The sequence below is a fragment of the Aliamphritea spongicola genome, from assembly GCF_017051665.1.
GTDB classification, from domain to species: domain Bacteria; phylum Pseudomonadota; class Gammaproteobacteria; order Pseudomonadales; family Balneatricaceae; genus Amphritea; species Amphritea spongicola.
Genome location: NZ_JAFIDL010000002.1, coordinates 1 through 230,686, shown reverse-complemented (window position 1 = coordinate 230,686; position 230,686 = coordinate 1). Strand labels below are relative to the sequence as shown.

Here is a 230,686-nt window from a genome sequence, read left to right as displayed (position 1 = left end):
TCTGGTATCTGGCGGTGGTTGTCTGCATCGTCACCCTGTATGTTCTCTTCACCACCAAGGTTACTGAGTGGCGGGTCAGAATCCGCCGGGAGATGAACGACCAGGACAAGGACGCTAACCAGAAAGCTATCGATAGCCTGTTGAACTTTGAAACCGTTAAGTATTTCGGTGCAGAACAGCGCGAAGCAGACCGTTATGACCAGGCCATGGCGGGCTATGAAAATGCATCCCTGCGCACCATCAGCTCACTGGGCATGCTCAACGCCGGTCAGTCCCTGATTCTCAATACCGGCCTGATTCTGGCCCTGTTGCTGGCCGCCCGGGACGTCATGAGCGGCGAGCTGACCGTCGGGGGGTTTGTCATGGTCAATGCCTATATGATGCAGGTGATGATGCCCCTGAATTATCTGGGCTATGTCTACCGGGAAATCCGCCAGTCACTGGTGGATATGGGTGAAATGTTCGACCTGCTGGGTCAGCCGGCAGAGATCACCGATAAACCGGACGCCCCGGACCTGCAGGTGGAAGGCGGCCGGATTCAGCTGGATAATGTCCACTTCAGCTACGAACCTGACCGGCCTATTCTGCAGGGTATCAGCCTGACACTGGAAGCCGGCCAGACGCTGGCCATTGTCGGCCCCTCCGGTTCCGGTAAATCTACCATCGGCAGGCTGCTGTTCCGGTTCTATGATGTTGAGAAGGGGGCATTGCTGATTGACGGTCAGGATGTTCGCGATGTCACCCAGGACAGCCTCCACCGCAGCATCGGTGTGGTGCCGCAGGATACCGTCCTGTTTAACGACACCATCTACTACAACATTGCTTATGGCCGCCCGGACGCCAGCCAGGAAGAAATTATCGCTGCTGCCAAAGCCGCCCGTATTCACGACTTTGTCAGCGCGCTGCCCAACGGTTATGACACCACCGTCGGTGAGCGGGGCCTGAAACTGTCCGGCGGTGAAAAACAGCGGGTCGGCATTGCCCGAACCCTGCTGAAGAACCCACCGATTCTGCTGCTGGACGAAGCCACCTCGGCACTGGACAGCCAGACCGAACGGGATATTCAGGAAAGCCTCAAGGCTATGGGTCAGGGCCGCAGCGTGATGACCATTGCCCATCGTTTATCCACCGTGGTGGATGCCGACCAGATCCTGGTGCTGCAGCAGGGCAAAATCGCCGAGCGGGGCACCCACAGCGAGCTGCTGCAACAGGCAGGCCTTTATGCACAGATGTGGCAACACCAGTTAGACACACCCGGCGTATCACCGTCTTCAGACCACCTTTCAGTCAACAGGAACAGCGATAATGTCTGAGTCTTCATCACATAACCCGACAACGGAAGCGCGCTGGTCGGAGCTGCTCAGTGGTCGCAACGGCGTCCTGTCGCTGGCGCTCACTGGCGGCATGTGCCTGCATGCGGTGAATACCTATATTTCCACCACCATGCTGCCTTCGATTGTCTCTGACATCGGCGGCCAGCACCTGTACGCCTGGAACACTACGCTATTTATGCTGGCGGCCATTCTCAGTGCTGCGGTCAGTGGCAAACTGCTCAGTCAGGCCGGCCCAAAAAAAGCCTACGCAATTGGTGGCATTATCTTTCTGGCGGGCAGCCTGATTGCCGCCGCAGCACCGGATATGACGGTTATGCTTCTGGGCAGAACCGTGCAGGGGGCCGGCGGCGGTCTGTTGTTCAGTTTCTGCTACGGAATGATCATGCTGGTGTTTGAAGAACGCCTCTGGCCCCGGGCCATGGCGCTGCTGTCCGGCGTATACGGGGTGGCACTGCTGGTCGGTCCGGCCATTGGCGGTATCTTTGCGGAACTGCTCACCTGGCGGCTGGGATTCGCCATTCTGGCACCGGTCACCCTGCTGTATCTGTTACTCACCAGCCTGATGCTGCCGGCCAGACAGGCACAGGACAGCAGTACCCGGATACCGTTACGCCAGCTGTTATTGTTAGCGCTCGCCGTGCTGGTATTATCGCTGGCCGGTACCCAACCGGAACTGGTGATTAATCTGGCCGGTATAACGGTTGCGGTTATCTGTGTCCTGTTGCTGGCAAAACTGGAAGCCCGCAGCACTGCCCGGCTGTTCCCCCGGGGCACCTTTCAGCTGGGTTCTCCGTTATCACTGACGTTACTGCTGTTAGCCCTGCTGATCTTTTGCGTGGCCAGCGAAATTTACATTCCGTTCTATCTGCAGGTGCTGCACGGCCAGACACCGTTGCTGGCCGGCTATGTGGCTGCAATGATGTCCGTAGGCTGGGTAGTGTCTGAAATCCTCAGCGCGCGCTTCTCAGGGGCTGCTATGCGAAGAACCGTACGCTTTGGCCCCTATATGATCCTGTTTGGCATGCTCGGGTTGGTACTGACGGTGCCCGCGTACACCGATTCAGATACCCTGATGATCGCCCTGATCAGCCTGGCGCTGATTGCCGTGGGTGCCGGCGTGGGCATCGGCTGGCCGCACCTGTCGACCTTTGCCCTCAAGTTCAGCCCGCCGGAAGATGCCGATATCGCCGGCTCAGCGCTGTCCACCGTGCAGCAGTTCGCCATCGCCTTCGGTGCCGCCCTGGCGGGCATCGTAGTAAATCTGGCAGGCTTTAACGAACCAGGACAAACAGCGGTGGCCGACTCAGCATACTGGCTGTATCTGTGCTTTGCGGGCGTGGGGATCATTGCCATGCTGATCGCCGCCCGTTTCAGCCGTTACCTGTCCGGGAAGGACAGCGACCCTGAAACCGATTCCGGTTTACAGATCACATAAACAAACGGAGGCTCAGGCCTCCGTTTTTCATACCTTACCGGAATTATTCTCCGGCGATGGTTTTTTCCAGATTATCAATCCGCTGCGGGTTAGACGGATGACTGCTCAGGAAACCGCCGCCGCTGCCATATTTGGCCTGCAGGGTTTGGATCGAGCGGGTCATCGCTTCAGGGTCTTTATTCCGCTGGCGCAGAAACTCAACCGCATAACGGTCGGCTGCCAGCTCATCCTGCTGGGAGAACCGAGCGTTGATCGCTTTGTAGGCAAGCCCGCCCAACTGTGAAGAAGTCAGCGCACCGATATCACCACCGGCAGACGCGGCTGCCTGGAAGGCTGCATTGGTCAGCAACTGACTGCGCATCTGGTTATAGCTGTGTTTCAGCTTCACGTGGCCAATTTCATGGCCGATAACCGCCAGCACCTGATCATCCGGCATGGCATCCAGCAAGCCTGAATGCACCCGTACGGTGCCATCCGGCATGGCAAACGCATTGACGCTCTTATCCAGATACACCTTATAGTTCAGGCTCAGGCCATCGGCATTTTCCAGCCCGCGGACAATCCGCTGTAAACGGGCATCATACTTGCTGCCCGGCGGTGCCACCTTGTTCTTTTTATCCAGCTCTTTGGCGGATAAAGCCGCAGTTTTTACCACCTGCCGTTCATCCAGCGTCGCGGCCTGCAGGACACCTGCGCCCACCGCCATCGCACTGGCCATTGTCAGTTCGCTATCTTTAACACAGCCGGTCAGCGCCAGCGATAAACCGACTGCCGCAGCAGCCCGGGCTAACTTTTTCATGACTTTTTTCCATTGCACACAGACATCTGAACAAGTGTATCAGATGTCTGTTTAGCCGAAACGTTCCTCAGATAACGCCAAGCTCTTTCAGACGCTCGGTCAGGTAGCTGTCTGCGGTGTAACGCTCAGACAGTACCACTTCCGGCTTAGGGTGCAGGAACAGCGGCAGGGAAATACGTGAACGCTGCATGTTGGCGCCTTCAGGGTTCACCACCCGGTGGGTCGTGGACGGGAAGTAATGCCCGGAGGCTTCCTGCAGCATATCGCCGATATTAATGATCAGGTTACCGAACTCGCAGGGTACATCCAGCCAGCTGCCGTCTTTGGCTTTCACCTGCAGACCCGGCTCATTTGCCGCCGGCAAAATGGTAATCAGGTTAATATCTTCGTGGGCCGCAGCACGGATCGCATCCGCTTCTTCATCACCCTGCAGTGGCGGGTAATGCAGCACCCGCAACAGGGTAGACTGGCTGCCTTCGATCATAGACGTCAGCGGCTGGCTGTAACCGGCAGCCACTTCACCCGGGCTGTACTTCTCAATCCAGCTCAGCAGCTCACCGGCCAGGCCGTTGGCTTCACGGTAATACTGGCTGATCTCAGCATGCAGCTCATCCGGGCACTGACCCCAAGGGTAGTAGTGGTAGTACTCTTTGATGTCTTTAACTTTATGATCTTTAGCCACTTCGGATACGCTGGCCGGGAAGAAACCGTCCTGCGTACCTTTGTTAAACAGAAAGTCCTGCTTCGTCTCACCGTCAAAAAAGGTCTGCCAGTTCTCATAAATTGACGTTACCAGTTCCTGACGGATAGGGTGGTTTTTCAGTACGCCAAAACCGGTTTCCCGGAGGGATTCAACAAATTCCTGCTGAGCGTTTTCAGCGGTGTAATCAATTGCGGTCAGGGTGGTCATTATTTACTCCAAAAATCACTGGTCATTGCATCACGAAATAGCGCCACCAGACGCTGATCATCTACACCCATGCAGGCTTTCTGCTTAGGCCGGTCCTGCCAGAACGGCAGTGGATAAGGAATGCCGAAACGGCTCATAATCGTCTGGCCGATCGCCACACCGTCAGTTGCTACGCAAACTTCACCGCTCTCTACGGTAAAGATATCCGGATCAACCACATAGGCCACGGCAGATACATCGTGGCCATAGCAGCCGTCAATGTCCCGTACTGAACTGTAAAAGCTGATATAGAACTGCGCCGCCTGATGCATAAACGCACCGACTTTCGGGTTCTCATCACGGATCTGGTTAAACAGCGCGTTGCTCAGCACCACCTGATGGGTCACATCCAGTCCGACAATCACCACTTCCCAGCTGGCTGCCATCACTTTATCTGCCGCATGGGGATCAGACAGGATATTAGCTTCTGCCACCGGGGATACGTTGCCATCTGCAGCGATCACGCCACCCATGATCACGACCCGCTTAACCTTTTCGGCAATCTGCGGTTCCAGTTTCAGAGCCGTGGCCAGGTTACCCAGCGGGCCAACCGCCACCAGGGTCACTTCTCCGGGCTGGGACATGACCTGTTCAACAATGAACTCAGCCGCACTCTGGCTCACCGGCGCGCCTTTAGGCGCCGGCAGGTTGATGTTACCGAAGCCGTCTTTACCGTGGACAAAGTCAGGGAAATCGCTCAGAGGCTTCACCCATGGCGTCGCCACACCTTTGGCCACCGGTACATCAACACCGGCCATTTCCACCAGCTGCAGTGCATTGGTTGTCGCCTGCTCAACGGACACATTACCGAAGGTCGTCGTCAGGCCCAGCAGTTCGATTTCAGGATGCGCAAAGGCAGTAAATATCGCCATTGCATCATCAATGCCCGGATCCGTATCCAGAATTATTTTATGCGTCATTATTTTATCTCGCTCGCAGCGCAAACCGGCCTGAAAACAGGCCGGTATTTATATATTTCAATGTGTTACAGAAAAGGCCTCAAAGCTGATCAACATCCGTTCTGTCCGGAATGCTGACTGAAGCACCGACTTTCTGTACCGCCAGAGAAGAAGCCTTACAGCCCAGCTCCAGCGCAGTTTTCGGGGATGCCTGCTGACACAGTGCCGCCAGCAAATATCCCAGGAATGTATCCCCTGCAGCGGTAGTATCCACCGCTTCAACTTGCAGGGCGGACACAAATATTTCCGTATCTGCATCCACCCACAGCGCACCCTTCGCGCCAAAGGTCACCACCACCCGGGTGGTGGGTAAACGCTCGCGCAACACTGCCACCAACCGGTCCTGTTCCAGTTCGTCACAGTCTAATAGCTGTTGCACTTCAATTTCGTTGACCACCAGCAAGGACAGCTCATGTAGAGGTAATGCCCGTACAGAGTCATCCATCGGTGACGGATTAAACGCCACCTGCATGCCTTTTGCCGCCGCCGTGCTGATCATCTCTGCGGTGCAGCTGCACTCGTTTTGCAGCAACAGCCAGTCGCCGGCAACTGCGCCTTCCAGCAGGTCGCTCAGCTCTTCTGCCCGGAAGCTGTGGTTAGCACCGGCAAACAAAATAATTGAGTTTTCCGCCTGGGCATCCACCTGAATGATGGCGTGACCACTGGGAGCATCCACCGCAGCAACCCGGCTACAGTCCACCCCTGCGTCCTGCAGCTGATCCTGCACCCAGCTGTCGGCTTTTCCGTAGCGGCCGATATGCAATACCGGCACTCCGGCTTTCGCCGCAGCAATGGACTGGTTGGCCCCTTTGCCACCCAGCACCTGACGGTACTCAGTGCTGGCCAGGGTTTCCCCCGGCGCCACCAGATGCGGCATCTGGTAGATATGATCAACGTTGATTGATCCGTAACTGAAAATACGTGTACTCATCCTCAGCTCCTCAGCGTTCCTTGTTATACGGAATACCGATCGCTTTCGGCGCAATCGCTTTGCCAATAAAGCCGGCCAGCAGAATTACCGTCAGCACATAAGGCAGGGCCTGCATCAGCTGTACCGGTACTTCACCGATAACCGGCAGCTGAACGCCCTGAAGCCGTACAGACAAGGCTTCCAGAAAGCCGAACAGCAAACAGGCAAACAGTGCAGCCTTAGGATGCCACTTACCGAAAATCAGCGCTGCCAGGGCGATATAGCCCTTACCGGCAGACATGTCCTTCAGGAACGCCGCATTTTGCGCCGTCGACAGATAGGTACCGGCGATACCACACAGCAGACCTGCACAGATCACCGCCCGGTAACGTAGCCAGGCAACAGAAATACCGGCAGTATCCACCGCCTGCGGGTTTTCACCCACCGCCCGCAGACGCAGGCCAAAACGGCTGCGGAAAATCACCCACCAGGTCAGCGGCACGGCTAACAGCGCGATGTACACCAGCAGGTTATGGCCACTCAGTAATTCACTGTAAATGGCACCGATCACCGGCACGTCTGCCACGGCAGCTGCTCCCGGAAACTCCAGTGCAGCAAAACGGGCATCACCGCTCAGCTGTGGCGTCTGGCCGCCCTGGGCGAACCAGGCAATCCCAAGTGTTACCGTCAGGCCGGAAGCCAGAATGTTAATCGCCAGACCACTGACCACCTGATTACCCCGATGGGTAATACAGGCAAAGCCGTGCAGCAGGGCCATACCCACCGAGACAATGATGGCGCAGCCAAGTCCCAGCCAGGCGGAACCGGTCACTGCGGCAGTGGCTGCTGCAGCAAACGCACCGGCCAGCATCTTGCCTTCAAGGCCAATATCCACAATGCCAGAGCGTTCGGAGAAGACCCCCGCCATGGCGCAGAGAATCAGCGGCGTAGATACCCGGATGGTTGAGTCCAGAATTGACACCAGCATCAGTAATACATCATTCATGACTGAGCCTCCTCTGCCAGATTATCCTGACGGGCCGCTTTACTCAGGGTATAACGCAGGAACAGTTTTTCCAGCGTCGGCTTGAGCATGTAGGCAAGCGCACCGCAAAACAGAATCACCAGACCCTGAATCACAACGACCAGATCACGGGTAATGGTCGAGATCTCAAATGACAGTTCCGCACCGCCCTGATACAGGGCTCCGAATAAGATACTGGCGGCAATAATGCCCAGCGGATGGTTGCGCCCCATCAGCGACACGGCAATCCCGGTGAAACCGGCACCGGCCACGAATTCCAGCAACACCCGCTGCTGCGCACCCATCACCTCATTAATGCCTACCATGGCCGCCAGTGCACCGGAAATGCACATACTGATCACAATAGTACGGCGGGTATTAATCCCGCTGTAAACAGCCGCTTTTTCATTGAAGCCGATCATCCGGATGGCATAGCCCCAGCGGGTGTGCCAGATCAGCAACCACACCAGCACACAGGCCAGCAGCGCCAGAATCAGGGATACATTCAGCGGGCTCTGTTCAATCTCAATCCCGAAGGCAGCAAACACCTGATACATATAGGGCAGGGTGGCACCTTCCGCCAGGCTACGGGTTTGCGGCGACATGCTGCCCGGTTCAATCAGGACGTTTACCAGCAGATAGACCATCAGTGCGGATGCAATGAAGTTAAACATAATGGTAGTGATTACAATGTGGCTGCCCCGGTACGCCTGCAGATACGCAGGAATATACGCCCAGGCCGCGCCAAACAAAGCACCGGCAGCAATAGCAAACGGCAACAGCGCCCACCATGGAAGCCAGCTGTCGAGCATCAGGCAGATCAGCCCCACGCCCAGGCCGCCTAAATAGGCCTGACCTTCACCGCCGATATTGAACAGCCCGGCATGAAAGGCCACCGCCACGGCTAAGCCGGTAAAGATAAAGTTAGTGGCGTAATACAGGGTATAGCCAATGCCTTCGCCATAGCCGAATGCACCGAACAGCATGACCTGAACGGCTTCCAGCGGGCTTTCGCCAATCAGCATAATGACACCGGCAGACACAATAAATGCCAGGCAGATATTGATCAGTGGGATCAGGCCAATATCAATCCAGGCTGGCAGGGTACGGTTACTCATCAGGCATTTCCTCCTGCTTCGCTGGCATTACCCATCATCAGACCCAGAGTTTTGGCATCCGCATCGCTGGCGGCAATTTCGCCGACAATCCGGCCTTCAAACATCACCAGAATACGGTCACACAGAGACATAACTTCCTCAAGTTCTACCGATACAACCAGTACCGCACTGCCGGCATCCCTTAACTTCACAATTTGCTGGTGAATAAACTCGATCGCGCCGATATCCACCCCACGAGTTGGCTGGCCAACTAACAGCACTTTTGGCTGACGTTCCATTTCCCGGGCAATACACAGTTTCTGCTGGTTACCGCCGGAAAAGTTCGCCGATTTCAGATCCGGGTTACCCGGACGTACATCGAATTCATCCATCAGTTGCTGACAGTGGCGGGTAATAGCAGCGCCATCGGTCAGTAGGCCACGGTTGAACTCAGGTTCATCCTGAAAGCCCATAATGGCGGACTCACGGGCACTGAACGCGGTAACCATGCCCAGACGGTGGCGGTCTTCCGCCACATGCCCAACGCTCAGATGGCGCAGGTCTTTGGCGTCCAGCACATTGGCTGCATCAATCAGGGTGCCATTTACATTCAGCTTGCCGTCTTCAACCGGACGGATGCCGCTGAGCACTTCCAGCAGCTCGGTCTGGCCATTACCGGAGACCCCGGCAATACCGACGATTTCACCGGCCCGCAGTTGCAGGCTGACATCATCCAGACGGGCAACCGCATCGGCATCACGCACGGTCAGGTTGTCGGCCTGTAACAGCACGTCGCCCGGCTGCGCCGGTGCTTTATCCACGTGCAGCAGAACTTTACGGCCCACCATCAGTTCGGCCAGTTCTTCTTTATTTGTTTCTGCCGTTACCCGGTCTGCCACCATGGTGCCGGCACGCATCACTGATACATGATCAGTAATGGCCAGAATTTCCTGTAATTTATGGGTAATCAGCATCACGCTGACTCCACGGCTGCGCAGGGTGTCGAGGATACTGAACAGCTGATCGGCTTCCTGAGGTGTGAGTACCCCGGTTGGCTCATCAAGAATCAGAATATCCGCACCGCGGTACAGCGCTTTAAGAATTTCCACCCGTTGCTGCAAACCCACCGGCAGATCGCCGGTCATGGCATCAGGATCGACCGCCAGGCCGTATTCTTCTGACAGCCGCTGCAACTCTTTACGGGCATCAACCATACTGTGGCGCAATGAACTGCTGGCTTCCGCCCCCAGCATTACGTTTTCCAGTACAGTAAAAGTATCCACCAGCATGAAATGCTGATGCACCATGCCAATGCCAGCATTGATGGCATCTTTAGAGGCACGAATTTTCACCGCCTTACCGTTAATCAGTATCTCGCCACTGTCTGCTTCGTAGAAGCCGTAGAGAATACTCATCAGGGTGGATTTGCCGGCGCCGTTTTCACCGATAATGCCATGCACTGTACCGCGACCGACCTGCAGGTCGACGTCGCGGTTAGCATGGACCGGCCCAAAACGTTTATTGATCTTGCGCAGATCAATAGCAGGCGGCTGGTCAGCCGCCTGTTGAGGGTTACTTATGGTCATACTGCTTCAGTCGTTTAACGCTGTAATCAGTTCATTGCCGGACAGGTGTTATCCGCCATGTAGTCATGAACCACGATCTTACCGGCAATGATGTCAGCCTTCGCCTGTTCAACAGCAGCCTTCATTTCCGGTGTAATCAGATCTTTATTGTGCTCATCCAGCGCCCAGTCTACACCGCCTTCAGCCAGCCCCAGTACGTTAATACCCGGCTTCCAGGTACCGTCCTGTGCAGCTTTGAAGGAGTTGTATGCAGCAATATCAACCTGCTTGGTCATAGATGTCAGCATGGTGCCCGGGTGCAGGTGGTTCTGGTTAGAATCTACACCGATAGCGAATTTACCGGCATCTTTAGCAGCCTGGTAAACACCGGCACCGGTTGCACCGGCCGCGGCAAATACAACATCGGAACCGCGGTCAAACTGGCTCTTAGCCAGCTCGCCACCTTTACCCGGATCGTTCCAGGCAGCAGGCGTAGTACCGGTCATGTTGCTGATCACTTCAACATTGTTTACCGCGTATTTCGCGCCCTGCACGTAACCGCAGTTAAAACGGCGGATCAGCGGGATATCCATGCCGCCCACAAAGCTGACTACTTTGCTTTCAGACTTCATTGCCGCCAGCATGCCCACCAGGAAAGAACCTTCCTGCTCTTTGAACACAACGGACTGAACGTTTGGCTGATCAACAACCATATCGATGATGGTGAAGCGGGTGTCCGGGTAAGCTTTTGAGGCTTTCTCAACCGCAGATGCCTGCGCGAAACCAACACTGATTACCGGGTCAGCTTTACGCTGCGCCATTTTACGTACTGCCTGCTCACGCTGGGCAGGGTTAGTCACTTCAAATTCCTTGTACTTGATACCGGTTTCTTTCTTGAAACGCTCAACACCGTTGTATACGCCTTCGTTGAACGACTTATCAAACTTACCACCCATATCGAATACAACAGCTGGCTTCAGATCAGCCGCTGTTGCAGATGCGCTGATAGCAACCGCCGCAGATAGCGCAAGTAACTGAAATTTCATGGATTTATCCCCTGTAGTCATAGCTTTATTGTTATGTTTCGTGATACTTTGTGCGTCACTGGCAAACTGCCAGTCGCGCACAAAGCTTTTCAAAAAAAGTTCTTAAAAAAGTTCATCAAAACAGTATTACCGGCAGCACCTTCCGACGCAGTTTACGCCACCGGAACCGGTATGCAGACGCAGCCATTCAGCGGCCAGCTAAGCCCGAATTCCCTACACCACCGATACTAATTTTTCTGCCTGGTCAAAATTTGGCAAATTAGACGAAAGGATACAGCAAACTGCCTGTCAGATTAACCATTAGCGGCCAAATTATGACCGCTAACCGTCAATCGTACAGTCAATAATAGCCCTTATTCAGGGTTTGGCCTTGGCTATCTCACGTAAGCGCTTCACAACCTGCGCATTCACAGACCGCTGTGTAAAGCTGCCGTCCTCTTTCAGCAGCCCGGCCTTACGTCCCATAAGCACTTCCAGACACTGATCAACCGTCGCCACCGCGTGAATACGGAACTGCCCCTCTGCGACCGCATCTACCACCTCACGCTTAAGCATCAGGTTACGCACATTAGCCTGTGGAATGACCACGCCCTGATGGCCGGTCAGCCCCCGGGTTTTACAGACTTTAAAGAAGCCCTCAATTTTTTCATTCACACCGCCGATTGCCTGCACTTCACCGTACTGGTTAATGGAGCCTGTGAGGGCAAAATGCTGCTGAATCGGAATATGGGTCAGCGCGGAAATAAGAGTACAGATTTCCGCCAGCGAGGCACTGTCGCCGTCCACGTAACCGTAAGACTGTTCAAGCGCAATGCTGGCAGACAGCGCCAACGGGAAGTCCTGGGTATATTTATGCCCCAGATACCCGGACAGGATCAGCACCCCTTTAGAGTGAATTGGCTGTCCCAGGGTAACTTCACGCTCAATATCAATGATGCCTTTATTACCCGGGTGGACCGTGGCGGTAATCCGGGCAGGAAAACCAAACGAAACATCGCCAACACCCAACACCGTCAGGCCGTTACTGCGGCCCACCGCTTCACCAGACGTATCAATCAGTACCGTTTCATTGAGAATGCTGTCGAGAATTTTCTCTGATATACGGTTGGTGCGACGCTCTTTGGCATCCAGCGCCAGTTCAACATGGCTATCGTTGATCAGCTCGTCCTTCTGCTGCACCCGGCGGTAATCCGCCTCACACAACAGATCTACCAGCTCACCTACATGAGCGGACAGTAAGTCCTGATCTTCCACCAGCCGGGAGCTGTGTTCCACCAAACGCGCCACCCCCTGACGAGTCAGCTGTGCCAGCCCTTCTTCATCGGCCAGGGTTTTCATCAGCCGGGCATAGTTACGGATGGTTGCCGGCTCACGCTTCACATCTTCATCAAAATCCACCACCACGCGGAACATCTTTTCAAAGTCGTGATCCAGATCCTGAAGCAGGTAGTAAGTATTACGGGTGCCGATCAATACCAGTTTGACGTTCAGCGGAATCGACTCCGGCGCCAGACTGACATTCCCCATGCCGGTCATTTCCGAGATCGGGTTCTCAATACGGATTTCATGAGCCTTCAGCGCCCGCTTCAGGGCACCGTATACAAAGGGCTGCTCTATCAGCTTTTCAGCTTCCAGAATCAGATAACCGCCATTCGCCCGGTGCAGGGCGCCGGAGCGGATCAGCTGAAAGTTGGTGCTGACCGAACCCATTTCACTGGCGTACTCCACCCGGCCAAACAGGTTGTCATAGGTAGGGTGGGACTCGAACACCACCGGCGCGCCTTTGGTCTTCTGGTTATCCACCAGCAGGTTCACACCGTAGGTCTGATCCATATACAGCCGGCGGGCAGTATCGGTACGGTTTTCATTGGGTTTTTCTTCCGCAATCAGATCCGTCGCCGTTTTCACCAAATTCTTTTCCAGCTGGGTGAAATAGCTCATCAGGCTGTTATTGCTGTTGTACTTTTCCCGCAGCGGCTGCAGCAGAGGATTAATTGCTTTGCGGGCGGTTTCCCGGTCCAGCACCTTCATCCGGTCACCGGCTTCACGCTTCCACTGCGGCAGGCTGGCCAGTTGCTCGTTCAGATATTCTTCCAGCTTGGATATGTTGCTGGTGAACTGATCACGGACTTCTTCCGGTAGCTGGGAAAACGCCGCCTCATCCATCCCCTGACCGTCGGCAACCGGCGTAAAGCCAATAGAGCCGGCATCCCGGAAGAGGGCGATACTGTGTTCCCGGGCCAGATCATCCACTTCTTCAATGGCCTGATCATAGAGACGGTTGAAATCCCGCTCGACCTTACCTTTCTTACGCTGATAGGTCGGGCTTTCAAAAGCAGCGGGTAATTCGGTGAGGATACCTTCAATAAGATGTTTAATGTCCCGTTTGAGCATCCAGGCTTTACCGGCAGCCATTTCAATGGCCAGCGGGCGGCGGGAATCATCCAGATTATTCAGGTAACACCAGTCTTTAGGTTTGGCATTGGCTTTCTTGGCAATGGTCTTAAGGCTGTCCATCGCAAAAGAAAAACGTCCGGTATGGGGATTACCCATTACGAAAATATTGTACCCGGGGCGGGTCATGCCAATACCGAACTCCATGGCTTCAATGGCACGTTCCTGGCCAAAAAAACCGGCATAGGGCTCGAGGGTTTCCGTTGTTTTGAAAGGTAACAGCTCTGTACTGCACTGGCGGTACAGCTGATCCGGTGAAAGTAACGTCTCTTTTTCCATATTGAGGCCCCTGCAGAGATTCGGGATAACCTCTTTATAACCCTGCAAAAATTCTCACGCAAGTTTACAACTGCACATTATATGTACCGCTAAGCTATTGAATTCAGAAAAGAAGCAGAAGAAAGGAAACAGAAAAAAGCAATGCAGTTAAGACACCGGGTACTGTTTGCCGAAGGCAATACAGTACCCGGTATGAAAGGGCTTCAGGCGTTCAGCTGACGGCGCAGCTCCTGAATAACTTCTCCGGTGTCAGGACGTACCCCGCGCCAGATAAAAAAGGATTCCGCGGCCTGCTCAACCAACATGCCCAAACCATCAATTACCTTTGCAGCCCCATGGGCATCTGCCCAGCGGTTAAATGCGGTAGGTTCAGCACTGTACATCATGTCATAGCACCAGGCATCGGCTTTAAGCAGATCATCCGGCAGTGGCGGTACTTCCCCCTGCAAACTGGCAGCCGTGCCATTAATTACAAGATCAAACTGCTCACCTTGCAGCTGATCAAAGCTCACTGCACTGATATCACCGTAATCTGCAAACAGATCCCGTAAGGTTTCGGCCCGGGACAAAGTACGGTTGGCAATGACCACCCGTTTAGGCTTTGCTGCCAGTACCGGCTCAAGCACACCACGGACTGCACCGCCGGCACCCAGGATCAGCACGTCTGCACCTTCAATACGGCCGCCATGGTTATCGACAATATCAGTTACCAGCCCGACACCGTCAGTATTATCGCCGCACAGTTCACCGGCCTCATTACGGTACAAAGTGTTTACCGCGCCGGCCAACTCCGCTCTTGGGCTGCGCTGTTCTGCCAGCGCCCAGGCTTCTTCCTTAAACGGGATGGTAACGTTAAGGCCACGGCCCTGATCATCCAGAAACGTGTTCACACCTTCTGCAAATCCGTCTTCAGGAATCAGCATGGCATCATAGCGCAGCGCCTGATCGGTCTGACGGGCAAAAGCAGTATGAATCAGAGGCGATTTAGAGTGCTTAATCGGATTACCGAAAACAGCATAACGCACGGTCATCTCAGGCCTCCAGCCATTCGGTGGGCTTCAGGTAAACATCATACAGCTCGGCTTCTTCAGTACCCGGTTCCGGCTTCCAGTCATAACCCCAGCGAACTTCCGGCGGAAGAGACATCAGAATCGATTCCGTACGCCCGCCAGACTGCAGCCCAAACAAGGTGCCGCGGTCAAACACCAGATTAAACTCCACATAACGCCCCCGGCGGTGCAGCTGGAAGTCCCGCTGACGCTCGCCATAAGGCATGTCTTTACGCTGTTCGATAATCGGACAGTAAGCCGGCGCGTATGCATCACCAATTGAACGCATCAGCGCAAAACTCTGATCAAAGCCCAGCTCATTCAGATCATCAAAGAACAAACCGCCAATGCCCCGCGGCTCATCCCGGTGCTTAAGGTGGAAATACTCATCACACCACTTTTTATAACGGGGATACACATCTTCACCGAAGGGATCGCAGGCATCCTTGGCTGCCTGATGCCAGGCAACACAGTCATCTTTATTGCCGTAGTAGGGCGTCAGGTCAAAACCGCCACCGAACCACCACACCGGTTCTTCACCTTCTTTCTCCGCCACAAAAAAGCGAACATTGGCATGAGACGTCGGCACATACGGGTTATGCGGGTGGATCACCAGTGACACGCCCATGGCCTGAAATGTACGACCCGCCAGCTCAGGACGGTGTGCAGTCGCAGAACCTGGCAGCTTATCGCCAAACACATGGGAAAAATTCACACCGCCTTTTTCAATAACCCCGCCGGACTCCATCACCCGGGTACGACCACCGCCACCACCTTCACGGTCCCAGCTGTCTTCACGGAAACAGGCACTGCCATCGGCTGCTTCCAGCGCTGCACAGATGCGATCCTGTAAATCCATTAAGTATTCTTTAACCGCAGCGATATCAACGGCAGACATAAACTCTTCCTCTTACTATTGCTGCCATGCCCGGCAGCAGGGGGCGAAGTTGCAGATGCATTTACAACTCTGATCAGCTGCGTAATAACGCATCCGTTTCCAGGCTGCGAATCTGTGTAGGCTGTGCCATACTGCCTAACTCTCCTGGCAAAACATATGCCAAATCGCACCTGAAGTTAATATTCACTTTCAGCTTATCCCTTGCAGGCTCTTGACTTGCGTAATTTGCAGATGTTGAAACAACAAAGGAATCAAAGGCCTCACATAACGCTTTTACGCCTAAGTGAGCACTTACTCTCACAGCAACAGAACTGTGTTTTCCTTTAATCCAGGAGGGGATAATATCGTCCGGATCAGGCAATACCCAGGTAACAGGACCCGGCCAGGTAGCCAGCACTTTCTGGCGCTGTTCTTCGGTAAGGTTTGCCAGCAAAGGCGCGATTTGTTCGGTGTCAGAGGCAACGAGAATCAGCCCCTTGTGCATAGGCCTGCGTTTCATCGCAAGCAGATGCTGAACAGCAGTCAGATTATACGGATCGCAACCCAGACCCCAGACTGCTTCGGTAGGATAAGCAATCACACCGCCGTGGTGCATTGCCCGGGCTGCCTGACGCACATGCCAGTCTTGCATAGATAGAACTGCCCAAGATCAGATAAAATTACTCGCCAGACTATCCTGTGTTCATTGTAAATTTAACGCTGAACAGCTTCAGAATACTGGCCGGAAAAGGCCAGAAAATTACTCTAATTGCGGCGATTTATCAATCAAAACTGTGGCTGAAGCCCGGTGCCTGCCCACTTTTCAGATGCAATTACAGCCGCAGATATCCGTCCGGACGGTTTTCAACCAGCCCCTGTAGTTCCAGCCCAACCAGTTTAGCCATAATATCCCCTGCGGGCAGACCTGATTTTTCGACCAGATAATCCAGCGGCGTCACTTCATAGCCGATCAGTATTAACAGCGCCTGCAACTCTGCATCCAGCGCACCGACAACTTCTGTACGGCTTGTTTCCGGCTGAGCAACGCTATCTCCGTCTTCCAGGGCATAGCACCCCAGTATGCTGCTCAGAGGCTCAATAATATGCGCGGTGGTTTCAACCAGTGTGGCGCCTTCCCGAATCAGTGCATGGCAACCGTGCCCCTGTGGGTTATTCAGAGTACTCGGCAGGGCAAACACTTCCCGGCCCTGTTCCAGCGCTTGTCGGGCGGTAATCAACGAACCGCTGCGCAGAGCAGCTTCCACCACAAGAACACCGGCGGATAAGCCACTGATAATACGGTTACGCTGGGGAAAATTATAACTGAGGGGCACGGTTCCCAGCGGAAACTCTGACACCAGCGCCCCCTGATGCAGCAGAATCTGCTCGGCCAGACTGCAGTGTCTGCGCGGATAGGTCACATCCACCCCACAGCCAAGTACGGCCACTGTCGGACGCCCGTTATCCACGGCCGCCTGATGTGCCTGACCATCAATCCCCAGTGCCAGTCCGCTGGTAATCACAAAGCCCGCCTTACTCAGCGCCCCGGCAAAACGCCGGGTATTCTGCAAGCCACCGCGACTGGCATTACGACTGCCAACAATAGCCAGCTGGGGTTGATACAGACAATCCACATTGCCCCTTACATAGAGGACCAGCGGCGGATCAGGAATAGTTCGTAGCAGAGGAGGGTAGACATCATCTTCCCAGAGGATGACATGATGTTCAGGATCAAACAGCCAGTCACTCACCCGCTGCAGGTACTCAGCAGCAAACAGCCCCTGTCTGTAAGCACTGACAGCCTGGCAAACAGCATCGCTCAGACCAAGCGCAACCAGCTCTTCTGCTGATAAGTCCAGCACCCGGGACACCGAGCCAAACTGCTTCAGCAGGGCGTGGCACTTACGGCGGCCAAGCCCCGGAATCAGCGTAAAAACAATACCATCACGTTGTGAGCGGTCCATGAAGATTTCCTGTCCTTAGGAGGCATTCAGCCGGAGTTTTGTTTGCTTACTCGGGGTTACGCACCTCGTCACCAACAGCAATCACATTGGTTGCTTTGAGGATCAGTGCGTAACTGACTTTTTCGAAAGGACTGAAAATCATCATCAGCCCGGACTTTTCAGCAGGCAGGGTAACCGGCTCTTTTGTGACCGGATCAATCAACAGCTCACCGGCAGTGTAAACCGATAGTACGTGACCGGTATCCAGACCTTCCCGGGTACCTTTGTTGATCGCCACAACATCATACTGACCGGCTTGTTTAACCCCGCGAACAACCGACAGAATCCGGCCGTTGATTTCCCCTTCAGGCTCACTCGGATAATACGTCGAGGTCACCCGCTTATCTTCACTCGGGAACACCCGGTCAAGACTGGAAATTTCTTCATTCGTTTCAAGTAAGTCCAGAGAAATAATGTCTTCTTTACGGGCGAATACACTGGCTTCACCAACCTTTCTCAGTTCAAAGCCCAGCGACTCCTGGGTATCCGGATCAATGAACTCCCGGGCAGGGCGGTAAAGATTCTGGTAGTGGTAATCCTCGACCAGCTCACCACGGGCATACACCCGGTCACCGGCACCCGCCACCAAACGGTTATTGGTACTGCCCAGAACATAAGGTGCTTCCAACAACGTATCGGAACCCTTCACCACATGCTCACTGAGGAAGCTGCTGATATCTTTCAGATGAATAGCAGGAATGGCGTCATCCAGCAGACTGACTTTCGCTTTCGGACTGAGCTTACGAATGCCCTTATTCAGCTGCAGACGCGGCTTGCCGTTGACCCATACCAGTGTCAGCCGGTCGCCGGGATAGATTAAATGGGGGTTATCAATTTGCGGGTTAAAGCCCCACAATTCAGGCCACTTCCATGGGGACTGAAGAAACAGCGCAGAAATATCCCAGAGAGTATCGCCCTTAACAACGATATATTCCGATGGATAATCCTTTTTCAAAGCGAGTATATCGCCCTTATCTTTCGCTGTTGCCGAGGAGGTCATTAACCAGCCGGCTAAACATAAACAAAGCAAACCACTGATAAATCGGCGCATCCTTTGATTCCTTGTCTGACAGCAGTTGATCCTGTAATCCCTTACAAACATGTAAAAACACGTCCAATACTGCTGAATTAATAGATTTTAGTCACCCTGAGCCCAGTATCGACAATGCATTGCGTATCGATATCAGTATAATATTGATTCTTGCGATTAAGCGCGCGTATTTCAACCATTTCTTTACAGTTGCAGTTATGGCCCTATTACCTATTCTTGAGTTTCCAGATCCACGCCTTCGTACCGTTGCGGAGCCCGTTACCGAATTCAATGACGAGTTACGCCAACTGGTCAAAGACATGTTTGAAACCATGTACGATGCTCCTGGCATCGGCCTGGCGGCAACGCAGATCAATGTCCATCAGCGTATCATTACCATCGACCTGTCTGAAGAGAAAAACGAACCGATGGTGATTATTAATCCGGTCGTTGAGCCTCTGACAACAGAAACCGACAAAATGCAGGAAGGCTGCTTATCCGTCCCGGGCTTCTATGAAAACGTTGTTCGCCCAAACAAAGTACGCCTGACCGCCCATAACGAACACGGTGAAGAATACACCATGGAAGCAGATGAACTGCTGGCCGTGTGTATTCAGCACGAAATCGATCACCTGGACGGCAAACTGTTCGTTGATTACCTGTCTCCGCTGAAACGGAACCGTATTCGCAGCAAGCTCGAAAAAGCTCACCGCCAACACGTATAAGGGACGCCAATGTCTGATTCAGCCAGGGGTTTGCGGATAATCTTCGCCGGCACCCCGGACTTTGCTGCCACTAATCTGCAGGCACTGCTTGATGCCGGGCACAACGTTATCGGCGTATACACGCAGCCAGACCGTCCGGCAGGGCGGGGGCGTAAGCTCAAACCCAGTCCGGTTAAACAGGTCGCCCTCGATCACCAGCTGGATATATACCAGCCCCTGAACTTCAAAGAAGAAGGGGCGCTGGAAACACTGCAAAGCCTTGAAGCCGATCTGATGGTGGTGGTTGCTTACGGCATTCTGCTGCCCAAAGCAGTGCTTGAAGCACCCCGTCTGGGCTGTATCAACGTACATGCTTCTCTGCTGCCACGCTGGCGCGGCGCCGCCCCTATTCACAGAGCTGTTCTGGCAAGCGATGCTGAAACCGGTGTCACCATTATGCAAATGGATGAAGGCCTGGATACCGGCGGAATGTTGCTGAAAAGCAGTTGCGAAATCAGCACAACAGAATCCAGCGGCGAACTGCATGACCGGCTGGCCGTTATCGGTGCAGAAGCCCTGCTGGCCAGCCTGCCCGGACTGGCAGACGGCAGTTTGCAGGCCGAGCCTCAGGATGACAGCCTGGCAAATTACGCCCACAAGCTGGAAAAAACCGAAGGCATCATCGACTGGAACCAAAGTGCAGAAGCCGTTGCCAGACAAATTCGCGGCCTCTCACCATGGCCCGTTGCCTATACCCAGCTGAACGGTGAAACCCTGCGTATCTGGCAGGCGGATATCAGCGATAAAGACAGTACTGCCGCAGCAGGTACCGTTATCTCTACCGACAAAAAAGCCATTCATGTTGCCTGCGGTAAAGGCAGCCTGAAGTTACTGCACATTCAGCTACCGGGCAGCAAAGCCATGCCAACCGCCGCGGTTCTGAATTCTAAACGCGACCTGTTCGCGGACGGCACACAGCTGGGATAACGCACCTATATGAACAGCCGCGCCATTGCCGCCCAGACCCTGACTCCGATCCTGTTGCAAAAAGCTTCCCTGAACACTGAACTCAGCAAAGGTCTGAGCCGGGTTTCGGAACGGGACAGAGGCTTGCTGCAACAACTGTGCTACGGCACACTGCGAAACCTGCCACGCTTGCAAGCACTCACTAACTACATGCTGAAAAAGCCCTTTAAAAAGCAGGAGCAGGACCTTCAGGCCCTGCTGATGCTGGGCATGTATCAGTTACTGGAAATGCGCATTCCCGCTCACGCCAGCATTGGCGAAACGGTTGAAGCCTGCGCCCAGCTGAACAAGCCCTGGGCGAAAGGATTACTGAACGGCGTGCTGCGTCGCTTACAGCGGGAACAGGAAAGCATCTTTGCCACCCTGAATAACGAACCGGAATTCCGCTTCAATCATCCGACATGGATGATCGACAAGCTGCGCCATAACTGGCCACAGCACTGGGAATTCATCCTCGAGCAAAATAATCAGCAACCGCCAATGACCCTTCGGATCAATCAGCAACGCTGTACCCGGGATCAGTACCTTGACTGGCTGGACGAAGCAGAAATCGATGCCTTTCCCGGCGCGCATTCCGGGCAGGCAATCCAGCTTGATGAAGCCTGCGACGTGGATCTGCTACCCGGCTTCGATGAAGGTTTTGCCAGCGTTCAGGATGAAGCTGCTCAACTGAGTGCAGACCTGCTGGACCTTAAGCCCGGACAACGGGTACTGGATACATGTGCGGCACCGGGCGGAAAACTCTGCCATATCGTGGAGCAGGAGCCTGAGCTAAGCGCTGCAGTTGCCGTTGAGTTAGAAGCAAAGCGCGCCAGCCGTATTGAAGAAAACCTTCAGCGCCTGCAACTGGACGCCGAAGTAATCGTCGCCGACGCAGCCTCTCAGGAATGGTGGGACGGCCAGCTGTTTGACCGCATCCTGATTGACGCACCCTGTTCTGCCAGCGGTGTTATTCGCCGCCATCCGGACATTAAAGGGCTGCGCCGCAATGAAGATTTAAAGCCGCTGGCCGACATCCAACTGGCCATCCTTAAAAATGGCTGGCAGATGTTACAGCCCGGCGGCAAGCTTGTTTACGCAACCTGTTCAGTATTCCCGCAGGAAAACGAACGGGTTGTAGAGCGCTTCCTGAAACAGCAGGAAGACGCGGTACACCACGACATAGAAGCCAGCTGGGGTCAGGCGCGTCCGTATGGACGTCAGTTGTTTCCGCAACCGGACGGTCACGACGGTTTCTATTACGCATTACTGAGCAAAGCAGAAAGCCCCGATAACGGCGGCGAGTGATAAGTCAGCATAAAGGTAGCAGTGAGTAATGAAGATCATCATTCTCGGAGCAGGGCAGGTAGGCGGAACCTTAGCGGAAAACCTGGCCAACGAAGCCAACGACATCACCATTGTCGATACTGATATCGTCCGTTTACGTGAGTTACAGGACCGGATCGACATCCGTACCACGGAAGGTAAAGCATCCCACCCCGGCGTTCTGGAACAGGCCGGTGCTCAGGATGCCGACATGCTGATTGCGGTGACGAACAGCGATGAAGTGAATATGATCGCCTGTCAGTTTGCCCACACCCTGTTTAACACCCCCACCAAAATCGCCCGGGTCCGGGAACACGATTACCTGCGCCATAACCGCGAAGTATTCTGTAATAAATCAATTCCCATTGATGTACTGATCAGTCCAGAGCAGCTGGTGACCAAACACATCAAACGCCTCATTGAGCACCCCGGTGCCCTTCAGGTACTGGACTTTGCGGACGGTAAAGCACAGCTGGTAGCCGTAAAAGCCTATTACGGCGGCCCGCTGGTTGGTCATGAAATATCGTTTTTACGTACCCATATGCCATCCGTCGACACCCGGGTAGCCGCCATCTTCCGTCAGGGCAGCCCGATTATTCCTAAAGGGGATACGGTCATTGAAGCGGATGATGAAGTGTTCTTCATCGCCGCTACCAAAGACATCCGCTCAGTCATGAGCGAGCTGCGTCGTCTGGACCGGCCATACAAACGTATCATCATTGCCGGCGGCGGTAATATCGGCGCCCGACTGGCCAGCAGCATCGAAGACCAGTTCCAGGTCAAGATTATCGAACGGGACCTGAAACGCTGTCACGATCTGGCCAAGCGACTGGATAACACCATTGTACTGAACGGCAGCGCCTCAGACCGTGACCTGCTGCTGGAAGAAAACATTGAAGACACCGACGTTTTCTGCGCCCTGACCAACGATGACGAAGCCAACATCATGGCTTCTATGCTGGCAAAACGGTTAGGGGTCCGCACAGTTATGACCCTGATTAATAACACTGCATACGTTGACCTGGTGCAGGGCGGGGTAATCGACATTGCGATTTCACCGCAACAAACCACCATCGGCAGCCTGCTGACCCACGTCCGCCGCGGAGACGTGGCAGCCGTACACTCCCTGCGACGGGGTGCGGCCGAAGCACTGGAAGCGGTCGCCCACGGTGACAAGCGTAACTCCAAGGTAGTGGGTAAGGCCATTGAAGATATCGACCTTCCGGCCGGCACCACCATCGGCGCAATTGTCCGTAAAGATCAGGTACTGATCGCCCACGATGACGTCGTGGTTGAGAACGATGATCACGTCATTCTGTTCCTGATCGACAAACGTAAAATCCGCGAAGTCGAACGCCTCTTCCAGGTTGGCCTGGGCTTCTTCTGATAACCGGACGGCACTGACATATGCACTATAAAGTGATACTCCGCATACTTGGCATCCTGCTGATGATCTTCAGCTTCACTATGCTGCCACCGGTTTTGGTCGACATCCTTTATGAAGGGCAGTCCAGTAAAGCCTTCCTCACCGGTTTTCTGATCACACTGCTAACCGGCTTCATCATCTGGCTACCGGTATATAAAGTCAGACAGGACCTGCGCACCCGGGACGGATTCCTGATCACCGTTCTGTTCTGGTCGGTACTCGGCCTGTTCGGTTCGATCCCATTTATCCTCTCAGAAGATCTGTCACTGAGCTTTGTGGATGCGGTATTTGAATCACTTTCCGGCCTGACAACCACCGGGGCCACGGTCATTACCGGCATCGACACACTGCCAAAATCCATCCTGTTTTACCGGCAGCAACTGCAATGGTTAGGCGGCATGGGGATCATCGTACTGGCGGTGGCCATTCTGCCGATGCTGGGCATCGGGGGCATGCAGCTGTACCGGGCTGAAACACCCGGCCCGGTTAAAGACAGTAAACTGACCCCGCGGATTACCGAAACCGCCAAGGCACTCTGGTACATTTATTTATCGCTGACCATTGCCTGCGCACTGGGTTACTGGCTGGCAGGGATGACCCTGTTTGATGCGATCAGCCACAGTTTCTCTACTGTTGCGATTGGTGGATTCTCCACCCATGATGCCAGCATCGGCTACTTTGACAGCCCGCTGATCGAAGCTATCTGCATCTTCTTCATGATCATTTCTGCGGTGAACTTCGGCCTGCATTTCTTCGCCTGGCGGCAACGCTCCCTAATGCATTACTGGCAGGATCCGGAATTCAAATTCTACCTGAGCATCCTGGGTTGCATCAGCCTGCTAGCATCTCTGGTGCTGATATTCACCGGTACTTATGCACCGCTGGAATCGGTTCGCAAGGCCGTTTTTGAAGTGGTATCCATTGCCACAACCACAGGATTCGCGACAGCCGATTTTGCCCAGTGGCCTGTTATGTTGCCATTCCTGTTGTTCGTCGCGGCGTTCTCCGGCGGCTGTGCCGGCTCCACCGGTGGCGGTATGAAAGTGATCCGTATTTTGCTGATCCTCAAGCAGGGCTCCCGGGAAATCACCCGCCTGATTCACCCCAACGCGGTAATTCCGGTTAAGCTTGGCAAGACGCCTATCTCTGACCGCGTTCTGGAGGCCGTGTGGGGCTTTTTCTCTGTCTACCTTATCGTATTCGTGATTATGCTGATAATCCTCTTAGGGACCGGCCTGGACCAGATAACGGCATGGTCTGCAGTAGGGGCAACACTGAACAACCTGGGCCCGGGCTTAGGCCAGGTATCAGCACACTATGGCGACCTGAACACACCGGCCAAATGGGTACTGTGTTTTGCCATGCTGTTGGGACGACTCGAAGTATTTACCTTACTGGTACTCTTCACACCGGCATTTTGGAAACGCTGATCACACATCCCGGACACAAAAAAAGGAGCCATATGGCTCCTTTTTTATTACCCGGCAGGGCAGGTATTCATTCAGAAAGGTTGCCGCTTTATTTATAGAAAGCCGCTTCGCCTTCGGGCCGACGACTAAACCGGCGGTACTCCCACTGGTATTGTTCCGGCACCTGACGGACACAATATTCAACTTCCTGATTCATGGCCGCAGTTGCCTCATCCAGATCCTTGCTATTGATGTCTCCCTCAGCGCGGTGGAAGAACAACTCAAAACCACCCTCTACACGCTTAGCATAACCGGACACAACCACCGCACCGGTTTGTGCTGCCAGCTGAGGCAACAGCTTCATTGTAAATGCCTGAACGCCCATAAAAGGCGAAAAAATACCACCGGACTTCTCCGGCTCCTGATCCGGTAAAATGCCCAGAATCTCATTTTTCCGCAGACACTTAACCGCCATCCGGACACCCTTAACGTTAGCCGGCGCCAGCTGAGAACCGATCCGCTCACGCTTCTTGCGAATCAGATCATCCATCATCTTAATTTTTGGCGGCTTATACATAGCAGTGAGCTTATAGTATTTACTCAGCCACAGGTTCAGCACTTCCCAGTTACCAATATGCGGGGCAATCAGAATCACACCTCGATTCTCCGCCAGAGCATCATCCAGCACTTCCTTACCGTGCACTGTTTTCACTTTTCCCAGTACCCGTTCTGGCTGCCAGATCCATGACATACCCATTTCACCAATTGAGCGACCAGTCTCTTCCAGACTCTCACTGATCAGCTTTTTCTGGCCGGCTTCATCCAGTTCAGGGAAGCAGGCCGCAATATTCTTTTGGGTATTCCTGGCGGGCTTACCTGTCCCTTTATTCATACGCCGGCCAATAAAACCACCCAGGCTTCTTGCCATGGAGAGGGGCAGTAGTGACAGTAAAAAAAGCAAGCCGACAGCTAAAGGACCTTTCAATTGTTTCACGTGAAACCTTTTGTCATAGAGATGAAAATTCGCAGCCATTATAATGGTTGACGGATAGGGTGAGAAATAAGAAATCCAACATAGAACAAGACCGGAGCATAATAATGCAATACAGCGTATATCTGTCAGGTGAAATCCACACCGACTGGCGTGAAAAGATCAAAACCGCCATCAAAGAACAAAACCTGCCAGTGACAGTAATGACACCAAATACAGATCACGCATCAAGCGATGACTGCGGCGTCGAAATTCTTGGCCCGGAAGAGAGCAACTTCTGGAAAGACCATAAAGCAGCCAAGATAAACAGCATGCGTCACATCACAGCCATTCAGCGCGCTGATATCGTCATCGTTCGCTTCGGTGACAAATACCGACAGTGGAACGCAGCATTCGATGCCGGCATGGCAGCAGCACTGGGTAAGTCCCTGATCGTTGAGCACGCTGAAGAACTGACTCACCCACTGAAAGAAATCGATGCTGCAGCACATGCCACAGCAAAGAACACCGAAGAAGTAATCGAGATTCTGAAATACCTGACCCTGGATTACTGATCTTCATTCTTCCTACAGGGTGGTCGCAATGGCCATCCTGTTCACTAAGGGAAACCTCACACCGCTTATCGTAAACAGCCCCTGCAAAAATCTTAAAATTCTTATCTGCCGACGACACATTGCCCACCATCAGCCCGGCAAATTCATGTATAATCCTGCTCTATTTTTTTACTGTTAACCCACTATGGTGATCTCCGTGACAGATAAAGCGAGTTCAGATGCCAGCACTTTTCAGGGATTAATCCTGGCGCTGCAAGAATACTGGTCAGATAAAGGCTGCGTTGTGGTACAGCCGCTGGATATGGAAGTAGGGGCAGGCACATTCCACCCGGCAACATTCCTGCGCTCAATCGGCCCTGAAAACTGGAACTCTGCTTATGTACAGCCAAGCCGTCGCCCAACCGATGGCCGTTACGGTGACAACCCGAACCGTCTGCAGCACTACTACCAGTTTCAGGTAGTAATGAAACCCTCTCCGGATAACCTTCAGGAACTGTATCTGGGCTCTCTGGAACGGATTGGCATCGACACACTGGTCCACGACGTTCGCTTTGTAGAAGATAACTGGGAATCACCAACCCTGGGTGCCTGGGGTCTTGGCTGGGAAGTTTGGCTAAACGGCATGGAAGTATCTCAGTTCACTTACTTCCAGCAGGCCGGTGGTATTGAATGCTACCCAGTCACTGGTGAAATCACCTATGGTCTGGAACGTCTGGCAATGTACGTGCAGGACGTAGAAAGCGTTTATGACCTGATCTGGACATACAACCCGGACGGCACACCAGTAACCTATGGCGACGTTTTCCACCAGAACGAAGTAGAGCAGTCTACTTACAACTTTGAACACGCCGATGTACCGATGTTGTTCAAAAACTTCGACCACTACGAAAGCGAGTGCCGTAAACTGCTAGAACTTGAAAAACCGTTGCCGCTGCCAGCGTATGAACAGGTGCTGAAAGCCTCCCACACATTCAACCTGCTGGACGCCCGTCATGCAATTTCTGTGACCGAACGTCAGCGTTACATTCTGCGTGTACGTACCCTTGCCCGTGAAGTAGCACACGCTTATTACGATGCCCGTAAAGCACTGGGCTTCCCGATGGCCTCCGAAGCCATCCGTAACGAAGTACTCGCCGCCAGCGAAGAGGAGAGCAAGTAATGGCCACGCAGGATTTCTTAATTGAACTGGGTACAGAAGAATTACCACCGGCAGCCTTACTGTCACTTTCCGACGCACTGAAGCAGGAGATCTGCAACGGCATCAAAGAACAGTTTGGCAAAGAGACCGCCTTTAACGACGAAGACGTTAAAGCTTACGCAGCACCACGACGCCTGGCTGTACAGATCAGCAACCTGCAAACAGAGGTGCCTAGCAGCAGCTTCTTCATGCAGGGCCCGCCGGCGCGCATCGCTTACGATGAAGACGGCAACCCGTCAAAAGCCCTACAGGGTTTTGCCAAGAAATGCGGCGCGACCGTCGAACAGCTGGAAGAAGTTGACGGCAAGATGGGCTTCCGTCAGGAAACACCGGCCAAGCCTCTGGTCAACGAACTATCAGCCATTGTTGAAAATGCCATCCAGAAACTGCCTATCCCTAAGCGCATGCGCTGGGGTGCATCACGGACTGAGTTTGTACGTCCGACTAAGTGGCTGGTAATGCTGCTGGGTGATCAGGTTATTGAAGGTGAAGTGTTTGGCCTTCAGGCCGGCCGTTCAACTATGGGTCACCGCTTCCACCACAACGAAGCAATCGAACTAAACAGCGCGAACGAATATCTGGAAAACCTGGAAAGCGTTGGTAAAGTCATCGCTGACTTCGAAGAGCGCCGCGAAAAAATCCGCGCCCAGGTTCAGGCAGAAGGCGAGAAGATCAACGCCGTTGTACAGATCGAAGACGACCTGCTGGACGAAGTAACTGCTCTGAACGAATGGCCGGTTGCACTGACCGGACGCTTCGATGAACGCTTCCTGGAAGTGCCTTCACAGGCACTGATCAGCTCAATGAAAGAGCACCAGAAGTACTTCCACGTTACCGATACAGAAGGGCAGTTACTGCCGTACTTCGTGACCATCGCCAACATTGAATCCACTGATCCGGCAAAAGTTATCGAAGGTAACGAGAAAGTAATCCGTCCACGTCTGGCCGACGCTGCCTTCTTCTTCGAAACGGATAAAAAGCAAACGCTTGAATCCCGCATCGAAAAGCTGAACAACATCATCTTCCAGAAAGACCTGGGCACCCTGCATGACAAGGCAGTACGTGTAGCGGAATTAGCAGAGTTCATCGCCAATAAACTTGGCTTCAACCCTGAAGACGCCAAGCGCGCAGCAATGCTCGCCAAAACAGATTTGATGACTGACATGGTGTTCGAATTCCCAGACCTTCAAGGCTTAATGGGATATCACTACGCTATCCATGACGGTGAAAAACAGGACGTAGCAAAAGCTCAACTGGAACAATATCTACCAAAATTTGCTGGCGATAAAGTTCCACAAACAGAGCCTGGAATCGCTGTAGCAATTGCTGATCGCATAGACACTCTGATAGGTTTATTTGGGATCAATCAGCCACCAACTGGCTCGAAGGACCCGTTTGCACTTCGCCGTGCTGCTTTAGGTGTTCTTCGCATTATCACAGAGAACAAACTAGACCTAGACCTTCATGAGCTAGTTGCCCGAGCGCTATCAGATAAGTGCTATGGAAAAGCATTCGAATGGCAAGAGGCAGGAAATAAAGCTGTCGATTTCATGTTCGAACGCTTCCGAGCCAAATATGATGACGAAGGCATTTCTGCCGAAGTCTTCCTGTCGGTACTGGCCGTTAAGCCAACCAAGCCACTGGAGTTTGATCAGCGCGTTAAAGCGGTAAATCACTTCCAGACACTGGAAGAGGCGGCTGCACTGGCGGCTGCCAATAAGCGCGTATCAAACATTCTGAGCAAGCAGGGCGTAACGGATACCCAGCCTGTTAAACTTGAACTGCTGCAGGAAGATGCTGAGAAAGCACTGGCAACAGCCGTATCTGATAAGCAACTGGCACTGGCGCCACTGTTTGCTGAAGGCGACTTTAAAGCAGTACTGGAACAGCTGGCTGACCTGCGTGGCGCCGTTGATACCTTCTTTGACGACGTCATGGTCATGGCTGATGACGAGCAGGTACGCAACAACCGCCTTGCACTGCTGGGCCAGCTACGCAACCTGTTCCTTGGCGTGGCAGACATCTCTTTGCTAGGCTGATCAGGCCCGCTTAAAATACCAAGCCAGTTGCTCATACCAACTGGCTTTTTTATTGCTCAAATTCAGGATCCATATGAACCTAGTTATCCTCGACCGCGATGGTGTTATCAATTTCGATTCAGACAACTACATTAAAACAGTTGATGAATGGCAACCTATACCAGGCAGTATTGAAGCCATTGCAGAACTGAGTAAAGCCGGATTTGAAATCTGTGTAGCAACCAATCAGTCAGGGCTGGCCAGAGGCTACTTCACGCCTAAAACCCTGACCGCTATGCACACCAAAATGACTTCACTGGTGACTGAAGCAGGCGGAAACATCAGCCTTATTGAGCACTGCCCACACGGCCCTGACGACGGCTGTAACTGCCGAAAACCTTTACCGGGCATGATAGAAAGCATTCTTAGTAAATACCCTGAAATCAACCCTGAGAGCGTGTACGTAGTCGGAGATTCATTACGTGACTTGCAGGCAGGTATCGCAGCAGGCTGCAAAGCACTGCTGGTTAAAACCGGTAAAGGTGAACGGACACTGGAAAAGGGCGGTTTACCGGAAGGCACCGTTGTCTGTGAAGACCTTAGCGCCGCTGTAAATACAATCACCGGCTGAGCCGGTGTTTCACGTGAAACTATAGAAAGGAATAGACCATGACTGCCATAAAGTTCGGGAAAGAACAAAAAGAAGCCATTCTTAGCAAACTGAAAAACTACTGCGAAGATGAACTGGACCTGGAACTGGGGCAGTTTGAGGCTGAGTTTTTCCTGGACTTTATTTCAGACAACATTGGCAACCACTACTACAACAAAGCACTGGAAGATGCTCAACAAATCGTCACTCAGAGGACAATGGATATCACTGATGCAATCGATGAAATGAGCAGAATAACCTGACCAACAAGCCATTGTTAGTACACGCTAACAACAAAAATACACCTGCAGATTTAGCTGCAATAAAAGATTTATATACAATAACTTACGAGTTAGTGAGTACACACATCAGAATAAATTCAACTGATCAGCAATCAGTTTTGCAGACATTCCAAACGTCATAATCACAATCAAAGGCCGGATCCAGCCAGTGCCTTTATTCACCACGACACGGGCCCCCAAAAAGCCGCCAATAATCTGCCCGCAAGCCATGAGCAACCCTACCATCCAGATCACATGACCGCCCACAGCGAAGAAAATCAGTGAAGCGATGTTAGAGGTGAAATTAAGTATTTTCGTATTGGCGGTTGCCTTAGGAAGGCTGTAGCCAGCCAGGGCTACAAAAGCAATGACGAAGAAAGACCCTGTGCCCGGGCCAAAAAAACCGTCATAAAACCCCACAACGGTGGTACAGCTCAGTGCAAAAGCAAGGGGCCCCAGGCGGCGGTCAGTATCTTCATCCTGAACTTTCTTTGAAAACATGAAATACAACGCCATTAACACCAGCAAGCCCGGCATAATCAGCGCCAGTACCGATGCATCAATTTGCTGTACCAGCAGGGTACCGGCCATCGCGCCGACAAACGTCATCAGAATCATCAGCCTCATTTGCCGGAGATTCACCAGCCGCTTGCGGATAAAGTAAACCGACGCAGCAAGTGTTCCAAAACTTCCCTGAAGCTTGTTTGTGCCCAGCGCCATTAACGGCGGCATTCCAGTTGAAAGCAACACCGGAAGAGCAATCAGACCTCCGCCACCGGCAATACTGTCCACAAAGCCGGCCACCAGTCCCGTAGCAAACAGTAACAACAGCAACAGCGCATCAAATTCCATCTGATCTTCCTCAGTAACCAGCCTAAAACAGGGAAGGTTAGTCTATCTGCCTGCCTGACGAATGCACGAAAAATCTGACCTGAATCAAACAGCTGCAGACTAAGCAGGCAAAGATGACAATCGTATTAAAATCCCTCGCCGCAATCCCCCGAATTACTCATCATTAAAAATCAGACATTTAGGGTAAAAAGGCGACTTTCCGGCCTAAACACTGCCTTAATTGCATAAATTCGCCTAAAGACTCACATAAGATAATCTTCAATGAATACTTTTATTCATCTTTGGTGTGAAAAAGTGTCGTTTGTTTAAGCATCAGGAGAGGCCTATGATGCACGCAACTGAAAAGCTCAAGTGATCCGGGCAAACAGTACCTTTAACAGCCTATTTTGAGTGATACCAAGATGATTAACTTCGATAACTTCATGAAAGACAGCTTCCCACTGGTTGGCGAAACTGAAAAAGACTACTTCCTGCGCATTTCTGCTGAATACAAAGACCTGCAGAAGAAGGAAAACCGTCAACTGCGTAAGCAAAAGGTCATCAACCGTCTGAGCAGCGCTGCTAAGCTGTTTAACGTTGAGCTGAACCCGAATGTTGCGCGCCCACAGACTCAGTTCTTCAAGAACACGCACTGAGTACTGAGCAAAACAGAATTTGCAGTCCCTGATCCCCTCAGGGCTGCACCCCCTAAAAAGCCCTGCTGCCAATACCTGCTGCACCACAGGATATAAGGCAACGGGGCTTTTGTTTTTATACAAAGAGCTTCGCTGCCAACAAATGCTCAATCAGACAACGGGTGCGTAACGGCATCTGCCGCCGTGACGGATACACCAGCGAAAACTGCAAAGCCTCCCCCTGAAGATCCGGCATTAATCTCACCAGGCGCCCGGCCTGCAGCTCATCAGCAACCGTAGAAGGAAGTAAACACCCCACGCCTAATCCGGCAAGCACCATGCGTTGCGCCATCAGGGGAGAATTACACATGTGGTAATTCTCAGGGCAAAAACTGACCGGCTGATCCCCCTGATACATATTCACTTCAGCCACCGGGCTGGCCTGTTGCAACATAATCCACCGGTGCCCCGCAAGCTCGCTGAGAGAACCGGGCTCCCCCTGGAAACGCACATACTCAGGGGTCGCAAAAACCTGCATACGGTCCTCAAACAATGGCCGCATAATGAGGGAATCATCCCGGGGAACACCCACCCGAATCGCCACATCTATCTGTTCGGCAATCAGATCCAAACGGTCATCACTGAGCACAAGATCCAACTGCACCCGTGGATAACGCTGCTGAAAACTCTCCAGTGCCGGCAACAGACGGGCAATCGCGATATCATGATTAACGGTCAGGGCAACTCTGCCCCTGGCCACTTCCTGGCTGCTGGCAACCTCTACATCCGCAAGAATATCCGGCAGATCACTGGCGCGGGCAAAGACCTCACGGCCCTCCATCGTCATGCTAAGTTGCCGGGTTGTCCGGTTCAGCAGGCGCACCCCCAGACTGCTTTCCAGTTGTGCAACCTGCTCACTGACCCTGGACCGGCTGCTACGGAGCTTGCGGGCTGCAGCCGCAAAACTGCCACAGGAAACCACTTCCACAAATACCGCCAGAAGTTTAAGGCGATTGAAATCAACTGTACTCATATTCCGATCAATCTATCTACTTTTTATCATCTAATCATGACAATCATTATTTTCCATACTGGTCACCATTAGCAATAAGACACTCGAAGGAGTTACACAATGATTGTAGTTACAGGTGCAAATGGCCAGTTGGGCCGGCTGGTTATCGAGGAATTATTACAGCGAACTGCCGCTGAAAACATTGTCGCAGCGGTCCGTAATCCGGAAGCAGCAGGGGAGCTGGCAGAACTGGGCGTGCAGATCCGTCAGGCAGACTATGATCAGCCTGACACACTGACAAACGCCTTTGCGGGTGCAGAAAAGATCCTGCTGATATCCTCCAGTGCAGTTGGTCAGCGGGTTGCCCAGCATCAGGCTGTTATCAGCGCGGCAGAAGAAGCCGGTGTACAGTTACTCGCCTACACCAGTATTCTCCACTGCGACCGCTCGCCACTGCAGCTTGCCGAAGAGCATCAGCAAACCGAAGCCCTGTTAAACGCATCTTCTGTTCCCACGGTCATTCTTCGCAACGGCTGGTATACCGAAAACTACACCATGAGCATTCCGGTAATGCTGGAAATGAAGCAAATGTTTGGCTGCGCCGGTGAAGGGCGCTTTGCCACCGCCAGCCGCCGGGATTATGCGACAGCCGCCGCTGTAGCACTGACCACTGATAACCAGGCAGGCAAGGTGTATGAACTGGCAGGTGACAACAGCTTCAGCCTGGCTGAATTTGCAGCACTGCTCAGCCAGGAAAGCGGCACCCGGGTTAATTATCAAAACCTGAGCGAAGCAGACTTTACCCAGGGGCTCATTCAGGCAGGGCTGCCGGAAGGCTTCGCCGCACTGCTGGCCAATGCAGAAAGCGGGGCGGCTGAAGGCTGGCTGTTTTATGGCAGTAAACAGTTACAGGCACTGATTGGCCGGCCAACCACACCGGTGGAAGATACTGTCCAAGCTGCTCTGAGCTAAAAGCAGACACAACAGGTAACTGCTCAGGCAGTTACCTGGTTGCCACCGGCCAGACAGGCACAGATACGGTTTCGGCCGGTTCCCTTGGCCAGATATAACTGCTCATCGGCTAATTCGATAATGGCATGCTGCGTCATACTGATATCTTTCGGCACAGTCACCATACCCACAGACACCGTCAGCCGGTCACTGATATCAGAGCCGGTATGGGAGATATTCAGATTCACCATCTGCTGCATTACTTTTTCAGCGACCCTTTGTCCCCCGTTATAGCCCGTGTTTGGCATCACAATGACAAACTCCTCACCACCGAAACGGGCCACAATATCACTGTCACGCACACAGGTTTCCTGAAGCGCCAGCGCAACCTCCTGCAGACAGGCGTCACCTTCAAGATGGCCGTAAATGTCATTAAATTGCTTAAAGTAGTCGATATCTATCAGCATAAGAGACAGTTCTGCAGCATGCCGGTCACGGCGGACAACTTCCTTACCCAGCGCCTGATCCAGATAGCGCCGGTTTGCCAGCCCGGTCAGGCCATCCTCCATAGAAATCTTTTTCAGCCGCATATTCGCCTTCTGCAGCGCTTCAGTTCGCTCAGATACCCGGCTTTCAAGCTGAGAACGTTCATGGAACAGAGCTGCAATCGCCTTTTTACGGGCCCGTATATTCCGGTACAGCATCATGATGAGCACAGTTTGCAGCACAACAAATATTGCACCGGCAATCAGCCACATGCTGTATTTAACCCACAGGGTTTCCGGCATCCCCTGAATCATTGCCCCGGGCGGCAAACGTTCAGGATCAATCTGAAACCGTTTTAGCTGATCGTAGTTAAAAATATCTTTAGTCGGGCTGGTCATCATGACCGGAATATCCTCCGGAAACTCACCATCCAGTATCCGCAGGGCAATGCTGGCCATGGCCCGTCCCTGTTCTTCACCGGTAATCAGCCGGCCACCCACGGCACCCGACTTCAGATGAAACGGCCAGAATGAATACACAGGAAATGGGCTGACACTGACCACTCTCTGACCATGCTCAATTCTGGAATAGTGCCTTCCGCTGGCCTGGTCAGCAGTCAGTCCGGCCATGAACACCAGACTCTCTGGCGGCAATTCTTTTAACCGTTCGGCAATCTCAGCCTGTGTCATGTCCAGCAACTCAACCACTTCATACTGCCCGGCCAACTCCTGAAGAACCGGCTTTGCTGTCTCGTAGTTACGCCGGTTACTCACATCGTCAGTGGACAGCACAAAAGCCAAAGTCCGGATATCAGGATGCACCGACAAGGCCATCATAATGCCGTCCCTGTAATCAATCTCCTCGTTCACGCCGGTTACATTGTGCATGTCCCCCAGAACATCGGGGGAGAAGTTGTTATAACCAGAAAATACCAAAGGAATACCAGGGAAAAAGACATCCCGGTACTCCTTCATAAAATCAAAAGCATAGTTATCAGAAGTCAGAATAATATCCGGCTGATAATCGCGGTATTTAGCACTGATGAGGCGTACCTGTGCAGCCTGCAGGCGCACCTGGTCAAAACGCAACGCATCCAGATATTCAATGGTCAGATCTGTATCGTAGTCAGCAGCGGCAAAAACTTCCTGAACGCCGGACTGAATACCGTCACTCCACTCATAGCCGGGGTGATAAGAATTGATATACAGCACCCGAACCCGTTCAGCCTCAGAAGAAACAGCATCAGCGGCAAAGGCAAACGGCAGCATCTGGGCTGAAACAACCATATACAAAGCAATCAGAGAGACACGACGCCAGCACATTCTACTACCTATTTTCTGGGCTACAGAACTTTAGTATAACGGTGCAAAAAGAAGCGTCATTAAAAATTGAAGAAAAAACTGCACAAAATGTGCGCAAAGCATGCAATCCTGAACGAAGCCTTAAAATAACAGCATAATTGAAGATTTTAAGCGCAATTTATCAACATTTTCGACTCTGTTTATACATAAAAAAGGCGCATTACGCGCCTTAAAATACCTGAATAACTCACCCGGCTGTTGTAAATAATACACGTCGGCTATTTTCCGGCAGCCAGCCCCAGACCCAGTACCAGAAAACTCAGAGCGGTAAACCGTTTTTGGCGGACCTGCCATTTCGGCTGACGCAACACTGCCCGTAACTTTTGTGCCAGCAGTAAATGTAATCCGGCATTCACCAGAAAAATGCCCATGAAGGTACTGCCCAGAACCGCCAGCTGAAAGCTCAGGCTCTGCTGCTGATTAATGAAAGGTGGGAAGAATGCCCCATAAAACAGTAATGACTTAGGGTTTGTACCGTTAATAAGAAAACCTTCAGCCAGGGCTCTCAGGCGGGTCTTTTCAACAAAATTCTGAGAAAAATCCTGGGTTGTTTTCAGGCTGCGCCACTGCGCCCAGGCAAGCCAGAACAGAAACAGCACACCACACCAGCGAATCACTTCGAACAGCAGGGCAGATTCCGCAAGAATCACATGCACCCCAAGTGCCATCAGCGAAAAGAACACCAGATGCGCCAGTACCGCACCGACAATGCAAAACCCCGCCTGACGGTTGCTCTGCAGCGCACTGGTCATAATGACCAGATTGGTCGGCCCCGGCACAATCACAATCACAATGGTTGCCAGGCTGAATGCCAGCCAGATACTCAGATCCATCTTCAGAACTCCTGAACAGCGTTTAATGAAAGCGCTATTGTGACTGAATCTGCTGAATTAACCTTGCTATTCCTTATTGCTGATCGCCTTTTAATGCAATAGTCTTTCTAATATTGGCAACTTTTAGAAAGAATCAACCTTTTATGCAGCCTGATAAAACAGATATGCGCATCATGGCCATCCTTCAGGAAGAAGGGCGCCTGAGCAATGCAAAACTCGCTGAAAAGCTATCCCTGAGTGAAACCCCATGCTGGCGACGGCTGAAGCAGTTGGAACAGGAGGGATATATTGAAGGCTATCAGGCGAATATTAACCGCCGGAAGCTGGGGCTGGGCGTCCTGGCGTTCGTGCAGATCAGTTTTGCACAACAAGATGCCGTGAATGCGGAGTTCGAACAGACCATTCAGGACTGCCCCAATATTCTGACCTGTCATAACACCACCGGCGCAGCCGACTTTTTACTGCAGGTTGTCGCCAGAGACCTGGATGATTACAGCCACTTTCTGGAAGAGGTGTTACGGAAAATTCCGGGGGTCGCTAGCATTCATTCCAACCTCTCCCTGCGGGAAGTAAAATCTTCCCACCATCTGCCCGTTAGCTGAACAACAGGCAGGGGAGTTGCCGGTTTATGAGCATCGTCAATGCAATAACCGGCGATTTTCCTGACTGGTACAGACTCTTCTCAGAAACCAGACTGAGAAATAACCATCTGTAATTAAAGGAACAGAAACGAAGTGAATATTTACTTCACTTGTTTTTAACCGTTTCAAAGGGCGGCACATCAAAAAACGCCGGCACATTAAACGGCATCATTGTGGTCACCATCTTAAACGGCTCAAGCGCCTCCGGCGGATAAAACATCTGATCCAATGAAGCCTGTTGCTGGTAGCGCTGATATAACTTATCGATATCATCTTTCAACTGACGGATGCTTTGCTGGCTGAACAGCCGGCTGGTCGAATAAAACGGAAAATCACTGTCATGTTCCTGGCTGATTGCCTGTCCAATAAACGCCTGATTTACCCCCACCAGAATCTTATGTAAGGGACCGTCTAATCGCCAGCGCACCGGCATATTCAGCAACAGATGCACTGAATCATTTGCCCCGATACGGACCAGCCCCAGCTTTTCCAGCGCCCGCATATACAGATACACATCCGCAGGTGGCAGCCGGTTGTAATGCCCGATGGCCCGGGCATCAAACCCGCTGAACAACAGCACCAGGCAACTGAACAGGCCCGGCAGCTCAGCCAGCGCCTGTTCCGTTTCAAGTGGCAGCACTGTTACTTCTGCAGGCGCCTGGTCGGCCAGTTTCATCAAATCACTGAAACTGATTCCCAGTGCTCCACAGATGTCCAGCAAGCGACTCATCTTGCAATCCTGCTCCTGAAACAGCCGCTTAACCGTTACCTCCGAGGTATTCAGCATTTCAGCCAGGTCCCGGTAACGGATTCCCTGAGCTTTGAGAACTTGTTTAAGGGCACGGAATAACCCGCCTAATTCCTGTTCCGGTGACAATGTCTGATCCTCCAGACTCATAAAAGCATCATTTTTTGATACTTAATAACAAATAAATTGCCACAAAGATACAAATTAATATCCTACACACCACGGCCGTCACTCAGATAACTCAGTCAGCATCATTTAAGAGGTATGTATGAATTCCACACTTATCGCCCCGGTCATCGGTGCCGGCCTGCTCATGAACGTCAGCCTTTGCGCCTTTGCTGACAACAGTTTCAGCCAGCCACTATGGCAGCTTAATCAGTTTGATCAGCCAGAATCGGTGGTTGCGGATCCGGACAGCCAGTGGCTGTATGTATCCAATATCAACGGAGCCCCCACAGAGCTGAACGGAAAGGGCTATATCAGTCAGGTCAGTAAAACAGGCGAACAGCTAACCCGTCACTGGGTCACCGGTCTGGATGCTCCAAAAGGCCTGGCCATCAGCAAAGGCAAACTGTACGCCGCCGATATGCAGACGCTGCACGTCATCAGTTTGTCCACAGGATCACTTCTGCAAAGCTATACACTGCCAGATGCAAAAATGCTCAACGATGTCACCGCCGGGCCGGATGGCACCGTCTATGTTTCTGATATGCTGGGAGGCGGTGTTTACCGGCTCAGAGATAACCGCTTATCACTGTGGATAACACCTGAAAGCATCAGCCACCCTAACGGACTTCTGTGGGAAGACGATCATCTGTTAATTGCCGATTGGGGCACTGGCATGAAGGCCGATTTCACCACAGGCACCCCGGGGAGCCTTTATCAGGTCAGCCCGTCAGACAAGGCTCTGAAGCCCTTATCCACAGGCTATCAGTTAGGCAACCTGGACGGTGTTGTCCGGCATAAAGATACCCTCTACATCAGCGACTGGATCAGTGGCGAGCTCTATCAGCTTAGGGATAACCAGCGTCGTATAGTGCTGAGCACCAATCCGGGGCTGGCAGATATCGGCGCAGATGCCGGTACACTCTATGCCCCCATGATGATGGATAACACCCTAGTTGCCTGGCAACTGCCTTAATCACCCGCAAACATAGCCACACCGGCAGGCATGAACCCCTTCATGCCTGCCTGTTTATCCCACCAATCTGTATGCCACCAGCAACGGTTTATCGCGCTGACCGGGATATACGCCACCTCTGCCCGGTCTGATTAAGCTGCCGGTGAGGCAGGGAGCAGAGCCGGATCACACCCCACTGCCACTAGCACGTAAAATCCGTTCACAATCCCTTCAGCCAGATTATGAAACACTGATATTCCCCAAAAACGCACATTTGTAGCGCTTTAGGCGAGATTTCCATACAGAAACTATGGATACTGGTGGGCCGTGACTGTGTTGCAGTTCGTCTGAACAGACTTACATTCGCTCTGCAACTGACGGCCCGTTCGCCAGAGGAGAAAGTTATGCTGAAATGTCTGATCCGTTATGCTGTTTTACTGGTTCTGTACATACCTGCTTCTCACGCCGGTCACTCTCTGACAGTTCCCGGTACAGGTGAAGGGCAGATGCTGTTACAAGGTCTGGTAGATCTGTACACCACACAACATCCCGGGCAAGAAATACACATACCGGACAGTACCGGTTCCGGTGGAGGCATTCAGGCAGTCATCAGCAACGATGCCATTCTGGGCCGCACGGCCCGTCCCCTGAAAGCCAGTGAAACAGCAGAAGGGGTGCAGCAGGTTAAATATGCAACGGTACCGGTGGTATTTGTTGTTCATCCGTCGGTTACCGGTGTGGATAACCTGTCCGTTTCACAACTCAAAGCCATTTATGGCGGCGACATCAGCAACTGGCAGGACGTCGGCGGGCCGGATCATAAAATCTACATCGTTAACCGGGAGCAGGGAGACTCCAACCGGGATGTGCTGGAAAGCAGCTATCCGGATCTGGCTACCTTTGAGCCCGTCGGTATCTACACGTACAGCAACGGCGATACCCTGAAAACCCTGTCCGACAATGCTTACACCATTGGCTATACATCACTGGCCTCCGTGCTGGCATCATCGCTGAAATCCCTGAGTATCGACCAGGTCGCACCTACGGATCCGAACTATCCGGCGGCGATTCCCCTTTACCTGATTGCCAAAGACTTTGATTTGCCCGGTGTCAGACCCTTTACCGACTTTCTCTTCAGTGAACCCGCAAAGGACTACATGCGCAGTTATGGCGTAACACCCGCCAAATAAATCTGACAGGCGAAGACGATGAAAGCACGTTTGTACTGGATGATTTTTGCAGTCATATTTTGCCTGGCAACCGCCATGGGCCTGCAAAGCTATATCCAGCTGAAAGCCAACATCATGCAGGAAGTCCCGCAGCGGCAAAATGCTGTTGCCCATACCGTAGCCATGGTGGTGGAATCCTTTATTCTGCGGCAGGCAGCCACCATTGAAAATCTCGCAGACCGGGATGAAATACTGCTGTCTACGAAGACTTTCAACCATACCCCCGGCATTAATCTGCTAAAGAAATATAACGCTGAATTCGACAAGCTCAGTTACATTTCCCGTCAGGGAAGGCTGCTGTACAGCGTTGAAAACAGCATTGCCAGCCAGACAAGTACGGACCTCAGCAATACACCGTTCTACCGGTATATGCGTCAGTACCCCAATGAAGTTGTAATTGATGTGCTGCCTGCTGAGCAGCAAATTGCCCGCAATGTTATCCGGATGGGTATCCATAAAGTTAATTATTTCGATAAGCCTCTGCACACTATCTGCGCCGAAATAAACCCGCTGGCGCTGGACAAACTGCTCAACCTGATTGATACCGGCCCGGACACCGCGGTTCTGGTCGTCAATGAGCAGGGATTCGTGCTATCAAAGAAACTCAACAGTCTGCAGGCTGTACCGGACAAAACCGACACAGAAAAGCTGATGACAATGGTCAAAAATCCGGCAGGCGCCTTTGAAAACAGGCTGATCCGTTTACGTAACACAGAGCATCTGGTTAACGGCTATTCTCTGGAAACACTCAACTGGCGTGTCATTCTGATCACCCCAACGCAAGCCATTTACGCCCCGCTTAAACAATTACTGACGAACAGCGTTCTGACTGTCCTGCTGGTGCTGCTGATAGGCATGTTGCTGGCGCTGATCATCAGCAGAAATATCTTTAAGCCCATTGCCATGCTCACCCACCTGGCAGACAATGCCGCTGACAATCTGAATCTGGAAGAACGGTTACGCTGGCACAAACATGATGAACTGGGCTCTCTGGCCGGCACATTTAATAAAATGCTCGACCGGCTTCAACATGCGTTTGCAACGGTCAGTAATCATCAGAGTCATCTGGTTGCCGCTCAGGAGCTGGCAAAAGTAGGCTACTTCCAGAAGCTGAAACATTCCGAAAATATACAATTATCGTTTGAGCTGACCCGCATCCTGCAGACAAACCCCGAAACGCTCTGTAGCCTGCTTGAATGCATCCATCATGAAGACCGCTGCGCCCTGAAATCAGCCATACAGGAAACCATTGCCTCCAAACAGCCCCATTTCGGTAAATGCCGGGCAATTTCACCGGATAAAAAAATCATCCACATTCAGTACAACCTGAAGGCCTTTGAAGAAAATCACGAACTGTGCATGATGGGCACTTTTCACGACATTACCGAGCTGCAGGAATCCCAGCAGCAACTGAAGTTTCTCGCCTATAACGACCTGCTGACCGGGCTGCCAAACCGGACCTATTTTAATGAAAAGCTGAACCAGGCCATCAGTCTGGCCAACCGGGAAGAATATCAGGTTGCTTTGCTGTTTCTCGATCTGGATAACTTTAAAGATATCAACGACTCTTTCGGCCATATCGCCGGCGATGCGGTGCTCAAGGAAACAGCCTGCCGGATTCACACCTGCCTGCGTGCCGAAGACAGCATATCCCGGATGGGTGGTGATGAATTCATCATCATTATGGAAGCGGTTCATTCCACCGCATCCATATCCTATGTTGCCGATAAAATCCTGCAGGTCCTGAAAAAGCCTTTCTGTATTGCCGATAATCATATCTCTATCAGCGCCAGTATCGGCATTAGCATTTACCCGGATAACGGCCTGACTCAAAATGACTTGCTGACCAACGCGGATACCGCCCTCTACCGGGCAAAAAACAAAGGCAGAAACAATTACCAGTTCTATAAAGAAAGCCTGACCGAACAGCTACGTGAAGAGTTACTGCTCACCAATGAGCTGCGGGCAGCCCTGGACGCAGATCAGGGCATTTTTATCCACTTCCAGCCGCAGGTGCGCGGCACAGACGCCAGTTTGCAGGGCTTCGAAGTACTGGTGCGCTGGGAACACCCGGAAAAGGGGCTGATACCGCCGGATAAATTTATTCCCATCGCAGAGCGCAGTGACCTGATCAGCAAAATTGGCCTGAAGGTCATCGAAGAATCCTGCCGGCAGTTACAGCACTGGCAGGCAGAAGGGCTCAGCGACAACATCCGTCTGGCCATCAATGTATCCGGTATCCAGCTGCTGCAGCCGGACTTTAAGCGCCAGCTACGCAACATTCTGCAAGCGTACCGGGTCAGCCCGCGATCCATCGAACTTGAGTTAACCGAATCCTGCCTGATTGATCCTTCCAGTGGTATTCTCGAACGCCTTCAGGAGCTGAAAGCCGCCGGTTTCACCCTGGCCATTGATGATTTCGGTACCGGTTACTCATCCCTGAGTTATCTGAAACGGTTCCCAATTGATAAACTCAAAATCGACCGTTCCTTCGTGGACGGATTACCCTACGACCCTGAAGATCAGTCGATCACACAGGCCATCATCGCGCTTTCTCACAGTATGCATATGACCGTCATCGCGGAAGGAGTGGAAACCACTGAGCAGCATATCTACCTGAACAGCCTGGGCTGCGAAGAATATCAGGGATATTACTTCTCTCGGCCGGTCAGTGCAGAACAGGCCAGCCAGATCATCCGGGAACCCTACAAATTGCTGCCACCGGCTGAAAACGACATATCCCGGGACGCTATCTGACCTCCACAAACACAGCCGTATCAGCTATGGTCAGCAGATATTGTCAGCGGAGGGCCTGAAACATGCAGATCGACCTTCACAGCGACGGCCTCAGCATTCAGTTTGAAGCTGAGCAAGCCCGTCATTACCTGAACTACTACTGGCTGCGGGACAACTGTCCTGAATCTTTTGATCCGCAAACCCGGGAACGGGTATTCGACATCAGCGAACTGCCACAGGCACCGAAGGCACGGAGCGCCGTGTTCAGTACCACGGACGAACCTCAACTGGTGATTCACTGGCAGCACGAAGATCACATCAGCCACTATGATCTGGCCTGGCTGCAAGCCCGCTGCACAGCCGGCAAACGCCCGGACCCGGCGGCGATTCCGCGCAAACTCTGGTACGGCGATCACTATCAACACTTTCAACGCTTTCATTTCCATGCACTGAAGGACGCTCCGGCAGAACAGCTGCGCTGGGCAAAATCCCTGCTGGAAGAAGGCGTTGCCATCATTGATCAGATGCCCGACAGCGATGCCGGCCTGACCACACTGGCCAACCTGCTTGGCTGTATACGGCCATCCGTCGCCGGCGACTACTTTGAAGTTAAGGTACACGCCGTGCCAGTCAACCTTTCATACACCGCCGCCGCACTGGAAATGCATACCGATACCCCCGCCGAAGAAATGGCCCCCGGCATACAGTTCCTGCACTGCAGGGTAAATACGGCAACCGGCGGTGAAAGCCTGTTTCTCGACGGCGTCGCTGCAGCCACCACCTTCAGAGAACAATACCCGGAAGATTTCCGCCTGCTGAGCGAGAAGCGCATTCCTTTTTATTACGACCACGAAGATTTCGACTGGCGCGCCTATCAGCGGGTTATCGAACTGGATGACCACGGCGAAATCTCCGGCGTCACCGTCTCCCAGCATATGGCCGACGCCTTTGATCTGCCCCAGGAAGAGCTCGACGATTACTATCCAGCCTTCGTACGCTTCCTTAAACTTCTTAAAGATCCCCGTTTTCTCGCTACATTTCGCCTCAACGCAGGGGAGTGCATCGTCTTTGATAATCACCGCATCGTGCATGGCAGAGCCAGCTATGATCCGAGCAGTGGTGACCGGCACCTGCGCGGCTGCTACATCGACCGGGGCGAGTTACGCAGCCGCTACCGAACCCTGCTCAGGCAATCAGAGAGCCGTTAAACCGACCAGTTGGCAGGGTCGAACCCTTCAACTGCAAAGGTAAAATTAAGGGGGAATCACCTCTGTACGCAGGTGCTTAATGGCCTGGTACTCAGGTGAGTTCCAGCATGCCTGCAATGCTACCATAGACGGTAAGCGGAACAGGGTAAAACGGGCATCTGTTTTCCATTCACCCTCAAAGTGATCCATGAACTAATCACTGCTGCCGGCAATAAGAATTTCAACGCCATACTGCTCAAACGCCGGGTAAGCAACTTCACCAAAGGGAGTTAAATCACCATCCCCCGCATGCTTAAAAGAACTGGTAACAGGATAAGCAGGAATCCTCATTTTTATACTCGCGGTTACTAAGTGTTTGCAGTGTCTGATCTATTGCAGCCGTCCAACTGGCACGGGTAACTTCGCGGTACGCAACCTCCCCGACAAAACCACTGCTCATCACCAGATCTGGCTGCAGCTTTCTTAATTTGCTCAAGCTTTCAGCCATATCTTTTACCGAGCCGCCGGCGTTCTGCATCACAAAGGTCTGCCATTGTCCGTGGGACTGAAAGAAGGTATCGCCGGTAAACAGATAAACCTGCCCGTAGGGTGAGTGATACAGAAAAGTAATACTGCCGTCCGTATGACCCGGTGTATGGATAATCTGAATATCCTCAAACTTGCTGTCCTGAGCCCCGAAGACAAGATCCGCCGAACAGTCACGGCCTATATAAGTCGCCTCCGGTGCACTGCACCCCAGCTCAGAACCGAAGCGCTGTTTGATCCGCTGCAGGGAAGGGTCGGACTCATCCCGGTGGGTCAGCAACTGATACCGAATCCCACCCAGCGCTTCAATCTGTGCCAGATCCCCCTCACCGGCAGTGTTATAGAACAACACATTGCCGCCGGGCCTGATGAGCAAATAGGCATGGCTGTTGAGTATTCCCGAGCTGTATTTATCGGACTGCCAGAGATCTTCAGTAATTTGTTGCATGCTTGCCTCCGCGGAAAACTGCTTAAATCAGGTCGATTGCTAATCAGCGGCGGGCATTCTAAAATCTCAACATTACTTGAGGTCAATACCTGTGAAAGCAAAAACTGTCCCGAAAAAAGAGCTCTCCGTGGGAGAAGTTTCTTCCCGCAGCGGGCTGCCCGTATCCACCATCCATTTTTATGAAGCAAAAGGGCTGATCAGCTCCCAGCGCAACAACGGTAACCACCGGCGATATCTGCGGGGCGTGCTGCGTAAACTGGCGGTGATAAAAGTGGCCCAGAAGGCTGGGATTCCCCTGAGTGAAATCAAAGCGGCGATGAGCCAGCTCAGTAATGACAAAACCATCACCGCCGATGACTGGACCCGGCTGGCAGAATCCTGGCAGGCGCAGTTAGATGAACGGATTAACCAGCTGTCACGGCTGCGGGATACCCTGGGCTACTGCATCGGCTGTGGGTGTTTATCAGTGAATGACTGTGAACTGATTAACCCGGAAGACAAACTGAAAGAAAAAGGCCCGGGAGCGTACTATCTGGACCCGGACGTACCGCTGGGTGCCGACGACGCTCACTGATCAGCAAGCGTCTGAACAAGAGCCGCGACCTGAGCCAGCAACGGCATCTGCTGGCGGTCAGCCCGGTAGGCAAACAGCACCCGTACCGGCTTCTCAATTTCCGCCAGTAACGCTACTTCACCGTTTGCCGCGGCCGGTTCTGCCGTCGCAGCATGTAACAACCCCACACCCACGCCGCCAGCCACCAGCTTTCGGGTGACCTGTTCACGGTCGATGCTGATGATCCGCGCCGGACGAATACCGTGCTGTTCAAAAAGCGCTTCAGCCGCCCGGCCACAACAGGTACCGGATGCAGGGCAGACAATCCATGGAAGCTGCTCCAGTGCCGCCCAGTCGGTCTGTTCGGCTACCGGAACAAGCCCCGGCGGCGCAGCCAGATAAATACCAAAACGGGCTACTTCAATGGCAGTAAATGCGCTATCCGGTTCTGATGTTGAATTATAGAAACCTGCATCCAGCTCCCCGGCACGGATCTTTTCAACAACCTCCTCCGAATGACCGTGGGTCAGGGTTACTTCAACGTCCGGATATTGTTCCGCCAGCCGGGTCAGTAGCTGGCCCAGTAAATCACTGCAGCCGTCGCCACCCATACCCAGACGCAACCGGCCGGATACCTGCCCCCGCAGCCTGCCGGCTTCTTCCAGTACTGCCCGGTGAGCCGCCAGCGCCTGCTCAGCCTTGCGCTGTAACTGCTGGCCGTCAGAGGTCAGTTGCATACCTTTCGCTGTACGGGTAAAGAGCGTCAGCCCCAGCAGTGCTTCCATTGCTTTAATATGCGCGCTGACCGCCGGCTGGCTCAGGCATAAACACTCCGCCGCGCGGGTAATACTGCCTTCAGCAGCGACCGTTACGAAGGTTTTCAGCTGATGAATATCCACTCTCACACTCCCTGAATACTGCCGGTGACATACCACCACAGCAAGCTGAGGGGCGTTAACACCAGCAGTGTAATCACAAACAGCAACACACATAACAGACTGATTCTGCCTAAAGGTAGCTTACCCAACTGCATCGCCGCCACTAAGGGCGGTGCCTGATAGGGTAAAAACACGTTTGAAAATGCCAAGACCTGGGTCATTAACACCGCCCCCAGTGAAATACCGGTCAACCGGGCCATCTCCGCCGCCAGCGGGGTCATAACCGCAGGTACTCCCGGCAGGTTTGTCAACATGGCCACCAGGGTTGAAATACCCGTCAGCGCCATCAGATTGCCCGGTACATTATCTGGTGAAAAGGACACATAACCGCTCAGCGTTTCAACCACTGCAGCCCCCAGTCCCACGTGGGAGATTACCGCCCCGAGCCCGATCATTGCCGCAATAAATACCAGCGGAGCAATCTTTACCGCCTCATGAATACAGTCTCTGGCGGTCAGCCCGGCGTACGGCCACAGGCACACCAGCGCGGCAGCCAGCCCGATCCAGCCAGGAGATACCTGATGCAAACTGTCGGTTATCCACAGAATAAGGCACAGGCTGATCAGCAGCATCAGCCGCCGCTCAGAGCGGCTGGCAGGCCCCATCGCCTGTATTGGCACAACATCCGGGGCACGGTCTGGAAACAACCGCCGGATCAGCAACACCAATAACACCGCTTTACCGGCCCCCAGTACCGGAAAGTGCATCACTAAATACTCCCAGTACGTCAGCTGTACGCCGTACAGAGTCTCCGCCATGCCCGCCAGCATCATGTTCGGCAGGTTTGACGGCAAAATGGTAAACGCCGGCAGCCAGGTGCCAAACGCTGCAGCAGCAACCATTCCGGTTCTGCCATTACTGCCGGCGGCATAACCCATACTGTCAGCCAGTGCGACCACCAGCGGCACAAACAGGGCGATTCTCCCCATTGAAGAGGGCATGATAAACGCCAGTGCCAGCCCAAAGGCAACAATGCCTGCAAGTGTGCCTGTGTAAGAGCGGCCGGTCACACGGGACAGCAGCGCGCCAGCCCGGTTGCCCAGCCCCGTATAACGGATGGCTGCCCCCAATATCACACCGCTGAACAACAGCCAGAACCCGGACGAATAAAAACCGGAAAATGTCACCTGCGCCGGTGCCAGCTGTAAGACACTGCCCACCAGAAAAAACACCAGCGCCGGCCAGTACTCCGGCAGGGCAGCGGTAGCCCACAGGCCAATACAGAAAATACTCAGCCCGGCGACGATGGCCATGTTCACCGGCAACATGCCCGACAGGCCCCATACCACACTCAGGGCAAGTGTGACTGTCAGGGCGATTTGCCAGGGCTTTTGAAACAGCCATGCGAATGGCCGGAATAACGCAGTTTCTGGTGGAGAGACGGACTGGTTCATCGGCTGAAATTACCTGTTACGTGGACTTTTAAACACAACCAATGTGCCACTGAAACAGGTAACAAAGCTATTCGTTTATCCGAAGCGCAGCCCTCAGAAATACTGAGGGCTCAACAGAACAGCAAGAGACTTACAAGGTGAACTTCCCGATCAGCCGCTCCAGCACTTTTGCCTGGGCATGCAGCTCCAGACACAGCGCGGATGACTGCTGCATTGTTTCTTTCGTATCTTCAGCAGTATCTGAAATCACCACGACTGTTCGGTTAATTTCCTCTGTGGCCAGTGACTGCTCCTGAGTCGCCACCGCAATCTGACTGTTCATCTGCGTCAGGCTGACAATCTCTTCGCTGATATTCAGCAGGGTATGCCCGGTTTCCGATAAACGCTGTGCGGTCTGGCGGGTGCTCTCGCTGCCGGATTCAATTGCACTGACCGCCCCGGCAGCTTTCGTTTTCAGGCTAACCACCATGGTATTAATCTGTTCTGTGGATTCGGAGGTGCGCTGTGCCAGTGTACGCACTTCATCGGCCACCACCGCAAAGCCGCGTCCCTGTTCACCGGCTCTGGCCGCCTCAATCGCTGCATTCAGTGCCAGCAGGTTCGTCTGTTCAGAAATACCCTTTATCACTTCCAGCACCGCGGTAATGGATTCGATTTCCTCCGCCAGCTGGTTAACGGACATAACCGAATTATCGATGGAGTGCTCCAGCTCATTCATCTGACCAATGGTGCCATTCACATAGTCATTACCCTGCAACAGGGCAGACTGGCTGTTCTGAGCCACGTCAGATGCCTGACCGGCATTATCCGCGATCCCCTTTACCGTCTGCTCCATTTCGGTCACCGCCGCAGCAACCGTCTGGGTACTGAATGACTGCTGTTCAGACAAATCAGAAGCGCTGCCAGCCTGAGCCGTCACCTGTCCGGCAATGGTTTTCACCTGATCGGCGGTCTCCGATACCTGCACAAACATTTCATGCAACTGCTGTAAAAACAGGTTGAATTCCGCAGCCAGCTGACCAATTTCATTATGCTCTCTGATGGGAAGCCGGGCGGTTAAATCGCCGTTATTGGCGGTCAGATCCTGTACCGCCGCAGTGATCTTCTCCACAGGCTTAAATATCTGATTCACCAGCAGACGGGCACACAGCAGCCCCAGCACTGCAATCAGAGCGCCGGCGAGCACACTCTGGGAAACCGCGCCGTTAACCGCAGCGAACAACTCATCTTTCGGCGTCTCCGCCACCAGATGCCAGTCCAGTGACTGCAGAGGGGTACTGGCGGTCATGAAGGTTCTGCCAGCCCGGGTGATTTCATTCACCGCGCCATTGCGAATTGTATCCAGTGCCACCGTGGTACCGATCATGCCCGGATCCGGATGCAGCTTAATGACACCCTCAGCATCCGTCAGATACACAAATCCGGACGCGCCTACTTTATACGCTTCAATCAGCGAGACCATTGAGTCCAGCGAGCGGCCAACACCACCGATGGCGACTCGCCGACCATCCACAGTGATCGCATAATTAATAAACACCGCAGCTTTGTTAAGCGTTTTTTCTACATCCAGCGCCAGCTCAAAGGGGGCGTCAGAACGCAGAAAATTGTAAAACCACTGATCGCTGTCCGGGCTTATCTGCCGGCTTAATCCACCGTCTGAATAATAATTCCGGGTCGTATCAGACACGATAAATGCCGATAACGCCTGATTATTGTCTTTAACGTTGCGCAGATATGCGTCTATTTGCTGTCCGGTGCCGGCCTCCTCACCGTTCTGAATCCATGTTTGCACAAAGGTATTTTCAGCCAGCGCCTTTGATGCCAGCAGTGGACCGGAGAGCTCCAGTTCAATGGCATTACGCACTGCCTGGAGGGCCGTTGGCAAATCTTCTGCCACCAGCTTATCCGTCGCGTGCTGTTTGATGTTAGTGGAAAAAATGAAAGTGGAAATTGCCAGCGGGAACACAATGGCAAGGATCAAACCGAGGTATAACTTCTTTTTTAACTGCATAAATTACCCGTCTGTTTACTGCAACCAACGGGTATAAATAACAAAAACACCACAGTTAATACAAAAATACAGTTTTCTGTATACAAAAAATCAGCTGTCTGTTTGCATCCCGGTCTTAACAACCTGCTCTGATCCTCCTGGCTCTGCCAGCAGGCCAACTACTGTGTCAGACCTGTTTCCGCCACCTTTTAGCGGAATCTAACAGCCATCAGGCCGCTAAATTGTCTGTTCCGGGCTCATCTGAGAACAAAACTTTCCTGAATCCGACATTACATATTGAAGATTGTTGGACAATCTACAATCTAGTGATAATCTCCGCCACCCTACGCTGTAACCGGTCTACCGGTGACGGCAGTAGCTAAAGAAATCCCAACTGATGATAAAAACAAAGAGGAGTCCACAATGGGGATTCGCACAGACTGGCCGACGTTTACCGCCACACTGGTGGTGTTAATCGGTATCTGTACACCGTTACTGGTGATGCAGGAACAGGCCAACGATTTTATTAATGCTGCCTTCGGGGTGATGACCTCACATTTCGGCATTCTCTACCTATGGGGTGGTATCGGAGCAGTATTGCTGCTTCTGTGGCTGTCATTCAGCCGTTTCGGACAGGTGAAACTGGGCAGCCCGGACGATACACCGGAATTCACAGCATTCAGCTGGGCAGGCATGCTGTTCTGCGCCGGTATCGGCTCCGGCATTCTGTACTGGGGTGTTATTGAGTGGGCTTACTACCTGCAGTCTCCGCCAATGGGCATCGAAGCCAATTCAGACACCGCCGCTGAATGGGCCGCCACCTACGGCATGTTCCACTGGGGCATCACCGCCTGGGCATTCTATGGTGTACCGGCCATCCCACTGGCGTACCTGTACCATGTCCGCAAGCAGCCGGAACTGAAACTCAGTGCTGCCTGTGAAGGAGTACTGGGTAAACATGCTCACGGTCCGCTGGGTAAAATTATTGATATCCTGTTCATGTTTGGCTTGCTGGGTGGCGTCGGTACCAGCCTGGGGCTGGGTACTCCTATGGTTGCCGCCGGTATCAGTGAAGTATTCGGTATCGAAAACTCCTTTGGCCTGAGCATTTTCGTGATGGTTCTGTGCACCGCGATCTTCGGTATCAGTGCCTATTCTGGCCTGAAGAAAGGCATCAAGGTACTGAGTGACATCAACGTCTGGCTGGCAATTGCACTGCTGGTTTTTATCGTAGTGGCCGGTCCGACACTGTTTATTCTTAAAACCACCACTAACAGCCTGGGTCTGATGTTCCAGAACTTTATTCAGATGAATTTCTGGACCGACCCAGTCACCAATTCCGGTTTCCCGGAAGGCTGGACCATTTTCTACTGGGCCTGGTGGATTGCTTACGGGCCGTTCATGGGACTGTTTGTTGCCAAGATTTCCCGTGGACGCACAATCCGTCAGGTAATCAACGGAATGCTGATCTTTGGCAGCCTGGGCTGCTGGGCCTACTTCGGCGCACTGGGTAACTATGCCATGCACCTGGAACTGAACGATATTCTCTCGGTGACCAGCCTGCTGAATGAGCAGGATGCACCGACAGCAATCATCGCGGTCATCAATTCGCTGCCATTATCCTCCATCGTGCTGCCGCTGTTCTGTGTACTGGCGCTGATTTTTCTGGCCACCCAGTTCGACTCAGCCGCCTACACAATGGCGGCTGTTGCCACGGTTGAGCTGAAGGAAGACGAGCATCCGGCCCGCTGGCAGCGCCTGTTCTGGGCATTTGCGCTGGCAACCCTGCCGCTGAGTCTGATGTTTGTCGGCGGCCTGAAAGCCCTGCAAACAGCAGCCATTACCCTGGCACTGCCACAGCTGTTTATCACAGTCATCATGGCGGTATCCCTGTTGCGCTGGTTACACAACGACGAGCGCAACGGTGTCCATGTTTACGGCACACCTGAGAACAGCGTCACGGCGCTGCAGGATTACGAAACGGCAAACGCTGGCCGTTAATCCTCTCACCGGGCTCTCCTCACGGCAGAGCCCGTTTTCCAACCCTGTATGTTTTCTGGCTCTAGCAATGAATAACCTTGTAATTACCCACGCTGAAGCCTTCGTCACCGGTCCGGATGTACCACGCTGCCGGCTCGCGGAGGATATGGGTGAGGTCTATGAAACCCTCACGCTGCTGCGTTTAACCACCGCCTGTGGCCTGGAAGGTTTTGCCGGCATTACCACCTATTCAGAACACTGTTTCGATGAATCCCTCGGGGCGGCGCTGAAGCCTCTGTTAGCTGGACTGCCAGGCAAAAATGTCCGGGATATCAGTGCCATCTGGCAGTACATGATGAGCCGCTATAACCCGATGACACCCAAGCCCCAGTCAGCCATCGACATTGCCCTCTGGGATTTACAGGCCAAAAGCCAGAACCTGCCGTTATATCAGTTACTTGGCGGCAGCCCTGCAAATGACAGCATTCCTTCGTATGCCAGCACGCCGTTACTGGATACCCCGGCGGAGTACGTGGATTTTGTCCGGGATCTGCAGACTCAGGGCTTCGATACAGTGAAGTTTCATCTCTGGTGTGAGCCTGAAAAGGATATGCAATTGCTGAAAACCATTGAGGAAGTATTCGGCAATCAACTGGCTTTCATGATTGATCTGGAAGAGCGCTACAGCCTGGAAGATGCGCTGATCATCAGCCGGCAACTGGAAAAAATGAACTGTATCTGGCTGGAAGCCCCACTGCCGGATACCGACCTGAAAGGCTATGCAGAACTGCGCGCCCGCACCTCAGTGACAGTGATTCCCGCCGGCAACACGCTGTTAACCCCTGAAATGCTGTCACTGGCCATCGACAACCACAGCTGGGATTCGCTGCGGGCAGATGTTACCTACGCCGGAGGCTTTACCGGTACCCGCCGGCTGGCAGAGCTGGCGGCACAGCATGATATGTCCATTGAGCTACAGTCCTGGGGCTATACCGCCACTCAGGCAGCCAATCTGCACCTGATGTTAGCCATCAGCAATACCGGTTATTTTGAACAACCGGTGCCTTACAGCAGCCATGAAGCCTTTTGCAGTACCCCCATCCGCACACAAAGCGGCCGGGTTAAAGCACCGCAAGGGCCGGGGCTGGGTATAAAGATCAACTGGCAACAGGTGGCGGAACAGGCTTTCTGGCACTTTGAGACCGGGAGCCGCTGATGCATATTACCGACATCGAAGTCATTGAATTACAGGTGCCGGATAACCGGGCACTGGATCTGGACCCCACCAACAACAACTGCCTGATCCGGATTCACACCAGTGCAGGAATCTGCGGCATTGCTGAAGTGGACAGCCTGCCGTCGGTCATCCGCGCGGTAATTGATGCCCGGCCACGGATCAGTACCCTGATGGGGCTAAAGTCGATCCTGCTGGGGGAAGACCCCACCGATATCGCCGGCCTATGGGAAAAAATGTACCACCACACCAGCTATTACGGCCGGCGCGGTGTAGTCATGCACGCCATCAGCGGCATTGATATCGCCCTTTGGGATTTACTGGGCAAGCTGGAAAATAAACCGGTATCTGAGTTGCTGGGCCAGCCGGTCCACCAGCGGCTACCGGCCTATACCACGGTCTATCCGCTGGGCCGCACCCGGGACGAACTGCAACGGGCACTGGATGTTGCCCTGCGTTATCCGGTTAAAGCACTGAAACTGGCAATTGATCCGTTCTGGCGGGATGAGCCGGTCCTGGCTGAAGAACTGTTATTCACCGCGCGGGAAGCAGTCGGGCATGACATTGAGTTGATGCTGGACGCCACCGCCAGTTACAGCAATTACCAACAGATCGAATCTCTGTTGCCGGCGCTGCATGCCTGTCAGATCCGCTGGCTGGAAGCCCCGTTCCCACTGGATAATCCAAAACTGTTCCGGGAACTGCAGCAGTGTGGCATCCCCATCGGCGCCGGTGATACCGGTCTGACAGCGCCGGCAGAATGGCAGGCCTATTTCACTGAAGGGCAAATCGACATTGCTCAGCCGGATATCAGCTGGGTAGGGGGCTTTACCGCCTTACAGAAAATCGCAGATATGGCTGATCAGGCCGGTAGCCGGCTAGTGCCTCACGGCTGGAATACGGATCTGACACTGGCGGCGAACCTGCAGTTTCTGGCCACCCGCAGCGCCCCGGAATATGTTGAGTTTTCAACGTCGGCATCGCCACTGCGCTGGCATCTGGCAACCAACGGCCCACAGATCGATGAACAGGGAATGATTACAGTGCCTCAGTCAGCCGGGCTGGGAATTGAACTGGATGAAGCCACTGTCGACCGGTACCGGATCAGTTAGCCGGATCTTGCTGGAGCTGTTCAAAGCCGGTGATGTTTTTCACCGCTTCAGCTTCAGCGATTTCACCCTGTCCCAGACAGATTGCTTTCACCAGTGCCTCATGGCTGCTGCCAACAGCGGCCGGGTCAAAGCTCTGGTTGGAGGCGGATATATAACTGAGAAACTGGTTTTCAATTAGCTGGTACTGCTGTGCCAGACGCCGGTGACCGGACAGGTCGATAATGGTCTTGTGCAAATCCAGATCGGCCCGGGTAATGGCACTCAGATCCGTGCCTTCACAGCACTTCAGCAAATGGGCATAAGCAGTCTGTAAACGGTCACCGCCCTGCGGGGTGATTTTTTCAGCGGCCAGTCGTGCTGCCATACCTTCAAGAGTCGCCCTGAGGGTATACAGCTCCCAGATATCCTGATCATCCAGCTCCGATACAGACCAGCCCGCATAGGGTACCTGGGTAATCAGGCTTTCGGTGCCAAGCTGATGCAGGGCAATCCGGATGGTTCCTCTGGATAACCCGTATTCTTTAGCCAGTGTGGTCTCTACAAGACGGGTTCCCGGAGTCAGCTCACCATTAATAATATCTTCCCGGATTAACTCCGCGGCCTGTTCTTCCAGACTGCGTTTATTAATTAATGCCGACTTATTCATTTATCGTCAAACCCGTTCCTGTTACCGATTGCCAGACAATCTTACCCGAATCATGCCGCTATTCGTAGGCACCTGTTGTCATGGCACACTGCCGTTTCCCGCAGCGATTCACTTCGGCTCCTCAATCAGCAGCATACTTTCTTCGGCAAAACCAAAACCGGCTTCGGTAAAGAAATTAAACACTTTATCAATGCCTGCATCTTGCAGTTGCTGGTGTTCATCCTGATAACGGGCAATCGCAGCCACCTTGCCTTCAAAATGACAGTGCTTAAGCTGCAGCACAATGTTACGACTGTCTTCAATAGACGGCAGCGCCAGCAACACCAGCTTCACCCGGGACAGATTCAGCTGCTCCCAGAAGTCCGCATCCTCACCGTCACCGGGGCAGACGTTCATGCCTTCTTTACGCATCCGGCTTATACGGGTCCGGTCGGCATCAATCCCCCATACCCGGTCACCGGCCATACTGTGCAGTGCGTGATAGGCACCGGAACCCACCCGGCCCAGACCAATCACCAGAATCTCTGCTTCTTCCGGCTGAACCATCACATCAACTTTTAACCGCTCCGGCGTTTCATAGCGCTTGATCAGATCTTTCTTATGGCTATAAATCTCGTGGGCACGTTTATAGATGGTGCTGGTGAAGATGAAGGAAATAGACACCGCCAGGGAAATAATCACCAGCCACTGCTCTGTAATCCAGCCGGTATCCACCGCCAGCGCCGCAACAATCAGCCCGAACTCACTGACATTACTCAGGGTCAGGGCGCTCAGATACGCAGTACGCCCGCGCAACTTCAAACGGGTAAACAGTGCGAAGAACAGGAAGAACTTCAGCGGCAACAACACTGCCAGCAACAGGGCTGTAAAGAACATCGGCCAGTCAGGCAGGGCAGTGAACCCGATCGATAAAAAGAAGCCGATCAGGAACAGGTCTTTGAAGTTCAATAGGTTTTTCGAGAGTTCGGTGGCTTTTGGGCTGCCACTGAGCAGGGCACCGACAATCAGCGCCCCCAAATCACCTTTAATGCCCACCAGCTCGAACAGTTCATAGCCACCCAGCGCCATAAAGAAACCGGCCAGAGGCAGCAATTCACCGTGACCGGACTTACTGAGCACCAGATCGAACAGCGGCCGCAGAAAGACCAGTGCAATCAACCCGAACGCCCAGATGGTGGGTTCTTTGCCGGTAGCAACTGCCATAAACAGCACCGCCACCAGATCCTGCATGACCAGCACACCGATGGCCAGTTTGCCGTGCCGGGTTTTCATTTCGCCGCTTTCTTCCAGCAGCTTAACCACACACACTGTACTGCTGAAGCTCAGCAGGAAAGCCAGCAACGCGGCACTTTGCCAGGTAAGGTCTGAAAAGAACGGCAGGGCGACCGCCCCAAGGCCAAGGGCGATCCCAAAAAACAGCACCATCCAGATACCCATATGGGATAATGCACCCGCCCAGACTTCCGCTTTCAGCAGGCTGCGGATATCCAGTTTCAGGCCGATGGTAAACAGCATCAGGGTGATCCCCAGATCCGCCAGGGTATGCAAGGTGTCATCAGGGGTCACACCGGCAAAATGCAGTACGAAGCCGGCCAGCAGGTAGCCAATCAGAGGGGGCAGAGATATTAACTTCATGCCCAGGCCACAAACAAACGCGAATAAAATCCAAATAAAATCCATGCTGTCCCGCTGTTTTCTCAGTTAGTGGTGATCAATGTTACGTGCTTCAGATGACAGTTTGCCGGCTATTTCCACCCGGTCAGATAGCTTCCAGCGGCAGCTGCGTGGAATTCTTTACCTCGGTCATGGCAATGTTGCTCTGTGCTTCCTGAATATGGGGCAGCTGCAACAGCCGGCTGCGTAAAAACTGCTCGTAGGATGAAATATCCCGGGACACGACCCGCAGGGTGTAATCCATACCGCCGGATATCGTCCAACACTCCAGCACTTCCGGGAAGCTGACGATGGCTTCTTCAAACTCATTCAGCATGTTCCAGCCATGGGCAGACAGCTTAATATTGACGAATACTACCAGACTGAGCCCCAGCTTCTGCCGGTCCAGCAGCGCCACGCGGTGCTTAATATAGCCATCTTCCTGCAACCGGTTAATCCGCCGCCAGCAAGGTGACTGAGACAGATTTACCTTCTCCGCCAACTCAGATGCTGAAAGATTAGCGTCCTGCTGCAGCAATTTCAGAATCTGCCGGTCTGTACTATCCAAACTTATTGCCATTGGAATAATCTTTATCTGTTATTTAACAATATAAAGAATATTTTATGCACAGGAGGGTCATTTAGCGACAGGTATACACCATAGCAAGTCACTAAACTGAGCAATGAAGAGAAGAAAGCAGGGAAAAGCATGGAAAGGAAGAGAAAAGCAGGCAGCGGCGCTGCCTGCTGAAGGAAAGGTTTATGACTGTAGCGCGAAGAACTGATCCAGCAGCACAAAAAACGCGTCTATTTCAGACGCCGTATTGTAATGCATACAACCAACCCGGATTACACCACCATCCGTCAGGCCCAATTGCTCATACAGCCCCTGAGCATAGAAATTCCCATCCCAGATACACACATGGTTCGCACCGAAAAACTCCGATACCGCACGGGGTTCAGTATGATGAATCCGGAACGCAAAGGTCGGCGTTCTCAGATCACTGGCGGCTTCATCCCGGATGCCAAAAATCCGTACCTGCGGATACGCCGACAGCCGGCTGAGAAACTTCTCACTGAGCATCTGTTCGTGCTGCACGATCTTGCGGTAGCTTTCTACCAGCTGCTCACGGCGGCTTAAGCGCTTACTACCTGCCAGTGATGCCAGATAATCCACCGCGGCAATAAACCCCGCCAGTGCTTCATAGTTCTGGGTGCCGGTTTCCCAGCGGTTCGGATTAATGTCTTTCGCCGGCGCCACCTTATACGGCTGAAGCTGCTCCAGTACCTTTTGTTTGGCAAACAACACCCCCAGATGGGGGCCGAAATACTTATAGGCCGACGTCACCAGAAAATCACAGTCCAGCGCCTGTACATCGATCAGCTGATGGGGTGCATAGTGCACCGCATCGATATACACCAGCGCGTCACTGCCTGCTTTCACAGCACGAATCACCCGCTGCATATCGACGATGGAACCGGTGGTGTTGGACGCATAGGTGCAGGCCACCAGACGGGTTTTACTGCTGATCAGGCCCTCAAGATGCCCGTAGTCCAGCGTGCAGTCCGCCTCATTCACCTGAACCTGATGCACCACGACCCCTTTTTCTTCCGCCGCCAGTACCCAGGGCGATACGTTTGAATAGTGATCCAGCGCCGTCACAATGATCTCGTCACCCGGCTGCCAGTCCCGGGCAACAGCCCGGCTGAAGCTGAACGTCAGGGAGGTGGCATTAGCACCGAAAATAATCTCTTCGGCACTGCCGGCATTATAGAAATCAGCCCCGGCCTGACGGGCTTCCGCCATCAGTTCGGTGGTTTTATGGCTGGAAAAATAGGCACCGCCAAGGTTAGCGTTATAACGGCCCAGATAGGCGGTCATGGCATCCAGCACCTGCTGGCTGACCTGCGCACCACCGGGGCCGTCAAAGAACATCGGCGTCTGGCCGTTTACCTCCTGCAGCAAAGCAGGAAACTGTGTGCGCAGCTGTTCAACATCTAATTGCGTCATTGGCGTTTCCTCAGGCTGTCAGAACGAAAACGTCCATATAGGCGTCTTCATCACTGGTTGCTTCCAGCCCGGTAGCGCTGTGCCAGAAACGCTGGTCATTCAGCACCACAAACTCACCCTTATCGAAGGTATGGCTGATAAAGGGCGCGCTGTCTTTCGCGGTATGCACCTGAATTTCCCCGCCTTTAATGTTACTGCGCTCGATGACCACCACCGCCAGACTCTGAAATCCGTCCTGGTGCACACCTTCAGGAGCGGTTTCTGTCAGGGCATCGTTTTTAGCAATAATGCGCATCTGGTGTACTTCGACTGATTGCTCATCACTGACTCCGGCTTTCTCTTTGAAGCTGCACAACATGCTTTTAAATGCTGCGGATTCGACAACATCATCCTCGATCTCCGGATAAATACGCTCAACACTGCCCTGAAACGTATTAATATCACTGCTCTGTACGAAAGCTTTGGCCGGTAAACGGGTAAGTTCTCCCTGCTGAATACTGAAATGGGAGAAACGTCTCAGACGATAGGCACCGTCCAGATAGGTACTGGGTGGCAACGCTTTAAATGACGGTGCCAGACACTGCACGCTGTGTTCTGCCAGTTGACCAAGCTCCAGCAAAAATTCTTCTGATTGAATCATACCCTGTACCTCTGCTAATCACGGAAGTGCTGATCTGCGGACGGTCTGACAACCGCTCTGATCAGCTAACTGAACGCAACAGTTTAGCGGGGAAGGCGGGCATACATTTCGCTATATATGCAGTACATCCAGGTAAATGAAGATAAATTATTCAGCTTAAGTACTTATATCGAATAATTTATGCGCCAAGGTAGTTGAAGGGGTTTAGCACTTCAGTTAACAACGGCAAAACCGTTCGCCTACCGTTCAGTGAAGGCACACGTGTAAAGGCCCGGAACAGAGGAGAGCGAAGAGAGTAAAACGGGGAAAGAAAAGCGGGAAGAGGAGATACATACAGCCCCTCAGATTCCACACCGGCCAGACATAAAGCCAATTGCAGAGGGAAACAAACCTGTGGCTTTTCAGGCAGATTCTGTAAACACCGTCACAGGTATCCGGATCAGCCATCGGATCATTCAGGTCTGTGCGTACAGCTCGGCAATATAGGCTTCACGTATTGCCTGAATCCGTCCTTCTGTTTCCATTTCCAGCAGAACTTTCGCCAGTCGCGGCACCAGGCCGGCATTCTTTTTATGCAGGTAATGATAGAGCGGATAAACCTGCAGCACACTTTGATAAAGCGAGGTTTTATGACGCTTGGCGAAATCCAGCGTCAGAGGGATGCTTGTTAAACGGGCAATGACAATCACAGTACAGCGTTGCTTACCCAGCATACTGAACAGCTGACTGTTAGAGTTCACCACCGTCACCTGACGGTTGCCAACCCCTTTCTCAGCAAACTTTACCCCGTTGCGAATGCAGACCTCGGGGTAAGACAGATCGTCCCAGCCCTGCATGGATAAGTCGCTCTGGGTGGTTATCCCGACACCTTCCATGATTCCTACCGGCACAGGCACCATCATCAGATTAGGATACTTGAGATGCACATCTTTTATACGGTACAGCTCACCGTCCACAGCTCCGGAATTGGCATCATGAATGGCCCGCTGAGCAGGTCTGCCGCTGACCCGGATATCAATGCCTAAACGCCCGTAAGCCTCTTTCAGCACCCGCTCAGCGATCACGGCATAAGACGACTTTTCAATCGTCGTAAACTCCATCACGTTTTGAGCGAACAGGGCGCCCGGAAATAAAAAGATAAAAAAAGCCGCGTACTTTATTATTCTCATCTTATGTACAGCCTCTGACTACGATACGTCATAACTCGCTGAGTTATATCCCGACTATCCCGACAATAGTAAAACTTATCTTTTCATACACGCTGAGCCGACATTCAGCTCCGAACAGCATCTCCCTTATAGGCGGCGTCAAAGAACGCCCTCTCCAGACGCATCGCTGTTTCAAAGCATACGGTGGCCTGCTGTTGCTGATCAGCATTCAGATCCGGCCAGACCTTATCCAGCTGACCCCTTAAATATTCAACCACACCGCTGAAGCCAGGTCCTGAATGCAGATCAATCCATTCTGCAAACCAGAAGGGCAGATCCGCAGCATAACCGGTATAACGCTCCGCCCAGGTAAGATAAGTCCATTCTGCTGCCACCAGCACAGCCATCATCTGCTCGTACCGGCCGGAATGACGGGCGCTGTCCATTAACTGCAAAAAGGCGAGTGTCTCAGGTGCTGGCGGTGCAGTCTGTTCTTCAGGGGTCATGTCCAGCGCAACGAACGACCGCTGGAAATAGGTATTTTCAGGCCCGGTCACCAGCGCCAGAAACTGCGCGGCGGGTATGCTGTCTTCCAGACGGGGTGCGTGAGCAATGGCAGAAGCCAGCAAGCGCACAAAGGACTCAATAAACTGATAATCCTGTGCCAGATACCATTTCATCTTATGCACAGGTAATGTCCCCTGAGCCAGCTCCCGGCAAAAAGGGTGGTCTGTTGCGGCCTGCCAGTCATCCAGGCAACCTGCACACAGCTGTTCAGTCGGTCTCATATACAACTCCCTTAATACAGACACACCGGATTATCCGGACGGGTACTTTTCAGCAAACAACAACTGTAACAAAAAACCCAATTTGGGTGACAGCCAAAAATACCCCGGAGTAATCTTATTGTGTCGGCCGATAGCCAGAATTCTGAAAGCAGTTCTGAAAACAGTTCTGAAAATAAAAAACAACCAAACGGCTGCTTTTTTAACAACTTACGCTGAAAAACTGCCGGACGCTTATTTAGCGTGAAACGGTGAAACCAGGAAACATGGGGCATTTCATCCTAAGTAAGACTTCAGCACTAAGGAAAATCTCATACGTTAAGATGAAACGATTTTCCCCGTTTGCCGGAAGATCTCATCCGTGCTCAGTACCGGGTACATAGATAATACTGATTACTTCCCGACTTCTTTGCCTGGTACATTGCTGCATCAGCCGCTTTTAACAATTGCTCACCACTGGCTTTGTGGTTCGGATAAACACATACCCCAATGCTTGCAGATATCTCGATATCCCTGTGTCTCTGAAGCTCATAGGGTCTTTTAAGACAAATTAAAATACGGTTCACTATTTCTTCTAATTGGGAAAGATCGGTCAGGTCGGAGAGAACTAAAGCAAACTCATCACCACCTAAACGCGCAACAGTATCTCCTTCACGGAGGGCGGCCTGAATCCGTTTCGCTACTTCTATGAGCAGAAGATCACCTACTTTATGGCCGTAGGTATCATTAACTGGCTTGAATTTATCTAAGTCTAAAAAACAGACACCAACGAGTTGTTTATTTCTATCAGCCTGTCGAAGTGACTGACCCAAACGGTCATTCAGGAGTACACGATTAGGCAAGCCTGTTAACGTATCGTAATACGCCATCTTTTCCACTTCTTCAAAATGCTTCAACTGTGCTGTTATATCGGTAAAAGCACCCACGTAGTTAATTGTCTTTCCTTGTTTATCCGTCACTGCGTTTATCGAAGTTCTTGAGGCAAACAAGCCTCCATCTTTGCGCCTGTTCCAGATATTTCCTTTCCAGCATTGCTGCTGCAAAAGACTGCTCCACATATCTTTAAAAAAGACATCATCATGATGACCTGAAGTTAAGAAGGAAGGTGTCTTACCAATTACTTCATCCTCCTGATATCCGGATAGCTGACAAAAAGCTTTATTTACCTGAACAATCTTTCCTTCGGCATCAGTAATCATCAGGCCTTCATTGACGTTCTCAAAAACACTCGCTGCTATTTGCAGTTGTTTCTGAGTTTCCTGTATATGTGTGACGTCGCGACTGATACCAAAAAGGCCTGTTACGTTGTTATTGTCGTCCAGCACTGGCCATTTGTTAGTACTTACCCAGCACTTTTTGCCTGACTCATCGTAATAAGGATCAACTTTGTTAAGAAGAGCTTTTCCTTGCTCAAAAACCGGACGCTCTTCTTCGTAATAGATGGCTGCAGTATCGGCAGGGAACACTTCCAGATCATGTTTCCCTTTCATCTCTTGCCAATTCTTATGGCCGGTGATGTTAGCCAGAGTTTGACTGCAAAATCTAAACCGGCTGTCGATATCTTTGAAGTAAATAAAATCCGACGTGTTATCGAGTAGAGTTATGAAATCTCTGTTCAATTCTGACAGTTTTTCCTCGGCAGCTCTTCGATCTGTCACATCATGTATAACTGAGTACAGATATTGCTTTTCATTAGCAATCAGAGGGCCGGAGTGAACCTCCACATCACGAAGCTCCCCACTGGCCAGCTTATGAACAAAGAAGAAATGGTTACGCTTTTGTTCCGCAGCACGATTCATTTCTGCCAGAGTAGCTTCCTCTGACAACTGATTGAGATCGGTTACCCGCAGGTGCCGAATCTGATCGTATGTGTATCCGTAATAGCTGATAGCTGCTGTATTTGCATCAACAATGCTACCGTCTTCAGGGCTGATAATCAGCATTGGAATTTTGGCCGCTTCAAACAGCAAATGCGACTGGATCTCAGTTTTGCTATTTGGAAGGTCTGCAGAAGGCATTTTGCGTTTCCCAGGACTGCTATTACTGTCTAAGTTACCAGGGCTATATAAGCTCATGAAGCCGGTTCTCTGGCCTATACCTTTACAAAGTCACAACTTCATTTTAACGATAAATGAAACCTGCTGATTCTCAATAGCCAAGAGACTTATGATTGATTTATCTTCAGATTTTCTTAGCAGATATGCAAAAAACGATATCAAAATGCAGATTACAAAGTTTAAAAATCAATTCTGAGTCGTTAAACAGAAGGCTGAATCGCTTGCAACTATTCACATTTAACGTAGAACAATAAAGGTCAGGGACTCGAGGCCTTTTTATGTCTGTCTGCCGAACGATGCAACCGAAGCAAAACGGGTTTGTGAGGTTTTAAGGCAAATACCAGGCATGACTGCGAACTCATTACCCACTAAGGTCGATAAAATAACTACAGCCATTCGTAAAACCTACCCATGCTAAGCAAATGAATGTTAAATTGAAAAACGGAAAATCTACATCTGAAGAATCCAGATAGGTGAGTAGAAAAAAGAGCAGCTGTCATTTCATCCATAGCAGTCATTACTCATTAGCCATAAATGCTCTATGTTCAGTTTTCGGAGAGAGTCATGAAAAAAAGATCCAGGCCTGCAGGAAAGGAGTACATCGCTCCATGGGAACAGGCGTTCAATAAAGTTCTGAGTCCTGTAGAAGAATTTATCCACCGGCAAACAACCAGTGGCGTGTTGTTAATGTTATGCGCTGTGGTGGCATTATTTATAGCCAACGGACAATTTTCAGAGGCTTATTATCAATTTTTTAAACAGTACCTCACTGTTGGGCTGGACAACTTTAATATCTCGAAATCGCTGCACCACTGGATCAATGATGGCTTAATGGCTGTTTTCTTTCTGGTCGTTGGTCTGGAGCTAAAGCGGGAATTACTTGTTGGCGAGCTTGCTAATTTAAAACAGGCATTATTACCAATCATCGCAGCAATTGGCGGTATGGTTGTTCCTGCTTTGATCTACTATTCGATTAACCCTACTGGCCACACAGCTGGCGGCTGGGGAATACCAATGGCAACGGATATAGCCTTCGCGTTAGGCGCGCTGGCACTGCTTGGTAAACGTGTTCCGCAAACTCTCCTGATGTTTTTAATTGCTGTTGCGATTGTCGATGATCTAGGAGCAGTAATAGTCATCGCGCTCTTCTATACAGAAACAATCAACGTGTCAGCACTGGGTTTAGCAGCACTGTTTATACTATTGCTTACTGCTTTGAATCTGGGAGGCGTACGTCGCTTAAGTCCATATTTGATTGTTGGTGCTTTCCTATGGATTGCCATGCTTAAAAGTGGTGTACATGCCACGCTTGCCGGGGTTATTTTAGCGTTCACCATTCCGATGAAACCTAAGTATGATCCAAAGCGGTTTGTATCCTTAATTGGCGACAGTGTCGACAAGATAAGACAGGCTTATCGACAGGATGAGAACATCATTACCAATGATAGCTTACGCTCTAAAGTGTGTGCTTTAAGTAATGGTGCATTCCTGGTGCAGGCACCGGCACAGATTTTAGAAAGCAAACTGCATTTACCCTCTGCTTACATCATCATTCCAATTTTTGCTTTAGCAAATGCAGGGGTGGCGATTGATCTGTCAGGTCTGGGAAGTGTTGTGACACACCCCGTCACTATCGGCATCGGATTAGGGCTGGTCTTTGGTAAATTAATTGGTATTGCAGGCCTTACCTGGGTAGCAATAAAGACCGGTCTGTGTAATCTGCCGAAAGATCTGACTATGAGCCATATTATCGGCGTTGCTCTGATGGGAGGCATCGGCTTTACAATGTCGATCTTCATTGCAGAGCTGGGTTTTGCAAATCATCCGGAAGATCTCCTGATGGCGAAGAGAGGCATTCTGTTTGCCTCATTCACTGCAGGTATTTCAGGATTTATCTGGCTATATATGACGTCTAAAACGCCAAAGAACGAACCGGCAGCCTCCGACAGCACAGAAGAAAAACTTGTCTGATTGCTAATCAGGTGTAGGAGGAAAGCTTACCTACAAGCAGTATTAAGCTTTCCTCTATCCCGTTGAGATAAGCGGCACACTCTACTCAGGTAATATTGCCTGAATATTTCATTGCGACGTTTTACAGATGCTCTGTCTGCGGCTCAACCTCAGGCTGAAATACAGAAGCAGAGTCCGCTGGATAATACATGTAATGATCTGTTATTTAACGTGTCGCCAAGCAAAAAAAAAGCAGCCATAAAGGCTGCTTTTTCAATGGTTTAAATAACCTGTTCTGATCAGAAATCCAGGTTGGATACGTTGAGTGCGTTGGTCTCAATGAAATTTCTGCGCGGTTCTACTTCGTCACCCATCAGGGTGGTGAACAGCTGATCAGCACCGATAGCATCTTCAATGGTTACCTGCAGCATGCGACGTACTTCCGGATCCATAGTGGTTTCCCACAGCTGTTCCGGGTTCATCTCACCCAGACCCTTATAGCGCTGGATGCTATGGCCACGCTTGGACAGATCCATCAGCCAGTTCAGGCCCTGCGGGAAGTCGGTGGTTTCCAGGGTGCGTTCTCCACGCTTGAAGTAAGCAGTTTCTTCCAGCAGGCCGTTCAGGGTATCGCCCAGCGCAGTCAGCGCTGCATAGTCCTTAGACTCGAAGAAAGCCTGATCGAACACATACTGACTGCTTACACCGTGCTGCAGAACTTTAACTTCCGGCAGGAAGGTACCTTCATGTTCTTTATCTTCATTGGCAGCACTGGTGTACACGTCACCGCCATCCAGCGTATCACCCAGGCCGTCACAGACCTGATCAATCCACTCAGATACCTTCTGATCGTCACGCATGTCAGCCAGCTCCAGACGCGGCGTATACACCATCTGGCGCAGGATCTGCTCAGGATATACACGGGACAGGCGGGCAATCATGCGGTCGACGTTGCGGTACTGGGAAACGATTTCTTCCAGTGCGGTACCGGAAATACCCGGTGCGTCGGCGTTAACGTGCATGGAAGCACCGTCCAGCGCGCCTTGCAGCAGGTAGTTATCCAGTGCGTCGTCGTCCTTAAGGTACTGTTCCTGCTTACCTTTTTTGATCTTATACAGCGGCGGCTGAGCAATATACACATGGCCGCGCTCGATGATTTCAGGCATCTGACGGAAGAAGAAGGTCAGCAGCAGGGTACGGATGTGCGAACCATCCACGTCGGCATCGGTCATGATAATGATCTGATGATAACGCAGCTTATCGGCGCTGAATTCTTCCCGGCCAATACCGGTACCCAGCGCAGTAATCAGGGTACCCACTTCCGCGGAAGTCAGCATCTTGTCAAAGCGGGCCTTCTCCACGTTAAGGATCTTACCCTTCAGCGGCAGAATGGCCTGAGTTTTACGGTTACGACCCTGCTTGGCTGATCCGCCAGCGGAGTCACCCTCCACCAGGTAAATTTCAGACAGTGCCGGGTCTTTTTCCTGGCAGTCCGCCAGCTTACCGGGCAGGCCGGCGATATCCAGCGCACCTTTACGGCGAGTCATTTCACGGGCTTTACGCGCCGCTTCACGGGCCCGGGCCGCATCAATCATCTTGGTAACCACGGCCTTGGCGTCCTGCGGGTTTTCCTGCAGGAAGTCGTTCAGCAGTTCATACATGGCCTGCTCAACGGCGGTTTTAACCTCGGATGAAACCAGCTTGTCCTTAGTCTGAGAAGAGAACTTAGGATCAGGCACTTTAACCGAGATAATGGCCGTCAGGCCTTCCCGGCAGTCATCACCGGTGGTGCTGGTTTTGCCGGTCTTGTTCAGTTTTTCGCTTTCAATGTAGGTGTTCAGACCACGGGTCAGAGCCGTACGGAAGCCTGACAGGTGAGTACCACCATCACGCTGTGGAATGTTGTTGGTAAAGCAGTGAATGCTTTCCTGGAAACTGTCATTCCACTGCATGGCCACTTCCACGCCCACGCCGTTTTCATGGGTGGTATTGAAGTGGAACATTTTGTTGATCGGTGATTTGTTGGAGTTCAGGAACTCAACAAACGAGCTCAGACCACCTTCATAGGCAAACAGTTCTTCATCGCCGCTGCGCTCATCAATCAGACGGATAGCAACACCCGAGTTCAGGAACGACAGCTCACGCAAACGCTTGGCCAGCAGGTCAAACTTGAATTCAATATTCTTGAAAGTGTCTTCAGACGGCCAGAAACGGCACAGGGTACCGGATGTTTCAGTCTGACCAACCACTTTCAGCGGTTCTTCCGGCTCACCGTGGTGATAGGTTTGCTCATGCACGTCACCGTTACGGCGGATGGTCAGCTTCAGCTTAGAGGAGAGGGCGTTTACAACGGATACACCCACCCCGTGCAGACCACCGGATACCTTGTAGGAGTTATCATCAAACTTACCGCCGGCGTGCAGCACGGTCATGATAACTTCAGCGGCAGATACACCTTCTTCTTCGTGGATATCTGTCGGAATACCCCGGCCGTTATCCGACACACTGACACTCTCATCAGCGTGGATAATGACCTTGATCTCACTACAGTAGCCGGCCAGCGCCTCATCGATGGAGTTATCCACGATTTCAAATACCATGTGGTGCAGACCGCTACCGTCGTCGGTATCGCCGATATACATACCCGGGCGCTTGCGAACCGCATCAAGGCCTTTTAAGACCTTAATACTGGAAGAATCGTAATCCTGATTTTCGCCGCTCATAAACTCTCCTGATGCTGGGTGACTAATTCACCCTGGTGTATCTCATGGAAACTCACCTGAGTCTCCTGAGACCAAAAATCACTCAGTGACGTTTTATCCACACAGGTGATAAAACACTGATTACTGGTTTTTTCTAAATAGCTACAAAACAACCGGCTGTGCTGATCGTCCAGTTCGGACGGTAAATCATCTATCAGATAGACACAGGCACGGCTGTTGAGCTTATAAAATAATGCACCCTGTGCCAGCTTTAAGGCGCTGACAACAATCTTCTTCTGGCCCCGGGAAAGCCGTTCTGCTGCATTATGTCCGTCGGCCTTAACCCTCAGGTCAGCCCGCTGCGGTCCGGCACTGGTAAAACCCTGCTTGCGGTCCCGCTCTAAGTTATCTGCCAGCACTGCATCCAGACCGCGTTTCTGATCCCAGCCGCAGCTAAATCCCAGCTCTATTTCGAGGTTTGGCAGCAGGCCTGCAAGTACCTGATCGAACTCAGGTTTCAGCAGCGCCAGATAGTCTTCCCTCAGGCTGTTCAGCTGCTCAGAATAGGTGACTAACTCACGGTCCCAAATCTGGCGCATTGAGGGATCGATTTTACCATATTTCAGCAAAGAATTACGCTGTTTTAAGACTCTTTTAAAGCCTCTCCACAGACGAATAAACAACGGATCAGTATGAAACACACCCCAGTCGATAAATGCCCGCCGGATTGCCGGGCTGCCTTCAAGAATCTGGAAGGTTTCTGAGTTAATTACCTGAATCGGTAACAGCTCTGCCAGGGTGGTTAAATCAATGTCTGCACCGGCATAACGCATCCTGCTGACGCCTTCCAAGCTGCGTTCCACCCCTAATGGCTGAGACGTTCCGGTGGCCATCGCATCCACTTCAGCAAACACCAGGCATTGCTCAGTACCACTGCTGATCAGATGACGCAGTTTATTGGTCCGGAATGAACGGGTCAGACCCAGTATATGAATCGCTTCCAGCAAGCTGCTTTTTCCGCTGCCATTGGCACCGTGGATAATATTGATATGTGCAGAAGGGGTGAATCTGATGTCAGCGAGGTTGCGTACCTGCTGCACCCTGAGAGTGGTTAAGGGCATAGGCGCGAGGGGCAGGTGATCTCAGACATAAAAGAAAGGACTGGCGGTCGCCGGCACAAAACTGCGCCGGCGGCCGTCAGGAATTACATACGCATTGGCATAACAACGAACAGGGAACCGCCGTCGTCCAGGCCTTCAACCAGCGCACTGCTGTTAGAATCGGACAGCGTGAAACGAACCACTTCAGAGTTCACAATCGACAGAACATCCAGCAGGTAGTTAACGTTAAAGCCGATTTCCAGGCTGTCGCCATCGTAATCCACTGCAACGGTTTCTTCCGCTTCTTCCTGTTCCGGGTTGTTCGCCATAACCTGCAGGTAACCACTGGTCAGAGACAGGCGCACACCACGGTATTTTTCGTTCGACAGAATCGCGATACGGCTGAATACCTGACGCAGTTCCTGACGGGTACCCAACATGAACTTGTCGCCACCCTGAGGGATAACGCGCTGATAATCCGGGAACTTGCCGTCAACCAGTTTGGAAGTGAAGGTAAAATCACCGGCATGGGCACGGATGTGATTAGCACCCACAACCAGACGCACTTCTTCATCACCACCCTGTAACAGACGGGCCAGTTCCAGAATACCTTTACGGGGTACGATGAACTGATGCTGTGAGGTGCTGTTGGTTTCAACGTCAGTCACGCTGGTCGCCAGACGGTGACCATCGGTGGATACCGCACGCAGGGTATTGTCGTTTACTTCCAGCAACATACCGTTCAGGTAGTAACGGACATCCTGCTGCGCCATGGAGAAACCGGTCTGATCAATCAGATGGCGAACCTGGCTCTGAGATACCGTCAGTTCAAATGCTTCCGGGCTGTCTTCCACATTCGGGAACTCAGCAGCGGGCAGGGTAGACAGTGTAAAGCGGCTGCGGCCAGCCTTAATTACCATCTTCTGACCAGTCAGCGTCAGTTCGATAATGGCACTGTCCGGCAGTGACTTACAGATGTCCATCAGCTTACGGGCCGGAACGGTAATAGAACCTGCTTCAGCCGGCTCTTCCAGCTCAACCCGGCCAACCAGTTCCACTTCCAGGTCAGTACCTGTCATCGACAACTGGTTGCCTTCGGCGACCAACAGAATGTTTGAAAGCACTGGCAACGTCTGACGACGTTCAACTACACCGGCAACCAGTTGCAATGGCTTGATCAGCGCTTCTCTAGAAATAACAAACTTCATGTTTTCCTACCCTTCATTAATCAGAGACCTTGCACGTTGTAGTGAGCAAAGGTCGCAATCTGCAAACTACGCCGTTAAGTGACGTAACAGGTTCTGATAATCCTCTCTTATATCCGTATCGCTCTCGCGCAATTCTGCCACCTTGCGGCAACCATGCAAAATGGTTGTATGATCACGTCCGCCGAAGGCATCACCAATCTCAGGCAGGCTGTGATTGGTCAACTCTTTGGACAGACTCATTGCCACCTGGCGGGGTCTTGCAACTGAGCGGCTGCGACGTTTGGACAGCAGGTCAGACACCTTTATCTTATAGTACTCGGCAACCACGCGTTGGATGTTATCTATACTAACCTGTTTGTCTTGCAATGCCAGCAAGTCTTTCAGGGATTCTTTAATAAACGGCGTGGTAATGGCGTTGCCGGTGAAATGTGCGTTAGCGATGACCCGTTTCAGGGCTCCCTCAAGCTCACGCACATTGGAACGAATCTTTTGCGCCAGGAAGAATGCGGCATCGTCCGGCAGACGAACCTGCGCTTCTTCGGCTTTCTTCATCAGAATGGCCACCCGGGTTTCCAGCTCCGGCGGCTCAATCGCAACGGTTAATCCCCAGCCAAAGCGGGATTTAAGCCGTTCTTCAACACCGTTAATTTCTTTCGGATAACGGTCGCTGGTCAGAATCATCTGCTGACCACCTTCTAACAGGGCATTGAAGGTATGGAAAAACTCTTCCTGTGAACGCTCTTTGCCGGCGAAGAACTGAATATCATCGATCAGCAGGGCATCTACAGAGCGGTAATAACGCTTAAAGTCGTTAATAGCATTGAGCTGCAATGCCTTAACCATATCGGCAACAAAACGCTCAGAATGCAGATAGACAATTTTAGCATTCGGGTTACGTTGCAGCATTTCCATGCCAACGGCGTGCATCAGGTGGGTTTTACCCAGGCCCACACCACCATATATAAACAGTGGGTTATAAGAACCGCCCGGATTATCTGCCACCTGCTGGGCTGCAGCCAGTGCAAGCTGGTTTGATTTACCCTGTACAAATGAATTGAAGGTAAAGGCTTGGTTGAGGTTTGACTGATGACGTACGCCGCCTTCCACTTCAACCACCCGGTTGGCTTTTGGTGCCGGCGCGGCAGGCGCTGCAGCAACAATTTCTTCAACACTCGGGGCTTCAGTAAACGGCTTGGCTTCAACAAAAGTAGTTTGTGGCTCAACTGCACCAAAACCGTCGTTATCAACATCTATAGCTAACTGGGTCGGCGCATTTTCCGGTGGCAAGACTTCAACCGGCTGACGCGGCGGCGGAGCCGGACGGCTCGGTGCAACCGGCGCGACTGATTCGGCAAACTGTGCCATCGGTGCCGGCGTCGGGCGAACCGGGCGCTGTACCTGCGGTGCCGCCGGGCGTTGCCGGAAGCCTGCAGTACTGCGGGCTGCAATATCAATGCTGACCTTACCGCTGATATCTCCGGACACCGCATTAACAATCTCGCGGATACGGCCCAGATATTTATCATTCACCCAGTCTTTAACAAACCGGTTCGGTGCCAGCAGCACCAGCTCACCGGTAGCCTCGGGAGACGCTTTTAAAGGACGGATCCAGGTATTGTATTGTTGTGCGGGGAACTCCTGCTGAAGACTCTGTAAGCACTGTTCCCATAACTCAACGGACATATATCAACCTTGCACGGCGAAGCGGCCTTTGCGACACAGACATTTCTTAATTGTCGCGACAATAAATAATCAGCCGATAATACCTGTTCTGAACCGGCTTATCCACAGTTAGATGAGGCTGTTACTAATTCTTTTTACAGCACGGTTTTCAAGCAATTAAACTGTCTGAAACTGATTGTTTTTTAAACAACCTGCCTGTAAATCAGACTATACAGAGCTTAAGAACAGTTAATATTCAGACTTACAAACATGCCAATATTTTAAAAAATAAGCATTTTATTTAGTTATACACAGATTTATAGGTTTTGAGCTCAGCATTTATACCGACAAAAACAGGACTTATGCCCAACAGTGAATAACCTTCCAGCCTGCGCCATCCGTGGCATTAATTAAGATTTTTCTCAAAAAAGTGATTGAAAACCGTACAGCATTTCACTAGAATTCGGCGTCTATTTTTGACTCGTGGGATTCAGCAACCTTACTGATACCACCACACTGTACGTTAGTAGGATCGAAACCATGAAAAGAACTTTTCAACCTAGCAATCTTAAGCGCGCTCGTACTCACGGCTTCCGTGCACGTATGGCTACTAAAAACGGTCGTGCGGTAATCAACCGTCGTCGTGCTAAAGGCCGTAAGCGTCTGGCTGCTTAATATTTGCCTGTTAGGCTCACTGAATGAATGAATTCAGCTATCCCCGCCGCGTGAGACTCCTTACCGGCGGGGATTTTAAACAGGTATTCAACCGAGCCAGCCTCAAGATCTCAGATCAACATCTGCTGATCCTAGCCTGCCCTAACGACCTCGGCCATTCACGTGTCGGTTTCGTCTTCTCCAAAAAAAATATCCGTTTAGCTGTCAATCGTAACCGCGTTCGGCGTATCATTCGCGAGTCTTTTCGGCTTGAACAGCAGCAACTTCCCAACGTCGATATCGTCATTTTGGCGCGTAAAGGCCTGGGGGATATGGAAAATAAGCAGGTTCATAAGCTTATTAAGCGCAGCTGGTCTCGCCTGATTAAGAAAGCTAAGCCCCAATCCCAATCTAAATAACGATAATGGTCCAACAACCATGGATGTACAGCGCGTATTATTGATTGCAGCACTCGGCATTATTTCCTATATGTTGGTCTTGCAATGGAATCAGGATTACAGCCAGCCACCTGCTACGGTCGCTCAGGCTGAAACTGTATCCGCTTATGACTCAACAGCTCCTGTCAGTGAACTGCCGCAGGAAACTGCCAGCGGTTCCGATGTACCAGGTGTAACCCCGGCGACAGCCGCTGCCAAAAAGAGCCAGCTGATCTCAGTAAAAACTGATGTTCTGGAAATTCTGATCGACCCTAAGGGTGGCGACATCATTCAGGTAGCACTGCCTGAATTTAAAGCCGCACTGGGTTCTGACCAGCCATTCATTCTGCTCGAGCAAAGTGCTAACCGCACCTATGTGTCCCAGAGTGGTCTGGTTGGCCTGAACGGTCCGGATGCCAGCAGCGAAGGCCGCCCGACTTATACCAGCAGCACCAGCAGCTACACACTGGAAGGCAACGAACTGAATGTTGACCTGTCGTTCACCACTGCCAAAGGCGTTGTGATCACCAAGCGCTATGAGTTCCAGCGCGGCAGCTACGATATCGGTCTGGACATGGTCGTTGATAACAAGACTGCTGATCCGTGGCAGGCAAAGCTGTTTGGTCAGATCAAACGTGACGCCAGCCCTGACCCGACATCTACCACTGATATGGGCATGCAGTCCTTCCTGGGCGGTGTCTTCTCTACAACAGAAGATAACTACCAGACCTACTCGTTCGACGATATGCGGGACGCCAGCTTCAAGAGCTCCAGCCAGGACGGTTGGGTAGCAATGAGCCAGCACTACTTCCTGAGTGCATGGATTCCTGCACCGGGTGCTGAATACAGCTACAGTTCACGGACTGCCAATGACAAGTTCATCGTCGGCTTTATTTCTCCGGAATTCAACGTACCTGCTGGCCAGAACAAGACAGTAAGCGCCCACTTCTATGCGGGTCCGAAGATTACTGAAAAGCTGGAAGAAGCAGCTCCGGATCTGCAGCTGACTATCGACTACGGCATCCTGTACTGGATCGCCAGCCCACTTGAGTGGCTGCTGAAAGCGATTTACGGCCTGGTAGGCAACTGGGGTCTGGCGATCATCGGTGTCACCATTGTTGTGAAAGCTGCACTGTTCCAGGTGAACGCCAAAGCATTTAAGTCTATGGCGAAGATGCGTAAATTTGGCCCTGAAATGGCCCGTCTGAAAGAACTTCACGGTGATGACCGTCAGAAGATGTCTCAGGCCATGATGGAACTGTACAAGAAAGAGAAGATCAACCCGCTGGGTGGCTGTCTGCCAATTCTGGCACAGATGCCAATCTTCATCGCACTGTACTGGGTACTGCTTGAATCCGTTGAACTGCGTCAGGCGCCGTTCATGCTGTGGATTCACGACTTGTCGGTAATGGACCCGTACTTTGTACTGCCAATCCTGATGGGTGCAACCATGTTCATCCAGCAGCTGCTGAACCCAACACCTCCGGACCCAATGCAGGCCAAGATCATGAAGATGCTGCCAATTGTCTTCACTATCTTCTTCCTGTGGTTCCCGGCAGGTCTGGTACTGTACTGGCTGGTGAACAACGTACTGTCGATTGCCCAGCAGTATGTGATCAACAAGCAGATCGAAGGTGACGGCGGCAACGCCAAGAAAGCCTGATCACCCCGATCTGAATAAAAAAGGCCTCCTGTGAGGCCTTTTTTACGTTTACCCGCGGTTGACTCCGCCTGCAGCGCTGGGGAAGATAACCCGCATCAGCGCTTAACTAACACAGCATACCGGATATCAGCATGACCCTTATCGATCAAGATACTATTGCCGCACAAGCCACACCGCCGGGACGGGGCGGGGTAGGGATCGTCCGGGTATCCGGCAAACTGGCCAAACCCATTGCCAAAGCAGTATTAGGCACAGAACCGGCTCCCCGTTATGCCCACTACGGCCCGTTTTACGACGCCGATAATAATCAGATTGATCAGGGCATCGGTATCTACTTCCCGGGACCAAACTCCTTCACCGGTGAAGATGTGCTGGAACTGCAGGGCCACGGCGGACCGGTCATTATCGACTTTATCCTCCGCCGGGTACTGGAACTGGGTGCCCGGCTGGCTAACCCCGGTGAGTTCTCAGAGCGAGCATTCCTCAACGACAAGCTCGACCTGGCCCAGGCAGAAGCCATTGCGGACCTGATCGACTCCAGCTCAGAACAGGCTGCCCGCTGTGCCCTGCGCTCCCTCCAGGGAATGTTCTCGGAACGCATACACACTCTGGTTGAGAGCCTCACCCAGCTGCGTATTTACGTGGAAGCCGCCATTGATTTCCCGGAAGAAGAAATTGATTTTCTGGGAGACGGTAAGGTCGCCAGTGATCTGGAAGCCATTATTCTGCAACTCACCAACGTGATGCAGGAAGCCCAGCAGGGCAGCCTGATCCGCGAAGGTATGAACGTGGTTATTGCCGGCCGGCCAAACGCCGGTAAATCCAGCCTGCTGAACGCTCTGGCCGGTAAGGACAGCGCCATCGTTACCGACATCGCCGGCACCACCCGTGACGTCCTCCGCGAACATATCCACATCGACGGGATGCCCCTGCACATCATCGATACCGCCGGCCTGCGGGATGCACCGGACGAAGTGGAACGAATCGGCATCAGCCGCGCCTGGGAAGAAATCCATAAAGCCGACCGGATTCTGCTGATGGTAGACGGCACCACCACCGCCACGGATGATCCGGAACAGATCTGGCCTGAATTCGTTCATAACCTGGAAGATCAGAGCAAAATCACGGTTATTCGCAACAAATGCGACCTGACCTCCGAGGCAATCGGCATTGGTGAACACCACGGCCACACGCTGATTTCCCTCTCTGCCAAGGCCAATATCGGCGTCGATACCCTGCGTCAGCACCTCAAAGACTGTATGGGCTATGCCGCTACCACCGAAGGCGGCTTTCTGGCCCGGCGCCGTCATGTGGAAGCCCTCAGCAAAGCCCAGAGCCTGTTACTCACTGGCCAGGAACAATTAGTATTTGGCGGAGCAGGGGAGCTACTGGCAGAGGACCTGCGCCAGGCTCAGCAACACCTCAGCGAAATTACCGGTGCCTTCAGTTCAGATGACCTGCTGGGCCGGATCTTCAGCTCCTTCTGTATCGGTAAGTAACCATGTCCGCGCCGGACTTCAGCCCTGAACTGCTCAGCCACCTGGCCGGTGCGGCGCAGTTTGAAGCCGGTCAGGCACTGCAACACACTGTGCAGGACTGGCTGGAGCATCCGGATCTCATCACTGGGCTTGTTTCAGACCCGTACACCCATACCTGCCACAGTGTTCAGCTACGCTGGCCACGCCAGCAGCTGGAAGGCAGCTGTGACTGCCCGGTATCGGAAGGTTTCGAATTCTGCCAGCACTGCGTCGCCCTGGCCCTCAGCGTTCAGCAGAGCCGGAATACAAGCGCCGGAACAACCACAGCAGAGCAGGGGACGGTTCTCAGCTATCTGGCCGGGTTGCCGAAGCATCAGCTGATTCGCCAACTGCAACAGCTGACCGCGAACGACCCAAAGCTTGAACGCCAGCTGATCCGCCAGGCACAGATCGCGCGAGGCTCGGTGGATATTGCAGGCCTTCGTAAACAGATCACCCAGGCGCTGCCATACCGGAAACTCAGCCAGCGGCAGAAAATCCGCAGCTACTTTGAACACGCCTGCAATGAACTGACAGATCTGAACAGCTGCCTCGACGCCTTACCTGCAGAAGCGGCCTTCAAACTATGTGAATACACACTTGAACGGCTCAACCAGGTACTCATGCGCTTTGATCCTCAGGGGTATCAGCACCCCTGTGCGGAACTCAGCTGCAGGCAATACACCCGGCAACTGTTACGGCAAAACTGGCCGGCTGAACAGCTGGCCACGTTTGTACTGGAACAGCTGAATCAGCCCAGAGAAATATATCCTGACCCTCTCAGCATACTGACGCCCGACAACGGTCTTGAATCCCTGATCACTAAGGCCCGTCAGCGCTGGCAAAATCAGCCCGCCAATCGCCAGTTATCTGAACTGCTGAACAGCTACGCCACCGAATACGGCGACCATGATTTACTGGCTGAATTACTGAGCCACTCATCAGCTCCGGCGGATACCGACACCCTGCTGCAATTTATCCGCACACAACTTGAACAGCTGAAAACATCTGCCACAAACCACACAGCGGACGCGCAGGAAGCCATCTGCCAGCAGCTTCAATCAATGTTTGATAGTCTGTCCCGGCAATCTCCGGATGCCCGCCAACTCAGACAACAGCAACAGTTAGAGGCAGAGTTTGCCGCTCTTCAGGGACAAGAAAAAGAATCAGCAGAACTGTACTGGCAGATATTCACCCAGCAGAAGAACCCGGACAGCTACCTGAACTATCAGCAGGCTAACACCGCACAGGGCATCAGCCCGCAACAGTCACAGCAGACAGCCGAAAAATACCTGTTGGAATGCGCCAAACACAGCAGCCGGGCAGGGCATCAGGCGCTGGCCCGCAGCCATGAGCACCTGTTTGAGTTTTACCTCGCCAGTGACCAGCTGCACAAAGCCCGAATCATTGCTGATCAGCTAACCCTGAGCCCGGCACACCTCGAAGCATTGGCGCTGCAGTTACTCAGCACAGCGCCCCAACACAGCCAGCAATATTACCGGCGCATATTAACCACACTGCTGCAGGAAGCCTCTGAGCAGGCTTATACCTACATCGCAGAGCTATTACAGCAAATCCCGGAATACGCTGCGGAGCATCCCCAGTGTCAGGCAGCGGCCAGTCAGCTACTCCGGGAACTGCTCGGCGAATTACGCCAACAGCATCAGCACAAGCGTCAGTTCATGCGCATACTGGCAACGCATTTTCCCACCTGACTGACCGCCTGCACGCTGTCGGATCAACTGCAGACCAGCAAACTCACTCTGAGCCTGATAACCGTTTTTTCACCCTCACCATTCTCATTTCAGCAGAGCTACAGATCAAAATCCTTTTAATAAATAGATAAAATAATATCTATTTACTATAGTATTTTATCTATAATGGATAAAATCATATCCATTACTGTATTTAAAATGTTTGATCTTAACCTCCTGACAGCCAGTGATATTCAGCAACAGCTAGCCGGCTATCTGCAGCAACGACGTAAACAGTTAAAGCTGTCCCGGGCGGCACTGGCTGAGCGCAGTACCGTTCCGGCCCCGACCATCAAACATTTTGAAACCTCCGGGCAAATCTCATTACGGCAGTTCCTGTTAATCTGGCAATGCGTAGATGATTTACAGAATCTGGCAGCACTGACCGCATCCTCAGAGCCAACTTCTACGCCGGCAAACTTCGCAAGTGAGCTAAGCAAATGACGCAGCAAACCATCGAGGTATGGCGACAACTCACAGACGGCAGCCGGATCAGACTGGGAACGCTGGGGGAAAATCATCACAGCCTGCTGTTTCAGTACCACGAAGACTGCCTGAACAGCCCGCTGAATCCGTCGCCCTTTATCCTGCCATTTGATGACCGGATTCACCGCTTCAGTAAACAGGCCCCTGACGCCATGCCAGGCTTGTTTACCGACAGCCTCAGCCAGCACTGGGGGCTTCGGCCACTGATGGATTTTTTCCGCAGCGGGCAGCAAAGCACGGTCAGCCCAACCGGTTGTCATAACTTGCTGCAAACCACAGAAGCAGATCTGATTGGCTCGCTGCTCTATCAGTCAGATAACGGTGAAATCCACGCTGCATCAGCCTCAACGGATTACTACGGGCAACTTGCTGCCAGTCATCATCTGTCCGATCACGTACAGTCTCTAATCAGCAGCGACAACCACATCCACGGTATGCCCTGGCAGGCTCAGGTATACATCGACCCGTTAATACCGGACCAGCTGCACAGTGACAATGCCGCCCATCTGGAGCCCTGGGTGTTACAGTTTGGCCATCCCAAAAATCCGCTGGGTCAGGAACAGGGGCTGGCAGATGCAGCCTATCTGCAAATGGCCAGGCTTGCCGGTATTGATATCCCCGAATGGCAACTGATTACCCCTCCGGCGCAGTCAAAAGCAGCTCCCTGGCTTGCTTACCGACGGCCAGACTATGTGCAGGGGCAGGGCCGGCAACATATCCAGCGTCTCTCATCACTGCTGAACAATCCGTGGTGGCAGCCGGGTATCGGTTACGAACAGCTGATCAGGGCCAGCCAGTTGCTTTGTCAGCGTCCGGCCACCGGCCGGGATATGTTTAACCGGGCAGTATTCAATCTGCTCAGCTGTAACCGCGACGACCACAGCAAGCACTGGAGCTTTGTTCAGGATGATAGCGGACAGTGGCGGCCGGCCCCCATGTACAGTGCCGGCTTCAGACCCGCCGGTAACCGGCAGCATGAAATGCCTTTTAACGGAGCAACCTCACAACCTGACCGGCGCAGCATGCAACAACTGGCATCACTGGCCAATTTCAGCCACTGGCATCAGGCCCGTCAGGTAATCGAAGAGACACTGGATGCCCTGCAAAACTGGGAAATCTTCGCCAGTCAGCTGGATATTCACCGGGATACCCAGCGAAATGTACGGCGGGAACTGGATGAGTGTTATCAGCAAAACCGCCATCTTTTACAAAAATAGCTATATTAATCAGCCAGATAGATAACTAATAAAGAACTAACCCCAAGATTAGTTACATCTTTATAACAACTTATTCACAGCCTTTTGTGGATTATGTGAGTAAGATATAAAAACAAAAATGCTTATATCAAAAGTTATTAACAACTGCCAGTCTCTATGCCGGATGCCTGTTTTGTGTATTCAGCAGAGCGCAGACGTGCTTTGATTAAAAAATCAGCAAAAATAAGTGATTAGCGATTTAATCCAACAGGAATTCAGTGTTTAACGACACCTTTACCACATGTTATGCACAGCTATCTGTGAATTAAGTGCATAACATTAAAAATAACCGATTTAGCGAGCCAATACTTATGAACATCAGCTGCCCGCACTGTAACGTCACCAACCGTATTCCGGAGGAACGTCTGGAAGACAAACCCAATTGCGGAAAATGTAAACAGCCAATCTTCAGCGGCAAACCCGTCGACCTGACCGCTGCCAATTACAGCAAACAGGTATTGCAGAACGATTTACCGGTTCTGGTGGACTGCTGGGCAAGCTGGTGCGGCCCCTGTCAGCAATTCGCGCCGATCTTTGACCAGGCCGCCAAAACCTTTGAACCCCGGTTACGGCTGGTGAAACTGGACACCGAAGCGGAACAGAACATTGCAGCTCAGCTGCAGATCCGTTCTATTCCTACCCTGATACTGTTTAAAAACGGTAAAGAAGCCGCACGGATGAGTGGCGCGATGCCACTGGGCCAGCTGCAGCAATGGCTGCGCCAGCAGGGCATTGAGGTATAAACAGAAAGTACTGACAGGCACAGCCGTGCCTGTCGGTCAGATAATCAGAAAATGGCCACGGCAACACCACTGAACACATAACTGTGGGTACCGCCGTTCTGAGCTTCCAACTTCTTCCAGTTAGCAGTGGCCTGCCACTGAGGGTTGGATTCATTGGAATTATAAAAGAAGGTCTTACCGGCCTCGTAGGCCACTAGAATATTGTGCATACCACTGAAGTTGTCTTCACTGGGTTTGGCGCCGCTGTGCATCGTATAACTGCAATTATAAAAGACCGCTTCATCCAGAGCAATGCTCCCTTTCACCGCCTCCTGCACCAGCAGATTGAAAATATCATTCATGCCGCTACGCATCATCCCGTTGACCATCGAGATCGCTTTACTCTTCTGGCCTTCATCACACAGCAGCTTTGCTTTCACACCAGGCCAGCGTTGCTTTATCTGACTGACAATCAGCCGGGGATCACTGTTTTTATCATCTGCCAGTGGCTTGGTAACTGCGCAGGTATCACTGAACTGAATACTCGGCCAGAGATCATCCTCAGCAAAGGTGGCAGTCAGGGCAGTCTGCTTAATCTCATTGATTGCGATTGTCGTACAGTGCGCTGCACATGAATTTCCATTCTGTTCCGGTAAACGTTTGGTTGGCACGGGTTAACTCCATTCACTGATTACAGATACTAAAAAAGCTGTGAAAAAACATACATGTTTCTTCACAGCTTTTTTAACAGTAGCTAAAACTTCAGTGAAACGCACAGCCATCACTACGCATTTTGTGACACGCTTTTTACATCAGCAATTAGCCATTCACCAGGAAGTGCACTCCGATACTGGCGGCGTAACCCAGTGCAATCACCGGTGTCCAGCGCAAATGACCAAAGAAAGTGTACTGACCACGGGCCTGTCCCATCAGTGCCACACCGGCTGCAGAGCCTACCGATAACAGACTACCGCCCACACCGGCTGTAAGCGTTACCAGCAGCCACTGCATGTCGGACATTTCCGGATACATAGTCAGTACCGCAAACATCACCGGAATGTTATCCACGATGGCAGACAGAATGCCCACCAGTACGTTCGCAGTGGTTGGCCCCAAATCACCGTAGAAGAATCCGGATGCCATATTCAGGTAACCGAGGAAGCCCAGACCCCCTACCGCGAGAATGATGCCGTAGAAGAAGAACAGGGTATCCCACTCCGCCCGGGCAATACGGGAGAACACATCAAAGTTATACGGATCAACACTGGCTCCTGGAGGCGCATCAATACCGTTGCGCCAGCTGGCTGACCTGCGGCGCAGGTAGAAGCCAAAGAACTGCAGATATGCCAGGCCCATCATCATGCCGAATACCGGCGGGATATGCAGCAAGCTGTGGAAGCTGACCGCAGTCACAATGGTCAGCAAGAATAAGCCAACAATGGTCAGGCCGCCGAATTTAATTGCTGTCATTTCATCACTGTGGCTCTGTGGCCGGCCATCCGGTAAGGAGAACTGCATGATGAATGCCGGTACCACAAAGTTAACAACAGAAGGCAGGAACAGGGCAAAGAAGCCGCTGAATTCAATCACACCTTTCTGCCACACCATCAGAGTGGTGATATCACCGAACGGACTGAACGCGCCGCCGGCATTCGCTGCAACCACAATGTTCACACAGGAAAGCATGACAAACTTCGGCTGATCTTTACCCACCGCCAGTACCACGGAACACATGATCAGCGCAGTGGTAAGGTTATCGGCGATCGGAGAAATAACGAATGCCAGTACCCCGGTCATCCAGAACAACTGTCGGTAACCAAAGCCTTTTGCCACCAGCCAGTCACGCAGGGCATCAAACACACCCCGTTCCAGCATGGCGTTTATATAGGTCATGGCAACCAGCAGGAAGAAGAACAGCTCCGCGTATTCAAGGAAGTTATGCCGGATAGCGCCTTCAACCAGTTGTGGCGAGCCTTCACCCACATAGTAAATGGCAATCAGAATCCAGATCAGGCCTGCTGCCATCATCACCGGTTTGGATTTACGCAGGTGTAACTGCTCTTCAAAAATGACCAGCATATAAGCAACAAAGAAGATGCCGATGGCGGCAAAACCCACCCAGCTGGCAGTGAGATCCTGTATGGTTCCGCTGGCTTCAGCAGATGACGCCCAGCCGGAAGTTGCGGTCAATAAGCCAAGTATCAAGGCTAACCACTTCATGGAGATATCCCCTGTAAATGAGACTACTGAAAAAAACTCGTCTTGCAGAATATATGGAGGGTAGGAAGCGTCTGACTAACAGACTGCCTGAAACTGCGACACACATCTTTCCTTCAAGGCGATTTAGCCCCGGAAGTAAAGCAAAAAACAACACCGAAATGCAACTTCTCTAGCACTTAAGTCGTACTCGTCTGATCCGTGTCAATTATCCACGGCTGACAGCCCGGTAAACATGTGGATAACACCTGAGTAATATCTGCACAGACAGAGGATAAGCTGTGCAGGGTATAGCAACGATCGCCCGGGAATGCCTCAGCTCAGCCGGTATTAATACGCTGGGTAATTTCCCGCAAACGGCTCCAGCTCTGCAATGCCATGGGTAATCCCAACATCGCTTCAACAAACTCCCAGGAATAACTGACAATCGAAAAAATAGTGCCGGCAGTAACTGGCTCAATTGTCACACTGGCCATGAGGTTATGCACAATAAACAGCAGTGCCAGCAGGAAGATTCCGCCGTACAGCCAGGCTTCACTGTCTGACAGCTTTACTTCCCAGCGTCGCAGCATGTTCAGGTGACGGTGAAACTGCCAGGGCAGGGCACGCTGCAAAACATTCACTTGGCGTTCCTGTTGCGCATTCAGTGCACCGTTCAGACGGTAGAAACGCCGGTGAAAGCAGGCATAAAGTGCCAGCATTGCCAGAGTCAGTGCCACTGCAGCCCAGGCCAGCTGGCCGGCAAATCCCGCCAGAATGATCAGTGAAACCGTCAGCTGAATTACCGAGGTAAACAGCAGAGGGACCTCGTTTTCAAGGAAATCCACCAGCTCCCGGGACATATCCAGCCGGGCACTGCGTACTGATATCCCCAACCCCTGCTGACGTTCAAGTAAACGTAATCCCAGTTCCACCTTAATCGTGCCATACACCCGGGTGTCATATATGCGCCGCACCACAGATACCACCACCAGCAAGGCAAACGCCCCGGCAAGTAGCAAAAGAGGGCCGCTATCCTCCGCTAACAGGCCATCAATGGTCTGGCCCATCAGTAAAGGCAGGCAGGCCATTAATACATTTTCCAGCACCACTAACAGCCAGGTGGTAACAACTTTTCCCGGAAAGGTACGAATAATCTGCCAGATCGTCAGTTCACCGGACACAGCAAAGCCTCCATCTCTTCAGCTGTCTCCCGGTTAAGCACAGAAACAGCAAAAATTAGTTTATTGTCATATTTGACAATTTAAATCGCAGCTAGTAAATTATCAAAACTGACAATAAACTGATCAGGGTTAATAACCCGTTAAGATCCACAGATAAACACACAGGTAAGCCATGGGACGTCCAAGTAAAAAAGCAGAACGTACGGAAGAGATCTTTCAGGCGTTTCAGCGCTGCGTGATCCGCTTTGGTCTGGAAGGCAGCACACTGGAACGGATTGCTGAAGAAGCAGGCCTGCAGCGCAGCCTGGTACGTCATTACGTTGGCAACCGTTCAGAACTGGTTGAACAGCTGGCAGAACGGACCATTAAACAATCCAACCAGCAATGGACTGCACTGGAAGCCCATTTACCGGCAACCGGAATCAGCCAGCCATTACTGGATATTCTGTTCGACTATGAAAGCAGCAGTGATATCAGCCTGCTGTTTCAGGCATTACTGTTCTCTGCGGCGCAGGATGCATCCCTTAAGCAAAAGCTGAAGGACTGGACCGAACACAACATCACTGCCATCAGCCAGCTGCTGCGCAGGGATTACCCGGATGCAGATGCCGGTACCCTGAAATCCGTCGCATTCGGCCTGTTATCACTGTATTTCAACCTTGATTCCCTGAGTCCGCTGGAGCTGATGTCCGATTACCGTCTGCCGGCCCGACAGGCTGCAGAGCAATTACTCAGCGCCCTGAAAACCGCTTAATTCCGGAGAAATATTCATGCTAATTACCACCGTCATCGGCATTCTGTTACTGCTGTGGGTCATCTGGGATCTGTTCAGCGGCAATGTCTGGCTGCACCGTGAATTTCGCCGCGCAGAGGAACCCTTTGCCTATTGGACGACCTTGCTGCTCTGGCTGGCAGTCGCCATTTCCTGCTTTTTCTGGGAACTCTGAACAGGGGGATAACCGATGACAGTATTACCAAAACGTAATCCATTCCTGCTCGCCGTGTACTTTTTGGCCGTGATAATGATGTTTGTGTTTATCGCCTGGGTCATTCTGTATCCCTACGGCAGTAGCGGCTATACCGGTGCAGCGGTCAGCCAGCATATGCAGGATACCGGCCGGCAGGAAAGCACCCGACAGGAAACCACCAAAGCAGCTGTCTCTCAGACAGCTCAGCCCAGCCGAAGCGTTAATACCAACACGGTTGCCGATCAGGTACCGGAACAACGTCAGCCCCTGCGGCTGGCGGGTACCGGCATCCAGCTGAACCTGCAACGCCCGCTGCAAACCCAGATCGACCGTGCCTGGCAGCGCTTCATTGACACCGACCTGCTGAGCAAGGTGGAAATCACTAACAGCACACAGGTGTATGCGGTCTATCACGGCTATAACCAACAGGCACAGACTGTCCGGATGACCATCGGCTACGTGGTTAACGAACGGGGCTATGTGCCGACAGGTATAGACGTACTGGAAGTTGCCGGCGGCCGCTACCTGCGCCTCTCCGGCGAAAACGTGCTGGATAACTGGAGCAATTCGCAGCGCTTCGGCGACGCCCTGACATACACCGCGGATTACGAACTCTATTTGCTGAATGAAAATTACCAGGTACTGAGTCAGGTCGCATTCCTGGCCGTGAAATAAGCCACCTGACGTAAGAGGAACACCATTATGTATGATACCGATCTGCTGACCGCCAGTTGGCTGGAATACTTTGAATACATTTCCTTCAGTATTTATGACTGGGTACTGGTATTTGCACTGCTCTTTCTGCTGCTTGAATTCGGTAACGATGCCGTCACCAAACGGCTAAACGGCGAGCGTATTCTGGAAAGCCTTTCCAGCATCTTTACCCTGGTACCTTACTTTGTTGTGGAAGGCTTTATCTTTGCCGGCGCGGTTTACCTGTTCTACAGCGTCCACGAAATAATCCCCTGGAAACAGCCAGTGAATGCTTATACCGCCATGCTGGTGCTGTTACTGGCAGACTTTGCCTACTATGCGGAACACTACTTTTTCCACAAAGTACGGCTGTTCTGGTTATCCCATTCGGTGCATCACAGTTCCACCATGATGAATACGGCAACCGCTTTCCGCTTCAGCATGTTTGATCCGATTCTGCCGGTGCTATTTCATTTCCCGCTGATTCTGATGGGCTTCCACCCAATGCTGGTAATCGGTGCAGAAGTCATCGTGCTGGCGTATCAGTTCTGGCTGCATAACGAAATGATTGGCAAGCTGGGCCCGCTGGAATGGCTGTTCAATACCCCATCCCATCACCGGGTACATCACGCCTCAGATGAGAAATATCTGGATAAAAACTTCGGCGGCATACTGATCATCTGGGACCGGATCTTCGGCACCTTTAAAAAGGAAGAAGAGCTGCCCAACTACGGTCTGACCACACCGATGACCAGCAAAAACCCGATTACCGTGCAGTTCTATGAATTTCCGCGACTGTATAAAGACCTGATCAGCGCCCGTAACAGCCGGGAATTCTTCGGCTACCTATTTAACGGACCCGGCTGGCGACCGAAAGGCTACCGGGCTCGCAAAGCCGCTGAAGCTGCTGCTGAAAAGGCAACCGCTCCGGCAGACAGCTAAGAAACACCCTCACTGACCCATCTTATTTTCACGGATGTCTGTTAACCGCAGACATCCGGCGGGCACCCCTGTGCCTGCCAAACACCATTCTTACAGGGAGAGACCATGAATACCTTATCCCAAACCAGCCGGTTTCTGATGCAGAGCACTCTGGGTGCCGACCAGCAAACCGTTCAGGATGTATCCCAACAGGGGATAGATAACTGGTTGAATAATCAGCTTAATTCGACTTTATCCTCAGGTAATACCTATGCGGATACCAGCCGGGAAATATGGCAGTATTTTCGCAGTAAGCTGCTCAGCCAATACGGTGAATCCGCTATCAACGGCGAAAGCAACAACCCGGCGTTGCCGTATAAATGGTACTTCCACATGGCCTGGTGGCAGCACGCCCTGAACACACCACCGGAACACTTGCTCCGGCAGCGGATCGCGCAGGCCCTGAGTGAAATACTGGTGATCTCCGATAATTCCCAGCTGGAACTGGATGCCGTGGGGATGGGCAGTTACTACGATCTGCTCTACAAACATGCCTTCGGCAACTACAGCGACCTACTGTATGACGTCAGCATGCATCCGTGCATGGGGGTGTATCTGTCACATATGAATAACCGTAAAGCCGAACCGGCCAGGCATATTCATCCGGATGAAAACTATGCCCGTGAAATCATGCAGTTATTCACCATTGGCCTGTATGAACTGAATCCGGACGGCAGCCGCAAAACCGATGCATCCGGCCGGCCACTGGACAGCTACAACAATGACGATATCAAAGAACTGGCCCGGGTATTTACCGGCCTGAAAGCCTCCGGCTACGAGTATGAGTGGAACACCAGCTTCTGGGAAAGCAGCTATAACGGTTACCCGGTCAGCTTTGATGACGGCATTGATAAAACCTACAAAGTCCCGCCGTTCATTAACATGACCAAACCAATGGCCATCGACGAAGATCGCCACGACCGGGGTAGCAAGCAACTGCTGAAAGGCCGGGTAAAGTTACCGGCCGGGCAGGGCGCTGAACGGGAAATCCGTTCTGCCGTTAAGCAGCTGGTGGCCCATCCGAATACCGCTCCCTTCATCGCCACCCACCTGATTAACCAGTTGGTGACGTCTAATCCGTCGAAAGCCTATGTCAAAGCTGTGGCTGCAAAGTTTGGCAAAGAAGGGAATCTGAAAGCCGTTATCCGTGAGATTCTTACTTATCCACAAAAGAACGCTGTCGCGAAAAAACGTCTGCCATCCGCCCGTCAGGAAGGGAATCAGACAGTACAGTCACAGAAACTGAAATCACCGCTGCTGCGCGCCACTCAGATTCTGCGGGCATTCCGGGCCGGTAACCGGTCAGGCAAACTGTGGCTGATCGGCGATGACCTGCAAACCCTGGTGCAGCAGCATCCGCTGTCTTCACCGACAGTATTCAATTTTTATAAACCGGATTTTGCCCCCCATGGCCCGCTGGAGCTGGCCGGTTTTGTTGCGCCGGAATTCGAACTCCACACATCTGCTACCTCAATTGCCTATGTGAATATGATGTATTACTGGTTCTTTGGCGAATACTTACCCGCCGTCAGTACCCGGATAAACAGTACCCCGGGCATCCACAACGTGCCCGAGCTGGACCCGGATGTTCTCAACCGGGATACAGAGAACAAACTGCAGTTGGATTTCAGTGCTGAAATCGCCATGGCAAAAGATCCTGCCAGCCACAGTGCACTGATCGATCGAATGAGCCTGCTGCTCACCGGTACAACAGACCTGAGCATTAAACCGCAGATTCTGGAGGCCTTTAAACACTACCGGGATCAGCCTGCCTGGGTGGTGCAAACCATTGCCTTCATGCTGACCATTTCCCCTGAATTCACTGTCCTGGAGGCCTGATTATGCGTCATTCAGAATCTGCTTCATCTCTAAATAAAAGCCGCCGTCACCTGCTCAAATCAGGCCTGGGCCTGGCGGGTGCCGGGCTGCTGGGCGGAACCGCACCGGTATTTACCGCACCGGCGTTTGGCGCTACCGGCCCGGCACCGGGGGATATCCACATACAACCGGCCCGTAAGGCACTGGTATTTATTATGCTGGACGGTGGCAACGACAGCTTCAACATGCTGGTCCCGCGGGATGACCGCCATTACCGGGAATACCGCAACAGTCGCAGTAATCTGGCATTGCCACAACACAGCCTGTTACCTCTGGATAACCGCAGCGATCAGCAGAGCAGGGAGTTCGGCCTGCACCCGGCCATGCCGGAAGTACAGACGCTGTTTAACCAGCAAAAACTGGCCTTTGTCGCCAACATCGCCCCGATGACTGAGCCGACTACCAAACAGGCAATGCAGAACGGTTCGGCAAAGCTGCCACTGGGGCTGCTGTCCCACGCAGACCAATTCAGGCACTGGCAAACATCCCGCCCGGATGCCCGGATTAATCAGGGCTGGTTTGGCTATTTTGCTGACGCCCTGCAGCCACGCCGCCCGGACACTCAGATCCCGATGAATATCTCCCTGGCGGGCAGTAATATCATGCAGAACGGTGTTCTGGGCAGCCACTACAGCATTACCGATAAAGGCAGTGTGGGTCTGATCGTTAATGAAGAGAAAACCCCGCTGAATCAGGCATTACTGGAAAGTTTTGAAACCCTGCTGAATACAGATTACGGTCAGGATCCGTTTAAACAGACCTATCTGTCCCAGACCCGCCAGGCGCAGTCCCGGCATCAGACCTACCGTGAGGCAACAGACTCAGCAAAAGTAAATACTTACTTTTCTGACTCCCCCTTATCTCAGCAACTGAAAATGGTTGCCCGCAGCATCAAATCAGCAGACCGCCTGAATCTGCAGCAGCAAACCTACTTCCTGCGCTATATCGGCTGGGATCATCATGATGAGCTGCTTAATAACCACCAGCGTATGCTGCAGGTGCTGAGTAAAGCACTGGGCGAATTCCAGCAAAGTCTGGATGAACTGGGCATAGCCGATCAGGTCATTACTTTCACCGGTTCTGACTTTGGCCGGACCCTGACTTCCAACGGCAACGGTACCGACCACGGCTGGGGCGGCAACACACTGGTGATGGGCAACGCCATTCAGGGTGGTCGCATTTATGGCCAGTATCCATCCCTGGCACTGGGCAATGCTAACCCTCTGGATGCCGGTGACGGTGTGCTGATTCCCACCACCGCCACTGATCAGCTCTACGCCGAACTGGCCCGCTGGTTTGGCGTAGCAGATAAAGATATCCACACCCTGTTTCCCAACCTTAAAAAGCACAACCAAACTTCTCTCAGCCAGCTGATCTGATCAGCAAAGCCACCGGATTTCCCCGTTCAGAGGGAAGTCCGGCAAGGAGACCGTCATGAAGATTTATATCATTAAAGCCAGTGCCCAGAGCGCCTTTAAAGATTACAAACAGGCAATGGGCGCACCTCCTCAAAGCATCAATGCCCTGGCAGCCGCCGCTCCTGAATGGGCAACGGTTAAAATCCTGGATGAAACCTCTCAGGCACCGGCAAATGAACAGGAATCAGCCGACCTGGTGGTTATCTGCATGTCGACGCCGGATGCCCTGCGGGGCTATCAACTGGCTGAAGTATTCCGTCAGCGGGGCATTCCGGTTGTCCTCGGTGGCCTGCATCCCAGCTTCATGCCCGATGAAGCCCGGCAATATGCAGATGCAGTACTCTGCGGCGAAGCAGAACAACTGTTTCCCCAACTTTTAAACGACTTTTACGAGCACAGTCTTCAACCCTTATACAAAAGCGAAAACCCTTTAACCATGCAGGGTCTGCAGCCTTATCCACAGGCGCTTATCGACCTTAAAGCCTACGGCAATCTGAACTCAGTCATGGTCTCCAGAGGCTGTAAATTTAAGTGTGAATTCTGCACTGTGCATAAGTTCTTTCCACACTTTAATGTCCGCCCGGTCAGTGAAATTGTCGATGAGATCAAAGCCAGTGGCGGTCAGTATTTTGAACTGCATGCAGATAATCTGATTGCCGACCGCGAATACGCTCTGGAGCTGTTTGCCGCCCTTAAGCCACTGAACATTTACTGGCTGGCCGAAGCCACACTGAATATCGCCGAATACCCGGATATTCTTGAAGCTGCGGCAGAAAGTGGGCTGTTTTACCTGCTCGTCGGTCTGGAAACTCCTTCTCAGGCAGCGCTGGACGCCGCTGGCAAGAAATTCATCCGCATCAGCCGGGCGAAAGAAAATATTGCCCGTTTGCATGATTATAAAATCGCGGTGGATTCAGCCATGATTTTTGGCTTTGATCAGCACACCGAAGACATCTTTGAAGAAAGCCTGGATTTTGTCGCGGACATCCAGCTGGACCACTGTGATTCTGTCATTCTTACACCGTTTCCCGGCACCGACCTGTTTAACCGCTATGAACGGGAAGGTCGCTTACTGACCCGGGACTGGTCGAAATATGACTGCAGTCACGCAGTTTTTCAGCCAGCACACATGACTCCCGCACAGCTGGAACAGGGCGCTGAGCGCTTTGCACGGCAGTACCATAGCCTTGGCCGCAGCCTGAAACGTTACTGGCACCGGCAAAAAAATCTTGGCTGGCAGTGGCAGTCACTGACAAGCCAATGAAACGTCCCGTTCTGCTGCTGGCCCTGATGTGGCTGGCCACACTTAACAGTTGGTACTGGCTGTGGGGCATCATCATTCTGATACTCACAGTCACCGATCTGCAACGGGGCTACACTGAACTGATTGATAAAATAAGCCGCCAGAATAATACATTTCTATACTGGCTAACCTGTTCAAGCTGGCTGTTAATCGCCGCCATACTGATCAGCCACACCGGTTAAGGGAACATTTATGACATTGCCAAGCGCACTTTTATTGCCTAAATCCGCCTATACCTCACAAAGCTGGTTTGAACGGGAACAGGCAACCATCTTTGAGAATAACTGGCAGTTTGCCGGTTTTACGGAAGACTTACCCGCGCCCGGGGACTTCCTCACCGTGCAGGCAGGACGCACCAGTATCATGATTATTCACGGGCCGGATGGCGAACTGCGCGCCTTTCATAATATGTGCCGGCACCGGGGTACCCGTCTGTTACGTACCTGCGGCAAAGCCGGAAAGGCAATTACCTGCCCTTATCATGACTGGAGCTACGACTTTAAAGGCAACCTGATCGCCGTGCCGCAACAAAAAGAAGAATTTGCCGGGCTGGATAAAAGCAAACTGAGCCTGCATCCTGCGCAAGTGAGCTGCTGGGATAACATGATCTGGATACACCCGGATCCTGAAGCGCCTTCACTGCAAACCTGGCTGCAGGGTATTGAGGCACATCTGGGCCCGCATCGGGTCAGTGAACTGGTGGAACACGCCGATACAGCCACCAGCCACGATATACAGGCTAACTGGAAACTGGTTGTGGAAAACTATATTGACGGCTATCACCTGTCTCATCTGCACAGTACCAGCCTGAATATGTACGATCACAAACAGCAGCAAAGCGGCTTTTGTGGCCCCCATTTCCATTTCTATGAGCCCTTAGCACCGGACTATGCTGCCAACGTCGACAAACAGAGTCCGCTGCCGGTCATCGATCATTTCACCCCGGAAAAACCGCTCGGGGCTTATGTACCCATGTTATTCCCATGTTTTGGCATCGGAGCCGATGAATCTTCCTGGTCGATTTTTCAGATCATTCCCCTGGCGGTGGATAAAACCCGGGTAATTACCCGGACACGGGTCATGCCCGCTTCAGACTGGAGTTTCTGGACGCAGGAATGGAAAAGTTACAGCCATTATCAGAAGCAAACGGCAACTAAGGCGGATAAATCCAACCGGGACGGTCAGGAAGACGGGGACGACCCCTTAGCCAGTGGGGATTTTATGGCAGAAGATATCTATGTCTGCGAACAGCAGCAGAAATCGCTGGCATCTCCCTGGTATTCAGTTGGCGCCTACGCCAGTCAACAGGAAAGTGCTATCCGGGAATTCCACCGTCAGGTCTTACAGGCGATGAAAACCGCTACTGACTGAGGCTGGCTTTTGCCTTCTCACTGAGCTGAACCATAGAGTCGCCAATTTCCATATTGGCGGCAGAGCCATGAATAGCCTTTTCGGCATCCTGCAGAACCTGCTCAAACTGTTCAGAAATGCGCTCAAAGTTATTCAGTTCCCGGGTTGTACGCTCGCTGATATCTGCCATGCCGTGAAATAAACTTTCAATACGCCGGTAAGCGTCGCGGGTGGTGCTGGCCATCCCGGACTGGTTACCTTCAGATACTGATGTCATTGCCGACTCAACCGAGCTGGTCATCTGTGCAATCTTATCCCGCAGAATCACTTCATGCTTCTGCAGACCACTCAGGTCTTCATTAATATCCCGGGCATTATTCTGTGAGCTGAGCGCCAGACTTTTAACCTCATCTGCCACGACTGCAAATCCACGGCCAGCCTCACCAGCCCGGGCGGCTTCAATCGCTGCGTTTAACGCCAGCAGATTGGTCTGTTCAGAGGTGGAAGAAATCGCCGTCGCCATACGGGAAATGCCTTCAAATGAACTGAGAAACTGGTCAATTTCTTCGTGCAGTTCCAGTGAAGAAGATGAAAAGCTCCGGATTTCGTCACTGAGAGACCCTGTCTCCTGACAGACCCGGGCAAAACTGCTCTGCAATTCTTCCAGTGCCTGCTGATTATCCTGCAGGGTCGCCACAATCGCCTGTAACTCAGTAATGGAAGAGTGTACTGAACCGGTCAGATCTTCAAAAAACTGTAACCGTTCCTTGGAGGCACCGTTCACCCGGGTAGCGTTGGTCAGTACCTGCTGGGATAAACCGTGTAACTGACCCACCTCATCCATCACCGGATGTATCTCAGGAACAGCAATGACTTCTGACTGATTAACCTGACGCCCCGGGGAGGCCAGCCAGCTGGTAAACAGGGAAACACAAAAGGGCACGCAGAAAGTCAGCATGCCTGGCAGCCACTGATACTGACTGTCACCAAAGAACGCAGACCACTGATTAATCAGGTTAAGTAAACTGCCAACAACCAGGCAGATAAAGAAGGCACGTTTTAGCGCCACCGGATTGGATAAAATAGCTGCCACGGTGATTCTCCTGTCCGCATTCCCTGATAAAGACACTTATTCACAAGCTGAATCAGTATATATAGATGTGCTACAACAGTAAAAAGCCCGAAAACTTATTCACAATGCCCTGTGCGTATGCTGTATAACTGCGCAGGCATAAGCCATGGATGAAGCTGGGGACAAAACCACCGGTGGATAAGTAGCCCTGTTATACACAACTCCTGAACGGCTTATAAACGCGCTATACGGTTGAATATAACAGAGTTAATATGTCTGCAAACATATGATTTTGTTATATATTTAATACTTAAGCACAGAAGCATCGCTGCTTAATAGTAAACATAAAAATAAAAAAGATCTTTAAATACCTAATCTATATATATTAATTAAAAAGTTAATCAGAAAAGAGCTGTTCAAATTTTAATCATTTCTTAATGCTTCGCATCCGTCTATAATTGGCAGCCTTTTCGAGCGCCAATACTGAACATGATCAGCAACCGGTTTCAGAGTAACCGGATAGTCATCAGTTCTGACGGCCAGTACGATATAAGCATTCAACGTTAATGAGGTTATCGGTGGACTATCCTGACCACTTCGATGTGATTGTTATTGGTGGCGGACATGCCGGTACAGAAGCTGCTCTGGCAGCAGCCCGTACCGGGGTGAAAACCCTGCTGTTAACACACAATATTGAAACCCTGGGACAGATGTCCTGTAATCCGGCTATCGGTGGTATCGGTAAAAGCCATCTGGTGAAAGAGATAGATGCGCTGGACGGTGCAATGGCCGTTGCCACTGACCGCAGTGGCATTCAGTTCCGGGTTCTGAATTCCCGGAAAGGTCCTGCTGTACGTGCAACCCGTGCTCAGGCTGACCGTATCCTCTATAAAGCAGCTATCCGTACCATTCTGGAAAATCAGCCTAATCTTCAGATTTTCCAGCAATCAGCTGATGATCTGATTGTTGAAGGTGATCAGGTGACCGGTGTGGTTACCCAGAGCGGCCTGAAATTCTTTGCCCGTAATGTGGTACTGACAGTTGGCACCTTCCTTGGGGGTAAGATCCATATCGGCCTGGATAACTATTCCGGAGGACGGGCTGGTGATCCGCCATCCATTGCACTGGCACAACGTTTACGTGAATTGCCATTACGGGTTGACCGTCTGAAAACCGGCACACCGCCACGGATTGATGCCCGCAGTGTGGATTTCAGCCTGATGCAGGAACAGCCCGGTGATACCCCGACGCCGATCATGTCGTACCTGGGCACCAGTGCTGAACAACCCCGGCAGATCAGTTGCTACATAACCCATACCAACGAACGCACCCACGAAATATTACGTAAGGGACTGGACCGTTCACCGCTGTATACCGGTGTAATCGACGGTGCCGGCCCACGTTACTGTCCGTCCGTTGAAGATAAAATCATGCGCTTCGCGGATAAAGACAGCCATCAGGTGTTTGTTGAACCGGAAGGTCTGACCACCCATGAACTGTATCCGAACGGTATTTCAACCAGTCTGCCGTTTGATATTCAGCTGGAAGCGGTGCGTTCCATCAGGGGCTTTGAGAATGCGCATATCACCCGGCCCGGTTATGCCATTGAATATGATTTCTTCAATCCTCAGGATCTGAAGCACACGCTGGAAACCAAGGTTATTAACGGTCTGTACTTTGCCGGTCAGATCAACGGCACCACCGGTTATGAAGAAGCCGGCGCACAGGGTCTGTTAGCCGGGGTAAATGCGGCATTACGGGCGCAGGAAAAAGACCAGTGGTATCCGCGCCGTGATGAAGCCTATTTAGGCGTGCTGGTGGATGACCTGATTACCCTTGGTACATCAGAGCCGTACCGGATGTTTACCAGCCGTGCGGAATACCGTCTGATTCTGCGGGAAGACAACGCCGATATCCGTCTGACGGAAAAAGGCCGTGAGCTGGGTCTGGTGGATGATGTCCGCTGGCAGCGTTTCTGTGAAAAGAAAGAAGCCATTGAGCAGGAAAATCAGCGGCTGAAAAGCACCTGGATCCAGCCGGGCACCCCGGAGGCTGATGAACTGAACAGTAAGCTTCAGCAACCGTTGGCGCGGGAATACAACATGCATGATCTGGTCAAGCGTCCGGAGCTGAAATATGCCGACGTGGCCGGTCTGAAAGGTGAAAGCCTGGCAGATGCTCAGGCGGCAGAGCAGGTTGAAATCCAGATTAAGTATTCCGGTTATATCGATCGCCAGAAAGAAGACATTGAAAAAGTACGCCGTCAGGAAAACACCCTGTTACCGGCGGATTTTGATTACGATGCTGTCGGTGGTCTGTCGAACGAACTGAAATCAAAATTACAGGACGTACGTCCGGAAACGATCGCACAGGCCTCCCGGATTCAGGGCATGACGCCGGCGGCGATTTCATTACTACTGGTACATCTCAAGAAGCAGCAGCTGGGTCGGGGAAAAACAGCACATGGATAATCAATACCTGCCGTTACTGCAACGACAGTGTGACGCGTTAGGCCTGCAGCTTAGCGATCAGCAATATAATGCTCTGCTGCAATACCACGCGTTACTGGTTAAGTGGAATAAAACCTTTAATCTGACCGCTGTACGCTCACCGGAAGAAATGATTACCCGTCATCTGGTGGACAGTCTGAGTGTACTGCCGCATATCACCGCAGAACGTCTGATTGATGTTGGCAGCGGGCCGGGCCTGCCGGGGATTCCCCTGGCGATCTGCCGGCCGGACCTGCCGGTTACCCTGCTGGACAGCAATATCAAAAAAAGCCGTTTTCAGTTCCAGGCCAAGGCTGAGCTGAAGCTGGACAATGTTGAAGTGGTGCACGAGCGGGTCGAAAAATTCCAGCCGGAAATTCTCTTTGACGGCATCATTTCCCGGGCCTTTGCCTCCCTGCAGGATATGCTCAGCTGGACCGAACACCTGTGTGCGCCTGAAGGTGTTTTTCTTGCCATGAAAGGCATGTATCCTGTTGAAGAAATTGAGCAACTGCCGGACCATATCCGTTTACATGAAAGCCTCGAGCTTTCCGTACCGGGCACTGAAGGTGAGCGTCATCTGTTGATTTTTGGGAGAGCCTGACTGTGGCAAAAATCTTAACCATCACTAACCAGAAAGGTGGTGTGGGTAAAACCACCACCTGCGTGAATCTGGCGGCGTCACTGGCGGCGACCAAGAAACGGGTACTGATGGTAGACATGGACCCGCAGGGCAATGCCACCATGGGCAGTGGGGTGGATAAACACCACCTGAAAAGCTCCGTTTATGAACTGCTCACCGGTGAAGTTGAAATTCAGGATGCCATCATCAAACAGTCACCGGCCGGTTATGACCTGGTCGGGGCGAACGGCGATCTGACCGCCGCCGAAGTGGAACTGCTGCAGATGCCACGGCGGGAATTCCGCATGAAGATGGCGCTGGAAAAAGTCCGCGATGATTACGATTTCGTGCTGATCGACAATCCGCCCTCCCTGAACCTGTTAACCGTGAATGCCCTGGCGGCATCCAGCGGTGTGATTATCCCAATGCAGTGCGAGTATTATGCGCTGGAAGGGATCAGTGCGCTGATCGGTACGGTGAAGAAAATTAACAGCCGCCTGAATCCGGCGCTGAAAATTGAAGGCATTTTGCGTACCATGTTTGACCCGCGGATGAGCCTGACCAAAGACGTGTCGAATCATCTGGTGGAATATTTTGGCGATCAGGTTTACCGCACCGTTATTCCGCGGAACGTCCGGCTGGCAGAAGCCCCCAGCCACGGCTTACCGGCCATTTTGTACGATAAAAGCTCCCGGGGGGCGGTCGCCTATCTGGCGCTTGCCGGTGAACTGATCCGTAAAACCGCCCAGGAACAGAAATTAGCGCAGGCTGCGCAGCAGGAAGATTGATCAATGGTAACGAAAAAACGGGGTTTAGGCCGGGGTCTTGACGCATTACTGTCAACGGCAACTGAGCAGGGTCCTGCGGCTGATGAAGCCGTGACAGAAGCTGGCGGCAGCGCTGACAGCAATCAGGATGGCTATAAACTCATGGCGGTTGATCAGATCCAGCGGGGCAAGTATCAGCCACGCCGTGATCTGGAACCCCAGGCACTGGAAGAACTGGCCAACTCTATCAAGGCTCAGGGCGTGATGCAGCCGATCGTGATCCGCCCGGTATCAGAAAGCCTGTATGAAATCATTGCCGGTGAACGCCGCTGGCGTGCCAGCCAGATGGCCGGCTTAAGTGAAGTACCGGTGATTATCCGTGATGTGCCGGATGAAGCGGCCATTGCCATGGCACTGATTGAAAACATCCAGCGGGAAAACCTCAATTCCATGGAAGAGGCGATCGCACTGGACCGCCTGAAAACCGAATTTGATCTCACCCAGCAGGAAGTGGCTGATGCAGTGGGTAAATCCCGTACTGCAGTAACCAACCTGTTACGTCTGATGAACCTGTCTGAAGACGTTAAGCGGATGCTGGAGTACGGCGATCTGGAAATGGGTCATGCCCGCGCTCTGCTCGGTCTGGAAGGCGAAGAGCAGATCAGTGCTGCCAAGGATGTGGTGGGTAAAACCCTGTCTGTCCGTCAGACTGAAGATCTGGTACGCCGGCTGCAGCAGAAGAAAGATGAGCCACCAAAGCCGGTGGTTAAGCCAAACCCTCAGATTGAACAGTTTGCCAAATCCCTTACCAGTCATTTCGACACCAAAGTAGCGATTAAGCAGACTGCGGAAGGCAAGGGAAAAATCACCATCGATTTTGATTCACCGGAAATGCTTGAAGCGCTGATCGGTAAAATGCAGTAATGATTGCTGCTATAGATTATAAAAGGCCGTTTTAAATGGCCTTTTTTTATACCTGTAAATATGTATTTCTAATGCCTGTTTTTAGATTATCTTAGTTTTGGTTTTCCTGATCGCAAAATAACCAGTGGTCAGAAAAGTGTCGAAAAAATACTGGTAAATAATCTGTCCGGATAATCCATACCCTGTCTGGGGTAGACGGAAATAATTCAAATCCCTACAAACGTCGAAAAGCCCGTAACTTGTGTTGATGCGGCTGGCTTAAGTCCCTATAATGCGCAGGCTGTTCGAAGCTGTAGATTGGTGCATAGGCCTCGAAGCAGGGGAAAGAGGGTGACAAACTGACATGAAAAAGAAACCAGCAAAACTGGGCGTTCATGGCCGTGCTACCTTCGAAGAGTTCCGTAAAACCCTCCTGATTCAAGTCGTTTGCACTGTATTAATTGCTCTTATTTCATGTACTTACAGTATTGTTGCGGGGTATTCAGCACTACTGGGAGGGGCGATTTATCTGCTGCCAAATACCTGGGCTGCCTGGAAGTTACTGACGGCACCGGAGCAACAAAATGCCGGTACTGTTGTGCGCCAGGCATACGTAAGTCAAATATGGAAAATGGCGATGACAACAGTTGGGTTCGCGCTGGTGTTCGTCAAAATTCAGGAATTGAATCCATTTTCCATATTTAGCACTTACATCGGGTTGCACCTGGTTGGTCTGTACATCCGGTTGCGGCTGAATAAAAGATTTCAAAAACTTTAACAAGAGAGATAATAATGGCTAGCGGCGAACTAACTTCCACAGCCTATATTACCCACCACCTCACCAACCTGACTTTCGGTAAACACCCGGAAAACGGTTGGGGTTTTGCGCACGGTGGCCAGGAAGCAGCAGAAATGGGCTTCTGGGCTATCCACGTAGATACCATGCTGTGGTCTGTGGGTTTAGGTTTATTCTTCATCTGGTTATTCCGCAAAGTTGCTGTTGCAGCAACCTCTGGAGTACCGGGCAGTCTGCAAAACTTCATCGAAACAATCATTGAATTTGTTGATGACAATGTTAACAGCATCTTCCATCACAAAAATGCACTGATTGCGCCACTTTCTCTGACTATTTTCGTCTGGATTTTCCTGATGAACCTGATGGATCTGGTGCCGGTGGACTGGGTGCCGTATGCATTCCAGCAGATGGGCGTTGAATACATGAAAATCGTACCGACTACCGACGTGAATGCCACTCTGGGCATGGCGTTTGCGGTATTTGGTCTGATTATTTATTACAGCATTAAGGTTAAAGGTCTGGGCGGCTTCTTCGGTGAGCTGGCATTCCAGCCGCTGGGTAAGTGGATGCTGCCGTTCAACCTGTTCCTGGAGATTGTTGGTCTGCTGGCTAAGCCAATCTCTCTGGCACTGCGACTGTTCGGTAACATGTACGCCGGTGAAATGATCTTTATCCTGATCGCGCTGATGCCGTTCTGGGCACAATGGCTTCTGTCCGTGCCATGGGCGATCTTCCACATTCTGGTTATTACGCTGCAGGCGTTCATCTTCATGGTTCTGACAATTGTCTACCTTGCCATGTCGCATGATCATCACTAATGCGTAGCTACTGAATAAATTATTTTCATTAACTTTAAAACTTAAAACTTAATATTGGAGAAATCTGATGGAACAATCTTTGGTGTATCTGGCTGCTGCTCTGATGATGGGTCTGTCTGCTATCGGTGCTGCTGTTGGTATCGGTCTGCTGGGCGGTAAATTCTTGGAAGGTGCTGCACGTCAGCCTGAACTGGTTCCTCTGCTGCGTTCTCAGTTCTTCATCGTAATGGGTCTGGTTGACGCTGTACCTATGATCGGTGTTGGTCTGGGCATGTACCTGCTGTTCGCTGTATAAAACTAGTATAAGTAGTTTTTGAACGTCCTTAGGGACATCTACTTTTAATTAGTTAGAAACTGCGAGGAGTAATGGCGTGAATATCAATCTAACCATCATTGGTCAGATCATTGCATTTGCCTTCTTCGTTGTATTTTGTATGAAATACGTCTGGCCGCCGATTACCGGCGCGCTGGCTGAACGTAAGAAGAAAATTGCGGAAGGTCTGGACGCTGCTGACCGTGCTCAGCGCGATCTGGAACTGGCTCAGGAAAAAGCCATTTCCGATATGCGTAAGAGCAAAGAAGAAGCAGCCGCCATCATTGAACAGGCTAATAAGCGGGCTGGCCAGATTGTTGATGAAGCTAAAGATAAGGCACGTGACGAGGCGGACCGCCTGATCACTGCTGCTCAGGCTGAAATCGAACAGGAAGCTAACCGTGCTAAAGAAGCTCTGCGTGCTCAGGTAGCAGCTCTGGCTGTTGCAGGTGCGGAGAAAATTCTGGAAGCATCTGTTGACGAAAGCGCACACGCACAGCTTGTTGAAAAACTGGCTGCTGAGCTTTAAGCGAGGTTTATGATGGCTGAATTAAATACAGTCGCTCGACCTTATACCAAAGCCGCTTTCGAGCATGCGCTGGATAAGAATACGCTAGATCAGTGGTCTGAAATGCTGGCAACAACTGCCGCCGTTTCCCAGGACCCTGTAATGCAGCTGGTGCTGGGTAACCCGGCACAAACCAGCGAACAGAAAGCTGAAGCAATGATTGACGTTTGCCAGGAGCAAATGACTGCTGAGACAAAAAATTTCATTTTTTTGCTGGCAGAAAATCAGCGTTTAGCTTTGTTACCAGAGATCTCGGCGCAGTTTGAGCAGTTGAAAGCAAGTCAGCAGAAATCTGTTGATATTAATGTAACGACTGCCTTTGATCTGGGCGAGCAGCAGCAACAAAAATTAACTCAGGCGCTTAGCACTAAGCTGGGCTGCGAAGTGAGTCTTACTTCCGAAGTAGATAAATCTATTATCGGCGGTGTAATCGTTCGGACCGAAGATCTGGTTATCGACGGCTCTGTTCGTGCCCGACTGGCTAAGCTGGCCGAAGCCCTGTCCGCCTGAGTGTGAGGATTAAACATGCAGCAACTGAATCCATCTGAGATCAGCGAGATTCTGAAGGGCCGCATCGAGAAACTTGATGTCTCTTCTGAAGCCCGTAATGAAGGTACTATCGTCAGCGTTTCTGACGGTATCATCCTGATTCACGGTCTGGCTGACGTAATGTACGGGGAAATGATTGAATTCCCTGGCGGTGTCTACGGCATGGCGCTTAACCTTGAGCGTGATTCTGTAGGTGCTGTAGTACTGGGTGACTACCAGGACCTGGTTGAAGGTATGACCGCGCGTTGTACTGGCCGTATCCTGGAAGTACCTGTAGGTCCGGAACTGCAGGGTCGTGTAGTAGACGCCCTGGGTAACCCGATCGACGGTAAAGGCCCAATTGAAACTTCACTGACCGACGCGGTTGAAAAGGTTGCACCTGGTGTAATCGACCGTCAGTCAGTAGATCAGCCTGTACAGACTGGTCTGAAATCTATCGACGCCATGGTGCCAATCGGTCGTGGTCAGCGTGAGCTGATCATCGGTGACCGTCAGATTGGTAAATCTGCTATCGCGATCGATGCAATCATTAACCAGAAAGGCACTGGCGTTAAGTGTATCTACGTTGCCGTAGGTCAGAAGCAGTCTACGATTGCTAACGTTGTGCGTAAGCTGGAAGAGCACGGCGCGATGGAACATACCATCGTAGTAGCAGCCGGTGCAGCAGATCCTGCAGCGATGCAGTTCCTGGCACCATATGCTGGTTGTGCAATGGGCGAATACTACCGTGACCGCGGTGAAGACGCTCTGATCGTATACGATGATCTGACCAAGCAGGCATGGGCCTACCGTCAGATCTCCCTGTTGCTGCGCCGTCCGCCGGGCCGTGAAGCATACCCGGGTGACGTATTCTACCTTCACTCTCGTCTGCTGGAACGTGCTGCGCGCGTTAACGCTGACTACGTTGAGAAGTTCACTGACGGCGAAGTTAAGGGCCAGACCGGTTCCCTGACTGCACTGCCAATCATTGAAACTCAGGGTGGTGACGTATCTGCATTCGTACCAACCAACGTAATCTCCATTACCGATGGTCAGATCTTCCTTGAGACCGATCTGTACAACTCCGGTATCCGTCCTGCGATTAACGCCGGTCTGTCTGTATCCCGTGTAGGTGGTGCTGCTCAGACTAAGATCGTTAAGAAGCTGGGTGGTGGTGTACGTTTGGCACTGGCTCAGTACCGTGAACTGGCAGCATTCGCACAGTTCGCATCTGACCTGGACGAAGCAACCCGTGCTCAGTTAGAGCATGGTCAGCGTGTAACCGAGCTGATGAAGCAGAAGCAGTACTCTCCAATGTCCGTAGCTGACATGGGTCTGAGTCTGTTCGCTGCCAACGAAGGCTTCCTGAACGACGTTGAGCTGAACAAGATCCTCGACTTCGAAGCTGCACTGATCTCTTACTTCAACAGCGAATACGCTGACATGATGGCTAAGATCAACGACAGCGGCGATTACAACGACGAGATCGCAGCTCAGTTCAAGGCTGGCATCGACAAGTTCAAATCTACCCAAACTTGGTAAGACTCGATGAGAAGGCCTGTATCACGACTTGTACAGGCCTTTACTAAGTAAGGTTTAAGAGGTGGAACTATGGCAGTCGGAAAAGAGATAAAGACGCAGATAGGCAGTATTCAGAGCACGCGTAAGATCACCAGCGCCATGGAAATGGTTGCTGCATCTAAAATGCGTAAAGCTCAGGACCGCATGCAGGAAAGCCGTCCTTACGCCCGTAGTATCCGTGGCGTAATTCAGCACCTGGCGAAGTCCAACCCTGAATACAAGCATCTGTATCTGCAACAGCGCGAAGTGAAGCGTGTCGGTTTCATTATTGTGGCAACCGACCGTGGCCTTTGTGGTGGCTTGAACGTTAACGCGTTTAAAGCAGCGATCGCCAAAATGAAAGAGTTCAGCGAACAGAATGTCCAGGTAGACATCTGTGCGGTTGGCTCTAAGGCGATAAGCTTCTTCAAATCATTCGGCGGCAATGTAACTGCAGCGAAAAGTGGCCTGGGCGACGCGCCTGAAATGGCTGATCTGATCGGTGCGGTTAAAGTAATGCTGGATGCTTATGACGAAGGTGCGCTGGACCAACTGTTCGTGGTATCTAACGAATTCGTTAACACCATGACACAGAAGCCACAAGTTGAGCAGCTTCTGCCGCTGAAAGCGGAAGATGATGATGACCGTCTTAACCATCACTGGGATTACATCTACGAACCGGATGCAAAAGAGCTGTTGAACGGCTTACTGGTTCGTTACATTGAATCTTTGGTGTACCAGGCGGTGGTTGAGAACAATGCCTGTGAACAGGCAGCCCGTATGCTGGCGATGAAGAACGCAACTGACAACGCCGGCAACCTGATTGATGAGCTTCAGATGGTATACAACAAAGCTCGTCAGGCCGCGATTACTCAGGAAATTTCTGAGATCGTAAGTGGTGCTGCAGCTGTATAAAGCTAGTTAACAGGTTTAAACGTTAAGAGGATCCGAACATGAGTAGCGGACGTATTGTTCAGATCATCGGCGCGGTAGTCGACGTGGAATTCCCACGTGACAACGTACCGAAGGTCTATGATGCACTGACCGTTGAGAGCAAAGGTCTGACACTGGAAGTACAGCAGCAGCTGGGTGACGGTGTTGTACGTGCAATCGCTATGGGTCAGACCGAAGGTGTAAGCCGTGGTCTGGAAGTAGCAAACACTGGTGCGCCAGTTTCTGTACCTGTTGGTACAGCAACTCTGGGCCGTATCATGGATGTATTGGGTAACCCAATCGATGAGTGTGGTGAAATCGGCGAAGAAGAGCGTATGCCTATTCACCGTTCTGCACCATCTTATGCCGATCAGTCAGCGTCTAACGAGCTGCTGGAAACCGGTATTAAGGTAATCGACCTGGTTTGTCCGTTCGCCAAGGGTGGTAAAGTTGGTCTGTTCGGTGGTGCCGGTGTAGGTAAAACCGTAAACATGATGGAACTGATCCGTAACATCGCGATTGAGCACTCCGGTTTCTCAGTATTCGCAGGTGTTGGTGAGCGTACCCGTGAAGGTAACGACTTCTACTACGAGATGAAAGAATCCAACGTACTGGATAAAGTATCTCTGGTATACGGTCAGATGAATGAGCCACCGGGTAACCGTCTGCGTGTAGCGCTGACTGGCCTGACAATGGCTGAAAAATTCCGTGACGAAGGCCGTGACGTACTGTTGTTCGTAGACAACATCTACCGTTACACCCTGGCAGGTACCGAAGTATCTGCACTGCTGGGTCGTATGCCTTCTGCAGTAGGTTACCAGCCTACACTGGCGGAAGAGATGGGTGTACTGCAGGAGCGTATTACCTCCACGAAGACCGGTTCTATCACATCTATCCAGGCGGTATACGTACCGGCGGATGACTTGACTGACCCGTCTCCGGCAACAACCTTCTCCCACCTTGATGCGACTGTAGTACTGTCCCGTCAGATCGCCGAGCTGGGTATCTACCCTGCGGTAGATCCACTGGATTCTACTTCCCGTCAGCTGGACCCGCTGGTAATCGGTCAGGAACACTACGACGTAGCGCGTAATGTTCAGGGCGTACTGCAGCGTTATAAAGAGCTGAAAGACATCATCGCCATCCTGGGTATGGACGAGCTGTCTGAAGAAGATAAGCAGACTGTAAGCCGTGCACGTAAGATCCAGCGCTTCCTGTCTCAGCCATTCTTCGTAGCTGAAGTATTCACCGGTGCACCTGGTAAGTATGTCTCTCTGAAAGATACTATCAGCGGCTTCCAGGGTATCCTGAACGGTGACTATGATGAACTGCCTGAACAGGCGTTCTACATGGTAGGTTCTATTGACGAAGTGGTTGCTAAAGCTAAGAACATGTAATTGTTCGCAGGGCCGGCGTAAACCGGCCCTGAGCTGAAACCTTAGAGGAAAGAAACATGGCTATGACTGTTCATTGCGACATCGTAAGTGCTGAAGAAGAGATCTTCTCCGGTCTTATTGAATTCGTATCAGTGACAGGTAGCCTGGGTGATCTGGGTATCTATCCGGGTCACGCTCCGCTTCTGTCGGAACTGAAACCAGGTCCTGTAGAGCTTAGAAAGCAGGGTGGTGAGCAGGAGATCTTTTACGTTTCCGGCGGTTTTCTGGAAGTTCAGCCTCACAAAGTCTCTGTCCTGGCGGACACAGCACTGCGTGCCGGCGATCTGAATGAAGCTGCTGCAATGGAAGTGAAAAAGCATGCCGAACAAGCAATGGCCGATCAGAGCAGCGAGCTGGATTACTCCCGCGCAACTGCTCAGCTGGCTGAAGCTGTGGCGCAACTGCGTACCGTTCAGCAGATTCGTACAAAGTTAGGTAAGTAATCTAACTACTACGTTCTGTATTAGAAAAAGCGCTTCTCTGAAAAGAGCGGCGCTTTTTTTGTGCCTGGGATTTGTAAAGAGAATGTCTTGAAGCAGTGCTTTACGATTACCCAAGTTGGGTTTTTATAGGGATTGTCTGGTATATTGCTGTGATTCCAAAAGCACAGCAAATGAGATAACGGGTAAATAATGGCTTCCTGGCTCGAACGGATTTTTGCGGCATTGATTCCACTGATATGCCTGCTGGTGTATCTGGCATTGCCGTACTATGCCATTCTGATTCCCCTGACCAGTTACTTTATTGCAAAACAGTACGGCAGTGACTTTGTAGCGGACTACGCACTGAAGTTCTTTGATGTGTTGGTGAGTGCGTTAATTATTATCAGCCTGGTCGCATTGCTGGAATTTGCGCTGGTGATCGCAACCGGTGATGGTCAGCTGCCGCTACCGGCGATCAGCGTCGGTTCCCTGACCATGATTACCGGAATGCTGGCCTTACTCTACAGCTTTGTGATGAGCATTATCTTTATGCTGTTTCCCCTGATGGGCAGTGAACTGAAAATTCCTGTGTCTTTACGCGTTTTTGAAATTCTTCGGGGGCGCAGAAAGAACATCCCCAGTACCATTCCGTAACCGTCCTGCAGTAGTAAGCATAGAAACAATCACTCTTAGTTAATTGGGCTGCTAAGTTGCAGCAACCTGCGCTTATGGCTATGGTTGATCCCAAGTAAACCCTCTTAGAATAATCGCCAAAGAAGTATTTCCCCATGCATGAACAAGTCCAGGACTATTATGGCAAGACCCTGCAGGGCTCTGCCGATCTGAAAACCGACGCCTGCTGTACACTGCAAGCGCCGCCACAACCGATTAAAGACATCCTCAAGAAGATCCATGATGAAGTCAGCAGCCACTACTACGGCTGTGGTCTGGTGGCCCCTGAGCAGCTTAAAGGCCTGCGGATTCTGGACCTTGGCAGCGGTTCCGGCCGTGACGCCTATACGCTGGCGGCATTAGTGGGTGAAAGCGGCTCTGTGGTCGGGGTGGATATGACCGATGAGCAGCTGGAAATTGCCAATCGTCATCTGGACTACCATGCCGAAGCCTTTGGTTATAAAGCCTCAAACGTTGAATTTAAAAAAGGCTATATCGAAAAGCTGGATGAACTGGGGCTGGAAGATAACAGCTTCGATCTGATCGTTTCCAACTGTGTGATTAATCTGTCGCCGGATAAAGAAGCGGTACTGAAGCAGGCCTACCGCTTATTGAAGCCGGGTGGAGAAATGTACTTCTCTGATGTTTATGCTGACCGTCGCGTGCCGCAGGAACTGGTCAATGATCCGGTGCTGTACGGTGAGTGCCTCAGTGGCGCACTGTACTGGAATGACTTCCAGAACCTGGCGAAACAGTGCGGTTTTGCAGATCCCCGTCTGGTAGAAGACCGTCCACTGGGTATCGACAATGCCGAAGTGGAAAAGCGCATTGGTCATATCGGTTTTTACTCCGCAACGTATCGCCTGTTTAAGATTGAAGGGCTGGAGCCTGCCTGTGAAGACTATGGTCAGGCGGTGATTTATAAGGGCACCATTGCTGATCAGGAACAGAACTATCTGCTGGATAAGCACCATCTGATTGCGGCGGGTAAGGTCTTTCCGGTGTGTGGCAATACCTACCGGATGCTGAATGAATCACGCTTGCAGCAGCACTTTGAATTTATCGGTACCTGGGATAACCACTACGGTATTTTTGAAGGTTGTGGCTCCAGCCTGCCTTACGATGAAGACACCGGCAGCGCACCGGCATCCGGCGGTGGTTGTTGCTGATTGCTGTTTCAGATAGCTGTTGTTGATATCAGTGGCGACAGGGACGTCGCCTGATCCACTAAATTAGCGGTAAGTTGCTCAGTTGCACTGGTTTTGGATGTGCTTCAGTCTGAATCTGACTATACTGCCTGCCCGCAATGACTGTACCCGCCAACCGCCGCGAGACAGACTAAGCTGACTGTAAACAGATGCTGCTCTGATCCCGGAGCCGCCATAATGTCCGGAATGTCCCATGAGTGAAGTTGATTACACCAATAACCCCCTGCACGGCGTGGGTCTGAACCAGTTACTGACTGAACTGGTTGAGCACTATGGCTTTGAGATTCTCTATGCTTATCTGAACATTAACTGCTTCAAAACGAACCCGAGCATTCAGTCCAGCGAGAAATTTCTCAAGAAAACCCAGTGGGCCCGGGAAAAGGTCGAGCTTTTCTACCTGTATAAATTTAAAAATCTGCCCCGGGTGTCTTCAGAACAGTTTTCAGTCACGCCCCGGGAACGGATTATTCCGGCCCATCAGAAACCGGGCCTTCCGGCAGAGCTGAGCCTGGAAGATGCTGAAATACAGCGGGAAAAGAGCGCCAAAAAGGCAGCGGAATTCAATAAGCCGAAACGGCCTGGTCAATCACGGCGTAAGTCTTTTGAAAAACGCCCTCAGAATACTGACCGGCCCCGGCGTAAGCCCGAATCTTCCGGCGGTACGGATGATGATCCCTGGGCCAAATGGCGTAAATAGAAGCGCGTAACTAATAGCGGCGCAAGTAAAAGCGTGTAAATAAGGCCTAGCGCCTCAGAAATGTTCGCTTTCCAGCTCCATCATGCTGCTTTCCCCGGCCATTATACTGGCAAACAGGCTGCTGTTCTGCGGCAACAGTTTTTGCATAAAGAACCGTGCGGTATGCAGCTTGGCGGTATAAAAACCGCTGTCATCATCCGGATGCTGCAATGCCTGTTCGGCCATCCGGCACCACATATATCCCAGCGCAACAAGCCCGAATAACCGCAGATAGTCACTGGCCACTGCCGCCGCTGCTTCGGGGCTTTTCAGGCCGGTCAGGGCGACTTGTTGGCTGGCTTTCTGCAACCGGCCGAAGGCTTTGCTTAACGGGCCGGTGAATTCTGCCAGTTCAGCATTGTTTTGCTGCTGTTCCAGATAATCCTGCACCGGGTGGAAGAAATGGCGCAGATAGCGGCCGGCTTTCTGTGGCATTTTCCGGCCAATCAGATCCAGCGCCTGAATACCGTTAGTACCTTCATAAATCTGGGCAATCCGGGTATCCCGAACCAGCTGTTCCATGCCGTTTTCCCGGATAAAGCCATGGCCACCCAGTACCTGCATTCCCAGATTTGTGCATTCAAATCCCAGGTCGGTAAACAGGGCTTTGACCACCGGGGTGGTGAGCTGGACGAATTCATCCGCATCCTGCCGGACAGTTTTGTCGCAGTGCTTGCGGGATATATCCAGCTGGATTGCCACCCACAGGCCGAATGCCCGGCAGCCTTCGGTGTACGCTTTCTGGGTGAGCAGCATGCGGCGCACATCCGGATGGACGATAATCGGATCTGCGGGTCTGTCCGGAGCTTTAACGCCGGAGAGGGCACGGCCCTGTAAGCGCTCACGGGCGTAATCCCGTGCCCCCTGATAACTGGCTTCCGCCAGTCCCAGCCCCTGAATACCCACCGCCAGCCGGGCCTGATTCATCATGGTAAACATGGCCCGCATGCCTTTATGCAGATCCCCGACCAGCCAGCCGGTGGCGTCGTCAAAGTTAATCTGGCAGGTGGATGAAGCCTTGATGCCCATCTTATGCTCAATGCCGCCACAGCCGACCTGATTGTCAGTGAGCGTGTCGCCGTCCGGGCATTTTTTCGGTACCAGAAACAGGCTGATGCCTTTAATGCCTTCCGGGGCATCCGGTGTGCGGGCCAGCACCAGATGAATAATGTTGTCGGTGAGGTCATGCTCACCGGCGGAGATAAAAATTTTGTTGCCGGTCAGCTTAAAAGAGCCGTCTTCCTGTGGCTGGGCTTTGGTGCGGCATAATCCCAGATCCGTCCCGCACTGCGGTTCGGTGAGGCACATGGTGCCTGACCAGCTGCCATCCGCCAGTTTTGGCAGGTAGATCTGTTTCAGGTCATCACTGGCATAACGGCTGATGGCAGAATAGGCACCGAAGCTCAGCCCCGGATAAATCCCGAATGACAGGTTCGCCGAGCAGATCATTTCTTCCAGCAGGGTATTGATGGTTTTGGGTAAGCCACTGCCGCCGAACTCCGGTTCGCAGGCCAGTGCTGTCCAGCCGCCTTCACAGAATTGCCGGTAAGCCGCTTTAAAACCTTCCGGGGTGGTTACCTGACCATTATTAAACTGGCAGCCCTGTTCATCGCCACTGTGGTTCAGGGGCTGAAGCACTTCGCCGGTCAGTTTACCGGCTTCTTCCAGAATGCTGTCGATCAGTTCCCGGTTCACTTCTTCGAAGCCTTCCAACTGGCTGAGTTGCAGCGCATCCAGCAGCTCGTAAAGCACAAACTGCATGTCACGGATCGGGGGCGTGTAAGTCAGCATAACCTCTCCTATTGTCAGTTGCGCAGGGGCTTACCGGTCAGCAGCATGTGTTCGATACGTGCCAGTGTGTCCGGATGGCGGATAATCTGCATGAAGTGTTTACGTTCCAGATCCAGCAGATCCTCTTCGCCGAGCTCAGTTAATGTGTCGGTATCACCACCGGCCATAATATCGGCTACATGCAGTGAGACGGTCTGATCATGCCGGGTGGCCTTGCCGTTGCGGACAAAGCCGTTAACAGCCATTTCAAAGGCCAGCCTGCCGCTGGGGCCCGGCAGATTAAACGTTGCCGGTTGCGGTGGCTGATAATCCTCGGCCAGCTGCAGTGCGGTTGCCTTGGCGTCTGCCAGCAGGCGGTCACGGTTCATGGTGATTTGATCATGGTGGCGCAGGATCAGGTTACGGCGGGCCTGTTCTGCCGATTTGGCCACTGCTGCGGTGGATATCAGCTCAAAGACTTTTGATGCAGCGGGCATCGGGCCCTGCGGGTAATTGGGCTTTTGTTGCCAGCGGGCGAGCATCTCTTTGCAGCCTCCCCAGGCGGGTACCAGGCCGACGCCCACTTCAACCAGCCCGGTATAGGTTTCCATATGGGCCTGAATGGCATCACTGTGCAGCAATACTTCACAGCCACCACCCAGCGCCAGACCGCTGGGGGCACTGACCACCGGGAAGGGGGCGTACTTGAGGGCCTTAAAGGTTTGTTGGCCGGCGGCGACCATGGCTTCAATGTCCTGCCAGGCGGCAATATTGGCGGTAAACATTGCCAGACCAAGGTTGGCACCTACGGAGAAATTTTCCCCTTCGTTATAGATTACCAGTGCTTTGTAATGCTTCTTAACCAGCGAAATGCTCTGGTGCAGCAGGGCCATGATATCCGGGTCCAGGGAATTCATTTTTGAGGTGAACTCAAAACACAGTACACCGTCACCGATATCCCACACTGAAGCAGAGGCGTTCTTTAACAACGGTTGTTGCTGACGTTTGATATCCGCCAGCAGGAGAACACCTTCGGGGCGTAACAGGGGCTGATAGCGGCCGTAGACGTCCATGAAGTGTAATTGGTTGTCCTGACCCTGAAATGCCTGCAGGGTATAAAGGGGGCGGCGGGCGGTGGTGGCCAGAATGGACGGCAATGTAAAACCGTCGGTCTGCAGCCGTTCTGCGAGCCAGCCGGTGCCCAGAATATCCATCAGTTCGAAGGGACCGTATTTCCAGTTATAGCCCAGCCGCATGGCTGCATCGATGGCGGTGATATCTTCAGCAACCTCTCCCACCAGAGTGGCGGCGTAACTGAGGGTCTGGGCCATGACCCGCCAGAGATAACGGCCATATTTATCATCCCGGGAAAGCAAATCACGGAGATTATGCACCCGGGTATCTGCGCCGGGTACCTTCGGCCGTAACGCCGGGCTGTACTCGCCGGTATGCAGACAAATGGCTTCTTTTACCGGTGGATTCTGATTGCGGTCCAGCCGGTAAAAGCCGCCTTTGCCTTTGCGGCCGGTATAGCCCTGGCTGATCATCTTCTCAATGAGGGGTAAATGCCGTTGCAGCAGGACAAAAGGATCATGTTCCGGCAGGGCCTGACACATGGCGCCGACAATGGCAGGCATCAGGTCAATTCCCACCAGATCCATCAGCCCGAAGACACCGGTTTTTGGCACCCCACAGGGCTTGCTGAGCAGCGCGTCAGCTTCTTCAATGCTCAGCCCCATGTCGATGGCTTCAACCAGCGCGCAGTAGATCCAGAAAATGCCCAGCCGGTTGGCAATAAAACCGGGGCTGTCTTTGCAGTGGATGACGGTTTTGCCCAGCTTCAGATCGGCAAAATGTTCCAGTTGCTGCATCACTTCCGGACGGATATTTCCGGCAACAATTTCCAGCAGGCGCATATAGCGGGGGGGATTAAAAAAATGCGTAATGCAGAAGTCAGCCGCAAAGCTGTTCGGTAAGCCTTTAGTGAGAGAGTGCAGGGGCAGGGTTGAGGTATTGGAAGACACGATGCTGCCCGGTTTCCGTACCCCGTCTATCTGCTTATAAAGGCCTTGTTTCAGCGGCAGATGTTCACTGACGGCCTCGATAATCCAGTCGCAATCGGCGATCCGGGGTAAGTCGTCGGCAATGTTCAGCGGGGTGATCAGCCGGCTGTTACGTGGCTGGGTCAGTGCTTCCGGGTTAGCTTTCAGCAAGCGGCTGACAGCTTCTTTGGCAATGCTGCTGCGGTCCGGTTGCTGCTCATCTGCCCGGTCGAACAGCAATACCGGCACGCCAGCGTTGGCGATGACGGCCGCGATACCGGCACCCATGGCACCGGCCCCGATGACCGCCACCTGCTTGATGGTATTCATCAGATGGCCTCCAGCAGTGTCGCTATCCCCTGGCCGCCGCCGATACACTGGGTTGCCAGAGCGTACTGACCGCCGGTTTGCTTTAACAGGCTGGCGGCTTTACCGACAATCCGGGCACCGGTGGCACCCAGCGGGTGGCCCAGTGCGATCGCGCCACCGTGAACATTGACCTTTTCCGGATCAAGTTCCAGTTCGCGGATACAGGCCAGCGCCTGGCTGGCAAAGGCCTCGTTCAGTTCGACTATATCCAGATCGCTGCTGTTCAGGCCTGCCCGTTGCAGAGCTTTCTGACTGGCGGCCACCGGACCGATACCCATCACCTCTGGCGCACAGCCGGCCACGGCGACGGTTTTAATCCGTGCCAGCATGGGCAGGTTATGCTGCCGGGCGTAGCTTTCTGAGCAGACCAGTACCGCCGCTGCGCCGTCGGTCAGGGGGGAGCTGGTGCCGGCGGTCACGCTGCCGTCACTGACAAATGCCGGTTTCAGGCCGGAAAGCCCTTCGGTGCTGGTGTCCCCGCGGATGCAGCCGTCCTGTTGCAGCTCATCAAGGGGGATGATTTCATCCGCCAGTAGCCCCTGTTGCTGAGCTTGCAGGGCTTTCTGCTGGGAACTGACGGCAAAGGCTTCCTGGGCATCACGGCTGATATTGTAATGCTCGGCAACTACTTCTGCGGTTTCCCCCATGCTCATGTAAATCCGGGCGTTTTCTTTATACAGCTTGGCATTTGGCAGCGGGTTGTAGCCCATCATCGGAATCCGGCTCATGCTCTCAACACCGGCACAGATGAATACCTCACCGGCACCCATAGCAATGCTGCCGGCGGCCATATGAAGGGTCTGCATGGATGAGCCGCACCAGCGGTTTACAGTGGCGCCGGGAATGCAGTCCGGCAGGCGGCTGAGGAATACCAGCATGCGCGCCATATTAAGCCCCTGTTCGCCTTCCGGAAAGGCGCAGCCGCACAACAGATCTTCGATCCGGGTTGGATTAACGCCACTGTTACGGACCAGCCCGCGGATAATCTTTGCTGCCAGCGTGTCCGGACGCACACCGGCAAGTGCGCCCTTATGGGCGAAGTCGAAAGGGGAGCGGCAATAGCCGGCGATTACTGCGTGTTCCATAGTGCGTTCCTGCCTGTCCTGTGGTTGTCGTCTTGCTGCTAATGGTCGGTCCGGTCTGTCTGGCCGGATGTGTTGCTCAGGGCATCCAGACACTGGCTGCGGATTTCCCGCAGTTCCTCAAGCACCTGAACCAGCGCATCCTGCTGATTTTCAAGGTCTTCAATTCTGGTACAGACTTTCTTATACAGCAGTTGCAGCTGTTCTGTCTGCTGAATGTCGGTGGTGTACAGGTCGAGAAACTCACCGATATCTGCCAGTGAAAACCCCAGCCGCTTGCCCCGCAGAATCAGTTTCAGCCGGGCTTTATCCTTACCTGTATAGATCCGAGTATTGCCCGCCCGTTCCGGTGAAAGTAAATGTTTACTCTCATAAAAACGGATTGTCCGCGGGGTGATACCCAGTTCCCGGGCCAGTTCCGGGACGGTGTAAAAAGCCGGTTTACTCATACATTATGCCCGGGCCGCTGCACCGGCTTTGGCCTGTTGCTCTTCAACCAGTTCTTTTTTCGATAATTTGCCGACCATGGTTTTGGGCAGGTCTTCACGGATCTCGATATCTTTGGGCATTTCGATCCGCGATAAGCGGTCATCCAGAAAGGTTTTGATGGACTCACTGTCCAGATCTTCATAGCCTGCTGCCAGTTTGACGAAGGCTTTCGGTGCCTGACCCCGGTATTCGTCATCGACGCCGATAACAATGGCTTCAGCAATGCCCGGGTGGCAGTACAGGGCGTCTTCAATGTGCCGCGGATAGACGTTGTAGCCGGAACAGATAATCAGATCTTTGATGCGATCTACCAGAAAAATGTAGCCATCTTCATCGGCATAGCCGATATCGCCACTGTGCAGGCCACCGTTGATGATGGTGCTGGCGGTGGCTTCCGGCCGTTGCCAGTAGCCCAGCATAACCTGAGGACCGCTGATGACAATTTCACCTTTTTCTCCCTGAGGGACTTCTTTGCCCGGTTCCGCCGGATCCTGAATGCTGATGCGGGTGTCGTTCAGTGGCAGGCCGATGGAACCGGCTTTTATGATGCCTTCAAACGGGTTTACCGTGGCCACCGGGCCACATTCCGTCAGCCCGTAACCCTCAACCAGTTTACAGCCGGTGGCTTCTTCAAAGCTGGCTTTGGTTTGCACCGGCAGCGGCGCGCCACCGGAAATACAGTAGGTCAGGCTGGAGAGGTCGAGTTTGTTCAGATTGGGCGCATTGTTGATGGCGGTATAGATGGTGGGCACGCCGGGAAACAGAGTCGCACCTTTGCTTTGCAGGGTTTTCAGGAGCTGGCTGAGTTCAAAGCGGGGCAGCAGAATCAGTTCAGCACCAATGGATATACCGAAGTTCATTACCACGGTCATGGCGAATACATGGAAAAAGGGTAATACCCCGAGCATCTTTTCCTCGCCTTCTGTCACCGTTGGGATGCATTGGCGGATCTGCAGGGTGTTGGCGGCAATGTTCCCGTGGCTGAGCATGGCGCCTTTAGGCTGGCCGGTGGTGCCGCCGGTGTATTGCAGCACGGCCAGGTCATCTGCTTCAGGGGCGGTGGCAGTGTAATGACCGTCGGTATTACTCAGCCGGGTGAAAGACATATGCGCCGGATCTCTCGGGAAATCGGCGATCTCAGAACGTTTGAGTACCTGAAACAGTACACTTTTCACCGCCGGCAGAATTTCTGACATGGAGCAGACCACGATGTGTTGCAGGCAGGTGGTTTCCAGACAGGCGTGTACCTTGGGGTAAATCTGTTTAAGGTTCAGGGTGATCATGATCTGAGTGCCGGAATCTTCAATCTGATAAGCAATTTCAGACCGTGAATAGAGTGGGTTGAAGTTCACCACCGTGCCACCGGCTTTGAGAATGGCGTAATAACAGATCACATGATACGGGGTATTCGGCAGACATAAGCCAACTTTGCTGCCCTTACCGACCCCCATTTGCTGCAGGCCTTTGGCGGTGCGGCTGACCAGTTCATCGATTTCGCGATAGGTATATTTTTTATCCAGAAAATCGACACAGGGGTTATCGGGAAACCGGCTGACGGCCTGATCAAAGTAACTGACAACGGTTGTATTCATGCCATGTCTCCCGGGGTTGTGTCCTTTGGGATGCGCATGACGGCGACATAACTTACAGCGTCAGGCGCTATAAGTAAGTGTAGTTCCCTATAGGTCACTTGCAATTGCAGCACGTGAGCCCGCTAACCGTAAAACCGACGCTCAGCCCCGGGGGAGCAGGGCCGGGGAGGTATCTGAAAAAATCTAAAACTGCATCACCAGCCCCAGGCTGAGGATATCCACTTCAGAGTCAAAGCTGCCGGAATAGCTGGTGGGGACGGCCGCACTGGTCCGGCTGTCGGATACGCGGGCTTCTTTGGTAAACAGGTGGGAATAACCAATGTTCAGGCGGGTTGCCGGGGTGAGCTGATAGGACGCCCCAACCGATGCCCAGGTGCGGTCAGCATCGGGAATGCCGGCAGACCGGTAGGCGTCGCTGGCTGCCCCTTCATCGTAAGCAACACCAAACTTCAGCTGCAGTTTGTCACTGTACTGATAGTTGGCTCCGATGGCGGCAAACACGGTGTCCTGCCAGAAGTAATCAATGGTGGAAATGTGCGCGCCGGTATCCGTGTTGTTAATTACCAGCTGATCCAGTTGTGACCAGTCTGTCCAGGCCAGATCTGCCAGCAATGCCCAGCGGTTATCCAGTTGCTGATACCAGCCAAGGGAGGCAATGGCAGGCAGGGTAATATGAGTGTCAGCGTTCTGAGTGCTGACGCCGACAATTTTTACGGTGCCTTCAAGCCGGTGCTTAATCTGCGAACGGTAATTCAGGCCGATCCGGCCGCCATCACTGTATTCCCAGAGCAGGCCCAGGCCGTATCCCCAGCCGGTATCATCTGCTTCGATAACAGAGGCCGTCGCGGTATTCAGACCGGTGGTGACCTGCCGGGTCAGGGTGCCTTCTACTTTGTTGAACTGCAGGCTGGCCCCGAGGGACAGGTTTTCGGTGACCCGGTATGCCAGCGCCGGGGCGATATTGAGGGTTTTGATTTCGCTTTTTACGTTGGCGTTAGCCCCGACCCAGTTGGTGTCATACTGGGTGGAAAGGCCAAAGGGGACGGTCACTGCCAAGCCCAGTTTAACGGCTTCTGATTCACCCCAGACCGCAAACAGTGAGGGAACCAGCCCGTCTTCCGCGCCGTTTTGCTGGGTGTTGGTGAAGGGCGTGCCGGCGGTGGAGTTGCTGTCGTGTTTATAGTCGGCGCTGGGGGCGATGTAAGAAAGATTCGCTTCTAACTGGGTGCCCTGCAGGCGGGTCATACCGGCCGGGTTATAAAATACCGTGCCCGGGTCCTGTGCTTTGGCGGTCTGGCCGGCAAATGAATTGCCCTGGCCTTCGGCGCTTTGCTCTTTTAACTGAAATCCGGCGGCCTGGATCAGCGGGGATGATGCGATACCGAGGGTGATGGCACAGGTTTGTATAAGTGGACTACTCAGGGGGAATGAACGGAATAACAGCATAGATTCTCCGCAGCGGCACCGGCATTGTTAAGCGTTTATCCGGTGTTTTCAGGTTCTTATTCTTGGATGTATTACGTTTTTTAATTAACCGCCGGGTAACTTTACAGAATCTTAATGGCGAGAAAAGCCCTGACAGGGATATTCCGGGAAATTTGTGCAGTAAGAGTCTCTAATGGCGGTTAAATCCTCTACAATAGGCGCAATTTTAATAGATGCTGACCCGTGAGCGGTCGCCAGAAAAGGTTTTGCCATGAAGTTCTCCTCTCTCGATTTATCCGCTGATCTGTTAAGTGCGCTGGATGCCTGCGGTTATACCGATATGACACCGGTTCAGCAGCAGGCAATCGTGCCGGCGCGCCGCGGCAAGGACATTCTGGCCAATGCCCAGACCGGCACAGGTAAAACTGCAGCGTTTTCGTTGCCCATCCTGCAGCAGATGACAGAACGGCCAAAAGAGGTTCAGCCGGGTCATGTCCGGGCGCTGATCCTGACCCCTACCCGGGAGCTGGCAGAGCAGCTGGCGGATACCATTGGCCGCTACGCACAGAATCTGCCATTAAGCGTGCTGGCTCTGTACGGCGGTACCACCGTGGCAAAACAGGCGAATAAACTGGCGAAGGGTGTGGATGTACTGATCGCTACCCCCGGCCGGCTGATTGAACATGCGGTGGAATGTAACCTGCACCTGTCACAGGTGGAGTTTCTGGTGCTGGATGAAGCGGACCGGATGCTGGATATGGGCTTCCTGTCGGACGTCAGCAAAATTTTGCAACAGACCCCGGAAAGCCGCCAGAGCCTGCTGTTCTCCGCCACCATTTCTCCGGATGTGAATGAGCTGTCGAAGCAGTTGCTGAAACGTCCGGAAGTCATCCGGGTGGCGAAGCAGAATGTGGTTGCCGATACCATCGACCACGTTGTGTATGAGATTGATGAGCAGCGTAAGCCGGACCTGTTTGCCAAGCTGATTAAAGAAGAAAACTGGTTTCAGGTACTGGTGTTCACCAGTACCAAGGCGCAGGCCGACAGCCTGGCTATGGACCTGAAAGTCGATGGCATCAAAGGCGTTATCTGCCACGGTGATATCAGCCAGGGGGCCCGTCGCCGGGCGCTGGCCGACTTTAAATCCGGCAAGGTACAGGTGCTGATTGCGACTGAAGTTGCCGCCCGCGGTCTGGATATTCAGGGGCTGGAACATGTGGTGAACTTTAACCTGCCGTATCTGGCGGAAGACTACGTTCACCGGGTTGGCCGTGCCGGCCGTGCAGGTATGCCGGGTAAGGCGATTTCCTTCGTCAGCCGTGAAGAAGAGCGTACCCTGAATGACATCGAACACCTGATCGGCAGCCGTATTAAGCGGGTTTATATGGAAGGTTTTGAAGTCAGTAAGCGTGAAGGTCTGAAAAAGTATCTTAAGAAAGCCCGCAAAGCGCCCCGCAGCAATAAGGTCACCCGTACCAAAATTGTTAAATCTGCCGGTGCCGGTAAGAAAAAACCGTCTAAGCGGAAGTAATTGCAGATACTGAACATTCCATCACTGAAAATCACTGTGCCAGCCTCGTAAAGGAAACAGAATGCAGCAACTTCTGGAAGACATTATTACTGAGGTCCGGCCACTGATCGGTAAGGGAGAAGTGGCCAGTTACATCCCTGAGCTGGGCAATGTTGCCAGGGACAAACTGGGCATGGCTGTTTGTACGGTGGATGGCACGGTGTATCAGGCCGGTGATGCGGCCGAGCCCTTTTCAATTCAGAGTATTTCCAAAGCCCTGGCACTGACGCTGGCCATGAACCGGTATGGGGATGAACTCTGGGAACGGGTTGGGAAGGAGCCCTCCGGACAGGCATTTAATTCACTGGCACAGCTGGAATATGAAAAGGGCATTCCCCGTAATCCTTTCATTAATGCCGGTGCCCTGGTGGTGACCGATGCGCTGGTGTCCCGCTTATCTGCACCGAAGCACCGGATTCTCGATGTGGTGCGTCAGCTAAGCGGCAATCCGCAGGTGGTTTCAGATCAGCGTGTGGCACTCTCAGAATATCGTCACAGCGACCGTAACGCGGCCATCAGCTATCTGATGAAATCCTTCGGCAATATCCATAATGATGTGGATACTCTGCTGCAAACCTATTTTTATCACTGTGCGCTGCGGATGAGCTGTGTGGATCTGGCCCGTACGTTTATTTATCTCGCCAATGGCGGTTACCCGCTGAATACCGACGTACCGTTACTGTCTGCTCAGCAAACCAAGCAGCTGAATGCTCTGCTGATGGTGGCCGGCCTGTATGATGTTGCCGGCGACTTTGCCTACCGGGTGGGTATGCCGGGCAAGAGCGGTGTCGGGGGTGGCATTGTGGCGGTGATTCCCGGTGAACTGTGCGTGTGTGTCTGGTCTCCGGAGCTGAACCAGAACGGTAACTCGCTGGTGGGAACCGCCGCTCTGGAACTGTTTACCACTGCGCTGGGGCGCTCGGTTTTCTGAGCAGATAGTAAAACTAACTAAACTATCAGTAATACTAATAATTTTTATGAGCGGGCCTGAAAAGGCCCTTTTTTGTGCAATTAATAAACAAAACTGGCTGGCAGCCGAACAGGACAGCGACAGAAACCGGTCGTTAATAAGCCTTCCTTGTCAGCATTATTAGTCTCTCTAATAATGCGCGTATTTCGTTGCGTTCCCCGTCACTATTGCCGATATTTGCTCGATCAAAGCGTGTTCGGCACGTTTTAAATCAATCAATACATACCCGCGGTAGGGAGGCAATAATGCCTTTTGGCTTATTAAAATATGGTCTGAGCAAGGAATATCCCGCCCAGCACCATTTCACACCCAGCAGCACGGAGCTGAAGAAACATTACGACGTGGTCATCATCGGTGCCGGTGGTCACGGGGCGGCCTGTGCGTATTACCTGTCCAAGTACCATGGCGTGACCAATATCGCCGTGCTGGACAAAGGTTATCTGGGGGGCGGTAACACTGCCCGGAATACCGCGGTAATCCGTTCTAACTACCTGACCGAAGAAGGCGTCAGCTTTTACCGGGATTCTGTGAAACTTTACCAGAACCTGAGTAACGAATTCGGCTACAACATCATGATGGAAAACCGCGGTCAGCTGACCCTGGCCCACAGTGATGCAGCGGTGCGCAGCTTCCGCTGGCGGGCTGAGGTTAACCAGCATCTGGGCGTACGTTCTGAGCTGGTGGACCGTCAGACCATTCGCGAACTGGTACCGAACCTGAATATGCCGGAAGACGGCCGTTACCCGATCATGGCAGGCTTGTGGCATGCGGACGGGGCGACTGCCCGTCACGATGCAGTGGCATGGGGCTACATGAAAGGTGCCTGCGAGCGCGGTGTTGAACTGCACCAACTGACCGAAGTGGAAGACGTGCTGGTTAGTAACGGTAAGGTCACCGGTGTTAAAACTAACCGCGGCACCATTAGCTGTGGTTCTGTGGTACAGGCGGTTGCCGGTACCAGCTCGGTTGTAGCGAAAATGGCGGGTATCAAACTGCCGGTGCACAGCTTCCCGTTACAGGCGATGGTTACCCAGCCGTACAAACCGCTGCTGACGCCGCACGTCAGTTCGCCACACGTTCACGTCTATGTACACCAGACCTCCCGTGGTGAATTTGTTATCGGCGGTGGTTCCGATCCGTATCCGCTGTACAACACCCGTTCAACCCTGGATATGAAAGAGTCTCTGGCGGCGGCGGCGCTGGAACTGTTCCCGTTCCTGTCACAGGCACGGCTGATGCGTCAGTGGGCCGGTATCACGGATATGACCCCAGACTACAGCCCGATTATGGGTTTGAGCCCGGTGGAAAATTACTACCTGGATGCGGGCTGGGGCACCTGGGGCTTCAAGGCCACGCCAATCTGCGGCCAGACCATGGCGGAGCTGGTTGCCACCGGTAAGCCACCTGAACTGATTAAGCCGTTCGAGCTGGAACGCTTCTACCGTCATCAGCAAATCAACGAAGCCGGCGCGACCGCGGCCAGCCACTAAGCGGGAGAAAAGAGTCATGAAAATACTGAACTGCCCGCTGAACGGGCCACGCAATATCTCAGAATTTATTTACGGCGGTGAGCTGCACGAAATGCCGGACCCGAACCGCTGCGACAGCCGCGAATGGGTGGAGCACGTTTACTTCCATGAAAATGCTGCGGGTATCGTCCGCGAATGGTGGTGTCACAGTGCGACTTCGTACTGGTTTCTGGCGGAACGGAACACCATTACCGATGAAATTATCAGAACGTTTCCCGCCAGCGAAGTATTTAATCAGCGGGTTGAATTCACCGCTGTGGAAGGAGAGTAACCGTGCCTGTTTATAACGATAACCGACTGGCCAATGGCGGTTTGCTGGTAGATCGCAGCAAAACTGTCAGCTTCTCTTTTGACGGCCGCGAATTTAAAGGCTTTGCCGGCGATACCATTGCCAGCGCACTGGCGGCGAACGGCCAGTGGCTGATCAGCCGTTCATTCAAGTATCACCGCCCGCGCGGTGCATTAACCATGGCCGGTCAGGACGCCAATACCCTGGTACAGCTGCCATCGGACCCGAACGTACTGGCGGACCGGGAAACTATTCGCGACGGCCTGAATGTATCCGGCCAGAACTTTACCGGTAGCCTGGAAAAAGACAGCAGCCGCCATCTGGGCATGTTCAGCAAGTTCATGCCGGTGGGTTTTTACTACAAGGCCTTCTACAAGCCAGCCGGCGCCTGGGAAAAATGGGCACCGGTGATCCGTAAGGCTGCAGGTCTGGGTGTGGTGGATGACACCTTCGAGCCGGAATACTACGACAAGCAGTACAGCTTCTACGATCTGGTGGTTGTGGGTGCAGGCCCTGCGGGGATGACTGCTGCCATTCAGGCTGCTGAGCAGGGCGCGAAAGTTCTGCTGGTGGATGAGAACCCGATTCTGGGTGGCAGCCTGGCGTACAGCCGCTTGGATGCGGAAGGCACGCAGGCAGAAGCGCTGCGTCAGGCGATGATTGCTGACATTGAAAGCCACGCCAACATTGATGTGAAACTGGATGCGGCGTGTAACGGCTACTTCGGTGATAACTGGTTGCCGGTGATTCAGGGCAAGCGTCTGTACAAGGTACGGGCTAAAGAAGCCATCATGTGTGTGGGCTCGCTGGAACAGCAGGCGGTATTCCACAACAACGATCTGCCGGGCGTGATGATGTCCAGCGCGATCCAGCGTCTGATTAAGCTCTACGGCGTGAAGCCGGGTCAGAAAGCAGTGGTCGTTACCGGTAACGATGAAGGTTATGCAACGGCACTGGATATGCTGGATGCCGGCATTGAAGTGGTTGCGATTGCTGAACTGCGTGATGCCGCGCCGGAAAGTGAACTGATGCAGGCGGTGAGCCAGCGCGGTGTACGGATTCTGAGCAACCATGCGGTGTATGCAGCCAAAGCCAGCGGTGACAAGAAGCATCTGGCGGCGGTTGAAATCCGTCAGCAGGTCAGTAAGGGTACATGTGCTGACAGCGGCGAAACCTTCGCTTGTGATCTGCTGTGTATGGCGGTGGGCTATACCCCGACCTATCAGCTGATTTGTCAGGCCGGTGGTCAGTTAAGCTACAACGACGATACTGCCATGTTCACCCTGAGCAAGCTGCCGAAGGCGTTCCAGATTGCCGGTTCCGTGAATGCGAACTGGTCGGTGAATGCGGTATGCGGTGATGCCCAGCGGGCTGCAGCGATTGCGGTTAACCGTCTGGCGGAAACCGTTGAGCGCGTCAGCGCCATGGCTGAACCTGCTCCGATAGCGGATGACAGTGCCAACAGCCCGAACTATAGCTGGCCGATCTTCCCCCATCCGAAGGGTAAGGAATTCGTCGATTTCGATGAAGATCTGCAGATCAAAGACATTGTGAATGCCACCCGTGACGGCTATGAGCACGTGCAGCTGGTGAAGCGTTACTCAACCTGTGGCATGGGGCCTTCTCAGGGCCGTCATTCCGCGCTGGCAACTGCCCGTATTGTGGCGAATGCCACCGGTAAGAGTGTTGCCCAAACCGGTGTTACCACGGCCCGTCCGCCGTTTGCGCCGGAACGTCTGGGGCACCTCGCAGGCCGCAGTTTCTACCCGGCCCGTTACACCAATATGCATCACCGTCACCTGGAAGCCGGTGCACAAATGCTGCAGGCCGGTGCCTGGTATCGTCCGGCGTATTACGGCCCGGTGAACCAGCGTGATAACTGCATCGCCGCGGAAGTGAATAACGTGCGTAACAATGTCGGTCTGGTGGATGTATCCACTCTGGGTGGCATTGAAGTTCGCGGTCCAGATGCCGGTGAGTTCCTCAACCGGGTGTACACCTTTGGCTTTGCCAAACAGCCGCTGGGCCGTGCCCGTTACGCCCTGATGACCAATGAAGCCGGTGTGGTGATTGATGACGGCGTAAGCTGCCGTTTCCATGACCAGCTGTTCTACGTGACAGCCACCACCGGCGGTGTCGACCGTGTGTATCAGAACATGCTGAAGTGGAACGCTCAGTGGTGTCTGGATGTGGACATTGCCAACGTGACCTCCGCCTGGTGCGGTGTGAACATCGCCGGACCTAAAGCCCGTGAAGTACTAAGCAAACTTTGTGAAGACATTGATCTGGGCAGCGAAGCATTCCCTTACATGGGCGTGCGTGAAGGCCATGTGGCAGGCATTCGGGCCCGGGTGATCCGCGTCGGTTTCGTCGGCGAGCTGGGTTACGAAGTACACGTTCCGCAACATGCCGGTGAAGCACTGTGGGATGCCCTGATGGCCGCCGGTAAAGAGCACGGTATTAAGCCATTCGGCATTGAAGCACAGCGGGTACTGCGTCTGGAAAAAGGCCACATCATTATCGGTCAGGACACCGACGCTATGTCCACGCCGGAAGAAGTACAGATGGGCTGGGCGGTCTCCAACAAGAAGCCATTCTTTGTGGGCCAGCGGATTATCCGCGAGCTGAACAAAGCACCGCAGTACCGCTCGCTGGTGGGCTTCGTGGTGGATGATCCGAAAGCGCCGGTACCGCAGGAAAGCCATCTGGTGATCGACGGCGACAAAATGACTGGCCGGGTCACTTCCTGTAACTACTCCCCGACACTGGGTAAGCCAGTGGGTATGGCTTATGTACCGCCGGGCAAAACAGAGCCGGGCAGCGATATCGTCATTAAAGTCGACGGTGCGCCGGTTGCCGCCAAGGTTGTCGCGCTGCCTTTCTATGATCCTGACACCGCCCGTCAGAACCTGTAATCCCGCTGCGAGGAAAACGAGATGAATGAATTTGTAACAGCAGCGCCGGACAGCGGATTACGCCGCAGTCAGCTGTACCGTAAACAACAGCAAGCCGGAGCGGAATTTGCCGGCCTGAATGGCGCAACTGTGGTTAAACAGTTTGCGGCAGACGATGCACAACAACTGAAATCACTGGCGATGGTGGACCTTTCCATGCTGCCACGCAGCGGCTTTAAGGGCCGTCAGGCACCGGAATGGCTGACCCAGCAGGGCGTTGCAATCCCGGCTGAACCAAACCGGGCAACCCGTCAGGAAGACGGTTCACTGGTGGCGAGCCTGTCGGTACAGGAACACCTGATCCTCAGTGATCTGCAGGTAACCGCTGGTATGTCGCAGCAATTAGCAAATACTTGGCAAATGGATGCAGACACTGCCTGCTATTCACTGCCACGCAGCGACAGCCACGCCTGGCTGTTGCTCACCGGAGAACATTTACGGGACATGCTGGCCAAGGTCTGCGGCATTGATTTTGCCGCGGAAGAGTTTGCCAACCATCAGGTGGCGCAAACCTCGGTGGCCCGGTTAAACAGCATTCTTATCCGTGATGATGTGCAGTTGGCGGATGGCAGCACCGTGCTGGCCTTCCACCTGCTGTGTGATGTGAGTTCAGTTGAGTTCATGTGGGATTGCCTGCAGGACGCAATGGATGAATTTGGTGGTAAGCCGGCGGGTCTGGCTGCACTACTGGCGTGATCCGGACCCGGTTTCGGCCGGGTTCATAAAAATAAGCGGCCAGACCGTGATTCAGCGGTGATGGTGGCAAACAACAAATTGAAATAAGTAGATGAGGCTTCAGCCTCACACAAAAATAACAGGAACGACAACATGGCATTCCCAAAGAGTTCACCTTATGTGATCGTTGGTGCCGGTATTCACGGTCTGAGCACCGCGTATCACCTGGCGCTGGAACTGAAAAAACGCGGTAAAGGCAGCGGCGAAGACATTATCATCCTGGATAAGTCCGGCATCTCTGCCGGTGCTACCGGTATCGCCTGCGGTGTTATCCGTAACAACTACTTCCAGCCGGCTATGCGTGAGCTGATGGCACACAGCGTAAAGGTATGGGAAAGCGATCCAAAGGCTTACAGCTACCACCCGGTTGGCTATATGCAGATCAGCCCGGAATCCATGCATGAAGACGTTGCTTCCATTTATGAACAGCAGCAGGCCATCGGTTATGAGTCTAAATTCATCGAAGGTGAAAAAGACTGTACCGATTACATGAAGACCATCTTCCACGACTGGCAGGCTCAGGGCATTACTTCTGTATTGCACGAAATGCCAGGCGGCTATGCAAACAACACCAAGGCGATGTACGGCCTGGCGGCCAAGGCAGAAGCGGAAGGCGTACGCATCATTACCGGCGTTACCGTTACTGGCTTCCAGCAGGCGACTGACGGCGCGATCACCAAGGTAGAAACCAACAAGGGTGATATCGAAACGGATTACGTGGTTATCGGTGCCGGCCCGTGGGTGAAATCCTTCTGGGAAATGCTGGATCTGCCGAAGCACATCAACATCAAGAACCCAACCTCTGGCCAGATTGCTACCGACGTACCGATGTGGGTTTACTGGTCACTGCAGGAAGGTACCCTGGGTGTAGACCCTGGCCTGCAGGTTACCAACGACGGCAAGATGCCACCGGTTATTCACGTGGACAGCAATGCACCGCTGTATTCCGACGTTGACGGTTCTCTGATCACTGAAGACATGTGGGGCATTTACTACAAGCCTGACTACCACTTCGGCGGCGTACAGGGCGGTGCAGCACCGTTCATCGTTGATAAGCCAGCGGATTCCGTACAGGTTGATCCGTACGGTCCTGAATCCCCTGAATTCATCGTGGGCCCTGACTTTGCGCACATGTGGGTATCTGCACTGGCGCACTGTCAGAAGCGTTTTGAAGGCACGATTCCCAAGTATAAGGACGAAGCGTCCGGCGGTATCGGTTGCTTCACTCCGGACAGCTTCCCGGTATTCGACACCTTCCGTAAGAACTGCTTCGTGATCGCGGATTCTAACCACGGTTATAAGATGCTGGGTGTAGGTAAGCTGGTGGCTGAACAGGTTGTGGGTGAGAAGCCAAGCCTGCTGGAGCCATTCCGGTTCTCCCGTTTTGAAGAGGGTAAGCTTCACCCGACTTCTAATAGTCCGTTCCCTTGGAGCTGATCACTCCAGTGTGATTTTCTGGTTGTTGACCGCAACCCAAACGCCGGGCTTTTTAGTCCGGCGTTTTTGTTTGTGGTTATCCTGCGGGTGCTTTATATGAGCTGATGGTTTTGATGTTTTCTTTGTTTTTGTGCTGATGTTTAACTTGGGATGATCTTTTTCGCTAACGCGACTCAAGACCTTTGTAACGGCGCAAAGGCCTTAAGAATCCAAACGCCGCCCCACCGCTTGTCCGGCTGCGCCGGATTCCCTGCGCGTCTCACTGACAACAGGCCTCCTAAAAACTCGACCGCTACGCGCTCTCAAACAATTTATCCGGCTTATCTGTTGTCAGCTACGATGCTCGGCTGCACGGAAGGGGAATCGGGCTACTCCGTAGTTATTTGAGGGAGTAATCTGTGAGGGGGGTAAGAAGAGGGTAACAGATGAAATTTGATTTTGGAGTTCTACCGATGAACATGACGAATAGCAGGTTCATCGGTATTGGTGGGCTATTTTTACAGAGCTTTGCTTAACCAGGATGAATAGTCTGTGGCCACTCCTTTCAGTGTTGCGCTATCAATCGGTGATGTCAGCGTTACCATATATTCTTGTTGTATGAAGGTTATGCTGCTTGTGGTCTGAAGAGTGGAGCTGTATTCATTGAGTGTTGCAAAGTCTCCAACTCCCTCGAATGTAGTTAATTTCATACCTTCCGGTAACTCTGTATTCAGACCTTTTTTCAACGTTTCTATTTGCATTTCAGGTTCGGCTAACCGATTGAGATTAGCGTCTATAACCGTGCCTTCAACAGAATAGGTGTGGTTAACAGCAGACAAAATACCCGCGTCTTTTAGGGTGTTTATAACGATTGCCGGTACTGCTGGTTTCTTGGGAGGATTGCTCACATCTTCAATGATTAAATCTAAGGATAAATCAGACGTGTATTTTGATTCTGATGAAGGCATTACATATTCTTGAATGTGCTTACTTCCTTCGTTACTACAAGCACTTATCGCAAGAATAGATAGCATAAAAAGAATAGTTTTTTTCATAATTAAAAGTTCCATTTTTAAAGTGTGGTCTTACGAATATGGAGTATATCCTGATCATCTCAGCGATAGAGATGATTAAGCTGAAGAAAATTTGTATCAAAGTAACTCACGTGAGTCTGGCACAAAATTTTCCCCTTCTGTGCAGCCGAGCAGCGCAGTTTTTGTATGGTTAAGCGTATGCATTGTCTGAGGGCGCGAAGCGGCCGAGTTTGCAGGAGCGCATACAAAAATGAGCCGCGCAGGGCATCCGGCGTAGCCGGACAAACAGTGGGGCCGCGTTTGGATTCTTAAGGCCTTTGCGCGGTTCCAAAGGCCTTGAGTCGCGTTAGCGAAAAAGGTCATCCGAAGAAAAGAGCCAGCACAAAAACAAAAAAAACACCCAACCATCAACCCCTTTTTACATTGCAGTATTTCCCACAAAGGGAAAAGATCATCCCAACCATCAGCCCCTTTTCTTAAAGCAACCCTGCATAGAGAAAAACAACACGTCGCTTATGCATAATGACTATGCACAAACTGACCTGTACCTCAGCACCCCCGTGCGGCAAGATATTCCGACGTATCTCAAGGAGTAACCGATATGACCGCCGCCATACAGCCCGCTGCTGACCGCAAGTTACTGGGTATCAGCCTGATTGTGATTGCCGTTTTTATGATGTCGGTTCAGGATGCGCTGGTTAAGCATTACAGTGGTGATTTAACCCTCTGGCAGATCTTTACTTTGCGGGGCGTACTGGCGATTCCGCTGCTGTTGCTGGTGGCCATGCTGATGCGCCAGCAGCAAAACATCTGGCAGGATGCAGTACAGAAGTGGGCGCTGATCCGGTCAGCGTTCATGGTGCTGATGTACATTTCTCTGTATGCGGCCATTCCTTTTCTCAGCCTGTCGGTTATCGCTGCCGGGTTTTATACCGGACCGATTTTCGTCACTTTGCTATCCGCTTTTGTGCTTGGTGAGCCGGTTACCCCACGGGGCTGGGTGGCTATTGGAATGGGCTTCTGCGGCGTGCTGGTGATTCTGCAGCCGGGCGGTGATGCCTTTACCGCCTGGGCGCTGGTGCCGGTATTTGGCGGCCTGATGTATGCCCTGACCAATGTCACTACCCGCAGTAAGTGTCAGACCATGCCGATGGCGGCACTGGCGTTGTCTTTAACGGTAATGCTGCTGTTACTGGGGGCGGTGTTCAGCCTGATTCTGTATAGCTGGCAGGGTGTCGGTGAGGCTGCGGCAGAGCTGCCGTTTTTGCTGGGGCAGTGGAGTGAAGCGGGCTGGGCACAGTGGCTGTTATTTCTGGTGCTGGCGTTTCTGACCATCGGTATCAGCATTACCCTGGTAGGTGCCTATCAGGTGGCACCGCCGCCGCTGGTGGCTACTTTTGATTACAGCTATCTGGTGTTTGTCGGGGTGTGGGATTTTCTGTTTTTTAACACGGTGCCGAGTGTGGCGACCCTGTGCGGCATGTTGCTGATTATCGCCGCCGGATTGCTGGTGACCGTGAAGCGCTGATATAAAAACGCCGGGCGATTTAGCCCGGCGTTTTATGGTGCCTGCAGACGTATCAGTAGTCGTAGCGCAGGGCGACACCGAAGGTCATCGGCGCACCTACATCCAGTACGTTGCCGGTCTGATTATTGGTGATGTATTCCTTATCAAACAGGTTTTTCACATAACCGCTGACCCGGAAGTTATCGTTAATGGCGTATTCGGTATTTACGTTTACCAGTGTGACGGAGTCGTTACGGCGTTCGTCCGTGACATTGCCGCTGCCGTCGAAGGTATAACCAGACACACTGTCGCCCCGGTAGATCACATCCGTTGCCATCATCCAGCGTTTATTAAACTGATAGTTGGCACCAACGGAAGCGGTAAACTTAGGGGCAAACAAGAATTCCTGCCCGTTGTAGTTGTCTGTGCCGTCGACAAAGTTCTTGTATTCAGTGTCGTTGTAGGCGGCACTGGTGAACAGCGTCAACTGGTCGGTTGCGGCAAATTCAGCAGACAGCTCAAGGCCCTGCAACTGGCTGTCTGCAGCATTGACCACATCCGTAACGGTACCGTTCTGAACACTGACCTGCTGATCTTTCCACTTCGTGTGGTAGATGTTTGCTTTGGTGGTGATCCGGTCATCCAGCCATTTACCGCGCCATGACAGTTCAGTGGTAGTGGTGAATTCAGCATCATATGCCTGGTGAGAAGAACCGGTACGCAGGTTTACACCGCCGCTGCGATAGCCTTTTTTCCAGACGATACCCACAGTCTGTTTATCACTCAGGTCATAGCTCAGGCCAAGCTTGGGCAGGAAGACGTCTTCTTCTGTGCTGACATTGGCATCCGTGGCGGAGTTGACCAGATTGGTCTGATAATCCAGCTTGGTGGTGTTCTTTTCGTTGTCGAAACGGAAACCACCGGTCAGTTCCCAGCGATCCTGAAAACGCCAGTTTGCTTCACCGAAGAGTGCTTTGTTTTCAATATCAATATCGCCCTGTACATCGATCAGTGTGGTTGCTCCGTTAAAGAACTGATCATCGGTTTTGCCGGTGTACTTGGCAAAATAGACGCCCAGGAAACCGTCCAGTGTGTCTGCGTTATAACCCAGACGTAATTCCTGACTGATGGTTTTTTGTTCTTGCTTACGGGGGACAATCTGGTTGGCACCGGCTGACTGGTCGAAGTCCAGAACAGTATCCAGTTCGGCCTTGGTGCCGGAGGTGATACTGGTGAGGGTTAGCTCATCAGTCAGGTAGTAGTCCAGCTTGGCTGTGGCGCTGTCCTGCTTCACATCCGATTTGGTATCGGTGTTCTGGGACAGTTTGTAATAGCTGGGTACGCCGTTGCTCTGGTTAACTGCATTGGTGCCGGCTTTGTTGTCTACGTGGGCAAAGGTCAGCAACAGATCCATGTCCGCGGAAGGCTGAATCAGCAACTTGGCGCGGGCATTCAGGCTGCTTTTGTCGTTCGCGTCTTCATTCCGGGCGATGTTCTCGATGTAGCCGTCTTCAGACTGGTAATCAATGGCCACACGGCCGGCAACGGTACCGTCAATCAGCTCACCGTTAGCCAGTACCGAGCCGCCTCTCTGGCCGAATGAGCCAGCATTGGTACGGGCGGCAAATTCCGGCTCAAAGGTCGGATCGTTGGTACGGATAACAACGGCACCGGCCAGTGAGTTACGGCCCTGAGTGGTGGACTGGGAGCCACTGTGCACTTCCACTTGCTGAACATCCCACAGGCCCAGCGGGTTAGAGGTTAGCAAGCTCTGCATCTGTACGGCATCATCCACAAATACGGAGATAGCGCCGCTTGGGGATGCCGGGCCCTGATCGTTCAGGCCGGAGAGAGGAATGCCACGGATCCCCCAGTCTTCGTTATCAGACTGGGTGTATAAGCCGGGTGTCCGGCTGATGATATCTGACAGTGTCTGGTCACCGTGGGCACGGATTTCATCTTCAGTAATGACTTCAACACTGGCCAGGGTTTTATCTTCCGGTCGGTCGATTTTACTACCGGTAACAATCACCACACCGGCTTCCTGAGCCGAAGCAGTGTTTTCAGCCAGTGCAGGCAGAGCAAATGACATATTGGCAGCAACTGCCAGGGCAAGGGCGTTCTTATTAAAATGAGCCATGTATACCTATCCGTGATGTCAGCATCGGTACGGGATGCTGTGTGAGATTCCCTCTTAACAGCAAAATAAGAGATCGGAAAAAAAAGTTGGGGAACTTTTATGGGCGCAGATAGTATCGGGGCGGGAATTTTATGTAAAGTATAATGATAGTAATTATCATTAGTATAAATATTTATAAATATATGTTCTTTTTATCAATAAGTTAGATAGCCATTAAAGGTATTTAGTCGCATCTTCGGGATAGATTAGCCCGGGGTTTTATCCGTGGACACATCTACCCGGATGGCGGCGGCCTCCATATCGGCCTGGGCCTGAATGCTGGCAGTATTCGCCATGTTGCCCACTGGTTCTGCCACCGGTACCTGTTCAGTGCTGATGGCTTCTTCAGCGGGATGGGGTTCTACCCAGTTGATGGCATGGTGGTCAAAGCCGCTCTGTACCATGGGTTTGATCACTTCAAAGTAGGGCGATACGTCGAAATCCCGTGGGGTAAACAGGCTGGGGTCCCGGTGCCGGTGCATGCGCTGGTAGTGGCTGATTCGTTCGGCGTCTTCCGGGTTTTCATAGATGATGTCTGGCAGGATAGGGTATTTAATTGACTGAAATGCCTGGGCTATAAGAGAAGAACAGATAGCCTGCGTCGGGTCGCCGCTGCCCAGCGTCAGGGCTTTACGGCGCCATTTCGTCGGAATCGGCGGCGTCGGGATCAGATAACGGGCCAGATCGAAGATGTTCTTCAGGTCATAACTGTCGCCGATGCGGGCAACCGCAAACTGAATCACCTGATTAATTTCACTCTCAGACAAACCGATTGGCCGGCAGATACGGCTGTGCAGGGTTTCATAGGCGCTTAGTGGAAGTACCCTGACACCGTGTTCAATGTCTGCTTCCAGCAGTGACAGGGGTTCAATGCCCGCGTCGATATCTTCCTGGCTGCTCAGGTGATCGCCGATATACAGAGCGGCATGGGACCAGGTGGACTGGGAAAGGTACTTGATGCTGGTGCTGAAGTGACTGGTACCCTCGACAAGTAAAATATCGCCTTTGCGTAATGTTCTTTGTAACAGTGCCGGATTACTGGTGGGAAATAACTCCTCGGTATCGTGTGGCTTAGCGAGGAAATGTGCCAGTTTGCGGCCAATATAACTGAACAGCAACACCGTAATACCCCCTTTCAGACAGGTTACTCTAAGCTTAGCAGGCGTCACTTAATGTGGCGGGGAAAAAGGGGATTTTACTGTTTTAAGGTGTCTGAAGCGGTTAGCGCAGGCTGTATCTGGCGGGCGTTTGAGCAGGGGCTGCGGTGATATTTTTCTCCATGCCAAAAATATCACCATCGCGCATTTTGATCAGAAAACCGGCACGGTCGTACAGTTTCAGCGCCGGATTACAGATAAAAACCTTCAGCCGTAAGCATTCACAGTTATGTTGCCGTGCCAGTTGTTCGGCTGCCTGCAGGGCCCAGCTTCCGGCCCCCCGGCCTTGCCAACCGGGCATGATCTGTAATTCACGGATATAGGCGTGGCGGTTGTACAGGGAGAGGCTGAGCAGGCCGATGGGCGTGGTGCCGTGGCAGATGCTGAAGTTCTGCCGGTGGGGCCAGTTCTGATCGAATATCTGCTGGTTCCAGGCCATGGAATATTTGCGGTAGTAATCACCCATATTGGTACAGATCAGCCGGGCAGCAGACAGCCGCTGTTCTGCGGTGTTTTCCAGAGGTTTCAGGCTAAAGGCGGATGATGTTTGCATGCGGTCTATCTTAGAGCGGCGATGAAACCCTGTAAAACCGTATTTATACTTGTGGTGGACAATGCTTTGGTTGATAGTTGCAACATCTGTTCAGATGAGAAGTCCCTGTGCTGAAAAATGAAAAATTTGCTGAGCTGAGTGCCCTGAAAAGTTTTGTTGCCATTGCTGAATCGGAAACGATTACGCAGGCGGCTGAACGGCTGGGCATTACCCAGTCGGCGGTCTCCCAGACATTAAAACAGCTGGAAACCTTGTTTGCGGTACCGCTGGTAGTGCGCCGCGCCCGGCCGACCCGCCTGACGCTCAGTGGTCAGGTGTTGCTGCGTTACGCCCGCCAGCTACTGGGGGAAAGCCAGCAGATGATGGCCGCGGTGCAGCTGGCCTCCAGTGAAGGTCTGGACCGGTTACGGCTGGGGATGATCGATTCCTTTGCGGATGTGGCTGCCCAGAAGGTCATGGAGCAGCTGGCCAGTTCCGCCCGGAAACTGTCATTGCGCACCGGGATGATGGCGCCCCTGAAAGATGCCCTGCTGGAGCGGGATATTGATATTCTGATTACCAGTGATCAGATGCAGCAGCACCCTGAGCTGGAAGTGTATCCGGTGCTGCGGGACCCGTTTGTGCTGATTGTGGCGGACGAACATGTGAAGACCCATGGCCGGGATATCCGCACCCTGGTGCAGGCACTGCCCTGTATCAGCTATAACCGGGAGCTGCGGCTGGGTAGCCTGACCCAGCTGATTGCCCGGCGTATCGGGGTGGAGCAGGCGATCCGTTATGAGCTGGACAGCACCACCACCCTGATGCAGTTTGTGCAGAGCGGTCAGGGCTGGGCGTTCGTGCCAACTATGAGCCTGATGCAAAACCCGCTGTTGCTGAAAGGGGTGACGCCTCTGCCGATTACCCCTGGCAGCCATGCCCGTTATATTTTCCTGCTGGCCCGGCGTGAAGAGCTGGGTACGCTGCCGCTGGAAATTACCCGGATCTGCCGGGATATCTACGATAACCAGTTGGTGCCTCAGTTACCGGCGGAAATCGACTGGTTACCCCAGGAAGCCTACAGCGTGGAAGACTTCCCGCCGTACTGAGGCGTTTTAGCCGGCGGCCGGTGCTTTGCCGGTTAGTCGCGTTTTTTTGTCGCTTAATTATTCTTTTTACAGCCCCGGGATTGGGTAAGGTCGAAGCTGCTACAGCTGTATGTAACAGCTGCCGACTGACGTTCAGAGAAGAATAATTACCATGACCACTCAGATGACGCTTGATTCGAATACCCAGACCACCCCAAGGCATGATGCCTGTCTCGACTTCATTCATAACCTGAGCTTTGAGAGCCTGCCGGATACCGTGATTCAGCAGGCGAAAATCTGCCTGCTGGATCTGCTGGGCGTAGCCGCCGCCGGGCAGAGTACCCGGCTGAGCCGGATTATGTCCGGTTTTGTGCAGAGCCAGTATCCCGGGGATATTCCGCTGTTGTTTGAAGGCGCCACAGCCAGTGCCTGCGGCTCTGCTTTATACGGCGCGATGCTGATTGACAGCGTAGATGCCCACGACGGTCAGGTGCTGACCAAAGGGCATGTGGGGGTGACGGTGCTGCCGGCACTGCTGAGCCAGATCTGTGCGAATCCGGTGGACGGTAAAGAGCTGCTCACCACCCTGGTAATGGGCTATGAAATTGCTACCCGTGCGGGCATTGCCCTGCATGCCACTGCGGATGACTACCACACCTCCGGGGCCTGGAACGGTCTGGCAGCTGCCGCTGTGGTGGCGCGCTTACGTGGCCTGGACGGGGAGAAAACCTGGGAAGCTATCGGCAGTGCAGAGTTTTATGGCCCGCGCAGCCAGATGATGCGCTGTATTGATTATCCCACCATGGTGAAGGACGGTTCCGGCTGGGGCGCGCTGGCCGGGGTCAGCTGTGCGCTGATGGCCGAGCACGGCTTTACCGGTGCTCCGGCGATTACCATCAGCGATGAAAAGGTGGCAGACATCTGGGGAGATCTGGGTGAACGCTGGTACATTCTCGAACAGTATTTTAAAGCCTATCCGGTGTGCCGCTGGGCGCAGCCAGCTGTTGAGGCAGTACGGCAGATCCGCAGTGAGCATGCAGTTAACCCGGATGACATTGCTGAAATCCATATTCACACCTTCCATCAGGGGGCGCGGTTGCATGTGAAGCACCCGGATACCACCGAACAGGCCCAGTACAGCCTGCCGTTTTCGGTGGCGTCGGCACTGATCGATGGCGTGGTTACCGCTGAGGCAGTGGCTGAAACCGCGGATGGGCTGGGGGATTCCCGCCGGCAGGCACTCAGCGGTAAGGTGATCACCCATGAAGTGGAGGAATATGATGCACTGTTCCCGGCGGAACGCTGGGCCCATGCCCGCATCGTGCTGAATGATGGCACTGAGCTGACTTCTGAACCCTGCATTGCCCGGGGGAATCCGGAAAACCCGCTGACGGAAGACGAGATCATCAGTAAATTCCATACGCTGGCGGGCCCTTATGTGGCGGATACCCGCCGACAAACGATTGCTGAGCTGTCGATGAACCTGCAGACGCTGGACAGTGATGAGATCGTTGCTTATCTGGCATTGCTGAAAGATTAAATCGCTGCAATGCCTGTATGCGACAGCTTTGTAAACCATGCGACCGCTGCTGACCGGCCTGTAAGCGCAGGCTTGTTGGTGGCGGGCACAGTGCATATATTCGGGGATATAAAAAAGGGGCGTTGCAGACCTTAGCCAAAGCAGTACCTGTGCCTGCGCCCCGAATAATAAAACCCGTATAGCAGTGCACCCATGGCGAATACAAAACGTACCGATCCGCTTCTTGAGCCTTTTCAGTTAAGGCACCTGACCCTCCGTAACCGGATTTTCAGTTCCGCCCATGCGCCGTCCTATGTGGAAGACGGCCATCCCCGGGATCGCTACCGGCTCTACCATGAAGAAAAAGCCAAAGGTGGCGTTGCCCTGACCATGATCGGTGGTTCCACCAATATTGCCCCCGACAGCCCATCAGTATTCGGCCAGCTGTACGCCGGGGACGACTCCATTATTCCCTGGTTTCAGCAGTTAACCGCCGGTGTGCAGCAGCACGGTGCGGCGATCATGTGTCAGATCACCCATATGGGCCGCCGGACCGTGACGGATGCCGGCCACTGGCTGCCGGCCATTGGTCCGTCGGTGCTGCGGGAGCGGGCGCACCGGGGCTACCCTAAAGCCATGGAGCAGGAAGACATCGATCGGGTGATTGCTCAGTTTTGCGACACCGCTGTGCGCTGCCAGCAGGGGGGCTTCGACGGTATCGAACTGTTATCTCACTCGCATTTGCTGGGCCAGTTTCTCTCGCCGCTGATCAATACCCGTGACGATGGCTACGGCGGTAATACCCATAACCGGCTGCGCTTTGTGATGGAAGTACTGGATGCTGTCCGGGCGGCGGTGGGGCCTGACTTTGTGGTGGGCATGCGGCTGACCGCTGATGAATTGCTGAAAGGCGGGATGGACGCCGCTGAATGTATTCAGATCGCCCGGGCGATTGCTGAAACCGGGCAGCTGGATTTCTTTAACCTGCTGGCCGGCGCGCCCTATGACGATCTCGGGTTGGCGGGCTGGATTCCGCCGATGGGGATGCCCTCGGCAGCACACCTGAGCATTGTGGGCGGGTTGAAGGAAGCGGTTGATCTGCCGGTGCTCCATGCCGGTGGCATTGCGGATATCGCCACGGCACGCCACGCGGTCAGCAGTGGCCTGCTGGATATGGTGGGGATGACCCGGGCGCAGATTGCCGATCCGTATCTGGTGCAGAAACTGGCCGCCGGTAACGAGGATTCAGTCCGTCCCTGTGTGGGGATGGGCTACTGTGTGGACCGGGTGAATCAGGGTAAAGATGCCCTGTGCGGCCATAATCCTGCCACCGGCCGGGAACAGCAGATGAGCCATGTGATCGCCCGGGATACTGAATTGCAGCCGCAAAAGGTGGTGATTGTCGGGGGCGGGCCTGCCGGGCTGGAAGCGGCGCGGGTTTGGGGGCTGCGTGGCCATCAGGTAGTGTTGCTGGAAGCGGGAGACCGTCTGGGAGGCCAGCTGAATCTGGCAGCTAAAGGGGAAACCCGGGCACAAATGGCCAGCGTGACAGAATGGCTGATCAGTCAGGTGGAAGCACTGGGTGTCACCGTGCATTACCACACCTATGCGGATGCTGAACGGGTATTGGCGGAGCAGCCGGACTGGGTCATTGTAGCCACCGGCGGTTTGCCGATGGAACTGGGTTTCAGCGGTGAACAGCACTGCCACACCGGTTGGGATGTTCTGGGGGGCGACCGCTTCAGCGGTGAAGTACTGTTATTTGATGAACAGGGCGGTCAGGCCGCCGCCAGCAGTGCGGAAGTGTTGGCACTGGCAGGCTGTGAAGTGCGTTTTGTCACGCCGGATCACAGCCCGTTACGGGAGCTGGGGCCGACCACCCATTCGGTGGCGATGCGCAGTCTGTACGCCAAAGGGGTGCAGTTTATGGCGGATCGTGAACCGGTAAACGTGGTGCCTGAAGCTGGCCGAAAAAGGGTTACCCTGCGGAATCTGCTGACCGGTGCTGAGCAGGATCTGCTGGTGGATGCGGTGGTCACTGAAAATGCCACCCAGCCGCTGGATGAAGTGTACTTTGAGCTAAAAGCTGCGTCGGTGAATCACGGTCAGTATGATCAGCAGGCGCTGGTGGATGGCCGTTTAGTGTTACCTGAGCTGAACCCTGAGGGGCAGTTTAAACTGCTGCGCATCGGCGATGCGGTGGCGCATCGGGGATTGCATGCTGCCCTGTATGACGCGTTACGCTTTAGTTTGCCGGCATGAAAAAAGCCCGCGCAGGGCACTGACACGGGCGTGAAAAAAGCGGGGTAGCCTGAACCGGATGTATTCGTCCGGTTCAGGGGCCTCAGTGACCCGCTTTGGAGTGAGGCTGTGTTTAGAGCCTGTGCTTACTCCGGTGCGCTCCAGCTACCGGGCTTCATGGCTTCCCGGGGCAGCTTGATATCAAACTCCGCCCGCAGCTGCTGATCAATCTCTTCGCTGATGATTTCCGGGAAATGACCGTTCAGCGTCTCTGCCGCCCGCAGTTTGGCCACCTGGCGAATATCCATACTGCCGGCTTCCTGCCAGTCATCCCGGGTACGGCGGTCAAATACACTTGGGTACAGGTATTCGCTGGTCATCAGGCCGATGGTGTGGGCGTGACCGAGGTAGTGGTTATCGCCGTTGCAGACATCGTGAATGACATCCACCGCCAGCGATTCATCGGTTACTTCGATGCCCCGGGTCAGACGCATTACCGCACCGTTAACGTCATTATCAATCACATATTGCTCATAGGCGACGGTCAGCAGGCTTTCCAGGAAGCCGGCGGAGTGGTGCACATAGTTGGACCCGGCCAGTGCCGCAGTGGCGGTGGTAATGCCTTTCTCAAAGCCTGCCTGAGCGTCACCTACCTTGGAATCCGCAATGCCGGATGAGTTGTAGATCGGCAGGTTGAGGAACTGGGCGATCTGGGCGCAGGCGGCGTTCAGCAGGGCAAATTCCGCCGAACCGCCGGTGAACGAGCCGGTTCGCAGATCGGCCTGTGCCGGCACGCAGCCCATAATGGCCGGATAACCAGGGCTTTTCAGGTTTACATAGGTGAAGCCGGATAACTGCTCAGCGGTCAGCTGTACCAGCGTACCCGCCAGGGATGCCGGTGAAGTCGCGCCAGCCTGAGGGGCAGATGACAGCACGACAGGAATGTTGTGGTCGATGATTTCATCAAGAATTTCGACGGTTTCCATGGCGTAACGCAGGGGGGATACCGTCCAGCAGGCGGTGAATGACAGTGGCGGACGGGCGTCAAAAGCCTCTTTGCCACCGACGATCATTTCACCCATCTTGCGTAAATCCGCTACTTTTTCCGGCAGATAGGCGTTACTCATGACGTGCTTTTTGGTGGCACTCATGCAGGCATACAGCTGGTTGATATCGATCTCTTCGTTACTCAGATCCCGGCAAACCACCGGGCGCATATAGAAGTGAATATGGTCCAGCGTGTCGACTAAGCGGCCGATGTGGTAGTTATCCGCCAGGGTGGTTTCCCGGACGTTATCGTCGATATCCAGAATTTTAACCGCCTGACCACCGGTGCCCAGATACACCTTACGGCCACCCAGCTGCAGATCGTATTTTGGATCACGGCCGGCCAGCAGTACTTCCGGACGGGCCAGTTCACGGGCTTTATCGATCAGGTTGGCGGGAATGAACACCCGGTTTTTCTCAGCGTCCACCCGGCAGCCGGAGGCTTCAAACAGGTCACGGCAGGGGCTTGGGCCCACTTCGATCCCGGTACGTTCCAGCACCTGGTAGGCGGCATCAACAATGCGCTGAATATCCTGCTGGCTGAGGGGCTGGAAGCTGCCGCCTTCGGTACCGGCAGGGGCCGGATTAATCTTCGGACCGGGTTCAACCTTGGGTTTACGACGGGAGCGGCGTTTCAACTGAGTCATGGGAGTCACTGCCTGATCGGTAATTTTTATTGTGAGTAGATGTTATTAATAATGGCGAAACATGGGTGGATAAAATAAAATTTTTACGACAATATAGGTCTGTTATCCGACATATTCTTAGGTGAGTGACATGACATCTCCGGCGGTTGAACGTATAGGGTTTTATCTGACAGCCAATTTCTCCATGTTGTCGCTGGCGGCAACGCTGGAGCCGCTGCGGATGGCGAACCGGCTGCGGGGTGAAACCCTCTATGAGTGGGATTTCTACTGCAGTGATGACCAGCCGGTCTGTTGCAGTAATGGCCTGCCGTTTTCACCGAGCCGCAACATGCAGGATGTCACCGACCTGTCGACCTTGTTTGTAGTGGCCGGCATTGATGCTCACCAACTGGATGACCCGGAGCTGTATGCCTGGCTGCGGGGCCTGAGCCGGCGGCGCATTGCCGTGGGGGCCACCTCGACCGGCAGCCTGTTACTGGCCCGGGCCGGTTTGCTGAAAGAGCATGCCTGCACCATTCACTGGGAAAACATTGAAAGCCTCAGGGAAGACTTTCCGGCCTTACGGGTGACCGACGAACTCTTTGAAATCAGCGATCAGTTTATTACCTGTTCCGGCGGCCTTGCCGGGCTGGATATGATGCTGCAGCTGATCTCCTATAAGCACGGTGAAGCACTGGCCACCGACGTGGCAGAACAGTGTATCCATCCTCACATCCGCAGCGCTCACGAACAGCAGCGTATGGCAGTTCAGCTGCGTCACAAGGTAAACCATCCCCGGCTGGTGAAAGCGCTGGAGCTGATGCGTAATCACATTGAAGAGCATCTGACCTGTCAGGAAATCGGTTCCCGGGTTGGCTTATCCAGCCGCCAGTTAGAGCGGCTGTTTCAGGAGCATCTGCAATGTACGCCGGCCAGCCATTACATGACTATCCGGCTGGAACGGGCCCAGCATTTACTGCAGCAGTCCACCTTATCGGTGTTACAGGTAGCCACTGCCAGTGGCTTTACATCGGCGTCTTATTTTGCCCGCTGTTATAAACAGAAATATGGCCGTACACCACGGGAAGAACGCCGCCGTTAGACGCATATCGCGACTATTTCAGGCGAATTGCTACGTTTTTACTGTGCACATAGTTCAGTAAGCCTTCCCGGCCTTTTTCCCGGCCATAACCGGATTTTCCGGTGCCGCCGAATGGCGTTTCTACGCCGCCGGCATACCATTCGTTCACGTAAACCTGACCGGCTTTGAGCTGTTGTGACAGACGCATGACCCGTTGTAAGTCATTGCTGAACACGCCACCGGCCAGGCTGTATTCGGTGCCGTTGGCCAGTTGAATGGCTTCGGCATCGTCAGCGAAGGCCTGTACCGTCAGTACCGGGCCAAAGACTTCTTCGGTGGCAATAGCCATGTCGGCGGTTACCTGGCTGAATACGGTTGGCAGGAAGAAAGCTCCCGGCCGGTCCGGTGCTGCGCCGCCGGTGGTAGCGATCGCTCCGGCCTCTAACGCCTGCTGGCAGAATTCTGCTACCCGGCGATGCTGATCCATGCTTACCAGCGTACCCATGTCCGGGGTTTCATCATGGCTGCCAATGTGGATGCTTTCCGCCAGATGGGTCAGACGTTGCAGTAGTTCGTCGTGAATATCCTGATGAACAATGATGCGTGACAGGGCTGAGCAGACCTGACCGGCGTTGTAAAAAATGCCCCAGCGGACGGATTCAACCACAGTATCCAGATCTGCATCTTCACAGACGATCGCCGCGGATTTACCCCCCAGTTCCAGTACACAGGGGACTAAATTGCGGGCGGCGGCTTCGGCAATCAGGGTGCCGGTTTGTACCGAACCGGTGAAGACGATCTGATCAACATCAGAGTGACCTGACAGTGCTGCGCCGGCTTCATGGCCGTAGCCGCAGAGAATATTCACCGCGCCTGCGGGCAGGCCGGCAAATTCCGCGGCTTTGGCGATATAGGTGCATGCCAGCGGGGTCAGTTCCGGGGTTTTGATCACGCAGGTGTTGCCGGTGACCAGCGCCGGTGCAACGGAACGGGCGATCATTTCCACCGGAAAATTCCAGGGGACGATATGGGCGGTGACCCCAAACGGCTCGTAAACGGTGTAGTCGATGTAGTCATTGCCCAGAGGAATGGAACGGCCATCCACGGTTTCCGCCTGATTGGCGTAATACTCGAAATACCGGGCAGCGCCCTGAATTTCCCCTTCGGATTCCGCCAGGGGTTTGCCGGTTTCCAGGGTCAGAACCGTGGCGATTTCATTGCAGTTTGCCAGCAGGTAATCGCCCATTTTCCGTACCAGCCGGCCCCGTTCAACCGGACGCATGGCGGGCAGTACGCCGCTGTTATGACATTCACGGGCGGCGGCGATCGCAGCATCAACGTCTGCCGGGCTGGCCAGACTGATATCGGCAACCTTGCTCAGATCAGCCGGGTTTTCGACACTCAGATTACCACTCTGGCCGGTATGCCACCGGCCATTGATATAGTTGTGCCACTGGGCAGGTAGTTGTTGCATAGCGTTACTTCTCGGATGAAGGGGCCGTTATTGGTAATACTGGCGGAATAAATCGAGGGTACGGGCGATGGCGGCATCATCGATGTCCATGTGAACCACCATCCGGCAGGAGGGGGACTGGCCGCCGATCAGCACGCCGTTGTCCGCCAGAAACAGGCGCAGGGCGGTATGATCTTCCGGCTCCGGGGTGATAAACATCATGTTGGTATCAATGGTACTCAGGTCCAGGGTCAGGCCGTCGATAGCCGCCAGACCTTCTGCCAGGGTGCGGGCGCGGCGGTGATCATCCGCCAACCGGTCAATGTGATGTTCCAGTGCATACAGGCCGGCAGCGCCGATAATACCTGCCTGGCGCATGCCGCCACCCAGCAGTTTACGCATCCGTTTGGCCCGCTGGATGAAGGCTTTGGTGCCACTCAGCACCGAGCCGAGGGGCAGCCCCATGCCTTTGGACAGGCACAGGGAAACCGAATCGATATTACGCACCAGACGGGCAGGAGAAATATCCTGCGCTACAGCCGCGTGTAACAGGCGGGCGCCGTCCATATGAACCAGCAGCCCCTGCTGATGGGCGTAGTCAGTCAGGGCGTCAATGTTTGCCTGATCCTGGAGCACGCCACCAACGGTGTTTTCCAGACACAACAAGCGGCTGATGGCACAGTGCGGGTCGTCCGGTTTGATAGCGGCGGCGAGCTGTTCCACCGTGATGCTGCCACGGGCATCGGTTTGCAGTGGATGCATAGCAATACCGCCCAGTACCGATGCGCCACAGGCTTCATCCCGGTAGATATGGTACTGATCACCGACGATGACTTCTTCACCCCGCTGGCAGTGGCTCAGCAAGCCGGCCAGATTACTCATGGTACCGGTGGGGAAGAACAGTGCCGCTTCTTTGCCCAGCAGTTCAGCAACCTGTGCTTCAAGCAGATTCAGGCTCGGATCTTCGCCATACACATCGTCGCCGACACGGGCGCTGGCCATGGCTTCACGCATTCCGGCGGACGGCTGGGTGACGGTGTCACTGCGATAATCAATCAGGTCTTTATCGGCAATGCCCTGACGGCCGGCCATGCCGGAATAGCTACTGCTGGGTTTGGTCATCGGTTCGGGTTCCTTCAGAAGTTCTGACTGGCGACTTGTTCGTCAGTGAGCATAGCACCTTCATAAGGTAACGCCGCAACGATGTGTACCCGCGGATCTTCACCACCGTTCAGGGCGGTGTGGTAGCCGCGGGTATCGGTGAAATAGACCGAACCGTCCGCCGGCAGGTGGGTACAGTGATGGTTGACGATAAACAGTGAACCGGGGTTGCTGATAATCGGAATGTGCAGCCGTGGCTCCGGATCACGGTGCCAGGAGTTGCAGTTATAGATGTCTTTTTTCAGCACCCGCATGCGGCCAATCGGAAAACGGGCGATCAGCTGTTTGTGTACTTCTTCAAAGTAGGTGTCTTTGAACAGCGGGTTGAATTCAGTGAACAGGGATTCGTCCACCATTTCGTCGCGGGCATATTCCTGATAGGTATCGTCGGTACGGGTCCAGAAACGGCCCACCAGGTCATAGGGCTCTGGTACTTCCACGCCCGGACGACGGGTCAGTGCTAAGGCATGAAAACCAGAACCCAGATTCTCAACGTGCTTTTGCAGTTCGAAATAGCACTTACGCAGTTCATCAATATCAAATTTCAGATCCAGTTTGGCAATGCCCGGGCCCGGTTTAAAGGACGCCACGGAGGTGGTGTCAAAATCGCCGGCCAACCATTGTTGCATTTGTTCCGCATCACGCTGAATAGACTGTTCAGAGCTGGACATGGTGTGAGTTCCTCATAATGTGAGAACGGTGGCATCGGGCGGGCAAATATTCATCTGCTCAGACCCTACTGCACCTGAAAGTTGTTATTTTGGGCTAGGTTAATCCCGGGAGGCGGTTTTTGGGAAACGGATTTTTCGGATGAGTTGATCTCAAAATTAGATCAATATTTATTTTAAACCGCGTATTATTAGCGTTGAGTTCGATAATTCTGAAGAGATGAACGAAAATTCAGGGGCTGGTCGCCGACTTTCCACTGCTTCATTCCGGGATATCTAATATGAGACGTAAATTACCCAGTACCATGTCGCTGCAATGTTTTGAGCTGGCCGCCCGGCTGGAAAACTTTACCCAGGCGGCCAACACCCTGAACATGACCCAGAGCGCCCTGAGCCGGCAGATTAAACTGCTGGAGGAGCTGGTCGGTCAGCCACTGTTTTTGCGCAGCCGGCAGCGGGTGAAGCTCAGTCCGGCGGGGCAGTCTTACCTGGCGGCGATTACGCCGATGATTGATGAGCTGGAAGCAGCTACCCTGAAAATGCAGTCGTTTCAGGACATCAGCGGCGGCATAAATGTGGGGACATACCCGACCTTCGGGGCCCGCTGGCTGTTGCCTTATCTGCTGGATTTTCAGAATGTGCAGCCGGACATTAACCTCAATACCATTACCTATCTGGACAACAGTCAGTTCGATCCGGCGGTGATTGATGTGGGCATTGTGCAGGGGGATCCGCCGTGGCCGGGGATGCGGGTGGATTATCTTATGCCGGAGTTTCTGGCGCCGATGGCGTCGCCCAAACTGTTGCCTGAACCGGTGAGTGACCCGGCACAGCTGATGTCGCAGCGGATTCTGCATCATACGACCCGGCCGGAATCCTGGAAAATCTGGTTCAATGATTTAGGGGCGATTTTACCGGAAGAAGGCAGCAGCCTGCGCTATTCCCAGTATGAGCTGATCATTGAAGCCATGGTGGCCGGGCACGGTATTGGCCTGATGCCACTGATTCTGCTGCAGCGGGAGATCGCCGAAGGCAAGCTGGTACAGGCTCACAGTCATGTTGCCTGCCCCCGGTCGGCCTATTATCTGTTAACACCGTTACACAAGGTGGGCATTTCGAAGATTGAGTCTTTCCGCAGCTGGTTTTTACAGCGGGTTAAAGAACTCAGTTCCTATCAGTAACAGGTGACGGGATGCCGATCCGTAGTCGGTAAATTCAGCGTGTTACATGGTCAGTAGTTTTTTGCATTACCTCAGAGAGAAAATCTATACCCCTGATTTTTATCCGGGAATAATTTGTCTGCCTTCAGCCTGAAGGCAAAACCGAGCGGCTAAATAGCTTGCGGCAGTGGTGATTTGTAATGGCTGTTAATCTGTTATTCAAAGGGGTTTTTACACTTTTTCAGCCGGTTTTCTTTACCCCCTGAGGCATTTTCAGAGCGAACGAAACGGGCTGAAATAGCGCCCGCTTCGGGGATATGTTTCTTTATCTAATCATGACAAATTTTTTTCAACAGTGTTTAATTCTATTCAGTTGTCTGTCCAGAGAGCATCCTCTAAAACTATTCTTAGCATTAATGGCTGTAGCGGCCGCGGTATCAGTTCCTTAGGGTTAGGGTGTTCACCTGATACTGCCGGTTTACAGCCCGGTTCTTGCGCTGTTCAGCCAACCGGCTGACGGAAAAATCGTTCATGCGACGCATCGTTCTTATCAGGAGTTAATAATGAAAATAATTACCAAAATTCTTGCCACAACCCTTATCAGTGCCCTGCCTTTTGCCTCCGTTATGGCCGGCGAAGCGCTGGACCGGGTCATGGATAAAAAGCTGCTGAAAGTAGCGACAGATGCCAACTGGGCGCCGCAGTCGTTCTTGAACGAGAAGAATGAAATGGATGGCTTTGATGTCAACGTGGCGCAGGAAGTGGCTAAGCGTCTGGGTGTTGAAGTTGAGTTTGTGACCCCGGCCTGGGATATCATCACCGCTGGCCGCTGGAATGCCCGCTGGGATCTGTCGATCGGATCAATGACGCCGACCACTGAGCGTGCCAAGGTGCTGACCTTCCCAGCCGTTTATTACTACACGCCAGCGTCTTTTGTGGTGCATAAGGATTCCGATGCCACCGACGTTGCTGACCTGAACGGTAAAAAGGTCGGTGTAACCACCGCCAGTGTACATGAGCGTTATCTGCAGAAAGATCTGATCATCGACGCTGAAGGTGTGCCGGCATTTGATTATCTGGTCGATACTGATTTCATTAAGTCTTACGAGTCTTCCAACGTGGTACTGGATGATCTGCGTCTGGGTAACGGTTCCCGTCTGGACGGTGCTCTGACCAGTGTGCCGACCATTAATGAAGCCATGAAGAATAACTACCCGATTAAGCCACTGGGTAAGCCGGTGTTCTTCGAGCCGCTGGCGCTGGCGATTGATAAAGGTGACCAGGAATTCAGTGATAAGCTGGCAGCAATTGTGGCTGAAATGCGTGCGGACGGCACCTTATCCAAGCTGTCTCAGAAGTGGTACAACTACGACTACACCAGCACTAACTAAGCCGCTGTACTTCTATTAAGCCGCTCATCCGGGCGGCTTATCTTCATGCAGTATTCCACCGTCTTGCTGTTGTCCCGGGCTGAACCGGACTAAGCTGGAATCTGTTGTTCTTATTGATATGTCTCCGGGCTGTTTTCAGACAGTGCCGGCTGTTGTAAAACAGCCTGTTTCCGGATTTTTTAGCGGTGTAATTTATGTATCAGGATACGGTGCAAGAGGCCAGACTACTGAGTAAAACGCCATTCGTGGTGGCCTTGTATGCATGTTTTTTTGTGTTGCTTTTTTTGCTCGATCTTTCCGGCACCGGCTTTGCCGAACTGCTGGCACCGGCCATAGGCAGTGACAGTGAAGGCGGGTTGTATGCGCGCTTTGTCACCAGTGTGACCTTGTCAGCCATCATTACCCTGAGCATCTGGCTGATCGGCAAAATGAAGTTTAATGCGCAGCGGATCACCGTCTGGCTGATTATGGCCGGTCTGTTTATGCTGTTTTTCACCAGTTTTAACCTGAGCTTTGAGTTTATTCAGAGCAAGATCTGGTTCATGGTGTCGCAGGGTATTCTGACAACCCTGTATATTTCCGTGGTGTCGATTTCGATTGCCTCAGTACTGGCGATTATCGGTGCCGTTGCCAAGTTGTCCTCCAATGGCTTTGCCAATGGTCTGGCGAGTTTTTATACCTCTTTCTTCCGTGGCTTACCGCTGCTGATGCAGGTGTATCTGATTTATCTGGGTCTGCCGCAGCTGGGCTTTGTGATTGACGCGGTGCCGGCGGGTATTCTGGCATTGTCCCTGTGTTACGGCGCCTATATGACGGAAATCTTCCGGGCCGGTATCGAGAGCATTCCGAAGGGGCAGTGGGAAGCGGCCCGTTCGATCGGCTTTAAGTTTGGCCTGACCATGCGCCGGATCATTTTGCCCCAGGCAATTCCGCTGATTATTCCGCCGACCGGTAACCAGTTCATTGCCATGCTGAAAGACTCTTCACTGGTATCGGTGATTGGTGTCTGGGAACTGATGTTCCTGGCCCGTACCCTTGGCCAGAAAGACTTCAAACATATGGAAATGCTGATTACTGCCGCCATGCTGTACTGGATCCTGTCGATGGTGCTTGAGTACGCGCAGTCCCACATTGAACGCCGTTATCGCAAGGGGTAAGCCATGAATTCTGTATCCAAGCCAGAGGTGGCTGTAAAACCAATCGTCGAACTCAAAGATGTGAATAAGTGGTACGACGACTTCCATTGCCTGAAAGATATAAACCTGTCGGTGACCCCCGGTGAACGGATCGTTATCTGTGGCCCTTCCGGTTCCGGTAAATCCACGATGATTCGCTGCATTAACCGTCTGGAAGCCCATCAGTCCGGGGAAATCATTGTGGATGATGTGGTATTGCATGAGCATATGCAGGGCATTGATAAAGTGCGTTCTGAAGTGGGCATGGTGTTCCAGAGCTTTAACCTGTTTCCCCATATGACCATTGCAGAAAACTGCATGGCCGGCCCTATGTGGGTGCAAGGGGTGCCTAAGGAAGAAGCCCGCCGGATGGCTATGAAGTATTTGGAGCGGGTGAGGATTCCGGAGCAGGCGGACAAGTACCCGGGGCAGTTGTCCGGTGGTCAGCAGCAGCGGGTAGCGATTGCCCGCAGCCTGTGTATGAAGCCAAAGCTGATGCTGTTTGATGAGCCCACTTCAGCACTGGACCCGGAAATGGTGTCCGGGGTGCTGGATACCATGATTGATCTGGCTAAAGAAGGCATGACTATGTTGTGTGTGACCCACGAAATGGGCTTTGCCCGTGAAGTGGCAGACCGGGTGATCTTCATGGCCGACGGTGAAATCGTTGAACAGAACACCCCGGAAGAGTTTTTCGATAACCCCCGGGAAGAGCGCACCCAGCAGTTTCTCAGTCAGATTCTGTAAGGGCCAGACGCACTATAAAAAGCAGCTTCGGCTGCTTTTTTTGTTTGCGGGCTTTATTTACCCGCCGGGGCGGTGCCGGCCAGGTTAGTAGAGAGCGGGTCGGTCTGGTGGGTTTCATCCAGAATCCAGTTGCGGAACCGCTCTGTCTTGGCGTTACGGTTGCCCTGTGGATACGCCAGATAGTAGCCGTTATCGGTGGCTTTACGCATTGGATAGGCAATGGCCAGTTTGCCGTTACGGATGAACTCTGCCGCATATGACGCCCGGCCAATGGCAATGCCCAGCCCGTCAGCGGCGGCCTGAAGCACCAACTGGCGGCTGTCCAGATCAATGCGGTGCTTAATCTCCGGCAGGCTGTAGCCGGCATCTTTAAGCCAGTCCTGCCATTCATTTTCGTTCCGGCTGTAGTGGATCAGGCTGAAGTTATCAGCCAGCTCATTCAGCCGTTCCATCGGTGGCAGACGGGACAGCAGGTCCGGATGGCATACGATAAACAGTTCTTCGTGCATCAGGAATTCGGCTTTCAGGCCCGGCCAGTGACCCCGGCCGTAGCGGATGCTGATATCAATATTGGCAGAGAGCAGGTCAACCGGGTCATCGGAGTTGATCAGTTTGATGTCCAGGTCCGGATACATGGCCTGAAATTTTGGCAGCCGGGGCAGCAACCAGCAGGCCGCCAGTGTATGGGTGAGGTTCACCCGCAGGGTCTGCGGATCACCGTGGCGGGCCAGCCGGGCACCGGCATCTTCCAGCTGTTTAAAAATGCTTTGCACGGTTTGCAGGTATTCTTCACCGGCGGGGGTCAGGGATGACTTGCCCCGGTCACGGTTAAACAGTTTGGCCTGCAGAAAGGTTTCCAGGGTGCGAATCTGATGGCTGACCGCAGAGGGGGTCTGGCAGGCTTCTTTTGCAGCCGCCCGGAAACTTTCGTGGCGGGCGGCGGTTTCAAAGGCTCTCAGGGCAGCAAACGGAGGCAGATCTCGGCGCATTTTCAGGTGGTACCGCAGGGTAATTAAAGTGTTTCAATCCTAGCAGCCGGGTAGGGCAACTGGCCAGCAGGTCAGAGGCTTCCGGTACCGGAAAAGAAGAATATTATGCGTCGTCGTCAGGCAATTTTTCGATAAATTTATCGTTTTTTTGCAATAAGTGATGTAAAAAGCCCAGCCCTTTTTCCTGATTGGGGCGGGGGGGCTGATCAGCCGGTTAATAATCTTAATTTTCGATGACTTAAGTCTATTTTCCACTGATTTTCAGGGGGTGTTGTCGGATTTTATGCATAATCTGTCGCAAAATTATTCCATTGGTCGGTTTTTAATCATTATCGTGGTTTTTCTCTGCCAGGTAACTGCACAGCTACCCATCAATAAGAACAAATACAGAGGTGTGAATTTGGAAACACTGGCATTTATTGCTGAGAGCTGGTCACTGATTTTCAGCCTGACACTGGAGCATATTTCTCTGGTGGGCGTGGCGGTCGGACTGGCGATTCTGACCGGCGTACCTATCGGTATCGCCATTACACAGAATGAATCGGTGGCTGCTGTGGTGCTGTATGCTGCATCGGTCATTATTACCGTTCCTTCCATTGCCCTGTTTGGCCTGATGATTCCCGTGCTGTCGCTGTTTGGCCAGGGCATTGGCTATCTGCCGGCGGTGATTGCTGTTCTGCTTTATTCCCAACTTCCTATTATCCGTAATACCTATGCGGCGATTAACAATGTTGATCCGGCCCTGCGTGAGGCTGCCCGCGGATTGGGGATGACGCCGGTGCAACGGCTGCGGCTGGTGGAAATTCCACTGGCTGTGCCGGTTATTTTTGCCGGTATCCGCACCGCAGTGGTGATGAATATCGGGGTAATGGCCATTGCTGCTTATATCGGTGCCGGCGGGCTGGGCACGCTGATCAGCCGGGGCATCACCCAGACCGATCCGCGCCAGCTGATTGCCGGGGCACTGGCGGTCAGTCTGTTAGCCATTATTGCCGACTACGGCCTGCTGTACTGCCAGCGAAAACTGACGCCTAAAGGTGTATCGGCCTGATACAGACCTGTCAGGATTTCTGAGAATTTAATCAATAAGAGAGTGTCCCGTGATTCAGTTAGAGAACCTCACAAAAATATTCGAGACACCGGACGGCGTGGTTACCGCGGCGGATAATATCAATATGACCGTGCCGAAGGGCGAGATCTGCGTATTACTCGGTCCGTCCGGCTGCGGTAAAACCACCACTCTGAAAATGCTTAACCGGATCATACCGCCAACATCCGGCCGGGTGATGATTAACGGCGAAGATACCAGCACACTGGATACTATCACTCTGCGCCGTAACATCGGTTACGTGATCCAGCAAATCGGCCTGTTTCCTAACATGACCATTGCGGAAAACATTGCCATTGTGCCCCGGCTGCTGGGCTGGGAGAAAAAGCGCTATCTGGCCCGGGCTGAAGAGTTACTGGCGATGGTGGCCCTGGAACCGAAGACCTTTATGCAGCGCTATCCCCGGGAGCTTTCCGGTGGTCAGCAACAGCGGGTGGGGGTTATCCGTGCACTGGCGGCTGATCCGCCGGTGATGCTGATGGATGAGCCTTTCGGTGCGATTGATCCGATTAACCGGGAGGTTATTCAGGATGAGTTTCTGAAGATGCAGGAAGAACTGCAGAAAACCATTCTGTTTGTCAGCCACGACATCGATGAAGCGGTGAAAATGGCCGACAAGATTGCCATCTTCAACGCCGGTAAGCTGATCCAGTTTGATTCACCGGACGCCCTGTTAGCTCACCCCTGCAATAAGTTTGTAGAAGACTTTGTCGGTACCGACCGTACGCTTAAGCGCCTGAGACTGGCGAAAGTGGCCGATGTGATGACCCCGGCACCCACGCCGGTGAAGCCGGATGATGATTTGCAGACGGCGCTGGAGATCATGCAGAACAATGATTATGTAGCGGTGACCATGGTGGATACCCTGGGACGGCCGATTGGCTCGATTACCCGGGATCTGGCCACCGCCAAGCGGGGCCGTTGCGGGGACCACTTCCATGGGTTGCGGGCCATTGCCCGGGTGGATGATGACCTGCGCAGTGTGGCCTCTGCCATGTTCAGTAAAGACACCACTTGGATGCCCTGTGTGGACGATGAAGGCATTTTCCGGGGTGAGATTTCCCAGCGGGGCGTGACCCATTATCTGGGGGCAACCTACCGCAGCCGTGAAGCTCAGCAGTCGGGTGTTCAGCATGGTGAAGTCTAAAAAGGTTTTGTTCTGGCTGGTGACGCTGCTGGGGGTATTTTACCTCGGCGTGGTCAGCCAGAGCAGCGGTCTGATTGATGACTTCCTCTATTACTGGGAAGACATCGTCTATCTCAGCGGGCAGCACATGCAGTTGTCGGCGATGTCTGGCGGAGCAGCCATTCTTCTGGCGGTACCACTGGGTATCTGGCTGAGCCGGCCGGCCTGTAAGCGCATTGCTGAACCGGTCATGCAGGTGCTGAATATTGGCACCACGGTGCCGACGCTGGCGATTCTGGCGCTGTCGATGAGCTTTCTCGGCATTGGTTCGACCCCGGCGGTGTTTGCCTTGTGTGTGGCTACCTTGCTGCCGATTGTGCGCAATACCTATGTGGGGCTGCTGGCGGTACCGGATCACCTCAAAGAAGCGGCAAACGGGATGGGCATGACTCCGGGGCAGATTCTGCTGCGGGTGGAGATTCCCAATGCCCTGTATGTGATTTTTGCCGGTATCCGTACCGCCCTGACCATCAACGTGGGCACCGTGCCACTGGCCTTCCTGATTGGTGGCGGTGGCTTAGGTGAACTGATTTTTACCGGTATTGATCTGGATGAAATGCCAATGCTGCTGGCCGGTGCGATACCGACGTCACTGCTGGCGGTGCTGGTGGATATCAGCGTCGGTGCGCTGGCATTTTTCATCGTTCCCAAAGGGGTTAATCCCTTACGGATGAATAAGTAAAGCCGGCAGACAAGGCCGGAGCACGAATAAAACAACGAAAAACAAGCAACGACAATTAAGGGTAGGGACCAGAGAATGAAAATAACAAAGCTACTGAAAACGCTGGCAGCCGGCATGTTTCTTACCGGTGCTGTACAGGCAAATGCCGAAGCACTGGTAGTGGGCGGTAAGAACTTCACCGAACAGCAATTACTGACGTCTATGACCAGCCAGTATCTGGCGGCGAAAGGCGTTGATGTAGACACCCGTGCCGGTATGGGCACCGCGGTGCTGCGTAAAGCCCAGGTGAATGGTCAGATTGATCTGTATTGGGAGTACACCGGTACGGCGCTGATCAACTTTAATAAGATCAAAGACCCTCTGAGCATGGAAGACGGCTACAACAAGGTAAAAGAGCTGGATGCTGAAAAAGGTCTGGTGTGGCTGAATCCTTCCAAAGTGAACAACACCTATGCGCTGGCTATGCGCCGTGGGGAAGCGGCTGACAAGGGTATTTCCAGCCTGTCTGATCTGAGTAAGGCGGTAAATGCCGGTGATGAGCTGCTGTTTGCCTGTAATGCTGAATTTGCTGCCCGTGCAGACGGCCTGAAGCCGCTGCAGAAGGCTTACGGCTTTAAGTTTGACCGTTCGCAGGTGAAGCGCATGGACACTGGTCTGACTTATCAGGCGCTGAAAGAAGGTCAGGTGAACATCTCACTGGTATTCGCCACCGACGGCCGTATCCCGGCATTTGATTTTGTTGTCCTGAAAGATGATAAGAACTACTTCCCGGTTTACGCATTAACTCCGGTTATCCGTGCTGAAGCGCTGGAAGCGAATCCTGCCTTAGAAGGTATGATGAATGAGCTGGCGTCCCGCCTGAATGATCAGAACATGGCGGAGCTGAATGCTAAAGTGGATGTGAACAAAGAAACCATCGAGAAGGTGGCTAAGGGCTTCCTGACCGAACAGGGTCTGATTTAAGCTTAACGGCCGAAGCATCTGACGCCCGGTTATGCCGGGCGTTTTCGTTTGCCGGTTTCACACAACGGGGTACTGAATATGAGTTTACGGGCTGGGGTGGCGCAGGTTGCGGTGACACTCGGCGATATTGCCGCCAATCTGCAAAAACACGAAGAATACATTACCGCGGCCCGGGATCAGGGCGTGGAGGTGCTGGTGTTTCCTGAGCTGTCACTGACCGGTTATCAGCTGGGGCGACAGGTGCCGGAAGTGGCGATGCAGGTGGCTGATCCCCGTTTGCTGGCGCTGGCAGAAAAATGCCAAGGCATTCAGGTGGTGTGTGGCTTTGTTGAAGAGGCTACACCCGGTGAATATTACAATTCGGCAGCCTGGCTGCGGGACGGGGAAGTTACCGCCGTGCACCGTAAGCTGAACCTGCCAACTTACGGCAGCCTGGAAGAGGGCAAGCTGTATACGCCGGGATCAGCGCTTAAAACTCAGGAAATAAATGCTAACTGGTCGGCTTTGTCGCTGATTTGCGCGGATCTCTGGAATCCCGGTCTGGTATATGCCGGTATGTTGCATAAACCTGAGGTGTTAATCGCCCCCATCAATTCGGCGGAAGGCGTTGTCAGTAATGAGTTTTCCAACCCGCAGAACTGGCAGACGAATCTTAGCTATATGGCCATGACCTATGGCACTCCGGTGATGATGGCGAACCGCTGTGATACTGAGCTGGAAGCCCGGTTCTGGGGTGGCAGTCAGATTCTCGGTGCACGGGGGGAAGTGCTGGCCCGTGCCGGCGAAGATGAAGTGCTGTTGGTGGCGGACATTGAGCGCAGCGACATTGCCGACGCACGGTTTGATTTGCCTACGTTGCGGGATGCCAATCCGCAATTAATCAGTCAGTTAATTGCGGACACGTAATGACGGACATTTAATTGTGGAGAGTCTCTAACGGATCTTAGCTGACGACGTTCAGGCCGGCGTGCAGACGGGTAATCCAGCCCCGGTCCAGCCAGCTGAACAGGGTTGTGAGCAGTTTCTCAGTTGGATCTGAGTTACTGATTTCGATGAGAAACTCTGCGGTCTGCTCTAGGTTATAGCCTTTACTGAAGGTTTCGTACATGGCCTGTTCGAAGCCGTCGAGGCTGGCAAACTCGGTGAGCCTGTCGCGGTTACGCCACAGGACCCAGTATTCATTACGGGCGATGGCATCCGGCGGGCTGCGGTCGGCTTTAAGATGCTGCCAGATATCCACCACGTTGTAGCCGGTAATAAAGGCTCTGACGCTGGGGTGGAACTCTACTTTCAGCTGGGCCCACTGTTCCGGGGCTATTCGGGTCAGGTCTTCCCGGCTGCACATATCGGCATCCATCGCATCAAAGGCGACCAGTAGCTCACGTTCAAAACGGGCGAATTCAGCAATTTGCGGATGAGGGCTGAAGGTTTCGTGTTCAGTGAGAAATTTCGGTAAACGGTCACCAAAATCCCTTAACGAGCGGAAAGTAGACGGATAAGCGGCAATATAGTCCCGTACCATTGTATTGAACATGTCATCGCCCAGGTACTTACCGAGGAGCTCGTGGTCGGTATCCAGGGTTTCCCAGAAACTGACCTGATAGGCATTGCGGTAAATGTGCAGCTGAATATCAACGCTGACTTTGCCGCGGTCCTGAATATGTTCATGGATATCCGAAGGTTTACCCATGATGTAGTCCAGCAGCTGTTGCTGGCGTTCCTGTAAATCGCTCACACAGCCTCCTGATAACGGGGTGTCAGTTGTTCAGGGCTGAGGGTTTCGTTGGCGATCTTGCGGGCAATTTGAAGTTCGCCGCGCAAATCTTCAAACGGCGGAATATTACCGTCCCGTTCGATCATGGTGCTCACCGGGCCAAAATGCAGCAGGGCTTCTTTATACAGTTCCCAGACCGGATCCGGTACGTCATGGTCATGGGTGTCGATAATGTAGTCGCCGTAGTCGGTGTGACCAGCCAGGTGGAACTGTTTTACCCGGTCGGCCGGGGTTTTCTTAATGTATTCCAGCGGGTCAAAACCGTGGTTTCGGGCGCTGACGTAGACATTGTTAACGTCGAACAGGATGTGGCAGTCGGCCCGTTCGGTCAGGGCGCCGAGGAATTCCCATTCAGGAATGGCTGAGTCGTCAAAGCTGATATAGCTGGAAGGGTTTTCCAGCAGTATTTGCCGGCCCATGTAGTCCTGTGCCTGCTTGATGCGTTCAACCATCAGATCCAGGGCTTCTTCGGTATAGGGAACGGGCAGCAGATCGTGGGTGTTGATACCGTTTATACCGGTCCAGCACAGGTGATCCGATAACCATTCCGGCTGTAATTCGTCGTGTAGTTGCTTGAGGCGTTTCATGTAGTCCATATCCAGCGGGTCGGTAGAACCCAGAGACATGGAAACGCCGTGCATCACCATTGGATAGTGTTCGCGAATGGCGTGCAGGTAGTATTTTGGCTTACCGCCATCCACCATGAAGTTTTCCGAGATGATCTCAAACCAGTCTATGTTTTTAGGTTTGGTTTCCAGTACATCGTGGAAATGATCCGTACGCAGACCCAGACCAAAGCCAAGAAAATCATTCGACATGAGAAGCATCCTTCATATTGCAGCGATTCAGCGATTATTGCACAAATAACAGTGGGGTATGTTGATGTTGCGCAATCTTCGTTACCAGGTGCCGGGGCGGCGGGAAGTGCCGGATGGCATAGCCTGAAACGAAATACGCGGATTATTGAAGCCTGAACATCAGTGGGCTTTCGCCCTGCGAGGTGAACCTGATAAAGACTTCAATAATCCGCATAACCTAAACCCCCGAAGGGGTCAGATGTTGTCCCCTGTGGGAAGCTTCTTAGGAAACTTTACCACCAACATCTGCACAGGCTTTAGCGCCCATTAATACGAAACCGGTACCTTTACAAGAACCCTGGCCAGCACATGCGTTGTTCGCGCCGCCACAGTCGTTGTGACCTTTACAAACGTTTACACCGTTACAGTGAACCAGGTCTGCTTTAGCCATTTCACCGCGCCAGTCGTCTTCAACCTTGCCGCCGATGTCAGCACAAGCTTTAGAAGGCATACCAACGAAACCAGAACCTTTACAAGAACCCTGGCCAGCACATGCGTTGTTCGCACCGCCACAGTCGTTGTGACCTTTACATACGTTTACACCGTAGCAATGTACCTTGTCGGTAGTGTTTGCATCTGCGCTTGCAGTGTCGTTAGTAGCAGCAGTTGCAGAACAGCCAGCCAGTGCAGCAGCCGCAAATGCAACAGAAGCGCCACTCAGCATAGGTTTGATATTTTTATTCATTTTTAAATCTCCTGACGGTAATAGACGCTTCTTGGATTCCAATTGAAGCGAGATATTGGAGTGCACACAGTGCCATATAAAATTAGTCCGCTTATATGAAACAAAACTGAAAACACACACTCTAAGTGATTCTTTGTACAGCCAAATTTTTTAAAACAGCGAAAATGAGTATAGCAGCTGGCTGAATTTTGGCGGGCGAAGCCGTGCTACATTGCCCATAATGACAGGGCTTTCAGCGATATGAGTGGGGCAAGGTTTTCAGGGCAGAAAAAGGCCTTGACGGTAGCAAAAAATTATCTGATTTTTTTTGCTCTGGCGGGAAACGAAACTGAAAAAAACGCCTTTTTTCAGTTTCACCGGCGGCTGAATCTGAAAAATTTTCCTTACAAAAGTCCCCATAATGTCTGAAAAATAATCTGCTGGGCGGCGGCAACTTCTTTTGAATCGATGACCACTGCGGTGGGATAATTGTGAGATGCCAGTGAAATAATCGCACATTTAGGCGGGTAGATTGCGATATAGGCAGCATCCACCGGGCCGTCGGTTTTAATCCATTTACGTTCACTCAGTTCTGCATCTTCACCGCCGTCACCGATGGCGATTACCTTTACTTCAATGCCCCGCTGAATCCGCTGCAAAGTAAAGTTTGGGAAGGGCCGGTACAGGTGTGCCCGGATTGGCTTGGAGGAAAAGATCGAATATTCCTTTTTCTCCTGTGCTGAAACGGTACTGAGAATGTCCCGTAATACCCATTCAATACCGGCGTCCCCTTCGTAATAGCTGACGTTAGCGGCATTAAAATCCGGCATCAGATGATGCATGTCAGGGATTACCCGGGTCTTTAGCTGTTCAATGGCCTGATCCAGGTTACGCTGTTTGTCCTGGGCCAGCTGGAGAAGGACGTCTGGCTCGCGGGGGGAGAACAGCCGCCGTTTGCCCTTGGGCAGATAGCTGATAACGCCCTTACTCTGTAATGCCTTAAGGCATTCGTAGGTGGTGCCCCGGTTGATGCCGGATTTTTCAGCAATGACCCGGATCGAACTGGGCCCTAATGCCAGCAGAGCACGGTAGATTTTGACCTCCCGTTTGGAAAGGTCGAGCAGTTCAAAAATCTGTTCATTCATAGCGGGTGATTTACGTCGTATTATTTGTCATTTTTTTTGTGACAATTTGTATTGCATCTGTACCTGTATCGCTTAAAGTGCAACCATTCATAAGGTTATGTCAATTGGAATTGACCTGACCCGGACAAAAAATTCTTTCAGGGAAGCCTCTGTTGTGACAACTCTTAATACGATAATTCTTGCTGCCGGCCAGGGCAGCCGTATGAAATCCTCATTACCCAAAGTGCTGCATAAAATTGCCGGCAAGCCGATGGTACAGTGGGTCATTGATGCTGCCAGCCAGTTACCGGCGAATAACGCCCATGTTGTTATTGGTCACGGGGCGGATCACCTTAAGGAAGCGTTGTCCGGCCAGCCACTGACATTTGCAGTACAGGCTGAACAGTTAGGTACCGGCCATGCGGTGGCGCAGGCGATGCCAAATATTGCCGAAGATTCCATTGCACTGGTGCTGTACGGCGATGTGCCGCTGACCAAAGCTGAAACCATGGCACGTCTGGTGGAAATTGCTGAACAGGGTGACTTTGCCCTGCTGACGGTGAAACTGGATGACCCGACCGGCTACGGCCGTATTGTGCGGGACGAACAGGCCCGGGTCAGTGCCATTGTTGAACATAAAGATGCCACCGCAGATCAGTTAGCCATTACTGAAGTGAACACCGGTATTCTGGCGGTTGCCGCCAGCAAACTGCATGAATGGTTGCCACAGCTGTCTTCCGATAACGCGCAGGGTGAATATTACCTGACGGATGTCATCGCCATGGCGGCGTCTTCCGGCATGACAATCACCACCATGCAGCCGGATACCGAACAGGAAGTACAGGGCATTAACAACCGTATGCAGCAGGCTGAGCTGGAGCGCTGGTTTCAGCAGCAACAGGCCCGCTCACTGATGGAGCAGGGTGTTACCCTGGCAGATCCGGCCCGGCTGGATGTCCGTGGTGATCTGACAGTTGGTACGGATGTCAGCATTGATATCAATGTGGTGTTCAAAGGTAAGGTTGTACTGGGTAATAACGTCACCATTGAGCCGAACTGTGTAATCGAAGACTCGGTGATTGGCGATGGCTGCCACATTAAAGCCAACTCTGTACTGGAGCAGGCGGAGCTGGCCGGTGATTCGGATATTGGTCCGTTTGCCCGTCTGCGTCCTGGCAGCCGTCTGGCGCTGGGTGCCAAGGTGGGTAACTTTGTTGAAACCAAGAAAGCGAACATCGGTGCAGGCAGTAAGGTGAATCACCTGAGCTACGTCGGTGATGCTGAAGTTGGCCCGGGCGCTAACATTGGTGCCGGTACCATTACCTGTAACTACGACGGTGTAAATAAGTTTAAGACGGAGATCGGTGCCGGCGCATTTATCGGCTCGAACAGTGCCCTTGTTGCCCCGGTGAAAATCGGTGAAAACGCCACCGTGGGTGCCGGTTCAACCGTCAGTAAAAATGTTAATGATGCAGAGCTGGCCGTGAGCCGGGCGCGGCAGACCAATATCAAAGGCTGGCAGCGTCCGGTGGACCAGAAAGCCGCTAAAGACCAGTAAGCACTGCATCAGAAGGAAGAACAGTTATGTGTGGAATCGTTGGTGCAATTGCCAGCCGAAATATCGCGGCTATCCTGCTGGAAGGCCTGAAACGTCTTGAGTACCGTGGCTATGACTCAGCCGGTATGGCCGTCTATAACGGGGCTGACAGCAGCCTGGCGGCGCTGAAGCGTCTGGGTAAGGTCGCCGAGCTGGCGAATGCCCTGGAAGAACAGTCTCTGCCCGGTGCGCTGGGGATCGCCCACACCCGCTGGGCAACCCACGGTAAGCCGGAACAGCGTAATGCGCACCCGCATCTGTCCGGTGATCGTATTGCCATCGTGCACAACGGTATTATTGAAAACCATGCTGAGCTGCGGGCTGAACTGCAGGCCGAAGGCTACAGTTTCCTGTCTGATACAGATACCGAAGTGGTTACCCACCTGATTCACCGGGCAGTGACTGCCGGTGCTCAGCTGGATGATGCGGTTAAAGCGACGGTGAAACGCCTGCACGGTGCTTATGCGCTGGCGGTAATTGACCGGCAACAGCCGGATCGCCTGATTGCTACCCGGATGGGCAGCCCGCTGGTCATCGGTGTCGGTGTGGAAGAAAACTTCATTGCCTCCGATCCGCTCGCTTTGCTGCAGGTGACTGACCGTTTCATCTATCTTGAAGAAGGTGATCTGGCGATCATCAGCCAGCATGATGTGCAGGTTGAAGATGCCAGTGGCCAGCAGACAGAGCGTGAAGTGCTGCAGTTTGAGCACGGCCATGATGTAGCTGATAAGGGTGAATACCGCCACTACATGCTGAAAGAGATTTACGAACAGCCGAAGGTGATTGATGCCGTGCTGGAAGGCCGCATCAGCAAGGGCAAGGTGCTGGAGCAGGTATTCGGCACCGAGGCCGGTGAACTGTTTGATCAGGTTAAGTGTGTCCAGATCGTTGCCTGCGGTACCAGCTTTAATGCCGGTATGGTGGCGAAGTACTGGATCGAACGTCATGCGGGTATCCCATGCATGGTGGATGTGGCCAGTGAATTCCGTTACCGCCGCACCGTTTGTTTGCCGGGCACCCTGTTTGTGACCATTTCACAGTCCGGTGAAACGGCGGATACTCTGGCGGCCCTGCGTGACGCCAAGACCCAGGGGTATCTGGCATCACTGACGATCTGTAACGTGCCGGGCAGTTCGCTGGTGCGGGAATCGGATCTGTGCCTGATGACCAATGCCGGGCCGGAAATCGGCGTGGCTTCCACCAAGGCTTTCACCAGCCAGTTAGTTGCCCTGATGCTGACCACCCTGATTCTGGCCCGCCGGACTGGCTTCGGCGAAGAAGCTGAAGCGGATATGGTGGCCAAGCTGGAAGGTCTGTCTGCGCTGTGTGATGAAGTGCTGAAGATGGATGCGGATATTCAGCTGATGGCTGAACGCTTCGTGGATAAAAACCACACCCTGTTCCTGGGCCGCGGTACGATGTTCCCGGTGGCTGTGGAAGGCGCCCTGAAGCTGAAAGAGATCTCCTACATTCATGCGGAAGCTTATCCGGCCGGTGAGCTGAAGCACGGCCCGCTGGCGCTGGTGGATGATAACATGCCGATCGTTGCGGTTGCGCCGAATAACTCATTGCTGGAAAAGCTGCAGGCGAATCTGGAAGAAGTCCGCGCCCGTGGCGGTCAGCTGTTCCTGTTTGCTGACAGCCGTATTCAGATTGAAGAAGGTGACGACAGCTGTTATCTGCTGAATATTCCGGATGTCTGTAAAGATATGGCGCCGATCGTGTATTCCATCCCGCTGCAGTTGCTGTCTTACTACGTGGCTGTGCTGAAAGGCACCGATGTGGATCAGCCACGAAATCTGGCGAAATCCGTAACGGTTGAGTAACCGATACTGTTTTGCAGTCATAAAAAATGCCGGCGTTCTCGCCGGCATTTTTGTTTGTGGTGGTAATGCTGAAAGCACTGAAGATCAGGTTAGCTTAAATGCACCCTGAATACCTTCAATGGCCATCTGGGTACCGATGACCGCCAGAATCAGGCCCATCATCCGGGTGATTACCTGCAGGGCATTTTCGCCGATAAAGCGTACTAAACGTTCGCCGGAGACAAAAAACACATAGGTGATGATACAGAGTACTGCGAACATGCTGACGGTGGTTACCAGCTCAGTGAAGCCGCCACCGGAGGCGAAGTTCATAGCGGTGGCGATGGTGCCGGGGCCTGCGAGAATCGGCATGGCCAGTGGTGATACAGCGACACCCAGTGCCGCTTCTTTGGCTTTGGCCGGGTCACAACCGTGGGGTTGCTGTACTTTGGACTGATTGCCCTGCAGCATATGAAATCCGATCAGAAAGACCAGAATACCGCCGGTAATCCGGAAGGCTGGCAGGCTCAGGCCAAACAGCTGAAAAATGTATTTGCCGGCTACCGAGAATACCGCAATGACGATAAAGGCAATCAGCAGCGAACGAAAGGCAATGGCCCGGGTGGTCTGGCTGTCGTCCTGACTGGTGAGGCCCAGAAAGACCGGCACATTGGCGATTGGATTCATGATGGCGAAAAAGCCCATGAATACGGTTGCAGCATGTAACGCTATGTTTTCCATGTTTTATTCTCTTTTTTATTAACCCACAGGTACCGCAAAAATCACAATATACAGCATGATCGCGGTGAGTATCAGGCTGCTGCTTTTCACCCGTGCGGAGTCGGTTGCCCGCCAGGCGACCAGACACTGCAGCGCATAGTAGGCAGCGAAAGCCCGGGAGGCCAGCGCCAGAATTTCAAAGGTATCGGCACTCCAGGTGAGCAGCAGGGCAAAGCCGGCGATCAGCAGGTAGCTGACCGGAGTGCTGATCCGTTTGGCAGAAATCTCACTGAGGTTACCGCTGGCGGCCAGTGTATCGGCAACCGCCGCGGAAAACTGGCTCAGTACCGCCGCAAAAATAACGGCCGCTGGCAGGAAGCCAAAGGCCGAGAGGCCTGCCAGTGTAATCAGGCTGTGATCATCGAATACCCCGTTCAGGGATGGCACCAGTGGCATGGCCAGCAATACAAACAGAATATAGATACTGGCGGAAATCAGCTGTGATTGCCGGGAGGCCTGAATGCGTAAATCTGCTGTGTACTGTTCGCCCAGATAGCGGGGTGTTTCAAAGCCCTGCACTACAATCAGGGTGCCGGCAATGATGCTGCAGGTCTGCCACAGGTCGTTAAACTGTGCAGCAGGCATCTGCAGGGCGTTCTGTTGCCAGGCCTGAAAATCGAACAGGCCAAAGCCTGCCAGTACCAGGGCGATCAGTATGAAGGTAACGTACAGTGCCCATTTTTCCATAAAGCCCAGCACCCCCAGCCCGCGCCAGATGCCCACACCGGCGATGATAATGATGACCGCAGAGGTCAGCAGGTTGTTATACAGCGGAGTATCCTGGCCAATGCCGGAGAGCACAAATGAAGCCAGTATATGCAGGTAGAGGGTAATGGAGATCACATAGGCGACGACAATGCTGATGTCGGCGCTGCGTTCAAGAAAGTTCAGGGTAGAGTCCTGGCCATCCGCTAACAGGGGCTCTGCGACCCGGATGTTATGCCGGATGATGCTGCCCACCAGATACGCCAGCAAACACACCGCTGCCATGGCAACTGTCATGTAGGGGCCGGCGCTTTGTGCCAGTACTGGCACGATGACCAGAAAGCCGCTGCCGAAGATAGATGCCAGCGGTGTGGCCAGCAATTCAAAGGGAAGACGGGAAAATGTTTGCATGGTCGAGTATCCGTTCAGGTCCACCGGCACAGGCTACAAAGGTTTTTATCTTGCATAAATATACTGAACGGTAGTGCAGTAAGGCTCAGGCCGGAAATTAGCAGGAGTTTTCTGAGTGCCGGCATGGGATTCTTGTATGTAAGAGGTGCCTGTCAGAACGCACTCGGGGTGAAGAGGCTCCGGATACACTTCCCCTGTATCCGGGGGATCGCGCCTGACAGGCAAACAGGGTCAGAAGGGATCAGGCTTCGTCGTCGAACTGGTCGATAACGTCGCTGACAACCACTTCAGGATTGGCGTAGCAGTAGTTGTAAACCCGCTCTACCGGTACGGAGACAAAGTCTTCTTCGGTCACTTCTTCAGGCATACCGTCGGCATCCGAAAAGCCTTCAATGTAGTAAACCGCTGTCGGTACGTTTTCATAGTCCAGCGCAACCAGCTGTTCGCAGGTGTAGGTATCCACAACCGTGACGGTTTCATCTGCTCCGGCCATTACAGCAGTCGCACCGGTGCTCAGCAGCACAGCGGTCAAGGGGGCGGCAATTTTCTTCAGGTTCATGACAGTTTCACTCTTTCCATATCGTGTTATTACATTGAATGGCACCGGGTATATTCACTTTCAGATGCCTGAGGCGCTATCCTAGGCGGGCGTCATCCTGCAATCTGTTAGATAGCTAACACGGAGAACTGAATTTGAGTCACTGGCATCTGGAATCACTGAACTGGCTGGACCGTCTGTCGGCGGATGATCAGGAGGCTTTACGCTGTGCCTCGCGAGTGATGGAGTTTGCGCCCCGTGAGATGGTGTTCACCCCAAACCTTGAAGCAGACGCGGTGTTTCTACTGGAAAAAGGTCTGGTGCGGATTTTCAGAACCTCTTCAAACGGCGGTGAATTTACCTTTGGTTTTATTAAGCCGGGGGAAATCTTCGGTGAACTGGCTGTTTTGGGTGATCGCCAGCGACGCAGCTTTGCCGAAGTGGTTGAGGCGGGGCTGGTGCTCAAAGTGTCCAGAGATGTCTTTCTGGATGTGATGCACCGTTCCGGGGAATTCAGCCTGGAGGTCAGTCAGCAGGTGGAGAAACGTTCTGACCGTGCCCGCTTCAGCATTGAAGATCTGGTGTTTAAAGATGCTCGCAGCCGGCTGGCCCGTAAGCTGCTGGAACTGGATGAAAAAAACCGGGCAGCCGCTGCCCGGGAAACAGCCGCGGTGAACTTATTGAAACTGACCCACGCAGATTTGGCTAAACTGACAGGTATGTCCCGGCCAACGGCGAGTATTGCCCTTGGTGAACTGGAAGACGACAGTCTGGTGGAGCAGCATGCCGGGGTTTTTGAAATCATCAACCGTGATGCTTTACAGCAAATTGCCTGTAAGGATTTGCGCTGACCGTTCCCTTCAATAACCTCTGCAGCGATTCTGCCGGCAGGAGGTTAGTATGCAGATATCCCAATTTACCCAACTGGCCCATGCCGGTGCGGTGACCAATATGCGGTTCTTTGAGTCAGGCTGCAGCCCGCTGGTCATCGAGTGTCAGTATGAATACCCCGGTGATGATAATCATGTGCCGATGAAGGCATTACTGCAAAATGATCAGGGCGATATCCTGACCTGTCAGAATATCACCCAGGCCTATGACATTTGCCGCAAGGCCGGGTTGCATAAAGCGGAGCTGGTACAGGTGATCCCCCATGATGAAGCCTGTGCCGGCTATACCCTGCGTGCGGAAGAACAGTCGATTCCGCTCGTTTTTTGAGAAGACTTTCTGAAAGGCCTTTTTGAAAAGTTAATTTGAAATGACTTTCTGAACAGCGTGTCTTGCAGGAGCAGTCTCAGGCGGATTATCCGGTGGTTTTTACCCGGCTGCGACAGGCCGGTCGGCTGGTTGTAAATTTGCGTTGAAAATACTGGCGAAACCCCGGGGGCTCAGCCAGAATAGCCGGATCACCGGATGATTTCCCAGCGATTAAACTGAGGCCACCATGGGCGCGTTACTCAAGCGTGTTTCTGCACTACTGCTAAGTCACGGCTGTTTGCTGATTGGCAACGGTCTGTTCATGACCCTGCTGAGCCTGCGCAGTAATCTGGAAGGTTTCTCCACTGAGCTGACCGGTATCATCATGAGTGGCTATTTCATCGGGCTGTTCTTTGGCGCGAGATATACCGGTTATCTGGTGGATCGGGTGGGTTATATCCGGACCTTCAGTGTCTTTGCTTCCATTATTTCAATGATCCCTCTGGCGCATATGCTCTGGACCGATCCGGTATTCTGGTTCGGCCTGCGGCTGGTATCCGGCTTTGCCATGGCCGGTTTGCTGATGGTCACCGAAAGCTGGCTGAACGCCGGGGTCAGTAACCAGCACCGGGGCGGCCTGCTGGCGATCTATATGATCGTTAACTATCTGGGGGCTGGCGGTGCCCAGCTGTTCTTGTTGCTGCAGGATCCAAGCGGCTATCAGCTGTTTGTCATGGCCTCCATCTGCTTTTCGTTTTGTCTGGTGCCGGTAGCCCTGACCCGGACCGCCGAGCCGCAGCCGGATCCGCCGGAGCCTCTGAAAATAATGCCGACCCTGCGGACCACGCCGGTGGGCTTTCTTGGCGCTGCCTGTGCCGGTTTTCTCAGCGCATCTTTTAACACCATGGGGCCGTTATTTGCCCTGCAGGTAGAGCTGAGTGCGGAGCAGATTTCCTGGTTTATGGCGTTGGGAATCTGTGGCGGGCTGGTGCTGCAAACGCCCATTGGCAAACTCTCGGACCGGATCGAGCGGCGCAAGGTAATTGCGGTGGTTGCCGGGCTGGTGGTGCTGATCTGTGCGGCAATCGCCCTGCAGGTTGAGTTCTATCTGCGGCCCGAGCTGTTGCTGGCGAGCAGTTTCTTATATGGCAGTCTGGCATTTACCATTTACTCACTGGCAGCGGCCCATGCCAATGACTGGGCAAAACCGGAGCGGCGGATGCAAACCGCCGGTGCGCTGATGGTGGGTTACAGTATCGGTGCAATCGCCGGCCCGCTGCTGAGCAGTAACGGCATCAGCTGGTTTGGCCCACAAGGGTTATTTGGCTTTATGGCGGTTGCCGCAGGCGTGCTGTCACTGTTCACACTGGGACGTGTATCAGCGCAGCATTATAAGCGTAAACGGGCCAAGCCACAGTTCGTACCCCGCCCGGGTTCTTACTATACCTCCGGTGAGCTGTACCGGGCGGTACAGGCGGAGTCTCAGCCGGTGCCTGAGGAGACCGTTGCTGACGGGGCTGATCAGGCAGCGGCGCAGACGTCTGATGATGCTGAACCGGAAGCTTCAGAAAAGCGCCCGGAGTAACGCGTCCTTCAGAACCGCAAGAATTGCAAAACCCGGTGGTGCTAGATTGGCTGGGTCGCTGAAGGACAGTTACAGGCCATATCCTGTGGTCTCAAAAACGGGGGAGTTATATTCATGAAACCGTGCCGCAATGCACTTTACCAGCAACGTTTTGCCAGAGTATTTGATTACATCTACGCCCATCTGGATGAGCCACTGGATTTGTATCAGCTGGCGGATGTTGCCTGCGTATCGCCTTACCACTGGCACCGGCTGTATCAGAGTGTCTATGGTGAAACCCTGGCTGTAACGGTTAAACGTTTACGGTTGCACCGTGCAGCCGGTGAGCTGGTGAATACGGCACGCAGTTTGGAGAAAATTGCCGCCGGGTCCGGTTATGCTGGTTTAGCTTCATTCAACCGTGCCTTCAGCGAGATGTATGGCATGCCTCCGGCCCGTTATCGGCAGGAAGGCAGCCATACGGCTTTTGTTGCCGCTGTACAGGCGGCGGCAGGTATCGCAATGGAGTCCGATGCAATGAATATGCACGATGTAAAAATTACTCACCAGGAACCGCTGGTGGTGACCGGCCTGAATCATCGCGGGTCGTATATGAATATCGGGAATGCTTTTGAGAAGCTGTTTGGCTGGTTTTTTATGCAGCATGCTGACCGCATGCCGGTTCGGATGCTGGCCATCTACTATGATGATCCCGCCAGTGTCGCGGAAGCGGATTTACGTTCAATGGCCTGCATGAGTTGTCTGGCAGATGTGGAATTGCCGGAGGGTTTTTCCCGGCAAACACTGATGGGAGGTGAGTATGCGGTGCTGCGCCATAAAGGTCCGTATGCTGATCTGGCCAGCGCGTATCAGTGGCTGTACGGTGTCTGGCTGCCCCAGTCCGGCCGTTTACCAGCCGACCAGCCCTGCTTTGAAGAGTATCTGAATAATCCCAGAGAAGTTGCGCCGGCGGAGCTGTTAACCGATATTTATGTGCCCTTAGCACCCGCGTAAAAAACTACTTCTCCATGAGTCACCGGTACGCTGAGCGTGTCGGTGGCCTTTCCCAGTTGATGAGGTTTCACCTCACTATTTTCTGTATTGCGCTGAATTTCTTCTCTTTGGCTGTTGAATGGTAGGAATACCCGCACGGCAGTCCCGTAGAATTTTCATAATCAATTTCCCGTACCGGTTGTTTACAGAGCGAGGATCTGATGTGCGGGTGAATGTGTCACCCGGTACAGCCGGTAAACAATAAGATCAGCAGTAACCTCTTGAAAGTAATGAGTTTTACTTTTTAGTCAGGTGACTGCACCGAAAAGGCAGCGACGATTATGTTACAACTCAACGGTACCCTGAGCCATTTCTCTAACCCGGCAGCGAGCCGCGAAAATGTTTATTCGGCTGCGCAGCGTGATGTTATCAGCGTTGCCCGTGCGGATGAGGCAAGCGCTGACATTAAAACCTGGCCTGCTTACGCGGAAACCCCTCTGCATGCTTTAAACGCAATGGCGGCGGCAATCGGTGTTGAGTCTGTCTGGTATAAAGATGAGTCTCAGCGTTTTGGCCTGAAGAGTTTTAAAGCGCTGGGCGGCGCGTATGCGGTCGCCCGTCAGCTGCAGAATGTACTGGAAGACCGCTTGGGTAAGCGTCCGACGATCAGCGATCTGCTGGGTGGTCACCTGAAAGATGAGCTGGCTGAAATTGTTGTCAGCTGTGCTACCGACGGGAACCACGGCCGTTCGGTTGCCTGGGGCTCTCAGATGTTCGGTTGCCGCTGCATTATTTATATTCACCGGGATGTTTCAGAAGGTCGTAAACAGGCGATGGAAGCCTTCGGTGCTGAAGTGATCCGTATTACCGGTAACTATGATGAGTCCGTTCGCCAGGCCGACAGTGATGCCAAAGCGAATGGCCGGATCATTGTGTCTGACACCAGCTACGAAGGTTACATGGAGATTCCTAAGGATGTGGCGCTGGGTTATACCGTCATGTTGTCTGAAATTGTTGAGCAACTGAACGGCGATATCCCGACCCATGTTTTCGTACAGGGCGGTGTCGGTGGTCTGGCATCAGCCGTTGCCGGTTATTTCTGGGATCTGTGGGGTGAGCGCCGTCCGCGTTTCATCATTGTGGAGCCGGAGCAGGCGAACTGCCTGCAGCTGAGTGCCAAAGCCGGTGAGCCGGTGGTGGTTGACGGTGATCTGGATACGCTGATGGCAGGTCTGGCCTGTGGTGAAGTATCTGCGCTGGGCTGGGAAATTCTGTCTAACGGTGCCGATGATTTCATGACCCTGAGTGAAGAAGCCGTTGCTGAAACCATGCGTTTGCTGGCGAAGGGGTACGAAACTGATCCGGCGATTGAAGCGGGTGAGTCTGCGGTACCGGGTCTGGCAACGGCGGTGATTGCCCGTCAGCAGCCGGAAATGGCTGCGGCACTGGGGCTGGATGCACAGAGTAAGGTGTTGGTGATCGGTACCGAAGGGGCAACTGATCCTGAGCTGTATCAGCAGTTGGTTGGCTAATTTTTAAGTTTTACTTTTGCTTTTTGAAGCCCTGCGATTAGGTTCGTGGGGCTTTTTTGTTGGCAGGATACTTTCTTTTTCTAATCTGCTGCTTTGCTGATGGTTTAAGTATTTTGATGGATTGGTGTTTTTCTTAACTGTTATTTTTAATCTCAGGCTGAGATGATCTTTTTCGCTTACGCGATTCAAGACCTTTGGAACCGCGCAAAGGTCTTAAAAATCTAAACGCGGCCCCCCGTTTGTCCGGCTTTGCCGGATTCCCTGTGCGTTTCATCATTGAATGGTGTCGCAAAAACTCAGTCGCTTTGCTCCTTCAGACAGTTTGCAACACTGATCATTCAATGACTGCAATGCTCGGCAGCACGGAAGGGAAAATCTGGAACTTCGTAGTAATGATGGTGCAGGCTTCGCAGGTAAGGCACTATAATTTTTGTGCTCTTTATCAATATCCTTCGGTAGCGGGTGAGGTTACTGAAAAGATGAAAGAAGGGTGGGATTTTCTTTTGGGTAATTACGATAGAATTTTTGAATGAACTAGTCAGCCCTTAGCTGAAGCGCTAAAGGCTATCCTTCTCTCCTTATTCTTCAGGTTTTTATTCTTCGAACATAGGCACCGACAGGCCGGTTTTGACTGAGTCCATCACCACATTGGTGTGGAAGTTACGGATGTTGTGGTTGTCGAAGAATACTTCCCGGGTAAAGGCTTCGTAATCTTCCATGTCCACCGCAGTAATCACCAGAATGAAGTCGGCACTGCCGGTGACGTAGTAGCACTGTTGTACCGCTGGGTTCACTTTCATTTCTTTTTTAAAGGCGTCCAGCAGGTCGGCCCGTTCCCGTTCCAGTGTCACCTGTACCAGTAATGTAACCCCGCGGCCCACGGCTTTCGGGTTAATCACGGCGATGTCCGCCTTAATGATGTTTTGCTCGCGCATCCGTTTCATGCGGCGCTGAACGGCGGCGGGAGAGAGGCCTACCTGTTCGGCAATCTGATCTGAGGTGGTGCGGTTCGAGACCTGAATGATCTCCAGAATTTTACGGTCGAAGCTGTCGATGTTGCTGGTGGGCGCTGATTTGGTCATATCGTGTTTCCACTGACTGTACGTTCTCCCTAAGGATACAGACTTGGGGAAAGAAGCGAAAATGACGGATTAAGCAAAGTGGTGAATTTCAGCAATATTTTGCAGATTTTGCGGTGAAGCTTCATTGCAGCACGGCTATTACAGGAATTTATGCAGCCGCGCCCCGTAATATGGAGTTATAGCCTGAACAATAAAAATAACCCGGAAAAGGCAAAACTGCCTGATCCGAAGCTGTGGTAACAAGATGCTTAAATCAACCCGGGTCAGCCCGCGACAGCCATTGGAAATCCTTTATCCGACCGGACGTATCGGCGTGATTTCACTGGCGACTGATTTCAATATCGAAGCGGACTTGCAACGTATGTATCCGCAGGATGTGGGGTTCTTCACTACCCGGGTCCGCAATGTTAATCCACTGACCATCGAAAACTTACGTACTATGGCCCCGGGCATCAGCGCGGCGGCCGATCAGATTCTGCCGGGAACCGATCTGGATGCCATCATCTATGCCTGCACTTCCGGCACGGTTGCCATCGGTGTCGATGAAATTACCCGGCTGGTACATGAAACCCGCCCGGGGGTGCCGGTGACGAATCCGGTTACCGCTGCGCTGGCAGCGTTTGAATGTTTCTCGGCCAAACGTATTTCCATCCTTACCCCCTATACCGAAGCGGTAAACGCCGAGGTGGCTGCCTTTTTTGAATCTCAGGGAATTGAAGTGCTGAACATTGCCGGTTTCGGTTTTGAAGATGACACCGCGATGACCTACATCACCCCGCAGGATATTGCTGAGGCGGCGATTGAAAACTGCGACCCTGCTGCGGATCTGATGTTCATTTCCTGCACCGCGCTGCGGGCTTCGCTGGTGCTGGATCAGGTTGAGCAGGCGCTGGATATTCCGGTGGTCAGCAGTAATCAGGCACTGGCCTGGCACAGCCTGAAGCTGGCCGGACACAGTGCGCCTGTCGCGGGATTTGGCCGTTTAATGAACGCCCATCTGAAATAAAAATTTGCTGAAAAGCGTGACTGTTTTTGGAGTTTGTAAGATGTCTTTAGATCAGAACCTGATAAGCCGGATGACCGAATGGCGTCAGCACCTGCACCGTTTTCCGGAGTGCGGCTTTGATCTGCCGTTAACTGCCGACTTTATTGCTGAGAGGCTGACAGAGTTTGGCATTGAAGTGACCCGTAATATTGGTCAGCAGGGCATTGTTGGTGTTCTGAAATGCGGTGATGGTGCAAACAGCATCGGTTTACGGGCGGATATGGATGCGCTGTTCATTCATGAAGAGAACCAGTTTGAACACCGTTCCCGGCATGACGGACAGATGCACGCCTGCGGTCACGATGGTCACTCCGCCATGCTGCTGGGGGCTGCCTGTTATCTGGCGGAACACCGGGATTTTAACGGTACTGTCCATTTTATTTTCCAGCCGGATGAAGAGCATGGCCGTGGCGCTCAGGCCATGATTGATGACGGACTGTTTGAGCGTTTCCAGATTGATGAAGTGTATGGCCTGCACAACATGCCGGGCTTGGCGGAAGGCACCTTTACGGTCCGTCCGGGTTCCCTGATGGCCAGTGAAAGCAGCTTTGAGATTGTGATTGACGGTGTGGGTGGCCATGCGGCGATGCCACACCGCGGTGTTGACCCGATCGTGGTGGGTTCGCAGGTGATTCTGGGTTTACAGACCATCGTTTCCCGTAACCTCAGTGCCATTGAAGAAACCGCGGTGGTGTCTGCAACGGAGTTTGTCACCAACGGTACGGTGAACGTGATTCCTTCACAGGTGGTGATCAAAGGTGATTGCCGCTGTTTTACCGAAGATACCCTTAAGCGTATTGAGCAGAGCATGGAGCGTATCGTCGCCGGTATCTGCCAGGCGGCAGGTGCCAGCTACAAATTCGAACTGATCAATACTTTTTATCCCACTGTAAACAGCCCTGAACACACTCAGTTTGCCATTCAGGCTGCCCGCACGGTGCTGGGCGCTGAAAATGTTGAGACGGACTGTTTACCCCTGACTATTTCAGAAGATTTTTCCAGCATGCTTCGGGTGAAACCCGGCTGTTACGCGCTGATGGGCAATGGCGTGGACTCAGTGGGCGGCTGTGCTCTGCATAACCCGGAATACGATTTTAACGACCGTATTCTCGGGGACGGAGCACAGTACTGGATCCAGCTGGTGAAAGACCGTCTGAAATAACTCTTTCTTCTCAACCTTACCTTAACTCTAAGAATAAAATTTGAGGATATAAGCATGAAAAAATTGTTAACGGCTCTGTTAGCGCTGGGCATCAGCTTTGGTGTCAGTGCAGAAACCTGGAAGTTTGCGTCTGAAGAAGACAAAAAAGACGTTCAGGATATTTTCGCGCAAACCTTTGCTGACACCATCAAGAAAGAATCTGACGGCGACATCCGCGTTAAGATTTATTACTACGGCCAGCTGGGCACCGAAAACGATATCGTTGAGCTGACTGCCAAGGGGACTGTGCAGTTTGTATCTGTGGGTACCGGTCACCTGGGCTCTTACGTACCTGAAGTACAGGCGATCAGCGTACCGTACGTAATGGGTACCGACACTGACGTTGTACGTAAGGTACTGACTGGCAGCAAGACCATCTATAACGATCTGGCAGATCGTTTTGAAAACGTAAACCTGAAGCTGTTAACCATGATTTCTGAAGGTGAGATGGTATGGGGTGCTAACAAAGCAATCCGCAGCCCGGAAGATTTTGCCGGCCAGAAGATCCGTACTTTCACTTCAACCATTCCGGTAGAAACCTACAAGACTTTCGGCGCCACACCGACCCCGCTGTCCTGGGGTGAAGTATACGGTTCACTGCAGCTGAAAACCGTTGACGGCATGGTTAACCCGATTTACTTCATCTACAACGCTAAGTGGCATGAAGTTCAGGATTACCTGATGTTCCCGGGCCAGCAGCCATACGTCGGCACGGTTTCCACTAACAGCGAATGGTTCAACGGTTTGTCTGCTGAGAAGCAGGAAATGGTACGTAAAGCCATTGCCGCTGCTGAACAGGCTGCCCACGAATACCAGCTGAAGATCAACCAGGAAAACATGGACAAGATCATGGCGGAACGTCCTGATATCAAGGTTGTGACCCTGACCCCTGAAGAGCGTAGCCGCTTCAAGGAACTGAGCACGTCTCTGCACGAAACTTACTATGACGTTGTAGAAAACGCCTATGACGATGCAGATAAGGCTTCTGCCCGCGAAGGTGCGAAGAAGATTCTGCAAAACCTGATTCAGGAAGTGAAAGACGCTTCTTAATCAGTGACTCTCTTGCCCGCCGGTGTAGATGTTATGCCGGCGGGATGCGTTTAAAGATGTGCAGAGGCAGGGAGCGCCGCACCGTTCCAGGGGTATGTTCTTATGAAAAAGATATTTCATAACGTCAGTGTTCTGACTGAATCGATAGAGAAGTGGGTTGTCAGCGGAGCCATTTTGCTGATGATGGTGAACTCTGTCTCCAATGCTATCGGTCGATATTTTTTTGGTAAGAGCCTGTTCTTTTCTGAAGAGCTTAACCAGTTTCTGATTGTGGCCATCACCTTTATCGGCTTTGCCTATGCGGTGCGCAAAGGCCGCAATATCCGTATGACCGCCCTGTATGATTCGCTGGGCTTTAAGGCGAAGAAAGCACTGATTATTGTGATTTCAGTGGCGACGGCAGCCCTGATGTTCTACCTGGCCTATAAAGCGGTGTTTTATGTGCAGGAACTCAAGGATATCAACCGTTTAAGCCCGGCACTGCAATTCCCGGTATACATCATTTACGCGGTTATCCCGCTGGGCCTGAGCATTGCGGGTATCCAGTATCTGATCGCCTTTTTTATGAACCTGACCCATGAAGAGATCTATCTGTCGCATGAAGTGATGGATAACTGATCACTGCGGTTTTTTGAATTTAAGCGTTGTATCTACAGGCCAGGTGAATGATATGAGTGGGTTGTTTGAGTTTTTTTCTGATGTGATAGCCGGTGAGCTGGACATCTATGTGGTGACCTTTGCGCTGGTTTCGGCCATGGTAATCCTGTTATTTCTGAGTTTTCCGATGGTGGTACCGCTGGCGGTAGGTGCACTGATCGGGCTGGTGCATTTCTCCGGCATTGATACCGGTGTAATCATCCAGCAAATGGTGACCGGTATTTCACCGAATGCCCTGATTGCCGTGCCGATGTTTATTCTGGCGGCGGACATTATGACCCGGGGCCATACCGCCCATAACCTGCTGGGGCTGATTGAAGCTTTTGTAGGGCACCGCCGTGGCGGATTGCCGATCACTACCTGTATCAGCTGTACGTTGTTTGGATCGGTATCCGGCTCAACCCAGGCGACGGTGGTTTCCGTCGGACAGATTATGCGGCCGAAGCTGCTGCAGGCCGGTTACAAAGACAGCTTTGTGATGGCGCTGATCATCAACGCCAGTGATATTGCCTTTCTGATTCCCCCGAGTATTGGCCTGATTCTTTACGGTACGCTGGCCAACACCAGTGTGGGTGAGCTGTTCATTGCCGGTATCGGTCCGGGAATCGTACTGGCGCTGCTGTTTTCTGCTTACTGCTATGTATACAGCGTCTATCACGCGGACAGCATTGCCCTGGTGGAGAAAACCAGCTGGAGTGAAAAGCTTCAGTCGATTAAAAAAGCCTTGTTGCCACTGGGTTTCCCGGCGCTGATTGTCGGTGGTATCTATTCCGGAGCGGTGACGCCGACAGAAGCGGCGTCCTTCTCAGTGCTGTATGCGATCATCGTGGAATGTGTCATCTACCGTGAACTGGACCACAGAGATGTGATTGATGCGGCGCTGAGCACCGGTCTGATTACTGCAGTGGTATTCATTCTGGTGGGTATGGGGCAGGCATTCTCCTGGTATATTTCATTTGAACAGATCCCTCAGGAGCTGCTGGCACCGCTGAATCTGGAAGACGCGTCCAAAGAATATGTGCTCTTTGTTATCGCGCTGGCGTTCTTTGTGGGCTGTATGTTTGTGGATTCACTGGTGGTGCTGGTGATCCTGACGCCGATCTTCGTGCCGATTATCGGTGATGTTGGCCTGGACCCGGTTTTAGTCGGTGTGATGATTACCCTGCAAATGGCCATCGGCTCAGCGACGCCGCCGTTTGGCTGCGACATTTTTACGGCAATTGCTATTTTTAATAAGCCGTATCTGGAAGTAATCCGTGGCACCTTGCCCTTTATTCTGATTTTGTTTTTGATGTCTGCATTGCTGATTTTCTTCCCGGAAATTGCCCTGTTACTGCGTGACCTGGCATTTGGCGACTGATTCGGCAGGTATTGAGAGAAGACCTTTATGACCAACACGTTAATTGCTCCGCCCCGCGGGTTTGAGCGCAGTGAGTTTGAAAACCGTACCGCTAAGCTGCAAGCGTTAATGAATGCGCAGGGCATTGATGCGGTATTCCTGTCCACTGAACCTGAGTTTCGTTATTTCAGTGGGTTTAAATCCCAGTTCTGGGAAAGTCCGACCCGGCCATGGTTTTTAGTCGTACCGGCCGAAGGTTTGCCCATTGCCGTGGTACCGGAAATCGGCGTCGCCGGGTTTGACGATACCTGGGTGGAAGATGTCCGCAGCTGGCCGGCACCCCGGCCGGAAGATGACGGTATCAGCCAGTTAGCCGGTGCCCTGAAAGATGTGTCCAAACGGCATATGAAAATTGGTGCCATGCTGGGCCCGGAAACCCATCTGCGGATGCCGGCAGCCAACTTCCAAATGTTGCAGGATATGCTCAGCCAGCATGAAATGGTGGATGTGGCGACGCTGATACGGGAAGTTCGCAGTGTTAAATCTGCCGCTGAGATTGCTAAAACCCGCTTTGCCTGTGAAGTAACTGCTGCTGGTTTTGATTACCTGTATGCCAACCTGAAAGCGGGTATGACGGAGCGTGAAGCCTGTAAAGCCATGCACATTGAAATGCTGCGGCTGGGTACGGATGCCTGTCCGTATCTGATATCAGCGTCCGGGCAGGGTGGCTACGACAATATCATCATGGGGCCGACCGACCGTGTTCTGGAGCGGGGCGATGTGCTGATCATCGATACCGGCGCCAACTTCGATGGTTATTTCAGCGATTATGACCGTAACTTTGCTTTCGGTCAGGTGGATCAGGCAACGCACATGGCGTATGAAGCGGTGTATGAGTCAACCGAAGCAGGGCTGCGGACAGCTGCCCCGGGCCGGACCACCGGTGATGTCTGGCAGGCCATGTGGAATGTGCTGGAAGGGGCCGGTGCGCTGGGTAACGATGTGGGCCGTATGGGGCACGGCCTTGGCATGCAGCTGACTGAGTGGCCTTCTAATGTTGAGGGCGGCGATGTGGTGCTGAAAGAAGGCATGATCCTCACGCTTGAGCCGGGTATGACGTTTGCTCCGGGTAAAATGATGGTGCATGAAGAGAACATTCTGATTACGGCGAATGGCTGCGAGATGTTACATAAACGGGCCTGGCCAACCCTGCCGGTGATTGACCGTTAATATCGCTACCGATGAAAAAGCCCTGTTTATCAGGGCTTTTTTGTGTCTGCTTTTACTCTGAAGAATGCTCCGCTTATTCCGCTGATACCTCTGCCGGTGTTGCTTCTTCCGGGCCGGACAGTGCAATAACCCCAATTACTCCTGCTCCCATCACCAGGCAATACAGCATACTCAGGGTCGTGCCTTCATGGATAAGCGCCAGCAGTATAAAGCTGGCGCTGGCGGCTGAGTCCAGTATCAGGTGTCCCCGGTAGGAAATGAGCCCTTTGAAGCTGAGGGCGTAGTCCGTGAACAGGCTGTACAGGATCAGTCCTGCGCCAGCGATCGTTGAAAACCAGTAAACCAGTACCGAGTCTTCCTGCAGGTTCAGCAATCTGGGCGCCAGAATCAGCACAATGGCGGCGGCATAGTCGAGAACACCGTGCAGGGTGGGAGTGATGAATTGTAGTTTCATGGCAAAATTCCTATCAATTAAGTTTCGAATCGAAACTATAATATTGAGAATTATCCATGCCTGTCAATAATGTTTCGATAAAGAACTATTTTCGTTGCCCGTCAAAAGCAATGCCATTACCATGTTTTCAGTTGTTCAAAGGGGTATCAGACGGGCGTTCAGGCGTGCCGGAGCATGTATTTTATGATTCATCACGACATTACCGATTATCTGGAAGCATTGTTTAATATTCATCGCGGGGAGCAGCGTAAGCTCGCGTCAGAGCTGGGTTTACAGCAGATTCATCTGCAAATTCTTTATTATCTGGAGCGGTGTAACCGCTACAGCGATTCACTGCTGGTGCTGACGGAGTTCCTTGGCCAGACCAAGGGCACGGTATCCACGTCTGTGGCGTTGCTGGTTAAGAAAGGCTATCTGATCAAGCAGCCTGATCCGGTTGATAAGCGTAAAAGCCATTTACAGCTGACCGAAACCGGCGTGCAGGCGGCCGCCCGGCAAACGGGCCTCTGGCAGGCCGGGCAGGGCTTGTTGGATGACGCGCAGAATGAGCAAGTGCGTCAGGCGCTGGATGTGTTGTTGCGCCAGCTTCAGCAGGCCAACGACTATAAGGTATTCGGCGCTTGCCACAGCTGCCGGCATTTATGCACGAATAACGGAGGGCATTATTGCGGTCTGACTAATGAAGCGCTGAACAGTGCCGAACTGCAGCAGATCTGTGTTTACCATCAGGAATCTTGAAAAGACTGACGTGTTTCAGGAGACATTTTCAGCCTGGTTTCCGGAAGAGAGGAGAGAATGATTTACACAGCATGGGAGGCATAAGTGGCTGATAACCCTTGTGACGCATCTCTTATGTGGGGTAAAAATAAAACGCCGGTTTAGAAAAATAATAAGGTGAGGACTCATTATGCTTGATCCGATAAGTAGCTTTGCGATCAACTTTGTCGCAATTCTGGGTGGTATCCTGTTGTTTATTTTCGTGGCAGGTCTGCTTGCCTGTGTGGTGATTTATCAGATAGATAAACATCAGACGACCCAGACCATTCGCCGCAACTATCCTCTGTTTGGCCGTTTCCGCTATGTGTTCGAGCACTTGGGAGAGTTTTTCCGTCAGTATTTCTTTGCGCAGGACCGGGAAGAAATGCCCTTTAACCGGGCGCAGCGCAGCTGGGTGTACCGGGCTGCAAAGAATGTTGAAGATACCATCGCCTTTGGTTCCACCCGTGATTTGCGGATTCCCGGCACCTATTATTTCCTGAATTGCCCTTTCCCCACCCTGACAGAAGATGCGGTAACAACCCGGCCGTTACGGATCGGTCCGCACTGTGCGACACCTTATGACGCTAAATCCTTTTTTAATATCTCCGGTATGAGCTTCGGGGCGCTGTCCAAACCGGCGGTACTGGCGCTGGCAAACGGTGCCCGGGAAGCCGGTTGCTGGATGAATACCGGTGAAGGTGGGATTTCACCTTACCATCTGGAAGGTGGCTGCGACATTGTCTGCCAGATCGGCACCGCTAAGTACGGTGTGCGGGATCTGGAAGGCCGGTTGAGTGATGAAAAGCTCCGTGAGAAAGCGGCGATCGAACAGGTGCGGATGTTTGAGATTAAGCTCAGCCAGGGAGCAAAGCCCGGTAAGGGCGGTATGTTGCCAGGTGAAAAGGTCAGCGCTGAAATTGCAGCGATTCGGGGGATTCCTGAAGGGGAGCCGTCTATCAGTCCGAACCGCCATCCGGACATTGCTTCCATTGATGACTTGCTGGATATGGTCAATCACATCCGGGATGTAACCGGCAAGCCGGTAGGCTTCAAGCTGGTGTTGGGTTCGACCACCTGGCTGGATGAGTTCTGTGAAGCGGTAATCGCCAGAGGCATCGAGCAGGCACCGGACTTCATTACCATTGACAGTAGTGACGGCGGCACCGGTGCAGCACCGATGCCCCTGATGGACAGCGTTGGCCTGCCGTTAAAAGAAAGTCTGCCGTTGTTGGTGAATAAGCTGGTCATGCATGGCTTGCGGGAGCGGATCAGAATCGTGGCGTCCGGTAAATGTATTAACCCGACGGATGTGGGCGCGGCACTGTGTCTGGGGGCGGATTTTGTGGTCGGCGCCCGGGGCTTTATGTTCGCGCTGGGCTGTATTCAGGCGCTGCAGTGTAACAAGAACAGTTGCCCAACTGGGATTACCACCCATAATAAAGATCTGCAACGCGGGCTGGTACCGACAGATAAAGCGGTACGGGTACGCAATTACCATGACAACCTGGTCCATCAGGTAGCCATGATCGCCCATTCCTGCGGGGTTTCGGAACCCCGGGAATTAAAGCGGGAACATGCTGCTGTGGTGTTAGAAGGGGGCCGTTCAGTACCGCTGAATATTCTTTACCCTGAACACTGAACCGGGCCGTTAACAGGGAGAAGGTTATGACAAAGTTAGCTGATCAGCAGGGCAGTTGTTTGTGTGGCGGTGTAAGTGTAAAGGTCGAACAGCTGGATGCTCAGGTGGGCGTCTGCCATTGCGGTATGTGCCGTAAATGGGGCGGCGGGCCGTTGCTGGCGGTGGATTGCGGTACCGGTGTGCAACTGGACGGTGACAGCCTGGCAACCTTTGCATCATCCGAATGGGCCGAGCGGGGCTTTTGTCAGCGCTGTGGTACCCATCTGTTCTGGCGGATGCGGCAGACCGGCCAGTATATTATGCCGGCGGGGTTATTTACGGATACGGAAGGGTTCGTGCTGGATCACCAGATCTTTATCGACCACAAGCCGGACTATTATGCGTTTGCCAACGACACCAAGTGTATGACGGAAGCGGAAGTAATCGCGATGTTTGCACCGGACGGTGATGGCTCAGCCTGATGGTATTGTCTGCAGCCCCTGACGGGGCTGTCAGAAGGAATTGGTTCAGTTACCGCAGACCAGATTAAAGATCATCGAACCAGTGTTCATCATCGATTTCGCTGACTAAAGCTTTTTGTTCGCGATGATTTTCGATTGCGCGTCGCGCGAGAAGTGACCGTTTGCTGGCGACTTTCTGTCGCGCCTGTTGCTCTTCCTCTTCGATGCCTACCATGAGATCGAAGATTTCCGTTTGCAGTTCGTTGAGATCCTGATTTTTACGTAGCTGCATAGCACTCGCTCCTATACTCTTTCTCTAAGCAATCTGGCCCTCTGGTTTGATTGTATAGATCAGATACCAGAGAGCGGCTGCTGAAATGCACCGCAATAGTTTAATACGATTTTTGTACAATTTTCAAACACCGGTCCACAGAATAAGGGAGCACGGCTATTGATCAGCGACCGGCAGATTAGCAGGGGCAGGTGACGCAACAATGACAGGAAGATGGCTGAAAAATTACAGCCCGGGTTTGCGAATAGGCAAGCGTTTGTCGTTCTGACGCAGGCTTTTGAGGCTGCGTTTGATGGTTTTCAGGTGATCCAGCAGACCCGGTCCCAGCTTCATGGCAACGCCCACCGCCAGTACATCGATGACCACCAGGTGAACTACCCGGGAAGACATCAGGGTGCTGAGATCTTTATCTTCTTCCAGATCGATATGGATAGAGATGTTGGCCAGTGCCGACAGCGGTGTGTTGCTCGGACACAGGGATATCACTGTTGCGCCTGCCGCTTTCACCAGTTTAATGGCGTGCAGCAAATCTTTGGTCCGGCCGGTCTGGGAAATGGCGATGACCACATCATCATTGCTCAGGGTGGTGGCGGAGATCATCTGCATGTGCGGATCAGAATACGCGGATGCAGAAATTTTCAGACGGTGGAATTTATGCTGGGCGTCGTCACACACCGGGGCGGATGCACCGAAGCCGTACAGTTCGACACGGCCAGCTTTGGCAATGGCGTTGATGGCTGACTCCAGAGTGTCTGAATCCAGCTCCTCACGGACCCGCATCATATTGCCGACGGTCGAGTCGAAAATTTTCTGCTTAAACTCACTGACCGTATCTTTGCTGTTCAGGGAGAACTGTTCAAAGTTGGCATTGCTGGCCAGACCCTGGGCCAGGGTGAGTTTGAAATCCTGAAAGCCGTCATAGTTCAGCGCCCGGCAGAAACGGACTACCGTTGGTTCACTGACGTTTGCTTCTGAAGCCAGATCGACAATGCGCATATGGATCACCTCTGAAGGGTTTTCCAGTACGTAATCAGCAACTTTCTGTTCTGATTTACGCAGGTTGCTTTTTGCATCAGCAATCGATTTTAAAAGATTCAGAGACTGCAACGTCCGACCTCTTCAGGATGATGGGTGTTCAGGGAGTATATCAATAAAATCGCCATTCTATAATCTATCCGCAGAAAACCCCAGAAGGTCTGTTGGTACTTTGGTTACTGATTGAAATTGCAGCAAATATGGCTGCGTGCTATTTTCCCTGAGTGAATAATAATAACTGCATAATTTTGTCCGCCTGCTGCGGTGTGATTGGTGTATGTAATCCGCTTTGCAGACTGGCATAGAAAGGGAGAACAACGTGAAACGTCGTGAGATAGTTAAAGTCCTCGGTCTGGGGGCGGCTGCGGTCGGTCTGGCTGCTTGTACGGAAGAAAAAGCACCGGTTGCTGACTGTAAACCGGAAGCGGCACCCGCACCGGCTGCACCTGAAAAGCCTGCACCGATTGAATGGAAAATGGTAACCACCTGGCCGAAGAACTTCCCGGGTCTGGGCACCGGCGCTAATAAACTGGCGGAGCTGATCGGTGAAATGTCCGGCGGCCGTATCACCGTTAAAGTATACGGTGCAAAAGAGCTGGTTGGCGCACTGGAAATTTTCGATGCGGTATCCCGCGGTACTGCTGAACTGGGGCACGGCGCTTCATACTACTGGAAGGGTAAATCTACGGCGGCACAGTTCTTCGCAGCGGTACCTTTCGGTCTGACAGCACAGGAAATGAACTCCTGGCTGTACCACGGCGGCGGTATGGAGCTGTGGGAAGAAGTTTATGCTGAGTTCGGTCTGATTCCGGGCGCAGCAGGTAACACCGGTGTTCAGATGGGTGGCTGGTTCAACCGTGAAATCAACAGCGTTGAAGACCTGAAAGGTCTGAAAATGCGTATTCCGGGCCTGGGCGGTGAAGTGCTGAAGCGTGCCGGTGGTACCCCTGTACTGCTGCCGGGCGGCGAAATCTTCCCGTCACTGCAGTCCGGTGCGATTGATGCAACTGAGTGGGTAGGTCCGTATAACGATCTGGCGTTCGGTCTGCATAAAGCGGCGAAATATTACTACTACCCGGGCTGGCATGAGCCAGGTACCACGCTGGAAACGTTCATCAACAAGGAAGCGTTTGAGAAACTGCCGGCTGACCTGCAGTCTATCGTCCGTAACGCGATCCGTGTTGCAAACCAGGATATGCTGGCTGACTTCACCGCGAAGAACAACCACGCACTGGAACAGCTGGTGAATGAGCACAATGTTGAACTGCGCAAGTTCCCGGATGAAGTACTGATGCAGATGAAAGAACTGTCTGATCAGGTTGTTTCTGAAGAAGCGGCGAAAGATCCAATGTCGAAGAAAGTGTTCGATTCTTTCGTTAAGTTCCGCGATCAGGCGAAGAAGTGGCACGCTGTGTCTGAACAGGCTTACCTTAACGCCCGTTCTCTGTAAGTGTTTTGTACAGATAAAAAAGGCCGCATTTGCGGCCTTTTTTGTGGCTGGTATTCAGATAACTGAGCGTGATCGCTGAATGAAATACAGGCCCAGTAACAGCAAAACAATGCCGATAATCCGGGAGCTGTTTACCGGAATCTGCGGGTTACCCAGCGCGCCAAAATGGTCCAGCACGGTGGACATAATAAGCTGACCGACAATGGCAGCGGCGAGCATGTTGGCGATGCCAATCTTGGGCATCAGGTAAAGCATGGAGCTGACAAACACGGCACCGAGAAAACCTCCACAGTACAGATACCAGTTAATCTCTGTGAGTTTACGGATTTCAGGTACGCTGCGCTGGACGAAAAACAGCACCAGCAAACAGGCGATCAGACCACCGATATAAGAGATCAGTGTCGCCTGCATCGGATGTTCCATTAAACCACCGAGCCGGGCATTGAGCGCGCCCTGGATGGGCAGCATAAAGCCGGCAGCGATGGCGAGCAGTAATAATCCGTATTGCATAGACGCTCCCTGTGCAGAAGTTTACTGAGCCGGTCCGACAGCCTTCTGTAACGAATTGAATGGCCGGATCCAGGCGCTGTCTACCAGGCTGGCCGGTAAGGCTTTCCGGCTGATAATGCGGGCCTTTTTAATGCGGGTCACACCGGTTCTGAACAGGACGATGTAGACATCGCCCAGTTGTGTACGGGCCGGGAAGTAGATGACTTTGCCGGCCAGTTTATGCTGGCGTATGTAAGCATCCACCTGTTCAAGGGTGGCCAACTGCACCAGCTGGGTAAGATATTCCTTACCCGGCTGTAACAGGATCCATTCCAGACTTTGCAGCCCGGAAACCGTTTGTGGAGCCGCTACGGGTGCCGGTTTGCTGATGCTGGTGAGACGCTTGCCGGAAGTCAGGTTTTTGGTGGAAACCTTTGCGGTTGCCTCCGGTGCTTTTTTAGCGGCTTTTTCCTGTGTTTTTTCCACTGGCGGGCTGGCAACAGCGACAGTAACCTTGGGCGGGGTAGCCGGCTTAGCTGGCTTGGCAGGTTTTGCCGGTTTAGGTGGTTTAGGCGCTGCTGCAGGTTTTGCCGGTTTAGGCGGCGTTGTGGTTTTGATAACGACTTTTGTCTTTGGGGTGTGTTTAGGCTGTGGAATCAGTTCTGATTTCAGTTTGTCGGTCAGCACCGGTTTGGCTGCTTCAGCTTCCGCTTTGGCGGCCCGTTCTTCCGGTGAAATCTGTGCCAGCCGTTCATCAATGGATTGCAGCAGGGTGGAGCTGGATAAGTGCCCCAGTTCAGCAGAATGGCGGGCATATTCCCGGGCTTTCTGCAGGTCCTGTGGTACCCGCAGGCCTTTCAGGTAAAGGATGGCCAGATGGTACAGGGCATAGGGATTATCCTGAGCGGCAGCCTGTTCATACCAGTTAATGCTGGCTTCAATATCCAGATCGGAATACATGATACCCAGCGCCAACTGAGCATCCTGATTGCCGGCGACGGCGGCCTGCTTAATCCAGCTGTGGCCCAGGCGTTCATCCTTTTCGACCCCTTCACCACGCAGTAGCATGACGCCGGCGGTGAGCTGGCTGTCGATAATACCGGCTTTGGCAGAGCGGCTGATCAGTTCAAAGGCTTTGGCGCCGTCCCGCGGGACACCGTTCCCCTCTTTGTACAGCATGCCCAGATTCCGCTGGGCGTGGGGGTTATTTCTGTTGGCTGAAAACCGGTATGCATCGATGGCCTTGTCCAGATCGATATAGGTTCCCTGGCCGTGCTGGTAAGCCAGTCCCAGATAATAGCCGGCTTCAGCCAGTCCGGCCTGACGGGCAACTTTCAGCCATTTGAGGGCGTTAGCCTGACTCTGGAAATCATCAAAATGGAGGCTATAGGTTCGTGCAGCAAGGAAGGCCGCTTCGCCATCTCCCTGTTCAGCCAGTGGCTCACAGGCAGCCAGTGCTGCTTCAACCATGTTGGTCTGAAATGCTTCCCGGCAGGCGTCCTGAGCAGGCTGCGCAGCCGCCAGGCACAGCGCCGGCAGCAGGGTAATTGCAGCTATGACAGATGTAATCAGACGCATCAGCGTGCTACTCCAGAAACCGGTGTATTGGGCCTGCAGAGAAAGCAGTCAGGGGAGAATGCTGCAGGGTATGAACTAGGTTGCGTCCCGGCAGATTAGTTACCGGGGCATTATACCCCGGCAAATAGTCGGTGTTTATTGTTTTATGCCGTTTTGTAGTGATTCAAAGGTACGTATCCAGGCATTTTTACTGATTTTATCAGGAACAACCCCTTCCATGCCTGTCCGGGTACTGACAACGCCGTCGAAGCCACCCCGGAAAATGATAATGTAAACCTCGCCTAACTTCGTTTTCGCCGGGAAATAATCGACCTTCCCGGTGAGATTATGCTGGCGCAGATAGGGTTCCACTTCCTGCAGTGTTTTCAGCTGAGTCAGCTGGGCAAAGTATTCCCGTTTAGGCTGTTGCATGATCCAGTCGGTATCACGCAGGCCCTGGTTATTCGCGGAAGCCGTTACAACAGGTGTGGATGGTGACGTGATCACAGGTGTAACGGGTTGGGGATTAAGCGCTGTCTGGCGGTTGATCTGAGCCAGTAATTCCGCACTTTTGCTGTGGCCCTGCTCTTCAGCCCGCCGGGCAAAGTAAGCAGCCCGTTCCGGATTTTTTGCTAACCGTTCACCTTTCCAGTACAGAATGGCCAGGTTATACAGGGCATAGGGGTTGTTCTGTTCTGCTGCCCGGTTATACCACAGCAGGCTGGCATTCAGGTCCGAGTCCTGTAACAGCACGCCAAGGGTCATCTGGGCGTTGCTGTCGCCATTGCTGGCGGCGCGGGTCAGCCATTCCTGCGCCAGTTCCGGATCACGTTCGGTGCCGGTGCCCTGCAGATACATAATGCCCAGGTTGTACTGGCTGGTGGCTTCACCGGCCCTGGCCGAGGCGGTGAAATACTCGAAAGCTTTCGGGTAGTTCTGTTCGGTGCCGATACCGGCGCTGTACATCAGCCCTAAGTTTCGCTGGGCTTTTGCATTGCCCAGTTCAGCAGAACGCTGGTAGGTCTTAATGGCCTGAGGCAGGTCTTTACTGATGCCGGTACCGGTCTGATAGGCAATGCCGAGGTTGTAAGCCGCCTCGGCATGATCCAGTTCAGTGGCCCGTTGCAGCCAGTAGATGGCTTTGGGGTAATCAACCGGCGGCGTATTGGTAACAATGCGCGCCATGATGAAGTTGGCTTCAGGAAAACCCTGGTTGGCCAGTGGCTCGCACTGTTGCCGGGCCTGTTCCAGCTGGCCGGCTTCAAAACTGCTTAAGCAGGCGTCGGTATCCGATCCGTGAGCTGCCAGACTGATACACAGACTGGCAAGTATGCAAATTCCGGTTGCTTTAGCAGTCATGCCTTCTCCTTCAGGTGCTTTTTATCCGTAAACCAGTGTCGGTAACCAGGTGGCCAGTGCCGGCCACTGTGCGATGGCGATCAGTGCCAGTAACTGAATCAGTATAAACGGGATAACACCCCGGTAAATCTGCATGGTCGTAATACTGGCCGGCGCTACGCCGCGCAAATAGAACAGGGCGAAGCCAAACGGCGGCGTCAGGAACGACGTTTGAAGGTTGATGGCGATCATGATGCCCAGCCAGATCGGATCGAGGCCCATCGACAGCAGTATTGGCGCGACAATCGGCACTACCACGAAGGTGATTTCAATGAAGTCCAGGAAGAAGCCCAGCAGGAAAATGACCAGCATAACCAGCAGTACTGCACCGAATACACCACCGGGCAGATCGGTCAGAAATTCCCGTACCAGATCATCACCGCCGTAGCCGCGGAATACCAGTGAGAAGATCGACGCGCCCACCAGAATAATGAATACCATGGAGCTGACCTGAGTCGTGGTCTGCATGACTTCTTTCAGAATGCCCAGAGTCAGACAGCGGCGCATCAGGGCCAGCAGAATGGCGCCCACTGCACCGACGGATGCTGCCTCAGTCGGTGTTGCCCAGCCCGCCAGAATTGAGCCCAGCACCAGCCCGACCAGTAAAACCGGCGGTAACAGTGCTGAACATACCCGGCGGAACATGTTATCCATAGCGGAACGTTCTTCTTTCGGAATGGCCGGTACGGTGTCTGGCTGGAAAATGGCTTTGCCCACCAGGTACAGGATATAGGCACCTACCAGCATCAGGCCGGGAATCAGTGCCCCCAGAAACAGGTCGCCGACGGTAACGGTTTCCGGTGAGAAAATGCCGCGGTCCAGCTGGGATTGCTGATAAGCGGATGAAATCACATCCCCCAGTAATACCAGCACGATGGATGGCGGTATGATCTGCCCCAGCGTACCGGATGCGCAGATGGTGCCGGTGGCAACACCCGGGTCATAGCCCCGGCGCAGCATGGTCGGCAGGGATAACAGACCCATGGTGACTACCGTTGCGCCGACAATGCCGGTACTGGCGGCCAGTAACATGCCTACCACCGTCACGGAAATGCCCAGGCCGCCCCGCAGCGGGCCGAACAGAGCCGCCATGGTATCCAGCAGTTCTTCGGCAATTTTGGAACGTTCCAGCATCACGCCCATGAAGACAAACAGGGGCACGGCAATGAGTACCGTGTTGTTCATAATGCCGAAAATACGGTTGGGTACGGCTTCAAGAAACTGTGGTTCAAAGGTGCCTGTCATGATGCCGATGGCAGCAAAGATCAGACCGGTACCCGCCAGAGAAAAGGCCACTGAATAACCCAGCAGCAGGACAATGATTGCCCCCAGAAATAACAGCAATGGCAGTAATTCAGTGATCATAACGGGTGCTCCAGATCATCATTTTTTAACAGGTGACCGTCGCCGGTCAGTACCAACAGATTCCGCATCAGTTCTGCCAGCCCCTGCAGGAGCATCAGTATGGGCATTACAACCAGACAGGTTTTGAGAATAAAGAGTGCTTCGATACCCCCGGCTTCCTGTGAACCTTCCAGATTTTTCCAGGAGAAGGCGACATAATCCCAGGAGATCCACAGAATAAACCCGGCAACCGGGAATAACAGAAACAGGGTACCGATGATGTTGATAATGGCTTTGCCGCGTTCCCCCAGCGGCCGGTAAAAAATATCTACCCGGACGTGGCCGTCATGTTTCAGGGTGTATCCGGCGGCGAGGAGGAAGACAAAACTGTGCATGTATATGACAGATTCCTGCAACTGAATGTTGCCGACTTCGAAGACATACCGCATGACAACGACAATGAAGGTGACAATCACCATTGCCAGTGTCAGCCAGGAAATTGTGCGGCCGATACATTCACTCAGACCGTCGAGACAGTTAATGGCTTTAACCATGACGTTACTATTCATAGGGGGCGCGTCTGTTAGAAAATTTACCGGTCAGTATAACAAGAAAAAACTGAATAATATTAAGCATCTTGGTTATTAAAACAGCAGTTTGGCGCTGGCGGGTAAATTTCCCTTTAAGGGGCGGGAAAAGTCACAGTTTTGCTGCTGAAAAGCTGCAAAATCTACCAATACCCGTACAATAGGGCACTTTAAACCAAAGAGAATTCTGCTATGTCACAGTGGATGCTGGAAAAAGAGATCAAGGCCCTGGAAGGGTGGCAACTGACGGCCTTTTCGGTTGCGCTGACTGAACGTATGTATCCGAATTTTGCACTGTTTTCCCGGTTGCTGGAATTCGGTGACCGGCATCAGGTACGGCAGATTCTCGACGGTGTCTGGAATCAGCTGGGGAACACCGGTGCAAAAATGAACTTTGAAGTTCAGCTGAGCAATATTGAAGACAATATGCCGGATCTGGATGAGTTTGATATGTACGGTGCATCGCCGGCGCTGGATGCCATGGTGGCACTGTTCTCCTGTGTCAGCTGTTTGCTGGACAACAGCCGTGCAGAAGCGGCAAATATCGGCAATCTGTCACTGGAATGTGTGGCAACTTTTGTGGAAGTGACTGCTGAAGCGCAATTGTCTGATGAAGAAGTGCTGCGGCTGATCAGCAATCACGACATGATGTTGCAGGAAGAAGCATTTCAGGAAGAGGTGGTGCGCCGCCTGAACAGTGTGAAACAGCCAAATGCTAAATTCCTGTCTGAACTGCGTGAACTGGCGTCTAACGAAGGTGTCAGTAATATCGGTGTGAGCGACGACTGATGCTGAAACTGGGGCTGGCGTTACTGATTTTACCCGGTGTGGTACTGATGGCACTGTTCTGGCAGGACCTGAGTGTCATGCGGGAGTGTCAGGCGCAAGGGCTGTCATTTGACCCTTATGCGCAGTCATGCAGTGAAACTGAGCAGGCATTTGTGCCGTTTGGGCAGCGTAACCCGGTGTTGGTGAATTCGGTCATGTTGCTGTCAGTGTTAGGGCTTGCTTGCTGTTTATATGGTCTTTATGTGCGGGCCCGTTAAGGGATTGTGCAACGGAAAGGATAGTTAATGGCTAAGAAAATCTGGCTGGGAATATTGCTGGTGAGCATAGCCGGACTGTTGTGGGCCTGGCTGGCCGGGCCACAGTGGCTGGAAGAATGGAACCGGGAAAGTCAGCAGGAGCAGCTGGCGTTTCAGCAAAAAGGCGCTGCTCTGGGAAGCAGTACTGATCAGCAGGGCTGTTTTGAAGCTGCGCTGGCATCTTTCGATCAGTGTCAGGATTCAGAATATAAGTGCACCGTGAATAACGGTATTTTGCTGAAAGCCTGCTGGCAGAAGAGCCTGCCAAGTGAAGGGTTCTGTGAAAACGTACCGGCGTTTGCTGAAGATCCCAGTGAAGATGATAAAGCCTGGATGAAAGACAGTTGTTTTGAAGCGGGTATTAACGGTTCCGGTTGTCGTCTGTTAATGCGTCAGAAGCAGCAGTTGTGCAGCAGTTAAACGGCTAAATAAATTTACTGAAACAAAAAAAACCGCGCCGGGCGCGGTTTTTTTATGCCTGATATTCAGGCGAAACTGAGAATCAGCTTCCCGCAGACATGGCCGGTCGCGCTCAGTTCGAAGGCTTCTTCCAACTGATCTGGCTGATAGCTGCCGTTGATTTGCAGACGCAGAATGTCATCGGCGTACAGCGCTACGATCTGTTCCAGCTGGGCGGCATCCGGCATAACCCGGATGGCTTCTACATGGCGGTTTTGGGCCTGGCCGGCCGCGATGACGATGTCTTTTGTGACGGATGGCAGGGTGACCAGCCGTCCGTCCGGCTTCAGACACTCCAGTGCTTCAATGCCGCTTTCACCGCCGACACAGTCAATGATCAGGTCGATGTCTTTGGCGTGTTCCGGTACCCGCTTATGCTGGTAATCGATGACCCGGTCAACGCCTAAGTCGCCGAGAAATTCATGGTTATGCATGGAGGCAGTACCCAGCACATGGGCACCGGCCCATTTCGCTATCTGTACGGCTAAATGGCCTACGCCCCCTGCAGCGCCGAGGATCAGTACACACTGGCCTGCTTTCAGCTGACCTTTATCAAACAGTGCCTGCCAGGCGGTCAGGCTGGCGGTGGCCAGACCACCGGCTTCTTCGAGTTCTACAATATCAGGTACCCGGGCAATCTGGTCGGCCGGTACGGCAATGTATTCGGCATAGCATCCGGCGGGTTCAGGGAAGCGGATCATACCGAAGACCCGGTCGTCTGCCTGCCACTGGGTGCCGTTGCCATTAACAATGGTGCCGGAGAATTCCCAGCCCGGCACGAAGGGTAAATCACCGATAAATGCGCTTGCGCCGCCGCCTGAGCAAGTTTTCCAGTCAATCGGATTGATCCCTGCTGCGGCTGTTTTTACCAGTACTTCACCGGGTTTGAGTTCAGGTACCGGTAAGGGCTGGTACTGTAATACTTCCGGACCGCCGAACTGATGAATAACAAATGCCTGCATAATGTGCTCCGTGGGCGTCTGAGTTGAATGAACAGGATAGTCCCATAAACTGCTCTGTAAACATATCGTTCCATAAACATACAGTTTAGACCAGTGACCGCTTCAGGGATTCCGTTGGTGAAAGGAGAGAACCAAGACGTTTGGTTAAGTTAGCCCCGCTCAGCCATCAGATATACTCGGGTGGGCGGAGAAATTTCCTCACTTAATTTCATCAAAACAGGAACGGCCGGGTGCCGTGGAGGTCTTAATGTATCTGGTAATTGCTGAACAGATATTGATGCTGGCAGGTATCGTGGTATTTCTGGTGTCGCTTGGCATGTATGTGCTGCGCAGTGGCGATTTTAAGTCGATACTGGTGTTCTGGCAGGCGACAATCGAATTCAGTAAGCGGGAATTTATTATAAACCGGATCGGTTTATCTATGATGGTGGCGGCGGTCTTGGTACGCTTCTACAACTATTTCATGGCATGACCGATCCAATCAGAGGCAGATGAATGAAGGGCAATCCTTTCCGTGGCGCAGGTTATTTTCTGCGTGGTTTAAGTATGTTACCCGAAAAAGGTATCCGGCATTTTGTGCTGGTACCGTTACTGATCAACATTTTTCTGTTTGCAGGGGCCATCTGGCTGCTGTTCGATCAGATGAGTGTCTGGATTGATTATCTGCTTTCCAGCATGTTGCCCGACTGGGCATGGCTGGACTTTCTGCGTTATCTGCTCTGGCCACTGGTGGCCGGCTCTGTGCTGGTGATTGTGTATTTCAGTTTCAGCGTGGTGGCTAATATCATCGCTGCTCCATTTAACGGCATCTTGTCGGAGAAGGTTGAAATGCGGTTAAGAGGTGCAACCGTGACTGATACCGGCTGGAAGGAAATGGTTGCGATGGTGCCTCAGGCGGTCGGCCGGGAAATTTCCAAGCTGGTGTATTACCTGCCGCGCTTCCTGCTGATCTTTGTGATTGCGCTGATTCCGGTGGTTGGACTGGCTGCGCCGGTGCTTTGGTTCCTGTTCGGTTGCTGGATGATGGCCATTCAGTACTGTGATTACCCGATGGACAACAATAAGATCAGCTTTACCGATATGCGTATTGCGCTGAAACAGAAACGTCTGACATCCATGGGGTTTGGCGGGCTGGTTTCTGTCGGCATGATGATTCCGCTGGTGAATCTTCTGATCATGCCCGCTGCGGTCATTGGTGCGACGATTTACTGGGTGGAAGAGTATGCTGGTGAGTCAGTTGAGCTGAGTGGCAACATTTCCTCAGACGCAGGGCCGCGTCTGACCCGAGACTAATTTTTAAAGGTAATACCGATGGCAGTAAGCGTTGGTTGGGCAAGCCGTATTAAACAGGGCATCCGCCTCACAACTGTGGTGACATTAACAGCGCTGGCCGGGTGCAGTTTTGCGCCGAAAGAGGCTGGTATCGGCGAGGCAGTCAGCTGGAATTCGCTGGACGGCTGGCAACAGGATCAACAGGCGGATGTCTGGCCGGGGTTACTGGCTCAGTGCCAGAAGTTGCGTAAAAAGTCTGCGGACTGGCAGCGGATCTGTAGCGCCGCTGATCAGTTGGGGACGCCGGATCACCAACAGGCCCGGGCGTTTTTTGAAACCCATTTTCAGGTGTACCGGATCAATGGTACGGAAGGCCGTAAAGATGGCCTGATTACCGGGTATTACACACCGCTGTTACATGGCAGCCTGCAACGCTCAGAACGTTATTCATATCCTCTGTATCGCAAGCCGGCGGATATGCTGGGCATTCAGGTGCAAAGCTGCGCAGACCGCGCGGCCCGTTGCCGTGGGCGGGTGATCGGTGATCAGGTGATGCCGTATTACAGCCGGGCGGAGATCGACGGTCCGGATCAGCCCCTGGCGGGTCAGGAATTGCTGTGGGTGGATGACCCCAATGCGGCTTTCTTCCTGCATATTCAGGGGTCCGGGGTCGTGCAGCTGGATACCGGTGAACTGGTGGCTGTCGGGTATAAAGATCAGAATGGACACGCTTACAAGCCGATTGGCCGGGTACTGATTGAAACTGGTGAGATTGCTAAAGAGAATATCTCACTGGATTCTATTAACCGCTGGCTTGAGGCACACCCTGAGCGGGCTGACTGGCTGAAGAATCAGAATCCCAGCTATGTGTTCTTTTATCTGTCAGATACGGTTGAGAGTGGCCCGCGGGGTTCACTGAATGTGCCGCTGACCAACGAGCGCAGTGTCGCGGTTGACCGTAAGATCATCCCACTGGGGACGCCACTGTGGCTTAATACTACCCTGTTTGATGATTCTACCTATCAGCGTCTGGTGCTGGCGCAGGATACCGGCGGAGCGATTAAAGGCCCGGTGCGGGCGGATGTGTTTTTTGGCCGGGGTGAGCGGGCGAAACAGCTGGCGGGCCATATGAAGCAAAGCGGTGAGTTATTCGCGTTACTGCCTAAACCCCAGTAAGAGGTTCTGAGCATAAAAAAACCTGCCACTGGCAGGTTTTTTTATGCTTCTCAGGCTGGTATGTCAGTCGTCGTCCAGCTCATCCAGTTCTTCAACGGCCGGGTGTTTCACCTTGTTGATCAGTTCTTTAGGGAAGTGACAGCTGAAGGTACTGCCTTTGCCCAGGGTACTCTTGATGGCCAGTTTACCACCGTGACGGTTCAGAACGTGCTTAACGATGGCCAGCCCCAGTCCGGTGCCGCCGCTGTCTGAGGAGCGGCTTTCGTCTACCCGGTAAAAGCGTTCGGACAGCCGGTCGATGTGGATACTGTCGATGCCTGGCCCGTTGTCCTTGACGGCAAAGTGGGCGCCGTTTTTATCGACCCACCAGCGAATCGTTATCTTGCCTTCCGCCGGTGTGTAACGGACGGCGTTAAAGACCAGATTGGAAAATGCGCTGTAAATCTCTGATTCCTGCCCCAGCAGGCTGAAATCCGGGTCGACATCCAGTTTGATCTCATGATTCTTATCTTTGCCCAGGCTCCGGGCATCATCGGCTATCCGGGTAATCATTGACTGTACCGGTACCGGCAGCTCATCGGAGATATGCGGGCTGGCTTCCAGGCGTGACAGCAGTAGCAGACCGGACACCAGGTTTTCCATGCGTTTTGACTGCTTGGCCATCTGGTTCAGGCCACGGCGCAACGGTGCCGGTAAGTCCTGATCCAGATAGGTTTCCAGATAACCGCGAATTACGGTTAACGGGGTACGCAGCTCATGGGAGGCGTTGGCAACAAAATCCTGCCGGGTCTGTTCCAGCTGGTTAATCCGGGTAATGTCCCGGGCGACCAGTATCCGGTCACCGTAGCCAAACTTAGTGAGCTGGTATTCCAGTGCCACGAGGCTGTCCACCGGGGATGGCAGCTGTAGTGGTTCGTCGTAATTTTCTTTGCGGTAATAGCGGATAAAACGCGGGTCACGCAGCAGGTTCATCACGGAACGGCCACGGTCAGTCTGTACCTTTAAGCCCAGCAGACGGTCCGCAGAACGGTTCCACCATTCAAGGTTATTGTCCCGGTCGATGATAACAATGCCGTCTCCCAGCGCCGCTGAGGACTGCTGAAAGCGGGTAATGATGTTACGCAGAGACTGATTTCTGGACTGGTTGCGTTTCTGGTCCCGGGCCAGTTCGTCAAACAGTTCACCCCAGTGGCCTTTGCTTTCCGGTACGTCGGAACGGTCACCTTTGGTGAGCCATTCCTGCAGGCGGGTGAATTCCCGGACCTGCAGCACCGACCAGCCGAGCAGAAACACGGCCAGGGTCCAGCCGGGATAACCAATCACCAGCCCAACGACGATGCCGGCCAGTGCGGTTAAAGATAAACTGCCAGATATGGAATGGTTACTGTTGTACATTCTGTCGGATCCGGGTGATGTCTGATGGCAGCTTAGCGCGGAAACTTCGGCTTAAGCAACTTGCGATGAGAACCGGTAACCGGTGCCGCGAACTGTCTGAATCAGATATTCGTGGCGTGCGCCCAGCGCTTTACGTAACCGCCGGATATGAACGTCTACGGTACGTTCTTCAACGTATACGTTGCCGCCCCAGACCATGTCCAGTAACTGGCTGCGCGAGTAAGCACGGTCCTGATGGGTCATGAAAAACTGTAACAGGCGAAATTCCGTTGGCCCCAGTTCCAGTGGCTTCAGTTCGGCGCTGACCCGGTGAGAAACAGGGTCCAGTGTCAGGTCATCGACGGTAATCGGTTCTTCGATGCCTTTTGGTGTGGCACGGCGCAATACAGTTTTCAGCCGGGCAACCAGTTCACGGGGGGAGAATGGCTTGGTGATGTAATCATCAATGCCGGATTCCAGACCTTTGATTTTGTGGTCTTCATCACCTTTAGCGGTCAGCATAATGATCGGGATGTCGGCAGTCACTTCATCTTTACGCAGCCGGCGGGCAAACTCCACTCCGCTCATACCGGGCATCATCCAGTCCAGCAGTACCATGTCCGGCTTTTCGTCCAGAACAATGCTGTGGGCTGCCTGGGCAGATTCTGCTTCCATACATTCGTAACCGGCCATTTCTAATGCAACCGCAATCATTTCCCTGATTGGGGCTTCATCGTCGACGATCAGAATTCGTTTATTGGATGACATGCTCGATCACCTTTTTTAGACAATTCTTTAGACGAGCATATTAGATTATTAAACTGTTACAGAAATATGACAAATTATGCGTATGTTGCAGTAATTGTCAGGGGATCAGCCAATAATCCAGGGCGATTCCGATAAACAGCGCCATACCTGCGTAATTATTGTTCAGGAAGGCACGGAAGCAATCTTCGCGACGGCGATGACGGATCAGCCACTGCTGCCAGATGAAGCATCCTGTCATGACCAGCAGGCTGAGATAAAAGTACTTACCCATCTCCAGCTGATTACCCAGCAAAATGAAGGTAAAAATCGTCAGGGCCTGCAGAATACCGATAATCAGTTTGTCAGCATCGCCGAACAGAATCGCGGTGGATTTGATGCCGATTTTCAGGTCGTCATCCCGGTCAACCATGGCGTATTTGGTGTCGTAGGCGGTGGTCCAGAGAACCGTTGCGGTGTAAATCAGCCAGGCATAGGCCGGTACTGTTTCACTGGTCGCACTGAAGGCGAGCGGTACTGCCCAGGCAAAGGCCATGCCCAGTACGATTTGGGGCAGGTGGGTATAGCGCTTCATAAAGGGGTAGCAGGCAGCGAGAAAAGCACCGCCAAACGACAGCAGGACGGTTTGTGTATTGGTAAACAGCACCAGGATAAAGGCCAGACTGATCAGTACGAAAAACAATACCAGTGCTTCTTTGGCGGTGGCCCTTCCGGCCGGGATTGGCCGCAGGGCAGTCCTTTTCACGTGACCGTCAACCTTACGGTCAGCAAAGTCATTGATCACACAGCCTGCGGAACGCATCAGGAAGGTACCCAGGCAGAAAATAAACAGCAAATGAAACGTCGGTACGCCTTCAGCGGCGATCCACAGTGCCCAGAGTGCCGGCCACAGCAGCAGATAAGTACCGATGGGCTTTTCCATCCGCATCAGCTGTCCGTAAGCCTGAAGGCGGTCTTTGCTGAAAAATTGTTTGCTCATAAGGTTCAGTTCTGTGGTGTCTGATTTTTGGCATCCAGTAACGCGGGCAGAAAGACTTCTGATACCAGCAGGGGTTTTTCGCTCAGGTAAAACAGTGAACGGCGCGCCCATGCAGATCCGCCATCGCGGATTTTCAGACGGCTGATCTGTAGCGGCCCCCGTCGCATCGTCGGATCACGGAACAGGATGCTGCCCAGTGAGCGGCTGCCCACGAAGTTCAGTTCCCGTTGTTTGCCGGTGAGTGTTGTGGCCGGGATGACAGAGCGGGCGAATACCCAGGGCTGACCGTTGCCGATCAGCTGTACTTCCCGGATGACCGCTAACTGGCGGGGACGCATCCCCAGCGCCTTGGCTTCTGAGCGGGTGGGATGATGCCAACCCTGACGGATCACTTCGACCCGGAAGTCGCCCTGGCTGGCACTGATCAGCCGCTGGGTTAATGAACCCGGATCCAGCAGCCATTTACGCCAGCATAACGGAGCATCGGTGCTGGCAGGACGACGCAGGGTGTACCAGCGAACATCGAAGCTGTTGTCATTCAGGGCTGAAGGTATCGGCACGGCAAAATCTCAAAGGGGTTGTCCCACAGGCGTCAGGCGATCACGCACTTTTAAAACAGCCGCTATGGTATCACTTACCCCGGGGAATCATAGACTTGATCACTGAAACCCGAGTTTTTCGTTGCGCTGGCGCAGGATTTTAAGCCCCGGGGATTGGGCTTGTCAGCCCCTTTGGGTAACATGTGTGGCATGAATACAACGAATCTTAATACCTCGCCTGAAGAGGTACGCCAACTGACCGAAGACTGGGTTCGCAGTATGGTGGTGGGGCTGAACTTATGCCCGTTTGCTGCGCCTGTCCTGAAGGATCAGAGCCTGCGTTTTTTTGTCTCTGGTGCAAAGGATGAAAAAGCCCTGACAGCGGACTACCTGCAGGAGCTGGATAAGCTGATGCAGGCCGATGAAAAAGATATTTCCACGACGCTGCTGATAGCGCCTTATATGCTGGCAGATTTTTACGATTATCTGGACATGCTGACTGAGTTCGAAATCTTGCTGGAAAGGGCTGAGCTGGAAGGCGTGCTGCAACTGGCCAGTTTTCATCCGGGTTACCTGTTCGGCGGCGTACCGGCGGATGATATCAGCCACTGGACGAACCGGGCACCATACCCCACGTTTCATATTATCCGTGAGGCCCAAATGAGCCGGGCATTAGCCCATTTTAAGAATCCTGAAGAAATCCCGGAGCGGAATATTCAGCGGCTGGAAAAGCTGGGCCGTGAGGGGCTGATTAAACGTTTTCCGCCGTTTGCGGATTATGCGGACAACTAACGGGTAGCTGAACAGGGAAGAGACAAGCAATGCGGCCGGAGCTACGGGAAAAAATAATCGCCGTGTGTGATAAGAAAATCGCGGCGAAAGGGCCGGATGTGGGGCTGTCATTTTATGCCTTTTTTGCCAATAAAAATGATGACCCGGAAATGCTGATGGAAGCGGCGACCTGGTGGATCGAACAGCATCAGCTGGATCACTTTGAAAAGGCCCATAAGATCAGAGCAATGGTGCAGCAGCAATTGTAAATCAGCGGCGCTGATTAAAGATCATCACCTGATTACGGCCTGCGGATTTCGCTTTATACAGGGCCTGATCCGCTTGCTCGATGAGCGCCCGCGGTGAGCTGCCGTTGGCGGGAATCAGAGTGGATATTCCCAGGCTGGCGGTGACTTTGTCAGCCAGTTCTCCGGTATGGGGGATTTCCAGCCGGTTGATGTTATCGCGAATATTTTCTGCCAGTTTCTGTGCGCCGGCCAGATCGGTTTCCGGCAGCAGAATGCAAAACTCCTCACCGCCATACCGGCTGACAATATCCTGAACCCGCCGGGCGGAATCTTTAATGGCTTTGGCGACCTGACGCAGGCAGTTATCGCCGTTCAGGTGGCCGTAGTGGTCGTTGTAAGCTTTGAAGTAATCAATATCCAGCAGGATTAACGACAGGCTCTGCTTGGAACGCTGGCTGCGGCGCCATTCCATTTCCAGGGTGCGCTCGAACTCACGACGGTTGTAGACCTGAGTCAGGTTGTCGATGCTGGCGGCGCGGGCCAGCAGATCGTGGGAGCGTTTCAGCTGCAGCAGAATGCCGATACGGGCCTGAATGATCGCCGGGTTGCGGTGCTCAAGCAGGTAATCAGCGGTGCCTGCATCGTACAGTGAGGCTTCCAGGGTATCGTCTAGTTCCGGACCGATACAGGCCAGCGGAATTTGTTTTTCCCGCAGGAAGTGATTCAGCTCCAGACACCGCTCTGCGAGATTATTGTCTTTCACCGGCTGATGAATCAGGACCAGATCCGGGCACTGTTCCGGGGATACCAGTTGCTCTTTAAGTGCCGGCCAGGACTGGGGTAACAGCAGGTTGTAATTGTCCCGCAGCATGGAGAGCACATTCCAGAGTTTGTGGCAGGCATCTTCGCCGAACACAGCGATTGTCTGACGCTCCTTTTGACGGGATGTTGGCTGGTTCTCCGGGCTGTTGACGGTTTGGCCCTGAAAAAACTCAATGATATTCTTATAGTTTTGCAGCCCGACCATCCGCCGGCCGTCACTGCTTTGTATGGCCGGGGTGCGCATACCAAAATTGCCGGATTCCCACTGTGTTTGCCAGTCCTGAAGGATCGCCTCACAGGCTTCGTCAGCTTCTATTTCGGTGGTCAGATCACAGCTTTCCAGTGCGTTGAAGATAACCGGTGTGTCAGATATATCTTTACCTTCGATCCACAGATTACGGTACAGGGCCTGACGAAAACAGGAAATGCTGCCCGGGGCTGTTTTGCTCACTGCGATCACACAGAGGCTGGGGAAATAACTGTCGCTACGGTTGGGGGGCAGGGTGATGGATATGTCAGGGATGCGGTTACGGATATCAAAAATGTCGCTGGCAATTTCCGACATACTTTCCGTTGCGCTGGCATAGCTGCTGACATCAGCAGTATGTTCGACCAGGCGCCATTCCACCTTATTCAGCAAATTATGACTGCTGAGTAACTCATGTAATGCATAGCTGAAGGGGCAATTTAAGTCGCCGTAAACGATATAGTCAGCCATGGTAATTCCTGCCATTCAGATTGATAGATTGCCGTCCCTGGAATACCACTAAAGGTACTCAATAGTATTCTATATCGGCTGCGCGGCAGAAAATCCAGCTTTTTCACAGACTTAATGCTATCCGGTGACTCTGAATCATATTCTGAAAACGCCTTTTAAGGTGTCTGCAAGCCTATTTTTGTTTATCAATATAAACGTACTACAAGATGCGGAAGTATTGAGCTAGAATTAATTTTTGCACACAGACCCGGCGTGGGAATGCCGGAGAGCAGGATGTGAGTTGTACCTGACTGACAATTAAACAGGGGAAGGAAAAAGACTGTGCTGATCGAACGCAGAGGGAAGGCAACCGGTAAACAGAACCGGAGAGCGACAGATAAGAAAGGCATTGCCACCTGTGATATGCAGGGCGATCTTTGGGAGCTGGATGCATTATTTCTTGGCTATATGAAAGCCATGGTGCAGGGCTGGTGTGGCGGCTCGGTTCCGGAAGATGTTATGCAGGGTCTGAAAAATTACGGACACTATCAGGCAGAGGGCTATATTATGCGGGCTGAACCGAAGAATAATGGCCGTATCCTGTTACAGATTGAAAAAAGTTAAGTACCGGACAGATACAAAAAAGGCAGCCAGTGGCTGCCTTTTTTTGTGGCGGCTATTCCGCCTTAAGCATCATCCGACTCGTGCTGACGCACGGTCTTCTTGATATCGCTGAGGCTGCTGTGGCGTACGTCTGTACCGCTTACCAGATAAATCAGGTGCTCAGCCATGTTGCGGGTGTGATCACCGATCCGTTCCAGGCTTCGCAGTACCCAGATAACGTTCATGACGTTGGAAATGGAACGTGGGTCTTCCATCATGAAGGTGACCAGCGTACGCATCGCTGTGCGGTATTCCTGGTCTACAGACTTGTCTTTCTTCGCTACCTTATAGGCCATTTCAGCGTCGCTGCGGGCAAACGCGGTCAGGCAGTCCTGCAGCATCTGGCGGACCAGATTACCGATGTGGCGTACTTCCTGATAACCACGGCCTTTACCGTTATCTTCCGCCAGTTCGATGGCGTGACGGCAGATACGGCTTGCTTCGTCACCCATGCGTTCCAGGTCGCTGATGGTTTTGCTGATTGCGATGATCAGACGTAAGTCAGCGGCAGCCGGCTGGCGGCGGGCGATGATACGGGTGCACTGTTCATCAATCATCAGCTCCATATCGTTGATGATCTGGTCATTTTTACGGGCCTGTTCGGCCTGCTCTGCATCGCCTTCAATCAGGGCTTCAATGGCGTCGTTTACCTGACGCTCAACAATGCCACCCATGGTCAGCAGTTCGGTACGGACCTGTTCCAGTTCGTCGTTGAACTGCTGGGAAATATGCGTGCTGTGGTGATCCTGTTCGTATGTCATGGAAATTTCCTCGGTTATCCGTAACGACCGGTGATGTAGTCTTCAGTCTGTTTCTTTTCCGGATTGGTGAACAGGGTATCTGTGACACCAAACTCGATCAAATCGCCCATATACATGAACGCGGTGTAATCGGATACACGGGCAGCCTGCTGCATGTTGTGTGTCACGATAACAATGGTGAAGTCCTTTTTCAGTTCGTGGATCAGTTCTTCGATCTTCAGTGTGGAGATCGGATCCAGTGCCGATGCCGGCTCATCCAGCAGCAGAACTTCAGGTTTTACAGCGATGGTGCGGGCAATAACCAGACGCTGCTGCTGACCACCGGACATGCCCAGTGCGCTTTCGTGCAGACGGTCTTTTACTTCGTCCCACAGGGCGGCGGATTTCAGTGCCCATTCAACGGTCTCATCGATGACACGTTTCTTGGTAACACCCTGAATACGCAGGCCGTAAGCAACGTTTTCATAAATGCTTTTCGGGAACGGGTTTGGCTTCTGGAATACCATGCCCACCCGGCGACGCAGTTCTGCCACATCAACGGCACGCTCGTAGATGTTCTGGTTATCCAGAATGATCTCACCGTTGATCTGGCAGCTGTCTACCAGATCATTCATACGGTTGAAACAACGCAGCAGGGTTGATTTACCGCAACCGGACGGGCCGATGAAGGCAGTTACCCGGTTTTTAGGGATGGTCATGTTCACGCCGTGCAGGGCGCGTTTATCACCGTAGTACAGTTCCAGATCGTTGACTGTCAGGGCAACGGTTTCGTCTTCCAGACGCAGAGTCTGATTCTGACGCTGCATAGCCGAAATATCGATCGAGTGGGTTTTTACTTCAGTAGTCATAGTCAATATTCTCTGTTCGGCTTACATTTCAAGCGCTTTGTATTTTTCGCGTAGATGATTGCGGATCGCGATGGCTGACAGGTTCAGCAGGGCAATCACTGCAACCAGCAGCAGAGCAGTTGCGTATACCAGCGGACGGGCCGCTTCAACGTTCGGGCTTTGGAAACCTACATCATAGATGTGGAAGCCCAGGTGCATAAATTTCTGATCCAGGTGGATGTACGGGTAGTTACCGTCCAGCGGCAGGCTCGGTGCCAGTTTAACAACACCTACCAGCATCAGTGGTGCAACTTCACCGGCAGCACGGGCAATCGCCAGAATGACACCGGTCATCATTGCCGGGCTGGCCATTGGCAGTACTACACGCCACAGGGTTTCAAACTTGGTTGCGCCCAGTGCCAGGCTGCCTTCCCGGACCGCCCGCGGAATGCGGCTCAGGCCTTCTTCAGTGGCAACAATTACCACCGGTACTGTCAGCAGAGCCAGCGTCAGGGACGCCCACATCAGACCCGGGGTACCAAATGTCGGAGATGGCTTGGCTTCCGGGAAGAACAGGTCATCAATGTTGCCCCCCAGGAAGTATACGAAGAAGCCCAGACCGAATACACCGTATACGATGGACGGTACACCTGCCAGGTTGTTTACCGCGATGCGGATCAGGCGGGTCACAAAGCCCTGCTTGGCATATTCACGCAGGTAGACAGCAGCAACAACACCGAAAGGGGTTACCAGAATGGACATCAGGATAACCATCATCACGGTACCGAAGATCGCCGGGAAGATGCCGCCTTCGGTGTTTGCTTCACGGGGATCTTCGCTGACGAATTCCCACAGTTTGGCAAAGTAATGGCCGACTTTCTCAACAAATCCCATGTTGTTCGGGCGGAAGATCCGCACCACTTTTGACAGGGATACTTCAACTTGCTGGCCGTTTGCCACTTCAGCCACGTAGCTGTCGCGGTTGAACAGGGTGTACAGATCCAGCAGTTCCTGCTGCAGACCTTCGTACTCAGCGTTCAGCTCGTTGCGACGCTTTTCCAGTACATCGTATTGTGACTGGTCGGTAACGCCGTCCAGTTCCAGTGCGCGGCCTTTCAGACGCAGACGTTCCAGTTCGTAGTTAATGGCACCGATACGGTGTTTTTCGATCTGGTAGATGTCGTCCTGAATATCCAGCGCCCGTTCAACACGGTTTTCGAAGTCGTTCCACAGTGCTTCGTATTCAGGGGTTTTGTCGTAGCCGTCGTAGCTGCCGACAACTTCGCCGTTTTCTTTCAGGGCGCGCAGGTAACCGTAGAAGTTACCCCATTCGCGGCGTTCTGCAGCGAACAGCATTTCCGGGTATTCACGGTCTGACAGGTAGTAGTCGATTGACCAGGTGAAGTCAGCACGGTTGACGTCACGGTTACCGATCTTGATCAGGCTGCGAACCATGAATTCTTCGTCGCCTGGCAGGTCGTTACCGGCTTCACGTAACTGAATCGTCGGTACGTCTTCAGACTGAACCACTTCACCGATCATCTGGGTGGTTGAACCGTTAACGGTGCTGTTGGCCTGCATAATGTCGGCAGGCCAGAAGTGGCTCAGACCACGGACGGCGATCAGTGCCAGCAGACCCACAACCATGATGATGCTGATGGCCACTGCACCGGCATTTAACCATACCCATGGTGAGCCGGATTTTGTCCATTCACGAAAGGAGATGTTCATTTTTCTTCAAATCCTCAGTCACACTCGGGTTACAGTGAACCGTATTTTTTACGCAGGCTCTGGCGAACCAGCTCTGCAAGGGTGTTTACCACGAAGGTAAACAGGAAGAGTACAAAGGCTGCCAGGAACAGAATGCGGTAGTGGGAGCTGCCCACTTCGGATTCTGGCATTTCCACAGCGATGTTGGCTGCCAGGGTGCGCATACCTTCAAAGATGTTCATATCCATGATTGGTGTGTTACCGGTGGCCATCAGTACGATCATGGTCTCACCGACTGCACGGCCCATACCGATCATCACTGCCGAGAAGATACCCGGGCTGGCGGTTGGCAGTACTACACGGGTCAGGGTTTGCCATGGGGTCGCGCCCAGTGCCAGTGAGCCGTAGCTCAGGTGCTTAGGCACAGCAAAGATCGCGTCTTCAGTAATGGAGAAGATGGTCGGGATAACCGCAAAGCCCATCGCAATACCCACTACCAGAGCGTTACGCTGGTCGTAGCTAATGCCCAGGTCATCGGTGATCCAGGCGCGCATATCGCCGCCGAACAGAGCCCCTTCCACGCCACTGCTGATGGATAAACCAAACAGGGTGGTCAGGATAACGACAGGGATCAGTAACAGCGCATCCCAGCCATCCGGAATCATGAAGCGTATTTTCTGCGGCAGTTGTGCCCAGCAGAAACCGAAAGCAACGATCGCCAGCGGAACAATGATCAGACAGGTGAAGATACCCGGCAGGTTATCTTCCATAAACGGTGCCAGCCACAGACCGGCCAGGAAGCCCAGGATTACAGTCGGCAGTGCTTCCATCAGCTCGATGAACGGCTTCACCTTACGGCGCAGGGTCGGCACCATGAAGTAAGCGGTATAGATCGCGCCGCAAATCGCCAGCGGAGTGGCCAGCAACATGGCATAGAAGGCCGCTTTCAGGGTACCGAATGCCAGTGGCATCAGGCTGTACTTTGGCTCGAAGTCGTTGTTCGCTGCAGAGGATTGCCAGATGTACTTAGGTTCGTCGTAACCTTCGTACCAGACTTCTTCCCACAGGGCGCTCCAGGATACGTCCGGGTGCTCGTTTTCAATCTTATACAGGGTCAGAACCTTGTCCTGCTCGGTCAGCAGGGCATTTGCCCGCGGAGCAAAGGCAATCATGTCGATTGGCTTATCAGACAGTTTTTCACTCAGAGCGGTACGGTGTGCCGTAGAGTTGTAAATCCGCAGGGTGTTGTCGGTATCAACCGTGGCGAAGCCTTTACGGCGGTGTTCGGTGGTCAGATCAACCAGGGCAGCATCTGCGCCTTCGAACTCACGGATTTTGGTCAGTTGCCACAGGTTCTGTTCGTCGCGGACCAGGAACCACTGGGATACCATACCCAGGTCATTACCCAGCAGCAGTGCGTTACCGCCCAGCAGCAGATCAAAGGTAGTGATGTTGCCATCGGTGGCATCCAGCAACTGGCTGACAGCCGGGCCTTCGCCATTGCGCAGGTCCAGTACCGCAACCTTACCGTTATTACCGGCAATCAGAACCCAGCGACGGTCTGGCATCAGCAGTACTTTGGTTGCGTCGATGTTCAGTTCCGGCAGGTGCTGGTTGTCGATTTCGATCTCAACTTCATCACCGAACAGGCTTTCAGACAGGCTTAGCGCGGCTGCATTCAGGTAGTTCTTACCACCACCAACCAGCAGGAATTCGCTTTCTTCACCGTTAATGGCCAGTAAGTCCAGGGAGGTATCGGCAACGTCGATCGGTGCTTCGCCCAGTGGGTAGCTGACGGACGGTGTAATGACCCGTTCGCCATCCGGATATTCGGATTTGTATTCGTGCTTGAATACCAGTGCCTGACCGTTGCTCAGACCCAGCGCAAAAATGCGGCTGCTTTCTGAGGCCAGGGCAAAGCTGGTAACACTGGCGCCGGCCGGGATGTCGGCCTGAACTTGCTTCATTATGTCGCCGGTACGGCTGTTGAAGAAGTTCAGTTGTCCCTGATCGGTAACCCGCAGGCCGATTTCAGCCTGTTCTTCCATGGTCAGATAGAGAGTTTCGCCTTCACCGGGGGCGGGATAAGCTTCAATTACCTGTTCATTATCCTGCCACTGGTGAATTTTGGCAGAGTTGAACAATGGCTGTACTTCATACAGCAGGTAAAAGAAGATCAGCAGAATGGCAATGATTACACTGACGCCGCCAAAGCCAATAAGGCTGCTTGCCATCTTGTCTTTGAGCGCACGAAATTTACGGCTTCGCTTAGCGGAGGCCGTATTGAAATCAAGGTCTGGAATCGCAGAACTATTATCTGTAGTCATGGTTCTATCAGCACTATCGGAATTAATGGCGGCTAAGATATACCAGCTCTATTACAGTAATGTTACAGAGCTGTCATAAAACTGTTACATATAAGGTCCAGCGAAAAAATTTCACTTTGCTGGCATATTTTCCGGCGGTTCAGGGACAAAAAAAGGAGTCCTGAGACTCCTTTTTTATGTGCTGACCCTGAGGTCTTAAGTAGGCTGCAATCAGTTCAGCTGCAGGCTCTTCATTTGCTTTTCAACCATTTTGGCTGGCAGCGGGATGTAACCATCCTTCACAACAACTTCCTGACCTACGCGGGACATAACCATTTTCAGGAATTCACGCTCCATTGGAGGCAGTGCCTGACCAGGCTTCTTGTTCACGTATACGTACAGAGCACGGGCCAGAGGGTAAGTACCGTTCAGAGCGCTTTCAGGTGTTGCGTCTACGAATGGCTGACCGTCTTTCTTCGCCAGTGGCAGGGCACGTACAGAAGAAGTCTTGTAACCGATACCGGAGTAACCGATGCCGTTCAGAGAAGTAGATACAGACTGAACAACAGATGCAGAACCTGGCTGCTCGTTCACATTGTTGCGGAAGTCACCTTTACACAGTGCTTTCTTCTTGAAGTAACCGTAAGTACCGGATACTGAGTTACGGCCGAAGATCTGGAAACCCTGGCTGGCCAGAGTACCTTCTGCACCGGCATCACCCCAGTTGTTTACTTCGCTTGGCAGACCACACTTACGGGTTGCAGAGAAGATAGCGTCAACCTGTGGAATGGTCAGGCCGGTAACGTTGTTGTCTTTGTGTACGTAAACTGCCAGCGCGTCGATAGCTACAGCAACCGGAGTTGGCTTGTAACCGAATTTCTTTTCGAATGCTTCCAGTTCTTTGTCCTTCATCTTACGGCTCATAGGACCGATGTTAGATGTACCTTCGGTCAGTGCCGGTGGTGCAGTAGAAGAACCTGCAGCCTGAATCTGCACGTTTACGTTCGGGTAGCTACGCTTGAATTCTTCAGCCCACAGGGTCATCAGGTTCGCCAGAGTGTCAGAACCAACACTGGACAGGTTACCGGAAACACCGGCTGCCTTTTGGTAAACAGGCAGGTTTGGATCAAGCAGGTCGCTGGCACTTGCAGTCATGCAGGTGGCGGTCATAGCAACAGCAGCAAAAAGCTTTTTCATCGGTTTCATAACTAGCTCCGTAAAGAGTGAGAGTCTTATTCGTTTAAGCCAGAGTGGCTGATTTATATTTCGATGATGCGAACTATAGAGCGGCTGTGTGACACTAATATGACAGAAAGTAATCTTTTTTTTCCGGTTATAAGCTGTATGAAAAATGCTCAGTATCTAGCAAGCTGGCTCACAGGGTATATGCTTAATAGTAAGAATGTTTGGTATCAGCGTCCCGGATTGTCGCGTTTTCTCCGCCGGGGATAATTATTCGCCCGGGTGACTGGACGCGGCAGGCTTGGTTGGTAGAATAGCGACCAAAATAACATCAATTTTTGAGTGCGGATTTAGTTCATGATTACAGCAGAAGACCAGGTGCTTAAGCCTGAAGGCGAATTAAGCCTTCGCTGTCCGGCAGATGCCACTGCAACCAACATGTTTGGTGATATCTATGGCGGATGGGTTGCTTCTAAAGCCGTTCTGGCATCAGAGATTCGTGCCGCTGAGGTGGCTGAAGGACGTATGGCGACGGTTTCCATTGGTGCGATGTCTTTTATGGCGCCGGTATTACAGGGAACAGTTCTGGGGTTCTACACTCAGGTACTTGAGCAGGGTACCAGTTCGCTGCGCATTAAAGTGGAAGTGTGGGGCGTGTCTCCGGATACCCGTGAAATGCGTAAGGTCAGCGAAACTGAGTGCGTTCAGGTGGCAATTGACGGTCACGGCCATATCCGGGCACTGGATTTCGGTCGCTGAGCAGATGATTTCAAATAAAAAAGGGCTTCATTAGAAGCCCTTTTTTAATGCCTGCAGAAAACTGATCAGGTTTTCAGCTGGTTTACAAAGCCATGCAGTTCGATCAGTTCTTCAGTGATTTCCTGGCTGGCTTTAGTCGTTGCCCGGGCACCTTCAGTGGTTTCATAAGAGCTTTCAGAAATGATATGCAGGTTCTGATTCACTTCCTGAACCACTGTTGTCTGTTCGTCGGTGGCTGTCGCGATCTGAGTATTCAGTGCGGCAATATCCAGAACGGCACTGGTGGCTTCATCCAGTGAACTGGCGGTTTCAGCAGCTTTTGTCAGACAGATGTCAGCATTTTCCTGACCGGTCTGCATGGTTGCAACGGCGCTGGCCACTTCCTGTTGCAAACGTTCCAGCAGGGACTGAATATCCTGGGTAGAGGTTTGGGTGCGCTGCGCCAGGGCCCGTACTTCATCGGCTACCACGGCAAAGCCCCGTCCGGATTCACCGGCCCGGGCGGCTTCAATGGCTGCGTTCAGTGCCAGCAAGTTAGTCTGTTCGGCAATGCCCCGGATGCTGCCCAGTACTTCGCCGATACGGTCTGTTTCGGTGGCCAGAGACTGAATGTCTGTGGCAGCTGTTGCGACGTTGTCGCTCAGACGCTTAATAATCGTCTGGCTTTCCTGCGCAACATTCATACCGGTGGCCACTTTTTCCTTAACGATTTCACCCAGCTCAGCGGCACGGTTAGTACTGCCGGACACTTCCTGAATTGAGGCGGCCATTTCTTCTACGGCGGTGGCTACCAGTTCAGTTTGTTGCTGTTGTGATTCAATGCTGCTCTGGGCGTTAGCCATGACTTCAATGGTGGCGCGGGAGTGTTCGCACAGTTCATTGGAAGTATCAGAAATGGTGATGACCATGGTTCTGAGTTTGGCCATCAGCTTGTTAAAGGCGGCTGCAGCTTCACCGGTTTCAGTGTTGCGTACCGGCAATTCGATACTCAGATCCGCATCGGCCTCGGACAGGGCACGCAGACGATCACGCATATTGATAATCGGCGAGACAATTGAACGGCTGATCAGGAATGAGAAAATGACGGCGATAATAATGCTGGCGATGAAAATAGTCGTAATCAGTTGCTGACCCACAATTTCATCATGCTCGGCCTGCAGGGCTGCGTTAAGCGTGAATTGCTGCACGTCTTCCAGCATTTCAATCAGCGCATGGTCAATTTTTTCTTCCAGTGCAATGACGCTGCTTGCGTTGCTGAAAGCCGCTACGGCATCACCGCTGGATACCTGCTTAAGAATTCTCTTTGCCGCATTGTCGTACTGCAGGTGTTCAGCATCGATTTTTTTCAGAGCTGCCAGCAGGGTGGTGAATTTCTGACGGGCTTTTTCAGTATGGGTGTTCTGAATGGCCTCTTCAATCATGTGTTCGAGTTCAACAAACTCTTTCTCGGCTTTATCAGCCAGTTTGATGAATGTGCTCACCGATTTTTGCAGTTCGGCTTTCTGGTCGATTCCGTTGGCAATGGCGAGGCCCTGTGCCAGAGAACGTTCGAACATAATGGCCTGTTCGAGCTGATACTCAGTAATGTGGGTTAACCCGTTGGTAATCGGGATATCTTCTTCGGCGATATCGATCAGTTCGATACCGATTTTCTGCATTTGTGTCAGGGCGACACCGCCCAGTATCAGTAACAGCAGTAGCTGAATACCGGCAAACAGATAGATTCGTGATGAAATACGCAGGGAGGAAAACACGAATATACTCCTCAAATTATTCGGCTGGGGGAACTTGTTTCAAACAGCAAAACAACCTTACACCGTGATTTCTGAAGAATGAAACCCGCGTGCCAGAAAAACCTCATATTTTTCAGTGAAAAACACTTGTTTTAAATATTACTTAAACAGTTGATGTGTTTTTACCGTATGGGAAATCTATGTTTAATTTAAAAATTAAAACGATTTTTAAATGTACATAAAATGGGGATTACAGTGCTTTTTTAATGCTGAAAGGCGTAGTCAGCCCCAGCTTTTGCACTGTGCATAAGGACGTTTTGCCTACTGATTTTGCACTTAACGTAAGCTGAACGTCCGTTGAGTGTCAGTGGCTGCTGTTGCAGATTCTGTGTCAGACACTGGCTGAAATTACTTTCATCCAGCCGTTCCGGATTGGCAGGAATGACCGCAAAGCAGTTGTTATCCAGCCGGGCTAAAATATCTTCCGCCATCAGAAACTGATGAATGCGCTGGGCCGCTTTTGCCTGTAACGCATCAGAATCCTCTTCGTAGTGTAGGACGTTTTCTACGGGCTTCTCTTTGATCTGGATCAATAAAAAATGCAGCTGCAGATCAGGCTCTTTCTGCTGGCGGTTCTTGAGAAAGTCTTCAATAAAGCGGGCATTGTGCGTGCCGGTAACCGGATCCAGATATTTAAGTGCTCTCAGGCGGTGAATAATCTTTCGCTGATAAACAGGGTTGTTGAGTATCTGAGTGTCTGGCTGACGCACACTTTTAAACTCACAGTGGTGTGAAGGGTTCAGTGTATTGGCGCGACGGTCGATGCTGAGTAGCAGCTGCCGGGCCTGGCTGTTGAGTATTCTGAAACCACTGCGCAGCAGGTTCTGACTGATCAGGATGGCAATCAGCAGCATAAACAGGGTGCTGGCCAGAACGATCTGTTCCGGAGACCGGGCCGGTAACTGATAGTCTGCCCAGTAGGTGGCAAGCTGAACATTGATGATCCAAATAGTCATGACGGCAATCACCACCGGCAGTGTGATGACTCCGTAGCGTAACCAGAAATGTAATGCCTGAAGCTGTCTGGGTTTGAGCTGTTTGTGTTGTTGCCGGAGCAGGCCGCTGACGGCGTTATAAATGCCCAGAAAGCCAAAGCCAATGATCACTTTTTCAGCGCTGCCGGGAGGGAAGTCAAACGTCAGGGCGTTAAATGTAGCAATGGCACAGCCCAGCATGGTCCAGATAAGCACCTGAATGCAGAAAGAAATTGCAGGGGAGTCCTGATGGGTGTGGCTGGTTGTTTGCTGATTGGCTTTTTGAATGCAAAGGGCGGTCAGAATAACTGACGTTGCATAGAGGCCCAGCAGAGTATGGGCGGGCATTCCGGCTAAAAAGGGGCATACCAGTATGCTGTAGATACACAGCAGTACCGACCAGTGGAATCCGGCCAGTACGGTGGTTGGATATGTGCATTCACGGAATAAAAAGGCCATGTTCCCTTTGCCGTCATTCAGTTTCAGTACATCTATTTTTGCCTGATTAACCACAGAAAAGAAAGGGGTTAAGGCAAAAAAACTACGACTAATGGCTGATAAGGGAAAATATGTATAAAACAGCCGGCAGATTTGCCGGCTGTCAGACAGGATTTAAAGCGGTTGCAGGTTGGCGTAACCAACAACGAGCCATTTGGTGCCTTCGTAGTCGAAGTTAATCTGCACCCGGGCTTTCGGTCCCTGACCTTCATAGTTAACGACGACGCCGTCACCGAAGATCGGATGGGAAACCCGCTGACCCAGTACGATAGACGGTACATCCTGACCGGCCTGTGCCTGAGCATATGATGGCTGCTGAGGTGCCCGTTGGGCGGTTACCGGGCGGCGAATGCTGGCATTCAGGCGCACTTCCTGCAGATGCTCTTCCGGAATCTCGCGGATAAATCGGGATGGCCGGTTAAAGGTTTCATTGCCATGCAAGCGGCGTGATTCGGCATAGGTCAGATACAGCTGTTGCATGGCACGGGTGATACCGACATAGCAAAGGCGCCGTTCTTCTTCCAGACGTCCGGGTTCTTCAATCGACATGTTATGCGGGAACAGGCCTTCTTCCATGCCGGCCAAAAACACCAGAGGGAATTCCAGACCCTTGGCAGAGTGCAGGGTCATTAGCTGGACGCTGTCCTGATGTTCATCTGCCTGGGTGTCGCCGGCATCCAGTGCAGCCTGATCAAGGAAGGAAGCAAGCGGCGTGGTGTTAACGTTTTCTTCTTTGTCCGGTTCCCAGGTCGACAGATACTGACGGGCAGCACTGACCAGTTCTTCAAGGTTTTCCACCCGTGCCTGACCTTTTTCACCCTTTTCTTTGAGGTGATGCTCAATCAGACCGGAGTACTGCACCACGTGTTCTGTCTGCTCGTTCAGCTCAGCATGTTGGGTGTTCTGGTCAAGATCGTTGATCAGGTCAATGAATGCCTGCAGGGCATTGGCCGCCCGGGCAGACAGTTTATTCAGTTCCACCACTTCATTGGCAGCCCGCCACATGGAGACGCCTTCTGTACGGGCGTGCAGGCGGACTTCTTCAATGGTTTTGCCGCCGATACCGCGGGTGGGCACGTTAATGACCCGTTCCATAGCGGTATCGTCTTCGCGATTGCTGAGCAGGCGCATGTAGGCAAGGGCATTTTTGATTTCGAGCCGGTCATAGAAGCGCTGGCCGCCGTAGATACGGTATGGCATACCAGCACGGATCAGGGCTTCCTCAAGTACCCGGGACTGGGCATTGGAACGGTACAGAATGGCAGATTCACTGCGCAGGTTGCCGTCCCGTACCCAGCTTTCGATCTGATCAACGATGAAGCGGGACTCATCCTGTTCATTAAAAGCGGCATAAACGGAAATAGGTTCGCCATCGGTGCCTTCGGTCCATAGTTCTTTACCCAGACGGCCCTGGTTATTGACGATAACGGCGTTGGCTGCGCTGAGAATATTCCGGGTGGAACGGTAGTTTTGTTCCAGACGCACCACGGTTGTATCGTTGTAGTCGTCTTTAAAACGCTGGATGTTTTCGATTTTTGCACCACGCCAGCCGTAGATGGACTGGTCGTCATCGCCTACCGCCATCAGTTTTTCCGGCTGGGGTTGGCGCGGGTCCATTTCGCTGCACAGCAGTTTCAGCCAGGCATACTGGATGGTGTTGGTATCCTGAAATTCGTCTACGAGAATATAGCGGAAGCGGTCCTGATAGTGTTTCAGCAGGGAAGGGTTGCGGTCGCGCAGTAATTCCAGTGACCGCAGGATCAGTTCACCAAAGTCCACCATGCCGCCACGTTCACAGGCTTCTTCATAGGCGCTGTACATGGTGACCATCATCTGTGCATAGGGATCGCCGCCGGGATCAATATGGGCGGCACGCAGGCCGTCATCTTTCTGGGCGTTGATATACCACTGAAACTGTTTGGCAGGCCAGCGGCTGTCGTCCAGATTCATTTCTTTGCTGAGCCGTTTAACCAATCGCAACTGATCATCAGAATCCATGATCTGGAAGTTTTCAGTCAGGCCCGCATCGCGCCAGTGTGCCCGCAAAATACGGTGTGCCAGACCGTGGAAGGTGCCTACCCACATTCCGCTGGGATTCAGCCCCAGCAGTTCTTCGATCCGGCCGCGCATTTCTTTGGCGGCTTTATTGGTGAAGGTTACCGCCATAATTGAATACGGTGACAGGCCTTCTGTCTGGATCAGCCAGGCAATCCGGTGAACCAGTACCCGGGTTTTGCCTGAGCCTGCACCGGCCAGTACCAGCAGGTTACCAAGTGGCGCGGAAACTGCGTCGCGCTGCGCTTCGTTGAGTGAGTCAAGCAGGTGAGATACGTCCATAAGTGCCCGGGTCTATGCTGATGCAGAATTTGCTGTATAAATAATCAGTAGCGGATTATAGCAGACCCATGTCCGGGCGCGAGTGTTATCTGAACGGTGGGTATAAAAGAAGGGCAGAAAGAAAAAAAGCACTCAATCGTCACTGAATGCTTTCTTGAAATGGTGTCTGTGCGGCTTCGCCTCCTTTACTTGCCTTACAGATTTCCGGCCATGGGCCGGTGCTATTCCCTTTGCTTAAAAGTGCGTCCCTGAAACCCGGTGATTCATCATGAACCTTTCGGGGCGGTCGTTGCTCCTGCTGACCTTGTGCTGCCTGTCCCTGCAGCGTGATCCTCCCTGTTGTAACGGAAAACGTCCTGTTTACCGTGAATGCATCCCTGATTCATTAAGGTTGCTTCCTGCAACCGATGGCCTCCCTGGCCTCTTTTCTGCCTGAGCAGACTACCGGAGTGTCCTTTACTCCGGCCGGATCAGTCATTGAATAGCGCTATCCGTGCACCTGACAAGATCACTGTGTTTCCCTACAGCAGGTATCTTCCTGATAACCTGACTGTTTCGGGTTTTGAGCTTCCTGCTCATTCAAACAGCCTTCATTTAAACGACTTTCACTTAAAGAAGAGTGTTTGTCTGCTCCCTGCAAGTGTCGGCTTCCTTAGCCTTTGGTTCTGCGCTGGCAGATATTTCCGGAATATCCTTTACTCTGGATGAGTCTGTCATTGAACGGTGCTCTCCATACACCTGACAGGCCTTTTCACTTCCCTGTAGCAAGTTATCATCCTGATAACCTGACCGTTTCGGGTTTTGAGCTTCCTGCTCATTCAAACAACTTTCATTCAAAGAAGAGTATTTGTTTGATTTCTGCTTCCTGCAGTTGTCGGCTTCCTTAGCCTTTGTTTCTGCTCTGGCAGATATTTCCGGAATGTCCTTTACTCCGGATGAGTCTGTCATTAAGTGGCGCTATCCCTGCACCTGACAGGTCTCTGAGCTTCCTTTCAGCGGGTTATCTTCCTGATAACCGGGAGCGTCCTGCTCTTGCTATTCTATTATTGAGAATTGCGTGTCAGAAGATATAGGAATAATTCCTAAAAGGTGATTTTGTTTGAATTTTGATGATTTTTATTTTTCAAAAAGATTTCAAATATTGATGTATATCAATGTTTCAGGCGGATGTGTGATGTATTTGGCTGACGGGTATTTGTTTCATTTTTGTTTATGTTCTGTTCATTTTTATGACGGGGCTGGATGGTGTGTTAACCGAATTGTCAGGCCTGAAGAAATAATGCTTGACTGAAAATATCAATGTACTAGCATACTAGTTCGCTAGTACATGCTAAGTTGTTTATGATGAGCACTGAAAAAGAATATATCGCCGCATTAACACGTCATTTGTTAGACATTGATAGCCCGGATGCAATGGAGTCGGCGTTACGTGATTTGCTGACACCCAATGAGTTTGTTGAGGTGACCAAGCGTCTGCAGATTTTTAAGATGCTGGAGCAGGGTGTGCCGCAACGACAGATTGCAGAAACCCTGGGGGTGGGGATTGCCACCGTTACCCGCGGCTCCAGAGCGTTAAAAGACAGCCAGTAAAAGCTGTTTACCGAATTTAATCCCGTTGCCGGTTATCCAGAGGTAGCGGCTGAATCCAGAGAATGTTATGTCCCGTAAGCCTGATCCGATCAATTTACCCAGAAAACCACAGTATGTCCCGATGGGGGCCGGCTTTGATTTCTTCGAACTGTTTAAAAAGCTCGATAAGCAGTTTGATATTTGTTTCATGCTCGAGTCGCTGGGGGAAGAAAGTTATATCTCCCGCCACTCAATTATCGGTTTTGATCCGGAAAAAATTATCTGGGCGGAAGGTAAGAGCCTGTTTATTCAGGAACGTGATGGCAGCACCGAGGAATATCCGAGTGATAACCCCTATTACCTGCTGCGGGATCTGATTCCTCAGGATGTGATTTCCCGTAAGTATGCCGGTGGTCTGACCGGTTATCTGGGTTATGACAGCATGAACTACTTTGAGCCGACGCTGAACCTGCAAAGCAGTGAGATGTTCAATGCGTTCAAGTTTGGCTTGTATAAGGACGGCCTGATCCTCGACAAAATGACCGGTGAGGTTTTCTACTTCTACTACGACGATAACCGTATGGATCTGGTGCAGCAGCTGATTGATGCGGAGTACCCGGGCAACGGTGAGCTGGAAATTCTGGTGGGCGAGGAGACCATGAGCCGTGAAGAGCATGCGGCGGCGGTCATGAAGGTTAAGCAGGATATTATTGACGGCAAAATCTTCCAGACGGAGGTGGGCTTCAAGAAGCGCTTCACCCTGAAGGGCGACACCATCAATATTTATGAGCAGCTGCGGGAAGTGAATCCGTCTCCGCAAATGTATTACCTTAAATTCGGCGAGCAGAAGCTGATCGGTGCCAGCCCTGAGCTGTTGTTCCGCTTGCGTCAGGGCGAGATGGAAACCTTCCCTCTGGCCGGTACTGCGCAGCGTGGCGCAACCGAAGCCGAGGACCGTGAGCTGGCCCGCAAGCTGCTGAATGATCCGAAGGAAATTGCCGAACACAATATGATTGTCGACCTGCACCGGAATGATATTGGCCGCGTGGCGCAGTTCGGTACGGTAAAAGTCCGCAGCCTGATGGACATTAAGCGCTTCAGCCATGTACAGCACATTTCCAGTGAGATTGTTGGCATTATCGCCCAGGATCAGGACATGTTCTCGGCACTGGCGAGTAACTTCCCGGCAGGTACGTTAACCGGCGCGCCGAAGATTGAAGCCATGAAGATCATTGATGATCTGGAATCAGACGGCCGTGGCCCTTATGGCGGTGCAGTGGGGCACTTCTCCTTTAACGGTGACTGTGCTTTTGCGATTCCGATCCGGACGGTGTTTGCCAACGGCGAAGAAGCCTATGTGCAAACCTGTGGCGGTAACGTCTATGACTCTAATCCTGAAGATGAGTATCAGGAAATTCAGCGTAAATTTGCCGGTACCAAGAAAGTGCTGGATCAGTTTGTTAAAGACACCGCACAGTAAGGGGCGCAGGCATGAAAGTTTATATTATCGATAATTACGATTCCTTTACGTACAACCTGTATCAGTACATTGGTGAAATTCTCAGTGCGGAACAGCATCAGGGCCGGCTGGAAAACTTCCAACTGGTGGTGAAGCGTAATGATGAAGTGACGCTGGAAGATATAAAAGCCGCTGCGCCGGATCGGATCATCGTGTCACCGGGCCCGGGTACCCCTGAAGACGAAAGCTACTTTGGTATTTGTGCTCAGGTGATTCAGGAGTTGGGCAAAACCATTCCGCTGCTGGGCGTGTGTCTGGGCATGCAGGGGATTGTGCATCAGTTTGGCGGCAAGGTGGTGAAGGCTGCTTTGCCAATGCACGGTAAGATCAGCCCGATTGTGCATGATGGCAGCTCTGTCTTCCGCGGCATTCCGAACTTTCTGGAAATTATGCGTTACCACTCTCTGATTGCTGAGGTGAGCAGTTTCCCTGACTGCTTGCGGCTAACGGCCGTGGTGAATCAGGCGGATGCCGGTGAAATGTCGGAAGCAGATCTGGCGACGCTGGTGGCAGACCCGTCAGCCAGGTATGAAATTATGGGGCTGCAGCATAAGGAATATCCGATTTATGGCATTCAGTTCCATCCGGAGTCCTTTGCGACGGAAGGTGGCAAGGAGCTGATCCGTAACTTCCTGTTTTGTGATGAATAATCAGTAAACATACATAAAACCGCCCGTGCAGCCGCACCGGCGGTTTTTTTGTGCCTGCTGATCAGTTGCGGCCGGCCATCACGCCGCCGTCCACATCCCAGATTGCGCCGGTTACCCAGCTGCTTTCTTCGCTGAGCAGGAAGGCAACGGTTGCGGCAACGTCTTCAGGCTGGCCGATACGTCCTATCGGATGGAAGCCGTTAAAACCTGCCAGTGCCTGCGGGACTTCCTGTTGGGGAATAAAGGCTTCGTAAATAGGTGTGGCGACGACGGCCGGTGATACGGCGTTGACCCGGATGTTGTCATCCGCCAGTTCCATTGCCATATGCTGGGTCAGTGAGTGCAGGCCGGCTTTGGCCATTGAATAGGCCGATGACGGTGTTGCTTTCACAGCCTGCTTCGCCCACATAGAACCGATGTGCACGATGTTGCCACCGCCGTGCTGTTGCATGTTGCGGGCAACTGCCTGGGAGATGAAGAAGCTGGCGCGGTTGAGTTGCATATACAGGTCATAATCTTCCGGGGTATGGTCAGTAAATGCTTTTGGATTGAAATAGCCGGCAGCATTGACGAAGTACCGGATTCCCTGAGGCTGAGTGGCGATATGACTGATCAGATCATCGACATCCTGAGGCTCGTAGAGGTCGGCACGGTAGGTTGAGAGTAAGCCGTTGCTCTGATGTTCTGCACTGATCTGGTTGAGTTTAGCTGCAGAGCGGCCGACGATACAGGTGCTGATGCCCTGTGCCATAAGCCGTTTTGCGATGGTCAGGCCCATACCGCTGGAACCGCCGAGGATGAGTGCTGTTACTGGTGTTGTGGCTTGCATTTTATCGGTTTCCCATGATTAATGATGGTCATTAAGACGGCGTCATAATCCGCCCTGTATGGCATCCAGTGTATGGATCGGGGCGTCGGGAAAAAGTAAGTACAAAGTGGTGCTATAGGTACTTTTCGGTACAGTTTGATGAAATCTAACGAGAAAATTTTTTCACAGAAATCCGCTCCGGCGCGCAGTGCCCGGATGGTAGAAACGATTTATGGCTGCAAGTGGTCACTGACGGTCTATCAGTTGCTGGCCCATGGCATTAATCGTCCGGGGGAAATGGTTCGCAGCGTGGAAGGGCTGACAACCAAGGTGCTGAATGAGTGTCTGCGTAAGAATGTGGATTTCGGTATTCTGAAGCGGATCAGTTATCCGGAGGTGCCACCCCGGGTGGAGTATGAAGTCACTGCTTTCGGTGAGCGCTTTATCGGGGTGCTGGACGAGCTGGAAGCACTGGCGGATGCGCTGGAAGACTGATGTAAAAAAGGCCGTTCACTGAACGGCCTTTTTTTGCAGGGTATTCGCTACGCGGGTAACTGTCTGGGGTGTTGAATACGCTGTAACAGGATCTGCTTCAGTTCATCCGGGTCTTTCAGCTTTTGCGTGCTGTTTTCATCCAGCCAGGGGATCAGACGGGACAGCCAGAAACGCATGGCGGCGGTGCGGGTCAGTTGTGCCCAGGCTTTATGCTCACCGCCCGTGAAAGGCCGTTCTGCGGCATATGCCTGCAGCAGGGCGTCTTCCCGTTCTGAATCAATGCTGCCGTCAGGATTAACACACCAGTCGTTGGCAACAATGGCCAGGTCATAGAGCAAGTAACCGGTACAGGCGTTATACAGGTCGATGATGGCGCTTAGGGTGTCGCCGTCAAACAGGGCGTTGTCGAAGAACAGATCGCCGTGAATCGCCCCCATCGGCAAATCGCTTGCCTCTTCCCGCAAGGTGTCGAACAGCGCCACTTCATTGCGCAGTAACTCAGCGTCTTCCGGAGGTAACTGGCTGGCGATGACTGCGGATTCGCGCCGCCACCAGAATACCCCACGGTGGGCCTGACGCTGCATGTAAAAGTCATTACCGGCGTTATGGAAGCGGGCAAGTGCCTGGCCGATCTGGGCGCAGTGGTCCGGTGTGAGTTGTGCCAGATGGCCACCGGTAAAGCGGGGCTGAATCAGCGTCGGACGTTGCTTTAACGACTTCAGAGCGATGCCGTTACGGTCCTGCATTGGGTGGGGTACTGCAATGCCACGCTCTGCCAGCCAGGTGGTCAGTTCGACGAAATAGGGCATTTCATCCATCGTCAGTTCTTCAAATAAAGTAAGTACATACTCTGCTGTTTCCCCCTGATCTGTCTTCAGGGTGACGAAGTAGTTGGTATTTTCAATACCGCCGTCGATGCCCTGGTGGCTGACCAGCGTGCCCAGATCAAAATCGGAAAGGAATGTATCAAGTTCAGCGTGGCTGACAGAAGTGTAAACGGCCATAGACAGAAAGGTTCTTACTCATTTTTAGTGGGCTGCATAGTAAGGCTTCACCGCGGTGGCGACAACTATATTTCATGTGGCGGATGAGGGGTGTTATGAAAATTCCGCTGATCGGCGGGCTTATGGCTTGGGTACCCCGGACAGATGACATATGATGTGGCATTCCCGCTGAATAAGCATTTTTCATGAGGGCTGGCCGGTGTCTGATCCGGTTTTTCCTTTCTAATCGACAGTTTGAAGATTAAGTCTGAGTACTATGGCCAATACTAAACCGCTGATCCTCGTTGATGGTTCATCCTATCTATACCGTGCATTCTTTGCCTCCCAGCAAGCAGATATGCGAAATTCTCAGGGCGAGCCTACCGGTGCGGTGCGTCTGGTGACCAGTATGCTGCGCAGTCTGATCAAGCAGTATCCGGACAGCCCGGTTGCGGTGGTATTCGATGCCAAGGGAAAGACTTTCCGGGATGAAATCTATCCGGAATACAAGGCTCAGCGGCCGTCGATGCCGGATGATCTGCGGGCACAGATCGAACCGATTCATAACATTGTCCGGGCGATGGGGTTTCCGTTGCTGGCGGTGCCGGGTGTTGAAGCAGATGATGTCATCGGTACGCTGGCACGTCAGGCCAGTGCCCAGCAGCAGGCCACCATTATCTCCACTGGCGATAAAGACATGGCCCAGCTGGTGGATGAGCATGTTGCCCTGATTAACACCATGACAGATACCTATATGGATCGGGCGGGGGTAGAAGAAAAGTTCGGCATTCCGCCGGAGCTGATCATCGACTATCTGGCGCTGATGGGGGATAAGGTCGACAACATTCCGGGTGTGCCGGGTGTCGGCGAGAAAACCGCACTGGCTCTGCTGCAGGGCATCGGCAGCATTGCTGACTTGTATGCCAATCTGGATAAAATTGCTGATCTGGGCTTCCGCGGTTCCAAGAGTATGGCTGCCAAGTTGGAGCAACATAAAGAATCTGCGGATCTGTCTTACCTGCTGGCGACCATCAAAACGGATCTGGAACTGGATACTGCAATCGCGGATATTCCGGTGCCGGTGACGGATAAAGACGCGCTGCTGGAGCTGTTCAAAGCCTGCGAGTTTAAGTCCTGGATTCTGGAGCTGGAAAACGGTGCTGAAGGGGCTGATGTGTCTGCCGCGGCGGCGGATGCGATTGCCGCACCGGCAGAAGTGGTTTACGAAACCGTGCTTGAACAGGCGCAGCTGGACAGCTGGATGAAAACCCTGGAAGAAGCGGAACTGTTTGCCTTTGATACCGAAACCGACAGCCTGAACTATATGCAGGCGAATCTGGTGGGGCTGTCCTTTGCGGTTGAGCCGGGTAAAGCTGCCTATGTACCGCTGGCCCACGATTATATGGGCGTGCCGGTGCAACTGGACCGGGATGCGGTGCTGGCGCAAATGAAGCCGCTGCTGGAAAGCGACGAACATAAAAAGGTTGGTCAGCACCTGAAATATGACATGAACGTGCTGGCCCGCTACGACATTGAATTACGCGGTGTAGCCTTTGATACCATGCTTGAGTCCTACGCCCTGAATTCCACCGCCACCCGGCATAACATGGACAGCATGGCCGATACCTATCTGGGTGTTAAAACCGTTAAGTTTGAAGACATTGCCGGTAAGGGTAAAAAACAGCTGACCTTTAATCAGATTGAGCTGGAGCAGGCAGCCCCCTATGCGGCGGAAGATGCGGATATTACCCTGCGTCTGCACCAGACGCTGGTATCACAGCTGGAGCGTGAAGCCTCGCTGGAAAAAGTATTTACTGATATTGAACTGCCGCTGGTGCCGGTGCTGTCCCGAATGGAACGGCAGGGCGCACTGGTGGATGTGGGGCAGTTAGCGCAGCAGAGTATGGATCATGGCAAGCGCCTGCAGGAACTGGAAACCCAAGCCCATGAGCTGGCTGGCGCACCGTTCAACCTGAGCTCGACCAAGCAGCTGCAGGAAATTCTGTTTGAACAGCAAAAGCTGCCGGTGATTAAAAAGACCCCGAAAGGTGCACCGTCTACTGCGGAAGAAGTCTTACAGGAATTGGCACTGGATTACCCACTGCCAAAACTGATCATTGAGCACCGTGGCCTGAGTAAGCTTAAGAGCACTTATACCGATAAGCTGCCACTGATGGTTGATCCGGCGACTAAACGTATCCATACCTCTTACCATCAGGCGGTTACCGCCACTGGGCGTTTATCGTCAACGGATCCTAACCTGCAGAACATTCCGATCCGTAGCCAGGAAGGCCGCCGTATCCGTCAGGCATTTGTGGCCCCTGAAGGCTACAAGCTGGTGGCGGCGGATTACTCACAGATTGAATTGCGCATTATGGCGCACCTTTCTCAGGATAAAGGTTTGCTGAATGCCTTTGCCCACGGTGAAGATATCCACAAGGCGACGGCTGCCGAAGTATTCGGTGTGGGGCTTGATCAGGTCAGCACTGAGCAGCGTCGCAGCGCCAAAGCGATTAACTTTGGCCTGATTTACGGCATGTCTGCGTTTGGTCTGGGCAAGCAGCTGGGTGTGGGCCGGAATGAAGCGCAGAAGTATATCGACCATTACTTCGCCACTTATCCGGGAGTGCAGCACTATATGGATGATATCCGTATGAAGGCTGCTGAAAATGGCTATGTTGAAACCCTGTTTGGGCGGCGTTTGTATCTGCCGGAAATCAAAGCCAGCAACGGTATGCGCCGTCAGGCAGCGGAGCGGACCGCGATCAACGCACCTATGCAGGGCACCGCCGCAGATATTATTAAACGGGCCATGGTGAAGGTGGATGACTGGCTGCTTAGCAGTGACAGCGGTGCCCGTATGATCATGCAGGTGCACGATGAACTGATTCTGGAAGTGCCTGAAGCGAAAGTTGCTGAAGTCAGTACGACGCTGGTTGAGCTGATGCAGGGGGCTGCGGAGCTGGATGTACCGTTACTGGTGGAAGCCGGAACCGGTGATAACTGGGACGAGGCGCACTGATTGTAAGAGGGGTGAGCCCAAATTTTTGCTGATCAAAAATCATACAAAAAATTTGGGTAAATTCTGTGTTTCAACTAGTCTTTATATGAGGCCTGAATGTTTTTTTCTGTTAGGCCTTGAGCGTAGACAACGCGCATTGAAGCTCTCAAGAACGAACGTTCCCCTTTGTGTTTTTGAGAGCTTCTCTACGTAATCAGACAAGCGCTGTGCGGCGCTTAATCTTCTTCAGCCAGCAATAGGTTGCTGAGCCGTTCCCGTAACTGATCCACACCGGTTTTCTTCAGTGCTGAAAACAGCTGAATGGTGATCAGCGGGTCATTTTTAACGTCCAGATCACGTTTCAGCTGAAGCAGTGTGTTTTGCGCCGGACCACGCTTAAGCTTATCGGCTTTGGTCAGCAGGATATGTAATGGCATCTGGGCGCTCTGGCACCAGTCGATCATCATCTGGTCAAATTCTTTCAGTGGATGACGCACATCTACTAATAAGACGACACCGCGCAGGCAATCCCGGGACTGCAGATAGTCATCCAGATGCTTCTGCCAGTGCTCTTTCATTGCCACCGGTACCTTGGCGTAGCCGTAGCCGGGTAAATCTACCAGGCGTACATTTTCAACATTGGTGTCGAAGAAGTTGATCAGCTGCGTACGGCCCGGGGTTTTACTGGTGCGGGCCAGTTTGGCATTCGTCAGGGCGTTCAGGGCGCTGGATTTACCCGCGTTGGAACGGCCGGCAAAGGCAACTTCAGCGCCATTGTCTTCCGGACACTGGCTGAGCTTACTGGCGCTGGTGTTAAATTGCGTCAGGTGATAGTGGATTTGTGCTTGTGACATGGGGTTGCCTTAAATCGGAATTAAACGCTGCTGGAATCTTGCGTTAAGTCATTATTATGCGGGATTTTACCTGCTTCTGCCGGCGAATGCGTGGCCTTCGACTAAATGTCCGGCTAAATCGTTCCAGTTTGTGTGGATATTAGGTTATAATGCCGCCGAAATTCTACCTGTGGCCGGGGGATAACTCTAGTCCGGGATTGGTGAGGTAGCTCAGTTATGTCTGTGTGAGGGACATGGCGGACGCCGTTAGCAAATAATAGCAAGAGTCTAGGTTGATGAATAAACTACTGATCGCCTTACTGGTAAGTGTAGGTATCACGGGTGTTGCACAGGCAGCAGGCGATGCTGCTGCAGGCCAAGCCAAAACTGCAGTATGTGCCGCTTGTCACGGTGCTGACGGTAACAGTGCCGTTGCCAATTTCCCAAAACTGGCTGGCCAGAATGAGCGCTACCTGCTGAAGCAGATGCAGGATATTAAAGCGGGTACCCGTCCGGTAGTTGAAATGACCGGTATGCTGACAAACCTGAGCGATCAGGATCTGGAAGATATCGCGGCATTCTTCGCCTCAAAAGGTGTTCAGGTAGGCAGCGCCTCTCCTGAGCTGGTAGATGCCGGCCGTGATATTTACCGTGCAGGTGTTCAGTCCAAGGGTGTTGCAGCTTGTACAGCTTGTCACCTGCCAACCGGAAGCGGTAATGCATCTGCAGGTTTCCCGCAACTAGGTGGTCAGCACGCAGATTACACAGCTAAGCAGCTGAAAGCGTTTGCCAGCGGTGCGCGTACTAACGATCCTTCCGGTATGATGCAGGATATCGCATCTAAGCTGAGCGAAGACGAAATCAAAGCGGTTTCCAGCTACATTCAGGGTCTGCATTAAGCAGCATGCTGATGACAGCCTGAGAAATATAAAAAAGGTAGCTTCGGCTACCTTTTTTTGTGTTACAGGGGAACTTGGGAACGTTATCTGAGTCCCAGAAACGAAGATAAATGTTTATGCCTTTCAGGGCGTTACTTGGAGAGTTAATCATGTGGAAGAAAATCTGTGCCGTAGTGCTGTTGGCGGTTAGCCCGTTAATTTCGCATGCCGCAGAATTTACTGAAGGTGTGCATTACCAGAAGCTGGATGCCCCGGTTAAAACGACGGATGCCAAGCGTATAGAGGTTGTAGAGGCATTCGGTTATCTGTGTCCGCACTGTAATAACTTCGAACCTATTCTTGAACCATGGGTTGAGCGTCAGCCAGCCGATGTGAACTTTGTCCGTATCCCGGTTGTATTCAGCCGTTCATGGGAGCCAATGGCCCGTGCGTACTATTCTTCTGAGTTGCTGAAGACGCTGGATAAAACCCATCAGGCTACGTTTAACGGTATTCACCAGGAGCGTCGCCGTTTCAGAAACGCTGATGACCTGGCAGAATTTTATGCCGGCCTGGGCGTTGACCCTGAGAAGTTCAAAGATATGTATGATTCATTTGCCACTAACATGAAGCTGAACATCGGTGCATCCAAGCTTGCCGGTTACGGTATTGAAGGTGTTCCGACGCTGATTGTGAATGGCAAGTACCGTATTACCACAGGTACTGCCGGTAGCCATGCGAACATGCTGAAAGTGGCTGAATACCTGGTCGAAAAGGAGCGTGCAGCTCAGGGCGGTTAAACGCTTAGCGGCTTCTGTTTCAAACGCTTATTTAAACCCCGCCCTGTGCGGGGTTTTTTATATTTATGCCTCCCAAAGCGAGTGACAATCGCTGGCGGCGGTAGAAGTGAGGGTATACCATAGCGACTACTGATCGGTGCTGATAGGTAGTCGGATGTCAAACAAACAGAATGAGTGGAAAGATAAGTACAAAGAACTCGCCCTGGAAATGGATGAGTTGCAGGCGCAGTTGGAAGACCGTTCCCTGAGTCGTCTGACAACACAGATGGCGGTGCATCTGACCGGCGTCACGCCGAAACTGGATACTGCGTTACTGCAACTGACAGAAGAACTGAAGGCTAATCAGCAAACCGAAAGCTATCAGGTGGCACTTGATGCGGTTGATAAAGAGCTGCGCGGTGTTGATCAGGCGCAGCAGAAAACCGACGGTGATCTGCTGAAGATTCTGCGCGAATGGTTACGGCAGATTAACGATAATCTTGCTGCGGATCAGAATAACGCCCAGCTGGATAATATTGGTGAAATGATTCCACAGGCAGTGGAGCGTAAGGCTGCACTGCCGGGCATTATGCAGGACCTGTTAGAACTGCAGAAGCCTCTGTTGAAGAGTGTTGATGAGGTGGCCGAATCTGCAGCGCCGCAGCAGTCGACCGAAGACAGTGAAGAGTTAAATGACCTGTATAAACAGGTGGAAATGGAACTGGTTACGCTGATTAAGAGTCTTTACATTCCCAAGTCTGATCAGCCGGATGCCAAAGCACTGATTAAACAGATCCGTTCAGGGGTTAGCCTGAAGGGGCTGTCAGATATCTTCCAGAACCTGACTCAGCTGATTGTCAGCGTTGCCAGCCGCAGCAGCAGTGACTTCGAAGACTATCTGGTGAATCTGAATTCCCAGTTATCAGAAGTGCAGATCTTCCTGACCGAAAGCCATAAAGATGAAGTGGCCAATGGTAAAGAAACCGACCAGCTGAATACTCTTATACGTCGTGACGTGAAAGCGATCCATCAGGCGGTTACCGACAGCAGTGACATTAATCAGCTTAAGCTGCAGGTATCGTCGCAGCTGAAAAGCATTGTTAAATCCATGGATGATTTCCGTTCCCATGAAGAGGCCCGTGAAAAGGCGCTGGAAGAACGTTATGTGGCTATGAATGACCGGCTGCAGCAAATGGAAACGGAAAGTATGCAGGTACGTGCGCGGATTGAAGCGGAGCGGACCAAAGCGATGACCGATCCGCTGACCATGCTGCCGAACCGTGCTGCCTACGATGAGAAAATTGCCGCAGAGTTTGAGCGCTGGAAACGTTATCAGCAGTTCTTCTCCGTTGTGGTCTGTGATCTGGACTTCTTTAAAAAGGTTAATGATACCTACGGTCACCTGGCGGGGGATAAAGTCCTGCGTCTGGTGGCGAATATCCTCACAAATAAATGCCGCTCAACAGATTTTGTGACCCGTTTTGGCGGTGAAGAATTTGTGATTCTGATGCCGTCAACAACGTCGGCTGAAGCTGCTCAGGCGGTGGATAAAATCCGTCACAGCATTGAGAACAGTCCGTTTAATTTCCACGGTAAGTCGGTCACCATCACCATGTCATTCGGTGTTGCTGAAATTGATGATGCGGACACCATTGAATCACTGTTTGAACGGGCCGATAAAGCACTGTATACCGCGAAGAAAAATGGCCGAAACCGTGTCGAAGTCGCCTGACTTTGACGCGGCTCATGGGTTTTGCTTTACCTTCCCCGGTCTAGGGTGCAATATGGCGTCCCGTTCTGTAGCTGAATATTGATGGCCCCTCAGTGAGACAATTACTGCGACTGCTTAAAATTGCCCGGGTGTTTGCTAAATACCGCCTGGATACCTTCTTTGAGAATCTTCCCCTGCGCTGGTATGTGCGTCTTGCCCTCTGGCTGATGCTGTGGCGGTATATTATTCCGGTCGGTAAGCGCAGTGAAGGTGAACGGTTGCGTCTTGCCCTGGAAGAGCTGGGGCCGATCTTCATTAAATTTGGCCAGATGCTTTCAACCCGCCGGGATCTGTTACCGGATAATCTGGCACTCGAACTCAAACGTCTGCAGGACCAGGTGCCGCCATTCGGCGGTGATAAAGCCCGCCGTATCATCGAGCAGGCCCTGGGAGACAACGTTGAAAACCTGTTTGCCGAATTCTCAGCTGAGCCAATGGCTTCAGCATCGGTTGCACAGGTGCATCAGGCACTGCTGTACAGTGGCGATGAAGTGATAGTTAAGGTTGTCCGTCCGGGCATCGACAAGATTATACGTAAAGATGTTGATCTGCTGTTCAGTCTGGCGCATCTGATTGAGCGGTTGTGGGCTGAAGGAAAGCGTCTGCGGTTGGTTGAAGTGGTCGCGGACTATGAGAACACCATCTTTGATGAGCTGGACTTGCGCAAAGAGGCGGCGAACTGCTCCCAGATCCGCCGTAATTTTGAAGACTCACCGATACTCTATGTGCCTGAGATTTACTGGGATCTGACCCGCCAGAATGTGCTGGTCATGGAGCGTATTCATGGTATTCCTGTGGCGGATGTTGATCAGTTGAATGCCCAGAATACAGACATGAAGAAGCTTGCGGAGCAGGGGGTGGAGATCTTCTTTACCCAGGTATTCCGCGACAGTTTCTTCCATGCGGATATGCACCCGGGCAATATTTTTGTTTCCCGTGATAACCCGTCTTCTCCGCAGTACATTGCTATTGATTTTGGCATCGTCGGCTCGCTGAGCAGTGAAGACCAGAGCTATCTGGCCCGTAATTTCCTGGCATTTTTTAAGCGGGATTACCGGATGGTTGCCCAATTGCACATTGAATCCGGCTGGGTTCCGGCTGACACCAATGTGGTTGCTTTTGAAACTGCAATTCGCAGTGTCTGTGAGCCTATCTTTGAAAAGCCTCTGAAAGATATCTCTTTTGGTCTGGTGCTGATGGGGCTTTTCCAGACAGCCCGGCGCTTTAATATGGAAGTGCAGCCGCAGCTGGTATTACTGCAGAAAACCTTACTGAATATAGAAGGCTTAGGGCGTCAGCTCTACCCGGATCTGGACCTTTGGCAAACCGCACAGCCATTCCTTGAGCGCTGGATGAAAGAGCGTATGGGGCCAAAAGCTGTCTGGAAGAATATTCGTCAGCAGGCACCGGACTGGCTGGAAAAAATGCCACAGTTACCACAACTTACCTATGAAGCGCTGCAGCAAGTCCGCCAGATGGATGCCAACCGGCAGCGTGAAATACAGCAGCTTAGTGAAAACCGTGCAAGTAAGGCTCAGCGTTGCTGGCCTAAACTATTAGGTATTCTTATGCTTGCCGGTGCAGGCTTAACATTGCTGGAGCCGTTGGCTGTTGTGGCGAACCTGCCACCTCTGGGCTGGCTGCTTACCGGGGCGGGGCTGGCGTTGATTATTCGCGGCTGAGATGCGCCCTTGAAGAGGGATAGCACCCCTCTGGTTGATGGGGTATGCTTGGCGGCTGTCGTAAACAGGTAGTAGAAGATGTGTGAACAAGCTGCAGAGCAGAATGGTCAGCAAGCAAGCTGGCTTGAAGAAATTAAATGGAATCAGGACGGCCTGATTCCGGCCATCGCCCAGGATCATAAAACCGGTAAGGTGCTGATGGTTGCCTGGATGAATGCAGAAGCGCTGCAACTGACAGTGACTGAGCAGCGGGCGATATACTGGTCCCGCTCCCGTCAGAAACTGTGGCGCAAGGGCGAAGAATCCGGCCATGTACAGCAGTTGCATGATCTGCGTCTGGACTGTGACAGTGATGTTATTCTCATGCAGGTAGAACAGCTGGGCGGCATTGCCTGCCACACCGGCCGTGAGCATTGCTTCTATAAAAGCCTCAAAAACGGTGAGTGGGTTGCCGCTGAACCGGTATTAAAAGATCCGAACGTGATTTATGACAAATAAGGCTGTGCAATGAACGACGTATTGACACAATTAGGTGATATCTTAGAAGCACGTAAAAATGCAGCGGCTGATACGTCGTATGTGGCGAGTCTGCACGCGAAAGGGCTGAATAAGATTCTGGAAAAAGTGGGTGAAGAAGCCACTGAAACAATTCTGGCGGCTAAGGATGCACAGACCAGCGGTGATAATAAAGACGTCATCTATGAAGTGGCCGATTTATGGTTCCACTCACTGGTTGCTTTGTCGCATCTGGGAGAGCGCCCCGAAGCGGTGGTGAACGAGCTGGCACGTCGTTTTGATATGTCAGGCCTTGAAGAAAAGGCCAGCCGTCCCAACAAAGATAATGGCTGACTGTATTTTTTGCCGCATTGCCAGTGGTGAAGCGGCGGCTGATGTTGTTTATCAGGACGAACAGATAATGGCGTTCCGGGATATTCAGCCGAAAGCGGCGGTACACCTGCTGGTGATACCCCGAAAGCATATCGAAAATTTATATGATCTTGGGAAGGATGATCAGCAACTGATGGCACATCTGATGCTCACCATTCCCAAAATCGCAAAACAACAGGGCCTGGACGCCGGCTTCCGGACAATAACCAATACCGGACATGGCGGCGGACAAGAGGTCTGGCACATGCATTTTCATTTGATGGCAGGTGGCATACCTGCAATGCAATAACGGAGTAGAAATTATGTTAGGTGGTATTAGTCTTTGGCAGCTGGCAATCGTACTGGTGATTATCATTCTGCTGTTCGGCACTAAAAAACTGCGCAACATTGGCGGCGACCTTGGCGGTGCGGTTAAAGGCTTCAAGAAAGCTATGAACGACGGCGGCGCTGAAGAAGAGAAAAAGCAGATTCCTGCTGACGCTGATTTTGCAGAAGGCGATAAGCCAGCAGCAAAAGAAGCAACTGAAGAACCAAAGTCTGACAAGTAATCAGGTAGTCCTGAATGTTTGATATCGGTTTTGCCGAACTGCTGATTATCGGTGTGGTTGGCCTGATAGTGCTGGGTCCGGATAAACTCCCGGTCGCAGCGCGCACGGTTGGCCTCTGGGTGGGGAAAGCCCGTCGTACGATCGGTGGTATTCAGTCAGAAATTAATGAAGAGCTTCGTCTGGATGAAATGCGCCGTCAGGTTGCTATGCAAAAAGATGAACTTGATCAGGAGCTGAACGAAATGCGTCAGCCGTTTGATCAGGCCAATGTTGATTTACAGAAAGAGATCAACGCCGCGCACGACGAACTCGACAAAATGCCCGTCTCAGAACCGGAAAAGGCTGAGACTGTAAACAGCGAAGATAAGCCAGTCAGTAATGATCGATCCTAACCAGCCGGAAGTCGAGCAAGAACAAACCTTTGTATCTCACCTGGTCGAGTTGCGCACGCGTCTGCTGCGTGCCTTGCTGGTGATACTGGTGTTCTTCCTGGGGCTATTCTATTTTGCGAATGATCTCTACACGCTGATTTCTGAGCCGCTGACCGGTTTGCTGCCGGAAGGCACCAGCATGATTGCGACGGATGTTACCTCGCCATTCTTTGCACCATTTAAGCTGACGCTGGTAGCGGCAATCTTTGCCGCAATGCCGTTTATTCTGCATCAGATCTGGGGCTTTATTGCACCGGGTCTTTATAAGCACGAAAAGCGCCTGGCAGTGCCGTTACTGGCATCCAGTATTCTGCTGTTCTACTGTGGCGTTGCATTTGCGTATTTTGTTGTCTTCCCGCTGATTTTCAGCTTCTTTACCAGTGTTGGGCCGGAAAACGTAGCTGTTATGACCGATATCAGCAGCTATCTGAACTTCGTTCTGAAGATCTTCTTCGCATTCGGTATCGTTTTTGAAATTCCAATCGCAACTTTGTTGATTGTGTGGGCAGGTATTAGTGATGTTGAAAGTCTTCGCTCTAAACGTGCCTATGTAATTGTTGGCTGTTTCGTCCTGGGTATGTTGCTGACACCACCGGATGTTATTTCGCAGACACTGTTAGCGGTACCTATGTGGTTACTGTTTGAACTGGGCATCATCTTGTCAGTGATTGTTCCGCGCAGCAGTGATGATCAGGACAAAGATCTCGATGAAGCTATGCGGCAGGAAGAAGAGAATAACGCTTCCTGAACATAGTATCTGACTGTTTACTTTTTATATAAACGCAGCCGAAGGCTGCGTTTTTTTATGCCTGCTGTTTAGCGATATAAAACAGTGTTGGAAAGGGTGCTTGTTGCAGCGCAAAAACTAATTTCAGCTTTATTCAAAAAGCCTGTTGACTCTTCGGTCAGCGTGCCTATAATACGCCCCCACATTGAGACGCAGGGCCGCGGCAACGCAGCAAAATGCACTTGATGAGAGTCAGAATAACCCGCTGAAAAACAACTTGTTTTAAAGTGTGAGATAACTGATTCGACCGGAACGAAAGGTGACTTTTCCGGTTTTGGTTTTTTCTTCGGAATTAATCAAAATCTTCTGAAAATAACCGTTGACTTCCACCGGGTGTTGAGTAGAATACGCACCTCGCTTGAGACGACAGCAACGACGGTTACGCCGGT

The 230,686-nt window shown here is 52.6% G+C and carries 211 protein-coding genes and 2 pseudogenes (1 of these 213 cut by a window edge); 123 read left to right on the top strand and 90 right to left on the bottom strand.

The annotated features are described in order from the left end of the window. Positions 1-1,313 carry the 3' portion of an ABCB family ABC transporter ATP-binding protein/permease gene (locus tag JYB63_RS07655; RefSeq protein ID WP_205657269.1) on the top strand. The gene continues 583 nt to the left of window position 1, outside the view, so the window shows 1,313 of its 1,896 coding nt (coding positions 584-1,896); its start codon lies off the left edge, out of view; it ends in the stop codon at positions 1,311-1,313. Next, positions 1,306-2,769, top strand: a complete 1,464-nt coding sequence (locus tag JYB63_RS07650; protein WP_205657268.1) for an MFS transporter — start codon at positions 1,306-1,308, stop codon at positions 2,767-2,769. Before JYB63_RS07655 ends, JYB63_RS07650 begins: the two co-directional genes overlap by 8 nt. Before the next feature lie 43 nt (positions 2,770-2,812). Here JYB63_RS07650 and JYB63_RS07645 read toward each other — a convergent pair whose 3' ends face one another. The 14 genes from JYB63_RS07645 to JYB63_RS07580 form a co-directional block, all read right to left on the bottom strand. Continuing rightward, on the bottom strand, positions 2,813-3,568 hold the full coding sequence (locus JYB63_RS07645; RefSeq protein ID WP_205657267.1) for a M48 family metallopeptidase: 756 nt from the start codon (positions 3,566-3,568) through the stop codon (positions 2,813-2,815). A 67-nt stretch (positions 3,569-3,635) separates the two neighbouring features. Then, on the bottom strand, positions 3,636-4,478 hold the full coding sequence (locus JYB63_RS07640; RefSeq protein ID WP_205657266.1) for a 2OG-Fe(II) oxygenase family protein: 843 nt from the start codon (positions 4,476-4,478) through the stop codon (positions 3,636-3,638). Further along, a complete protein-coding gene (locus JYB63_RS07635; protein WP_205657265.1) occupies positions 4,478-5,437 on the bottom strand; it encodes a nucleoside hydrolase in 960 nt (319 codons plus the stop codon). Before JYB63_RS07635 ends, JYB63_RS07640 begins: the two co-directional genes overlap by 1 nt. 79 nt (positions 5,438-5,516) lie before the next feature. Beyond that, positions 5,517-6,407 carry a ribokinase gene (locus JYB63_RS07630; protein ID WP_205657264.1) on the bottom strand — a complete coding sequence of 297 codons (891 nt, stop codon included), beginning with the start codon at positions 6,405-6,407 and terminating at the stop codon, positions 5,517-5,519. A 10-nt stretch (positions 6,408-6,417) separates the two neighbouring features. Continuing rightward, entirely contained in the window at positions 6,418-7,392 is a 975-nt protein-coding gene (locus JYB63_RS07625) for an ABC transporter permease (RefSeq protein WP_205657263.1), read from the bottom strand. Then, positions 7,389-8,528: an ABC transporter permease gene (locus JYB63_RS07620; protein WP_205657262.1), complete on the bottom strand. Its 1,140-nt coding sequence runs from the start codon at positions 8,526-8,528 to the stop codon at positions 7,389-7,391. The genes JYB63_RS07625 and JYB63_RS07620 overlap by 4 nt, the downstream gene beginning before the upstream one ends. Then, entirely contained in the window at positions 8,528-10,093 is a 1,566-nt protein-coding gene (locus tag JYB63_RS07615) for an ABC transporter ATP-binding protein (protein WP_205657261.1), read from the bottom strand. Before JYB63_RS07615 ends, JYB63_RS07620 begins: the two co-directional genes overlap by 1 nt. Before the next feature lie 26 nt (positions 10,094-10,119). Next, positions 10,120-11,118, bottom strand: a complete 999-nt coding sequence (locus JYB63_RS07610) for a BMP family lipoprotein (RefSeq protein WP_205657260.1) — start codon at positions 11,116-11,118, stop codon at positions 10,120-10,122. Positions 11,119-11,475: 357 nt separating this feature from the next. Next, positions 11,476-13,851 carry an AAA family ATPase gene (locus JYB63_RS07605; protein WP_205657259.1) on the bottom strand — a complete coding sequence of 792 codons (2,376 nt, stop codon included), beginning with the start codon at positions 13,849-13,851 and terminating at the stop codon, positions 11,476-11,478. Positions 13,852-14,054: 203 nt separating this feature from the next. Then, on the bottom strand, positions 14,055-14,882 hold the full coding sequence (gene aroE / locus JYB63_RS07600) for a shikimate dehydrogenase (protein ID WP_205657258.1): 828 nt from the start codon (positions 14,880-14,882) through the stop codon (positions 14,055-14,057). Between the two features lies 1 nt (position 14,883). Beyond that, positions 14,884-15,798 carry an oxygen-dependent coproporphyrinogen oxidase gene (gene hemF / locus JYB63_RS07595; RefSeq protein WP_205657257.1) on the bottom strand — a complete coding sequence of 305 codons (915 nt, stop codon included), beginning with the start codon at positions 15,796-15,798 and terminating at the stop codon, positions 14,884-14,886. Between the two features lie 73 nt (positions 15,799-15,871). Further along, on the bottom strand, positions 15,872-16,429 hold the full coding sequence (tsaC, locus tag JYB63_RS07590; RefSeq protein ID WP_205657256.1) for an L-threonylcarbamoyladenylate synthase type 1 TsaC: 558 nt from the start codon (positions 16,427-16,429) through the stop codon (positions 15,872-15,874). Between the two features lie 181 nt (positions 16,430-16,610). After that, positions 16,611-17,741 carry a DNA-processing protein DprA gene (dprA, locus tag JYB63_RS07585; protein WP_205657255.1) on the bottom strand — a complete coding sequence of 377 codons (1,131 nt, stop codon included), beginning with the start codon at positions 17,739-17,741 and terminating at the stop codon, positions 16,611-16,613. A 46-nt stretch (positions 17,742-17,787) separates the two neighbouring features. Then, positions 17,788-18,831, bottom strand: coding sequence for a LysM peptidoglycan-binding domain-containing protein (locus tag JYB63_RS07580; RefSeq protein ID WP_205657254.1), 1,044 nt, complete (start codon positions 18,829-18,831; stop codon positions 17,788-17,790). Between the two features lie 197 nt (positions 18,832-19,028). Between JYB63_RS07580 and def the strand changes: the two genes are divergently transcribed. The 5 genes from def to JYB63_RS07555 are packed head-to-tail and all read left to right on the top strand — an operon-like array spanning position 19,029 to position 24,701. Then, positions 19,029-19,535 carry a peptide deformylase gene (gene def / locus JYB63_RS07575; RefSeq protein ID WP_205657253.1) on the top strand — a complete coding sequence of 169 codons (507 nt, stop codon included), beginning with the start codon at positions 19,029-19,031 and terminating at the stop codon, positions 19,533-19,535. Positions 19,536-19,544: 9 nt separating this feature from the next. After that, positions 19,545-20,501, top strand: a complete 957-nt coding sequence (gene fmt, locus JYB63_RS07570) for a methionyl-tRNA formyltransferase (protein ID WP_205657252.1) — start codon at positions 19,545-19,547, stop codon at positions 20,499-20,501. Between the two features lie 9 nt (positions 20,502-20,510). Beyond that, positions 20,511-21,827 carry a 16S rRNA (cytosine(967)-C(5))-methyltransferase RsmB gene (gene rsmB, locus JYB63_RS07565; protein ID WP_205657251.1) on the top strand — a complete coding sequence of 439 codons (1,317 nt, stop codon included), beginning with the start codon at positions 20,511-20,513 and terminating at the stop codon, positions 21,825-21,827. 28 nt (positions 21,828-21,855) lie between these two features. Further along, positions 21,856-23,232, top strand: coding sequence for a Trk system potassium transporter TrkA (trkA, locus tag JYB63_RS07560; protein WP_205657250.1), 1,377 nt, complete (start codon positions 21,856-21,858; stop codon positions 23,230-23,232). Between the two features lie 20 nt (positions 23,233-23,252). Further along, positions 23,253-24,701: a TrkH family potassium uptake protein gene (locus tag JYB63_RS07555; RefSeq protein ID WP_205657249.1), complete on the top strand. Its 1,449-nt coding sequence runs from the start codon at positions 23,253-23,255 to the stop codon at positions 24,699-24,701. Between the two features lie 88 nt (positions 24,702-24,789). On the opposite strand, the gene JYB63_RS07550 is transcribed toward JYB63_RS07555, so the two are convergent. After that, a complete protein-coding gene (locus JYB63_RS07550) occupies positions 24,790-25,713 on the bottom strand; it encodes a lysophospholipid acyltransferase family protein (RefSeq protein ID WP_207758334.1) in 924 nt (307 codons plus the stop codon). A gap of 65 nt (positions 25,714-25,778) precedes the next feature. On the opposite strand from JYB63_RS07550, the gene JYB63_RS07545 reads away from it, so the two are divergent. From JYB63_RS07545 to JYB63_RS07525, 5 genes are all read left to right on the top strand, one after another. Beyond that, on the top strand, positions 25,779-26,225 hold the full coding sequence (locus JYB63_RS07545; protein WP_205657247.1) for a YtoQ family protein: 447 nt from the start codon (positions 25,779-25,781) through the stop codon (positions 26,223-26,225). 184 nt (positions 26,226-26,409) lie between these two features. After that, positions 26,410-27,384, top strand: coding sequence for a glycine--tRNA ligase subunit alpha (gene glyQ, locus JYB63_RS07540; RefSeq protein WP_205657246.1), 975 nt, complete (start codon positions 26,410-26,412; stop codon positions 27,382-27,384). Continuing rightward, on the top strand, positions 27,384-29,462 hold the full coding sequence (gene glyS / locus JYB63_RS07535) for a glycine--tRNA ligase subunit beta (RefSeq protein WP_205657245.1): 2,079 nt from the start codon (positions 27,384-27,386) through the stop codon (positions 29,460-29,462). The genes glyQ and glyS overlap by 1 nt, the downstream gene beginning before the upstream one ends. 73 nt (positions 29,463-29,535) lie before the next feature. Then, positions 29,536-30,072, top strand: a complete 537-nt coding sequence (gmhB, locus tag JYB63_RS07530) for a D-glycero-beta-D-manno-heptose 1,7-bisphosphate 7-phosphatase (RefSeq protein WP_205657244.1) — start codon at positions 29,536-29,538, stop codon at positions 30,070-30,072. 38 nt (positions 30,073-30,110) lie between these two features. After that, on the top strand, positions 30,111-30,353 hold the full coding sequence (locus JYB63_RS07525; protein WP_205657243.1) for a DUF2164 domain-containing protein: 243 nt from the start codon (positions 30,111-30,113) through the stop codon (positions 30,351-30,353). 105 nt (positions 30,354-30,458) lie between these two features. On the opposite strand, the gene JYB63_RS07520 is transcribed toward JYB63_RS07525, so the two are convergent. Continuing rightward, entirely contained in the window at positions 30,459-31,223 is a 765-nt protein-coding gene (locus tag JYB63_RS07520; RefSeq protein WP_205657242.1) for a TSUP family transporter, read from the bottom strand. A 401-nt stretch (positions 31,224-31,624) separates the two neighbouring features. Between JYB63_RS07520 and JYB63_RS07515 the strand changes: the two genes are divergently transcribed. Next, the gene (locus JYB63_RS07515; RefSeq protein WP_205657241.1) at positions 31,625-31,858 is read left to right on the top strand and encodes a hypothetical protein; all 234 of its coding nucleotides are present in this window, start codon (positions 31,625-31,627) and stop codon (positions 31,856-31,858) included. A gap of 115 nt (positions 31,859-31,973) precedes the next feature. Here the strand turns inward: JYB63_RS07515 and JYB63_RS07510 are convergent, their stop codons facing one another. Next, positions 31,974-32,870: a LysR family transcriptional regulator gene (locus JYB63_RS07510; RefSeq protein WP_205657240.1), complete on the bottom strand. Its 897-nt coding sequence runs from the start codon at positions 32,868-32,870 to the stop codon at positions 31,974-31,976. A 99-nt stretch (positions 32,871-32,969) separates the two neighbouring features. Between JYB63_RS07510 and JYB63_RS07505 the strand changes: the two genes are divergently transcribed. Then, positions 32,970-33,821: an SDR family oxidoreductase gene (locus JYB63_RS07505; protein ID WP_205657239.1), complete on the top strand. Its 852-nt coding sequence runs from the start codon at positions 32,970-32,972 to the stop codon at positions 33,819-33,821. Positions 33,822-33,844: 23 nt separating this feature from the next. On the opposite strand, the gene JYB63_RS07500 is transcribed toward JYB63_RS07505, so the two are convergent. Together JYB63_RS07500 and JYB63_RS07495 are read right to left on the bottom strand one after the other, a co-directional pair. Continuing rightward, positions 33,845-35,608 (bottom strand): ABC transporter substrate binding protein, encoded by a 1,764-nt coding sequence (locus JYB63_RS07500; protein ID WP_205657238.1) that lies wholly within the window; start codon positions 35,606-35,608, stop codon positions 33,845-33,847. Positions 35,609-35,865: 257 nt separating this feature from the next. Next, on the bottom strand, positions 35,866-36,480 hold the full coding sequence (locus JYB63_RS07495) for a LysE family translocator (protein ID WP_205657237.1): 615 nt from the start codon (positions 36,478-36,480) through the stop codon (positions 35,866-35,868). A gap of 143 nt (positions 36,481-36,623) precedes the next feature. Between JYB63_RS07495 and JYB63_RS07490 the strand changes: the two genes are divergently transcribed. Continuing rightward, positions 36,624-37,082 (top strand): Lrp/AsnC family transcriptional regulator, encoded by a 459-nt coding sequence (locus JYB63_RS07490; RefSeq protein WP_205657236.1) that lies wholly within the window; start codon positions 36,624-36,626, stop codon positions 37,080-37,082. A 145-nt stretch (positions 37,083-37,227) separates the two neighbouring features. On the opposite strand, the gene JYB63_RS07485 is transcribed toward JYB63_RS07490, so the two are convergent. Further along, on the bottom strand, positions 37,228-38,019 hold the full coding sequence (locus JYB63_RS07485) for a helix-turn-helix domain-containing protein (RefSeq protein WP_205657235.1): 792 nt from the start codon (positions 38,017-38,019) through the stop codon (positions 37,228-37,230). 118 nt (positions 38,020-38,137) lie between these two features. Here JYB63_RS07485 and JYB63_RS07480 point away from each other — a divergent pair, with 118 nt between their 5' ends. The 4 genes from JYB63_RS07480 (at position 38,138) to JYB63_RS07465 (ending at position 44,162) form a co-directional block, all read left to right on the top strand. After that, positions 38,138-39,010 carry an SMP-30/gluconolactonase/LRE family protein gene (locus JYB63_RS07480; RefSeq protein ID WP_205657234.1) on the top strand — a complete coding sequence of 291 codons (873 nt, stop codon included), beginning with the start codon at positions 38,138-38,140 and terminating at the stop codon, positions 39,008-39,010. Between the two features lie 383 nt (positions 39,011-39,393). Then, positions 39,394-40,179: a substrate-binding domain-containing protein gene (locus JYB63_RS07475; protein WP_205657233.1), complete on the top strand. Its 786-nt coding sequence runs from the start codon at positions 39,394-39,396 to the stop codon at positions 40,177-40,179. A gap of 18 nt (positions 40,180-40,197) precedes the next feature. Further along, positions 40,198-42,975 carry a bifunctional diguanylate cyclase/phosphodiesterase gene (locus JYB63_RS07470; protein ID WP_205657231.1) on the top strand — a complete coding sequence of 926 codons (2,778 nt, stop codon included), beginning with the start codon at positions 40,198-40,200 and terminating at the stop codon, positions 42,973-42,975. 62 nt (positions 42,976-43,037) lie between these two features. Beyond that, the gene (locus JYB63_RS07465; RefSeq protein ID WP_205657230.1) at positions 43,038-44,162 is read left to right on the top strand and encodes a TauD/TfdA family dioxygenase; all 1,125 of its coding nucleotides are present in this window, start codon (positions 43,038-43,040) and stop codon (positions 44,160-44,162) included. Positions 44,163-44,207: 45 nt separating this feature from the next. On the opposite strand, the gene JYB63_RS07460 is transcribed toward JYB63_RS07465, so the two are convergent. After that, positions 44,208-44,351: a DUF1330 domain-containing protein gene (locus JYB63_RS07460; RefSeq protein WP_205657229.1), complete on the bottom strand. Its 144-nt coding sequence runs from the start codon at positions 44,349-44,351 to the stop codon at positions 44,208-44,210. Positions 44,352-44,454: 103 nt separating this feature from the next. Further along, positions 44,455-45,135: an MBL fold metallo-hydrolase gene (locus JYB63_RS07455; RefSeq protein ID WP_205657228.1), complete on the bottom strand. Its 681-nt coding sequence runs from the start codon at positions 45,133-45,135 to the stop codon at positions 44,455-44,457. A gap of 91 nt (positions 45,136-45,226) precedes the next feature. Between JYB63_RS07455 and soxR the strand changes: the two genes are divergently transcribed. Beyond that, complete coding sequence (soxR, locus tag JYB63_RS07450) at positions 45,227-45,709, top strand: redox-sensitive transcriptional activator SoxR (protein WP_205657227.1); 483 nt, start codon at positions 45,227-45,229, stop codon at positions 45,707-45,709. Here the strand turns inward: soxR and JYB63_RS07445 are convergent. The 3 genes from JYB63_RS07445 to JYB63_RS07435 all read right to left on the bottom strand — a co-directional run bounded on the left by JYB63_RS07445 (position 45,703) and on the right by JYB63_RS07435 (position 50,031). Further along, positions 45,703-46,587, bottom strand: a complete 885-nt coding sequence (locus tag JYB63_RS07445) for a LysR substrate-binding domain-containing protein (RefSeq protein ID WP_205657225.1) — start codon at positions 46,585-46,587, stop codon at positions 45,703-45,705. The genes soxR and JYB63_RS07445 overlap by 7 nt on opposite strands. Positions 46,588-46,589: 2 nt before the next feature. Continuing rightward, positions 46,590-48,020, bottom strand: coding sequence for an SLC13 family permease (locus JYB63_RS07440; protein ID WP_205657223.1), 1,431 nt, complete (start codon positions 48,018-48,020; stop codon positions 46,590-46,592). A gap of 130 nt (positions 48,021-48,150) precedes the next feature. Continuing rightward, complete coding sequence (locus tag JYB63_RS07435; RefSeq protein WP_205657222.1) at positions 48,151-50,031, bottom strand: methyl-accepting chemotaxis protein; 1,881 nt, start codon at positions 50,029-50,031, stop codon at positions 48,151-48,153. 402 nt (positions 50,032-50,433) lie between these two features. On the opposite strand from JYB63_RS07435, the gene JYB63_RS07430 reads away from it, so the two are divergent. From JYB63_RS07430 to JYB63_RS07420, 3 genes are all read left to right on the top strand, one after another. After that, positions 50,434-52,011, top strand: coding sequence for a BCCT family transporter (locus JYB63_RS07430; protein WP_243431874.1), 1,578 nt, complete (start codon positions 50,434-50,436; stop codon positions 52,009-52,011). A gap of 67 nt (positions 52,012-52,078) precedes the next feature. Next, entirely contained in the window at positions 52,079-53,206 is a 1,128-nt protein-coding gene (locus tag JYB63_RS07425) for a mandelate racemase/muconate lactonizing enzyme family protein (RefSeq protein ID WP_205657220.1), read from the top strand. Beyond that, entirely contained in the window at positions 53,206-54,336 is a 1,131-nt protein-coding gene (locus tag JYB63_RS07420) for a mandelate racemase/muconate lactonizing enzyme family protein (protein WP_205657219.1), read from the top strand. The genes JYB63_RS07425 and JYB63_RS07420 overlap by 1 nt, the downstream gene beginning before the upstream one ends. Here the strand turns inward: JYB63_RS07420 and JYB63_RS07415 are convergent. The 8 genes from JYB63_RS07415 to JYB63_RS07380 form a co-directional block, all read right to left on the bottom strand. Next, a complete protein-coding gene (locus JYB63_RS07415; RefSeq protein ID WP_205657217.1) occupies positions 54,329-54,982 on the bottom strand; it encodes a GntR family transcriptional regulator in 654 nt (217 codons plus the stop codon). The genes JYB63_RS07420 and JYB63_RS07415 overlap by 8 nt on opposite strands. 108 nt (positions 54,983-55,090) lie before the next feature. Next, positions 55,091-56,662 (bottom strand): cation:proton antiporter domain-containing protein, encoded by a 1,572-nt coding sequence (locus JYB63_RS07410; protein WP_205657215.1) that lies wholly within the window; start codon positions 56,660-56,662, stop codon positions 55,091-55,093. A 79-nt stretch (positions 56,663-56,741) separates the two neighbouring features. Continuing rightward, entirely contained in the window at positions 56,742-57,203 is a 462-nt protein-coding gene (locus tag JYB63_RS07405) for an Lrp/AsnC family transcriptional regulator (protein WP_431193907.1), read from the bottom strand. 192 nt (positions 57,204-57,395) lie between these two features. Beyond that, positions 57,396-58,646 (bottom strand): cysteine desulfurase-like protein, encoded by a 1,251-nt coding sequence (locus JYB63_RS07400; protein WP_205657213.1) that lies wholly within the window; start codon positions 58,644-58,646, stop codon positions 57,396-57,398. A 10-nt stretch (positions 58,647-58,656) separates the two neighbouring features. Next, positions 58,657-59,286: a 2OG-Fe dioxygenase family protein gene (locus tag JYB63_RS07395; RefSeq protein ID WP_205657211.1), complete on the bottom strand. Its 630-nt coding sequence runs from the start codon at positions 59,284-59,286 to the stop codon at positions 58,657-58,659. Positions 59,287-59,741: 455 nt separating this feature from the next. Further along, positions 59,742-60,455 (bottom strand): transporter substrate-binding domain-containing protein, encoded by a 714-nt coding sequence (locus JYB63_RS07390; protein ID WP_205657210.1) that lies wholly within the window; start codon positions 60,453-60,455, stop codon positions 59,742-59,744. A 104-nt stretch (positions 60,456-60,559) separates the two neighbouring features. Then, the gene (locus tag JYB63_RS07385; protein ID WP_205657209.1) at positions 60,560-61,222 is read right to left on the bottom strand and encodes a TenA family protein; all 663 of its coding nucleotides are present in this window, start codon (positions 61,220-61,222) and stop codon (positions 60,560-60,562) included. Between the two features lie 362 nt (positions 61,223-61,584). Then, positions 61,585-63,237: a sensor domain-containing protein gene (locus tag JYB63_RS07380; RefSeq protein WP_205657207.1), complete on the bottom strand. Its 1,653-nt coding sequence runs from the start codon at positions 63,235-63,237 to the stop codon at positions 61,585-61,587. Between the two features lie 603 nt (positions 63,238-63,840). On the opposite strand from JYB63_RS07380, the gene nhaA reads away from it, so the two are divergent. Then, positions 63,841-65,247 carry a Na+/H+ antiporter NhaA gene (gene nhaA, locus JYB63_RS07375; protein ID WP_205657204.1) on the top strand — a complete coding sequence of 469 codons (1,407 nt, stop codon included), beginning with the start codon at positions 63,841-63,843 and terminating at the stop codon, positions 65,245-65,247. A 278-nt stretch (positions 65,248-65,525) separates the two neighbouring features. On the opposite strand, the gene gyrB is transcribed toward nhaA, so the two are convergent. The 4 genes from gyrB to dnaA form a co-directional block, all read right to left on the bottom strand. Beyond that, a complete protein-coding gene (gene gyrB, locus JYB63_RS07370; protein ID WP_205657203.1) occupies positions 65,526-67,949 on the bottom strand; it encodes a DNA topoisomerase (ATP-hydrolyzing) subunit B in 2,424 nt (807 codons plus the stop codon). Further along, positions 67,946-69,049 (bottom strand): DNA replication/repair protein RecF, encoded by a 1,104-nt coding sequence (gene recF / locus JYB63_RS07365; protein WP_205657202.1) that lies wholly within the window; start codon positions 69,047-69,049, stop codon positions 67,946-67,948. Before recF ends, gyrB begins: the two co-directional genes overlap by 4 nt. 83 nt (positions 69,050-69,132) lie before the next feature. Next, positions 69,133-70,236 (bottom strand): DNA polymerase III subunit beta, encoded by a 1,104-nt coding sequence (gene dnaN, locus JYB63_RS07360; protein WP_205657201.1) that lies wholly within the window; start codon positions 70,234-70,236, stop codon positions 69,133-69,135. Between the two features lie 66 nt (positions 70,237-70,302). Continuing rightward, positions 70,303-71,919, bottom strand: coding sequence for a chromosomal replication initiator protein DnaA (gene dnaA, locus JYB63_RS07355; protein WP_205657200.1), 1,617 nt, complete (start codon positions 71,917-71,919; stop codon positions 70,303-70,305). A gap of 519 nt (positions 71,920-72,438) precedes the next feature. Here dnaA and rpmH point away from each other — a divergent pair. The 8 genes from rpmH (at position 72,439) to trxC (ending at position 80,408) form a co-directional block, all read left to right on the top strand. Next, complete coding sequence (gene rpmH / locus JYB63_RS07350) at positions 72,439-72,573, top strand: 50S ribosomal protein L34 (RefSeq protein ID WP_205657199.1); 135 nt, start codon at positions 72,439-72,441, stop codon at positions 72,571-72,573. A gap of 23 nt (positions 72,574-72,596) precedes the next feature. Beyond that, positions 72,597-72,971, top strand: coding sequence for a ribonuclease P protein component (rnpA, locus tag JYB63_RS07345; protein ID WP_205657198.1), 375 nt, complete (start codon positions 72,597-72,599; stop codon positions 72,969-72,971). A gap of 19 nt (positions 72,972-72,990) precedes the next feature. Beyond that, the gene (yidC, locus tag JYB63_RS07340; RefSeq protein ID WP_205657197.1) at positions 72,991-74,652 is read left to right on the top strand and encodes a membrane protein insertase YidC; all 1,662 of its coding nucleotides are present in this window, start codon (positions 72,991-72,993) and stop codon (positions 74,650-74,652) included. 131 nt (positions 74,653-74,783) lie between these two features. Then, positions 74,784-76,151 carry a tRNA uridine-5-carboxymethylaminomethyl(34) synthesis GTPase MnmE gene (gene mnmE / locus JYB63_RS07335; protein ID WP_205657196.1) on the top strand — a complete coding sequence of 456 codons (1,368 nt, stop codon included), beginning with the start codon at positions 74,784-74,786 and terminating at the stop codon, positions 76,149-76,151. 2 nt (positions 76,152-76,153) lie between these two features. Continuing rightward, positions 76,154-77,884 (top strand): SWIM zinc finger family protein, encoded by a 1,731-nt coding sequence (locus JYB63_RS07330; RefSeq protein WP_205657195.1) that lies wholly within the window; start codon positions 76,154-76,156, stop codon positions 77,882-77,884. 198 nt (positions 77,885-78,082) lie between these two features. Then, entirely contained in the window at positions 78,083-78,367 is a 285-nt protein-coding gene (locus JYB63_RS07325; protein ID WP_205657194.1) for a helix-turn-helix domain-containing protein, read from the top strand. Next, positions 78,364-79,626 (top strand): type II toxin-antitoxin system HipA family toxin, encoded by a 1,263-nt coding sequence (locus JYB63_RS07320; RefSeq protein ID WP_205657193.1) that lies wholly within the window; start codon positions 78,364-78,366, stop codon positions 79,624-79,626. Before JYB63_RS07325 ends, JYB63_RS07320 begins: the two co-directional genes overlap by 4 nt. Positions 79,627-79,976: 350 nt before the next feature. Beyond that, complete coding sequence (trxC, locus tag JYB63_RS07315) at positions 79,977-80,408, top strand: thioredoxin TrxC (protein ID WP_205657192.1); 432 nt, start codon at positions 79,977-79,979, stop codon at positions 80,406-80,408. A gap of 44 nt (positions 80,409-80,452) precedes the next feature. On the opposite strand, the gene JYB63_RS07310 is transcribed toward trxC, so the two are convergent. The 3 genes from JYB63_RS07310 to JYB63_RS07300 form a co-directional block, all read right to left on the bottom strand. After that, positions 80,453-81,058: a hypothetical protein gene (locus JYB63_RS07310; protein ID WP_205657191.1), complete on the bottom strand. Its 606-nt coding sequence runs from the start codon at positions 81,056-81,058 to the stop codon at positions 80,453-80,455. Between the two features lie 148 nt (positions 81,059-81,206). Continuing rightward, entirely contained in the window at positions 81,207-82,607 is a 1,401-nt protein-coding gene (gene nhaD, locus JYB63_RS07305; RefSeq protein ID WP_205657190.1) for a sodium:proton antiporter NhaD, read from the bottom strand. 317 nt (positions 82,608-82,924) lie between these two features. Beyond that, positions 82,925-83,767 (bottom strand): ABC transporter six-transmembrane domain-containing protein, encoded by an 843-nt coding sequence (locus JYB63_RS07300; protein WP_205657189.1) that lies wholly within the window; start codon positions 83,765-83,767, stop codon positions 82,925-82,927. 172 nt (positions 83,768-83,939) lie between these two features. Here JYB63_RS07300 and JYB63_RS07295 point away from each other — a divergent pair, with 172 nt between their 5' ends. From JYB63_RS07295 to JYB63_RS07255, 9 genes are all read left to right on the top strand, one after another. After that, complete coding sequence (locus JYB63_RS07295) at positions 83,940-84,521, top strand: TetR/AcrR family transcriptional regulator (protein WP_205657188.1); 582 nt, start codon at positions 83,940-83,942, stop codon at positions 84,519-84,521. Positions 84,522-84,537: 16 nt separating this feature from the next. Continuing rightward, positions 84,538-84,714, top strand: coding sequence for a hypothetical protein (locus JYB63_RS07290; protein WP_205657187.1), 177 nt, complete (start codon positions 84,538-84,540; stop codon positions 84,712-84,714). Positions 84,715-84,729: 15 nt separating this feature from the next. Next, on the top strand, positions 84,730-85,410 hold the full coding sequence (locus JYB63_RS07285) for an effector binding domain-containing protein (protein WP_205657186.1): 681 nt from the start codon (positions 84,730-84,732) through the stop codon (positions 85,408-85,410). A gap of 27 nt (positions 85,411-85,437) precedes the next feature. Beyond that, positions 85,438-86,370: a sterol desaturase family protein gene (locus tag JYB63_RS07280; protein WP_205657185.1), complete on the top strand. Its 933-nt coding sequence runs from the start codon at positions 85,438-85,440 to the stop codon at positions 86,368-86,370. Positions 86,371-86,475: 105 nt separating this feature from the next. Beyond that, a complete protein-coding gene (locus JYB63_RS07275) occupies positions 86,476-88,248 on the top strand; it encodes a DUF1800 family protein (RefSeq protein WP_205657184.1) in 1,773 nt (590 codons plus the stop codon). Positions 88,249-88,250: 2 nt separating this feature from the next. Continuing rightward, positions 88,251-89,666 carry a DUF1501 domain-containing protein gene (locus JYB63_RS07270; protein WP_205657183.1) on the top strand — a complete coding sequence of 472 codons (1,416 nt, stop codon included), beginning with the start codon at positions 88,251-88,253 and terminating at the stop codon, positions 89,664-89,666. Between the two features lie 55 nt (positions 89,667-89,721). Beyond that, positions 89,722-90,969, top strand: coding sequence for a B12-binding domain-containing radical SAM protein (locus JYB63_RS07265; protein ID WP_205657182.1), 1,248 nt, complete (start codon positions 89,722-89,724; stop codon positions 90,967-90,969). Continuing rightward, a complete protein-coding gene (locus tag JYB63_RS07260; protein WP_205657181.1) occupies positions 90,966-91,190 on the top strand; it encodes a hypothetical protein in 225 nt (74 codons plus the stop codon). Before JYB63_RS07265 ends, JYB63_RS07260 begins: the two co-directional genes overlap by 4 nt. Before the next feature lie 10 nt (positions 91,191-91,200). Further along, complete coding sequence (locus JYB63_RS07255; RefSeq protein WP_205657180.1) at positions 91,201-92,379, top strand: aromatic ring-hydroxylating oxygenase subunit alpha; 1,179 nt, start codon at positions 91,201-91,203, stop codon at positions 92,377-92,379. Here JYB63_RS07255 and nrtS read toward each other — a convergent pair. After that, on the bottom strand, positions 92,369-93,451 hold the full coding sequence (gene nrtS, locus JYB63_RS07250) for a nitrate/nitrite transporter NrtS (RefSeq protein WP_205657179.1): 1,083 nt from the start codon (positions 93,449-93,451) through the stop codon (positions 92,369-92,371). The two genes, JYB63_RS07255 and nrtS, sit on opposite strands and share 11 nt — an antisense overlap. Positions 93,452-94,008: 557 nt before the next feature. On the opposite strand from nrtS, the gene mnmG reads away from it, so the two are divergent. The 16 genes from mnmG (at position 94,009) to JYB63_RS07170 (ending at position 108,162) form a co-directional block, all read left to right on the top strand. Beyond that, a complete protein-coding gene (gene mnmG, locus JYB63_RS07245) occupies positions 94,009-95,901 on the top strand; it encodes a tRNA uridine-5-carboxymethylaminomethyl(34) synthesis enzyme MnmG (RefSeq protein WP_205657178.1) in 1,893 nt (630 codons plus the stop codon). Next, positions 95,894-96,523 (top strand): 16S rRNA (guanine(527)-N(7))-methyltransferase RsmG, encoded by a 630-nt coding sequence (rsmG, locus tag JYB63_RS07240; RefSeq protein WP_205657177.1) that lies wholly within the window; start codon positions 95,894-95,896, stop codon positions 96,521-96,523. Before mnmG ends, rsmG begins: the two co-directional genes overlap by 8 nt. A 2-nt stretch (positions 96,524-96,525) precedes the next feature. After that, the gene (locus JYB63_RS07235; RefSeq protein WP_205657176.1) at positions 96,526-97,329 is read left to right on the top strand and encodes an AAA family ATPase; all 804 of its coding nucleotides are present in this window, start codon (positions 96,526-96,528) and stop codon (positions 97,327-97,329) included. 3 nt (positions 97,330-97,332) lie between these two features. Beyond that, on the top strand, positions 97,333-98,232 hold the full coding sequence (locus tag JYB63_RS07230) for a ParB/RepB/Spo0J family partition protein (RefSeq protein WP_205657175.1): 900 nt from the start codon (positions 97,333-97,335) through the stop codon (positions 98,230-98,232). Between the two features lie 343 nt (positions 98,233-98,575). Then, positions 98,576-98,989: an ATP synthase subunit I gene (locus JYB63_RS07225; protein WP_205657174.1), complete on the top strand. Its 414-nt coding sequence runs from the start codon at positions 98,576-98,578 to the stop codon at positions 98,987-98,989. A 14-nt stretch (positions 98,990-99,003) separates the two neighbouring features. Continuing rightward, complete coding sequence (gene atpB, locus JYB63_RS07220) at positions 99,004-99,825, top strand: F0F1 ATP synthase subunit A (protein ID WP_205657173.1); 822 nt, start codon at positions 99,004-99,006, stop codon at positions 99,823-99,825. Positions 99,826-99,892: 67 nt separating this feature from the next. Beyond that, a complete protein-coding gene (gene atpE / locus JYB63_RS07215) occupies positions 99,893-100,120 on the top strand; it encodes a F0F1 ATP synthase subunit C (protein ID WP_205657172.1) in 228 nt (75 codons plus the stop codon). A gap of 76 nt (positions 100,121-100,196) precedes the next feature. Further along, positions 100,197-100,667, top strand: a complete 471-nt coding sequence (locus JYB63_RS07210; RefSeq protein ID WP_205657171.1) for a F0F1 ATP synthase subunit B — start codon at positions 100,197-100,199, stop codon at positions 100,665-100,667. A gap of 12 nt (positions 100,668-100,679) precedes the next feature. Next, complete coding sequence (locus tag JYB63_RS07205; RefSeq protein ID WP_205657730.1) at positions 100,680-101,216, top strand: F0F1 ATP synthase subunit delta; 537 nt, start codon at positions 100,680-100,682, stop codon at positions 101,214-101,216. Between the two features lie 15 nt (positions 101,217-101,231). Further along, complete coding sequence (gene atpA, locus JYB63_RS07200) at positions 101,232-102,776, top strand: F0F1 ATP synthase subunit alpha (RefSeq protein ID WP_205657170.1); 1,545 nt, start codon at positions 101,232-101,234, stop codon at positions 102,774-102,776. A 69-nt stretch (positions 102,777-102,845) separates the two neighbouring features. Next, complete coding sequence (gene atpG / locus JYB63_RS07195) at positions 102,846-103,709, top strand: F0F1 ATP synthase subunit gamma (RefSeq protein WP_205657169.1); 864 nt, start codon at positions 102,846-102,848, stop codon at positions 103,707-103,709. Between the two features lie 38 nt (positions 103,710-103,747). Beyond that, entirely contained in the window at positions 103,748-105,124 is a 1,377-nt protein-coding gene (gene atpD, locus JYB63_RS07190; RefSeq protein WP_205657168.1) for a F0F1 ATP synthase subunit beta, read from the top strand. Between the two features lie 56 nt (positions 105,125-105,180). Continuing rightward, entirely contained in the window at positions 105,181-105,606 is a 426-nt protein-coding gene (locus tag JYB63_RS07185) for a F0F1 ATP synthase subunit epsilon (protein WP_205657167.1), read from the top strand. Positions 105,607-105,795: 189 nt separating this feature from the next. Further along, positions 105,796-106,239: a hypothetical protein gene (locus JYB63_RS07180; RefSeq protein ID WP_205657166.1), complete on the top strand. Its 444-nt coding sequence runs from the start codon at positions 105,796-105,798 to the stop codon at positions 106,237-106,239. A gap of 134 nt (positions 106,240-106,373) precedes the next feature. Continuing rightward, positions 106,374-107,426 (top strand): methyltransferase domain-containing protein, encoded by a 1,053-nt coding sequence (locus JYB63_RS07175; protein WP_205657165.1) that lies wholly within the window; start codon positions 106,374-106,376, stop codon positions 107,424-107,426. Between the two features lie 232 nt (positions 107,427-107,658). Then, positions 107,659-108,162, top strand: a complete 504-nt coding sequence (locus JYB63_RS07170; protein WP_205657164.1) for a VF530 family protein — start codon at positions 107,659-107,661, stop codon at positions 108,160-108,162. 54 nt (positions 108,163-108,216) lie between these two features. Here JYB63_RS07170 and JYB63_RS07165 read toward each other — a convergent pair whose 3' ends face one another. The 6 genes from JYB63_RS07165 to JYB63_RS07140 form a co-directional block, all read right to left on the bottom strand. Continuing rightward, positions 108,217-109,992, bottom strand: coding sequence for an acyl-CoA dehydrogenase C-terminal domain-containing protein (locus tag JYB63_RS07165; RefSeq protein WP_205657163.1), 1,776 nt, complete (start codon positions 109,990-109,992; stop codon positions 108,217-108,219). Positions 109,993-110,006: 14 nt separating this feature from the next. Further along, positions 110,007-112,343 carry a 3-hydroxyacyl-CoA dehydrogenase/enoyl-CoA hydratase family protein gene (locus JYB63_RS07160; protein ID WP_205657162.1) on the bottom strand — a complete coding sequence of 779 codons (2,337 nt, stop codon included), beginning with the start codon at positions 112,341-112,343 and terminating at the stop codon, positions 110,007-110,009. Further along, positions 112,343-113,467 carry a thiolase family protein gene (locus JYB63_RS07155; protein ID WP_205657161.1) on the bottom strand — a complete coding sequence of 375 codons (1,125 nt, stop codon included), beginning with the start codon at positions 113,465-113,467 and terminating at the stop codon, positions 112,343-112,345. The genes JYB63_RS07160 and JYB63_RS07155 overlap by 1 nt, the downstream gene beginning before the upstream one ends. 38 nt (positions 113,468-113,505) lie before the next feature. Then, positions 113,506-113,913 (bottom strand): MerR family transcriptional regulator, encoded by a 408-nt coding sequence (locus JYB63_RS23500; protein ID WP_205657160.1) that lies wholly within the window; start codon positions 113,911-113,913, stop codon positions 113,506-113,508. Positions 113,914-113,916: 3 nt separating this feature from the next. After that, positions 113,917-115,545 (bottom strand): long-chain-fatty-acid--CoA ligase, encoded by a 1,629-nt coding sequence (locus JYB63_RS07145; protein ID WP_205657159.1) that lies wholly within the window; start codon positions 115,543-115,545, stop codon positions 113,917-113,919. A gap of 183 nt (positions 115,546-115,728) precedes the next feature. Next, positions 115,729-116,991, bottom strand: a complete 1,263-nt coding sequence (locus tag JYB63_RS07140; RefSeq protein WP_205657158.1) for an OmpP1/FadL family transporter — start codon at positions 116,989-116,991, stop codon at positions 115,729-115,731. Between the two features lie 250 nt (positions 116,992-117,241). On the opposite strand from JYB63_RS07140, the gene JYB63_RS07135 reads away from it, so the two are divergent. The 9 genes and pseudogenes from JYB63_RS07135 to JYB63_RS07105 all read left to right on the top strand — a co-directional run bounded on the left by JYB63_RS07135 (position 117,242) and on the right by JYB63_RS07105 (position 126,454). After that, positions 117,242-118,501 (top strand): DEAD/DEAH box helicase, encoded by a 1,260-nt coding sequence (locus JYB63_RS07135; protein WP_205657157.1) that lies wholly within the window; start codon positions 117,242-117,244, stop codon positions 118,499-118,501. Positions 118,502-118,562: 61 nt separating this feature from the next. Next, positions 118,563-119,471 (top strand): glutaminase B, encoded by a 909-nt coding sequence (gene glsB, locus JYB63_RS07130; RefSeq protein ID WP_205657156.1) that lies wholly within the window; start codon positions 118,563-118,565, stop codon positions 119,469-119,471. Between the two features lie 284 nt (positions 119,472-119,755). After that, complete coding sequence (locus JYB63_RS07125; protein WP_205657155.1) at positions 119,756-121,000, top strand: FAD-dependent oxidoreductase; 1,245 nt, start codon at positions 119,756-119,758, stop codon at positions 120,998-121,000. A gap of 16 nt (positions 121,001-121,016) precedes the next feature. Continuing rightward, entirely contained in the window at positions 121,017-121,310 is a 294-nt protein-coding gene (locus JYB63_RS07120; protein WP_205657154.1) for a sarcosine oxidase subunit delta, read from the top strand. Positions 121,311-121,312: 2 nt separating this feature from the next. Next, positions 121,313-121,600: pseudogene (locus JYB63_RS23300) on the top strand (2Fe-2S iron-sulfur cluster-binding protein); the annotation flags it as partial. Positions 121,601-121,849: 249 nt separating this feature from the next. After that, positions 121,850-122,512: pseudogene (locus tag JYB63_RS23295) on the top strand (NAD(P)/FAD-dependent oxidoreductase); the annotation flags it as partial. Positions 122,513-122,524: 12 nt separating this feature from the next. Further along, positions 122,525-124,243, top strand: a complete 1,719-nt coding sequence (locus tag JYB63_RS23290; RefSeq protein WP_374730435.1) for a glycine cleavage T C-terminal barrel domain-containing protein — start codon at positions 122,525-122,527, stop codon at positions 124,241-124,243. 21 nt (positions 124,244-124,264) lie between these two features. After that, positions 124,265-124,978 carry an aminomethyltransferase family protein gene (locus JYB63_RS07110; protein ID WP_205657152.1) on the top strand — a complete coding sequence of 238 codons (714 nt, stop codon included), beginning with the start codon at positions 124,265-124,267 and terminating at the stop codon, positions 124,976-124,978. Positions 124,979-125,110: 132 nt separating this feature from the next. Beyond that, complete coding sequence (locus tag JYB63_RS07105; RefSeq protein WP_205657151.1) at positions 125,111-126,454, top strand: NAD(P)/FAD-dependent oxidoreductase; 1,344 nt, start codon at positions 125,111-125,113, stop codon at positions 126,452-126,454. Between the two features lie 497 nt (positions 126,455-126,951). Here JYB63_RS07105 and JYB63_RS07100 read toward each other — a convergent pair whose 3' ends face one another. Then, a complete protein-coding gene (locus tag JYB63_RS07100) occupies positions 126,952-127,488 on the bottom strand; it encodes a hypothetical protein (RefSeq protein WP_205657150.1) in 537 nt (178 codons plus the stop codon). A 580-nt stretch (positions 127,489-128,068) separates the two neighbouring features. Here JYB63_RS07100 and JYB63_RS07095 point away from each other — a divergent pair. Next, the gene (locus JYB63_RS07095) at positions 128,069-128,995 is read left to right on the top strand and encodes a DMT family transporter (RefSeq protein WP_205657149.1); all 927 of its coding nucleotides are present in this window, start codon (positions 128,069-128,071) and stop codon (positions 128,993-128,995) included. 52 nt (positions 128,996-129,047) lie between these two features. On the opposite strand, the gene JYB63_RS07090 is transcribed toward JYB63_RS07095, so the two are convergent. From JYB63_RS07090 to JYB63_RS07080, 3 genes are all read right to left on the bottom strand, one after another. After that, a complete protein-coding gene (locus JYB63_RS07090; RefSeq protein ID WP_205657148.1) occupies positions 129,048-131,114 on the bottom strand; it encodes a TonB-dependent receptor in 2,067 nt (688 codons plus the stop codon). A gap of 245 nt (positions 131,115-131,359) precedes the next feature. After that, positions 131,360-132,274 (bottom strand): YiiX/YebB-like N1pC/P60 family cysteine hydrolase, encoded by a 915-nt coding sequence (locus tag JYB63_RS07085; protein ID WP_205657147.1) that lies wholly within the window; start codon positions 132,272-132,274, stop codon positions 131,360-131,362. Positions 132,275-132,374: 100 nt separating this feature from the next. Beyond that, the gene (locus JYB63_RS07080; protein ID WP_205657146.1) at positions 132,375-132,863 is read right to left on the bottom strand and encodes a GNAT family N-acetyltransferase; all 489 of its coding nucleotides are present in this window, start codon (positions 132,861-132,863) and stop codon (positions 132,375-132,377) included. A gap of 107 nt (positions 132,864-132,970) precedes the next feature. Between JYB63_RS07080 and JYB63_RS23495 the strand changes: the two genes are divergently transcribed. The 3 genes from JYB63_RS23495 (at position 132,971) to JYB63_RS07065 (ending at position 137,711) form a co-directional block, all read left to right on the top strand. After that, positions 132,971-133,951 carry a LysR substrate-binding domain-containing protein gene (locus JYB63_RS23495; protein WP_205657145.1) on the top strand — a complete coding sequence of 327 codons (981 nt, stop codon included), beginning with the start codon at positions 132,971-132,973 and terminating at the stop codon, positions 133,949-133,951. 151 nt (positions 133,952-134,102) lie between these two features. Next, positions 134,103-135,470 carry an MmgE/PrpD family protein gene (locus JYB63_RS07070; protein ID WP_243431873.1) on the top strand — a complete coding sequence of 456 codons (1,368 nt, stop codon included), beginning with the start codon at positions 134,103-134,105 and terminating at the stop codon, positions 135,468-135,470. A 192-nt stretch (positions 135,471-135,662) separates the two neighbouring features. Beyond that, the gene (locus JYB63_RS07065) at positions 135,663-137,711 is read left to right on the top strand and encodes an oxidoreductase (RefSeq protein ID WP_205657144.1); all 2,049 of its coding nucleotides are present in this window, start codon (positions 135,663-135,665) and stop codon (positions 137,709-137,711) included. A 125-nt stretch (positions 137,712-137,836) separates the two neighbouring features. Here the strand turns inward: JYB63_RS07065 and JYB63_RS07060 are convergent, their stop codons facing one another. After that, positions 137,837-139,384: a trimethylamine methyltransferase family protein gene (locus JYB63_RS07060; RefSeq protein ID WP_205657143.1), complete on the bottom strand. Its 1,548-nt coding sequence runs from the start codon at positions 139,382-139,384 to the stop codon at positions 137,837-137,839. Positions 139,385-139,514: 130 nt separating this feature from the next. Here JYB63_RS07060 and JYB63_RS07055 point away from each other — a divergent pair, with 130 nt between their 5' ends. After that, positions 139,515-140,465, top strand: coding sequence for a GlxA family transcriptional regulator (locus JYB63_RS07055; RefSeq protein ID WP_205657142.1), 951 nt, complete (start codon positions 139,515-139,517; stop codon positions 140,463-140,465). A 13-nt stretch (positions 140,466-140,478) separates the two neighbouring features. On the opposite strand, the gene JYB63_RS07050 is transcribed toward JYB63_RS07055, so the two are convergent. Genes JYB63_RS07050 through JYB63_RS07040 form a run of 3 tightly spaced genes read right to left on the bottom strand, consistent with a single transcriptional unit; the run spans position 140,479 to position 143,729 of the window. Next, on the bottom strand, positions 140,479-141,918 hold the full coding sequence (locus tag JYB63_RS07050) for an aldehyde dehydrogenase family protein (RefSeq protein WP_205657141.1): 1,440 nt from the start codon (positions 141,916-141,918) through the stop codon (positions 140,479-140,481). Between the two features lie 27 nt (positions 141,919-141,945). After that, positions 141,946-143,019, bottom strand: a complete 1,074-nt coding sequence (gene ltaE, locus JYB63_RS07045; RefSeq protein ID WP_336510861.1) for a low-specificity L-threonine aldolase — start codon at positions 143,017-143,019, stop codon at positions 141,946-141,948. 14 nt (positions 143,020-143,033) lie between these two features. Then, positions 143,034-143,729 carry a hypothetical protein gene (locus tag JYB63_RS07040; protein WP_205657140.1) on the bottom strand — a complete coding sequence of 232 codons (696 nt, stop codon included), beginning with the start codon at positions 143,727-143,729 and terminating at the stop codon, positions 143,034-143,036. Positions 143,730-144,007: 278 nt separating this feature from the next. Between JYB63_RS07040 and JYB63_RS07035 the strand changes: the two genes are divergently transcribed. The 4 genes from JYB63_RS07035 (at position 144,008) to JYB63_RS07020 (ending at position 148,199) form a co-directional block, all read left to right on the top strand. Further along, a complete protein-coding gene (locus JYB63_RS07035; protein ID WP_205657139.1) occupies positions 144,008-144,907 on the top strand; it encodes a LysR substrate-binding domain-containing protein in 900 nt (299 codons plus the stop codon). Positions 144,908-145,449: 542 nt separating this feature from the next. Next, positions 145,450-146,277 carry a transporter substrate-binding domain-containing protein gene (locus JYB63_RS07030; RefSeq protein ID WP_207758331.1) on the top strand — a complete coding sequence of 276 codons (828 nt, stop codon included), beginning with the start codon at positions 145,450-145,452 and terminating at the stop codon, positions 146,275-146,277. A gap of 194 nt (positions 146,278-146,471) precedes the next feature. Beyond that, positions 146,472-147,434, top strand: coding sequence for an amino acid ABC transporter permease (locus JYB63_RS07025; RefSeq protein ID WP_205657138.1), 963 nt, complete (start codon positions 146,472-146,474; stop codon positions 147,432-147,434). Between the two features lie 3 nt (positions 147,435-147,437). After that, positions 147,438-148,199, top strand: coding sequence for an amino acid ABC transporter ATP-binding protein (locus tag JYB63_RS07020; protein ID WP_205657137.1), 762 nt, complete (start codon positions 147,438-147,440; stop codon positions 148,197-148,199). A gap of 53 nt (positions 148,200-148,252) precedes the next feature. Here the strand turns inward: JYB63_RS07020 and gcvA are convergent, their stop codons facing one another. Then, positions 148,253-149,188 (bottom strand): transcriptional regulator GcvA, encoded by a 936-nt coding sequence (gcvA, locus tag JYB63_RS07015; RefSeq protein ID WP_205657136.1) that lies wholly within the window; start codon positions 149,186-149,188, stop codon positions 148,253-148,255. 400 nt (positions 149,189-149,588) lie between these two features. On the opposite strand from gcvA, the gene JYB63_RS07010 reads away from it, so the two are divergent. The 5 genes from JYB63_RS07010 (at position 149,589) to JYB63_RS06990 (ending at position 154,033) form a co-directional block, all read left to right on the top strand. Continuing rightward, a complete protein-coding gene (locus tag JYB63_RS07010) occupies positions 149,589-150,239 on the top strand; it encodes an ABC transporter permease (RefSeq protein WP_243431872.1) in 651 nt (216 codons plus the stop codon). A 49-nt stretch (positions 150,240-150,288) separates the two neighbouring features. Beyond that, positions 150,289-151,443 (top strand): betaine/proline/choline family ABC transporter ATP-binding protein, encoded by a 1,155-nt coding sequence (locus JYB63_RS07005; protein WP_205657134.1) that lies wholly within the window; start codon positions 150,289-150,291, stop codon positions 151,441-151,443. Then, a complete protein-coding gene (locus JYB63_RS07000) occupies positions 151,430-152,164 on the top strand; it encodes an ABC transporter permease (RefSeq protein WP_205657133.1) in 735 nt (244 codons plus the stop codon). The genes JYB63_RS07005 and JYB63_RS07000 overlap by 14 nt, the downstream gene beginning before the upstream one ends. Before the next feature lie 75 nt (positions 152,165-152,239). Continuing rightward, a complete protein-coding gene (locus JYB63_RS06995; RefSeq protein WP_205657132.1) occupies positions 152,240-153,127 on the top strand; it encodes a glycine betaine ABC transporter substrate-binding protein in 888 nt (295 codons plus the stop codon). A gap of 78 nt (positions 153,128-153,205) precedes the next feature. Continuing rightward, entirely contained in the window at positions 153,206-154,033 is an 828-nt protein-coding gene (locus tag JYB63_RS06990; RefSeq protein ID WP_205657131.1) for a nitrilase-related carbon-nitrogen hydrolase, read from the top strand. A gap of 37 nt (positions 154,034-154,070) precedes the next feature. Here JYB63_RS06990 and JYB63_RS06985 read toward each other — a convergent pair whose 3' ends face one another. The 4 genes from JYB63_RS06985 to JYB63_RS06970 form a co-directional block, all read right to left on the bottom strand. Then, positions 154,071-154,862, bottom strand: a complete 792-nt coding sequence (locus tag JYB63_RS06985; protein WP_205657130.1) for an HvfC/BufC family peptide modification chaperone — start codon at positions 154,860-154,862, stop codon at positions 154,071-154,073. Then, entirely contained in the window at positions 154,859-155,719 is an 861-nt protein-coding gene (gene bufB / locus JYB63_RS06980) for an MNIO family bufferin maturase (protein ID WP_205657129.1), read from the bottom strand. The genes JYB63_RS06985 and bufB overlap by 4 nt, the downstream gene beginning before the upstream one ends. Positions 155,720-155,981: 262 nt before the next feature. Further along, entirely contained in the window at positions 155,982-156,443 is a 462-nt protein-coding gene (bufA2, locus tag JYB63_RS06975; protein WP_205657128.1) for a BufA2 family periplasmic bufferin-type metallophore, read from the bottom strand. A gap of 383 nt (positions 156,444-156,826) precedes the next feature. Further along, positions 156,827-157,567 carry a TrmB family transcriptional regulator gene (locus JYB63_RS06970; protein WP_205657127.1) on the bottom strand — a complete coding sequence of 247 codons (741 nt, stop codon included), beginning with the start codon at positions 157,565-157,567 and terminating at the stop codon, positions 156,827-156,829. Between the two features lie 154 nt (positions 157,568-157,721). Between JYB63_RS06970 and glmU the strand changes: the two genes are divergently transcribed. Both glmU and glmS read left to right on the top strand, forming a co-directional pair. Further along, positions 157,722-159,104, top strand: coding sequence for a bifunctional UDP-N-acetylglucosamine diphosphorylase/glucosamine-1-phosphate N-acetyltransferase GlmU (glmU, locus tag JYB63_RS06965; RefSeq protein WP_315981707.1), 1,383 nt, complete (start codon positions 157,722-157,724; stop codon positions 159,102-159,104). A 26-nt stretch (positions 159,105-159,130) separates the two neighbouring features. Next, positions 159,131-160,969, top strand: a complete 1,839-nt coding sequence (gene glmS / locus JYB63_RS06960; RefSeq protein WP_205657125.1) for a glutamine--fructose-6-phosphate transaminase (isomerizing) — start codon at positions 159,131-159,133, stop codon at positions 160,967-160,969. 84 nt (positions 160,970-161,053) lie between these two features. Here the strand turns inward: glmS and JYB63_RS06955 are convergent, their stop codons facing one another. From JYB63_RS06955 to JYB63_RS06945, 3 genes are all read right to left on the bottom strand, one after another. Continuing rightward, a complete protein-coding gene (locus JYB63_RS06955) occupies positions 161,054-161,689 on the bottom strand; it encodes a MarC family protein (protein ID WP_205657124.1) in 636 nt (211 codons plus the stop codon). Positions 161,690-161,707: 18 nt separating this feature from the next. Further along, complete coding sequence (locus JYB63_RS06950; RefSeq protein ID WP_205657123.1) at positions 161,708-162,844, bottom strand: Aq_097 family APC-type transporter; 1,137 nt, start codon at positions 162,842-162,844, stop codon at positions 161,708-161,710. Between the two features lie 241 nt (positions 162,845-163,085). After that, on the bottom strand, positions 163,086-163,403 hold the full coding sequence (locus tag JYB63_RS06945) for an HdeA/HdeB family chaperone (RefSeq protein WP_205657122.1): 318 nt from the start codon (positions 163,401-163,403) through the stop codon (positions 163,086-163,088). Positions 163,404-163,537: 134 nt separating this feature from the next. On the opposite strand from JYB63_RS06945, the gene JYB63_RS06940 reads away from it, so the two are divergent. The 6 genes from JYB63_RS06940 (at position 163,538) to JYB63_RS06915 (ending at position 169,201) form a co-directional block, all read left to right on the top strand. Continuing rightward, positions 163,538-164,233 (top strand): Crp/Fnr family transcriptional regulator, encoded by a 696-nt coding sequence (locus JYB63_RS06940; protein WP_205657121.1) that lies wholly within the window; start codon positions 163,538-163,540, stop codon positions 164,231-164,233. Between the two features lie 49 nt (positions 164,234-164,282). Next, positions 164,283-164,600: a hypothetical protein gene (locus tag JYB63_RS06935; RefSeq protein WP_205657120.1), complete on the top strand. Its 318-nt coding sequence runs from the start codon at positions 164,283-164,285 to the stop codon at positions 164,598-164,600. Between the two features lie 226 nt (positions 164,601-164,826). Continuing rightward, the gene (locus tag JYB63_RS06930; RefSeq protein ID WP_205657119.1) at positions 164,827-166,164 is read left to right on the top strand and encodes an MFS transporter; all 1,338 of its coding nucleotides are present in this window, start codon (positions 164,827-164,829) and stop codon (positions 166,162-166,164) included. 114 nt (positions 166,165-166,278) lie between these two features. Further along, complete coding sequence (locus JYB63_RS06925; RefSeq protein ID WP_205657118.1) at positions 166,279-167,157, top strand: AraC family transcriptional regulator; 879 nt, start codon at positions 166,279-166,281, stop codon at positions 167,155-167,157. 320 nt (positions 167,158-167,477) lie between these two features. Then, the gene (locus tag JYB63_RS06920) at positions 167,478-168,668 is read left to right on the top strand and encodes a diaminopropionate ammonia-lyase (protein ID WP_205657117.1); all 1,191 of its coding nucleotides are present in this window, start codon (positions 167,478-167,480) and stop codon (positions 168,666-168,668) included. Between the two features lie 263 nt (positions 168,669-168,931). Continuing rightward, positions 168,932-169,201, top strand: a complete 270-nt coding sequence (locus JYB63_RS06915; protein ID WP_205657116.1) for a hypothetical protein — start codon at positions 168,932-168,934, stop codon at positions 169,199-169,201. A 60-nt stretch (positions 169,202-169,261) separates the two neighbouring features. On the opposite strand, the gene JYB63_RS06910 is transcribed toward JYB63_RS06915, so the two are convergent. Beyond that, positions 169,262-169,750, bottom strand: coding sequence for an Lrp/AsnC family transcriptional regulator (locus JYB63_RS06910; protein WP_205657115.1), 489 nt, complete (start codon positions 169,748-169,750; stop codon positions 169,262-169,264). A 244-nt stretch (positions 169,751-169,994) separates the two neighbouring features. Here JYB63_RS06910 and JYB63_RS06905 point away from each other — a divergent pair, with 244 nt between their 5' ends. The 6 genes from JYB63_RS06905 to JYB63_RS06880 all read left to right on the top strand — a co-directional run bounded on the left by JYB63_RS06905 (position 169,995) and on the right by JYB63_RS06880 (position 176,272). Then, the gene (locus JYB63_RS06905; protein ID WP_205657114.1) at positions 169,995-170,756 is read left to right on the top strand and encodes a maleate cis-trans isomerase family protein; all 762 of its coding nucleotides are present in this window, start codon (positions 169,995-169,997) and stop codon (positions 170,754-170,756) included. Between the two features lie 40 nt (positions 170,757-170,796). Further along, the gene (locus tag JYB63_RS06900) at positions 170,797-171,957 is read left to right on the top strand and encodes a M20 aminoacylase family protein (RefSeq protein ID WP_205657113.1); all 1,161 of its coding nucleotides are present in this window, start codon (positions 170,797-170,799) and stop codon (positions 171,955-171,957) included. Positions 171,958-172,011: 54 nt separating this feature from the next. Continuing rightward, entirely contained in the window at positions 172,012-173,046 is a 1,035-nt protein-coding gene (locus tag JYB63_RS06895; RefSeq protein ID WP_205657112.1) for a TRAP transporter substrate-binding protein, read from the top strand. A gap of 102 nt (positions 173,047-173,148) precedes the next feature. Continuing rightward, positions 173,149-173,664 (top strand): TRAP transporter small permease, encoded by a 516-nt coding sequence (locus JYB63_RS06890; protein WP_205657111.1) that lies wholly within the window; start codon positions 173,149-173,151, stop codon positions 173,662-173,664. A gap of 52 nt (positions 173,665-173,716) precedes the next feature. After that, complete coding sequence (locus JYB63_RS06885; protein ID WP_205657110.1) at positions 173,717-175,063, top strand: TRAP transporter large permease; 1,347 nt, start codon at positions 173,717-173,719, stop codon at positions 175,061-175,063. Positions 175,064-175,090: 27 nt separating this feature from the next. Next, the gene (locus JYB63_RS06880) at positions 175,091-176,272 is read left to right on the top strand and encodes a M24 family metallopeptidase (RefSeq protein WP_205657109.1); all 1,182 of its coding nucleotides are present in this window, start codon (positions 175,091-175,093) and stop codon (positions 176,270-176,272) included. Positions 176,273-176,345: 73 nt separating this feature from the next. On the opposite strand, the gene JYB63_RS06875 is transcribed toward JYB63_RS06880, so the two are convergent. Further along, the gene (locus tag JYB63_RS06875) at positions 176,346-176,726 is read right to left on the bottom strand and encodes a hypothetical protein (protein ID WP_205657108.1); all 381 of its coding nucleotides are present in this window, start codon (positions 176,724-176,726) and stop codon (positions 176,346-176,348) included. 183 nt (positions 176,727-176,909) lie between these two features. Between JYB63_RS06875 and JYB63_RS06870 the strand changes: the two genes are divergently transcribed. From JYB63_RS06870 to JYB63_RS06860, 3 genes are all read left to right on the top strand, one after another. Then, positions 176,910-177,464: a MarR family winged helix-turn-helix transcriptional regulator gene (locus JYB63_RS06870; protein ID WP_205657107.1), complete on the top strand. Its 555-nt coding sequence runs from the start codon at positions 176,910-176,912 to the stop codon at positions 177,462-177,464. Between the two features lie 169 nt (positions 177,465-177,633). Further along, complete coding sequence (locus JYB63_RS06865) at positions 177,634-179,124, top strand: FMN-binding glutamate synthase family protein (protein WP_205657106.1); 1,491 nt, start codon at positions 177,634-177,636, stop codon at positions 179,122-179,124. 26 nt (positions 179,125-179,150) lie between these two features. Then, a complete protein-coding gene (locus tag JYB63_RS06860) occupies positions 179,151-179,585 on the top strand; it encodes a GFA family protein (protein ID WP_205657105.1) in 435 nt (144 codons plus the stop codon). 64 nt (positions 179,586-179,649) lie between these two features. On the opposite strand, the gene JYB63_RS06855 is transcribed toward JYB63_RS06860, so the two are convergent. Both JYB63_RS06855 and JYB63_RS06850 read right to left on the bottom strand, forming a co-directional pair. Beyond that, positions 179,650-179,856: a PA3496 family putative envelope integrity protein gene (locus tag JYB63_RS06855; protein ID WP_205657104.1), complete on the bottom strand. Its 207-nt coding sequence runs from the start codon at positions 179,854-179,856 to the stop codon at positions 179,650-179,652. 225 nt (positions 179,857-180,081) lie between these two features. Further along, positions 180,082-180,963, bottom strand: a complete 882-nt coding sequence (locus JYB63_RS06850; RefSeq protein ID WP_205657103.1) for a MurR/RpiR family transcriptional regulator — start codon at positions 180,961-180,963, stop codon at positions 180,082-180,084. 247 nt (positions 180,964-181,210) lie between these two features. Here JYB63_RS06850 and JYB63_RS06845 point away from each other — a divergent pair, with 247 nt between their 5' ends. Continuing rightward, positions 181,211-182,341: a TRAP transporter substrate-binding protein DctP gene (locus JYB63_RS06845; RefSeq protein WP_205657102.1), complete on the top strand. Its 1,131-nt coding sequence runs from the start codon at positions 181,211-181,213 to the stop codon at positions 182,339-182,341. Positions 182,342-182,395: 54 nt separating this feature from the next. Here JYB63_RS06845 and JYB63_RS06840 read toward each other — a convergent pair whose 3' ends face one another. The 5 genes from JYB63_RS06840 to JYB63_RS06820 all read right to left on the bottom strand — a co-directional run bounded on the left by JYB63_RS06840 (position 182,396) and on the right by JYB63_RS06820 (position 187,698). Next, positions 182,396-182,851, bottom strand: a complete 456-nt coding sequence (locus JYB63_RS06840; protein WP_205657101.1) for a DMT family transporter — start codon at positions 182,849-182,851, stop codon at positions 182,396-182,398. Positions 182,852-182,872: 21 nt separating this feature from the next. After that, positions 182,873-184,408: an SEL1-like repeat protein gene (locus JYB63_RS06835; RefSeq protein ID WP_205657100.1), complete on the bottom strand. Its 1,536-nt coding sequence runs from the start codon at positions 184,406-184,408 to the stop codon at positions 182,873-182,875. A 135-nt stretch (positions 184,409-184,543) separates the two neighbouring features. Further along, positions 184,544-185,746 carry an SEL1-like repeat protein gene (locus tag JYB63_RS06830; RefSeq protein WP_205657099.1) on the bottom strand — a complete coding sequence of 401 codons (1,203 nt, stop codon included), beginning with the start codon at positions 185,744-185,746 and terminating at the stop codon, positions 184,544-184,546. Between the two features lie 21 nt (positions 185,747-185,767). Beyond that, complete coding sequence (locus JYB63_RS06825; RefSeq protein WP_205657726.1) at positions 185,768-187,147, bottom strand: TRAP transporter large permease subunit; 1,380 nt, start codon at positions 187,145-187,147, stop codon at positions 185,768-185,770. Further along, a complete protein-coding gene (locus JYB63_RS06820) occupies positions 187,147-187,698 on the bottom strand; it encodes a TRAP transporter small permease subunit (RefSeq protein WP_243431870.1) in 552 nt (183 codons plus the stop codon). Before JYB63_RS06820 ends, JYB63_RS06825 begins: the two co-directional genes overlap by 1 nt. A gap of 210 nt (positions 187,699-187,908) precedes the next feature. Between JYB63_RS06820 and JYB63_RS06815 the strand changes: the two genes are divergently transcribed. Genes JYB63_RS06815 through JYB63_RS06805 form a run of 3 tightly spaced genes read left to right on the top strand, consistent with a single transcriptional unit; the run spans position 187,909 to position 189,221 of the window. Then, on the top strand, positions 187,909-188,505 hold the full coding sequence (locus tag JYB63_RS06815; RefSeq protein ID WP_205657098.1) for a YjaG family protein: 597 nt from the start codon (positions 187,909-187,911) through the stop codon (positions 188,503-188,505). Further along, positions 188,505-188,762, top strand: a complete 258-nt coding sequence (locus JYB63_RS06810) for a hypothetical protein (protein ID WP_205657097.1) — start codon at positions 188,505-188,507, stop codon at positions 188,760-188,762. Before JYB63_RS06815 ends, JYB63_RS06810 begins: the two co-directional genes overlap by 1 nt. Before the next feature lie 27 nt (positions 188,763-188,789). After that, positions 188,790-189,221, top strand: a complete 432-nt coding sequence (locus JYB63_RS06805; protein WP_205657096.1) for a hypothetical protein — start codon at positions 188,790-188,792, stop codon at positions 189,219-189,221. Between the two features lie 65 nt (positions 189,222-189,286). Here JYB63_RS06805 and JYB63_RS06800 read toward each other — a convergent pair whose 3' ends face one another. Then, positions 189,287-190,222, bottom strand: a complete 936-nt coding sequence (locus JYB63_RS06800; protein ID WP_205657095.1) for an NADP-dependent oxidoreductase — start codon at positions 190,220-190,222, stop codon at positions 189,287-189,289. 247 nt (positions 190,223-190,469) lie between these two features. On the opposite strand from JYB63_RS06800, the gene JYB63_RS06795 reads away from it, so the two are divergent. Genes JYB63_RS06795 through mltA form a run of 3 tightly spaced genes read left to right on the top strand, consistent with a single transcriptional unit; the run spans position 190,470 to position 192,670 of the window. Continuing rightward, positions 190,470-190,694: a hypothetical protein gene (locus tag JYB63_RS06795; RefSeq protein ID WP_205657094.1), complete on the top strand. Its 225-nt coding sequence runs from the start codon at positions 190,470-190,472 to the stop codon at positions 190,692-190,694. 23 nt (positions 190,695-190,717) lie between these two features. Beyond that, a complete protein-coding gene (gene cysZ, locus JYB63_RS06790) occupies positions 190,718-191,515 on the top strand; it encodes a sulfate transporter CysZ (RefSeq protein ID WP_205657093.1) in 798 nt (265 codons plus the stop codon). Between the two features lie 18 nt (positions 191,516-191,533). Further along, entirely contained in the window at positions 191,534-192,670 is a 1,137-nt protein-coding gene (gene mltA, locus JYB63_RS06785) for a murein transglycosylase A (RefSeq protein WP_205657092.1), read from the top strand. 63 nt (positions 192,671-192,733) lie between these two features. Here mltA and phoR read toward each other — a convergent pair whose 3' ends face one another. The 4 genes from phoR to JYB63_RS06765 all read right to left on the bottom strand — a co-directional run bounded on the left by phoR (position 192,734) and on the right by JYB63_RS06765 (position 196,348). Further along, the gene (phoR, locus tag JYB63_RS06780) at positions 192,734-194,065 is read right to left on the bottom strand and encodes a phosphate regulon sensor histidine kinase PhoR (RefSeq protein ID WP_205657091.1); all 1,332 of its coding nucleotides are present in this window, start codon (positions 194,063-194,065) and stop codon (positions 192,734-192,736) included. Between the two features lie 51 nt (positions 194,066-194,116). Continuing rightward, positions 194,117-194,812 carry a phosphate regulon transcriptional regulator PhoB gene (gene phoB, locus JYB63_RS06775; protein WP_205657090.1) on the bottom strand — a complete coding sequence of 232 codons (696 nt, stop codon included), beginning with the start codon at positions 194,810-194,812 and terminating at the stop codon, positions 194,117-194,119. Positions 194,813-194,909: 97 nt separating this feature from the next. Further along, positions 194,910-195,788 carry a 4-hydroxybenzoate octaprenyltransferase gene (gene ubiA, locus JYB63_RS06770; protein WP_205657089.1) on the bottom strand — a complete coding sequence of 293 codons (879 nt, stop codon included), beginning with the start codon at positions 195,786-195,788 and terminating at the stop codon, positions 194,910-194,912. Positions 195,789-195,793: 5 nt separating this feature from the next. Continuing rightward, the gene (locus JYB63_RS06765; RefSeq protein ID WP_205657088.1) at positions 195,794-196,348 is read right to left on the bottom strand and encodes a chorismate--pyruvate lyase family protein; all 555 of its coding nucleotides are present in this window, start codon (positions 196,346-196,348) and stop codon (positions 195,794-195,796) included. 189 nt (positions 196,349-196,537) lie between these two features. Here JYB63_RS06765 and JYB63_RS06760 point away from each other — a divergent pair, with 189 nt between their 5' ends. Beyond that, entirely contained in the window at positions 196,538-197,119 is a 582-nt protein-coding gene (locus tag JYB63_RS06760; RefSeq protein WP_205657087.1) for a DUF1415 domain-containing protein, read from the top strand. A 29-nt stretch (positions 197,120-197,148) separates the two neighbouring features. After that, on the top strand, positions 197,149-197,367 hold the full coding sequence (locus tag JYB63_RS06755; protein WP_205657086.1) for a DUF6500 family protein: 219 nt from the start codon (positions 197,149-197,151) through the stop codon (positions 197,365-197,367). 1 nt (position 197,368) lies between these two features. On the opposite strand, the gene JYB63_RS06750 is transcribed toward JYB63_RS06755, so the two are convergent. Further along, the gene (locus tag JYB63_RS06750; RefSeq protein WP_205657085.1) at positions 197,369-198,886 is read right to left on the bottom strand and encodes a diguanylate cyclase; all 1,518 of its coding nucleotides are present in this window, start codon (positions 198,884-198,886) and stop codon (positions 197,369-197,371) included. 321 nt (positions 198,887-199,207) lie between these two features. Between JYB63_RS06750 and JYB63_RS06745 the strand changes: the two genes are divergently transcribed. Further along, positions 199,208-199,489, top strand: a complete 282-nt coding sequence (locus JYB63_RS06745; protein WP_205657084.1) for a hypothetical protein — start codon at positions 199,208-199,210, stop codon at positions 199,487-199,489. A gap of 62 nt (positions 199,490-199,551) precedes the next feature. Here JYB63_RS06745 and phoU read toward each other — a convergent pair whose 3' ends face one another. From phoU to JYB63_RS06720, 5 genes are all read right to left on the bottom strand, one after another. Continuing rightward, positions 199,552-200,289 (bottom strand): phosphate signaling complex protein PhoU, encoded by a 738-nt coding sequence (phoU, locus tag JYB63_RS06740; RefSeq protein WP_205657083.1) that lies wholly within the window; start codon positions 200,287-200,289, stop codon positions 199,552-199,554. Positions 200,290-200,303: 14 nt separating this feature from the next. Beyond that, entirely contained in the window at positions 200,304-201,137 is an 834-nt protein-coding gene (pstB, locus tag JYB63_RS06735; protein ID WP_205657082.1) for a phosphate ABC transporter ATP-binding protein PstB, read from the bottom strand. 21 nt (positions 201,138-201,158) lie between these two features. Then, the gene (pstA, locus tag JYB63_RS06730; RefSeq protein WP_205657081.1) at positions 201,159-202,847 is read right to left on the bottom strand and encodes a phosphate ABC transporter permease PstA; all 1,689 of its coding nucleotides are present in this window, start codon (positions 202,845-202,847) and stop codon (positions 201,159-201,161) included. Between the two features lie 29 nt (positions 202,848-202,876). After that, the gene (locus tag JYB63_RS06725) at positions 202,877-205,153 is read right to left on the bottom strand and encodes an ABC transporter permease subunit (RefSeq protein ID WP_205657080.1); all 2,277 of its coding nucleotides are present in this window, start codon (positions 205,151-205,153) and stop codon (positions 202,877-202,879) included. Between the two features lie 210 nt (positions 205,154-205,363). Continuing rightward, entirely contained in the window at positions 205,364-206,338 is a 975-nt protein-coding gene (locus JYB63_RS06720) for a PstS family phosphate ABC transporter substrate-binding protein (protein ID WP_205657079.1), read from the bottom strand. A gap of 333 nt (positions 206,339-206,671) precedes the next feature. On the opposite strand from JYB63_RS06720, the gene JYB63_RS06715 reads away from it, so the two are divergent. Further along, positions 206,672-207,073, top strand: a complete 402-nt coding sequence (locus JYB63_RS06715; RefSeq protein WP_205657078.1) for an acyl-CoA thioesterase — start codon at positions 206,672-206,674, stop codon at positions 207,071-207,073. Positions 207,074-207,138: 65 nt separating this feature from the next. Here the strand turns inward: JYB63_RS06715 and JYB63_RS23625 are convergent, their stop codons facing one another. From JYB63_RS23625 to JYB63_RS06695, 4 genes are all read right to left on the bottom strand, one after another. Next, positions 207,139-208,827, bottom strand: coding sequence for a methyl-accepting chemotaxis protein (locus tag JYB63_RS23625; protein ID WP_205657077.1), 1,689 nt, complete (start codon positions 208,825-208,827; stop codon positions 207,139-207,141). A gap of 242 nt (positions 208,828-209,069) precedes the next feature. Next, entirely contained in the window at positions 209,070-210,299 is a 1,230-nt protein-coding gene (locus JYB63_RS06705) for a GGDEF domain-containing protein (protein WP_205657076.1), read from the bottom strand. Between the two features lie 153 nt (positions 210,300-210,452). Continuing rightward, positions 210,453-212,675, bottom strand: a complete 2,223-nt coding sequence (gene uvrD / locus JYB63_RS06700; protein ID WP_205657075.1) for a DNA helicase II — start codon at positions 212,673-212,675, stop codon at positions 210,453-210,455. 609 nt (positions 212,676-213,284) lie between these two features. Further along, on the bottom strand, positions 213,285-213,623 hold the full coding sequence (locus JYB63_RS06695) for a hypothetical protein (protein WP_205657074.1): 339 nt from the start codon (positions 213,621-213,623) through the stop codon (positions 213,285-213,287). A gap of 396 nt (positions 213,624-214,019) precedes the next feature. Between JYB63_RS06695 and JYB63_RS06690 the strand changes: the two genes are divergently transcribed. From JYB63_RS06690 to JYB63_RS06680, 3 genes are all read left to right on the top strand, one after another. Beyond that, positions 214,020-214,265 carry a Trp family transcriptional regulator gene (locus tag JYB63_RS06690; protein WP_205657073.1) on the top strand — a complete coding sequence of 82 codons (246 nt, stop codon included), beginning with the start codon at positions 214,020-214,022 and terminating at the stop codon, positions 214,263-214,265. 67 nt (positions 214,266-214,332) lie between these two features. After that, positions 214,333-215,724 (top strand): anthranilate synthase component I family protein, encoded by a 1,392-nt coding sequence (locus JYB63_RS06685; protein ID WP_205657072.1) that lies wholly within the window; start codon positions 214,333-214,335, stop codon positions 215,722-215,724. An 11-nt stretch (positions 215,725-215,735) separates the two neighbouring features. Further along, on the top strand, positions 215,736-216,413 hold the full coding sequence (locus JYB63_RS06680) for an anthranilate synthase component II (RefSeq protein WP_205657071.1): 678 nt from the start codon (positions 215,736-215,738) through the stop codon (positions 216,411-216,413). 61 nt (positions 216,414-216,474) lie between these two features. On the opposite strand, the gene JYB63_RS06675 is transcribed toward JYB63_RS06680, so the two are convergent. Continuing rightward, complete coding sequence (locus tag JYB63_RS06675; protein ID WP_205657070.1) at positions 216,475-217,242, bottom strand: SDR family NAD(P)-dependent oxidoreductase; 768 nt, start codon at positions 217,240-217,242, stop codon at positions 216,475-216,477. Positions 217,243-217,380: 138 nt separating this feature from the next. Between JYB63_RS06675 and JYB63_RS06670 the strand changes: the two genes are divergently transcribed. Further along, entirely contained in the window at positions 217,381-217,716 is a 336-nt protein-coding gene (locus JYB63_RS06670; RefSeq protein WP_205657069.1) for a winged helix-turn-helix transcriptional regulator, read from the top strand. 47 nt (positions 217,717-217,763) lie between these two features. Here JYB63_RS06670 and JYB63_RS06665 read toward each other — a convergent pair whose 3' ends face one another. Continuing rightward, positions 217,764-218,720, bottom strand: a complete 957-nt coding sequence (locus JYB63_RS06665; protein WP_205657068.1) for a homoserine kinase — start codon at positions 218,718-218,720, stop codon at positions 217,764-217,766. Between the two features lie 256 nt (positions 218,721-218,976). Here JYB63_RS06665 and polA point away from each other — a divergent pair, with 256 nt between their 5' ends. After that, positions 218,977-221,721 carry a DNA polymerase I gene (gene polA, locus JYB63_RS06660; RefSeq protein ID WP_205657067.1) on the top strand — a complete coding sequence of 915 codons (2,745 nt, stop codon included), beginning with the start codon at positions 218,977-218,979 and terminating at the stop codon, positions 221,719-221,721. 215 nt (positions 221,722-221,936) lie between these two features. Here the strand turns inward: polA and yihA are convergent, their stop codons facing one another. Then, positions 221,937-222,554 (bottom strand): ribosome biogenesis GTP-binding protein YihA/YsxC, encoded by a 618-nt coding sequence (gene yihA / locus JYB63_RS06655; protein WP_205657066.1) that lies wholly within the window; start codon positions 222,552-222,554, stop codon positions 221,937-221,939. Between the two features lie 275 nt (positions 222,555-222,829). Between yihA and JYB63_RS06650 the strand changes: the two genes are divergently transcribed. From JYB63_RS06650 to tatC, 10 genes are all read left to right on the top strand, one after another. Beyond that, positions 222,830-223,432, top strand: coding sequence for a c-type cytochrome (locus JYB63_RS06650; protein WP_205657065.1), 603 nt, complete (start codon positions 222,830-222,832; stop codon positions 223,430-223,432). A gap of 149 nt (positions 223,433-223,581) precedes the next feature. Further along, on the top strand, positions 223,582-224,211 hold the full coding sequence (locus JYB63_RS06645; RefSeq protein ID WP_205657064.1) for a thiol:disulfide interchange protein DsbA/DsbL: 630 nt from the start codon (positions 223,582-223,584) through the stop codon (positions 224,209-224,211). Positions 224,212-224,365: 154 nt separating this feature from the next. Further along, entirely contained in the window at positions 224,366-225,922 is a 1,557-nt protein-coding gene (locus JYB63_RS06640) for a GGDEF domain-containing protein (protein WP_205657063.1), read from the top strand. 92 nt (positions 225,923-226,014) lie between these two features. Next, positions 226,015-227,643 (top strand): ubiquinone biosynthesis regulatory protein kinase UbiB, encoded by a 1,629-nt coding sequence (gene ubiB, locus JYB63_RS06635; protein ID WP_205657062.1) that lies wholly within the window; start codon positions 226,015-226,017, stop codon positions 227,641-227,643. A gap of 78 nt (positions 227,644-227,721) precedes the next feature. Beyond that, positions 227,722-228,141: a phosphoribosyl-AMP cyclohydrolase gene (gene hisI, locus JYB63_RS06630; protein ID WP_205657061.1), complete on the top strand. Its 420-nt coding sequence runs from the start codon at positions 227,722-227,724 to the stop codon at positions 228,139-228,141. A gap of 9 nt (positions 228,142-228,150) precedes the next feature. Continuing rightward, positions 228,151-228,492: a phosphoribosyl-ATP diphosphatase gene (locus tag JYB63_RS06625; protein WP_205657060.1), complete on the top strand. Its 342-nt coding sequence runs from the start codon at positions 228,151-228,153 to the stop codon at positions 228,490-228,492. After that, entirely contained in the window at positions 228,485-228,820 is a 336-nt protein-coding gene (locus JYB63_RS06620; protein WP_205657059.1) for a histidine triad nucleotide-binding protein, read from the top strand. Before JYB63_RS06625 ends, JYB63_RS06620 begins: the two co-directional genes overlap by 8 nt. A 13-nt stretch (positions 228,821-228,833) precedes the next feature. Further along, on the top strand, positions 228,834-229,079 hold the full coding sequence (tatA, locus tag JYB63_RS06615) for a Sec-independent protein translocase subunit TatA (RefSeq protein WP_205657058.1): 246 nt from the start codon (positions 228,834-228,836) through the stop codon (positions 229,077-229,079). Between the two features lie 14 nt (positions 229,080-229,093). Further along, positions 229,094-229,471, top strand: coding sequence for a Sec-independent protein translocase protein TatB (gene tatB / locus JYB63_RS06610; protein WP_205657057.1), 378 nt, complete (start codon positions 229,094-229,096; stop codon positions 229,469-229,471). Beyond that, entirely contained in the window at positions 229,458-230,258 is an 801-nt protein-coding gene (tatC, locus tag JYB63_RS06605) for a twin-arginine translocase subunit TatC (RefSeq protein WP_205657056.1), read from the top strand. The genes tatB and tatC overlap by 14 nt, the downstream gene beginning before the upstream one ends. The last annotated feature ends 428 nt before the right edge of the window (positions 230,259-230,686 follow it).

Coding starts and splice junctions, on each gene's coding strand:
- JYB63_RS07650 (WP_205657268.1), top strand. CDS start 1,306: ATGTCTGAGTCTTCATCACATAACCCGACAACGGAAGCGCGCTGGTCG.
- JYB63_RS07645 (WP_205657267.1), bottom strand. CDS start 3,568: ATGAAAAAGTTAGCCCGGGCTGCTGCGGCAGTCGGTTTATCGCTGGCG.
- JYB63_RS07640 (WP_205657266.1), bottom strand. CDS start 4,478: ATGACCACCCTGACCGCAATTGATTACACCGCTGAAAACGCTCAGCAG.
- JYB63_RS07635 (WP_205657265.1), bottom strand. CDS start 5,437: ATGACGCATAAAATAATTCTGGATACGGATCCGGGCATTGATGATGCA.
- JYB63_RS07630 (WP_205657264.1), bottom strand. CDS start 6,407: ATGAGTACACGTATTTTCAGTTACGGATCAATCAACGTTGATCATATC.
- JYB63_RS07625 (WP_205657263.1), bottom strand. CDS start 7,392: ATGAATGATGTATTACTGATGCTGGTGTCAATTCTGGACTCAACCATC.
- JYB63_RS07620 (WP_205657262.1), bottom strand. CDS start 8,528: ATGAGTAACCGTACCCTGCCAGCCTGGATTGATATTGGCCTGATCCCA.
- JYB63_RS07615 (WP_205657261.1), bottom strand. CDS start 10,093: ATGACCATAAGTAACCCTCAACAGGCGGCTGACCAGCCGCCTGCTATT.
- JYB63_RS07610 (WP_205657260.1), bottom strand. CDS start 11,118: ATGAAATTTCAGTTACTTGCGCTATCTGCGGCGGTTGCTATCAGCGCA.
- JYB63_RS07605 (WP_205657259.1), bottom strand. CDS start 13,851: ATGGAAAAAGAGACGTTACTTTCACCGGATCAGCTGTACCGCCAGTGC.
- aroE (WP_205657258.1), bottom strand. CDS start 14,882: ATGACCGTGCGTTATGCTGTTTTCGGTAATCCGATTAAGCACTCTAAA.
- hemF (WP_205657257.1), bottom strand. CDS start 15,798: ATGTCTGCCGTTGATATCGCTGCGGTTAAAGAATACTTAATGGATTTA.
- tsaC (WP_205657256.1), bottom strand. CDS start 16,429: ATGCAAGACTGGCATGTGCGTCAGGCAGCCCGGGCAATGCACCACGGC.
- dprA (WP_205657255.1), bottom strand. CDS start 17,741: ATGGACCGCTCACAACGTGATGGTATTGTTTTTACGCTGATTCCGGGG.
- JYB63_RS07580 (WP_205657254.1), bottom strand. CDS start 18,831: ATGCGCCGATTTATCAGTGGTTTGCTTTGTTTATGTTTAGCCGGCTGG.
- def (WP_205657253.1), top strand. CDS start 19,029: ATGGCCCTATTACCTATTCTTGAGTTTCCAGATCCACGCCTTCGTACC.
- fmt (WP_205657252.1), top strand. CDS start 19,545: ATGTCTGATTCAGCCAGGGGTTTGCGGATAATCTTCGCCGGCACCCCG.
- rsmB (WP_205657251.1), top strand. CDS start 20,511: ATGAACAGCCGCGCCATTGCCGCCCAGACCCTGACTCCGATCCTGTTG.
- trkA (WP_205657250.1), top strand. CDS start 21,856: ATGAAGATCATCATTCTCGGAGCAGGGCAGGTAGGCGGAACCTTAGCG.
- JYB63_RS07555 (WP_205657249.1), top strand. CDS start 23,253: ATGCACTATAAAGTGATACTCCGCATACTTGGCATCCTGCTGATGATC.
- JYB63_RS07550 (WP_207758334.1), bottom strand. CDS start 25,713: ATGGCTGCGAATTTTCATCTCTATGACAAAAGGTTTCACGTGAAACAA.
- JYB63_RS07545 (WP_205657247.1), top strand. CDS start 25,779: ATGCAATACAGCGTATATCTGTCAGGTGAAATCCACACCGACTGGCGT.
- glyQ (WP_205657246.1), top strand. CDS start 26,410: ATGGTGATCTCCGTGACAGATAAAGCGAGTTCAGATGCCAGCACTTTT.
- glyS (WP_205657245.1), top strand. CDS start 27,384: ATGGCCACGCAGGATTTCTTAATTGAACTGGGTACAGAAGAATTACCA.
- gmhB (WP_205657244.1), top strand. CDS start 29,536: ATGAACCTAGTTATCCTCGACCGCGATGGTGTTATCAATTTCGATTCA.
- JYB63_RS07525 (WP_205657243.1), top strand. CDS start 30,111: ATGACTGCCATAAAGTTCGGGAAAGAACAAAAAGAAGCCATTCTTAGC.
- JYB63_RS07520 (WP_205657242.1), bottom strand. CDS start 31,223: ATGGAATTTGATGCGCTGTTGCTGTTGTTACTGTTTGCTACGGGACTG.
- JYB63_RS07515 (WP_205657241.1), top strand. CDS start 31,625: ATGATTAACTTCGATAACTTCATGAAAGACAGCTTCCCACTGGTTGGC.
- JYB63_RS07510 (WP_205657240.1), bottom strand. CDS start 32,870: ATGAGTACAGTTGATTTCAATCGCCTTAAACTTCTGGCGGTATTTGTG.
- JYB63_RS07505 (WP_205657239.1), top strand. CDS start 32,970: ATGATTGTAGTTACAGGTGCAAATGGCCAGTTGGGCCGGCTGGTTATC.
- JYB63_RS07500 (WP_205657238.1), bottom strand. CDS start 35,608: ATGTGCTGGCGTCGTGTCTCTCTGATTGCTTTGTATATGGTTGTTTCA.
- JYB63_RS07495 (WP_205657237.1), bottom strand. CDS start 36,480: ATGGATCTGAGTATCTGGCTGGCATTCAGCCTGGCAACCATTGTGATT.
- JYB63_RS07490 (WP_205657236.1), top strand. CDS start 36,624: ATGCAGCCTGATAAAACAGATATGCGCATCATGGCCATCCTTCAGGAA.
- JYB63_RS07485 (WP_205657235.1), bottom strand. CDS start 38,019: ATGAGTCTGGAGGATCAGACATTGTCACCGGAACAGGAATTAGGCGGG.
- JYB63_RS07480 (WP_205657234.1), top strand. CDS start 38,138: ATGAATTCCACACTTATCGCCCCGGTCATCGGTGCCGGCCTGCTCATG.
- JYB63_RS07475 (WP_205657233.1), top strand. CDS start 39,394: ATGCTGAAATGTCTGATCCGTTATGCTGTTTTACTGGTTCTGTACATA.
- JYB63_RS07470 (WP_205657231.1), top strand. CDS start 40,198: ATGAAAGCACGTTTGTACTGGATGATTTTTGCAGTCATATTTTGCCTG.
- JYB63_RS07465 (WP_205657230.1), top strand. CDS start 43,038: ATGCAGATCGACCTTCACAGCGACGGCCTCAGCATTCAGTTTGAAGCT.
- JYB63_RS07460 (WP_205657229.1), bottom strand. CDS start 44,351: ATGGATCACTTTGAGGGTGAATGGAAAACAGATGCCCGTTTTACCCTG.
- JYB63_RS07455 (WP_205657228.1), bottom strand. CDS start 45,135: ATGCAACAAATTACTGAAGATCTCTGGCAGTCCGATAAATACAGCTCG.
- JYB63_RS07440 (WP_205657223.1), bottom strand. CDS start 48,020: ATGAACCAGTCCGTCTCTCCACCAGAAACTGCGTTATTCCGGCCATTC.
- JYB63_RS07435 (WP_205657222.1), bottom strand. CDS start 50,031: ATGCAGTTAAAAAAGAAGTTATACCTCGGTTTGATCCTTGCCATTGTG.
- JYB63_RS07430 (WP_243431874.1), top strand. CDS start 50,434: ATGGGGATTCGCACAGACTGGCCGACGTTTACCGCCACACTGGTGGTG.
- JYB63_RS07425 (WP_205657220.1), top strand. CDS start 52,079: ATGAATAACCTTGTAATTACCCACGCTGAAGCCTTCGTCACCGGTCCG.
- JYB63_RS07420 (WP_205657219.1), top strand. CDS start 53,206: ATGCATATTACCGACATCGAAGTCATTGAATTACAGGTGCCGGATAAC.
- JYB63_RS07415 (WP_205657217.1), bottom strand. CDS start 54,982: ATGAATAAGTCGGCATTAATTAATAAACGCAGTCTGGAAGAACAGGCC.
- JYB63_RS07410 (WP_205657215.1), bottom strand. CDS start 56,662: ATGGATTTTATTTGGATTTTATTCGCGTTTGTTTGTGGCCTGGGCATG.
- JYB63_RS07400 (WP_205657213.1), bottom strand. CDS start 58,646: ATGACGCAATTAGATGTTGAACAGCTGCGCACACAGTTTCCTGCTTTG.
- JYB63_RS07395 (WP_205657211.1), bottom strand. CDS start 59,286: ATGATTCAATCAGAAGAATTTTTGCTGGAGCTTGGTCAACTGGCAGAA.
- JYB63_RS07390 (WP_205657210.1), bottom strand. CDS start 60,455: ATGAGAATAATAAAGTACGCGGCTTTTTTTATCTTTTTATTTCCGGGC.
- JYB63_RS07385 (WP_205657209.1), bottom strand. CDS start 61,222: ATGAGACCGACTGAACAGCTGTGTGCAGGTTGCCTGGATGACTGGCAG.
- JYB63_RS07380 (WP_205657207.1), bottom strand. CDS start 63,237: ATGCCTTCTGCAGACCTTCCAAATAGCAAAACTGAGATCCAGTCGCAT.
- nhaA (WP_205657204.1), top strand. CDS start 63,841: ATGAAAAAAAGATCCAGGCCTGCAGGAAAGGAGTACATCGCTCCATGG.
- gyrB (WP_205657203.1), bottom strand. CDS start 67,949: ATGAGCGGCGAAAATCAGGATTACGATTCTTCCAGTATTAAGGTCTTA.
- recF (WP_205657202.1), bottom strand. CDS start 69,049: ATGCCCTTAACCACTCTCAGGGTGCAGCAGGTACGCAACCTCGCTGAC.
- dnaN (WP_205657201.1), bottom strand. CDS start 70,236: ATGAAGTTTGTTATTTCTAGAGAAGCGCTGATCAAGCCATTGCAACTG.
- dnaA (WP_205657200.1), bottom strand. CDS start 71,919: ATGTCCGTTGAGTTATGGGAACAGTGCTTACAGAGTCTTCAGCAGGAG.
- rpmH (WP_205657199.1), top strand. CDS start 72,439: ATGAAAAGAACTTTTCAACCTAGCAATCTTAAGCGCGCTCGTACTCAC.
- rnpA (WP_205657198.1), top strand. CDS start 72,597: ATGAATGAATTCAGCTATCCCCGCCGCGTGAGACTCCTTACCGGCGGG.
- yidC (WP_205657197.1), top strand. CDS start 72,991: ATGGATGTACAGCGCGTATTATTGATTGCAGCACTCGGCATTATTTCC.
- mnmE (WP_205657196.1), top strand. CDS start 74,784: ATGACCCTTATCGATCAAGATACTATTGCCGCACAAGCCACACCGCCG.
- JYB63_RS07330 (WP_205657195.1), top strand. CDS start 76,154: ATGTCCGCGCCGGACTTCAGCCCTGAACTGCTCAGCCACCTGGCCGGT.
- JYB63_RS07325 (WP_205657194.1), top strand. CDS start 78,083: ATGTTTGATCTTAACCTCCTGACAGCCAGTGATATTCAGCAACAGCTA.
- JYB63_RS07320 (WP_205657193.1), top strand. CDS start 78,364: ATGACGCAGCAAACCATCGAGGTATGGCGACAACTCACAGACGGCAGC.
- trxC (WP_205657192.1), top strand. CDS start 79,977: ATGAACATCAGCTGCCCGCACTGTAACGTCACCAACCGTATTCCGGAG.
- nhaD (WP_205657190.1), bottom strand. CDS start 82,607: ATGAAGTGGTTAGCCTTGATACTTGGCTTATTGACCGCAACTTCCGGC.
- JYB63_RS07295 (WP_205657188.1), top strand. CDS start 83,940: ATGGGACGTCCAAGTAAAAAAGCAGAACGTACGGAAGAGATCTTTCAG.
- JYB63_RS07290 (WP_205657187.1), top strand. CDS start 84,538: ATGCTAATTACCACCGTCATCGGCATTCTGTTACTGCTGTGGGTCATC.
- JYB63_RS07285 (WP_205657186.1), top strand. CDS start 84,730: ATGACAGTATTACCAAAACGTAATCCATTCCTGCTCGCCGTGTACTTT.
- JYB63_RS07280 (WP_205657185.1), top strand. CDS start 85,438: ATGTATGATACCGATCTGCTGACCGCCAGTTGGCTGGAATACTTTGAA.
- JYB63_RS07275 (WP_205657184.1), top strand. CDS start 86,476: ATGAATACCTTATCCCAAACCAGCCGGTTTCTGATGCAGAGCACTCTG.
- JYB63_RS07270 (WP_205657183.1), top strand. CDS start 88,251: ATGCGTCATTCAGAATCTGCTTCATCTCTAAATAAAAGCCGCCGTCAC.
- JYB63_RS07265 (WP_205657182.1), top strand. CDS start 89,722: ATGAAGATTTATATCATTAAAGCCAGTGCCCAGAGCGCCTTTAAAGAT.
- JYB63_RS07260 (WP_205657181.1), top strand. CDS start 90,966: ATGAAACGTCCCGTTCTGCTGCTGGCCCTGATGTGGCTGGCCACACTT.
- JYB63_RS07255 (WP_205657180.1), top strand. CDS start 91,201: ATGACATTGCCAAGCGCACTTTTATTGCCTAAATCCGCCTATACCTCA.
- rsmG (WP_205657177.1), top strand. CDS start 95,894: ATGGATAATCAATACCTGCCGTTACTGCAACGACAGTGTGACGCGTTA.
- JYB63_RS07230 (WP_205657175.1), top strand. CDS start 97,333: ATGGTAACGAAAAAACGGGGTTTAGGCCGGGGTCTTGACGCATTACTG.
- JYB63_RS07225 (WP_205657174.1), top strand. CDS start 98,576: ATGAAAAAGAAACCAGCAAAACTGGGCGTTCATGGCCGTGCTACCTTC.
- atpB (WP_205657173.1), top strand. CDS start 99,004: ATGGCTAGCGGCGAACTAACTTCCACAGCCTATATTACCCACCACCTC.
- atpE (WP_205657172.1), top strand. CDS start 99,893: ATGGAACAATCTTTGGTGTATCTGGCTGCTGCTCTGATGATGGGTCTG.
- JYB63_RS07205 (WP_205657730.1), top strand. CDS start 100,680: ATGGCTGAATTAAATACAGTCGCTCGACCTTATACCAAAGCCGCTTTC.
- atpA (WP_205657170.1), top strand. CDS start 101,232: ATGCAGCAACTGAATCCATCTGAGATCAGCGAGATTCTGAAGGGCCGC.
- atpG (WP_205657169.1), top strand. CDS start 102,846: ATGGCAGTCGGAAAAGAGATAAAGACGCAGATAGGCAGTATTCAGAGC.
- atpD (WP_205657168.1), top strand. CDS start 103,748: ATGAGTAGCGGACGTATTGTTCAGATCATCGGCGCGGTAGTCGACGTG.
- JYB63_RS07185 (WP_205657167.1), top strand. CDS start 105,181: ATGGCTATGACTGTTCATTGCGACATCGTAAGTGCTGAAGAAGAGATC.
- JYB63_RS07180 (WP_205657166.1), top strand. CDS start 105,796: ATGGCTTCCTGGCTCGAACGGATTTTTGCGGCATTGATTCCACTGATA.
- JYB63_RS07175 (WP_205657165.1), top strand. CDS start 106,374: ATGCATGAACAAGTCCAGGACTATTATGGCAAGACCCTGCAGGGCTCT.
- JYB63_RS07170 (WP_205657164.1), top strand. CDS start 107,659: ATGAGTGAAGTTGATTACACCAATAACCCCCTGCACGGCGTGGGTCTG.
- JYB63_RS07165 (WP_205657163.1), bottom strand. CDS start 109,992: ATGCTGACTTACACGCCCCCGATCCGTGACATGCAGTTTGTGCTTTAC.
- JYB63_RS07160 (WP_205657162.1), bottom strand. CDS start 112,343: ATGAATACCATCAAGCAGGTGGCGGTCATCGGGGCCGGTGCCATGGGT.
- JYB63_RS07155 (WP_205657161.1), bottom strand. CDS start 113,467: ATGGAACACGCAGTAATCGCCGGCTATTGCCGCTCCCCTTTCGACTTC.
- JYB63_RS23500 (WP_205657160.1), bottom strand. CDS start 113,913: ATGAGTAAACCGGCTTTTTACACCGTCCCGGAACTGGCCCGGGAACTG.
- JYB63_RS07145 (WP_205657159.1), bottom strand. CDS start 115,545: ATGAATACAACCGTTGTCAGTTACTTTGATCAGGCCGTCAGCCGGTTT.
- JYB63_RS07140 (WP_205657158.1), bottom strand. CDS start 116,991: ATGCTGTTATTCCGTTCATTCCCCCTGAGTAGTCCACTTATACAAACC.
- JYB63_RS07135 (WP_205657157.1), top strand. CDS start 117,242: ATGAAGTTCTCCTCTCTCGATTTATCCGCTGATCTGTTAAGTGCGCTG.
- glsB (WP_205657156.1), top strand. CDS start 118,563: ATGCAGCAACTTCTGGAAGACATTATTACTGAGGTCCGGCCACTGATC.
- JYB63_RS07125 (WP_205657155.1), top strand. CDS start 119,756: ATGCCTTTTGGCTTATTAAAATATGGTCTGAGCAAGGAATATCCCGCC.
- JYB63_RS07120 (WP_205657154.1), top strand. CDS start 121,017: ATGAAAATACTGAACTGCCCGCTGAACGGGCCACGCAATATCTCAGAA.
- JYB63_RS23290 (WP_374730435.1), top strand. CDS start 122,525: ATGGCGGTGGGCTATACCCCGACCTATCAGCTGATTTGTCAGGCCGGT.
- JYB63_RS07110 (WP_205657152.1), top strand. CDS start 124,265: ATGAATGAATTTGTAACAGCAGCGCCGGACAGCGGATTACGCCGCAGT.
- JYB63_RS07105 (WP_205657151.1), top strand. CDS start 125,111: ATGGCATTCCCAAAGAGTTCACCTTATGTGATCGTTGGTGCCGGTATT.
- JYB63_RS07100 (WP_205657150.1), bottom strand. CDS start 127,488: ATGAAAAAAACTATTCTTTTTATGCTATCTATTCTTGCGATAAGTGCT.
- JYB63_RS07095 (WP_205657149.1), top strand. CDS start 128,069: ATGACCGCCGCCATACAGCCCGCTGCTGACCGCAAGTTACTGGGTATC.
- JYB63_RS07090 (WP_205657148.1), bottom strand. CDS start 131,114: ATGGCTCATTTTAATAAGAACGCCCTTGCCCTGGCAGTTGCTGCCAAT.
- JYB63_RS07080 (WP_205657146.1), bottom strand. CDS start 132,863: ATGCAAACATCATCCGCCTTTAGCCTGAAACCTCTGGAAAACACCGCA.
- JYB63_RS07070 (WP_243431873.1), top strand. CDS start 134,103: ATGACCACTCAGATGACGCTTGATTCGAATACCCAGACCACCCCAAGG.
- JYB63_RS07065 (WP_205657144.1), top strand. CDS start 135,663: ATGGCGAATACAAAACGTACCGATCCGCTTCTTGAGCCTTTTCAGTTA.
- JYB63_RS07060 (WP_205657143.1), bottom strand. CDS start 139,384: ATGACTCAGTTGAAACGCCGCTCCCGTCGTAAACCCAAGGTTGAACCC.
- JYB63_RS07055 (WP_205657142.1), top strand. CDS start 139,515: ATGACATCTCCGGCGGTTGAACGTATAGGGTTTTATCTGACAGCCAAT.
- JYB63_RS07050 (WP_205657141.1), bottom strand. CDS start 141,918: ATGCAACAACTACCTGCCCAGTGGCACAACTATATCAATGGCCGGTGG.
- ltaE (WP_336510861.1), bottom strand. CDS start 143,019: ATGACCAAACCCAGCAGTAGCTATTCCGGCATGGCCGGCCGTCAGGGC.
- JYB63_RS07040 (WP_205657140.1), bottom strand. CDS start 143,729: ATGTCCAGCTCTGAACAGTCTATTCAGCGTGATGCGGAACAAATGCAA.
- JYB63_RS07035 (WP_205657139.1), top strand. CDS start 144,008: ATGAGACGTAAATTACCCAGTACCATGTCGCTGCAATGTTTTGAGCTG.
- JYB63_RS07030 (WP_207758331.1), top strand. CDS start 145,450: ATGAAAATAATTACCAAAATTCTTGCCACAACCCTTATCAGTGCCCTG.
- JYB63_RS07025 (WP_205657138.1), top strand. CDS start 146,472: ATGTATCAGGATACGGTGCAAGAGGCCAGACTACTGAGTAAAACGCCA.
- JYB63_RS07020 (WP_205657137.1), top strand. CDS start 147,438: ATGAATTCTGTATCCAAGCCAGAGGTGGCTGTAAAACCAATCGTCGAA.
- gcvA (WP_205657136.1), bottom strand. CDS start 149,188: ATGCGCCGAGATCTGCCTCCGTTTGCTGCCCTGAGAGCCTTTGAAACC.
- JYB63_RS07000 (WP_205657133.1), top strand. CDS start 151,430: ATGGTGAAGTCTAAAAAGGTTTTGTTCTGGCTGGTGACGCTGCTGGGG.
- JYB63_RS06995 (WP_205657132.1), top strand. CDS start 152,240: ATGAAAATAACAAAGCTACTGAAAACGCTGGCAGCCGGCATGTTTCTT.
- JYB63_RS06990 (WP_205657131.1), top strand. CDS start 153,206: ATGAGTTTACGGGCTGGGGTGGCGCAGGTTGCGGTGACACTCGGCGAT.
- bufB (WP_205657129.1), bottom strand. CDS start 155,719: ATGTCGAATGATTTTCTTGGCTTTGGTCTGGGTCTGCGTACGGATCAT.
- bufA2 (WP_205657128.1), bottom strand. CDS start 156,443: ATGAATAAAAATATCAAACCTATGCTGAGTGGCGCTTCTGTTGCATTT.
- JYB63_RS06970 (WP_205657127.1), bottom strand. CDS start 157,567: ATGAATGAACAGATTTTTGAACTGCTCGACCTTTCCAAACGGGAGGTC.
- glmS (WP_205657125.1), top strand. CDS start 159,131: ATGTGTGGAATCGTTGGTGCAATTGCCAGCCGAAATATCGCGGCTATC.
- JYB63_RS06955 (WP_205657124.1), bottom strand. CDS start 161,689: ATGGAAAACATAGCGTTACATGCTGCAACCGTATTCATGGGCTTTTTC.
- JYB63_RS06950 (WP_205657123.1), bottom strand. CDS start 162,844: ATGCAAACATTTTCCCGTCTTCCCTTTGAATTGCTGGCCACACCGCTG.
- JYB63_RS06945 (WP_205657122.1), bottom strand. CDS start 163,403: ATGAACCTGAAGAAAATTGCCGCCCCCTTGACCGCTGTGCTGCTGAGC.
- JYB63_RS06935 (WP_205657120.1), top strand. CDS start 164,283: ATGCAGATATCCCAATTTACCCAACTGGCCCATGCCGGTGCGGTGACC.
- JYB63_RS06930 (WP_205657119.1), top strand. CDS start 164,827: ATGGGCGCGTTACTCAAGCGTGTTTCTGCACTACTGCTAAGTCACGGC.
- JYB63_RS06925 (WP_205657118.1), top strand. CDS start 166,279: ATGAAACCGTGCCGCAATGCACTTTACCAGCAACGTTTTGCCAGAGTA.
- JYB63_RS06920 (WP_205657117.1), top strand. CDS start 167,478: ATGTTACAACTCAACGGTACCCTGAGCCATTTCTCTAACCCGGCAGCG.
- JYB63_RS06910 (WP_205657115.1), bottom strand. CDS start 169,750: ATGACCAAATCAGCGCCCACCAGCAACATCGACAGCTTCGACCGTAAA.
- JYB63_RS06905 (WP_205657114.1), top strand. CDS start 169,995: ATGCTTAAATCAACCCGGGTCAGCCCGCGACAGCCATTGGAAATCCTT.
- JYB63_RS06900 (WP_205657113.1), top strand. CDS start 170,797: ATGTCTTTAGATCAGAACCTGATAAGCCGGATGACCGAATGGCGTCAG.
- JYB63_RS06895 (WP_205657112.1), top strand. CDS start 172,012: ATGAAAAAATTGTTAACGGCTCTGTTAGCGCTGGGCATCAGCTTTGGT.
- JYB63_RS06890 (WP_205657111.1), top strand. CDS start 173,149: ATGAAAAAGATATTTCATAACGTCAGTGTTCTGACTGAATCGATAGAG.
- JYB63_RS06885 (WP_205657110.1), top strand. CDS start 173,717: ATGAGTGGGTTGTTTGAGTTTTTTTCTGATGTGATAGCCGGTGAGCTG.
- JYB63_RS06880 (WP_205657109.1), top strand. CDS start 175,091: ATGACCAACACGTTAATTGCTCCGCCCCGCGGGTTTGAGCGCAGTGAG.
- JYB63_RS06875 (WP_205657108.1), bottom strand. CDS start 176,726: ATGAAACTACAATTCATCACTCCCACCCTGCACGGTGTTCTCGACTAT.
- JYB63_RS06870 (WP_205657107.1), top strand. CDS start 176,910: ATGATTCATCACGACATTACCGATTATCTGGAAGCATTGTTTAATATT.
- JYB63_RS06865 (WP_205657106.1), top strand. CDS start 177,634: ATGCTTGATCCGATAAGTAGCTTTGCGATCAACTTTGTCGCAATTCTG.
- JYB63_RS06860 (WP_205657105.1), top strand. CDS start 179,151: ATGACAAAGTTAGCTGATCAGCAGGGCAGTTGTTTGTGTGGCGGTGTA.
- JYB63_RS06855 (WP_205657104.1), bottom strand. CDS start 179,856: ATGCAGCTACGTAAAAATCAGGATCTCAACGAACTGCAAACGGAAATC.
- JYB63_RS06840 (WP_205657101.1), bottom strand. CDS start 182,851: ATGCAATACGGATTATTACTGCTCGCCATCGCTGCCGGCTTTATGCTG.
- JYB63_RS06835 (WP_205657100.1), bottom strand. CDS start 184,408: ATGCGTCTGATTACATCTGTCATAGCTGCAATTACCCTGCTGCCGGCG.
- JYB63_RS06830 (WP_205657099.1), bottom strand. CDS start 185,746: ATGACTGCTAAAGCAACCGGAATTTGCATACTTGCCAGTCTGTGTATC.
- JYB63_RS06820 (WP_243431870.1), bottom strand. CDS start 187,698: ATGAATAGTAACGTCATGGTTAAAGCCATTAACTGTCTCGACGGTCTG.
- JYB63_RS06815 (WP_205657098.1), top strand. CDS start 187,909: ATGTCACAGTGGATGCTGGAAAAAGAGATCAAGGCCCTGGAAGGGTGG.
- JYB63_RS06810 (WP_205657097.1), top strand. CDS start 188,505: ATGCTGAAACTGGGGCTGGCGTTACTGATTTTACCCGGTGTGGTACTG.
- JYB63_RS06805 (WP_205657096.1), top strand. CDS start 188,790: ATGGCTAAGAAAATCTGGCTGGGAATATTGCTGGTGAGCATAGCCGGA.
- JYB63_RS06800 (WP_205657095.1), bottom strand. CDS start 190,222: ATGCAGGCATTTGTTATTCATCAGTTCGGCGGTCCGGAAGTATTACAG.
- JYB63_RS06795 (WP_205657094.1), top strand. CDS start 190,470: ATGTATCTGGTAATTGCTGAACAGATATTGATGCTGGCAGGTATCGTG.
- cysZ (WP_205657093.1), top strand. CDS start 190,718: ATGAAGGGCAATCCTTTCCGTGGCGCAGGTTATTTTCTGCGTGGTTTA.
- mltA (WP_205657092.1), top strand. CDS start 191,534: ATGGCAGTAAGCGTTGGTTGGGCAAGCCGTATTAAACAGGGCATCCGC.
- phoR (WP_205657091.1), bottom strand. CDS start 194,065: ATGTACAACAGTAACCATTCCATATCTGGCAGTTTATCTTTAACCGCA.
- phoB (WP_205657090.1), bottom strand. CDS start 194,812: ATGTCATCCAATAAACGAATTCTGATCGTCGACGATGAAGCCCCAATC.
- ubiA (WP_205657089.1), bottom strand. CDS start 195,788: ATGAGCAAACAATTTTTCAGCAAAGACCGCCTTCAGGCTTACGGACAG.
- JYB63_RS06760 (WP_205657087.1), top strand. CDS start 196,538: ATGAATACAACGAATCTTAATACCTCGCCTGAAGAGGTACGCCAACTG.
- JYB63_RS06755 (WP_205657086.1), top strand. CDS start 197,149: ATGCGGCCGGAGCTACGGGAAAAAATAATCGCCGTGTGTGATAAGAAA.
- JYB63_RS06750 (WP_205657085.1), bottom strand. CDS start 198,886: ATGGCTGACTATATCGTTTACGGCGACTTAAATTGCCCCTTCAGCTAT.
- phoU (WP_205657083.1), bottom strand. CDS start 200,289: ATGACATACGAACAGGATCACCACAGCACGCATATTTCCCAGCAGTTC.
- pstB (WP_205657082.1), bottom strand. CDS start 201,137: ATGACTACTGAAGTAAAAACCCACTCGATCGATATTTCGGCTATGCAG.
- pstA (WP_205657081.1), bottom strand. CDS start 202,847: ATGAACATCTCCTTTCGTGAATGGACAAAATCCGGCTCACCATGGGTA.
- JYB63_RS06725 (WP_205657080.1), bottom strand. CDS start 205,153: ATGACTACAGATAATAGTTCTGCGATTCCAGACCTTGATTTCAATACG.
- JYB63_RS06720 (WP_205657079.1), bottom strand. CDS start 206,338: ATGAAACCGATGAAAAAGCTTTTTGCTGCTGTTGCTATGACCGCCACC.
- JYB63_RS06715 (WP_205657078.1), top strand. CDS start 206,672: ATGATTACAGCAGAAGACCAGGTGCTTAAGCCTGAAGGCGAATTAAGC.
- JYB63_RS06705 (WP_205657076.1), bottom strand. CDS start 210,299: ATGGCCTTTTTATTCCGTGAATGCACATATCCAACCACCGTACTGGCC.
- uvrD (WP_205657075.1), bottom strand. CDS start 212,675: ATGGACGTATCTCACCTGCTTGACTCACTCAACGAAGCGCAGCGCGAC.
- JYB63_RS06695 (WP_205657074.1), bottom strand. CDS start 213,623: ATGACAGACTCATCCGGAGTAAAGGACATTCCGGAAATATCTGCCAGA.
- JYB63_RS06690 (WP_205657073.1), top strand. CDS start 214,020: ATGAGCACTGAAAAAGAATATATCGCCGCATTAACACGTCATTTGTTA.
- JYB63_RS06685 (WP_205657072.1), top strand. CDS start 214,333: ATGTCCCGTAAGCCTGATCCGATCAATTTACCCAGAAAACCACAGTAT.
- JYB63_RS06680 (WP_205657071.1), top strand. CDS start 215,736: ATGAAAGTTTATATTATCGATAATTACGATTCCTTTACGTACAACCTG.
- JYB63_RS06675 (WP_205657070.1), bottom strand. CDS start 217,242: ATGCAAGCCACAACACCAGTAACAGCACTCATCCTCGGCGGTTCCAGC.
- JYB63_RS06670 (WP_205657069.1), top strand. CDS start 217,381: ATGAAATCTAACGAGAAAATTTTTTCACAGAAATCCGCTCCGGCGCGC.
- JYB63_RS06665 (WP_205657068.1), bottom strand. CDS start 218,720: ATGGCCGTTTACACTTCTGTCAGCCACGCTGAACTTGATACATTCCTT.
- polA (WP_205657067.1), top strand. CDS start 218,977: ATGGCCAATACTAAACCGCTGATCCTCGTTGATGGTTCATCCTATCTA.
- yihA (WP_205657066.1), bottom strand. CDS start 222,554: ATGTCACAAGCACAAATCCACTATCACCTGACGCAATTTAACACCAGC.
- JYB63_RS06650 (WP_205657065.1), top strand. CDS start 222,830: ATGAATAAACTACTGATCGCCTTACTGGTAAGTGTAGGTATCACGGGT.
- JYB63_RS06645 (WP_205657064.1), top strand. CDS start 223,582: ATGTGGAAGAAAATCTGTGCCGTAGTGCTGTTGGCGGTTAGCCCGTTA.
- JYB63_RS06640 (WP_205657063.1), top strand. CDS start 224,366: ATGTCAAACAAACAGAATGAGTGGAAAGATAAGTACAAAGAACTCGCC.
- hisI (WP_205657061.1), top strand. CDS start 227,722: ATGTGTGAACAAGCTGCAGAGCAGAATGGTCAGCAAGCAAGCTGGCTT.
- JYB63_RS06625 (WP_205657060.1), top strand. CDS start 228,151: ATGAACGACGTATTGACACAATTAGGTGATATCTTAGAAGCACGTAAA.
- JYB63_RS06620 (WP_205657059.1), top strand. CDS start 228,485: ATGGCTGACTGTATTTTTTGCCGCATTGCCAGTGGTGAAGCGGCGGCT.
- tatA (WP_205657058.1), top strand. CDS start 228,834: ATGTTAGGTGGTATTAGTCTTTGGCAGCTGGCAATCGTACTGGTGATT.
- tatB (WP_205657057.1), top strand. CDS start 229,094: ATGTTTGATATCGGTTTTGCCGAACTGCTGATTATCGGTGTGGTTGGC.
- tatC (WP_205657056.1), top strand. CDS start 229,458: ATGATCGATCCTAACCAGCCGGAAGTCGAGCAAGAACAAACCTTTGTA.